This is a genomic window from Massilia sp. 9096, assembly GCF_000745265.1.
In the GTDB taxonomy this organism is placed as follows: domain Bacteria; phylum Pseudomonadota; class Gammaproteobacteria; order Burkholderiales; family Burkholderiaceae_D; genus Telluria.
Map to the genome: position 1 here is coordinate 2,465,399 of NZ_JQNN01000001.1, position 228,228 is coordinate 2,693,626.

Genomic DNA, 228,228 nt, shown 5'->3' on the forward strand with positions numbered 1-228,228 from the left:
CCTCGAGCCGCTCAAGCTGCGCCCGCACGCCGATCACCCGGGCGCCGGCTGGGCCATCCTGCAGACCGTGCTGGCGCTGGTCGTCATCTTCATCGCCTCGCAACTGTTCGTGCACCGCCTGGAAGACATCGGCCCGCTGCTCGGCCTCCCGGCGCAGATGGTCGCGCTGCTGCTCTCGCCGATCGCAACCGAGCTGCCCGAGACCCTGAACGCGGTGATCTGGGTACGCCAGCGCAAGCCAGACCTTGCCCTGGCCAACATCAGCGGCGCGATGATGATCCAGGCCACGATCCCGAGCGCGCTCGGCCTGTTTTTCACGCCGTGGCTGCTTGACGCCAGCCTGCTGTGGGCCGGCGCGGTGACGATGCTCTCGATCGCCGGCCTGTACTGGTTCATCCGCCGCGAGCGCCTCACGCCGCGCCGCTTCGCGATGTTCGGCCTGCTGTACGGCCTGTTCGGGATCGGGCTGCTCCTGACGGTGCGGCACTGAGGCGCATACGATGATGACGACCGACGTCGTGCCGCAGGCGCAGCTGGACCTGGTCCGGGCGTTCTACGCGGCCAGCGGCTATGGCGGGGGTGCGTCCATGGACGACCTGGTGCTGGCGGCGCGCGTGGACGGCACGCTGGCCGGCGCCGTGCGGCTGTGCTTCGAACACGGCGTCATCGTCCTGCGCGGGATGCAGGTGAACCCGCGCCACCAGCGCCAGGGCATCGGACGCGCCCTGCTGGCGCGCTGCGCGCCGTACCTCGATCGCGGCGAAGCGTGGTGCCTGCCCTACGATCATCTGGTGGGTTTCTATGGGCAGGCCGGCTTCGCGCGCGCCACGCCGGAAGCGCTGCCGCCGTTCCTGGCGCAGCGTCTGGCGGGCTACCTGGCCCAGGGACAGCGGGTGCTGGCGGTGCGGCGGTTCCGTGCGCCCGAAGCGGCTGCTGCGGCTTGAGTGCACCGGTCAAAACCCGGCGATCGGATTTTGAGAAGCTCGGAGGGTAGACCGAGCTTGGCGAACTGCCGAGTGCGGCCGGAAGCGGACATTTAAAAAGTGCCTGGTATCGCCCGCCGATTTTAGCGACGGCCGCTAGGGAAGCACCTCGGTGTGCTGAGAGAACCGCAAAGGATTCCTTGACCCATACCTTTCGCTTAACCTTGGGTTAATGCGCAGGAGAACAAATGTACACCTTTATCATCGGCGTACTCAAAGTCACATCGTCGTCCGCAACGATACAAGTCTTCTCACCAGGTGATTGGCTGGATAATGCCGACGCCAGCGTTTGGAAAAACGTCGAGGTCACACAAGATTTTATGGCCGGGTGTGATGCAGAGACAGCCAAAAGCCGCCGATTGAATGGGCCGGACTATCCAAGGTTGCTGGATGTCTCGATATCTAACGCGGTCGATTTAGCGAGGTATTCAGAAACCATTCATAGTGGCACAAAACGTTTTTTTAACGCAATGCGCGTGGCAGGTTATGAATGTGGCGAACTTGTGGAGTTGAGCCGGAGTGCACTTGGTTATGCGCCAGGAGGAATTAGCTATTTTTTACTGCCTCATGACTTACCTTGTGTAGATTTACGTTGTCTAAAACTGGACTGGGGCTCCGTGATTGTTCAGCTGGAGGACAACGAAATCACGCATAACTCACTGGCACAAGTGCAGTCTTAGCCAACTGTTTGCATCTTATGGTGACCGCAACACTCCAAGACCTTGGCGTGGCTTCGACAGCACGTTTCAGTTTCTTGCTGGGTGGAGTTTATGCGTTCGACCCAAAGTCCGGCCTCACGATCAAGTCGAGTGTCATCGGCCGGGTTTCATTCGGCATTAGCGATAGGCCGACCGTCCGCAACTGCTCGATTGCAGCCTGTTCCAACGCGAACCGATGCCACGGTCCATCTCGTCAATGCAGCCCGGCTCAGCGCCGCTGCGGATAGAAATCCTTGGCCTCGTTGATCTGGCGGCGCATTTCGGCGCGCTCGTCGGCGGTCATGCTGCGCCCGCCGCCGCGGCGCTGCGCGTCGGGAGAAGGCTGGGGAGCGCCCTGCTGCGGGTAGCCTTGCTGCTGATATTGCTGCATCCGGCGCGGGTCGTCGTAGCCGCGCGCCTGCGCTTCCTGCTGGCGCGGATCGCCCATTTGCGGCAAACGGAAGCGCTCGTTGTGGCGCTCTCCCTGCGGCTGGCCGTTGCCGTAAGCGCCGCCGTAGCCGGCGCCATCGTCGCGCTCGCCGTGTTGCTGGGCCAGCGCGGCCCCGCTGGCGCCGAGGACCAGGGCGCACGCCAGCGCGGCGCGAAGGGTGTGGCGGGGCAGCTGCCCCGCCCCCTTGCCTGCCTGCTTGTCGTTGAACGCGCTATTCATGTGTCCCTCTTCCGCGATGCCAAGTAAGTCGTTAAGCTGTGATGGATGATGCGTGATGCGTGATTCGATGAGTCCAGTGTATGTGGAATCCCTGATCGGTATAAGGCGGATTGGGTAAAGTTTGTAACACAATGTAATGGCACAGCGATAAGGACTATTCCCTCGGCGCAGTGACGTTACCATAGCGACATTAATCTGACAAATCCTGACAGACACATGAATGCAACGAGTACCAATGCCGGCAGCACCGGCGCGAACAATGGCCACGCCGCGAGGATCATGGTGGTGGACGACGACGTACGCCTGCGCGACCTGCTGCGGCGCTACCTGACCGAGCAGGGCTTCCAGGTCGTGACCGCGGAAAGCGCGCCGGCCATGAACAAGCTGTGGCTGCGCGAGCGCTACGACCTGCTGGTGCTGGACCTGATGCTGCCGGGCGAAGACGGCCTGTCGATCTGCCGCCGCCTGCGCGGCGCCGGCGACCAGACCCCGATCATCATGCTGACCGCGAAAGGCGAAGACGTCGACCGCATCGTCGGCCTCGAGATGGGCGCGGACGACTATCTGCCCAAGCCTTTCAATCCGCGCGAGCTGGTGGCGCGCATCAACGCCGTGCTGCGCCGCAAGGGCCCGGACGAGATTCCCGGCGCGCCGAGCGAGACCCCGCAAACCTTCGAGTTCGGCGACTTCGTGCTCGACCTCGGCACCCGCACTCTCAAGAAGAACGGCGAGACCGTGCCCTTGACCACCGGCGAATTCTCGGTGCTGAAGGTGTTCGCGCGCCACGCGCGCCAGCCACTGTCGCGCGAGAAGCTGATGGAGCTCGCCCGCGGCCGCGAATACGAGGTGTTCGACCGCTCGCTCGACGTGCAGATCTCGCGCCTGCGCAAGCTGATCGAGCCGGATCCATCCAGCCCGCTGTACATCCAGACGGTGTGGGGCCTGGGCTACGTGTTCATCCCTGAAGGCCAGCCACGCTAGTGTTCGCACCCGCTACCGAAAGGCGGCGCCGCTCGCGCCTGCTGGGCTGGTTCTGGAGCGGCCTGTTCTGGCGCACCTTCCTGCTGCTGTCGTTCCTGACGACGCTGTCGATGGCGTCGTGGATCGGCATGATCAACGTGTTCCAGCGCGGCCCGCAGGTCGAGCAGACCGCCGAGCTGCTGGTCTCGGTGGTCACCATCACCAAGGCCGCGCTGACGCACTCCGCGCCCGACCTGCGCCAGGAACTGCTGCTCGAACTGGTCTCCAACGAAGGCATCCGCATCCTCACGCTGGAGCCGACCGACAAGGTCGACCCGCCGCCCTCGACCCCGCTGATGCCGGACATCGCCGCGCGCGTGCGCGACAAGCTCGGCAAGGACACGCGCTTCTCGCGCCGCGTCAACGACATGCCCGGCTTCTGGGTCAGCTTCGACATCGACGGCGACAAGTACTGGCTGATGCTCGAGCGCGACCGCCTGGCCGGCCTGACGCGCGTGCAGTGGGTCGGCTGGGGCACGGTGGTCGGCGCGCTCTCGCTGCTGGGCGCGGCGCTGATCTCGAGCCTGGTCAACCTGCCGCTGGCGCGCCTGTCCGCGGCCGCGCGCGCGATCGCCCAGGGCAAACCGCCCGCCCCGCTGCCCGAAAAGGGGCCGAAGGAAATCATCGAGGCCAACCGCAGCTTCAACCAGATGGTCGGCGACCTGCAGCAGCTGGAAAAGGACCGCGCCATCATCCTGGCCGGCATCTCGCACGACTTGCGCACGCCGCTGGCGCGCATGCAGCTCGAAGTCGAGATGGCCAATTTGTCGACGGACGCGCGCGAAGGCATGCAGTCCGACATCGCGCAGATGGACGCGATCATCGGCCAGTTCCTCGACTTCGCGCGTCCGACCGAGAGCGCGACCTTCACCCCGATCGACCTGTCCGATCTGCTCGAGGGCTGCGCGCGCGAAGCCGACCGCCTGAGCGACGTGCGCACCACGGTCGACGTCGATCCCGACATCCACGTGCTGGGCAACCCGACCGACCTGCGGCGCGTGATCAATAACGTGATCGAGAACGCGCGACGATACGGCAAGACGCCGGGCCAGGACGTGGCCGAAATCGACATCGCCTGCCACGTGCGCATGACCGCGCACGGCAAGCGCGCGGTGGTCGAGATGAGCGACCACGGTGTCGGCGTCCCGGACGACCAGATCCAGCTGCTGCTGCGTCCCTTCACGCGCCTGGACAGCGCGCGCGGGCAGGCCAACGGCGCCGGCCTCGGGCTGGCGATCGTCGAACGCGTGATCGCGCGCCACAACGCCGAGCTGGCGGTCCGGAACCGCGAAGGCGGCGGTTTGCTGCTGCAGTTTGCCCTGCCTCTGGCCCAGTGATGCTGGCGCAGTGACGATGCCGTTCTCGCGGCCCGGGCTTCCCGCTATACTTCCTGCTTTCGTCTTATCGAGAGAGCCCACAGCATGACCGAGCACGCATCCGAACCGCAGCAGGAACTCACTTACGGCGATGTCGAACAAGCCGCCGCCCGCATCGCCGGCGCGGCCCACCGCACCCCGGTCCTGACCTCGCGCACCGCCGACGCGGCCACCGGCGCCAGCCTGTTCTTCAAGGCCGAGAACCTGCAGCGCATGGGCGCCTTCAAGTTCCGCGGCGCCTACAACGCGATCGCGAAGTTCGATGCGGCGCAGCGCGCGGCCGGCGTGCTGACCTACTCGTCGGGCAACCACGCACAGGCGATCGCGCTGTCGGCCAGGCTGGCCGGCATCCGCGCCGCCATCATCATGCCCAAGGATGCGCCCGAGCTGAAAGTGCGCGCCACCCAGGGTTATGGCGGCGAGGTGATCTTCTACGACCGCTACACGGAAAACCGCGAAGAGATCGGCCAGCGCCTGGCCAGGGAGCGCGGCATGACCCTGATTCCGCCCTACGACCACCCGGACGTGATCGCCGGCCAGGGCACGGCGGCCAAGGAACTGTTCGAGGAGACCGGCCCGCTCGACCTGCTGCTGGTGCCGCTCGGCGGCGGCGGCCTGCTGGCCGGCTGCGCGCTGGCGGCATCGAGCCTGTCGCCCGATTGCAAAGTGATCGGCGTCGAGCCGGAAGCCGGCAACGACGGCCAGCAGTCGCTGCGCAGCGGCCGGATCGTCGACATCGGCGTGCCGCAGACCATTGCCGACGGCGCCCAGACCAGCCACCTCGGCCAGCACAACTTCGCCGTGATCCGGCGCCTGGTGGACGACATCGTCACCGTCAGCGACGCGCATCTGGTCGAGGCGATGAAGTTCTTCGCCGAGCGCATGAAGACCGTGGTCGAGCCGACCGGCTGCCTGGCCGCGGCGGCGGCGTTGTCCGGTGTGGTGCCCGTGGCCGGCAAGCGCGTCGGCATCCTGATCAGCGGCGGCAACGTCGACCTGGCGCGCTTCGCCAGGCTGGTGGCCGGCTGACTGTACTCGGCGGCTGAGCTGTCAATATAAGCGGTCCAGCGCACAGTCAGGCTCAGGGCTCCTGCGATACAGTCATTCCACAGCATGACTCTCAGGAGACCACTATGAAAAAACTGCTTATCGCCGCACTGATCGCCGGTTCGTTCGCCGGCGTCGCCGCGCCTGCCGGCGCCCAGATCATCGTCGACCGCGCTCCGCCGCCGCCGCGCGCCGAACACATGCCGCCGCCGCGCCACGGTTACGTATGGGCCCCGGGCTACTGGAATTGGAACCACGGCCGTCACGTCTGGGTCGCGGGTCATTGGGAACGTGAGCGCCGCGGCTATAGCTACCGCGCCCCGAACTGGGTCCAGCGCGACGGCCACTGGGTGATGGAACGCGGCGGCTGGGGCCACGGCGACCGTGACGGCGACGGCATCCCGAACCGCGTCGACAACCATCCGAACAACCCGAACCGCGGTTGATCCTCGTGGGCGCGCGCGTACGCGGTGCGTGCGCCCGTGCGTGCCCGTGCGCGTGCATGCGTAACGCGCAGTCGTACGCATGCACGGACGCGCATGCCCGTTCCCCTATTCTCTCTCGGCGCGTTCCGCGTCCGTCTACTTGCTGACCGGCGTCGCGATCGGCTTGCCCTTGTCCACCACGTACACGCCGATCAGGTGCACCGGCTTGCCGGTCGGGTTGTGCCGCCCTGCGCATGTCCGTGCTGCGTCTACCCGCCCGTCAGCGCCCTGGCCTTGGCGCTCACGGCGGCCGCGGTGGCGCCGGCAGCCTTGAAGAACGTTCTTCGTGTCAGCTTCTCCATCATCCATCCTCGTCTGAACCGTTTATCAAATTGGTCTCGCGCCTGGCTCTCCGGATTGGACCAAATTTCGGACAAGGGTTCGCGACGTCGCGTTGATTGATAAGGGTGAAGCACCGAACGGAAAGCGGCGCTCGCGCCAGGCATTCTGGAAACCTAGCACAGGAGAATGCGATGAAGCGCCAAGTACGCCTGATGTGTATGTTTGCCGCCATGGTCGTGGCGGCGCCGGTCGTGATGGCCGGCAACGACATCGTGAAGTGCGTCGATGCCGACGGCCGCGTGACCCTCACCGACCAGCCCTGCGGCGCCCGCGCGGCGACCGTGCGCCTCGACCAGGACAAGAGCATGTCCCAGGCCGGCGCACCGTCGCAGATGCAGTTCCAGCCGCAGTCTCAACCCGATGTGCAGCGCCGCGTGCTGCCCGCGGCCGACCTGCGCCAGTGGCGCCGCCCCGACCTGACGCGCGCGGCCCCGCTCAAGCAGGACGTCGCCACCCTGAGGGCGGCGCACCGGATGCTGATGCTGCAGGACGCGCGGCCGACGCTGGCCGGCCTGCCCTGAGCCCCTGCCGCCGAGGCGACTGCAGCGGCTGCGGCTGCGGCTGCGGCTCAGTGTGAACCGCGCAGCGGCGTGATCGGGGACAGCCCCGGCTCGTTGGCCGGCGCACCAAGCGTGCGCACCAGCTGCAGTACCTCGTCGGACTTGATGAAGCTGGCCGAGGACCCGGCTGCCGGCAGCTTTTCCGGCGGCTGCGCGCGCGCGATGGCATGGCCCTGCACGTAGTCGACGCCGATTTCCACCAGGGTGCGCACGGTGGCGGCGTCCGCGGCCCGCTCGGCGATGGTCTTCATGCCCAGGTTCGCCGCCAGGCTGACGATCGCCTCGACGATCGCCACCTTGGCCGGATCGGCGCTGATGTCGACGATCAAGCTGCCGTCGATCTTGAGCACATCGGCCGGCACTTCCTTGAGGTACGAGAACGAGGTCCAGCCGGCGCCGAAGTCGGCCAGCGCGACCTTCACGCCGAATTTGCGCACCTGGCCGATGAAGCGGCGCGTGTTGTCCAGGTCGTGCAGCGCCACGCTTTCCGTCACTTCCATGCACAGGCGGTTCGTCACGTGCGCGTAGCGCGCCAGGATCTCGAGTGCGTCCCGCACGAAGCGCTCGTCGTTCAGCGATGCGCCCGACAGGTTCACGCACACGAAGCGGGTGGTGCGCAGCGAGGCCAGGTTGTCCTCGATCCAGGCCAGCGTGGCCGACAGCACCCAGCGGTCGATCACGCTCATGCGTCCGCTCTGTTCGGCGGCGGCGATCAGCCGGCCGGCCGGGACGGTGCGGCCGTCCGGTTCGCGCATGCGCAGCAGCACCTCGACGTCGAGCGACTCGTGCGGCGACACCAGCGACATGATCGGCTGCATTTCGAGGAACATGCCGTCGGTCGGGTTCGGGCCGTCCAGGCGCTCGACCAGGTCGAGCTCGGCCGCGCGTTCCCGGAAGGCGCTGGCGTCGCGTTCGTACACCACCAGGCCGTCGCCGTGGCCGCTCTTGGCTTCGCGGCAGGCGCGCTCGGCGGTCGAGAGCGCGTCCGCGAGCGCCATGCCCGGCCGCACTTCGATCAGGCCGACCGAGCCGCGCACCTGGAAGGCCTTGTCGCCGACCCGGTACGCGGCGCCGCCGATGCGCTCGACGGTGCCGCGGCAGATCAGCGTCGCCAGCGGGAGCGCGGTGTCGGGCATGACAATCACGAACTCGCCGCCGCCGACGCGGCCGATCCTCTGGTCGCCGGCCAGCGTCAGCGCCATCCGCTCGCACACCTGCTTGAGCACCTGGTCGCCGGCCGCGTGGCCAAACAGGTCGTTGATCAGCTCGAGGCGGTCGAGACCGATGTAGGCAAGGGCCAGCGGCTTGCCGGCGCCCAGCGCCTGCAGCGCGGTCCCGAACATCCTTTCGACGCCGCGCCGGTTGAACACCTTGGTCAGCGGATCGTTGTCGGCCATGAAGCGCAGCTGCTCGTTGGTCTGGTATTTTTCGGTGACGTCCTGCAGCATCGCCTCGATGCGCCCGCGCGCGAGGGTGGCACTGACCATGAAGCGCCGGCTGGCGTCGCGGTTGGCGATGTGCATCTCGGCTTCGCCCTGCATGTGCACCTTCTCGTGCAGTTCGAGCCAGACGCTGTCGGCGAAATAGTGCTTCCAGCTGCTCTGCCCCGGGGTGATGACGCTGGCGCCGAGCATCTCGCGCAAGGCCGGATTCGCGCTCAGGAAATGGCCGTACATGTCGAGCGTGAACAGGCCGACCGGCATCGCCTCGAACGCCTGCTGCAGCTTTTCCTGGGCTTGCCTGCGCTTTTCGGTCTCGATGCGCATCTGCTCGGCGACCGCGAGCGCGGCCAGCAGGCCCGATGCCAGCGCCGCCGTCACGCTGTTGATCACGTCGACGATCTCGCGCATGCCGAACGCGGCCGCGACCACCTCGGCCAGCGAGGACAGGAAGGTCACCGCGAACGAGGCGGCGAACCACATCGCCACCCGGTTGCGCGAACGCAGCATGCTGGCCGCCAGGCCGAGCGTCATCAGCGACAGGCCGAAGGCGGCCACGCTCCACATCAGCGGCAGGAACACACGGGACCGCAGCACCAGCGCGCAGGCCGGCAACGGCAGGCAGAGCCATTGCAAGACGCGCAGCGGCGGGCCGAAGCGGGTGTTCGAGAGTTCCGCGCCAAACAGGGTCTGGTACAGCGTCACCGAGGACATCGCATACAGGGCGATCGTCACCGCGCGCAGCGGCAGCAGCCAGTCGTGCGGCACGGCCTGGCCCAGCCATTGGGTGTCCCAGCCGGCCGACAGCGCGCCGACGCGCAGGTTGAGGATCAGCCAGCCGGCGAACTGCACGTACACCACCTGGCGGTTGATGAGCGCGGTCAGCAGGATGAACACGGTCAGCACGATCATGCCGCCGTCGAGCAGGCCGGACTTGCGGTGGAATTGCTGGACCGATTTTTCCAGCTGGCCGTCCGGCCATTGCAGCACGGTCAGGTGGGCCGGCCCGACGAAACCGGCGCGGCACAGCACGCTGTCGACGCCTGCGGGCAGGCGAAGCGCGAAGCCGGACTTGACGGCGACCATGGCCCCGTGCGCACCCGCGCGCGAAGCGTCGCCCAGCGGCGCCAGGGAACGGCCATCCCAGCACGCCATGTCGATGGCGTGGCGCGAGGGGAATTCGATGTCGCGGTATTGACCGCCGCGTTGCCCGGCTTCCTGCGCGAAGGCGTGCGCGGTGAAACCGAACCACACCGGCGCCTCGGACAGCTGGGTATCGTACGATTCGACCGGTGGATGCAGCGACAATTGCAGCGCGGCCTGGGCCGGGCTCAAGGGCACCTTGGCGGCCAGCACCTGCATGCCGAGTTCTTCGTCGCCGCCGGAAACATAATGCTGTTGCCATGTCACCAATGCAATCAGGGACATGAACGCGATCCCAAGCGGTATCACATAGATGGCAAAAAAACGCATTACGGCGTCCAGCACACGCTGGGCCAGAGAAAGTATCGTTTTTTTACGCGGTACGGTGAAAGGCTTGAGCATAGACGAGGATCAGCTGGCGGCGTGCGGCCGCCCTCCAGCGGCATCAATCCGCCAGCATACCGCTTGTGACAAGTGCAGTCATGCAATTTTTGCTTTACATCAAGGCAAAAGACGTATGTGCAACACAAGCAATATTTGGGCGTGGGTCACCCGCAGTTTCGCAGCGGCCAGCCGCGCACGCGCAGCGATAGCGCTGCCTGGCCCTGGTCCAGTGACTTACAACCGCCGCGCGGTACCCGAGACGCGGATCGAACTGCCCGGCGCGGCCGGGATGCCGGCATGCAGGTGCGAGCGCATGCCCATGTCCTCGCCCTGCACCACGTCGATCGCGCCGCCGTGCGGCCAGCCGAGGTCGCGCAGGTAGCCGGCCAGCGCCGCGGTGCCGGCGCCGGTGGCCGGATCTTCGTACACCCCGCCGACGGCGAACGGATTGCGGGTATGGAACAGCTGCGGCGTCTCGGCCCAGGCCAGCACGATGGTGCACAGGCCATGCGCCGCCATCAGCGCGCGCCCGGCGTCGAGTTCGTAGTGCATGGCCGCCAGCAAGGCGCGGCTGGCCAGGCCGATCACCAGGTGGTCGGCGCCGGCATGGGCGAATGCGGGCGGCAGGCGCGGGTCGAGGTCGGCTTCGCGGTAGCCGAACAGCGCCAGCGTGTCCACCACCAGCTTCGGGTCGGCCGGCCGGCTGTGGGTCGGCGGCGATTGCAGCGCCGCGCCGGTCAGCTCGCCCTTGGCGGCAGGCTCGCGCCGGCCCTCGACCGTGATCGCGGCGCGGTTCAGCGTGAGCGCATAGACCCCGTCGCCGTACTCGCGCGCCAGCGCCGCACCCAGCGCGATGGTGGCATGACCGCAGAACGGCACTTCGGTCTCGGGCGAGAAGTAACGCACGCGCCAGCCTTCCCCATTCGCGTGCGGCGCCGCGAAGACGGTCTCGGAAAAGCCGACCTCGCAGGCCAGCTGCTGCATCTCGGCCTCGGGCGGCAACTGGGCGCCGATCCAGACGCCGGCCGGATTGCCGCCGGTTTCGCCGTCGGAGAAAGCGGCGATACGCCGGATGGCCGCGCCGGTCGCGCTGCTCGATCTCGTTGTGTGGGTAGGGATCACGAATATCTCCTGGAAAGGGTTGGCACAGCGGCGGTGTGCGAGAACCCCACATCATAGTGCGCCGTCGCGGAACGTGCATGGGGCTCTGCCCGGCCTCGATCGTTCGATCGCCTGGCGTCTCCTTGAGCTTGACCCGCGACGCATACGTCTGATCCTGCTCAGTTCGCGTTCGGCCGGCTGCCGTAAGCTGGCCGTGTTCTCGACTTCGACTGTGCTTGGAGGAGATTCAATGCCGGCATCGCCCCGTCCTTCCGCATCGCCGCTCGCGCTCGCTTCGGCCTGCGCTCTGGCCCTCGCCTTGTCTCTGTCGCTGGCGACATGCGGGGCAGTGGCCGCGCCGCTGTACGCTACTGCTGCGTCCGGCAGCAGCGTCGGCGTGACCGGCGACGTATTCGGCGCCGATACGATCGTCGACGCCGGCGGCTATGCCATCGATGCTGTTGCCGCCATCGATGCTGTTGCCGCCCTCGGCCCCGACTTCACCGGCCCAAGTGCGCCGGCCGGCGGGGACAGTGTCTATGGCGCAGCTTTCGACAACGACGTCGGACCGCCGGCCACGGCGTGCCGCTTCGAAGGCGAGTGCGATGCGGTGCGGCTCGACCTGCCGCCGCCGCCGCCGCCGCCGGTGCCGGAGCCCGGCGCCACGGGGATGCTCGGGTTCGGCCTGGCCCTGCTCCTGCTGCGCGGCCAGCGCCCGGCCAACCTGCGCTTCCGGGCGCCGTGAGCGCATCGGCAGCCGCAACAGCATGCAGACACCCGGTGCCGCGAGCCTGTGCACCTGGCCGCCTCAGAACCCCGGCGGACGCTCGCGCATCGCGCCGGTCGCGCGCTCCAGCGCCAGGCCGACCTCGCCAATCGTGCCTTCGTCGAACAGCCGGCCGATCAGGGTCACGCCGTGCGGCACACGGCGCGGCGGGTTGAAGGTCGGGAGCGGCTGCGCCGGATTCGGCGCCCAGTCGCTGCGCGCCTGCGTGACGTCGACGAAACCGGTGCGCAGCGTCAGCGAGGGGTGGCCGGTAAAGTTCGAGATGGTCAGCATCTCGTCGCGCAGCGAAGGCACGATCAGCAAATCGACCTCGCCCATGATGCGCGCCATCTCGAGCGCCACCTTGCGGCGCAGGCGGTCGCCCTGCACGAAGTCGACCGCCGACAGGAAGCGCGCTTCGCGGAACAGGTTCGGCCAGGCATCCGGCACCTGCATTTTCAACTGGTCGGCGCGTCCGTCCAGCGTGATCTCCTCGAACGCGGCGGCCGCTTCCGCAAACAGCACCGTGTTGAGCGACTGGTAGGGCCAGTCGGGCAGCGTCACCGGCACCGCTTTCAGCCCCATCTTCTGCAGGCTCTCCAGCGCGGCGCGGTCGACGCTCGTCGCCGGCGCTTCCTTCATCCAGTCGGCAAAATAGCCGAACTTCAGGCCGGCCACTTTCGCGCCGGCGTCGAAGTCCAGTTTGGCCGCACGGCTGGCGACGTCGCCCGGATCGGTGCCCGAGATCGCCTGCAGCACCAGCATCGCATCCTCGACGCTGCGCGTCATCGGTCCCAGCTTGTCGAGCGACCAGCACAGCGTCATGGCGCCGGTGCGCGGCACCCGGCCATAGGTCGGGCGCAGGCCGGTCACGCCGCAACGCATCGACGGGCTGACGATGCTGCCGCCGGTCTCGCTGCCGATCGAGAACGCGACCAGCGCCGCCGCGGTCGCCGCACCCGGGCCGGCGCTCGAGCCCGAGGCGCCCTCCTCGAGCAGCCACGGATTCACGGTCTGGCCGCCGAACCAGACGTCGTTCAGCGCCAGCGCACCCAGGCTCAGCTTGGCCACCAGCACGGCGCCGGCCGCGTTCAGCCGGGCCACCACGGCCGAGTCCTGCTGCGGTACGCGGTCGCGGTTGAACTCGGCGCCCCAGGTGGTGCGGATGCCGGCGGTGTCGAGCAGGTCCTTCACGCCATACGGGATGCCGTGCAGCGGGCCGCGGTATTTGCCGGCGGCGATCTCGCGGTCGGCCTGGCGCGCCTGGGCCAGCGCGTGCTCGTCGGTAAGGGTGATCACGCTGCGCAGCTTCGGGTCGAGGCGGCGGATGCGCTCCATATAGATGCGCGTCAGGCGCTCCGAGCTGATGGCGCGCGACTCGATCCAGCGCGACAGCTGGGTCACCGGCGCGTAGGCGATGTCCTCGTCCTTGGCGGGCAACGGGCCCGCGCCCGCGCGCGTGCGCACGAAGCGCGCCTGCGCGGGGCCTTTCAAACCGGGCGCGATGCTGGCCGGATCCCACACGGTGGCCGGCGCCAGGCCGGGCTCCAGCGCCACCTTCTTCGGACCGGTGCGCCGCTCCATCGTCGAAGCCAGCGAGATGCGCCAGTTGTCGGCGGCCATGCGGCGCTGGGCCGGGCTGAGGCTCACCTGCATCAGCTTCTCGGCCTCGGCGAAGGTGGCGGGCGTGACTTCGGGGCCGACCGCCGGCGTGGCGCCGAAGGTGGGCGGCGCACCCGGGGTGGCGCCGTCCTGCGGCAGCGGATCGTTGGCGATGGCGGCCGCGGCGTCGGCGCTGCGGACGGCGCCGCTCACGGCCAGCAGGCCGAGCGGGGCGTTGATGAGGAACTGGCGGCGTTGGGTCATGGGGCTCCTGAGGTGGTTCGATGGCCCCTGTGATCCTACCCCACTCGGGTAGCCAAAACAATAACGAAATGCGCTGCCTCGACCCCGTGTGCACGCACGCGCCGGCCCTCGCCGTCAGGCCTGGCCGTCCAGCTCCGGATAGTGGCGGAAGATGCCTTCCTCGTTGAACGGCAGACGCCGCGCGGAGGCCAGGTAGGCCTTGATGCGCGGACGCGCCGCCACCCGCTCGCGCAATGCGCCCAGCAGCGGGTAGTTGGCGTCGATGCGCGCCAGCGTGCCGGGAAACGCGTAGCGCAGCCCCTCGAGGACCTGGAACAGCGACAGATCGGCATAGCTGACCTGGTCGCCCAGCAGGTAGTCCTTGGGCTCGGGCCGACCCAGGATGCCCTCGAAGTAATCCAGGAATTTCGGCAAGCGCGTCTCGAGGAAATCGGCGGCGCGGCGCTTGGCTTCCGGCCGCTGGTCCTCGTAGTACAGCGAGGACGCGATCGGGTGGTGGCTGTCGTGCGCCTCGGTCACCAGGTCGGCGATGGTCAGCTGCAGCTGGTTGACCCACAGCCGGCCCTGCTCGTCGCCCGGGGCTAGGCCGTGGCGCTGGCCGATGTACAGCAGGATGTTGGCGACCTGCCCCATCGCCAGAGCGTCGGCCTTCAGGAACGGCGGCGCGAACGAGGGATGGTCGGCGCCGTCCATCGCCGCCATCATGCGCGCCATGCCGCCCGGCTCGCGCGCCACGTCGACGTAGTCCACGCCGGCCTCTTCCAGGGCCAGGCGCACGAACTCGCCGCGCCCCTGGATGGTGGGCCAATAAAAAAGTTCATACGCCATCAGGCGCTCCTTATGTTGTTCGGTTTGACTCAATTATTCCTCATGATCCCGATGTTCGGCGCGGCAATCGTGCTAGTCTTCGGGTTGCCAAATTAGGGCTGCCAAAAGATCAATAACAAGAGACATGATCACAACAAAAACAAGACAGGGAATGGGTGACGGCATGGGTCGACCTTGACGCTCGGAATGATTTATTTCCGTTGAGCAATCTCACTTTGCCCAGGAGGCGAGTGCGACAAGATATAACCCGTCATCACATCCCTACGGAGCGCTTCATGATTTTCGCTCACCTGACCCGCCACTGGATCGCCCGCCGCAGCCAGTACAGTTTCTCTACCTGGATGCTGTGCGTCGCACGCAGCATGCGCGTCCTGGCCTACTACCGCGAGCACCGCGCGCTGTGCCGGCTCGGCGTCTACCGCAACCACGTCGCCCAGCCCGGCGACGACGATCCCTTCCACCACCTCAGCCACCGCGACTACCTCATCAAGGGCTTGCCGGTGCGCCAGCGCGTGCAAGCCGTGCTGAGCCACTACCGCTTTGAAGAAACCACCTTCAACGATGCCTACAAGGCCGGGGTCTACGGCGCGCGTGCGCTGCCGCTGTGGCAGCACGACGACGACGGCGCCAGCTTCGTCATCCAGCTCGAAATGGCGTCGCGCAGCAATGCCGAGGGCGACTTGACGCTGGCCCTGGTCGCGGACGGCAAATGCCTGCACCGACTCTCATTCAGCTGGCTCGAGGGAGCGATGTTCGGCCTCGACACGCCGGTCGTGCCCTTCATCGCGCGCAACCAGGGGCGCTGGGCCGATTCCGGCGCGGCCTTCGAAGCCTTCGAGCGGATTTTCCCGAACAATTCGCCGAGCTTCTTCTGCTTCGCCGCCATGCAGGGCATCGCCCAGGCGGTCGGCATCGACAAGGTAGCCGCGATCCGCGGCGAGGCCCACGTCGCCTACGATCCTGCGCCCGAAAAGCACTTTGCCAACGCCTACGACGGCTTCTGGAAGATCCTCGGCGGCGCCGAAATGAGCGGCGGCCCCGGCTACCTGATTGCGCTGCCGTTCTACGTCAAGCCGCTGGCGGACATGCCCTCCAAGCACCGCAAGCGCGCGGCCCAGCGGCGCGAGCACTGGCGCCTGATCGGCGAATCGGCGCGCACCGCGCTGCAGCGCCACCTGCTGCACGCGCGCGCGCAGATCGAGCACCCGGCGCCGGTGCTGGAGCCGGCCCAGATCTGAGGCGGGCGCAGCTGCAGCACGTGGCAAACATGTGGCAAGGCGTGTCGCCCACGGTTGACAGAAGCACCACCATGGGGCGCGCTCGTGTTACACTCGCGCCTTCGCTAGGGGTCCTGGGAGTGCGCTTCCGGGTGAGACATACCCTTCGTACCTGATCTGGATAATGCCAGCGAAGGAAAGCGCAGAGCAGCACCCCTCCTCGTTTTGCCCTTCCCCGTTGGCTCCGGCTTATAAAAAGCAGCGCAGCCCAACGGCGCGCCGAGAGAGCAAACCCATGAACAAACCCTTGCAGTACTCGATCCTGGCTTGCGCCATCGCGCAGGCGTTCGCCATCGATGCGTCAGCCCAGACCCAGCAGGCCCAAACCCAGCAGGCGGCGCAAGCCGGCCCGGTCGCCGAAGTGGTCGTCACCGGCGCCCGCACCGGTGGCGAGCGCGCCGGCGTCGGCGGCTTTTCCGATGCGCCTCTGGTCGACACGCCGGTCTCGATCGACGTGTTCACCCGCACGCAGATGCAGGACCTGTCGATCCGCTCGACCACCGATGCGATGCGCTACGACGCCTCGGTCAGCGATTCCTACAACGCGGTCGGCTACGCCGAGTCGTTCTCGATCCGCGGCTTCACCCTGGACAACGACTACAGCTACCGCAAGGACGGCTTCGCCATTCCCGGCGACACCCAGATCCCGCTCGAGAACAAGGAACGCATCGAGGTGCTCAAGGGCCTGGCCGGCCTCACCGCCGGCGTCGCCACCCCGGGCGGCATCCTGAACTATGTCACCAAGCGCCCGACCGCCACGCCGCTGCGCGAAGCGACGGTGCAGGTGAGCGAGCGCGGCACGCTGTACGGCGCGATCGACCTGGGCGGGCGCTTTGCCGACCCGCGCTTCGGCTACCGCATCAACGTGGCGGCCGAAGACATCCACCCGTACGTGGCAGGCGCCAACGGTGACCGCCAGTTCATCTCCGGCGCTTTCGATTGGCAGATCAGCCCGGACGCGCTGCTGCAGCTCGACATGGACTACCAGCGCAAGGCGCAGATCACGGCGCCCGGCTTCCAGCTGATCCAGAACCTCTACCTGCCGAGCGGCGTGTCGCCCAAGATGCTGCTCAACGACCAGCCCTGGACCAAGCCGGTCCAGACCTGGGACACCAACCTCGGCCTGCGTTTCGAGTACAAGCTGGCGCCGGACTGGCTGGCCACCGTGGCCGCCAACAAGCACTGGTTCCGCCGCAACGACTACACCGCCTTCCCTTACGGTTGCAGCAACGAGGGCGAGGGCTACTACCCTGGCTTCTGCTCGAACGGCGACTACGACGTCTACGACTACCAGAGCACCGGCGAGCGCAAGACCCCGTGGGGCGTGCAGGCGCAGGTGCACGGCAAGTTCGCCACCGGCCGGTTCCGTCACGAGCTGACCGTCGGCGCCTCGTACGACGAGCGCCACGACAGCCTCGGCGACGACGTCTACGACTACGTCGGCTACAGCAACATCTGGCATCCGCTGGTGTCGCCGCAGGCCGCCGCCGGCCGTACCACCGGCCCGGTGTTCGAACGCCGCACCGACCAGGAGACGGCCGTCTTCGCCCAGGACATCGTCAAGCTGACCGACGACCTGACCCTGCATGCCGGCCTGCGCCACGTGCAGCTCAAGCGCAACCAGTACGACGACACGCTGGACGTGCCCGGCTACGTCCACAGCGACAACAGCTTCACGCTGCCGAGCCTGGCCCTGGTCTATGCGGTGGCGCCGGGCTGGAACGTGTACGGCGCGCTCAGCCACGGCCTGCAGAACGGCGGCGCGGCCCCGTTCGGCACCGCCAACCAGCACCAGATCCTGGCGCCGGCGCGTGCGCACCAGGCCGAGATCGGCGCGAAGGCCGACCTGGGCAGCGCCTTGAGCCTGTCGGCTTCGCTGTTCGAGATCCGCCAGGGCCTCGAATACACCGACCCGAACCAGACCATCCCCGTACTCGTGGGCGGCGCGACGCAGTACCTGAATCCCTACGTGCGCAATGGCCAGGAAACCCATCGCGGCCTGGAAGTGACGGCGGGCGGCAAGGCGAGCGCGGACCTGAGCTGGAACCTGTCCCTGATGGCGCTGAACACGCGCCAGGAAGGCACGGGCGACCCGACCCTGGACGGCAAGCGCGTCACCGACGTCCCGGCCTTCAAGTCGACCGCCTGGGTGGAATACGCGGTGCCGAACGTGCCGGACCTGAAGGTCGACGCCAACTGGCGTTACTCGGGCAAGAAGGCGTTCGACGTCGAGAACAGCGTGTTCGTGCCGGGCTACCACGTGTTCGGCCTGGGCGCGTCCTACCGCCTGGCGCTGGCCGGTACCCGCGTCACCGTGCGCGGCCGCGTCGACAACCTGTTCGACAAGTTCTACTGGGGCGACGTCACGCCGCAGCTGGGCGGCTACCTGATCCCGGGCGCGCCGCGCACCTTCCGCCTGTCGGCGCAGGTGGATTTCTAAGCCAGCAGCGCCTCGACCTGCCGCACCCGCTGCGGCAGGTCGCCCTCCACCAATACGTGAGCGATGCCGCGCGCGTCCAGTACCTCGAGCAGGGTCGCGTGCACGCGTGCGCGCACATCCTCGGAATCGCGCATCAAGCCATCGGCCACCCATGGCAGATCCGGCGCCGCGACCAGCGTCAGCGCGTAGTCGTGTGCGGCCTCCAGGGCCAGCAGATCGGGCGGCACCCGCCCCCAGTAGAAGCGGCTGTACACGGCCGTCATCAAGGGCGCGGTGTCGCAGAACAGCAGCGCGCCGGGACGGCCGGCCAGCTCGCGCGCGCACGCGTCCTCGCGCGCGCGCTGGGTGCGCGCGATGCCCGATTGATCGTCTTCGTAGGGCACGCGCCCCGTGGTGTCGACGAACTCGCGCAGGTATTCCGGCACCCACAGCGTGCGGTGGCGGCGCGCCAGGGTTTCGGCCAGCGTCGACTTGCCGGTCGATTCGGCGCCGAGGATGGCGATGCGCGCCGGGTTCCCGGGTTCTGCCGCCTGCAGGTTCATGCCGCCACCGCCGGTTCGGTCGCGGCCGCACGCCAGGCGCGCAGGCCGACCAGCGCCATCACGACGAACACCGCGTACAGGAACGCCGTCAGGTGCAGCCCCTTGTAGACGTACAGGCCGACGTACAGCACGTCGACCACGATCCAGGTGTGCCAGTTCTCGATCTTCTTTTTCGCGGTGAGCGCGGTGCCGAGCAGGCTGCCGGCGGTGAGGAAGGCGTCGATGCGCGGCACGTCGGTATCGGTGTACACGCCGAGGAAGTTCGACAGCAGCGCGAAGCCGATCGCCCAGCCGGCCAGCGACCAGGCCCAGCCCCTGGCACTCAGGCGCGAAACCGCCGGCGCCCCGGCCTGCGCGCCGGCCGCGTTATCTTTGTCACTGCCGCGCAGCCACTCGCTCCAGCCCCAGATCGAGGCCAGGATGAACACGCCCTGCAGGCCGGCGTCGCCGTACAGGCGCGAGCGGAAGAACACGATGCCGTAGGCGGCCGAGGACACGATCGCGAACAGCCAGGCCCAGTGGTTCCTGCGGATGTTGAGCAGCACCGTCGCAACCGAGAGCACGAAGGAGAGCAGCTCCAGCAAGGTGGTGGGAAAGCCGAGGAAGGTGATCGGATCGTTCATGCGCGCGCTGGAAAGATGGAGACGCGGCGTGCCATGAAGGCAGGCCAACGGTCGATTATGGAAGCTGGCGTCCGAATGCGCAAGCCGTTCGCCACGGCGCGAGGTGTCCGGATCCGGACAGCGCTGCCCGCACGCGGGCACACGCGCGGGCGCGCAAGCGGGCCAAACCCGGCGCCGCCCCGGTAGAACGGCCCTGGCACGGCGCTTGCGAAGCGGGAAAGCATCCGAACTTTTCCGCTTTCGCTCATGGACCAGGCCCTCAGCATCGACATCCTGCGCCGCCGCGGCCGCCAACGCCTGGCCGCCGGCATGCTCGCCTTCGCCTTTCTCGCCTTTCTCGCCTGCGCGGCCTGGGGCCTGAACCGCGTGCTGCGCCCGAGCGTGGCCGGCGCCGACGTCGCCATCGCCGAGGTGCGGCGCGGCGCGGTCGACACCACCGTCGACGCTGCCGGCGTGGTGGTCGGGCGCTACCAGCCGGTTGGCGCCAGCACGTCGAGCCAGGCGGACGTGCGCGTGGTCTCGGCCACCAACCGCGAGCTGGCCGAGCTGGTGGCCGCCGGCGAGTTCCGCGAAGACCTGTTCTACCGCCTCAACCTGATCACGATCCGCTTGCCGCCGCTGCGCGAACGGCGCAGCGACATCGGGCTGCTGGCGCGCCACATCGCCGCGCGCGTCGCCTTCGACTACGGGCTGGGCCTGGAGCGCCATGGACTGGGCGCGGGCATCGCCATCGAGGATCGCTTGTCCGACGGCTTCGGCGCATGACGCTGCAAACGCGCCTGTTCGTCTACCTGCTGGCGCTGCATCTGCCGCTGTACGGCTGCGCCGCGCTGCTGCTGCCGCAGCAACCGTTGCTGTTCGTGGGCGCGGAGCTGGCCCTGCTCGCGACGCTGGCGCTGGGCTGGCGCCTGGTGCGCCAGGCGCTCGAGCCGCTCGGCTACACACGCCGCCTGCGCGACCTGCTGCAGGACCAGCAGTACGCGAGCCGGCTGGCGATGCTGGACAGCGCCGGCAGCCGCGAGCTGCACGAACTGGTCGACGCCTTCAACGCCATGCTGGCCGCGCTGCACCGCGAACGCCTGGCGGCCGGCGAGCAGCAGGGTTTCCTCGACCGCCTGCTCGCAGCCACGCCCGCCGCCGTGCTGGTGTTCGACTTCGACCACGCGATCAGCCTGATGAACCCCAGCGCCGGCGCACTGCTCGGGTTCGAACAGCCGCTCGGACGGCCCCTGTCGTATTGGATCGACAGCGATGCAGATGATGCCGAAAAGTTCGCGCCCGCGCTCGATGCGCGCGCCCGCACGCGCGCGCGCGAACTGGCCGCGCAACTGGCCGCGCAGCCGCCCGGCGAGAGCCGCTTGATGACGGACCTGGACGGGCGCCGCTACCGCGCCCAGCGCGGCCAGTTCTATGACCGCGGCTTCGCGCGCCACTTCCTGATGGTCGAGGAGCTGACCGCGGAACTCGAGGACTCGGAGCGCGCCACCTACGCGCGCCTGATCCGGGTGCTGGCGCACGAAGTCAACAACACGGTGGCGGCGACCGGCTCGGTGCTCGAATCGCTGCTGACCTACCGCAGCCAGCTGAACGAGTCGGACGCCGGCGACTTCGCCACCGCGATCGTCGCCGTCAAGCGGCGCAACGCCAGCCTGGGCCAGTTCATCGGCCGCTTCACCGAAGTGGTCAAGATGCCGGCGCCGGCGCTGCGCCCGGCCAGCCTGGGCGACGTCGTCGACGATATCCTGTGGCTGCACCGCGATGCGTGCAAGGCGCGCGCCATCGCGCTCGGCTGGGCGCGCCGCGACGCCGTGCCGCCCCTGATGCTGGACGTGCAGCTGATCGAAGGCGCGCTGCTGAATATCGTGAAGAATGCGATCGAGGCGGTCGACGAATCGCGCGATCGCGATCGCGACGGCCGCGGCGGCAGCGGCGGCGCCATCCGCATCAAGCTGGCCCGGGAGGCGCGGCACGTGCGCCTGTCGGTGATCGACTCCGGCGGCCTGCTGGAACAGACGCCGCTGCGCCAGCTGTTCACGCCCTTCTTCAGCACCAAGAAGGGCGGCCAGGGCATCAGCCTGGTGTTCGTGCGCGAGGTGCTCACGCGCCACGGCTGCCGCTACGCGCTGGCGCCGGGCGTGCCGGGCGAGACGCGCTTCGACGTCTGGTTTCCGGTCAGTTCCCAGGCTACCGGATCGTCATTTCCTTGAGCAGGTTGTCGGCATGGTCGACTTCCTTCATCACCCACAGCATGTAGCGGATGTCGACGTGGATCGCGCGCGTGATGGCCGGGTCGAAGTACCAGTCCTTGGTGATCGATTCGTAGGTCGAATCGAAGTTCAGGCCGACCAGCTCGCCGTGGCCGTTCATCACCGGCGAACCCGAGTTGCCGCCGGTGGTGTCGGCGTTCGACAGGAAGTCGACCGGCACCGTGCCCAGGCGCGCATCCTTGAACGCACCCCAGCGCTGCTCGCGGATCGCCTGCAGCAGATTGGCGGGCGCGTTGAACGGTTCCTTGCCGGTGTTCTTTTCCAGGATCCCCTGCACCGTCGAGAACGGCCCCTTGACGATGGCGTCGCGCGGGCTGTACGGCGCCACGGTGCCGTAGCTCACGCGCAGCGTCGAGTTGGCGTCCGGGTAGACCGGCTTGCCCTGCGCTTTCCTCCACGCGATCACGGCCGCCATGTATTGCGGGATCACGCGCTCCAGATTGCCGTCGACGTCCTTGCGGCGTTCTTCCAGCGCCTGCGCCACGTCCTGCAGGCGCACCGCCAGCGCGATGAAGGCGTCGTTCGATTTGCGCAAGGCATCCGGATCCCGGCCGATCCAGGCCAGGCGCTTGGCCGTGTCGGCCAGCTCGGTCGCTTTGTAGAACGACTGCAGCGCGTTCGGCGCCGGCAGCAGCGCGTCCAGGCCTGGCGGACGCAGCTTCGGATCGATCTTCGAGTAGCGCACCAGGCCGGCTTGCCAGCGCGCCGCGCCGACGCTCGGCGCGAACGACTGTTCGAGACGGCTCAGGCGCGCCTTGATGAACGCGAGGTCGCGCTCCTGGTAGCCGGGCTCGCGCTGGGCGTCCGGCTTCTGGCGTTCCAGCGCCAGGCGGTACAGGGTGCGCGCGCTTTTGAGCAGGTCGCTGTGCGTGGCTTCGATCCAGGCGCTTTCCTGCTGGCTGGCCGCCATGTCGGCCGCGATCGCGGCGTCGAGGTCGGCCAGCAGCGCCTTCGATGCGCCGGCCTGCTGGCCGAGCTGTTGGCCATGCTGCTTGTACCAGGCGCGGAATTCAAAGTCCTGCACGTCCTTGATCGCCGCGATGTCCTTGCGCGCGAAGCCGTCGAGCAGGCCCTGGGTCTTCTTGAGCACGTTGTTCAGGCTCTTGGACACGCTGGCGTAGCGCACGCCGTAGTCCGGGTTGCCCATGGTGGCGGCGGCGATCACCGACAGGTCGGCCGTGATCGATGCGACCTTGGCCGGGTAGCCGAGGTCGCGCGCGAAGCGGATCTCGGCCGGCAGCTTGTAGCGGCCGGTACGGCCCGGGTAGCCGGCCAGCAGGACGCCGTCGCCGGGTTTCAGGCCGGCGCTCGATACGGCCAGGAAGTCCCTGGAATGATAAGGCACGTTGTCCGGCGACGGGTCGGCCGGGCGCCCGTCCTTGCCGACGTAGGCGCGCAAGAAGGCGAAGTCGCCGGCCTGGCGCGGGAACTCGAAGTTGTCGATGTCGCCGCCGAAGTTGCCGACGCTGTCGGCCGGCGCGTACACCAGGCGCACGTCGCGGATCATCATCTGTCGGATGCGGTAGTACTCCAGGCCCCGGTGGAAGGCCGGCACCGAGCAGCGGTAGGATTTGTCGCCCTTGGCGCCGCCCTCGCACTCGGCCACCAGGGCCTTGATGCGCGCCTCGACCTGCTCGTGGCGCTCCTTGCCCGACAGGCCGGGCGCCAGCCCTTTGAGCACGCGCTCGGTCACGTTCTCGACCTTGTCGGTCACGAATACCAGCGTGTTCGGCCCGCCCGGCAATTCCTCCGCGCGGGTCCTGGCGAGAAAGCCGTTGACGATGTAATTGTGCTCCGGGCTGGCGTTGCGCTGCACGGCGCCGTAAGCGCAATGGTGGTTGGTGACCACCAGGCCATCCGGCGAGACGAAGGAAGCCGAGCAGCCCGGCAGCGCGACGATGGCGCTCATCGGGTGCTTCGACAGGTCGGCCAGGCGTTCGGCCGGAATGGCGATGCCGGCGCGCTTGAGTTCGGACTTCAGCTGCGGCAGCTGGTAGGGCTGCCACTGGCCTTCGTCGGCGTGCGCGAGGACAGTGGCGCCCATCGTCGCACCTGCAAGCGCGATGGGCCGGACGATCGATTTCAGCAAGGCGGATTCCAATGGCAAAGTAGAACGGAAGCGCTTCCGAGTATAGCCAGCGGCGCCGGGGCTGGACACGATTCGCTCCTGCATATGGCCGAGCTCGGGGCGGGGCGTTGCATTCCTGCGTAATGACGTGACAACAGCCCTGCAGCTTGGCGGAGCGTCCTTCGCCCGCATCTGCGCCTGCAGGCGCAAGCCGCTACAATGCCTGATCGTCCGCCGATTTCCCCTGTTCTCCCATCAGCCCTCATGCCAAGCTCGAATCCTTCCCGCCTCGACCAGCTGCGCCGCCTGGCGCCCGACCGTTTCACCATGTACCTGCTCGGCACCGTGCTGCTGGCCAGCCTGCTGCCCTGCCGCGGCGGCGTCGCGATCGCACTCGGGCACATCACCACCTTCGCCATCGGCCTGCTGTTCTTCCTGCACGGCGCCAAGCTGTCGCGCGAAGCGCTGGTCTCGGGCCTGACCCACTGGCGCTTGCACCTGCTGGTGCTGGCTTCGACCTTCGCCATGTTCCCGCTGCTCGGCCTCCTGCTCAAGCCCCTGGCCACGCCGCTGGTCGGACCGCAGCTGTACCTGGGCGTGCTGTTCCTGTGCACCCTGCCCTCGACGGTGCAATCGTCGATCGCCTTCACGTCGATGGCGCGCGGGAACGTGGCGGCGGCGGTGTGCAGCGCCTCGGCCTCGAACTTCTTCGGTATCTTCCTCACGCCGCTGCTGGTCAGCACGATCGTCGTGCACGGATCGGGCGCGGGTGGCGGTTCGTCGCTCGATGCGATCATGACCATCGTCGAGCAGTTGCTGCTGCCCTTCCTGGCCGGCCAGTTCCTGCGTCCGTGGATCGGCGCCTGGGTCGACAAGCACAAGCCGATGCTCAAGATCGTCGACCAGGGCTCGATCCTGCTGGTGGTCTACACGGCGTTTTCGGAATCGGTCAACGAGGGCTTGTGGCACCAGCTGGCGCCGTCGGCGCTGGTGGGACTGGTGGTGCTGAACTGCGTGCTGCTGGCGATTGCGCTGTGCGTGGCGACGTTCGTGAGCCGCCGCCTGGGCTTCTCGCGCGAAGACGAGATCACGATCGTGTTCTGCGGCTCGAAGAAGAGCCTGGCCAGCGGCGTGCCGATGGCGAAGGTGCTGTTCGCGCCGGGCGCGCTTGGGATGATCATCCTGCCCTTGATGCTGTTCCACCAGATTCAGCTGATGGTGTGCGCGGTGCTGGCCCAGCGCTGGTCGCGCCGCGCGGACCCGCAGGGCGAGCCGGTGGCGGACTGAGCCCGCCCGGCTCGGGTCAACTCAGGCCATGCCGGTCGAGCGTGGCCTTCAACTCTTCCTTGAAGACGCTGTAGTCGACCGGTTTCTGGATGTAGTCGATCGCGCCGACCTCGCGCGCGCGCGCGCGGTCGGCCGGCAGGCCCGAGCCCGACAGGATGATCGCCGGGACGCGCGCGCCACCGTCGGCGTTCAGGCGCTCGAGCAATTCGAAGCCGTCCACGCGCGGCATCTTGATGTCCACCAGCAGCAGGTCGAAGGCGTCGTCCTTGGCCTTGTCATAGGCTTCTTCGCCGTCACGGGCGACGACGATGCGGTAGCCGGCGCCATAACCTTCCAGCGCCATGCGCGTCAGCATCAGGTCGATGCCGAGATCGTCGACCAGCAGAATTTTTTTCATGGATCATCCTAACACGCTATTGATGGCGATGAAATTTTCAATAGTGCCGAGCAACATTTCACACTTGCGTGTTCCTGCACCTGCTTCCCCGGTGCACGCTTGCTCATCGCTTTGACGGCCAAAATTGCCGATGATATAGTAAAAATAGAAAATTGGTAACGTTTCCAATCCGGCGCGGCCCTCGCGCCGACGTCACCATTCACGACAAGAAAGGCAGAACATGGAGACAACGAGACGACAGGCGATGCGGCTGCTGGCTGCGGCCGGCATGGGCGTCACCGCGCTCGCGCGCAATGCGCAGGCGGCGCAGGCGCGCGCGGCGGGTGCGCCCGCGGATGCCGCCGCACAGGGCAAGGCCGCGGGCAAGCTCACCTGGCAAGTGTTCACCACGGCCGACGGCGCCGGCGAACGCTTCGCGCCGCGCCCCCTGCCCGCGCTGGCCGCGGCCAACCAGCCGGTCGAAACCGACATCTCGGTGTTCGTCGACACGCGCCACCAGTTCCAGACCGTGTTCGGCTTCGGCGGCGCGGTCACCGACGCCGTCGCCGAGGTCTACGCCAAGCTGACACCGGCGGCGCAGAAAGCCTTCCTGAGCGCCTACTACGATCCGCGCCAGGGTATCGGCTACAACGTCGCGCGCATCAGCATCCACAGCTCGGACTTCGGCAGCGGCAGCTTCACTTATGTGAAAGACGGCGACCGCTCGCTCGACTCGTTCAGCATCGAGCACGACATGACATATCGCGTGCCGCTGCTGCGCCAGATCCTCGCGCTGGGCGCGGCGCAGCACAACGCGGTGCGGGTGTTCGCCAGCCCGTGGAGCGCCCCGGCCTGGATGAAGACCAACAACAGCATGCTGCAAGGCGGCAGCCTGCTGCCCGAGTACCGCGACACCTGGGCCCAGTACGTGGTGCGCTTCGTGAAGGCCTACGAAAAGACCGGCATCCCGATCTGGGGCATGACGGTGCAGAACGAGCCGATGGCCAAGCAGCCCTGGGACTCGATGATCTACACGGCCGAGGAAGAGACACGCTACCTGGCCGACCACCTCGGCCCTGCCCTCGCCAAGGCCGGCCTGGGCGACAAGAAGATCATGGTCTGGGACCACAACCGCGACCTGCTGCCGCAGCGCGCCAACCACCTGCTGTCCGACCCGAAAGCGCGCAAGTACGTCTGGGGCGTCGGCTATCACTGGTACGAGACCTGGGCCGGCGGCGAGCCGATGCACCGCAACGTCGCCGCCGTGCACGAAGCCTGGCCCGACGTGAACCTCCTGATGACCGAAGGCTGCATCGAGAAATTCGACCCGGCCAAGCTCCAGCTCTGGGCCAACGGCGAGCGCTACGGCAGCCAGATGATCGCCGACCTGAACGCCGGCGCGGTCGGCTGGGTCGACTGGAACATCCTGCTCGACAGCCGCGGCGGGCCGAACCACAAGAACAACTTCTGCTTCGCACCCATCCACGCCAGCGACGACGGCCAGCTGGTGTTCACGCCGATTTATGCCTACGTCGGCCACTTCAGCCGCTACATCCGCCCGCAGGCGCGGCGCGTGAACGCCACCGCCAGCCGCAGCGTGCTCGAGACGACCGCCTTCCGCAACCTCGACGGCAGCCTGGCCGTGGTGGTGATGAACAAGACCAACCAGGCGCAGCGCTACCGCCTGTTCGTCGACGAGCGCGAAGTCGCGGTCGACATCCCGGCGCACGCGATCCAGACCGTGCTGGGTTCGCCGGCGGGCGCCGCATGAAGGGCCTGGTGAAGCGGATCTTGCCGCGGCCGGCGCTGGCGCAGCTGGCGCACGGCGCGGCCATGCTGTGCCTGGCGATGGCCGGCGCCGTTCATGGCGCAGCCGATGCTGCGAATGCCGCCGACGCGGCCCAGGTCTGGGTCACCACCGGCGACCAGAAGCAGCTGATGGCGCACGGGAGCGACGTCGCCTTCGACAAGTCGACCGCTTCGGCGCGGCCGGCCGGCGCGAACATCGACATCGTCGAAGCCAGGCGCTACCAGGCCATCGTCGGCTTCGGCGCGGCGCTGACCGATGCGTCGGCGATGCTCATCCAGGACAAGCTGTCGCCGGCGCAGCGCGCGGCCCTGCTGCGGGAGCTGTTCGGACGCCAGGGCGAAGGCCTCGGCCTGTCGTTCACGCGCTTGACCATCGGCGCGTCCGACTTTTCGACCGTCGACTACAGCTTCGACGACGTGCCGGCCGGCCAGAGCGACCCGCAGCTGGCGCACTTCTCGATCGCGCCGAACCGCGCCGACGTGCTGCCGGTCGTGAAGGCGGCGCGCGCCGTCAATCCGGCGCTGGCGGTAATGGCGTCGCCCTGGAGCGCGCCGGCCTGGATGAAGACCACCGGCAGCCTGGTCAAGGGCCACCTCAAGCCGGACGCCTACGGCCCGTTCGCGCAGTACCTGTTGCGCTACGTGCAGGCCTACAAGGCCGAAGGCGTGCCGATCTTCGCGCTGACGCTGCAGAACGAGCCGAACTTCGAGCCCGACAACTACCCCGGCATGCGCGTCGATCCGGACGAGCGCGCCGCCTTCATCGGCACTTACCTCGGCCCTGCGCTCGAAGGTAGCGGCGTCAAGATCTTCGACTGGGACCACAACTGGGACCACCCCGAGATGCCGCTGCAGACGCTGGCCGACCCGAAGGCCGCGCGCTATATCGACGCGGTGGCCTGGCACTGCTACGGCGGCAAGCCGGACGTCCAGTCGCGCGTGCACGACGCGGACCCGGGCAAGGACGTCTACCTGACCGAGTGCTCGGGCGGCGACTGGGCGCCCGGCTGGGCCAAGCAGCTGCAGTTCTTCACCGGCACCCTGCTGATCGACGGCACCCGCAACTGGGCGCGCGGCGTGCTGTTCTGGAACCTCGCGCTGGACGAGAACAAGGGTCCGCACCTGGGCGGCTGCGGCACCTGCCGCGGCGTGGTCACGATCGATTCGCGCAGCGGCCAGGTCACGCGCAATCCCGAGTGGTACGCGCTGGCGCACGTGAGCCGCTTCGTGCGCCCCGGCGCGCAGCGCATCGCGTCCAACGACGTCGACGGTGTGAAGAACGTCGTGTTCCGCAATGCGGACGACGGCTCGCGCGTGCTGGTGCTGGCCAACCCCGGCCCTGCGGCGCGCAACTTGCGCGTGCGCGACGGCGCCCGCAGCTTCCGGGCCAGCGTGCCGGCCGACGCCGTGGCCACCTACGTCTGGGCCGGCGCGCCCGGTTCACCCGGCGCACCCCATTCACCCTAGGCGGCCGCGCCTGCGGCGACCTGCGACAGCGCCGGGCCAAACCAGCGCTGTCGCCTCTCGAAACCTGTCGCGCACAGTTAACGCATGTCAATTGACATATAAAAACTATCAGTGCTAGACTCGTAATAGCTTCTTTGGAAACGTTTCCAATACCGATTTCCAAGCGAATGTGCGGCGCCAGCCGGTTTCCGATGGCCAAGCGACCGCACGAAAAACGATAACAAGTCAGGGAGACTCATGCATCACATCCACCACGCCCAGCGCCAGCCGCTGCGGCTGAAACCACTCGTCGCGGCTCTGTCCGGCCTGCTGTGCGTCATCAGCGCACACGCCCAGACCCAGGCCGGCGACACCACGCAGTCGACCACGCAGTCGACCAGCATGAACACCGTGACCGTGTCCGGCGTGCGCCACTCGATCGAGACCTCGACCGCGACCAAGCGCGATGCCGACGACATCCTCGAGGCCGTGTCTGCCGAGGACATCGGCAAGCTGCCCGACGTGTCGATCGCCGAATCGATCTCGCGCCTGCCTGGCGTGGCCGCGCAAAACGTCAACGGCCGCGCGCAGGTGATCTCGATCCGCGGCCTGTCGCCGGACTTCGCCGGCACCGTGCTCAACGGCCGCGAGCAGACCAGCACCGGCGTGAACCGCGGCGTCGAGTTCGACCAGTACCCGGCCGAGCTGATGTCGAGCGTGGTGGTCTACAAGACCCCGGACGCCACCCTGCTCGGCCAGGGCATCTCCGGCACCGTCGACCTGCGCACCGTGCGTCCCTTGACCGTCGACGGCCGCAAGATCGCGGTGAACGTACGCGGCGAGAAGAACTCGCTCGGTTCGCTCAACAACGGCTACGGCGACACGGGCGACCGCGGCGGCCGCGGCAGCATCGCCTACATCGACCAGTTCCTGGACAAGACGCTGGGCGTGGCGGTCGGCTACGCCCACCTGCAGAACCCGGGCCAGGAGCAGCACTACAAGGCCTGGTGGTGGGGCGCGCCAAGCGCGACCTGGTACAACGGCGCGACCGCCCAGGGCGGCGCCGAAGCCACCGTCCTGTCGCGCAAGGACAAGCGCGACGGCCTGCTGGCCACGGTCGAGTACAAGCCGAATTCGACCCTGCACAGCACGCTCGACGCCTACTACTCGAAGTTCACCGAGAGCGAAGTCATGCGCGGCATGATGTTCGACTCGAACCCGTACAGCGATGCCCTGCTGTCGGCGCCGGGCGCGACCCCGGTGCCGCATGCGCTGACCAACCCCGGCTACACCACGGTCAATGGCCAGAGCGTGATCACCAGCGGCACCCTGACCTTCCCGCTGGGCGGCACCCAGCCGGTCGGCCGCAACGACAAGAACGACCGCAACGACGTGCTGGCCTCGATCGGCTGGAACACCGAAGTCAAGCTGGGCGACTGGCGCGCCATCGCCGACCTGAGCTACTCGAGCGCCAAGCGCAACGAGCATACCTTCGAGACCTACGCCGGCCCGGCCGCGTCCAGCCTGGGCTTCAACATTCCGCTCAATCCGGGCTTCGCCACCTTCACGCCGGGCTTCGACACGACGGATCCGAATACCATGCAGCTGGGCGACCCGGGCGCCTGGAGCCACGACGGCCGCAGCGCCTTCACCGAGCAGTACGACAAGATCCGCGCGATCAACCTGCACGCCAAGCACAGCCTGGGCTGGATCTTCCGCCAGCTCGACGCCGGCGTGAATTTCTCGGCGCGCGACAAGACCCAGAACATGATCGTCTACTTCGCCGATCTGAAGAATGGCGCGACGCGCCAGGCGATCGATCCCGGCTACGCGATGAGCCCGACCTCGCTCGGCTTCGTCGGCATCCCGGGCGTGTTGAGCTACGACGTCGACCAGGTCGCCAACCAGTACTACACGATGACGCAGAACATGTCGGGCGGCCCGGGCGGCGACTACTCGCACGACTTCGGCGTCCACGAGCGCATCACCACCGGCTACGCCAAGGCCAACTTCGAGACCGAGGTCGCCAGCCTCCCGGTGCACGGCAACATGGGCTTCCAGTACATCCACACCAACCAGTACTCGAACGCCTACGCCTTCACGGCGAATGCGAACGCACCGACCGGCACCATCGAGCAAGGCGCCAGCTACAACAACTTCCTGCCGAGCCTGAACGTCATCACCGACCTGCCGAACGACACCTTCCTGCGTCTCGGCCTGGCCCGGACGCTGGCGCGTCCGCGCATCGACGACATGAACGCCACCTACTCGGCCGGCGTCTCGCCGACCACGCGCCTGTGGGGCGGCGGCGGCGGCAACCCGAAGCTGCGCCCGTGGCGCGCCAACGGCGCCGACCTGTCGCTGGAAAAGTACTGGGGCACGCGCAGCTACCTGGCCGGCGCCGTGTTCTACAAGAAGCTGCTGACCTACGTCTACCAGCAGACCATCGACTATGATTTCACGGGCTACGTCAACCCGACCCCGGCCACGGTCCCGCTCAGCAACATGGGCACCTACTCGACCCAGGCCAACGGCACCGGCGGCAACCTGCGCGGCATCGAAGTGTCGGGCGCGCTGGACGCCGGCCTGGTCCACCCGGTCCTGGACGGCTTCGGCACCCAGTTCTCGTACTCGTACACCGACACCTCGATCCAGGTGCAGGGCCCGGGTTCGGACAAGACCCCGATGTGGGCCACGCTGCCGGGCCTGTCGAAGAACGTGGCCAGCCTGACCTTCTATTACGAGAAGGCCGGCTTCTCGGCGCGCATCAACGACCGCTACCGCTCGAGCTTCCGCGGCGAATACGCCTCGCTGTTCGGCGCCACCTCGGTGCTGCGCAACCTGGGCATGAACACGATCGACCTGCAGCTCGGCTACGAACTGCAGGACGGTCCGGCCAAGGGCCTGGCGATCTCGTTCCAGGTGGTCAACCTGAAGAACGCGCCGGACCGCAACGTGCAGGACGGTACGGGCTTCGGCGGGGTGACCGCGCCGCAGCAGTACGACCGTTATGGGCGCCAGTTCCTGCTGGGGCTGAGCTACAAGCTGTGATGCCGCTTGCCGGGTGAATGAAAAACGGCCGCTGCATGCGGCCGTTTTTCATGACACCGCCGGGGCGGCAGGCCTTACTTGGTCGGCGCCGCGGCGCCGTTCGCCGGCGCCGGGGCTGCCGCGGCATTCGCGGCGGCCGCCTTCTTCTTGGCGCTGTGATGGCCGATCGCGCAGCCCACGGCGGCGCCGGCAACGGCATGCTTGCCGGCGACGTGGCCGGCGACGGCGCCCACCGCCGCGCCCTTGCCGCATCCGGCGTTGGCGACGCCGCCGATCGTCAACAGTGCCGCGGCGATCACGAATTGCAGTTTCTTGTTCATGGTGCTCCTCCTTGAGTCGGTGATGTGTTGTAAGAACGATCATGCCACCGGCTCAGGCGGGCCGCGCCGAACCTTACAAGATGGTAATGCTCAGCGAGCCCCAAACATGGCGTGCGCGGTCAACGCTTGCCGGTCCGGCACGTTAGCTGCACATGCACGTCCGTTTCGTGTTCACTAGAAGGAAACCACGAGGTAACCATGATGAAAAAAGCTTCCGTACTGATCGGCCTGATGATCCTCGCAGCGGCGCCGGTGTTTGCTCAGACCACCACCGTCCCGAACCCGCTCGCCCCGTCCGGCACGAGCAGCCCGGCCGCTGCCGCCAAGTCGTCCGCCTCGTCCGGCGCATCCGCCACATCCGGGGCATCCGCCAAGGCCAAGAGCGCACCGGTCGCCCAGGCTGCCGGCGGCGGCGACGGCAAGGTCTGGGTCAACACGTCCAGCAAGGTCTACCACTGCGAGGGCGACAAGTACTACGGCAAGACCAAGAAGGGCGAATACCTGAGCGAAGCCGATGCCAAGTCCAAGGGCTTCCATGGCGTGGGCGGCAAGTCCTGCGCTGCAAAATCGTGACCCTGGCGTGATCGTCGCTTGATCCTCGCGGGCGCATGGCGTCGGCGCCTTTGCCGCGCCATGCGCCCACGGTGATACGATAGCGGCCCGGCGCACCGCAGCGCATCACACCAGAGGAAGCAATGACCATATTCGCCATGCCCGTATTCGACGCCACTGTCATCTACGAGGGCAAGGAATTGTTCAAGGGGCGGGGCGGCGCCGGCGTGTGGGCCGAGAAGCTCGCCAAGGAAATCGAGACGCCGGTCACGGTCGAGAAGATCGGCACCGGCTGGGCCTTGTGCGCGCATCTCGATGGCGCCGATTGCCGCTGGGGCATCCTCGGGCAGCGCCTCAAGCGCCTCGACTAGGGGACCGCACGTGTCGTCCCTGACGGTATCGCGCATCCTGCACGCGGGCTACGTGTTCGACTGCGAAGGCGTGCGCATCGCCTTCGACACCATCTTCGAAAACCCGTTCAGCCGCAACTTGCACGCCTTCCCGAGCGTGCGTTTCGACGAGGCGGCGATCCGGCGCCAGCGCTTCGACGCGGTCTTCATCTCGCACTTCCACGACGACCACTGCTCGCTCGACAGCCTCGACCTGCTGGACCGCGCGACACCGCTCTACCTCTACTGCATCTTCGACGAATTGTTCGACATGCTGGGCCGGCTCGGCTTCACCGACGTGCAGCGCCTTCATTTGAACGCGCCGGTGCGGATCGGCCCGTTCGAAGTCACGCCGCGCGAAGCGATGGATGCCGAGGTCGACTCGATGTTCCAGGTCCGCGCCGCCGGCCTGAACGTGCTGAACGTGGTCGATTCCTGGATCGACGATGCGACGCTGGCCTGCCTGGTGGCGCAAAAGCCGTGGGACCTGGTGCTGTGGCCGTTCCAGACCATGCGCGAGCTCGAGGTGCTGGCGCCGACCCGCTCCGAGCCTGCGCCGCCGGCGCTGCCGCAGGAGTGGCTGGACCAGCTGCGCGCGCTGGCGCCGCGCTGCGTCGTGCCGAGTTCCTGCCAGTTCGCGCTCGAACCCTGGTCATGGTACAACCGCGCCTTCTTCCCGATCTCGTATGCGCATTTCACGCGCGAGGTGGCGGCGGCGCTGCCGGACGCGCGCGTGGTGCGCCTGGACCCGTCGGTGTCGGTGACGCTCGATGCCGCGCTGGGTGCCGAGATGCTGCGCCCGGCGCCGCCGCTGCCGTGGGTGATGCCGGTGGGTCCACAGAACGTCGACTACGTCTACGAGGGCAATGCGGATGCGCCGCCGACGTCGGAAATCGCGCGCCATTTTCCCGCGCTGACGGCGGCCCAGTGGGCGCGCGTGCTGGACTTTTGCCGCACCGGCCTGCCCGAGCGCTACGCCGACACCGAAGCGGCGAGCGATTATTTCGAGCGTCCGCGCATCTGGCAATTGTCGATCTACGACCACGCCGGCGCGTGCACCCGATGGCGCTACCGGCTCGAGGACGGCGCCGCGACGCCCGCCATGGAGGACGACGGCCCGCTCGGCTGGAGCACCGAGGTCCCCGCCGCCAAGCTGTACGCCGCCCTCGAACTGGGCGAATCCTTGACGTCGATGTACCTGCGCGTCAACGACGCCGAGTTCGATGCCGCGACGGAGCGCGAGCTGGTGCAGGCCGACGTGATCGACGACCCGCTGATCCGCGCCCTGTTCAGCGAAGGCTTCGGCGCTTACCAGCAAGCCCAGCTGCGGCGGCTGCTGGCGCGCTGAAGCGCCCCGCTGCGGTCAGATCACTCGTCGAAATCCTCGGCCAGGTTCTTCCAGCCGCGGCTCTTGGCGAAGGCCGCGAATTCCTCGGGCGCCTCGAGCACGATCAGCTTGGCTTCCTGCAGGCCCGGATCGCTGTGGCCGAAATCCGGCCCCTTGTAGCCGAGCGCGCGCAGGCGGTCGACGATCTGGCGCACCAGCACGCTGTCCTTGTAGGCGCCGGGGTCGAGCTGGCGCGCGAACTCGACATAGACGTCGATGATGCCGTAGCCCTCGTCGAAGATACGGATTGCCTTGACGTCGAGGGTAAGGCCGCTGCTGTCCTTGGCCTGGAAGGGGCCGGACAATTCAATATCGGAATCGGTAGTCATGGTTCGAGCATACCACCGTGGCGGCGGGCCTGCTTACGCGCGCGCCTACGCGTGCGCGTGCGCCTGCGCGTCCGCCAGCGCCTGCGCGCCCCACCACGCGTCCAGCCCATTGCCCAGCAAGGCCATCGCAATCACCAGTCCCCCGATGATCCACCTCCGCCTGCGCGACAGGCGCGGATCGCGCCAGGTGCGCCAGAGGCTCAGCGCGGCATGCGCCAGCACCAGCGCCACGCCAACCGCCAGCAGCACGGCCAGCGTCGTGCGCCCCGCAAGGCCGACGATGTCCAGGCCCCAGTAGGCCAGCCCCGGCAAGGCCAGCGCCAGCGCGCCGAGCAGGTCGATCCAGGCCAGCGCCGCCGCCGGACCGAGTCGCCGCAGCGGCGTACGCAGCGCATGGCGATGCCCCCACCCCGTCAGCGCCAGCGTGCCGGCCACGTACGGGATCACCCACCAGGGCATGCCCGCTCCCAATTTACTGCTCTGCGTGCCAGCCGCCTCCCAGCGACTGGATCAGCGCGACGGCCGTCGACTGGCGCGAGCCCTGGGTCTGCACCAGCGCACGGCGCGCGCTCAAGGCCGTGACCTGGGCCTGCACCACCTGCGAGTAGTCGACCTGGCCGGCCTTGTAGCGGTTGAGCACCTGCTCCTCGACCTTGTCGGCGGCTTCGGAAGCCTGGCGCTGCAGCTCCTGCTGCTGGACCAGGATGCGGGTCGCGGACAGCTGGTCCTCGACGTCGGCGAAGGCCGTGAGCACGGTCTGGCGGTAGCGCGCGGCGGCTTCGTCCTGGGCCGCGCGGGTCGACTCGACCGCGGCGCGCAGCGCGCCGAAGTTGATCGCGGTCTGGGCCGCGGACAGGCCGTAGGTCCAGGCCGCGTTCGAGGCGCGGAACAAATCGCTCACCACGCTGCCCGAGGTGCCGTAGCTGCCGCTCAGGTTGACGCTCGGGAAGTAGGCCGAGCGGGCGATGCCGATCTGCTCGTTGGCGGCGGCCACGCGGCGCTCGGCGCCGGCGATGTCGGGGCGGCGCTGCAGCAGCAGCGAGGGCACGCCGACCGGCACGTCCGGCACCGTCGGCGCCCACTTGGCCGGGGCGATGGTGACGTCGGCCGGGGCCTTGCCGATCAGGACCGCGATCGCGTGCTCGAGCTGGGCGCGCTGGTTGGCCAGCTGGACTTCGTCGGCCTGGGCGTTGGACAGCGTGGTCTGGGCCTGGTAGACGTCCGAGTGCGGCGCGATGCCGACGTCGTAGCGGTTCTGGGTGTACTTCAGCACGCGCTGGTAGCCTTCGATCGAGGCGCGCAGCAGGTCGCGCTGGGCGTCGATCGAGCGCAGCGAGACGTAGTCGGCGGCCAGCTCGCCCTGGGCCGACAGCGTGGCCGCGGCGAGGTCGGCGGCGCTGGCCTGGGCGTTGAACTGGGCCGCGTTGACGCCGGCGCGCAGGCGGCCCCAGACGTCCGGCTCCCAGCTGCCGCCCAGCTGCAGGCGGTAGTTGTTGGCGATGTTGCCGCGTCCGCCGCCGCCGATCACTGTGCCGTTGCTGGTCACGGTGGTGCTGCTGTTGCCGGCCTTGGTGCCGCTGCGGTCGCCCGACAGGCTCAGCGTCGCGCTCGGCCACAGCTCGGCGCGCTGCTCGGCCACCAGCGCGCGTGCCTGCGCGTAGGCGGCCACCGCGGCGGCCACGTTCTGGTTCGAGACCTGCACCTGGCCGGCCAGGTCGTTCAGGACCGGGTCGCCGAACAGGGTCCACCAGGGACCCCGTTCGAGGGCGTCGGCGGGCGCCGCCGGCACCCAGCCCTCGAGCTCCTTGAACTTGGGCGGCTCGGGCGTGTCGGGCCGGTGATAGGCCGGCGTGAACGAGCAGCCGGACAGGAAGGCGGCTGCGGCAAGGGCGATCGCAGTGAGACGGACGGTGACGCTATGCATGCTCTTTTTTTTCATGAATGGGATGGTACCGAAGACGGATGCTCGACCGGCTGGCGCGCCAGTTCGTGCTCGTCCGGCTTCTTGGTGCGCAGTTTGTCGAGGTAGACGTAGACCACCGGCGTGGTCAGCAGCGTGAGCAGCTGGCTGGCGATCAGGCCGCCGATGATGGCGATGCCGAGCGGCTGGCGCAGCTCCGAGCCTTCGCCGAAGCCGATCGCCAGCGGCAGCGCGCCCAGCGCCGCGGCCAGCGTCGTCATCAGGATCGGGCGGAAGCGCAGCAGGCAGGCTTCGCGCACGGCCTCGGTGGCGCTCAGGCCGCGCGCGCGCTCGGCGTCCAGCGCGAAGTCGATGATCAGGATCGCGTTCTTCTTGACGATGCCGATCAGCAGGAAGATGCCGATCAGCGCGATGATCGAGAACTCCATGTGGAACATCAGCAGCGCCAGCACGGCGCCGACGCCGGCCGAGGGCAGCGTCGACAGCACGGTCAACGGGTGCACCAGGCTTTCGTACAGGATGCCCAGCACGATGTAGATGACCACGATCGCGGCCAGGATCAGCAGCGGCTGCTGCTGGTTCGATTCCTGCGCCTGCTTGGCCTGGCCTTCGAAGCTGCCGCGCACGTTGGTCGGCATGCCGATCTGGGCTTCGGCCGCGCGCACCTGGTCCTGGGCCTGCGACAGCGACACGCCGGGCGCGAGGTTGAACGAGATGGTGGTGGCGACCACGCCGTCCTGGTGGTTGACCGAGCTGGGCGTGGAGCGCTCCGAAAAGCGCGCCATCGTGGTCAACGGCACCATGGTCTTGGCGCTGGTCGACAGCGCCGAGCCGGACGAGGGGTCGCGCGCCGCGGTCAGGTTGGTGGTGCTGCCCGGTGAACCGCCGCCGCCGGACGATGCGGCGCCCGCGCCCAGCGTGCCGAGCGCGCTGCCGTTGCCGGCCCCGGCGCCGCCCGCGTTCTGGGTGGCCGGGGCGGCGCTGCCGGCGCTGCCGCTGCTCACCGAGGTGCTGGCTGAAGTGCTCACCGAGGCGCTCACCGAGCTGGTCACCGAGCCGGCGCCGCTGGCCGTGCTCGTGCCGGTGCCGCCGGTGCCCTGGGTCGCGCTGCCGGTGCCGGAGGTGGTGCCGGTGGTGCCCGGGGCGCCGGCGCTGGACACCGGCACGTAGACGTCGTTGAGCGCATTCGGCGACTGCGCGTAGCGCTGCGCTACGCCCATGATCACGTGGTACTGGTTCAGCTCATCGTAGATGTTGGCGACCTGGCGCTGGCCGAAGGCGTCGTACATCGCGTTGTCGACGTCGCGCGCGCTGATCCCCAGGCGCGCGGCGGTGGCGGTATCGATGTCGACGTAGGTTTCGACGCCGTTGTCGGCCTGGTCGGTGTCGACGTCGGTCAAGCCCTTCTGCGCTTTCATGGCGTCGGCCAGGCGCGTCGCCCATTTCTTCAGGTCGGCGCTGCTGTCGCTCTTGAGCGTGTACTGGTAGGTCGAGTTGCTCTGGCGTCCGCCCATGCGCAGGTCCTGCACCGGGTTCAGGAACAGCTGCACCCCGGTGACGTGGGCCAGCTTGGGCCGCAAGCGCGCGATCACGGCCTGGCCGCTCTCGCCCTTGGCGCGCTCGCCCACCGGTTTCAGGTTGAGGAACATGAAGCCGCCGCCGGCGCGCGAACCGCCGGTGAAGCCGACCACGGTGTCGACCGCCGGGTCGCTGGTGATGATGTTGACCAGCTGGCGCAGCTTGCCCTGCATCGCCTGGAACGAGATGCTCTGGTCGGCGCGCATGCCGCCCGCCACCTGGCCGGTGTCCTGCTGCGGGAAGAAGCCCTTGGGCGCGGCCGCGAACAGGTAGACGTTCAGGCCGACCACGAACAGCAGGATCAGCATCACCAACGGTTTACTGTCCAGCGCCCAGTCGAGCGCATGCTCGTAGCTCTTCATGACCACGCTGAAGCCGCGCTCGAAAAAGCGTCCGATGCGGCTCTGCTCGCGCTTGAGCTGGTGCTTGTGGTCTTCCTTGTCGCCCTTGAGCAGCAAGGCGCACAGCATCGGCGTGGTGGTCAGCGAGATCACCAGCGAGATCATGACGGCCACCGACAGCGTCACCGCGAACTCGCGGAACAGGCGTCCGACCTGGCCGCCCATGAACAGCAGCGGGATGAACACTGCGATCAGCGACAGGCTGATCGACAGCACCGTGAAACCGACTTCCTGGGCGCCCAGCAGGGCCGCCTTGACCTTGTCCATGCCCTCTTCGACGTGGCGGCTGGTGTTTTCCAGCACGACGATGGCGTCGTCGACCACGAAGCCGGTAGCCACCGTCAGCGCCATCAGCGACAGGTTATTCAACGAGAACCCGAGCAGGTACATCACCCCGAAGGTGCCCAGCAGCGACACCACGGTCGCCACCGCCGGCACCACGGTCGCGCGCACGCTGCGCAGGAACACGCTGACCACCAGCACCACCAGCGCGATCGAGATCATCAGCGTGAATTCGATCTCGCGCAGCGAGGCGCGGATCGAGTTGGTGCGGTCCGAGGCCACGCGCATGGTGACGTCTTCCGGCAGCTGGGCCTGCAGCTGGGGCAGCAGCGCGCGTACGCCGTCGACGGTCTCGATGACGTTGGCGCCCGGCTGGCTGGTCACCAGCACGATGATCGCCGGGCGGCCGTTGAACAGGCCGAGCGTGTGGATGTCCTCGACCCCGTCGCTGACCTCGGCGATGTCCTGCAGGCGCACCGCGGCGCCGTTGCGCCAGGCGACCACCAGGCCCTTGTAATCGGCGGCGGTGCGGCCGCCCGTCGGGGTGTTGACCTGCGAGTAGATCTGCAGGCGCTGGCCCTGCCCTTCGAGCTCGCCTTTCGGGCGGTTCGGATTGGTGGCCTGGATCGCGGCGCGGATGTCTTCGGCCGAGACCCCGTAGTTGTTCATCTGGTAGGGGATCAGGTCGACGCGCACCGCCGGCAGCGAGCCGCCGCCGATCTCGACGTCGCCCACGCCCTTGACCTGGGCCAGCTTTTGCTGCACCAGGTTCGAGACCTCGTCGTAGATCTGGCCCGGGCTGCGCGTCTTGGACGTCAGCGCCAGGATGATCACCGGCGCATCCGACGGGTTGGCCTTGCGGTAGGTCGGGTTCTGGCGCAGCGTCGACGGCAGGTCGGCGCGCGAGGCGTTGATCGCGGCCTGCACTTCGCGCGCGGCGGCGTCGATCTGGCGGTTCAGGTCGAACTGCAGGTTGATGCGGGTCTGGCCGGTGCCGCTTTGCGAGGTGATCTCGTTGACGCCGGCGATCACCGCCAGGCGCCGCTCGAGCGGCGTGGCGACCGAGCTGGCCATCGTGTCCGGGCTGCCGCCCGGCAGGTTGGCGGTGACCGAGATCGCCGGGAAGTCGACCTGGGGCAGCGGCGAGACCGGCAGCACGAAAAAGGCGCCGATGCCGGCCAGCGCCAGCCCCAGGGTCAGGAGGACCGTGGCGATCGGCCGGTTGACGAAGGGCTTCGAGAGGTTCATGCGCCGGCCCCCTGCGGATCGTCGTGCGCGCGCGCATGCGCGGGCGCGTTGGCCGGCGCCGGCGACAGCAGCGCGGCCGGTTGCGGCGTGTGCTGCGGCCTGGCGCCACCGCCGGTGCCCGGACCGGCGCCGGGTCCTTTGTCGTCGCCCGGACCCGAGCCGGGACCGTCCGGCTTGGCCGGCGCTTCGCCGCCCCAGCGGCGCGCCAGGCGGTCGAACGCCAGGTAGATCACCGGCGTGGTGAACAGCGTGAGCAGCTGGCTGACGATCAGGCCGCCGAAGATGGCCAGGCCCAACGGCCGGCGCAGCTCGGCGCCCTCGCCCCAGCCGAACATCAGCGGGATGGCGGCGAACAGTGCGGCCAGCGTGGTCATGATGATCGGGCGGAAGCGCAGCATCGCGGCCTGGTGGATCGCGGTGCGCGGGTCCTTGCCTTCGTCGCGCTCGGCCTCGATGGCGAAGTCGATCATCATGATGGCGTTCTTCTTGACGATGCCGATCAGCAGGATGATGCCGATGATGCCGATCACGCCCAGGCCCTGGCCGGTGACCAGCAGCGCGAGCAGCGCGCCGACGCCGGCCGACGGCAGCGTCGACAGGATGGTCAGCGGGTGGATGTAGCTCTCGTACAGCACGCCGAGCACGATGTACACGCACACCACCGCCGCCAGGATCAGCCACAGCTGGCTGGTGAGCGACGCCTGGTAGGCGCCGGACGCGCCCAGGAAGGTCATCGTCACCGAGGCCGGCAGATGGATCTCCTGGGCCACGTCCTTGATCGCGGCGACCGCGGTGCCGAGCTTGACGCCCTTGGCGGTGTCGAAGCCGATCGTGGTGGCCGGGTACTGCGCCACGTGGGTGATCTGCAGCGGCGCGGCCTGCTCGGTGATCGAGGCGATCGCCGACAGCGGGGTCGAGGCGCCCGAACCGGTGCGCAGCTGCAGGTTGGTCAGGGCGTCGAGCGACATCTGCGGGTCCGACTGCGCTTCCAGGATCACGCGGTACTGGTTGGTCTCGGTGAAGATGGTCGAGACGATGCGCTGGCCGAACGCGCTGTACAGGGCGTCGTCGATGTTCGAGGCGGTGACCGACACGCGCGAGGCGCTGTCGCGGTCGATGTTGACGTAGGCCGCGGCGCCGGTCGCGCCGGCATCGGTGGTCACGTTGCGCAGTTCCTTGCGCCGGCCCATCGCCTGCGACAGCCTGGTGGCCCATTCGGTCACGGTCTTGGTGTCGGCGCCTTCGATCGACAGGCGGAACTGGGTCGGGCCGGTCTCGGCGTCGATGGTCAGGTCCTGGGTCGGCTGCAGGTACAGGATGGCGCCGGCGACGTTCTGGGCGACGCGGCGGCGCAGGCGGTCCATCAGCTCGTCCTGGTCGCCGTGCTTGTCCTTCAGGTTGATCAGCATCGAGCCGGTGTTGAGCATGGTGTTGTTGGCCGCGTCTACGCCGACGGTCGAGGCCAGCGACAGCACGTCCGGGTCGGCCAGGATCTCGCGCGCGACCGCTTGCTGCAGCTGGGCCATCGAGGCGTACGAGATCGACTGGCGCGCTTCGATGCGCGCCTGCAGCTGGCCGGTGTCCTGGGTCGGGAACAGGCTCTTCGGGATGAAGGTCCACAGCAGCGCGGTCAGCACCAGCGTGCCCAGCGCGACCAGCAAGGTCAATCCCTGGCGTTCCAGCACCCAGTTCAGGCCGCGGTCGTAATGCTTGATGACGTAGTCGAAGAAGCCCTGGAAGCGGCGCGCGAAACCGCTCTGGTGCGACGGGTCCTCGGCGCGCAGCCAGCGTCCCGACATCATCGGCACCAGCGTCAGCGAGACGATCGCCGAGATCAGGATCGTGATCGCCAGCGTCACCGCGAATTCGCGGAACAGGCGGCCCACCACGTCGCCCATGAACAGCAGCGGGATCAGCACCGCGATCAGCGACACCGTCAGCGAGATGATGGTGAAGCCGATCTGGGTCGCGCCTTTCAGGGCCGCGGCCATCGGCTTTTCGCCTTCCTCGATGTAGCGCGAGATGTTCTCGATCATGACGATGGCGTCGTCGACCACGAAGCCGGTCGCGATGGTCAGCGCCATCAGCGACAGGTTGTTCAGCGAGTAGCCGAGCAGGTACATCACTCCGAACGTGCCGACCAGCGAGATCGGCACGGCGAGCGAGGCGATGACGGTCGCACGCACGCTGTGCAGGAAGGCGAAGATCACCAGCACCACCAGCAGCACCGCCAGCACCAGCTCGATCTGCACGTGCTCGACCGAGGCGCGGATGCCTGTGGTGCGGTCCGACAGCACGGTCAGGCTGACGGATGCCGGCAGGCTGGCCTGCAGGTCGGGCAGGCGCTGCTTGATGGCGTCGACGGTGGCGATCACGTTGGCGCCCGGCTGGCGCTGCACGTTCAGGATGATCGCCGGCTTCATGTTGGCCCAGGCGCCCAGCTTGACGTTCTCGGCGCTGTCGACCACGCGCGCGACGTCGGACAGGCGCACCGGCGCGCCGTTGCGGTAGGCGACGATCAGGTTCTGGTAGTCCGGGACGCTCAGCAGCTGGTCGTTGGCGTTGATGGTGTAGGCGCGCGTCGGGCCGTCGAACTGGCCCTTGGCGCTGTTGGCGTTGGCGGCGGTGATGGCCGAACGCAGCGTGTCCAGGCCCAGGCCGTTGGCGGCCAGCGCTTCGGTATTGGCCTGGATGCGCACCGCCGGGCGCTGGCCGCCCTGCAGCGTGACCAGGCCGACGCCGGTCACCTGGCTGATCTTGAGCGCCAGGTTGGTGTTGACGATGTTCTGGACTTCGGTCAGCGGCATCGTGTCCGAGGTGATCGCCAGCGTCAGCACCGGCGCGTCGGCCGGGTTGACCTTGGCGTACACCGGCGGCGCCGGCAGGTCGGTCGGCAGCAGCGAAGTGGCGGCATTGATCGCGGCCTGCACTTCCTGCTCGGCCACGTCGAGCGACTGGCCGAGGCCGAACTGCAGCGTGACGACCGAGACGCCGGCGGCGCTGGTCGAGCTCATGCGCGCCAGGCCGGCCATCTGGCCGAACTGGCGCTCGAGCGGCGCGGTCACGGTGCGCGACATCACTTCCGGGCTGGCGCCGGGGTACAGCGTCTGCACCTGGATGGTCGGGAAGTCGACCTGGGGCAGCGCCGACAGCGGCAGGAACTTGTAGCCGACCAGGCCGGCCAGCACGATCGCCAGCATCAGCAGCGCGGTCGCGACCGGGCGCTTGATGAATGGTGCGGATGGACTCATGCGATACGACCCCGGCTAGAACGAAGGATGGATGCCGTCATTGCGCCCCGCCCTGTCGCTGCTGCTGGCCGCGCTGATGGCGCTGGCCGCCTTGCTGGCCTTCGTGGTTCTGCTGCTGCGGCCGGTCGCCCGGCAGCATCACCTTGGCGCCGTCCTTCAGGCGGTCGGCGCCTTCGGTGATCACGGTCTCGCCGCCCTGCAGGCCGGTCTTGACCTCGACGCGGTCGACGGTCGACTGGCCGCGCGTCACGTTGCGCAGTGCGACGGTCTTGTTCTGCGGATTGAGCACGTAGACGTAGTCGCCGTTGGCGCCGTGGCGCAGCGCCGTCACCGGCACCGTGATGGCGTTCTGGATGGTGTTGACCTGCAGGCGGATGTTCACGAACTGGCTCGGGAACAGCCTGGCGTTCTCGTTGTTGAAGCGGGCCTTGGCGCGCACGGTGCCGGTCTGGGTGTCGACCTGGTTGTCGAGCGCGAAGAAACGGCCCTGGGCCAGGGTGTCGGTGCGGGTGCGGTCCAGCGCGATCGCCGGCAGCTGGGCATTCTGGTTGACGCGCTGCTGGACTTCCGGCAGGTGGTCCTGCGGCACCGCGAACTCGACGTCGATCGGCGACTGCTGGGTGATCACGGCCACGCCGTTGGCGTCGCCGCTCGAGACCAGGTTGCCGATGTCGACCGTGCGCAGGCCGACGCGGCCCGAGATCGGCGCGCGCACCTGGGTGTAGCCGAGGTTGACGCGGGCGATGCCTTCGGCCGCCTTGTCGGTGGTGACCGCGCCTTCGAGCTGCTTGACCAGCGCGGCTTGCGTATCCACGTCCTGGCGCGCGATCGAGTCCTGCTGCAGCAGGGTCTGGTAGCGGCCGAGCGTGACGCGCGCGGTTTCCAGCTGGGCTTCGTCGCGCTGGCGCTGGCCGGTGGCCTGCAGCAGCGACAGCTGGGCCGGACGCGGGTCGATCGTGGCCAGCACCTGGCCTTCCTTGACCAGCTGGCCTTCGGTGAACTGGATCTTTTGCAGCACGCCGCCGATCTGCGGACGGACGGTGGCCACCGCGGCCGGGGTCACGGTGCCCAGCGCCTCGATGGTGACCGGAATGTCGGTGCGCTCGGCCTTGCCGACGCCGACCGTGGTGGGCGGCATGCCGCCGCGTCCGCCCGGACCGCCAGGACCGCCGCGGCCCGCGCCGGCGCCGCCCTGCCCGCGCCCGCCGGCGCCGGGACCGCCGGCCGGGGCCTGGTGAGTCAGGTGCCAGGCCAGTGCGCCCAGGCCGACCATGGCCAGGATGGCGACGATGGCGCCGATGATGCGCGACCTGCGCGTGCGTTGCGGGGTGGTGGTGGTTTTTTCTTTATCTGGGGAGACGGTCGAATCCATGCTTGTCCTTGGCGGCCGAGTGTTCAAAAGCACAATAAACGCAGCGTGGAACTTTAACATGGTCCGCCGGGTATTTTTGTTTCATAACGTACAGACGAGGATATTCATATTTCATAAAGGCCTTGCAGCCGCGTCTGTTGCAAATCCGCCTTTACCCGGTTTAACACCGTTAACATCAAGAAAGCGGACGTTCCAAGTGAGAACGGGCGCGAACTCGCGTCCGCACCCGTTTTCAAAGCATATGCATGTGCACTACATGCTGTTACAAACTGCTGACCGCGCTTAACGCCTGCGGTTCAACGCCAGTTCACCTCATGGCGCTTCGCACAGGCAGTGCGTCACCGCGGCGAACGGCGCGCGCCGCTGCGCCACCTGGCTCAGCCAGCCCAGGTCGCGCGCCACGCCGGTCATGCCGCCACCCAGCGCGCCACCGCTCAGGGCGTCGATCGGCAGCGTGGCGTCGACGCCCGGCAGCAGGCCCAGCTTGACCTGCACCGTCGTCGCCATCGCGTCCGACAGGCCGAGGCGCTCGAGCAGGCGGCCGGCGAAGCTGGTCGGGCGCTCGGAATAGGCAATGCGGAAGTCGCTGCCCAGGCCGGCGCGCCTGGCGGCCGAACGCAGCGCGTCGCCGTAGCTGCCCAGGTTGTCGACCAGGCCGCGTTCCTTGGCCTGCGCGCCGGTCCAGACGCGGCCCTGGCCGACCGCGTCGATCTTGGCCGGCGTGGTGTGGCGCGCGATCGCGGCCTTGGTGGTGAACTGGTTGTAGACGTTGTCGATGCTGGACTGGATCAGCTGGCCGAAGCGCGGGTCGAGCGGGCGCAGCGGATTGTAGGCATCGGCCAGCCAGGTGGTGGTGACGCCGGCGGTGTGGATGCCGAGCTTGTCGGCGACCTTGTCGGCGGTCGGCAGGATCGCGAACACGCCGATCGAGCCGGTGACCGTGGACGGGTCGGCGATGACTTCGTCGGAGGCCATCGAGATCCAGTAGCCGCCCGAGGCCGCGACGTCGCCCATCGACGCCACCACCGGCTTGCCGGCGGCGCGCGCCAGTTCCAGCTCGCGCCGGATCAGCTCGGCGCCGTAGGCGCTGCCGCCCGGCGAATTGATGCGCAGGACGATCGCCTTGACGGTCTTGTCCTCGCGCGCGGCGCGTACCTGCGCGGCGGTCGTCAAGCCGCCCACCACGCCGGGACCGCCGGTGCCGTCGGTGATGTCGCCGGCGGCCACGATCACCGCCACCGCGTCGCCCAGCAGCTTGGGCGGATTGCGTCCGACGTAGTCGGCCAGCGACACCTGGCGGAAGCTCTTGATGCCGTCGTCCCAGGCGCCGCGCTTGACCATCTCGGTGCGCACTTCGTCGCGCGTCTTGATGCCGTCGATCAGCTTCCAGTCCAGCGCCACCTTGGCGGCGTTGCCGTTGGCGGCGGCCATGCGCTGCGGCAGCTCGTCGATGCCCTTGGCGATGCTGCCGGCCGGGAGCTTGCGCGCCTTTTCGACGTCGCCGGTGTAGCCGTTCCAGAGTGCGCTGTACAGGAAGCTGTCGGCCTCCTGCGCGGCCTGCGACGGACCGTTGCCGATGTACGGCTCGGCAAAGCTCTTGTAGGTGCCGACCTTCATCAGGTTGACCGTCACGCCGATCCGGTCGAGCGCGTCGCGGTAGTAGTTGCGGTGGTGGCCGAAGCCTTCGATCATCACCATCCCCATCGGGTGCAGGTAGACCTCGCTGGCGTGGGATGCGACCAGGTAGCGCTTCTGGTCGTAGCTGCCGCCCCAGGCCACCACCGGCTTGCCGGCCGCCTTGACGCGATCGATCGCGGCGCCGATCTCGTGCAGCGAAGCCAGGCCGCCGCCGTCCATCTCGTCCAGCAGCAGCACCACGCTGCCGATGTTGGCATCCCTGGCGGCGGTGTCGAGGCCGTTGATCACGTCGCGCAGCTGGACTTTCTTGATCGCGTTGCCGGACAGGCCGGCCACCAGCGAATCGCGCACGCTGCCGGCGCTCTCCTCGACCAGCTCGCCCTTCAGGTCGAGCACCAGCGCGGTCTTGGGCTGCAGCGGCTTGATCCCGCCGCCGAAGATCGCCCACAGCAGCGCGATCACGACCAGCAGGAAGATCAGGTTGAGGGTGAAGCGGCGGGTGGCGTCGAGGCCGCGCCAGAGCGCGCCGATCCCACGGCGCAGGGTGGACTTGGGCTTGGTTGTCATCGGGACTCCGGCAGGTTGGAAAAGGTTGGGGTGAGCGAAATAGCGAACAGGCCGGCGAACACCAGCGCGCCATTCAGGATCAGCAGCTCCAGGCCGACGCGGTAGCTGCCCAGCAGCGCGCGCTGGTTGAAGTCGAGCAGCGCGCACAGCAGCGGCGCGCCGATGGCCACGTACGGCACCAGGCGGTCGTCGGGCACGCGCCGGGTCATCATGCCGAAGGCGAACAGGCCGAGCAGCGGTCCGTAGGTGTAGCCGGCCAGCTTGAGGATCACGCCGATCATGCTCGGATCGTCGATGGCCTTGAACATCAGCACCAGCAGCAGGAACAGGAAGGCGAAACCGAGGTGCACGTGGCGCCGCAGGCGCAGCTTGCGCGCCTCCGACAAATCGTCGCGGCGCTGGATGCCGAGGATGTCGATGCAGAAGGTGGAGGTCAGCGCCGTGATCGCCCCGTCCGCGCTCGGGAACAGCGCCGAGATCAGCGCGATCAGGAACACGATCTGCACCGCCCCCGGCAAGTGGCCCATGACCACGGCCGGGAACAGCTTGTCGCCGGTCGCGCCGATGCCGGCCGCCGGCGCGTACAGCGTCAGCAGGCCGCCCAGGAACAGGAAGGAGGACAGCACCACCACCAGCACGGCGGTCAGGCTCAGCAGATTCTTCTGCGAGTCCTTCAAGGTTTTCACCGAAATGGTCTTTTGCATCATCTCCTGGTCCATGCCGGTCATGGTCAGCACGATGAAGATGCCGGCCAGGACCTGCTTGCCCCAGAAGCCGGCGCTGTCGACGTCGTGGTCGAACACGCGCGCCAGGCCGTTCGCATGCATCTGCTGCAGCGCTTGCGGCACGGACAGCCCGAGCTGGTGCAACAGGAAGGCGACGCAGGCGAACAGGCCGGCCAGCATGCAGGTGGTCTGCAGCGTATCGGTCCAGACGATGGTCTTGACGCCGCCCTGGTAGGTGTACAGCAGGATCATGCCGAGCACGACGAAGGTGGTCAGCCAGAACGGCACCCCGAGGCTGTCGAGGATGATGGTCTGCAGCACCGCCACCACCAGGTACAGGCGCGCGGTGGCGCCGAACAGGCGCGACAGGATGAAGAAGCCGGCGCCGCAGCGGCAGGCGCGCGGGCCGAGGCGCACGTCGAGGTAGTGGTAGATCGAGGTCAGCCGGAGGCGGTAGTACAGCGGCAGCAGCAGGTAGACGGTGGCGATGTAGCCGATCACGTAGCCCACGATGATCTGCAGGTAGCCGAAGCCGTCGTGGCCGACCGCGCCCGGCACGCTGATGAACGTGGCGCCCGACAGCGTGGTGCCGACCATGCCGAAGGCGACCAGCACCCAGTTGCTGCTCTTGTTACCGATGAAGAAGGAATCGTTGTCGGCGTTGCGCGCCGTGAGCCAGGCGACACCGAGCAGCAGGGCGAAGTACGCGATGAGAATGCAGAAAAGCAGAAGCGGCGACATCAAGAATCCAAATATTGTCTGATCGCCCAGCAATATACACCGAAGGCCGTGCCGCAACCACGCGCCGGGGATGTCAATGCTTGCGCGTAAGCAATCAGATCCCTTCGGCCGGCTTGCGCTCGAACGGGCCGATGCAGGCCTGCATGCTCTCGTCGCGGCACATCACGAAACGCGCGCCCGACGGGTGGAAGCGGATGTAGTTGGTGGCGCGGGTGCCGGGCTTCATGACTTCGCCCGAGCAGTCCTGCTTGCCGTTGTCCTTGACGATGCGGTCCTCGAGTTTATAGAAGCCCTTGGCGCTGGGCTTTTCGGTGATGGTGAACTCGCTTTCGGACACCTCGCCGGCGCTCTTGACCAGCGTGGTGCCGTCGCCGCGGAAGTGGTAGGTCTCGGCGCAGCCGAGGGTCGGCAGGCTCAGCATCCAGATGCCGAGCAGCGGATGCGAGGCGGACGGCAGCGACGATGCGGCGGCGGCCTGCTGCAGCGGCAGCAGGGTCGCGCACAGCAGCAGCGGCGCGGTCAAGGTGCGTACGGCGGGCAGGCGCATGACGTGTCTCCGGGAATGAGGACGGCAATGACGGCAACGACGGTAAGCGGCGGGACGCGCTGGCGCCCCGGCGTTGTCATTATGGCATAGCGCCCGCGCGGTGTGTGCGCGGGTGGTGCGCCTGCACGCGCCCGCATGCGCAGGCGCGCGGGTCAGCCGCAGGACTCAGCCATTCTCCGGCGGCGTCTTCGGCTTGGCAGGACGGCGCGGACGCGGCGCGGCCTTGCGCGACGGCGCCTTGTGCGCAGGGCGCGTACCCTGCTTGCGCTCCGGCTTGGCGGCCTGGCCTGCATCCGCGGCGGCATCGGCGGCATCGGTGGCGACCGCCGCGTCGTCTTCACCGGCGTTGGCGGTGGCCGGAGCTTGCGGCGCCGGGGCCGGCGCTTCGGTTGGCGCTCCGGTTGGCGCAGCGGCCGGCGCTTCAGACGGGACGTCGGCTGCCGCCGCGCCCTCGCCCGCCGGCGCCGCCGCTGCCGCCGCATCCTTGCGGGCGGCGGTCTTGCGCGGCGCACGCGGAGTGCGGCGGCGTTCCTTCACCGGCGCCGGGGCAGGCTCGGCGTCGGCCGCAGGCGGCTCTTCTGCTGCCGCGGCTCCCAGCGCATCCGCGCCGGTATCGAGCACAGGCGCCGGCACCGGCAGCTCCTGCTCGGCCAGGTCCGGCGTCGGCGCCGGGCCGGCATCGACGCTCGCCAGCGGCGCCGCCTGCGCCCTGGACTGGGCGTTGCCTTGGGCGGCATCGGCGCCCTGCTCGCGGCCCTTGCGTCCGCGTCCGCCACGGCCGCGGCCGCGCGGCTCGCGTGCCGGCGCCGAGGTCGCAGCGCCAGCGTCGGCGGCGCCTATGCCAGCATCCAGGCCGGCCGCATCGGCGGCGTCGGGCGCCCCCTGCTCCGGCCCGGCCTGCAGCGGCTCGGCGTCCAGCGCAGCGGCCAGCGGCTCGGCCGCCGCCAGCTCGACTTGCAGGTTCGGATTGCGGTAGACGTAGGTGCCGGACTTTTCGTCGCGGCCGAACTCGAACAGGCCGCGCGTCTGCGCTTCTTCCAGCAGGTTGCCGAAGGTGCGGAAGCCGAAATAGGTCTCGTTGAAGTCCGGACGGCGGCGCTTCAAGGTGTCCTTCAGCAGCGAGGCCCAGATCTTGCCGGTGTCGCCGCGTTCCGAGACCAGCGCGTCGAAGGTCTCGACCACCATCTCGAGCGCCTGCAGCTTGCGCGTTTCCATCTCTTCGCGCTTGCGGTTCGATTCGTCCGATGGGCGGCGGTTGTTCTGCGACGATTGCGACGGCTGGGCCTTGCGCTCGTCGCGCTTGGCGGCGGCGCGGCGCTGTTCGCGCACCAGGTCGTCGTAGAAGATGAATTCGTCGCAGTTCGCGACCAGCAGGTCCGAGGTCGAATTCTTGACGCCGACGCCGATCACGCGCTTGGCGTTCTCGCGCAGCTTGGACACCAGTGGCGAAAAGTCGGAGTCGCCGGAGACGATCACGAAGGTATCGACGTGGCCCTTGGTGTAGCACAGGTCGAGCGCGTCCACCACCATGCGGATGTCGGCCGAGTTCTTGCCGGACAGGCGCACGTGCGGGATTTCGATCAGCTCGAAATTCGCTTCGTGCATCGTGCCCTTGAAGCTCTTGTAGCGGTCCCAGTCGCAATAGGCTTTCTTGACGACGATGCTGCCCTTGAGCAGAAGGCGTTCGAGGACCGGCTTGATGTCGAACTTTTCGTAGTTCGCATCGCGCACGCCGAGCGCGACGTTCTCGAAGTCGCAGAACACCGCCATGCTGATGTTTTCTGAAGATGAAGCCATGTTGTTGTGTAGGTTGGTGGACAGACTAGCCGGGGATTATACGCAACATGTCGATGCGCCTCGCCAACTTCGGACACGGCGCGCGAACTGACATACGATATTTCTTTTGTCACCGTATTTACGACGCCATGCGCACCTTCGAACACGACCTGCCGCCCATCTCGCCATCGCGCCCGCCTGGCCCGCCGGCGGGGCGAACCCGGCGCCTTGATCCGGGGCCACGACTGGTCGGCGACGCCGCTCGGTCCGATCGAAGCATGGCCGGCATCGCTGCGCACGCTGGTCGACCTGATCGTCCATTCGCCGCAGGCGATGACGGTGCTGTGGGGCCCCGATCTCATCCAGGTCTACAACGACCGCTATGCCGCGATCTGCGGCCCGCGCCATCCGCGCGCGCTGGGCCAGGCGAACCGCGACACCTGGCCCGAAGTGCAGGATTTCGTCGGCCCGGTCTACCAACGCGTCCTGCGCGGCGAAACCTGCAGTTTTTCGCGCCAGCCGGTCGTGGTCGAGCGCCACGGCGTTCCCGCGCAGGGCTGGTTCGACCTGATCTACAGCCCGGCCTACGGCGACGGGCGCATCCAGGGCGTCGTGGCCACCGTGGTCGAAGTCACCGAACGCACCCAGGCCGAGGAAAGCCTGCGCCGCTCCGACCAGCGGATCGCGCTGGCGCTCGACGCCGGTGCGGCCGCCGCCAGCGTCGAAGTCCTGCCCGAGTGGCGCGCCCGCGCCGACATCAGCAGCATCGCCGGGCTTCACCATTTCTCGACCTATGGCTCGTACCTGGACGACCTGCTGCGCGGCCACGTCGTGGCGATCGCCGACGTCGCCACCGACCCGCGCACGGCCGCTTCGGCCGCCGCCCTGCATGCGCTCGGCATCACCGCCCTGCTCAACGTGCCGCTGCTGCGCGACGACGGCCTGGCGGCCGTGTCCATCGCCGCGGTCAACCCGGCCTGGACCGCCACGCTGGGCTGGCCCGAGTCCGACCTGGCCGGACGCAACCTGTTCGACCTGATCCATCCGGACGACCTGGCGCCCTCGCTGGCGGGCGCAGCCAGCCTCGACACGACCGGGCGGCTGGCGCCGAATTTCGAGAACCGCTACCGCCACCGCGACGGCAGCTACCGCTGGTTTTCCTGGACCGCCAACAAGAGCGACAACATGATCGTGGCGGTCGGACGCGACATCACCGAGGAGCGCGCGCGCGCCAGCGCGCTGCTGGAAGCCGAGGAAAAGCTGCGCCACAGCCAGAAGATGGAAGCGGTCGGCCAGCTCACCGGCGGGCTGGCGCACGACTTCAACAACCTGCTGGGCAGCATCAGCGGCAGCCTGGAATTGCTGGCGCTGCGCGTCAGGAGCGGCGAACTGCGCGACCTCGACCGCTTCATCGGCATTGCCCAGGGCGCCGTGCGCCGCGCCGGCGCCCTGACCCACCGGCTGCTGGCGTTCTCGCGCCGCCAGCCGCTCAATGCCGGCGTGACCGACGTCGAGCGCCTGGTCGCCGACCTGCTCGACATGCTGCGCCGGACCATGGGCCCGGCCATCGCGCTGGAAGTCGCGCGCGCACAGGGCGCGTGGCCGATCCTGTTCGACCCCAACCAGCTGGAGAACGCCCTGCTCAACCTGTGCATCAACGCACGCGACGCCATGCCCGACGGCGGCTTGCTGCGCATCGGCATGGCCAACGTCGCATTCGGCGCCGAGCAGGCGGCCGTGCACGACCTGGCCGAAGGCGACTACGTGATGCTGAGCGTGACCGACAGCGGCAGTGGCATGTCGCCGGAAACCGCGGCCAAGGCCTTCGACCCCTTCTTCACGACCAAGCCGATCGGCCAGGGCACGGGCCTGGGCCTGTCGATGATCTACGGCCTCGCGCGCCAGTCCGGCGGCCACGTATGGCTCGACACGGCGCCGGGGCGCGGCACCACCATCCATCTGGTCTTGCCGCGCCATCATGGCGGCGCAGCGCCGCGCGAGGCGCCGGCCGCGCAGCCGGCCGCGCCGGTGCAGACCGGCATGCGCGTGCTGCTGGTCGACGACGAAGCCGCATTGCGTGGCCTGATGAGCGAAGCGCTGGCCCGGCGCATCGGCGCCATGAGCGCGAAGCGGACCGCAGGCGCCGTCGAGGCCTAGGCCAGGCGCGTGAGCGTGGCGCCGTCCGGCTCGCCGTCGAAGAAGCGGTCCAGGCAATCGTGGAACAGCGCCTCGTCGGGCGCGACGTCGGCGAACAGCGTCATCGACGAGTGGAACTTCATGTTGTCGGGCTCGCCGAAGATGGTGTCGACGTCCAGGTCCTGGTGCGCCAGCACCGCGGCCGCGCTCTCGCGCAGGCGCGCGCCCAGCACCGGATGCGCCAGGTAGGCCGCGGCCTCGTCGGCCGAGCGGATCGCGTAGCGCTGCGCCATCTCGCTGCGCCCCAGTCCGGCAATCTGTGGGAACACGAACCACATCCAGTGGCTGCGCTTGCGGCCGGCGCGCAGCTCGGCCAGCGCCGTCTCGTAGACGCCGCGCTGGGCCTCGACGAAGCGCTCGAGGTCGAAATGGGTGTTCATCGGATCTTTCCTTTACGATTCAAGCCAAAAATCGCATGCTACCGCGCGCATCGGGTTTGACGTGTTTTGATTCGCCGCCTTCATTACAATAGCGCCACGATGAAACCCGAACACCTTCAACTCCTGCTGGAGCGCGACATGCCCTTCGGTAAGTACAAGGGGCACAAGATCGCCGAGCTGCCCGGCCATTACCTGGCCTGGTTCGCGCGCGAAGGCTTTCCCAAGGGCGAGCTGGGCGAACTGCTCGAACTGATGTACGAACTCGACCACAATGCCCTGCGCGGTCTGCTCGACCCGCTCAGGCGCCCGCGCCGCTAGCAGGCCGGCCGGGGCTTCGATTTTTTCGATGCTTGCCCGGCAAATAACTCGTTTTTCCTGCCGGGCCGGGCGGCCTATACTGATCTTCATCGACAACAAGCGCACAACGAGGAGAGCATCATGATGGAAGTTCGCCGCAGCGAAGAACGGGGCGCCGCCCACCACGGCTGGCTGGAAAGCCGCCACACCTTTTCCTTCGCCGACTACTACGATCCGCGCCACACCGGCTTCGGTCCGCTGCTGGTGATCAACGAAGACCGCGTCGCGCCGGGCGCGGGTTTCGGCACCCACGGCCACCGCGACATGGAAATCATCTCGTACGTGCTGGAAGGCGCGCTCGAGCACAAAGACAGCATCGGCACCGGCTCGGTGCTGCACTACGGCGACGTCCAGCGCATGAGCGCCGGCAGCGGCGTGCGCCATAGCGAGTTCAACGGTTCGCAGGCGGAGCCGGTGCATTTCCTGCAGATCTGGATCCAGCCGGACACCCGCGCCATCGCGCCCAGCTACGAGGAAAAGCACTTCGACGAAGCCAGCAAGCGCGGCACGCTGCGCCTGATCGCCTCGCGCGACGGCCGCGACGGTTCGGTGACGATCCACCAGAACGCCTCGATCTACGCCAGCATCCTCGACGAAGGCGAGCGCGTCGAGCATGCGCTGGACCCGGCGCGCCGCGCCTACGTGCACGTGATCCGCGGCGACGCCAGCGTCAACGGGGTGCCGCTCAAGGATGGCGATGCGCTCAAGATCAGCGCCATCGACAAGATCGTGATCGACCAGGCCGAGGCGGCCGAGCTGCTGCTGTTCGACCTGCCGTGAGCCGCACGAAGCTGCGCTGAGCCGCCCTGAGCTGCCTGGCGCGCCGGTGCGCGTGAAGACCGTGACGCCAGAGCGTCGCCGCGAAGCGACAGCAACGCGGGAAACTGTGAACGCCAGGGTTATAATAAATCCTTGGAGCAACTTTTGACCGCATCTCACTTCACATCATGCGCGCACAACCCTCCGTCCTGGTCGTCGAGGACGACGTCCACATCGCCCACGTCCTGGTGTTCATTCTCGAACACCAGGGCTGGCGCGTCATCCACGCCGCCGACGGCCGCGCCGCGGTCCAGCAGGTGCTGGGCCGGAGCGCGCCCGACCTGGTGCTGCTGGACGTGATGCTGCCCTACGTCGACGGCTTCGATATCCTTGAGCTGATCCGCGCCCAGGCCGGCTGGGAAAGCACGCCGGTGCTGATGCTGACGGCCAAAAACACCGAGCGCGACACCGTGCGCGCGCTCGACGCCGGCGCCAGCGACTTCATCATCAAGCCCTTCCAGCCACAGGAACTGCTGGCCCGGCTGCGCCGCTACCTCGATCCGGCCGGCTGAAGCGCCGGGCACGACGGCACCGCGCAAAAAAAGCCGCCGGGGCTTGCGCGCCGGCGGCGAAATACTCAGCCGATCACTGAGATGGAGACACATTCACGCGACAGCATCGCTGTCGTAATTGCAGTTTGGGACACTCCAGGCCGTCACAAGGGGTCACAATGGGTATTTAACCGCCCGTCGCTGCGTCGGACTGGTCGTACGTCCACACCACGATCGTTTTTACCCTTGGGTCCCGGTCGACACCTCGGCGGCCGGGAGCTCGACGTAGAAGGTGGTGCCCTGTCCGTGCACGCTGTCGAAGCGGATGCGGCCGCCGTGCTCCTCGACGATGCTCTTGCAGATCGACAGGCCCAGTCCGGTGCCGCCCTGGCGGCGCGAATCGGCGCCGTCGGCCTGGGCGAAGCGGTGGAACACGCGCGCGCGGAAATGCTCGGGGATGCCGGCGCCCTGGTCGCTTACCGCGATGCGCACCCAGCCATCGTGCCCTTCCAGCGCCAGCGTGACGGTCCCGCCGCGGCGCGAAAACTTGACCGCGTTCGACACCAGGTTGGTCAGCACCTGGGTGATGCGGTCGCGGTCGATCGCGGCGCGCAAGCGCTCTGCGCCGGGCTCTGCATGGCAGACCAGCGTGACCGCGGCCTGGCCGGCGAAGCCCGCCATCGTCTCCAGCGCGCCTTGCGTTACCGGCAGCAAGGGCTGGACCTCGCGCCGCACGTCCATCTGCCCGGCTTCGATCTTCTGCAGGTCGAGCACGTCGCTGACCAGGCGCACCAGGCGCTTCGAGCTGGCATCGGCGACGTCGACGAGGCCGCGCGCGCCGGACGGCAGTTCGCCCGCCATGCCGTCGGCCAGCAAGGCCAACGAGGCGCTGATCGAGGTCAAGGGCGTGCGCAGCTCGTGCGAGACGGTGGCGATGAACTCTTCCTTCATGCGCTCGACCCGCTTGCGCGCCGAGATATCGTGCAGGAATACGCTGAAGAACAGGCCTTCGCCGGTGCCGGCCAGGCCGGTGCTGACCTCCACCGGCACCTCCGCGCCCGCGCGCGTGAGCAGCACCCGTTCGACGCGCCCGTCCAGCAGCGACATCGCGCCGGTGTCGATGAAACGCAGGCGCGCGCGCCGCTCTGAATCGCGAAAGCGCTCGGGGATCACCAGGCCGACCGGCCGGCCGACGATCTCGTCGCGGGTCCAGCCCAGCAGCTGCTGCGCGGCGCTGTTCCATTCGACCACCCTGCCCTCCATGTCGACGCCGACGTAGGCTTCCTGCGCGGTCTCGACGACGCTCCGGAGGCGCTGCTTGCCGGCGCGCACCGTCGCCAGCGCGCGCTCGAGCTCGTGGGTGCGCTCGGTCACGCGCCGCTCCAGCGTCGCGTTCAGCTCTTCCAGCTCGCGCCGGCGCTGTACCTGGTCGGCCAGCAGCGTTTCCAGGGTCGCCGAGAGCGCGTCGACTTCCTCGTAGCTGGCGCGCTGCGGCGCGATGGCGGCGGTCTCGCCGGCGCGGATGCGCTGGGCCGCCCCGGCCAGCGCGTGCAGCGGCCGGGTGATACGGCGCGCCACCACCACCCCGGCCAGCGAGAACAGCGCGGCCAGCAGCACGCCCGCGGCCAGGCCGTCGTTGCGCAGCCGGCGCGCCGGCGCATAGGCCTCGTCGATGTCCTGGCGCACCAGCACCGTCCAGCCCAGGCCCGGGTAGCCGGCGTGCCCGCGCCCGCGCGCGAAGCCGACCAGGTAGGTTGCGCCGTCCGGCCATCGTTCGACCAGATAGCCGCCATCCTGCTGCCTGCGCGCGGCGTCCAGGCTGGCCAGCGTCAGGCGCTTGCCGGCCACGTCCGCCGGACCGAGCAGCACGTCGCCGTGGCTGTCGACGATCAGCGCTTCGGCGCCGGCCCCGCCGCCCAGCCCGGCCATCACCGAGCGCTCGATGTCGCGCGCCCATTCCCAGGACATGTGCACACCCAGGACGCTGCCCGGGCGGCCGGCGCCGTCCAGCAGCGGAAAGGCGATGTCGACGAAGCGCCACGGCTCGGCCTGGCGCGGCAGCTTGCCGGCCAGGAGCATGGCGTCGTGCACGTCGCCGACGTGCTGGCCGCGCAGCGCCCGGCCGAACCATGGCCTGCCGGACACGTCCACGCCTTCCAGCAAACCGTGGGCCGCGACCTCGACCCTGCCGTCCAGGCCGGCCACGCCGATCCAGCTGTAGAAGCCGAAGCCGCTCTGGAGTTGCTCGAGGGTGGCGCGGCGCTGGCCCGGCGCCAGGTCCGTACGTGCGCTCAGGCGCTGGGCCAGCAGGCCGACTTCGCGGTAGCGCTCGAACATGCCGCGCTCGAGCTTGTCCGAGGTCTGCAGCGCCAGCTCGGCCAGGCCGTTGCCGATGCTCGACTTGACCTGCTCGGTGGCCTTGCGCTCGATGACGCCGACCAGCAGCAGGGTCAGCACGATGGACAGCAGGGTGAAGGCCAGCGCCAGCCAGGCGCCCAGGGCGCGCGGCCGCAACCGGCGCGGCAGCGCGGGAAGCGGCGGAAGCAAGGGCGTGGACAATCGGATCGGCATAAAATTCAGCAAAATCGAAACCTGGTGCGATGGGAGGAGCGTAGCACAGCAATAGTGCAGCGAGGAACTATTTCGAACAAAATGGTGCAGGCTGTGACCAGGTCGCCACGGGGCGGTTTCGCACGGCCATGTCCAATTTCCGGTAAACTCACGCTTTACATCACGCATCGTTTCGGGAAACAACGTCATGCAAGACAACGCCACCGCGCCATCCAACCTGGTCGATTACGTCACCTCGTGTTCGCTGCCGACGCCCTGGGCGCAGTTCACCCTGCACGCCTTCGTCGAGCATTCGACCGGTAAAGAGCACCTGGCCATGACCCTGGGCGACCTGTCCGAAGGCGAACCGCCGCTGGCGCGCATCCACTCCGAATGCCTGACCGGCGACGTGATGTTCTCGCAGCGCTGCGATTGCGGCGCCCAGCTAGAGACCGCCCTGCAGCGCATCGCCGCCGAGGGCCGCGGCGTGCTGCTCTACCTGCGCCAGGAAGGCCGCGGCATCGGCCTGGTCAACAAGATCCGCGCCTACCGCCTGCAGGAAGCCGGCGCCGACACGGTCGAGGCCAACCTGCAGCTGGGCTTTCACGCCGACGCCCGCAACTACGAACTGGTGCAGCCGATGCTGGCCCAGTTCGGCGTCAAGGCGGTGCGCCTGATGACCAACAACCCGCGCAAGATCGCGGCGCTGGAAAAGATCGGCATCGACGTGGCCGGCCGCGTGCCGCTGCTGGTCAACCGCAACGCCTACAACAACAGCTACCTGAACACCAAGCAGGCCAAGCTGGGCCACATGATGAGCCCGCAAACCGACGCCGAACCGGCGCTCGACGGCGAACTGTAAAACAGCCCTGGCCGTAATCTGGCAAGATAGGCGGGTTGCCCTCTTGCCGGGAATACAATGCGCGTCTTGCCGATTGGCGCGGCGATTGCCGCTGTACTGCTCGCAGGCGCCGCCGCTGTTGCGTTCGCCGCATCCGACACCGCCGCCACCCACGGGGGCGCGGTCGCCGCCGTTGCCAGGAACACGAGCGCACACATGACTGCTCGCGCGCAGGCGCCCATGCTTGCTGGTGCCGGTGCTGGTGCGCTCGCCCGCGCGAACGCGCCGCCGCAAACGCCGCCGGCGCCGCTGGTGACCCCGCCGGCCACCCCGCCCGCCACCACCCTGCCCGCGCCCGGACCCGGCGAGACCGACGAGACCGCGACCCTGCCCACGCCCTCGTCCGCCGCCCAGCAGCTGTACTCGGCCGCCAAGGGCGACCTGCTGCAGATCCGCATGATCCTCAAGAACGGCCGCAGCCAGTCGACGGTCGGTTCGGGCTTTTTGGTCGGCACCGGCAACCTGGTGCTGACCAACTACCACGTCGTCTCGCAGATGGCGCTCGACCCCGCCGTCTACGCCGCCGAATACATCGATACCGACGGCAAGACCGGTCCGGTCGAGCTGCTGGCGGTCGACGTGCTGCACGACCTGGCCGTGGTGCGCGTCGACCGCGCGGGCAGCGGCTTCTTCCAGGTGCCGGACACGCCGGTCAGGCTGACCCAGGGCCAGTACCTGTACTCGCTCGGCAACCCGCTCGACCTCGGCTTTGCGATCTCGGAAGGCGCGTACAACGGCGTCATCACGCGGAGCTTCTACGACCAGCTGATCTTCACCGGCCCGATCAACTCGGGCATGAGCGGCGGGCCGAGCGTCACCGCGGCCGGCATCGTCGCCGGCGTCAACGTCTCCAAGCGCCGCGACGGCGAACTGGTCAGCTTCCTGGTGCCGGTCAAGTACGCCCAGGAGCTGCTGCGCCGCGTCGCCGTTCAGGGCCACCCGCCGAAAAACTTCAATCCGCTGATCGGCCAGCAGCTGCTGGCGCACCAGCGCGAGATGATCGACCGCCTGCTCGCCGAGCCGCTCACGATCAAGAGCATGGGGCCGTACCGCGTGCCGGTGCGCGAATCGCAGCAGTTGCGCTGCTGGGGACGCTCGAACTTCCGTCTCGAGGCCGAGTACACGGCCGACTCGGTCAGCTGCGCGATGGAAGCGGCGATCTACGTCTCCGACACCCAGCAGACCGGCCACGTCTCGATGACGCACCAGTACCTGCGCTCCACCACCATGGCGCCGCTGCAGTTCGCCTTCCTGGCCAGCAGCCAGTTCCGCGTCGACCGGCTCGGCTCCGCGCGCGACACTCGCCTGACGCGCCCGAGCTGCACCGAGCAGTTCGTGCAGACCGCGACCTTGCCGCTGCGCGCCGTCACCTGCGTGCGCGCCTACCGCAAGTTCGCCGGCCTGTACAACTTTACGCTGCTCAGCGCGAGCACCGACGACGACCACGCCAGCCTGCAAAGCCGGCTCGACCTGGCCGGCGTCTCCTACGACAACGGCCTGCGCGCCACGCGCGCCTTTTTGTCCGCCCTGGGACGGGTGCAGGTGAAAGGCGCACGCGCCGGGGGACGCAAATGAACGGCCCCTGGTTCATCGAGATCCTGGCGCGCAGCGGCGACGTGCTGCAGCGCCATCGCGTCGACGCCCTGCCGATCCGCATCGGACGTGGCTACGACAACGACTTCATCCTCGACGACGACTACGCCGCCGCGCGCCATGCCGTGGTCGAGTGGGTGGGCGAGACCGGCGCCGCCGGCCAGCCGGTGCTGCGCGACCTCGGCAGCATGAACGGCATCGTCCACAAGGGCAAGCGCCAGGCCAGCGTGTCCCTGGCGGGCGACACCGTGGTGCGCATCGGGCACACCTCGATCCGGGTCCGCCCGGCCGCCTTCGCGGTCGCGCCGGAACTGGCGGACCGCACCTTGCACGGCTGGGAAGGCGTGCTGCCGGGCGCGGCCGGCGCGCTGCTGATCGGCCTGTTTTCGCTGTTCGCGCGCTGGATCGCCGACACCGGCTACTTCGAATACGTGCGCTACGTCGAGGCGGTGGCCTGGGGCATCGGCGCGGCCCTGCTGTGGAGCGGCGCCTGGGCCTTCGCCAACCGCCTGTTCGGGCGCCACGCGCGCCTTGGGCGGCATCTGTTCATCATCGGCTGCGGCGTGGTCGCACTGGGCGGCTACGCGCTGCTGGCGTCGACCCTGGGCTACGCGTTCTCGCTCGAAGCGTTCACGCATTACGCCTCGCACGTGGCGACCGTGCTGGTGGCGGCCACCATCTACTTCCACCTGTGCACCATCAAGCCGCCCAACCGGCGCCGCTACCGCTGGATCTGTACCGGCCTGGCGGTGCTCGGCTCGGTCCTGATCCTCACCGCCAACGTCCAGCGCACCGGGCGCTTTTCGGATGAGCTCTACATGGCCACGCTGATGCCGCCGCAACTGCGCGTCAGCCAGGACAAGGGCGTCGACCAGTTCATGCGCGAAGTCGAGGGGATGAAGGAGTCGCTCGACCGCTCGCGCGGGCGCAAGCCGGGCGAGGATGAGATCGAGGACTGAGGTCCCGGGCCCAGCCCGGTGGATGCGGGATTGCCGGCGTCTCGCACCGGACATGCCCGATTGCGCCCGCCCCGGCCCGCCACTACCATGGTTGCATGGATACGATGATCGTGGTTTTCTGCGCGGGCATGCTGGCCGGGGCGATGAATGCGCTGGCCGGCGGCGGCTCGTTCGTGACGCTGCCGGCGCTGATCGCCGCCGGGGTGCCGCCGGTTTTGGCGAACACGTCGAGCACCGTCGCGCTGTTCCCCGGCGGCCTGGCCAGCGCCTGGGCCTACCGCGACGGCCTGCAGCCGGTCGGCGCCGTGCCGCTGCGCGCGCTGCTGGCCGCGACGCTGTGCGGCGGCCTGGCCGGGGCGCTGCTGTTGCTGCGCACGTCGGCCTCGAGCTTCGCGATCGTGTTGCCCTGGCTGCTGCTGGTGGCGTCGATCGCGCTCGCCTTCGGACGGCGCATCGGCGCGGCCTTGCGCGCGCGCGTGCGCATCCACGCGCACGCGGTGCTGGCGCTCCAATTCCTGCTCGGGATCTACGGCGGCTATTTCGGCGGCGCGGTCGGGATCATGATGATGGCGCTGTGGGGGCTGTTCGAGCCGCGCGACATCAAGCACCTGAACGCCCCGCGCACGCTGATGGTCAGCGCCGCGAACGCGGTGGCGGTGCTGGCCTTCGTCGCGGCGGGCGCGGTGCGCTGGCCGCAGACGCTGGCGATGCTGGCCGGCGCCGTGCTGGGGGGCTTCGGCGGCGCCCATGTCGGACGGCGTACGCCGCCGGGCGTCATCCGCGCGCTCACGCTGCTGGCCACGGCCGCCATCACGCTGGCGTTTTTCGTCAAGGCCTATGCGCCCGCGCTGCTGCGCTGAGTGCACTGGAGGGCAAAGCGGCATCGATCACCCGAGACTCATGCCAAAACTCACGCCGTGCCGCACGGCAGCGTCAGCACGAAGCAGCTGCCCTGCCCGGGCCCGGCGCTGAACGCGGCGACGCTGCCGCCGTGCAGCTCGGCCAGGCGCTTGACCAGGGCCAGGCCGAGGCCCAGTCCGCCCTCGGCGCGGCCGGCGCTGCGGCTGCCCTGCATGAAGCTGTCGAACACGTGCGGCAGCAGGGCCGGGTCGATGCCGATCCCGTTATCCTCGACCCGCACCTGGGCTTCGCCGCGCTCCGCGTGCACGCGCAAGGCGAGGTGGATGCGTCCGCCCTCGGGCGTGTACTTGGCCGCGTTGCCCAGCAGGTTGGCGACCACCTGCACCAGGCGCTTGTGGTCGCCCGAGACCATCGGGTGCAGCGCCCCCAGTTCGGTTTCGAGCCGGTGCCGGCGGCGCTCGACCTGGGGCCTGGCCTGCTCCACCGCGTCGCACACGGCGGCATGCAGGTCGACCGGTTCGGCATCGAGCGCGAGCAGGCCGCGCGACACGCGCGACAGGTCCAGCAGGTCCTCGATCAGGTGCGTCATGTTGGCAACCTGGCGGCCGATGATCTCGCCGGCGCGGCGCACCCGGGCCGGGTCGGCGTCGCCTTGCATGCGCAGCAGGTCGGCCGCCGCGCCGATCGGCGCCAGCGGATTGCGCAGCTCGTGCGCGATCAGGGCAAGGAAATCGTCCTTGTTGGCGTCGGCCTGGCGCAGCGCGGCGAGCGCGCTTTCGCGTGCGCGCTCGGCCTCGCGGCGCGCCTCTTCCTCGCGGTACAGCAGCACGGCGGCTTGCCAGACCACGGCGGTGAACAGCGCGATCATGCCCCATGCCAGGCAAGCGATCGCCGTGGTGACGTCGATCCGCTCCAGGTCCAGCGCGATCCCGCAGGCCAGGCCGAGCAGCACCGGCAGGGCCAGCGCCGACAGCAGCAGGCGCCGCACGATGCGGGCGCCGGCGTCCGACCCGCCAACGGCCGCCATCATGCCCTCGTGCGGCCGCAGCCCCAGCAGCGCGATCGCCAGCAGCATGAACGAGAACGTGGTCAGCACCGAGGTGCCCCGCGCCGGCAACAACGCGTACAGCGCGGTGTCGCGGAAGGCGTAGCTGGCCAGCGTCAGCAGCGCCAGCATCAGCACCGCCAGCGCCAGCCACTGCCCCGCCTGCACGCGCCGCAACAGCCCGCCGCACAGCAGGCTGGCCCCGGTCATCAGGAACATCGATGCCGTCACCGGCGAGGTCAGCTTGTTCAGGTCGATCCACGCCAGGCCAGGCAGGTGACGGTGCGCGTGGATCAGCGAATGGCACAGCAGCAGCAGCGCCGCGATCGCGACCAGCAGCAGCGCTCCGCTGCGCGCCGTCCTGCCGCGCGTCTGGCGCAGGATGGCCGCGCCGGCCGCCACCATCAGCGCGGCCGTCATCGGCACCATGGCCGGCAGGCCCGGCTGCACCGACGTCAGCGTGTCGTCCCCGGTCACCCAGCCCAGCGCGCTGAGCGCGGCGATGACCACGCAGGTGGCGACGCAAAATACGGACAGGGTGATGCGTGACGGGGTCAAGGCGGTCGGTCGCGTGTTTGATATCAATAAGGCATTGTAATGGCCGGGTCCGCCAAGCGGCGCGCTCCGTTACAACTGTTTCATTTTGACAAGTCAAGCAGCTTGCGCCATCATCGGCGTATGAGCGCTCTCCGCCGCAATGCGGTCTTCATCTGTGCCTGGCTCCTGTTCTGGGCGCTGATGATCCTGGTCGAACTGCAGGACTTCATCCGCAACGAGCACAGCCACGCGCTGTGGAAGCCGCTGCTGTGGACCGGCTCGTCGGGACTGGTCGCCACCCTGTTCACGCTGGTGCAATTGCATGCCACGCGTGACAGCGACGCGCTGCTGGCCACGCCGTCGCGCTGGTTCGCGCGCCAGGCGCTGTGGCTGCCGCTGTACTGGATCGGCTTTACCCCGCTGGCTTTCGGCATGCGCCTGGCGGTGTATGCGCTGGCCGGCGAGACCTATGGCCACGACCCCTGGCCCAAGGTCTTCCTGTACGAGTCGATGAAGATCTCGATCTTCTTCGGCCTGTTCACCGCCGTGCGCTTCGGCGTGCAGTCGTATCGCGCCCTGCTCGACGAAAAGCTGCGCCTGGAGCAGGCCGCCGCCCTGCTGCGCCAGGCCCAGCTGCAGCGCCTGGCCCAGCAGATGCAGCCTCACTTCCTGTTCAATGCGCTCAACACGATTTCCTCGCTGATGCACAGCGACGTCGAGCTGGCCGACGCCACGCTGGTCCAGCTGGCCGAGGTGCTGCGCGCCACACTGGCCCTGGGCGATGCGCACGAAGCGTCGCTCGACTTCGAATTGCGCCTGGCGCGCGGCTACGCCGGCGTGATGGCGGCGCGCTTCGACGGCCGCGTGACGATCGGCTGGGAGGTCGACGAGGCCCTGCTCGGCCAGCGCCTGCCGGCGATGAGCCTGCAGCCGCTGATCGAGAACGTGTTCAAGCACACGGTCGAACAGCGCCGCGGTGCGGTGCGCGTCGGCGTCTCGGCCATACGCGAGGCCGGGCAGATGGTGCTGCGGGTCGAAGACGACGTGGGCACCTTAGCGCCCGCCGCGACGGGCGCGCCGGCGCCGTCATCCAGCGCCATCGATGCGCCCGGCGGCATCGGCCTGGCCAACCTGCGCGCGCGCCTCAGGGCGCTGCACGGCGAGCGCGCCAGCTTGTCGCTGGCGGCGCGCGACGGCGGCGGCGTGCGCGCCGAACTGAGGCTGCCGTGCGCATCCTGATCGTCGACGACGAGCGCCCTGCGCGCGACAAGCTGCGCCGGCTGCTGGCGGGCCAGAGCGGCATCGAGGCGGTCGACGAAGCGGTCGACGCCATCGACGCGCTGGCGCGCATCCCGCTGTTCCGGCCGGACGCCCTGTTCCTCGACATCGAGATGCCCGAGCTGTCCGGCCTCGAGCTGGCGGCGTCGCTGCCGGAACCGGCGCCGCTGCTGGTGTTCGTCACCGCCTGGAACCAGTACGCGATCCGCGCATTCGACCTCGACGCGATCGACTACCTGCTCAAGCCCTACGACGCCGAACGGCTGCAACGCGCGCTGCAGCGCCTGCGCGCGCGCGTGGATGCGCGCACGGACGCAGGCGCGCGCGGGCACGCGCCGGGCAGCGACGCTGCAACCGAAGCTGCGACCGGAGCAGCAAGCGAAGCAGCGGGTGATGCCGCGGCTTCGGCATCGGCGGCCACGCCGGAACCCGCGCCGCAGAAACTGCCCCGGCTCGGTCCGCTGCGCCAGCTGCTGGTGAGCGAACGCGGCGGCACGCGGGTGGTGCGCATCGACGAGATCCGCTGGATCGAAACGGCCGACAACTACGTGGTCCTGCATACCGCGAGCGGCAGTCCGCTGCTGCGCCAGACGCTGGCGGGACTGGTGGACCGGCTCGGCCCCGACTTCGTACGCTGCCACCGGCGCGCCGCGGTGCGCCTGGCCTGCATCGAGCGCCTGCTGCCGCTGGACAAGGGCGATTGCGAACTGCAGCTGCAGGGCGGCATGCGCGCCCCGTGCAGCCGCCAGTACCGGGCGGCGTTGCTGGAGCGCCTGGGGGCGCGGCGCAGCCGGCCGGAGCGGCTTGATGACGCCCGGCGCAGCCGGGCTGGTGGAAAGACAGGAAAGCGGGAGGCAGCCTTAGTGCGCGGTGGCGCTGCGCTGCTGGCCGCCCGGCTGCTGCTGGCTCGACTGGCTATGCTGCTGGCCAACGCCTTGTTCATCGATGCCCTGGCCGTCACCGTTGCTGCGCTGGATGCGCGAATCGCCTTCGCCCGAGCGCGAGAACGGATCGGCGTACTGGCGTGCGGTTTCCTGCTGGGCGCGCAGGCCGCGTTCGGTCTGCTCGCTGGCGTCGCGCGCCACTTCCTCGGCCAGGGCCTGGGCAGTGCGGCTGGTGTTCTGCAGGTGCTGCTCGGTGACGCGGGCCAGCTCGACCTGGGCGTCGGCCGCCAGGCGGGCGATGTGCTGCTGGTAGGCGCGCAGCTTGTCGCTGGCCGGTTGGGCGCGCGCTGTGGCGGCGCTCAGCAGTTCGGTCTGGCGGTCGGCGTTCAGCATCTGCTTGCCGGCCAGGGTGGTTTCTTCCAGCATGGTCTGGACCAGCTGGATGTTCAGGTCGAACACCTGCTGGAAGGACTTGAACATCGACTTGGACACGTCATTCAGGAACGCGGTCTGGGCATCGACGTGGGTGCGAACCGCCGGGTTGATCGCTCGTGGAAACGGATACATGCGTACCTCACTCATCATTGACTACGGTTGCAAGATGGCGGACGGTGCCGCCGTGGATGGCTGCGGACACGGCGCCGCCCCGGTCTCGGGCGGCGCACGTGCGGTCCGCGGCACGAAGCTAGAAGACTAAGCGTGGCGCATAGCCAACCTTTGATTTGAACTAAGCGTGGAGGCTTGTATTCCCTGAAAGGCGGTTCCTGGCGCGGTAATTGCTTAGACTCAATTGCTTGACGCCGCAAGGAGCCCCCATGTTTCTGCCAAACGATGTCATCCAATACACAGCGCCGGTGCGCACCCTGCGCATCCTGTGGATCGACCGCGAGCGCGCCCTCGCCGCTACCTTCGAACTCGGCCGGCGTAACGGCCAGCCGCACACGATGGCCTTGCAGGTGCTGGCCGACGACGTGCTGGGCCGGCGCGCGCGTTTGCTGCTGCACGACCCGTACGCGGCGCCGCCGGCCCCGCCCGACCTGCCGCCCAAGCACCTGGCCCTGCGCGACAAGGCCTGGGACATCGTCGCCTGCCTGCAGGCCGAGGGCCCGGCGCTGTACCAGGCGCGTGCGCGGGCCGCGCTGGTGGCGCGCTGCGCCGAAGCGCACGGCGTGTCGCGCCCGAGCGTGCTGCGCTACCTGCGCCGCTACTGGGAGCGCGGCCAGGTGATCGACGCGCTGCTGCCCGACTACGGCAATTCCGGCGCGCGCGGCAAGACGCGCGGCGCCAGCGCCGGCGTCAAGCGTGGCCGGCCGCGCAAGCCGGGCCAGCCTGCGGGCCTGAACATCGACGCCGCCACCCGCGCCGTGTTCAGCACGGCGGTCGCGCGCTACCGGGCCAGCCACGGCGACTTTTCGCGCCGCGCCGCCTACCGCCAGATGCTGGCCGAGTTCTACCCGGCCTGCGAAGCCGGCACCGCGCCCAGCTTCGGCCAGTTCAGTTACTGGCTCGAGCGCGACGGCTGCGTCGCCGCGAACGGCATCGGTGTCGCCGCGGTGCAGCACGGCTTGTCCGCCTGACCATTCCAGTGCGTACGCACCCATGATGGTGCAATGCCGCAAAACGGGCCGCGCGGCCCGTTTTTCATTTGCTTTATGCATATCGATATGCAGTAGGCATTCCATCAAACCATAGAAAAAATAAAGTGTGTCGCCTGCCGATCAAAGTGCGTACGGCGTCGCGGCCCGGTGCCGTCCCTCACGCACGTATGCACAGCAAGACAGGGGCGCAAGAACGAACTTTATTTGATTTTGCCGCCTTACGCCGGGCTGACATTCAGCCGAGCTAGGAAAGAACTTTATTTTCCACATAAACCTGTTTTATTTCGAGTATCTCGCTGGCACGCCTATTGCTGAAACTCAAGCAACACATACGTGTTTTTGATGACCAGTTGAGGTGCGGATGAATCCTGTAAGCCCGTCGCTGACCCGACGCGAATTCCTGTTCCGTGCCGCCGCAGTCGGCGGTACGGCCCTGTTACTCAACACCATGAATGCCTGGGGCATGGGCATCGCCTCCAGGGTCAACGCGCCGCCTGCGCTGAGCGGCAGCGGCAAAGGCAAGAAAGTGGCGATCCTGGGTGCGGGCCTGGCCGGCATGACCGCCGCCTACGAGCTGTCCAAGCTGGGTTACCAGGTCGAGGTGCTCGAAGCCCGGCCCTTCGCCGGCGGACGCTGCCAGACCGCGCGCAAAGGCTTCGGCCTGCAGGAACTGGGCGGCGAGATGCAGACCTGCCGCTTCGACGACGGCCTGTACATCAACCACGGCCCCTGGCGCATCCCGCTCGACCACCAGTCGACGCTGTACTACACGCGCGAATTCGGCGTGCCGCTCGAAGTCATGGTCAACGAGAACGACCATGCCTGGGTCTACATGGAAGACGCCGGTCCCTTCTCAAAGCAGCGCCTGCGCCAGGAACGCATCAAGGCCGACATGCGCGGCCACGTCACCGAACTGCTGGCCAAGACGGTGCAGGCGAAACAGCTCGACACCCAGCTCAGCGCCGACGACCAGGTGCTGCTGCTCGACTACCTGCAGCACCAGGGCGCGCTGTCCGGCAAGGACCTGGCGTACAAGGGCCGCAACGGCGCTGGCTACGCGGTCAACCCGGGCGCCGGCCTCAATCCCGGCACGCCCTACGATCCGCTCGGTTTTCACGACCTGCTGGCCTCCAAGGTCGGCAAGGTCTACAGCGCGGTGCAGGAATTCCCGATGCACGCGACGATGTTCCAGCCGGTCGGCGGCATGGACCAGATCGCGAAGGCCTTCGCCAAACGGGTCGGCCACAAGATCCGCTACGGCCAGGAAGTGCAGACCATCCGCCAGTCGCCCGACCACGTGACGATCACGGCCAAGGACGTCAAGAGCGGCAAGATGTCGACCGTGACGGCCGACTACGTGCTGTGCGCGATCCCGCTGTCGGTGCTGCGCACCATCGACACCGACTTCTCGGACAAATTCAAGGGCGCGATCAAGCAGGTGTCGTACGCCCCGGTCGGCAAGATCGGCCTGCAGATGAAGCGCCGCTTCTGGGAGGAAGACGACGCCATCTACGGCGGCCACGTGCTCACCGACATCAAGGGCATCAACACGATCTCGCTGCCCTCGACCGGCTGGCAATCGAAGAAGGGCGTGATCCTCGGCTACTACCACTACGCGCTCGACGCGATCGAAGTCAGCGCGCTGTCGCCGACCGAGCGCGCCGAGTTCGCGGTGAGCGCCGGCGAAAAGATCTTCCCGCCCTACCGCGAGTCGTTCGAATCGTCGTTCTCGGTGGCCTGGCACCGCGTCCAGTACAACCTGGGCGGCTGGGCCGAATGGGACCACGCGGGACGCCAGGGCGCCTACCCGATCCTGCTGGAAGGCGAAGGCCGCGTGATGCTGGCCGGCGAGCACCTGAGCTACCTGACCGGCTGGCAGGCCGGCGCCATCGAGTCAAGCTGGATGCAGATCGAACAACTCCACAAGAAAGCAAGCGCATGAAGCTACGACACCTGATCGCCGGCGCGGTCCTCAGCGCCGGCGCCACCCTCGCGCAGGCGCAAGCCCAGGGGCCGGCGATGGACGGCAAGGCCCTGTTCACCAAGAACTGCGCGGCCTGCCACCAGGCCAGCGGCAAGGGCATCCCCGGCGCATTTCCGGCGTTGGCCGGCAACGCCTTCGTGCAGGGCCCGGCCACCGATCCGGCCACGGTCCTGCTCAAGGGGCGCGGCGGCATGCCCGACTTTTCCAACAGCCTCGACGACGGCGAGATCGCCGCGGTGCTGAGCTACGTGCGCTCGAGCTGGGGCAACAGCGCGGCGCCGCTCAGCGCCGACGACGTCACGGCCCAGCGCACTGCGCTCGGCGTGGCGCCGGCCACGCACGGCAAGTTCGGCAACAAGCACTGAGCACACACCGACCATCGAAAGGAGACCCATGCAAACCACCAAACGCGCCCTGCGCCGCATCGCCCTGCCCCTGCTGCTGTGCGCCCTGCCCGCACTGCAGGCCCAGGCCCAGTCCATCGTGCGCCACAAGATCCCCAACTCGGACTTCCCGATCGCCCAGGCGGTGACGCTGCCGCCCGCGACCACGATCCATTTCGTCAGCGGCCAGGTGCCGCCCGCGATCGACAAGGCCGCCGATCCGAACACGCTGGCAGCGTATGGCGACACCAAGACCCAGACGACCGGGGTACTGACCAAGATCCAGGACGTCCTGAAGGGGATGGGCTTGACGATGGGCGACGTGGTCAAGATGCAGGTGTTCCTGGTCGGCGACCCGGCCAAGAACGGCAAGGCCGACGTGCCCGGCTTCCAGGCCGCCTACACCCAGTTCTTCGGCGGCGCCCAGCCGAACCTGCCGACGCGCGCCGTGGTGCAGGTGGCCGGCCTGTCCAATCCCGGCTGGCTGGTCGAGATCGAGGTGGTGGCGGCCAGGAAGTAATCACCGGAGCACCCAACAGCAGTACGCAGCAGCACGGCAGCACGCAGCACGCAGCACGGCATGTCCAGCGAGGCCGACGCCAGAGCGGCCCGCAAGCGGCATCTTGGAGATGAATAACGACTCACGCTCGAACCAGCAACGTCCGATCCATTCGTCCAAAAAGTCCAACAAAGGGGTATTCATGCACAAGGTCATCCTCCACACCGGCGTCGCCGCCGGCGTCCTGTCCTGCAGCCTGGGCCTGGCCCACGCCGCCGAGGACGACAAACCCGCCGCGCCCGCCGCCGTCACCCCGGCCGCCGAGGCCGGCCCGACCAGCGCCGGCGTCGTGATCGTGACCGGCACGCGCGTCACCGGTTTGAAAGCCGAGAACAGCGCGGCGCCGATCCAGGTGCTGGACGCGAGCTCGCTGGCGCGCACCGGCCAGCCCGACCTGATCCAGGCGCTGTCGCAGAACCTGCCGTCGCTGAACGCCCAGGCCTTCGGCGGCGACATGGCCAACATGACGCTGTCGGCGCGCCTGCGCGGCCTGTCGCCCAACAACACGCTGGTGCTGGTCAACGGCAAGCGCCGCCACGGCACCGCCAACCTGGCGGTGCTGGGCGGGCCGTACCAGGGCGGCGCGGCGGCCGACCTGAACTACATCCCGGTCTCGGCCATCGACCACATCGAAGTGCTGCAGGACGGCGCGGCCGCCCAGTACGGCACCGACGCCATCGCCGGCGTGGTCAACATCATCCTCAAGTCCAACTACAAGGGCGGCACCGCCAACGTCAACGGCGGCGGCTACGGCGACGGCGGCGGCCACACCGGCGACGGCGCGGCCAACATCGGCCTGTCGCCGTTCGGCGATTCGTTCCTGAGCCTGACGGTCGAAGACAAGTACCACGGCTTTTCGGACCGCGGCGGCATCGATCCGCGCGTGATCGACGCCGCCACGCTGGCGGCCAACCCGAGCCTGAAGAGTGCGCCCGGCTACCCCAACGTCAACCACATCCAGGGCGACGCCCAGTACCACCAGCAGATCGCCGCGGCCAACTTCGGCGTCGACCTGTCGGGCGACGTCAACCTGTACAGCTTCGCCACCTACGGCCACAAGAAGGCGGCCGCGTTCGAGAACTACCGCCTGCCGAGCCGCCTGCCGACCCTGTACCCGCTCGGCTTTTCGCCGCAGGAGAGCTTCAAGGAAGACGACTACGCCTGGACCGTCGGCCTCAAGGGCACGATCGCCGGCAACTGGCGCTGGGACCTGTCGAGCACCTACGGCCGCGACGAAGCCAAGGTCGGCGTCCAGCATTCCGGCAACGTCTCGCTGTTCACCGACACCGGCTCGACGCCGACGGACTTCAACGCCGGCAAATTCATCGCCAGCCAGTGGACCAACAACCTCGACCTGAACCACGAGTTCGACGTCGGCTGGGCCACGCCGCTGACCTTCGCGGTCGGCCTCGAGCAGCGCCACGACACCTACGAGATCCAGTCCGGCGATGCGCCCTCGCGCTACAAGGAAGGCTCGCAGGCCTTCCCGGGCTTCTCGCTGACCGACGCCGGCAGCCACAGCCGCAACAACGGCGCCGCCTACATCGACCTGGCGGCGCAGATCGTCAAGGGCTGGACCGTCGACCTGGCCGGCCGCTACGAGCACTTCAGCGACTTCGGCAACGCCAAGGTCGGCAAGCTGACCACGCGCTACGACGTGTCGCCGATGGTCGGCGTGCGCGCGACCTACTCGAACGGTTTCCGCGCGCCGACGCTGGCCGAGGAATACTATTCGGCCACCAACGTGTCGCCGCACAGCGCCTTCGTGCAGCTGCCGCCGAACTCGCCGGGCGCACGCCTGGTCGGCGTGAACGGCCTGCGTCCGGAAGCCTCGACCAACATCAGCGCCGGCATCGTGCTGAACCCGGCCGCCAACGTCTCGGTGACGCTGGACGCCTACCAGATCACGATCCGCGACCGCATCGTCGGCTCGGGCGCGCTGTACGGCTCGGGCGGCGCGGTCAACTCCCCGGCGGTGACGGCGGCGATCCTCGCCAACGGCAACGTGCTCGATCCGACCGTGGTCCAGACCGGCATCAACATCTTCTCGAACGCAGTCAACACGCGCTCGAAAGGCCTGGAGTTCGTCGCCACCCTGAACAGCAACTTCGGGACCTGGGGCCGGGTCGACTGGTCGCTCGCGGCCAACGCCAACAAGACCGACGTCATCAAGATCAACCAGGCCCCGAACCAGCTGCAGCCGCAGACGCTGCTGGACGCGGCCGCGATCTCGGACATCGAAACCGCCTCGCCCAAGATCCGCGTGAACCTGGGCGCGCTGTGGCACTACGGCGCCTGGACCGTGAACGCGCGCGAAGCGTTCTATGGCCGCGCGTCGGAGATGGGTTCGGAAAACGGCTCGACCTACTACGAGACCGTGATCAAGCCGACCGCGATCACCGACCTCGAAGTCAGCTACCAGGTCAACAAGGCCTGGACCGTGTCGGTCGGCGCCAACAACCTGTTCAACCAGTACCCGAACCACATCAACAACGGCCTGCTGGCCGAGCAGCGCGCCGCGCTGGACAACGCGGCGGTCACGATCCTGCCGTCGTTCTCGCCGTTCGGGATCAATGGCGGCTACTACTACGCGCGGGTCGGCTTCAAGTTCTGAGGCCGCATCGGCGGCGGGTTGGAGCTGACGGGCCCGGGGCTGCGAAGTCCCGGGCTTCTTCGTTAGTGGCGGCGATGGCGCGTGGCCGCGCGCAGCGCGTCGAGGCGCTCGCGCCGGTCCTGCTGGGCCGAGTCGAGGCATTCGCACTGGCGGTAGACGCGGTCGGCGGCCAGCGCGGCGGGCAGGCGGACCTTGCGGGTGGGACGGGTTGGCATGATCGGTTCGACGCCGGGACGGCATCGCTTGTGAAGACCGGTCCAGGATAGCCAGGCCCGGATAAAGGCCGGCTAAAGAATCGCGGCGGGGCCGTATAGCCGCCGTAAAAACCCGGTGGCCTCAAGGCGCCAGCTTGCTGCCGCAATCCTTGCAGTAGGCGGCGTCGGCGCCGTGGCCGCCGCTGGCGCAGGCGCCGCAGCTGCGGACCTCGCGCGCGGGCGCAGGGTCGGGCTCAGGGTCGGGCGCACTCGCGGGTGCGGACGCCTGCGCGTGCGAGGGCGCACGCCCGCCCGCGCGCGCGAGGGCCCGCGCGGTGGTGCGCAGCGTCCCGCGCCGGTCGTTGCGGTCGCGATGGCGCACCGTCATCTCCGCGGTGACGATCCCCGTGGGCACCGCCAGGATGCCCCAGCCGAGCAGCATCATGAACGACGCGATCGCCTTGCCGGCGCCGGTCTTGGGCGCGATGTCGCCGTAGCCGACCGTGGTCAGGGTGACGGTGGCCCAGTACATCGCGGTCGGGATGCTGGTGAAGCCGTTGGCCGGCCCTTCGATCACGTACATCACCGTGCCCATGATGACGATCACCATCAGCACCACCGACAGGAACACCAGGATCTTGCGCCGGCTTGCGGCCAGCGCCTCGCCCAGGCGCGTGTACTCCTCGATGTACAGGGTCAGCTTGAAGATGCGGAAGACGCGCAGCAGGCGCAGGATGCGGATGTCGAGCAGCATCGCGCTGCCCGGCACCAGCAGCGAAAAATAGGTCGGCAGCACCGACAGCAGGTCGATCACGCCGAAGAAGCCGGTGGCGTAGCGCCAGGGCCGGCGCACGCACAGCAGGCGCGCGGCGTATTCGACGGTGAACAGCAGCGTGAAGCCCCACTCCAGCCCGTTCAGCACCGGTCCCCAGGCGCGTTCCAGCTCGGGCACGCTGTCCAGCACCACCACCAGGATGGACAGCAGGATCGCGCCCACCAGCAGGATGTCGAAGCGGCGCCCGGCCGGGGTGTCGGCCTCGAAGATGACGTCGTACATGCGCCGCCGCAGTCCCGGAGGCGGCTTGCCGTAGGACGGCGGCGCCTGCGGGACGTAGGCGGGTGCGTTGTCCAGCCCGGCGTCATCCATCTCGGCGCTCAATCGGCGTGGCGCTCGACCCAGGTGGCGAAGCATTCCATGAACTGGGTCAGGAAGCCTTTGAGCGACTCGTCGTTCAGGTTGCCGGCCTCGTCGAACTTGCCGGCGATGCCGCCAATATAGGCCTCGGGCATCTGCATGCAGGGCATGTTGAGGAACACCAGGCACTGGCGCACGGCGTGGTTGGCGCCGAAGGCGCCCAGCGCGCCCGGCGAACAGCTGACCACCGCGCACGGCTTGCCGGTCCAGGCGGCGTGGCCGTAGGGGCGCGAGCCGACGTCGATGGCGTTCTTGAGCACCGCCGGCAGCGAGCGGTTGTACTCGGGCGTGGCGAACAGGACGCCGTCGACGGCGCCGATGCGCTCGCGGAACTCGGTCCAGCGCGCGGGCGGGTTGTCGGTTTCGATGTCCTGGTTGTACATCGGCAGCTCGCCGATGTTGACGATCTCCAGCTCGAGCGTGGGCGGCGCCACCAGCATCATGCTCTTGGCCAGCTTGCGGGTGAACGATTCCTTGCGCAGGCTGCCTACCAGTACTGCGATCTTGCGAGTTGCCATGATGCTCCCTTTGCGCGTCAGCGGTGTGGATGGGTCGGAATCCAGATGGTAACGAATTTCCGGCGGCAGGCGCGCGCTGGCGCAAACCTGCCTGGGCCATACTGAGCCCATGAAGATCCGATTCACCATCGTCGCGTCCGCCCTGGCCGGCCTGGCCGTGTGCGCCTGGGGCGCCGCGCCGTACGCCTCGCTGCTGCGCGCCCACCGCTTTGCCGAAGTCGAGCGGCTCGCCGACGCCGCCCTGGCGCGCGATCCTGCGGAGCCCGATGCCCTCGCCGCCAAGTCCGAGGCCATCATGGCGCTCGACCACGAGGGCCGTACCGAGGAGGCGCTCCGGCTCGCCGAACAGTGCATCGCGGCGAATGCGCAGCATTCGAACTGCTACCTCGCGCACGGCAACGCCCTCGGCGCCAAGGCCCAGCACGCCGGCCCGATCGCGGCGATGGGCCTGGCCACGCGCATCCGCGACGATTTCCTCAAGGCAGTCGAACTCGATCCGCACAACACCGACGCGCGCTTCGCGCTGCTGGACTACTACATCCAGGCCCCGGCCCTGGTCGGCGGCGGCCGCGCCCGCGCCCGCGCGCTGGCGGCGCAGACCGAAGCCGTCAGTCCCGCGGCGGGCAGGCTGATGCAGGCCCAGCTCGCCCTGGCGGACAAGGATTATGCGCAGGCGCAGGCGATCCTGCACGCAGTGCGCACCGGCGGCGACGAGATGGCGGCGGACCGCCAGCGCGAGCTGATGGCCGCGCTCGGCCAGCACTATCGGGCCGACGGCAAGCACGCCGACGGCGACAGCGTCATGCGCGATGTGCAGCAGCGCTTTCCGGAGGCCGGCGCGACGCCCTGATGGGCGACGCCATGATGCGTGCGCGCGCGGCCGGCGTCAGATCCGGCGCCGCCGATACTCGTCCAGGAAGGTCGCCGCGGCGCGCTTGTCGAGCACGCGCACCGGATCGCCGTGCCAGCTGTACAGGAACGGCGCGCCGCCGGCGCGGTCGGTCAGCTTGGCGCGAATCAGAAAGCGGGTGCCGGCCGGATAGCGTTCGGGATCGACCAGGGCACGCGCGCATTGCACGCGCATGCCGGTCGAATACGCCTGGCCGGCCATCGGCTTGATGCGCAGGCGGCCGGAACCCGGATCGACGATGGATTCGACGGCCACGTCGCGGTAGGCCCAGGGGTCGCGCGCCATCGGAGCTCGCTACTTACCGCGGACTCAGCCCGCGTTGCGGATCAGCAGCGCGGTCGCTTGCGCTGCCATGCCTTCCTCGCGGCCGAGGAAGCCCATCTTTTCGTTGGTCTTGGCCTTGATGTTGACCTGCTGCGGCGACACGCCGATGTCTTCGGCGATGCGCGAGACCATCTGCGGGATGTGCGGCGCCATCTTCGGCTGCTGGGCGATGATGGTGGCGTCGATGTTGCCGATCGTGTAGCCGGTGCCGAGCACGCGGTTGGCCGCTTCGCGCAGCAGCGTGCGCGAGTCGGCGCCGGCGAACATCGGGTCGGTGTCCGGGAAGTGCTTGCCGATGTCGCCCAGGCCGGCGGCGCCGAGCATGGCGTCGATCACGGCGTGCAGCAGGACGTCGGCATCCGAGTGGCCCAGCAGGCCGAGGCGGTGCGGAATGGTCACGCCGCCGACGATCAGCTTGCGGCCTTCGACCAGCGCGTGGCAGTCATAGCCGGTACCGATGCGGAACGGCGGAGTGGGGTTATACGATGCAAGAGCCATAGCGATTCACACGAGTTCGGGTTGGGACACGGCCAGGTACAGTTCCGCGATCCGGATGTCGTCCGGCAGCGTTACCTTCAGGTTGCGCGGATGGCCTTCGACTAATTTGGGGGTCAATCCGAGCGCTTCAACCGCACTGGCGTCGTCGGTAATCGCCCTGGGGTCAGGCGCGGCCGACAGGGCCTGGCGCAGCAGCTGGTAACGGAACATTTGCGGGGTCTGGGCCAGCCACAGGCCGTTGCGCGGCACCGTGCCGACCGCCTCGCCTTCGATGCAGCGCTTGACGGTGTCGACCACCGGCAGGCCGAGCAGGCCGCCGACCGGGTGGTCGCCGGTTTCGAGAATCAGCTTTTCGATCAGCGCGGCGTCCAGGCCCGGGCGCGCGGCGTCGTGCACCAGCACCCAGTCGCCGTTCGACAGCGTGCTAGCCAGCGCGGCCAGGCCGTTGCGCACCGACTCCATGCGGGTGGCGCCGCCGCAGCGCAGCACGGTCACGCCGTGGTGCGGCGCGACCTGGTCGATATAGGGATCGTCCTGGCTGACCACGACGAAGGTATGCGCGATCAGGTCGCTCGACTGGAAGGCGTCGAGCGTGTGGCGCAGCATCGGCTTGCCGCCGATTTTCAGGTACTGCTTCGGGCTGCCCGCGCCCATGCGGGCGCCGACGCCGGCGGCGGGAATCAATGCGAAATAACGTGTTGCTTGAGTGTGAGGCATGGTGTCTGTCGGTTTATGATCGTGGGCGTCTTGTCGATCCAATAAGAGACTGTACCTCACCTTGGCAAACTTTGCTGAGACGCGCGTATTCCTGCGGACTGTCGATCGCGGCCTGGCGGCGTTCGATGCCCTGCATCTCGGCGCGGATGACCGGCAGCCAGGCGCCGTCGATCTCGCGCTGCAGCATCGCCCTGCCCCGCCCGGCGCGCGCGACCACTGCCCTGCCCTGGACGCGAGGCGCCAGTCTGGCGCGCACCGTTTCTTCCACGTTCGGCAGCGCCTCCAGGTACGACTTGAGATGACGCATTTCATGCGCGAGCAGCTCGCTGTAGGCGCAGGTGCCGGGCGCGAATTCGCGCCCGATGTAGACCACGATCGGCTCGTATGTCAGCGTCACGGCCACGCGCGGCAGCACGCACTCCAGGCCGGCTTGCGGATCCTGCAGCAGTTCGCCGTCGACCTGCACCGTGACGTGCGACTCGGTATGGGTCAGGCCCAGCACCAGGCCGCGCACGACGTGCGGACGCTTCATGCGCGTGAGCGTGCGGTAGGACAGGCTGTTGTCGATGCGCCAGCCATTGCCCTGGGTCGTGAAGCGCGCGCCGGCGCCGCCGGCGGCAGCCTTGCAGCGCGCCTCGAAGCCGGAAGCCGGGTCTGCGGCTGCGGCCGCCGACCCGGCCGGGATGGCCGCCGCCGCGCCAGACGGCGCGGCAGCCAGGGCGAGCGCGAGCGCGCACGCGCCTGCGAGGGCGCGCGCGCGCGCGGTCGCCGGCGCGGTCATTTACTCGGGCTGCCAGGCGCCCGACGTGAATTTCTCGAGCCAGAAGATGCCGATCACGGTCTTGACGTCGGTGATCTCGCCACGCTTGACCATCTGCAGCAGTTCGGGAACGGTGGCGGTGAAGGTATCGAGGAACTCGCCTTCGTCCAGCTGCGCTTCGCCCTCGTGCAGGCCGCGCGCCAGGAACAGGTCGAGGTGCTCGTCCGAATAGGCGATCGCGTTGTGGATGGTGGTGACGAAGTGCCACTCGCTGGCGGTGTAGCCGGTTTCTTCCAGCAGCTCGCGCTTGCCGCAGGCCAGCGATTCTTCGCCCGGATCGATCTTCCCGGCCGGGAACTCGATGAAGACCTTTTCGTTCGGATAGCGGAACTGGCGCTCGAGCAGCACACGGCCATCGTCGAGCAGCGGCAGGATCACCACGGCGCCCGGATGGCGGATGTATTCGCGGAAGGTCTCCTTGCCGTCGGGCAGGCGCACGCGGTCGCGTTCGAGTTTGAGGAATTTCCCTTCGTAGACGACGTCGCCGTCGATGCGGGTTTCTCTCAGGTGGGAATCCATGGTTGCTCCGGTCAAATACTTCGTTAATCGATTCACCGCACCGGAGTACGGAAAGCACGTTTCGGCCCCCGGCATTCGTTTGCCACCAACGAAACGGGGGCCGCGAAAACCGTAGCGAGCGGCCGCAGTGGTGGTCGAGAAGCGCAGCCGTACTTACGGTACGGCCGGTCCGCCGTAGCGGAGCATCGCAGACCGCCAATGCAACGCGCAGTAGGTTTGCGCGGCGCCCTACCGTCTCAGGTATCGCAGGACGAAACCCGGGAATGCGAATACGACGAATACGCAGGCCGTGATCGCATAGAACTCCCAGGTCTGGGGGAAAACGTTTCCGATCCGGGATTCCAGCAGATAGGCGAGTCCGCCGACGACGAAGTATAAGACAAACAACTCGAGAAGGCGCACGACGAAGTGCTTCGTGTGCGGCCTTTCCTGCGTGTCGCTGCCTGGCTTTGCACCAGGCAGCGGGACGAATCCAAACACGCTCTCGTTCAGGAACGGCAGGTTGGCGAGCGCCAGTGCGACGGCGATCACCAACCAGCTTGCCAGGGAGACATCCACCGGATTACGAACCCAGGGTGGCCTTCATGGCGTTCAGGCAACCGGCCAGCAGCGAGCCCGGCAGCACGCCCAGCAGGACGACCAGGATGCCGTTCAGCGACAGCACCACGCGCATGTCCATCGGCGCCGAGATCGGCGAGACGTCGGTGGCGTCGTCGAACCAGATCGTCTTGACGACGCGCAGGTAGTAGAACGCGCCGACCAGCGAAGCCATCACGGCGACGATCGCCAGCCATACCTGGCCGGTGTTCATCACGGCGTCCAGCACGGCCCACTTGGCCATGAAGCCCATCATCGGCGGCACGCCGGCCAGCGAGAACATCAGCACGGTCATGACGATCGCGTACCACGGGCTGCGGCGGGCCAGGCCCTTGAAGTCCGAGATTTCCTCGGCTTCGAAGCCGGAGCGCGCCAGCATCATGATCAGGCCGAAGCTGCCCAGCGTGGTCAGCACGTAGGTGATGACGTAGTACATCGAGGCGCTGTAGGCGACCGCGGCGTTGGCGGCATTGGCGGCGTCACGCGCGCCGACCACGCCGGCCATCATGCCGAGCAGGACGAAGCCGAGCTGGGCGATGGTCGAGTAGGCCAGCATGCGCTTCAGGTTGGTCTGGGCGATCGCGGTCAGGTTACCGATGACCAGCGACAGCACGGCCAGGGCCAGCAGCATCTGCTGCCAGTCGAACGCCATCGGCAGCAGGCCTTCGACCAGGATGCGCAGCATCATGGCGAACGACGCGAGCTTCGGCGCGGCGCCCAGCAGCAGCGTGACCGCGGTCGGCGCGCCCTGGTACACGTCCGGCACCCACATGTGGAACGGCACCGCGCCCAGCTTGAAGGCCATGCCGGCAACCACGAACACCAGGCCGAACACCAGGATGGTGTGGTTGGCGGCGTTGGCCGAGACCAGTTTGTAGATGGTGGTGATGTCGAGCGAGCCGGTGGCGCCGTAGATCATCGAGATACCGTACAGCATGAAGCCCGACGCCAGCGAACCCAGGATGAAGTACTTCATCGAGGCTTCGGTCGAGATCGCGTGGTCGCGGCGCATCGCCACCAGGGCATACAGCGACAGCGACATCAGTTCCAGGCCCAGGTAGATCGGCAGCATGTTGTTACCACTGATCATGATCATCTGGCCCAGCGTGGTGAACAGGGCGAGCACGTAGAACTCGCCGCCCATGTTACCGGACATCATGCCGCGCTCGCCGGCGTACTGGCGCGAGTAGACCAGCGTGATGCCGACCGCCAGGTAGGTGAACAGCTTGAGCAGGTTGGCCATCGGGTCCGACACGAACATGTTGTAGAACGTGTAGGTCGTGGTGCCGGCGGCGAAGTCGCCGTAGGTGATCACTGCGCAGCCGACCAGGGTCAGCAGCGACAGGATGTAGGTCAGGGTCCGCTGCCCTTCCTTCAAAAACATGTCGACCAGCAGGATGGCGCACGAGGCGACCACCAGGAAGATTTCAGCGGACACGGGCGCCATGTTCATGGCGGCCGTGGCAGTGGTGTTAAGCATTGGATTCATATCGTCTTGTAGGTCCGCTTCTTCTTAGTGGCCCAGGGTCGCTACCGCTTGCGCCGGCAGCTTGCTGACGGACACGTGCTGCAGCAGGTCGGCCACCGAGGTCTGCATGGTGTCGGTGAACGGCGCCGGATACAGGCCCATGTAGATGGTCAGGATGGCCAGCACGCCCAGCATGAAGAACTCGCGGCCGTTCAGGTCCAGCAGTTCGCGCACGTGGCTGTTGCCCATCTTGCCGAACACGACGCGCTTGACCATCCACAGCGAGTACGCCGCGCCCAGGATCAGGGCGGTCGCGGCCAGCAGGCCGATCCAGAAATGGTATTGCACCGCGCCCAGGATGACCATGAACTCGCCGACGAAACCGGAGGTGGCCGGCAGGCCGCAGTTGGCCATCGCGAACAGCACCGAGAACGCGGCGAACTTGGGCATGCGGTTGACCACACCACCGTAATCGGCGATCTGGCGCGAGTGCATGCGGTCATACAGCACGCCGATGCACAGGAACATCGCGCCCGACACGAAGCCGTGCGAGATCATCTGGACGATACCGCCCTGCACGCCGATCTCGTTGAAGATGAAGAAGCCCAGCGTCACGAAGCCCATGTGGGCGACCGACGAGTACGCCACCAGTTTCTTCATGTCGGCCTGCACCATCGCCACCAGGCCGATGTAGATCACGGCGATCAGCGAGAAGGTGATGATCATCGGCGCCAGGTAGTGCGAGGCGTCCGGGGCGATCGGCAGCGAGAAGCGCAGGAAGCCGTAGCCGCCCAGTTTCAGCATGATCGCAGCCAGCACGACCGAACCGCCGGTCGGCGCCTCGACGTGGGCGTCCGGCAGCCAGGTGTGCACCGGCCACATCGGCACTTTCACGCCGAAGGCCATCAGGAAGGCCAGGAAGATCAGGACCTGTTCGGTCATGTTCAACGGCAGCTTCTGCCAGGCCATGATGTCGAAGGTGCCACCCGACTTGTTGTACAGGTAGATGATCGCGACCAGGGTCAGCAGCGAGCCCAGGAAGGTGTACAGGAAGAACTTGAACGATGCGTACACGCGGTTCGGGCCGCCGAACACGCCGATGATGATGAACATCGGGATCAGCGTGGCTTCGAAGAAGAAGTAGAACAGCAGGCCGTCGAGCGACGCGAACACGCCGATCATCAGGCCCGACAGCAGCAGGAAGGAACCCATGTACTGGGCCACGCGTTCCTGGATCACTTCCCAGGCCGAGATCACGACGATGACCGTGATGAAGGCGGTCAGCGGCACGAACCACAGGCTAAGGCCGTCGATGCCGAGGAAGTACTCGATGTTGAAGCGGGCGATCCACGGTGCGCGCTCGACGAACTGGGCGCCGTGCGCGCTGTTGCTGAACTGCGTGAACAGCGGGATGGTCGGCAGGAAGCTGACCACGGAACCGACCAGGGCCAGCATGCGGGTGAAGCCCGCACGGCTGTCGCGACCGACCGCGAGGACCAGGACGCCGAACAGGATCGGCAACCAGATCGACAGGCTCAGGTACGGAGGAAATGTAGAAATAGACTGCATCTTGTTTTTCTCTCTTTTAAGCGCGCCAGAACGGGAAGAAGTACAGCAGCGTACCCGGCACGCCCAGGATCATCACGAACGCATAGTGGTAGATGTAACCAGTCTGGAACGTACGGGTGATGGTCGAGAACCAACCCACCAGCTTGGCCGAACCGTTCACGATGCCTTCGATCAGGCCGCGGTCGCCGACTTGCCACAGGCCCTTGCCCAGCATGCGGGCGCCGCCGGCGAACACGACTTCGTTGAACTTGTCCATGTAGTACTTGTTATCCAACAGCGTGTGGATCGGCTTGAGGGCCTTGTAGAAGGCCGCCGGCACGCGCGGATTGATCATGTAGCAGTAGAACGCGGCGACCACGCCGGCCAGCGCCAGGAGGAACGGCAGCGAGGTGAAGGCGTGGACGCCCATGCCGCCGGCGCCGCCGAATTCGTGCGCCAGTTCTTCCATTGCCGGGTGCTTTTCCAGGTCGATGAAGATCACGTTCTTGAAGAAGTCGCCGTACAGCATCGGCTTGATCGCGAAGAAACCGATGATCACCGACGGGATCGCCAGCAGCACCAGCGGCAGGGTCACCACCCACGGCGACTCGTGCGGCTTCTGGCCCGGGGCCAGGCCGTGGTGGCCGTGATCGTCTTCCTCTTCCTCATGGTGTGCATCGGCGTCGTGCAGCGCGTGCGCGTCGTGGTCATGCGCGGCAACCACCTGCTGGTGCGCGTCATGGGCGTGCGCCGCGGCGTCGTGCGGCGTCGCCGGGCGGGCGTCGTGCGCGTGAGCGTGCTCATGGGCGTGGTCGTGCGCCAGGCCGAAGCGCTCCTTGCCGTGGAACACCAGGAAGTACATGCGGAACGAGTAGAAGGCGGTCACGAACACGCCGGCGATGACGGCGAAGTAGGCGAAGCCCGAGCCCCACAGGTGCGATGCGTGCACCGCTTCGATGATCGAGTCCTTCGAGTAGAAGCCCGAGAAGAACGGGGTGCCGATCAGGGCCAGCGAACCGAGCAGCGAGGTGATCCAGGTGATCGGCATGTACTTGCGCAGGCCGCCCATGTTGCGCATGTCCTGGTCGTGGTGCATGCCGATGATGACCGAACCCGCGCCCAGGAACAGCAGCGCCTTGAAGAAGGCGTGGGTCATCAGGTGGAACACGGCGGCGTTGTAGGCCGAGGCGCCCAGTGCGACGGTCATGTAGCCCAGCTGCGACAGCGTCGAGTAAGCCACGACGCGCTTGATGTCGTTCTGGATGATGCCCAGGAAGCCCATGAACAGCGCGGTGATCGAGCCGATGACCAGGATGAACGACAGCGCGGTGTCCGACAGCTCGAACAGCGGCGACATGCGCGACACCATGAAGATGCCAGCGGTAACCATGGTCGCGGCGTGGATCAGCGCCGAGATCGGGGTCGGGCCTTCCATCGAGTCCGGCAGCCAGACGTGCAGCGGGAACTGCGCCGACTTGCCCATCGCGCCGATGAACAGGCAGATGCAGGCGGCGGTCAGCAGCGGCCAGCCGGTGGCCGGCACGGTCATGCCGACCAGCTGGGCCTTGTGCGCGAACACTTGTTGGTAGTCCATCGTGCCGGTCGCGGCCAGAAGCAGGCCGATGCCGAGGATGAAGCCGAAGTCGCCGACGCGGTTGACCAGGAAGGCCTTCATGTTGGCGAAGATCGCGGTCGGACGCGTGTACCAGAAGCCGATCAGCAGATACGAGACCAGGCCCACCGCTTCCCAGCCGAAGAACAGCTGCAGGAAGTTGTTGGACATGACCAGCATCAGCATCGAGAACGTGAACAGCGAGATGTACGAGAAGAAGCGGTCGTAGCCGTCGTCCTCGGCCATGTAGCCGATCGTGTAGATGTGCACCATCAGCGACACCGAGGTCACCACGCACATCATCATCGCGGAGAGGGCGTCGATCTGGAAGCCGACCGCCATTTTCAGCGTGCCGACCGTCATCCAGGTGTAGACGTCGCCGTTGTAGGTGGCGCCGTCGAGCACCTGGTTCAGCGTCATGATCGAGATGACCATGGCGATGAAGACGCCGGCGATGGTCGCCGCGGTCGAGACCTTGCGGCCGACCACGTCGCCGAAGAACTTGGTGCCCAGCAGACCGGCGATCGCCGAGCCCGCCAGCGGCGCCAGTGGCACCGCCAGCAAGAGGTTAGGGTTAATTTGCCCCGCCATATTGAACCTTATGCATTAATGTTGGAGTTGACAGAACAAACCGCTTAGCCCTTCAGGCTGTCGAGGTCTTCCACGTTGATCGTGTCCAGGTTACGGAACAGGACCACCAGGATCGCCAGGCCGATCGCCGATTCGGCGGCCGCGACAGTCAGGATGAAGAACACGAAGATCTGCCCTGCCGCGTCGCCCAGGTAATGGGAAAACGCCACAAAGTTCAGGTTCACTGCCAGCAGCATCAGTTCGATGGCCATCAGCAGGATGATGATGTTCTTCCGGTTCAGGAAAATACCGACCACGGAGATCGCGAACAGGATCGCGCCCAGGATCAGGTAGTGAGCGAGCGACAGAGTCACGGAGCCTCCTTGGTGGTGTTGGCGGCGGCAGCGGCGGCGGCAGCGATGGCTGCGTCGTCGATGGCCTTCTGGTTCACCGCATCCATCTTGACGATGCGCAGGCGGTCGTTACGCTTCACACGGACGGCGTCGCCCGGGTTGATCGCCTTGCTGTCCTTGCGCTTGCGCAGGGTCAGCGCCACGGCGGCGATGATCGCGACCAGCAGGATGATGCCGGCGATCTCGAAACCGTAGATGTACTGGGTGTAGATCAGCTTGCCCAGCTCCTTGGTGCCGCCGATGTGGCCGACGGCCGCTTCGGACGGCGCGTCGCCGTGGCCGAGGAAACCGCGCCACAGGACGGCGGCCATCTCCAGCACGATCAGCGCGCCGATGGCGGCCGAGATCGGCAGGTAGCCCCAGAAGCCTTCGCGCATGCGGTCGATGTTGATGTCAAGCATCATCACGACGAACAGGAACAGCACCATCACGGCGCCGACGTAGACCAGCACCAGCACGATGGCCAGGAACTCGGCCCGCAGCAGCATCCAGATGCCGGCGGCGTTGAAGAACGCGAGCACCAGGAACAACGCGGCGTGGACCGGGTTCTTGGCGGTAATGACGCGCAACCCGGACAGCACCATGATGGCCGAGAAGACGTAGAACAGAACAGTTGTGAATTCCATGACTAACGCAGGAGCCCCTCTTTTAATTTTGCTTTATTAGCGGTACTTGGCATCCGCTTCGCGTGCCGCGGCGATCTCGTTTTCGTAGCGATCGCCCACCGCCAGCAGCATTTCCTTGGTGTAGTACAGGTCGCCGCGTTTTTCGCCGTGGTATTCCAGCACCTGGGTCTCGACGATCGAATCGACCGGGCACGACTCTTCGCAGAAACCGCAGAAGATGCACTTGGTCAGGTCGATGTCGTAGCGCGTGGTGCGGCGGGTGCCGTCCTCGCGCTGCGCCGATTCGATCGTGATCGCCATCGCCGGGCACACGGCTTCGCACAGCTTGCAGGCGATGCAGCGCTCTTCCCCGTTGGGGTAGCGGCGCAGCGCGTGCAGGCCACGGAAGCGCGGCGAGATCGGGGTCTTTTCTTCCGGATACTGGACCGTGATCTTGCGCTTGAACGCGTATTTGCCGGTCAGGGCCAGGCCCTTGAACAGCTCGGTCAGCATCAAGCTGCCGAAGATCTCTTTTACTCGTGTCATTTTGATGTACGTCCTTACTTCCAGATGTTCCAAGGCGACTGCATCACGCCTGCAACCAGCACCAGCCAGATCAGGGTCACCGGGATGAAGACTTTCCAGCCCAGGCGCATGATCTGGTCATAGCGGTAACGCGGGAAGGTGCCACGGATCCAGATGAACAGCGACTGGATCAGGAAGACCTTGGCGAACAGCCAGAAGAAGCCGCCGAAACCGCCACCGAATTCCAGGAACTTGAACGGCGCTTCCCAGCCGCCCAGGAACATGATCGCGGCCAGCGTGCCGATCAGGATCATGTTGGCGTACTCGGCCAGCATGAACATGGCGTACGACATGCCCGAGTACTCGACCATGTGGCCGGCCACGATTTCCGATTCACCCTCCACCACGTCGAACGGGTGGCGGTTGCACTCGGCCAGGCCGGAGATGATGTAGATCACGAACAGCGGCAGCAGCGGCAGCCAGTTCCACGACAGGATGTTGACGCCGTGCTCGGCCATCATGCCGCGGGCTTGCGCGCCGACGATGTCCGAGAAGTTCAGCGAACCCGAGACCATCAGCACCACGACCATCACGAAGCCCATCGGGATCTCGTACGAGATCATCTGGGCCGACGCGCGCATCGCCCCCATGAACGAGTACTTCGAGTTGGCCGACCAGCCGGCGATGATGATGCCGTAGACTTCCATCGAGGTGATCGCCAGCAGCAGCAGCAGGCCGGCGTTGACGTTGGCCAGTGCGGCTTGCGGGCCGAACGGGATCACGGCCCAGGCGGCCAGCGCCGGCATGATCGTCATCAGCGGGCCGATGAAGAACAGGCTCGGGGTGGCTTTCGCCGGGGTCACGATTTCCTTGAGCAGCAGCTTCAGGGCGTCCGAGATCGGCTGCAGCAGGCCGGCCGGGCCAACGCGGTTCGGGCCGACGCGGATGTGGATCCAGCCGATCAGCTTGCGCTCCCACAGCACCAGATAGGCCACCAGGCCCATCAGCGGCAGCAGGACGACGACGATCTTGACCAGCGTCCAGACGAAGGTCCAGGCCGTCGAGCCCATCAAGCCGGCGCCGCCGGCTTCCAGATTGTCAATCATGTCAGGAATCGACATTACGCGGCCTCCGCTGCTTGGATGGTTGCTTTGCTTACGTTGATCGAGCCGAACATGTCGCCCAGGACCGAGGTCAGTTCATGACCGGCGGCCACGCGCACGACGTTCGCCGGCAGGCGGGTGTCGATCGCGGCGACCAGGTTGACGGCGCCCTGCCCTTGCGACACGGTGACCAGGTCGCCTTCCTTGACGCCCAGCTGCTCGGCCAGCGTTGCCGGCAGGGTCGCCAGCGGCGCTTGCGCGTCGGCGGTGCGCTGCAGCGGCTCCGAACGGCGCGCCAGCGCGTCGGTGAAGTAGATCGGCACGTCGGCCAGGCGCTCGACCTGGCTGCCATTGCCATAAGACGCTGCCGAAACGGTCAGGTTGGCGACGTTGTTCAGCTTGGCCGAATGGTCGGTCACGCCCTTGCCCAGCGCTTCGTCACGGATCGACTCGGCGGTCTCGTAGTCGAAACCTTGCAGGCCCAGCAGGTTGCCCAGCACGCGCAGCACTTTCCAGGCCGGACGGGTCTCGCCCAGCGGCTTGACGGTGCCGTTGAAGCTCTGTGCGCGGCCTTCGCAGTTCACGAACGTACCGGCGGTCTCCGAGAACGGCGAGATCGGCAGCAGCACGTCGGCGTAGTCCATGCCGTGCTTGAAGGCCGACATCGCGACGACCATCTCGGCGCCTTGCAGCGCGCGAATGGCTTGCGACGGGTTGGCGGCGTCCAGTTCCGGCTCGGCGTTGAGCAGCACGTAGGCTTTCTTCGGCTGCGCGAACAGGTTGGCGGCGTTGGCGGACGTCGCGCCCACCAGGTAGCCGCCGACCGTGTTGGCCGCTTCGACGAAATAGCCGAACTTCATGCCGGTCTGCTCGGCGATCCACTGCGCCACGGCGTGCAGCTTCGAGGCTTGCGGGTGGTTGGCGACGGCGTTGCCCAGCAGGACGGCGCCGAGCGACTCGGCGCCGTTCTCGACCGCTAGGGTCGCGGCGATCGACTTGGCGACGTCGCCCGCTTGGATGTTTTCGAAACCGGCCGGGGCGGCGATGCCTTTGGCGGCGGCGACGGCGACGGCGATTTCCGACAGCGCAGCCAGCCAGTCGCTCGGAGCGGCGATCAGGCGGTTGGCGGTCGGGATCAGGTTGTCGTCATGCGAACCGTGGACGATCGACAGCTTGGCGCCCGACTTGACGGCGGCGCGGATGCGCAGCGCGGCCAGCGGGTGGTCCTTGCGCAGGAACGAGCCGACCACCAGCACGCGCTTGAGGGTCGACAGGTCGGCGATCGGCAGGCCCAGGTGCGGTACGACCTGGCCGTCGAGGGCGAAGTCGGTCTGGCGCAGGCGGAAGTCGACGTTGTTGACGCCAAAGCCCTTCATCGCCTTTTGCAGCAGGTACAGCTCTTCCACGGTCGAGTGGGCGGTGCCGACGGCGGCGATGCTGTCCGCGCCGTGCTCGTGGCGGATGTTGCGCAGGCCGTGGGCGACGTACTCGAGGGCGGTCTGCCAATCGGTTTCCTGCCACTGGCCGCCCTGCTTGATCATCGGGTTGATCAGGCGCGACGCGTTGTCCAGCGACTCATACGAGAAGCGGTCCTTGTCCGACAGCCAGCACTCGTTGATGTGTTCGTTTTCCAGCGGCAGCACGCGCATGACCTTGCCGCCCTTGACTTGCACGATCAGGTTCGAGCCGAGCGAATCGTGCGGCGACACCGAGCGGCGGCGCTGCAGTTCCCACGGACGCGCCGAGAAGCGGAACGGTTTCGACGTTAACGCTCCCACCGGGCACAGGTCGATCATGTTGCCCGACACTTCCGAGTCGACGGTCTTGCCGACGAACGTCGTGATTTCCGAGTGCTCGCCGCGGCCGACCATGCCGAATTCCATCACGCCGGCCACTTCCTGGCCAAAGCGGACGCAACGGGTGCACTGGATGCAGCGCGCCATCTCTTCCATCGAGATCAGCGGACCGGCTTCCTTCGGCGTGACGACGCGCTTTTCTTCCTTGTAGCGCGATTCGCCCTTGCCGTAGCCGACCGCCAGATCCTGCAGCTGGCATTCGCCGCCCTGGTCGCAGATCGGGCAATCCAGCGGATGGTTAATCAGCAGGAATTCCATCACGGACTTCTGCGCCTGCACCGCCTTGTCGCTGTGCGAGCGCACGATCATGCCCGGCGAAACCGGCGTGGCGCAGGCCGGCAAAGGCTTCGGCGCCTTTTCGACTTCGACCAGGCACATGCGGCAGTTCGCAGCGATCGACAATTTCTTGTGATAGCAGAAGTGCGGGATGTAGGTTCCCAGTTTGTTTGCGGCGTCCATCACCATCGAACCTGGTGGGACTTCGACTTTCTTGCCGTCTAATTCGATTTCTACCATTTGTCGGGTACCTGCTTAGAGGTAAGTCGGCACCAAGCAGTGCTTGTGCTCGATGTGATATTCAAATTCTTCGCGGAAGTTCTTGATCATCGCGCGAACCGGCATCGCGGCGGCATCGCCCAGCGCGCAGATGGTGCGGCCCTGGATGTTGTCGGCGACCGAGTTCAGCATGTCCATGTCTTCCGGACGGCCGTGGCCGTTCTCGATACGGTGCACCATGCGGTACATCCAGCCGGTGCCTTCACGGCACGGCGTGCACTGGCCGCACGATTCCTCGTAGTAGAAGTAGGACAGGCGCAGCAGCGACTTGACCATGCAGCGAGTCTCGTCCATGACGATCACGGCGCCCGAACCGAGCATCGAACCGGCTTTCGCGATCGAGTCGTAGTCCAGGTCGGTGTTCATCATGACGTCGCCGCGGATCACCGGCGCGGACGAGCCGCCCGGGATCACCGCCTTGATCTTCTTGCCGCCGCGCATACCGCCGGCCAGCTCCATCAGGGTGGCGAACGGGGTGCCGAGCGGAACTTCGTAGTTGCCCGGACGCTCGACGTCGCCCGAGATCGAGAAGATCTTGGTGCCGCCGTTGTTCGGCTTGCCGAGGGCCATGTACTCGGCCGCGCCCAGGTTCAGGATGAACGGGACGGCGGCGAAGGTCTCGGTGTTGTTGATCGTGGTCGGCTTGCCGTACAGGCCGAACGAGGCCGGGAACGGCGGCTTGAAGCGCGGCTGGCCCTTCTTGCCTTCGAGCGACTCCAGCAGCGCGGTTTCTTCGCCGCAGATGTAGGCGCCGTAGCCGTGGTGCGCGTGCAGCTGGAACGAGAATGCCGTACCCAGGATGTTATCGCCCAGGAAGCCGGCGGCGCGCGCCTCTTCCAGCGCCTCTTCGAAGCGCAGGTAGTCCTGGAAGATCTCGCCGTGGATGTAGTTGTAGCCCACGGTGATGCCCATCGCGTAGGCGCCGATGGCCATGCCTTCGATCAGCGCGTGCGGGTTGTAGCGGATGATGTCGCGGTCCTTGAACGTGCCCGGCTCGCCTTCGTCGGTGTTGCAGACGAGGTATTTCTGGCCCGGGTACTGGCGCGGCATGAAGCTCCACTTCAGGCCGGTCGGAAAACCGGCGCCGCCGCGGCCGCGCAGGCCCGACGTTTTCAGGTCGGCGATGACGGCTTCCGGCGCGATGCCCTCTTCCAGGATCTTGCGCAGGGCCGAGTAGCCGCCGCGCTTGACGTAGTCGGCCAGGTGCCAGTTTTCGCCGTTCAGGTCCTTCAGGATCAGCGGCTTGATGTGACGGTCGTGCAGACTGGTCATTTGTTGAGTTCCTCCAGCAGGGCGTCGATCTTCTCGTCGCTCATGAACGAGCACATGCGGTGATTGTTCACCAGCATGACCGGCGCGTCGCCGCAAGCACCCATGCATTCGCCTTCGACCAGCGTGAACTGGCCGTCTTCGGTGGTGCCGCGGTAATCGATGCCCAATGCATCCTTGATGCGCTGGCCGGCGCGCTCGCCGCCCGACAGGGCGCACGGCAGGTTGGTGCACACGGTGATCTTGTGCTTGCCGACCGGCTTGATGTTGTACATGTTGTAGAAGGTGGCCACTTCCTGCACGGCGATCGCGGGCATGCCGATGTAGTCGGCGACTTCCTGCATCGTCTCAGGCGACAGCCATCCCTTTTCGACTTGCGCGTGGGCCAGCGCGGCCATCACGGCCGATTGGCGCTGGTCGGCCGGGTACTTGGCCAGTTCGCGGTCGATTTTTTTTAAGCACTGCTCAGATAACATAATCTCTTCTGCCTTTCAGACTTTTCAGGCTCAGCGGTCGATCGAGCCGAACACGATGTCCTGGGTACCAATGATCGTGACGGCGTCGGCGATCATGTGGCCGCGCGCCATCTCGTCCAGGCTCTGCAGGTGCACGTAGTCCGGGGTGCGCAGCTTCAGGCGGTACGGCTTGTTGGCGCCGTCCGACACGATGTACACGCCGAATTCGCCCTTCGGATGCTCGATGGCGGCATACGCCTCGCCCTTCGGCACCGGGAAGCCTTCGGTGAACAGCTTGAAGTGGTGGATCAGCGATTCCATGTTGGTCTTCATGTCCAGGCGCGACGGCGGAGCGACCTTGTGGTTGCTGGTCATGACCGGACCCGGATTCGCGCGCAGCCAGGTAATGCACTGCTTGATGATGCGGTTCGCTTCGCGCAGTTCCTGCACGCGCACCAGGTAGCGGTCGTAGGAGTCGCCGTTGGTACCGACCGGGATGTCGAACTCGACCTTGTCATAGGCCGCGTACGGCTGCTTCTTGCGCAGGTCCCAGGCGATGCCCGAGCCGCGCAGCATCGGGCCGGTGAAGCCCATGCCCAGCGCGTCTTCCGGCGACACCACGCCGATGCCGACGGTACGCTGCTTCCAGATGCGGTTGTCGGTCAGCAGGGTCTCGTATTCGTCGACGTAGCCGTCGAAGCGCTGGGTGAAGCCGTCGATGAAGTCGAGCACCGAACCCTGGCGGATTTCGTTGAGCTCGTCCACGGCGCGCTGGCTGCGCACCAGCGAGGGCTTGTGCTTCGGCATGACGTCCGGCAGATCGCGGTACACGCCGCCCGGGCGGTAGTAGGCCGCGTGCATGCGCGCGCCCGACACCGCTTCGTACACGTCGAACAGGTCTTCGCGGTCGCGGAAAGCGTACAGGAACGGGCCCATGGCGCCGATGTCCAGCGCGTGCGCACCCAGCCACATCAGGTGGTTCAGGATGCGCGTGATCTCGTCGAACATGGTGCGGATGTACTGCGCGCGGATCGGCACTTCGATCCCGAGCAGGCGCTCGATGGCCAGCACGTAACCGTGCTCGTTGCACATCATCGAGACGTAGTCGAGGCGGTCCATGTACGGCACCGACTGCAGGTAGGTGCGGGTTTCCGCCAGCTTTTCGGTACCGCGGTGCAGCAGGCCGATGTGCGGGTCGGCGCGCTGGATGACCTCGCCATCCAGCTCCAGCACCAGGCGCAGCACGCCGTGCGCTGCCGGGTGCTGCGGACCAAAGTTCAGGGTGTAATTCTTAAGCTCAGCCATTATTTCATCCCGTAGGTTTCTTCGCGGATCACGCGCGGAATGTTCTCGCGCGGTTCGATCGTCACCGGTTGGTAGATCACGCGCTTCTGCTCGGGGTCGTAGCGCATCTCGACATAGCCCGAAATCGGGAAGTCCTTGCGGAACGGATGGCCGATGAAGCCGTAGTCGGTGAGGATGCGGCGCAGGTCGCCGTGGCCTTCGAACAGGATGCCGAACAGGTCGAACGCCTCGCGCTCGAACCAGTTGGCGCTGCGCCAGATGCCTGTAATCGATTGCACCAATGGCATTTCGTCGTCCGGGCAGAACACGCGCACGCGCACGCGCCAGTTGTGCGTCACCGACAGCAGGTGCGTCACGACGGCGAAACGCAAGCCGTCCCATTCGCCTTCGCCATACGACGCGTAGTCCACGCCGCACAGGTCGATCATCTCTTCGAAACGCAGGCTGGGGTCGTCGCGCAGACTCTGCATGGAGGCCAGGTAATCGGCCGCCTTCACCACTACCGTGACTTCGCCCAGCGCCGAGGTAATGGCGGCGCCCTCGCCCAGCACGTTCTTCAGGGCGAGTTCAAGGGCTTCGATCTTAGTCGTCATTTTTTTGTAAGGCCTGGATTAACGCGCGATAGTGTAGGTGCGCTTGATCTTGTTCTGCAGCTGGATGATGCCGTAGAGCAGAGCCTCGGCGGTCGGCGGGCAGCCCGGGACGTAGACGTCGACCGGCACGATGCGGTCGCAGCCGCGCACGACCGAGTAGGAGTAGTGATAGTAGCCGCCGCCGTTGGCGCAGGAACCCATCGAGATCACCCAGCGCGGCTCGGCCATCTGGTCGTAGACCTTGCGCAGCGCCGGCGCCATCTTGTTGCACAGGGTGCCGGCCACGATCATCACGTCGGACTGGCGCGGCGACGGGCGGAACACCACGCCGAAGCGGTCGAGGTCGTAGCGTGCGGCGCCCGCGTGCATCATCTCGACGGCGCAGCAGGCCAGGCCGAACGTCATCGGCCACATCGAGCCGGTACGCGCCCAGTTGACCAGCTTGTCGGCTGTGGTGGTTACAAAACCTTCGTTTAAAACGCCTTCAATAGACATGGCTCATTCCCAATCAAGGGCACCTTTCTTCCAGATGTACCAGAAACCAACGATGAATTCGGCAATGAACACCATCATCGTCAGGAACGCACCAAAGCCCAGTTCGCGCATGGAGACGCCCCAGGGGAAGAAGAATGCCGTTTCCAGATCAAACAAAATAAACAGGATCGCGACCAGGTAATACCGGACGTCGAACTTCATGCGCGCATCTTCGAAGGCTTCGAAGCCGCATTCATACGGTGAGAGCTTGGCAGGGTCGGGGCGGTGCGGACCGACGACGCGGCCGAGGACCTGCGAAGAGACACCGACGATGGTGCCGATCAGCAGGAAAAGTAGGACGGGGAAGTAATTCTCGAGGTTCACGATGAAGCCTTTGTTGAACGATCGGTTGATAAAACACTGCAGGGGCCGCAGTACCGCATCGTGCAATCCTGGCTCGGTGCCAACACCAGGATCGTACGACTCGAAAGTCCGACAAACCTGTGACGGCTTACCAGACGTCCGAAAGATCCTCGTAAAAAAACCAGCTAGGCCTGCAAGCGAAAGCTCTTGCGCCCTAGCTGGCTTCAGTATCTTGGTGCCGACGGCGAGACTCGAACTCGCACAGCTTGCGCCACTACCCCCTCAAGATAGCGTGTCTACCAATTTCACCACGTCGGCTGGAGACCAGTATTTTACCCTGCCTTAGCAGCATTTTTCAATGCTCAAATTGACCTTGGCTAAGGAAAATATGCTTTTTTTCTCAACTTTAAAAAACTGTATTTACCACAAGGCGGGTTGAGATGCCGCCGGACGGGTGATGACAGCCAGCACCCATCATGTTACGCCTTCCTGCAGTCGCCTGCAGGAAGGTACTGCCCGTCAATAAATCACTTCGCAGGCGCGGCCGGAGCGGCCGGGGCTGCCGCCGGCGCGGCCGGCACGTCTTGCGGCACCGGTGCGACCGGCGCCGATTGCACCGGCGCGGTCGGCACCGCGCTGCCGGCGCCGCTCGACGGCAGCGCCGGACCCTTGGCCGCAGGAACAGTAACGCGATCCATCACGCCGCCGCCGACGCTGGCGTGCGGACGGCTGGTGCCGAAATAGGCCAGGCCCAGGGTCGAGGCAAAGAACACGGCGGCGGCGACCGCCGTCGACTTCGACAGGAAGTTCGAGGAGCCGCTGGCGCCGAACAGGCTGCCGGACGCGCCGGAACCGAAGGCGGCGCCCATGTCGGCACCCTTGCCGTGCTGCACCAGCACCAGGCCGATGATGGCCAGTGCGGACACCACCTGTACGACGACGATCAGATTGAACAGCATGTTCATTGTTATCTATTCCATTCCAAGGTTTAACTACGTTGCAAATCTATTCAAGCCGCTTTGATGATCCCGAGGAAGTCCCCGGCTTTCAATGCCGCCCCGCCGATCAGGCCGCCGTCGATGTCCGGCTGCGCCAGCAGCGCCCCGGCATTATCCGGTTTCATGCTGCCGCCGTACAGGATCGGCACGACTTGCGCCGCCTGGGCGTTGCGCACGCGGATCTGCGCGCGCAGGTGCGCGTGGACTTCCTGCGCCGTCTCCGGCGTCGCGTTCTTGCCGGTGCCGATCGCCCAGACGGGCTCGTAGGCCACGACCAGCTTTTCGAGCGCCGCCGGATCGAGCTTTTCCAGGACCGCGCCGAGCATCTCGCCGACCACCTGCATGGTCTCGCCCGCGTCGCGCTGGGCCAGCGTTTCGCCAACGCAGACGATCGGGGTCATGCCCTCGGCCAGTACCGCCAGCGCCTTCTTCGCCACCAGCTCGCTGGTTTCGCGGTGGTAGGCGCGGCGCTCGGAATGGCCGACGATCACGTAACGGCAGGCGAACTCGGCCAGCATGGCCGCGCATACCTCACCGGTGTAGGGACCGCATTCGTGCATCGAGACATCCTGTGCGCCCCACGCGACCGCGGTGCCGCTCAGCGCATCCTGGCATTGCTGCAGGTACGGCGCCGGCACGCACACCGCGCAAGCCGCCTCGGCGCCGTCGAGTCCGGCAACGATCCCATTCAACAATTCCGCATTGGCCGCTCGGCTGCCATTCATCTTCCAATTGCCTATGATGAGTTTGGCACGCATCAGAACCTCACGGTCAAATAACCCGCTATTGTAGCGGTCGTTGAAAAACCGGTCAAACAATGCTTGACCATCAGCATTTTTTCATAGTCGATCATCGTGTCTCCCCTGCCCTCATGCGTCGGCCACGGCAAGCACGATCTTGCCGACGTGCTCGCTGCTTTCCATCAGCGTGTGCGCAGCGGCCGCCTGATCCAGCGGGAACACCTTGTGGATCACCGGCTTGATCTTGCCGGCCTCGATCAGCGGCCACACCTGCTCGCGCAGCTCGCGTGCGATGCGCGCCTTGAACGCCACCGGGCGCGGGCGCAGCGTCGAACCGCTGATCGAAAGGCGCCGGCGCAGTACCTGGCCGAGGTCGATCTGGGCCTTGGCCCCGCCCAGCAGCGCGATGATGGCAATGCGGCCGTCGTCGGCCAGGCAGTCGATCTCGCGCGCCACGTAGTCGCCGCCGACCATGTCGAGCACTACATTGACACCGTTCCCGCCGGTGAGTTCCTTGACGACCGCAACGAAGTCCTCGCTCTTGTAATTGATCGCGCGCTCGGCGCCCAGGTCTTCGCAGGCGCGGCACTTGTCCGGCGTGCCGGCGGTGGCGAACACGCGATGGCCCAGGGCGTGGGCGATCTGGATCGCCGTCACGCCGATGCCCGAGCTGCCGCCCTGCACCAGCAGGCTTTCGCCTTCGCCTAGCGCCGCGCGCTGGAACACGTTGCCCCACACCGTGAAGAACGTTTCCGGCAGCGACGCCGCCTCGACCGCGCTCAGGCCTTTCGGCACCGGCAGGCATTGTTCGAGCGGCGCCGCGCAGTACTCGGCGTAGCCGCCGCCCTGCACCAGGGCGCAGACCAGGTCGCCTTTCTTGAAACCGCTGTCGCCGAGGTCGCCGTCGACGATTTCGCCGGCCACTTCCAGGCCGGGCAGGTCGGACGCGCCCGGCGGCACAGGGTACTGGCCGAGACGCTGGAACACGTCGGGCCGGTTGACCCCGGCCGCGAGGACGTGGATCAGGATTTCGCCGTCTTTCAGGACCGGCATGGGACGTTCGCAGGGTTGCAGCACCTCGGGTTTGCCGGGCTGCGTGATTTCGATAGCGCGCATGGTGTGGTTGGTGGGCTAGTTAAAATTGTGTCAATTGTACGCCATCACCAGAACGTCACCAAGCGAGCCCATGATTAGAAATTGCTGATAACGCTAACAAGGCGCAACTTAATGCTAGAAGGCAGCCGTAATGCATCACGAGTTAGCCTAGCTCAACCATTCGGTCCGAACCTGTCTTGTCCTTATGCTCCAGCCCACCTAGATTGGCACAGCGGCCTCATGCAAACCGCATCGCGCTTCCCGCGCCATGCCATGCGACCGCTTCACAAAAGGAGCGAGACATGAAGTTGAGCCTTCCTGCCCTGCTGGACGCCGGGCGCCGTTTCACTGCCGGACCGCGCAGGTCCACGACGCCGTCCCGTCCGGCCAGCCCGCGCCAGGCACGCCGCGGCTTCTTCCTGGCCGGCCTGACGCTGGCCACGGCGATGGCCTTGCACCCGCCGGTCGTTCGCGCACAAGCGGCGCAAGACTGGAGCACCGAGCGCTGGGTCGGCACCTGGGGTGCGGGTCCCGGCGGCCCGCCGCTGCCGGCCAACACCCATGTCTTCACCAACCAGACGGTGCGCCTGATCGTGCACACCAGCGTCGGCGGCAACCGCGTGCGCATCCGCCTGTCGAACGAGTTCGGTTCGACCGCGCTGACGATCGGTGGCGCCCACGTCGCGCTGCGCGCCACAGGGGTCGGCAACGGCGCCAACATCCAGGCCGGCACCGACCGTCCGCTGACTTTCAGCGGGCGCACCTCGATCACGGTGCCGCCCGGCGCGCCGGTGCTGTCCGATCCGGTCGACCTGGAGGTGGCGCCGCTGTCCGACCTGGCGATCAGCCTGTACCTGCCGGGCGCGGTCGGCGCGACCACCATCCACGGCACCGCCAGCCAGACCAACTACGTCTCGCTGGCCGGCGACTTCACCGGGGCGGCGACCTTCCCGCTTGACCGCACCATCCTGTCGTGGCCGTTCCTGACCGAAGTCGACGTCAGCGGCGGCCAGGCCGGCGGCAGCACGGCCATCGTCACGCTGGGCGACTCGATCACCGACGGCACCCGCAGCACGCCCGACACCAACAACCGCTGGCCCGACTGGCTGGCGCGGCGCCTGCAGATCACGCTCGATCCGGTCGGCGGCATCAACAGCCGCATCGGCGTGGTCAACCGCGGCATCAGCGGCAACCGCCTGCTGACCAATCCGCCGGAAGGCTCGCTGGCCGGACGCAGCGCGCTCGAGCGCTTCGATCGCGACGTGCTGGCCACCGCCGGGGTGCGATACATGACGGTACTGGTGGGCATCAACGACATCGGCAACAGCTCGGCCACCGCCCCGCTCACGCTGGATGACCTGATCGCCGGCTACCGCCAGCTGATCGCGCGCGCGCACGCGAAAGGCATCGCGGTCTACGGCGCCACGCTGACGCCGTTCGAGGGCGCCGGCTATTACTCGGCCGATAAAGAGGTGATCCGCCAGGGCGTCAACAACTGGATCCGTTCCGGCGACGAGTTCGACGGCGTGATCGACTTCGACCGCGTCACGCGCGATCCGAGCCATCCGACCCGCTTCCTGCCGGCCTACGACAGCGGCGACCACCTGCACCCCAACGACCTGGGCTACCAGGCCATGGGCAATGCGGTGCCGCTGGAGCTGTTCCGCTCGCTCGGTCCGGTGTACCTGAAGTCGACGGCCCAGGTGCGCGCCGAGGCGCAGACCGGCAAGTGATGCGCAAGCGACAGGCAAATAAAAAGCGCCAGCCGGGGAGGCTGGCGCTCGACAGCAGCGCTGTGGACCTGCATCGGCCTGCCGCGTCTTGCGGTGGGCACCGGTCCGTGGCGATCGACGGATCGATCAGCGCTTGTTGTCGTTCTTGTGGCTCTGCGAGCCGGCCTTGGCGTGCTGCTCCGGCGAGCCGCCGCGGGTGCTGTTACCGCTCTGCTGGTTGCCGCCGCCTTCGGACTGGTTGTTGCCGTCGTTCTTGTGGCTCATCGAGCCGGCACGACGTGCTTCTTCCGAGTTGAACTCGTGGGCGTTGCCCGAAGCGTGTGCGGCCTTGCCGCCTTCGGAAGCGATCTCGCGCTGCTTCTGCGGATCCATCGATGCGAAACCGCGGTTGCTGGTGTCGCCGCTCTGGTTGTTGCCTTTGTTACCGCCTTGGTTCGATGCCATGATAGCCTCCTAATTGTTGGGATGAAACAGCCGATTTGCATCAGCTGAGGACTTCATCGTAGTCATGAATCGACGGGCTGAACAGAATGATACGGCCATTGGTTTGTAGGACTATACCTTCGGCACCTGTCAGCAACTTCTGGTCAACAGAATGTAATTCTTTGTTCAATAACTCCCTGTCATGGTGCAATGGCGCCGCTGCGGGACTGGGTCGGCAGCGCCATGCCGGACTTCCAGTTACGCGACAAGGCCTGGGCTTCGTCGATCTGCTCTTCGGTCATCTGGCGCGCCAGCGCGGTGCGCTGCTGGACCGCATTTTTGTGTCCATTCGCGGCGGCCAGATTCCACAACATGTAGGCGATGACCACATCCTGCGGCACCCCAGCCACGTGATTGCGGTACATCAGGCCGAGTGCGTACTGCGCGTCCGGATGGCCCTGCTCGGCCGCCTTGCGGAACCACTGCACCGCCAGCTTCTCGTCCTGGGGCACCGAATTACCGGTGTAGTACATCGCGCCGACCACGTACTCGGCATCGGCCTTACCCTGCTGGGCGGCCTTGTAGTGCCAGGCAAACGCCTGCTTGTAGTCGCGCGGCACGCCGCGTCCCATGTAGTACATCAGGCCGAGCAGGTGCTCGGCGTCGGCGTTGCCGGCGCGCGCCAGCGGCGTGATTTCCTTCAGCGCGAGCGCATAGTTGCGCGCGTTGTAGGCGTTGGCGCCTTCGGTGAAGCCTGCCTGCGCGCTGCCGTGCACGGCCAGCGCAGCCAGGATCGCAATCGTCAATTTTTTCATCGTCGTCGTACGCTTGCGTCCCCGGTTACTGCCAGCTGACCTTGCCCAGCCCGTCGACCGCGACCTTGCGGTTGAGCGGCTTGCCATACACCGTCACCGAGCCCATGCCGGACAGGCTCAGGTTGGCGTTCTGGCGCGCCGTCACGTGCGCGTTGCCCAGGCCGGACAGGTCGATGTTGACGCTCTCGACCTGCAGCTGGCGTGCTTCCAGGCTGCCGAGTCCACCCAGGTCTGCCTTCAGCCAGTGCGCGCGCCCGCTCAGCGAGATCAGGCCGGCGCCCTGCAGGTTGAGCTTGATCCCTTCGGCGTCCATGCCCTGCAGCTGCATGCTGCCCACGCCGCCCAGGTTGACCGTCACCATGCGGTAGCTGCTGTCCACGCGCATCGAGCCGGCGCCGTCCAGGGTCAGCTCGAGCGCGTCGCCGGAAAAGCCAGCGATGTCGGTCGTGCCCAGGCTGTCGGAGATTACTTCGCGCAGCGCCGGCAGGGTCAGCTCGACGCGCAGCGCGCCCAGGCGTCCGTGGGCGCGCCCCTCGGGTTCGATGCTGAGCGTGTCGCCGCGCTGCTCGGTGACGGTGTTGCCGAAGAAGCGCGGATCGCCGGTCAGCAGCAGCGCGGCCGCCCTGCCCTGGCGGATGCGCAAGTCGACCGGTCCGTCCACGTGCACGCGCGTGACGCGCCCGTCGATCGGGCGCGCCTGGTCGTCCGCCGCGCCCGCCCGTGCGGCGCCGGACCCGCCGCACAGCATCACGCAGGCCAGGCCGATCGATAGGGTCTTGTTCATCCGCTTCTCCCGATGTGTTGTTTCTACTTTAGCCATGTCGACAGATTAAGACCCGAGACCGCGCCGGCCCAGCGGATTGCGACGAACTGCGAAAAACGCCAGCCCAGCGACACGATTGCGGGGCTGGCATGCAGGCGTATCGACTACCAAACCAAAAACGATACTGTTTTATATTGCAATAAGTTAATATTAACATTGCCACCAAGCCCTAACGACGGCAATCTTCGTCATCGCATCCTATAAAGGTTTTCCATGCGCCTGCTCCACCTGCCAGCCCTGCTGGCGGGCAGGTGCCGGGGTGGATCGAGGGCGTGACGTCCGCCGACATCCAGCGCACCGCCGCTACCTACCTGGTGCTAGCCAACCGCACCGTGATCGACCGCAAGCCGGCAGCCAAGCCGGCCGCCCCGGCTGCGCCTGCCACCGACAAGACATGAGGAGCGCACCGGTGAACAAACTGCTGCTGACGATGGCCTTCGCCGCGCTGTGCGCGCATGGCGCCCATGCCGCCGACACCCCGGCGCAAGCCAACCGGCCAGCATGCCCGACTACGCCAAGGACAAGCCGTTGCCGGTGCCGCAGATCGCCAAGAAAAAGCTGGCCAGCGGCCTCGAAGTCTGGGTCCCGCCGCGCACCGGCGTGCTGCGCGTGGACATGGTGCTGGCGGTGCGCGACGCCGGTCTGGGCGCCGATGATCACTCCCGCCCGGGTTCGCCAACCTGCTGGCCGAAGTCGCGCTCACCGCGGCCTTCCCGGCCAAGGACCGCGCCGACCGCGGAGTCGATTGGAGCGACCGGCGAGGAGCTGCTGCGCAGCGAGCACGCGCGCCGCTTCCGCCCGGAACGCGCGCTGCTGGTGATCACCGGCCGCATCGGCGAAGCCGAGGCGATGCGCCTGGCCCAGCAAGCCATCGGGGAATGGAAAGCCAGCGGCCCGGCCGCCGCCGGCGCGCCGAGAGTCGCGGCCGCCGCGAAACCGGTGCGCCGGCGGCTCGAGCGCGCCGGCAGCGTACAGTCGACCGTCCGCGTCGGCGGTCCCGGTATCCCCGCCGCTGCCGGCGAGCAGATTCCGCTGCGCCTGGCCAGCACCATCCTCGGCGGCGGCTTCTCGAGCCGCGTCAACCTCAAGCTGCGCGAGGAAAAGGACTACACCTACGGCGCATCGGCCGGGGCGACGCTGCTGCGCGAAGGCGGCAACGTGGCCGGCGGCGCCGATGTGCGCAACGAAGTGACCGGCGCGACGCTGGCCGACTACCTGGCCGAATACAAGCGCTACGTCGCTGGCAGCTACCTGCTGCGCAACCAGATGCTGGGCGAAGTGGCTGGCACGCTGGCGAGTAACTGGCTGGTCGGACTGCCGGCCGAATTCCTCGGCCAGTACGTGCCGCTGATCGAGAAAGTGACGCCCGAACAGGTGCGGGCGGTGGCGAAGAAATACCTCGCGCCGGAAAACCAGAGCATCGTCGCGGTCGGCGATGCGAAGGCGGTGGGTGAGCAGCTGAAGCCGTTCGGCGCGTTCACGGTCACCGAGCAGTAAATACGGCGCCGTTGCGGCGCGGCGTTTTAACCACGATTCCGGGCTCCCACCCCGGGATTCTTTTGTTGTTCGCAGCCTTGTATTTACATTTATTTATTTGGCAATACTGACGAATGACATCGCAGCTTTATCTAATCTGGTCACGCAATTTGCTGAAAATCCACATATTACAAAATCATCCTCAAATTTATATTTCCTTAATAAAACTTGTATTGATATGTTGAAAGTTTTAGTAAAGTAAATACTTTAAATTATCAAATGTTGCCTATTTGACTTTTACAAAAATGCAATGCTAGTATCGATGAGCTAGAGTAAAAACGCCTTGTCGGCCGGTACAAAACGATCGACGAACTTGCAGCCGACTTCTCATCACCAGGACATCACCTTGAAAATCGATATCGCTATTGCCGGCCGTATTTCAATGCTGCGTACGTTGTTGATCCTCACGGTCGTGTTCCTGCATACAGTCAACGAGCCGAATATCGCGAAAGTCGATTTGTCCGACTTCTGGACGGTCTTCACCTGCATTTTCCAGGACCGCTTGGGACGTTTCGCGGTCCCGACGCTGACCATGATCTCGGCCTTCCTGCTGTTCAGCTCCGGATTGGACCTGGCGCCAGTCAAGCTCTACAAAAAGAAAAGCATGACCCTCGTAGTGCCGTTCTTCTTCTTTAACATGCTGTACTTTGCTGCGCAATACGTGCTGGAATACGCTACAGGGTGGAGCATGTTCTACGAAGCGACCCACAAAAGCCATGCTGAATTCATCAACGCCCTGATTGCTTACGACAATGTCCCATTCAACGGCGCACTGCATTTCTTACGTGACCTGTTTGTGCTGGTGTTGTTGACGCCGGTGTTCGGCTTGTTCCTGCGCCGTGCGCCGATCGTTGGCTTTGCGCTGGTGTGCGCAGTCTTCCTGGGTGACCTCGACGGCCACCTGGTCAATCGCGACACAATGGCGGTCATGTTCTACCTGGGCGGCTGGGCTGCGGTCGGCAAGTGGGAGATCACCCGCTTTGATCGCTTTGCCACGCCAGCGATCGTGGTGCTGATCGGTGCCTGCACGGCCGCAGTGTTCTTGCGCGTCGACAACATGGTGATTTACCTGCTGTCGCCGGTGCTGGTGTGGGTCGCCTTCTCGCACCTGATCGGCAGCGCGCTCGGCAATTGGGCCGCAAGGAACAGCCGGTACAGCTTCTTCGTGTTCCTGGCCCACACGCCGGTATTGCACGTCCTGAAGATGCTGGCCGCGAAATCGCCGGTCCCAGTGCCGCCGCTGCTTTACTCGCTGCTGGCCACGGCGCTCGTCGCAGTCGTGCTGGTCGCGGCTTACCAGTCCGCCATGAAGACGATGCCGACGCTGTTCAACCTGATGATCGGCGCGCGCGCGAAAGGCACGGTCGTGGTCGAGCGCCGTCGCCGTCCGCGTCCTGCCCATGCACCGGTCTACAGCGACGCGCTGCGCCTGGCGCTGTCGGGAGGAATGGCGCAGGCCGAGGCGCATGGCCTGGCCGGCGCCGAAGGCGTTGTCCGCGGCTGAGCGGAACGGCCCACTTACCCCGGTTTACTTCCTGGCCGACTGCTTCGAGCCGCCGCCCGAGGACTGCTTGGCCTCGCCCTTCTCGGCGCGCTGCTTGTTGACGATGCGCGAGGCGACTTCTTCCTCGCGGCCGGGATAGCGGTGTTCTTTCTTGAATTCGGTTTCGAGCTTCTCGTACTCGGCTTCGCGCTTCGGGCTGGCTCCGCGGGGCATGATGACCTCCAATCGTGGTTGACGTTGGAACCAGATTAGCCCGGTACGGCTGCGCTGTTCGTGCGCTGCTGCACGCAGAACAGCGCACGATCCGCACACGATGCGCGACCGGGCGCGCTCAGCCGCGCAGCGCGTCTTCCAGATCGCCGAGTTCGGCCGGCTTGACCAGGTGGGCGTCGAAGCCCGCCTCGCGCGCCTTGCGCCGGTCTTCCGGCGAACCGTAGCCGGTGTGCGCGACCAGGCGGATCGCGTTCAGCTGCGGATGCTGCTTGAGCATGCGCGCCAGTTCGTAGCCGTCCACGCCCGGCAGGCCGATGTCGAGCACGATCACGTCCGGCCGGCGCTCGAGCGCCATGTCGATCAGGCGGCTGGCGTCGGCGGTGGTGTGGGCGTCGTAGCCCATCTCGGCCAGCAGGAAGGCCATCATCTCCATCGCGTCGACGTTGTCGTCCACCAGCAGCACGCGGCGCCCGCCGCTGCCGGAAGGCGGCGCGGCTTGCTCGACCGGCGCGTACGCCGCCTGCTGCGGCGCCGACGTGCGCAGCACCGGCAGTTCGACCGTGAAGGTGGAACCCAGGCCGATGCCGGGGCTTGTGGCGGCCAGGCGCCCCCCGTGCATCTCGAGCAGGCGCGAGACCAGCGACAGGCCGATGCCGAGGCCTTCCGGCGCACGGTCGGGCGGCACCGCGGCCTGGGCGAACATGCCGAAGATGCGCGACAGGTTGTCTTCGGTGATGCCGATGCCGTTGTCCTGCACCGCGATGCGCACCTGCTCGCCGTCGAGCTTCACTTCGACCCGGATGTGGCCGCCCTTGGGCGTGAACTTGGCGGCGTTGTGCAGCAGGTTGCCCATCGATTGCGCCAGGCGCACCGGGTCGCCCATCACCCAGATCTGCTGCTCGGGTTCGACCACTTCCAGCGTGTGCTCGCGCGCCGCGATCAGCGGCGCCGCGGTTTCCACCGCCTGGGCGATCACGCCCTTCATGTCGACTTCTTCATGGCGCAGCACGATCTTGCCTTCCGAGATGCGCGCCACGTCGAGCAGGTCGTCGACCAGGTGCGCCAGGTGGTCGACCTGGCGCGTGATCACGTCGCGCGCGCGCGCCTGGCGCTCGGCCGCGCCCTCCCCCGCGGCGCCCAGCAGCGCGGCCGCGTTGCGGATCGGCGAGAGCGGGTTGCGCAGCTCGTGCGCGAGCGTGGCCAGGAATTCGTTCTTGTTGACGTCGGCCGCGCGCAGCAGCGCCTCCATCTCCTTGCGGCGCGTGATGTCGCTGGTGACGCGCGCCACCCGGTACACCTCGTTGCGGCCGTCGCGCACCGGGAACAGGCGGTCGCGCACCCAGCGCTGGGTGCCGTCCGGCAGGTTGAGGCGGAATTCGGCCTCGTAATGCGGCTCGGTCTGGACCGCCTCCCACAGCCGCGCCACGTGGGCGCGGTCGTCCATGTGCACCGCGTCCAGCCAGCTGCCCGGTGCGCGCTCGAGCGACGCGGGCTCGCGGCCCCAGATGGTGGCATAGGCCGGGCTGACGTATTCGAGCGCGCGCGCCGGCACCGAGAACATCCAGAACACGTCCTCGATGTTGTCGGTCAGCTGACGAAAGCGCTCTTCGCTGTCGCGCAGCGCGCTCTGGGTCTGGCGCATGCGCAGCAGCGCGTTGACGTTGGCGATCAGCTCGTCGGCCTCGATCGGCGCCGCCAGGTAGTTGTCGGCGCCGCCTTCCAGGCCGCGGATCTTGTCGGCGCGGCCGGTCAGCGCGGCCGAGGTCTGCAGCACCAGCACCAGCGAACTGTCCGGATCGGACTTGATGCGCCGGCACACTTCGATGCCGTTGATGTCCGGGAGCTTCACGTCGAGCAGCACCAGCGCCACGCCGCCGCGCTTGACGGTGGCCAGCGCATCGGTGCCGTTGGTCGCCTCGATCACCTCGAAGCCCGCGCTCTTGAGGATGCGCGTCTTGGCGTAGCGGGCGCCGTCATTGTCGTCGACGTTCAGGATCAGGTGGGAAGTGGTCATGTGGGTTCCATCGTAAAACTGCGTGGCAGGACCAGCGAAAAGGTCGAGCCCGCGCCCAGCTCACTGCTCACTTCGATGCGCCCGCCGAGCAGCTCGGCCAGCTTGCGGCACAGCGGCAGGCCCAGGCCGGTGCCCTTGCTGCGGCGCTGCAGCGGATGTTCGATCTGGCTGAATTCCTCGAAGATCAGCTGCAGGTTGTCGGCGCTGATGCCGATCCCGGTGTCGGCCACCGAAAAGGTGATGGACACGGGGTCCTGGAAGGCCGAGACCGTGACCGCCCCCTGCTCGGTGAACTTGAGCGCGTTCGAGATGAAGTTGCGCAGCACCTGCGAAATCTTGCCTTCGTCCGACTCGAACGGCGCCTCGATGCCGCCGGTATCGAACACCAGCTCGACGCGGGCGTCGTCGACCAGCGGCCGCAGCATGCCCTTGAGCGCGCGAAACAGGTTCTCGACCAGCACCGGCGCGAGCAGCACCTCGACCTTGCCGGCCTCGATCTTGGCCAGGTCGAGCAGGTCGTTGACCAGCTCGGACAAATCGGTGGCGGCGGCGTCGATGAAGCGCACCTGGCGCTCCTGCTCCTGCGTCAGGTCGCCGTCCATGCGGTCCAGCAGCAGCTTGGCCAGCGCGCGGATCGACGACAAGGGCGTCCTCAGCTCGTGGCTGGTGTTGGACAGGAAGCGCGACTTCATTTCGTCGGCCTTGCGCAGGCGCTCGGCCTTGTCCTCGATCTCGGCGTACAGCGCGACGATGCCGCGGTTGGTGTCTTCGAGTTCGCGCGTCAGCGCCACCAGGTCGTCCTGGCGCTCGCGCAGCTCGGCCAGGGCCGAGGCCAGCTCGCGGTTCTGCTGGTGCACCTCGAGATAGGTGTTGGCCACCGGGCTGTCCTTGGCCAGCTGGCCTGACAACTCGGCCAGGCGCGCCGGCCCGACCCAGGATTGCGACGGCAGCCATTTGCGCATGGTCACCAGGGTCGCGCCCTGCCCGGCCTCGGCGCCCTGTTCGACCTCGCAGTCGTCCATCAGGCGGTAGGCGGTCACCAGCGCGTCGTCGGCCAGCGCGCCGCGCGCGTCCGGGCGCGCGCCGATCGCCACTTCGAGCAGCTGGCGTCCGCCGACCGTGCACACGCAGAAGGCGGCGCGCGCCCCGAAGCCGAGCTGGCACACCGCGCGCGCCACTTCCGAGACCGCGGTGGCGACGCGCACCTGGTCCTGCTGCGAGAACCCGAGCAGCTGCGCGATCTGGCGCGCGCGCTGGCGCACCAGCACCACGTCCTGCTCGTTGCCCAGGCTGACGTTCAGCAGACGCTGCGGGCTCATCGTGATTCTCCCTTCCTGCGCGCGACCAGCACCATGGCGTCGTCGCGGCGGCGGATGAAGTCGCGCATCAGGATGCCGGCGACGATGGCGGGTGTGCGCGCCAGCAGGCCCGGGTAGTCGCCCAGATCCCACTGCGTGTGCAGCCCGTCCGAATGCATGACGCACAGCGCTCCCGGCGGGAAATCCACCGCGAACTCCTGCACCTTGCGCATATTGTTGCCGACAATGCCGTTGTGCGATACCAGCGCACGGCGAACGCCGTGGTCGACCACCAGCCCGGCCACGTTGCCGATCCCGGCGAAGCGCAGTTGGTCGCCGGCATAGGTCACGCGCGCCAGCGACAGCGCCGCGCCGCGCGTGGTGCGCATGGCTTCGTGGGCGCGCTGCATCAGGTCGGACGGCTCGGCGTGCGGAAAGCGCTCGATCGAGGCGATCGCGGCGGCGGCGGCCTTGGCGGCGTCGGGGCCGTGGCCGAGGCCGTCGACGGCGAGCAGCGTCGCGCCGTCCAGGCCGCAGCTGACCGCCCAGCCGTCACCGCAGGCATTCTCGCCGGCCAGCGGCACGCACAGGGCGCCGACTTCGACGCCGCACGGCGCGGGCGGGGTCGGGCCTTTCCACAGGCGCATGAAGAAGGCGGCGCCGCGGCCGCGCAGCGACCAGACGTCGAATTCGTCCGACTGGCGGCGCAGTGCGCCCAGGCCGGTGCCGGCCGTGCCGGCGGTCGAGACGCCGTCCTGCAGGCTGGTGGCCAGGTCGGCGATGCCGGGACCGGCGTCGACCGCAAGCACGTCGATGCCGGGCACGCTCGCGCCCGACTGCGCGCCGGACTGGGCCTGCATCACGTACAGCGTGCCTTCGTCGGCGTGCTTGAGGATGTTGGTGCCGGCCTCGGTAATGACGATCGCCAGGCGGCCGGCCTGGACTTCGGTGAAGCCGAGTTCGTCGGCCAGCTTCTGGCCGGCGCGGCGCGCGGCCGCGACGTCGCTCGCATGCTTGATCGGGAAGGTGAGCTGCGGCGCCAGCGAGGTGATCAGCGTTTCCATTTGACGATCGAGACCGCGGTCCCCTCTCCAACCCGGGTTTCGATCATGAACTCGTCAGCCAGGCGCTTCGACCCGCTCAGGCCCAGGCCGAGGCCGCCGCCGGTGGTGTAGCCGTCGCGCAGCGCCATCTGGATGTCGGGGATGCCCGGACCGCTGTCGACGAAGACCAGGCCGACGCCCTTGCGCAGTCCGTCGTCGAGCGCGTCCAGGTAGACGTCGCCGCCGCCGCCGTACTTGATGGTGTTGCGCGCCAGTTCGCTCGCCGCCGTCACCAGCTTGGTCTGGTCGACCAGCGACAGCGCGATCCCGACCGCGCGCTCGCGCACGTGGCGGCGCACGGCGACCACGTCCTCGTCCGTGCGCACCGGCATCGTCTGGCGAGCGGTGCGCTGCTCCCGGTGCTGCTCGAGCAGCTCGGCATAGAACGGCTGTTCGGTGTTGAGAGCGGCGCTCATCAAAGCTCTGACTTTCCTAACAGGGCCATGCCCTTCTCGACGTTCAACGCGGTTTTCACGCCGTCCAGGGTCAGGCCCAGCTCGACGAGCGTGATGGCGACCGCCGGCTGCATGCCGACCACCACGGTCTGGGCGTCCAGCACGCGCGCCATCGCGGCGGTATTGCTGATCATGCGGCCGATGAAAGAATCGACCAGGTCCAGCGCCGAGATGTCGATCAGGACGCCACGCGCGTTATCGCGCACGATGCGCTCGGTAAGGTCGTCCTGCAGCGTCATCGCCAGGCGGTCGTGCATGTCGACCTGGATCGTCACCAGCAGCAGCTTGCCCATGCGCAGAATCGGGATGCGTTCCATGGTGCGCTCAGTCCTTGCGCATCACCGAGGTGCCGGTGCGCGCCAGCGCAACGACGAAGGCGTCGGCCAGCGTCGCCTTGGTGGTCACGTCTTCCAGGTTCACGCCCAGGTGCACGATGGTCTGCGCGATCTGCGGGCGGATGCCGCTGATGATGCAGTCGGCGCCCATCAGGCGCGCGGCGGCGATGGTCTTCATCAGGTGCTGGGCGACCAGGGTGTCGACGGTCGGCACGCCGGTGATGTCGATGATGGCGATCGAGGCGCCGGTGTCGACGATCTTTTGCAGCACGTTCTCCATCACCACCTGGGTGCGCGCGGAATCGAGCGTGCCGATCAGCGGCAGCGCCAGGATGCCGTCCCACAGCTTGACGACCGGGGTCGACAGCTCGAGCAGTTCCTGCTGCTGGCGCACGATCACCTGGTCGCGCGCGCGCTGGAACACTTCGATGGTGTACAGGCCGAGCTTGTCGAGCAGCGTGCTGACGGTCCAGGACGCGGCGGCCAGGCCTTCGGGATCGCCGGCAAATCCACGGCTGAGCTGCGCGAACAGCGGCTGCTTCAGCGAAAACACGAAGGTCGCGGTCTCGCTCGGGGTCGAGCCGGCCTTGGCGCGCGAGGTCGAGATGTCGTCCAGCAGGTCGCGCACTTCGTCCCACGAGCGGTGCTCGACGTTTTGCAGCTCGCCGCCGCGGGTCGCGCCGGCGAACGCGGTCAGGAACTTCTGGCAGTGGCGGCGCAGCTGCTCCTTCGTGACCACGTTGGTACGGACCGTCAACGCCTCCAGCTGGGCCATCCACTCCGCGCCGATCGTGGCTTCGTTATCCTGGATGAGCTGGCTGATGCGGGTCGAATAGTCCTGTGTGGTCATCTGTCGTAGTCCTTGATATTGGTGAGAGATTGTGCGCGCATTGTGAATACATGCAATCGTACAAATAACCAACTATATCATTCCTTGCCCGTGTTACACGACACGTTTGCATGCACCAGCGCATTAAACTCCATACAGGCTGGAGGAATGGATGAGCACCGTCAGGATTGATCAAATTTGGTCGTTCATCGTACGGCAAAATCCTGATGCACGTCACAATTTGCGCATTTTTACCACGAGTGGCAGCGGGACACTTGCGTGGCAATGTTGCATGGAGGAATCACTCATACACAAATAAAATAGTGTCGTAGCTTTACGTTCTGCAGTCTTCCTGAATACACACTCGACCGCCAAAACGTCCGCGGTCTTACAGACGTACGCCGGCTCTCGGCCAGCCCAAAATGTAGTCCAATTACACAATGTAGTTGAGTTACATCGGCACAGGTGCCAGAATGTTACTTTTAGCAACACCAAAGGAAAAGCGGCCATTGCGCCGCCCTGGAGACCCATGCCCCGCCCTACTCATTCGCCCCGCATTGCCGCGCTCGCGCTGGCCGTTGCGACGCTGTTCGCCCCCTGCGCCCACGCCCAGCAGGCCGCTTCTTCAACCCCGACCGCCACCGCTTCCGGCCTGGAAGTGCGCCAGGGCCCCGTCACCTTGCGCGTAGTCGCGCTCACCGACGACATCCTGCGCGTGACGCTCGCCCCCGGCGGCGCGTTCCCAGAGGACGCCAGCTGGGCCGTGCCGCATGGCGTACGCGCGCAGCGGGCGCAGGTGACGCCCACGGCGCACGGCTTCGCCACCCGCGCGCTGCGCGTCGAGCTGCAGGATGGCCGCCTGGTGGTCAGCGACATGGCCGGCAAGATCGTCTCGGCCGATGCGGCACCGGTCAGCCTCGACGGCCACGCGTTCACGCTGAAAAAAAGCATGCCGCAGTCGGAACACTACTTCGGCCTGGGCGACAAGACCGGCGGCATGGACCGGCGCGGCAAGACCTTCGTCGACTGGAACACCGACGCCTTCGGCTTCACCTCGAGCGACGACCCGATCTACAAATCGATCCCGTTCTTCATCGGCGTCGGCGGCGACGGCGGCAGCTACGGCATCTTCCTCGACAATACGCGCCGCAGCTGGTTCGACTTCGGCCACCGCATTGATGGCGTGCTGGCCTTCGGCGCCCCCGACGGCCCGATCGACTACTACCTGATCCATGGCCCCTCCACCGCCGAGGTGGTGCGCCGCTACACCGACCTGACCGGCAAGGCGCCGCTGGCCCCGCGCTGGGCGCTGGGCTACCAGCAGTCGCGCTACAGCTACATGACGGCCGACGAGACGCGCCAGGTGGCCGCGAAACTGCGCGCCGAGAAGATCCCGACCGACGTCATGTGGCTCGACATCGACTGGCAGGACCGCAACCGCCCATTCACGGCGAACCCCAAGACCTTCCCCGACATGCCGGGCCTGGTGCGCGATCTGGGCAAGCAAGGCATCAAGCTGGTCACGATCACCGACCTGCACGTGGCGGCCGCGCCGAACCAGGGCTATGCGCCTTACGACAGCGGCATCAAGGGCGACCAGTTCGTCAAGAACCCGGACGGCTCGACCTACGTGGCGCCGGTGTGGCCGGGCGACTCGGTGTTCCCGGACTTCACCCAGGCCAGCACGCGCGACTGGTACGGCACGCTGTTCGCCGACCAGGTCAAGATGGGCATCGCGGGCGTCTGGAACGACATGAACGAGCCGGCCATCTTCGGCACGCCGACCAAGACCATGCCGCTCACGACGCGGCACCGCATCGCCTCCGACGATTTCGCCAAGCGCACCGCCGACCACGCCGAGATCCACAACGTCTACGGCATGCAGAACACGCGCGCCACCTACGACGGCCTGCGCAAGCTGGCGCCGAACGAGCGTGCCTTCGTGATGACGCGCGCCAGCTACGCCGGCGGCCAGCGCTACTCGGTCACCTGGACCGGCGACAACAGCGCCACCTGGGATCACCTCAAGCTGTCGATCCAGCAGCTCATCAACCTGGGCCTGTCGGGCTTTTCGTATGGCGCGGCCGACGTCAGCGGCTTCAAGGGCGGCCCCAGCCCCGACCTGCTGACGCGCTGGTTCGAGATCGGCGCTTTCTACCCGGTGTTCCGCGACCACAGCGCCAAGGGCACGCCGCGCGTCGAACCCTGGGTCGACGGTCCGCAGCATACGGCGATCCGCCGCCGCTTCGTCGAAGAGCGCTACAAGCTGATGCCCTACCTGTACGCGCTGGCCGAGCAGAACGCGCGCACCGGCGACCCGATCCTGCGCCCGGTGTTCTACGACTATCCGGATGCGATCGCATCGAGCTGCGACGAATCGTGGACCTTCACGCTGGGCCGCGCGCTGCTGGTCTCGCCGCCGCCGAGCCCCGAGTCGCCGCAGCCGTACAAGACCTGCCTGCCGGCCGGCGGCTGGTACGACTACTGGACCGGCCTGCCCGCCGGCCGCGCGCAGCAGCAGACCGCGGGCGTGTTCCAGTCGGCCACCGACGCGACCGGCGAAAAGCACAGCCGCGAAGACGTGGTCGACGAGACCCCGCGCCTGGACCACCTGCCGGTGTACGTCCGCGCCGGCACCATCCTGCCGCGCCAGGCCGTGGTGCAATCGACCGCCGAAACCCCGCGCGGCCCGCTCCAGCTGGACGTCTACCCGGGCCCGGACTGCAGCGGCGACATCTACCTCGACGACGGCCATTCGATGGGCTACGAACGCGGGGAATTCCTGCGCCAGCCGGTGCGCTGCACGGTCACCGCGGACGGCGTGACGCTCGACTTCGGCAAGCGCGAAGGCAGCTTCAAGCCGTGGTGGAAGCAGGTGGCGGTGACGGTTCATGGCTGGCAGGGCAAGGGCACGGTCCGTAGCGGCGCCAGCGCGAGCGCGGTCGAGAGCCAGCTGAATGCGAAGGCGCGCACCCTGCGCTTCACGCTGGACGATGACGGCTCGGCGGCTTCGATCGCTGTCCGTCGCAACTAAGCTGTAAGGTCGTCCGGCGCAAGCGCGGCCCCAAGCCCACCAGCGCCCCGCAATAAAAAAACCGCCAGGCTCACGCACTGGCGGTTTTTTCATCCTCGCACGCACTCACACGCGCGAGGCTCAGTCAGCGATTATTGCGCAGCAGCTTCCTGGCCGAATACGGAACTAAAGCTACGTCTGCAACCGACCCATTGCAGACGTTAAAGCTGATGACTGCACGCAGAGATTATCGCCCCATTCCCGTAAGGCTCGAACAGATCGAGCGTCGTCGTTTCACACGAAGATCCTAAAGGCCTCGGAACCTACCGTGCTAAGCTGATACTTGACTTTCCAACATGAGGCATTGATGGGGATTTCTTCCGTATTCGCGGTCGCCAGCGGTGCGGCGTTGGGCGCGCTCTTGCGATGGTGGATCAGTGTCATCATGAATTCACTATTTCCGGCTATCCCGCCTGGCACCCTGTTGGTGAATCTGGCCGGCGCCTATGTTATCGGCATGGCCATCCCCTGGTTTACCAATACTTCTTCGCTTCCGCCCGAAATCAGGCTGTTCGTCGTCACTGGGTTCCTCGGCGGCCTAACGACCATGTCTAGTTTCGCTGGCGAAGTCGTTACCCTATTGCGTGCCGGACGCCTGACGATGGGTGCTGTTGCTGTGCTGCTGCACGTTGGAGGTTCGATCGCGATGTGTGCCTTGGGCATGGCCTGTACTGGCCTGCTCATGCGCCGCTAGTCAGGCGCTCCCGGCGCCGTTGCCGTCGCGCCCAGGAGCGGCAATTCGCAACGCACTAACACAACCTGTGTCCCGTTCAGCTCTGCGTGGTGTGTAGCGAGGAATGCGCGTAGTGCCGACTCCGTATCGATTAGTTCAACACACTGAGGATGGCGCGCTGCGGTCCCGTCGACGTGTAGATGGGATGGCTTATCACCCGGCAAGTAGCCGCCGTCCACTTGGAATAGCAAGGCCTGACGCATGCCCGCTCGGCGTGCCTGGTCCAGAAGATGATGCGCAAGCTGCGGTGCGCTGAAATGGTGCCATAGCCGCGTGGCACGCGCACGGGCCGACATCGGGATATACATACGCAAGACGGCAAATTCGGTCATCATGCCCACTTACTCCTTCGGTAGTACCGACGCGCGATGGGTACGGGAGCGTGCCCGATAGGCCGGCAATTCGGACAATCGTAGCCCATCGGGCAAATCCCGATGGTGCTTAGCGCGTCCGATACGCTGAGCACGGTAGATGCCGGTATGCCCCGAAAACAGGTAGCTGACCACGCAGGCCAAGGCCGCATAGGGTGCTATGTTCCCGCCGAACAGCTCGATCGCCATGACGGTAGACGCCAGCGGCACGTTGGCTGCGCCGGCAAAGACGGCCACGAAGCCCAGCCCAGCCAGCAGCGGGAATGGTAAGTGCAGCAACGGCGCCAACGCGTTGCCGAGCGTCGCGCCAATATAAAACAGCGGCGTTACCTCGCCGCCCTTGAACCCGGTGCCTAGGGATACGACGGTAAAAACCAGCTTGCCGATGGCATCGCCGAAGCCGAGCTGTTGCTGAAACGACTGGACGATAACTGGGATGCCTAAGCCAATGTAGCGCTGGGTTCCCAGTAGGTAGACAGCCAGCGCGACCACGCTGCCACCCAGCAGCGGCCGTAAAGGGCCGTAGGACACATGGCGCTTGGCCAGGTCGCCCATTCTATGGGTGAGCTTCGCAAACAGCATTCCTGCAAGGCCGAACGCAATGCCAGCAGCGATCACTCCAGCCAGACCGGCAGCGTCCACGGCAGGGATCGTGGAAAGTATGTAATGCGTATGCTGGATGCCCCACCATAGCCCGACCCGGTCGGCAACGATCGCCGCGACAATGCATGGCAGGATCGCGTCATAGCGCATGCGGCCGATCGCCAGCACCTCAAGGCCGAAGATTGCGCCGGCAACCGGCGTACCAAACACGGCCGCGAACCCGGCGCTCATGCCCGCCATGACCAGCACCCGACGCGATTCGCGGTCAAGCCGGAGGATGTAGGAGACTTGGTCGGACAAGGTCGCACCCATTTGCACCGCCGTGCCTTCGCGCCCGACCGAAGCGCCAAACAAATGCGAAATGATGGTTCCACCCAGCACCAGCGGCGCCATTCGCAACGGGATCGTTTGGCGCGGATCGTGGATCTCATCGATGATCAGGTTATTGCCCGCTTCGACGCTCTTGCCAAAGCGGTCATACACCCACCCAACGGCGAATCCAGCCAACGGCAGTAGCCAGATGATGCGCGGCGCCGCAATGCGCACCTCGGTGACCCGATCTAGCGCAGACAGGAAGAAAGCGGATGCCGAGCCTGCAAGCACGGCAGCCACGATGGCAAGAATGAGCCACTTGCCCATGTAAGGCAGCAACTCGACTTGTTCGGGATAAGGGGTATTTTTCATCGGTCCAGTGAGTAAACCCAGCTGGTCCGGTTCGAGGCGTGTGCCTACCTTCCCGGCCGGGAAAGGTAGGCATCATCAGCTCGGGATTGAGCGGTTACGGGAGGAATGCCATCTCCGTCTGGAGTAGATCATACCAAGCTTCTGGCACTTGGCCAATCAGGACTGGCAACGCCGTTAGACTGATCGTTGATTATTGTTTTTGGACTCCGGGATATGGGCGGCTCAACTCTTCACGCACAAACATTCGTCTTCAAAGACCGCTTTTGGCCGGTTGCGGGCCTACGGCGACGTCCGTTTCCGACCCAAAGCGGACTATTCGCTCAGCTAAATTTGGCTGCTCCAAAGAAAGCAGCATGCGAGGACCAGCCCCAAGCGCTACGGTCGACTGGATAAACAAGATGCGCGTTGTCCTCAAGCATATGACCGAGCCTGTTCCCGATCAGTCGCATAGCAATAGACAACGCCTGAAACGATCCTTCACCTACGATGTCTGGATAACGCCCATCAACACCCTCTAGGCACGCTGGGCATGCCCATGTTTGATCGTCAACCACATATGGCGCACCAATCTTCGCTTCAATCATCACCTCGGACCCGTCCGAGCGGAGCCATAGAATGGACACCGTGGCGATAAACACCGGCGTTTCTGTACGCATTGCGTTCCTTACGTGACATGTGAGGCGAGCAGCATTCGTCCGCTCCTGGCCGGTTGCAGACTTATTGCAACGGCCGCTACCGACCCGAAGCGGTCATAGCGTCAAAGATGAGTCGATTCTTCACTGGCAAGTAAAAGTCGGCTCCGTAAAGATCGCTCGTCCTGTTGACTGCCGTGTCCCGTCTTGCCGGATGCTTCGCACGGTTAGTCACACTGGGTTGGCACCAGGGCGGTTGATGCATGCAATAACACCTCGTGTAACTTGTGCCGGTAATGCGTTACCTCAGCCTTAGTGCTGTAGACGTGTACCACATAGTTCTGCCAGCAAGAAACATCGCTCTTGCCTTGTTTCTGACCGACCAGTGTCACCGTCACGCTGCCCTGAACGGAACTTTTCACGCACTCGTATAACACGAGATCACCCAGGCGCTCCGTGCTACGTTCGACCGATTGGCCCTCGCATTCCAAAGTAGCCAATTGACGCGGCGATTTTGGCCCTTCACCATCATCGCCATCACCAACGTTGTACGAGACAAAAAATGAGATCTTTGATCGGTCAGGATTACTGCCGAAATCGCAGGTGGTACTGCCGTAGACGAGGACGACGCCGTGATCAAGTCCGGGTGGCGAGGTTGTACATGGGCGAGCGCCCGTCGGGATGATTAGCGAAAGGCTGTATCCGGATTGGTTGCGATAAACGCCTGCGGCTGTCGCATAAATCGGCAGTACAAGAAACAAAAAGCAAAATCGGTGCATCTTCATTCCTTGTACATTCATCGAGCACTTGAATTAAAGCTACGAATAAGCGGGAGCGCCGAGCGTAGAGAATTCTCAAACCGACAACACTACGATAACTCTGAAATTGACGAGGCGACGTCTGCTCTTGGCCGATAGCGGACTTATCTGGACCAGCCTTTTGAAAAAACTCCGAGTGTTTCGGCTTCGCTCTAACTAAGGTAGGGGTTGCGAAGCGGCGCGCTCAGCACATACTGCTCCACTCTTTGCGTGGGGGATCGTGTACTCATGAGTGAGTCCTCAAAGTTACGGCATTGCGCTGCCAGAACGTAAAGGCCTCAGAAAGCAGGTTCTCGAAGTGACTTGAAAATCTGAAGGTTGAAACAGGTGACCGAAATTGTATGGGCACTATCGGCACTTTTCTTTGCTAGGTCAGGCTTCAAAGGCTTGTTAGTTCAACGCGCCGAATTATTGTCGGCGTAGCGAATGATAAAATTATAGATCGCCTTGAAGGGCACGAGCTGAGCACGGAAATCTTGCACAAGTATGTCTTTTGTGTACCGCAAAAATTCTTTCATCTTGGCCCTTTCGGCAATTTGTACTTTCATTGGAATGTATTAGTTAATCTATGGCGCCAATCGAGAACGTCATGTATAGAACCTCATCTCTTGGCCGATCCAGGCTTACAGCCCACTTTTGTGGCTTGGGCACTAAACCTCAGTTTGCTCTGCAATTTCTAAAGCGTCATCGACTTCGATGCCGAGATAGCGAACTGTACTCTCGAGCTTAGTATGCCCGAGAAGCAGTTGCACGGCACGAAGATTTTTCGTTCGCCTGTAGATCAGAGTCGCTTTTGTTCTGCGCATCGAATGTGTTCCATAAGCGGTCGCGTCCAAGCCGATCGATTCCACCCATCTGGTAACGATTCGCGCGTACTGGCGAGTAGACAGGTGTGGCGACTCGCTCACTCGGCTTGGGAATAGGTGCTGGCTTCCGGACAGCTAGCGCCGATCGATCCAGGCAAGCACCGACTGCCGGGTTTGCTCCGTAATTTCGAACTGAACAGGCCGGCCGGTCTTACGCTGCATGACGATCGCGCGGTGAAAGATGCTTCGCCCCTGCGCGATGTCCTTGACGCGCAAACTGACGAGGTCGCAGCCGCGCAACTTGCTATCGATAGCGAGGTTGAACAGCGCGAGGTCTCGCACCTGCGCGGCCAACTGTAGACGAATGCGAATCGCCCAAATTTCCCGTAACTTCAATGGCAGCTTTTGCCCTACAAGACGTCCCTTGTTCCAGGGCCCTACACTTTTGGCTTTGCTAGAGATCGAGTCCATGAGGCCTCCGTGGTTGTGGAAACCCATTGTGGGCACCTAGTGACCCAGAAACCCTTAACGCAGCCTTTGCTTGCCTTGGAAGCAACCACGGTCGTACACTGAGCTGTATCGATCGGCCGAGTTCGGCCAGAAGCGGACGTGCAATGGTGCAGTTGCCAATATTTCGTCCTCGGTGCCAGGAGCATCTTCTTCAAAAATGGTTTGGCTAACGCTATGAAAAAGACTTGGCAACAGCTAGTAAAGGAATCGTTCACTAAATCGCGTGACGAACGATATGCAGAGATGTCCAGGAACGAACGAGTCGGCTATTGGATCTTCGGTCTCGTTGTAGTTGGGATAGTGTGCTTACTCTGGCTGTCTCGGTCCCAGACTTGACCGTCCGCTTAGGGTCGATAGCTGGCGCTCTACTTGAGCGCTTATTAACGAAAGTTCCAGTATCTGGCTTACTCATCAATGTAAGCGAACAGGCGAGTTGTGAATGAAGTTCAAAAGATACATAGCGATCGCGGTTCCTGTCGCGGTATGGTTGTATGGATGATCATACGACATCCCGATTTACATTACCAATCATTCCGGTCAAGCGCTCCAGAATGTCACAGTGTCCGGCTCTAACTTCCAGCGACAAGTTGCTTTGATCCCTGCGGGAGAGACCACAACTGTGTATGTCGATCCCAAAGGGGAGGTCGGGGCTGCAATCGCATTCGACATGGGACAGAAAAGATTTTCCTATGCCAAGGAGGGCTATTTTGAACCCGATGATTGGGAAGTTGTAATTGTCGTGGATACTGCAGGGAAAGCCTCAGTACATGGTTATCTCGCTAGCATATTTCCACAAATTTTTGGACGATGGCACTGGGCAAAAACAGGGTAGAAGCCGTTAGCAAAGGCGTCCTCGCTAGTCACTACTATCATGGTGCGAAAATAAAGTTCCACGCGACCTTACATCCTTAGTGTTACCGCCGACATACCCGGTCTGTGATGGGTCGGTTGCGGACGTACACGTAGGTCTGCAACCGGCCAGAAGCGGACCTTCATCAAGTCTTCATTCGCTGTCAGACAACGCTCTCGATGTATCCGACAGCGACCTCGACATTGCATTGGGCGTTGCTCTGCCGGAGAATACAAGCGTGGTGGCGAAAGGTTGCTGTCGAGCCGGAGGGTCTTCGTCGTCGCGTCCGATTAGCTTGCCTGCGATGGTATGTCCTATATGCCGTCTGATCTTCTCCGCACGACTGCATCCGGTTGAAGTGCAAAAATCGCTCCCTCGGCTACAAGCAATTCTTGATTTACATCCAACCGGACGCATTTAACTAGCTTATTTGCGCCGTCAAGCGCATCAACGCCCTTGGTCGACAAACCGGTTCGCGGTAGCGGCGGTCGGGTCGTTCGGTAGCGCGGCAGGTGCATTCTCGATGAAGCGAATAATGGCATCACGGGTCATCGCCTGACCTCTAGGATTACCCCATAAGATATGTCCAACGCCTAGAATCCGCTGGCTGCGCTTGATGGAATAGGTGCCGAAATACTCCATTGCAAGCCCTCGCGGAATATAGCTGCATTCTCCCAGCAGCAGCATCACTGGCGCCTTCATCTTGCGCAAATCGGGCGTCGGTGCGGCCAAGGCATCGCGGTTGATGGCGACGTTGGCCTTCAAATTAAAGGGCTCAGCCTTGAAGCTATTGAGCAAGGTCGTATCGCCCTTGCAAAATCCTGGCGCTATCAAGAGGCGCTGCACGTCGGCCGTATAGAGGTTGATGAGCTCTTCCTGTTTTACGAATCGATTTTCGCGCGGCAGAAAATTCGCTAGGAGCGCGCGCGGCGCGGCGACTTTCGCAATCACCGCACGGCTTGGTGTTTCGCTAGCATCCGGAGCGAGGGTGGTTTTTTCGGACATCGATTTCGCTGTCGATTCAGTGCTTCCCGGCAGGCGTCCCGGCTCGGAGAGGATTACGTGGGTGACATGCTTGCGGATTTCCTCTTCTGACAGTGCGGACGTCACCAGTGTCGCCCCGTACGACTGCCCAATAAGGACGGTTGGCTTATCAACGCGAGCAAGTACGGCGGCCAAATCCCTGACATTGTTCTCGTGCGTATAGGTCGTCGGATCGCCAAGTGGCGAGCGCCCGGCGCCGAACTGGTCGTAAATGACAACGTCGAAACCGGCATGCGCGAAACTTGCAAAAAAGTTACGATCAAAATCGCGCAAATATGCGCCAGGCCCGCCATGCGCAAACACCAAGGCCATGTGACGGTCGTTCGCCGGGGCCGCCGAGTAGCGGTAGACGGCGACGTGACGGCCATCGTGCGTAGCCCACAATTGAACGGATTTGTCGGCGGCCAGGGCGGGCAATGAGGAGGACGCCAGCGGTACCAACACGATGACCAGAGGCACCAATGCGAGAAGCAGTCCCATTCCGCTCCAGATGACCGCGCGCCTCGTACCCTGCCGTATACGGGGCCACAAGAATATACCCGCGATGGCCACGGACATAAGGAAAGCTGGATAGCCGCCAGCAATTCCGCCGCTTATCCACAACGTGAGAAGGAAGATCATCCATACCGTGGCCACTTGTAAGGGAACGATCAGAAAGCGGATGATTTTTTGGGAGAGGCTTTTCATTATCGAGGATAGTAAATGCGAAGTCATGCACTGTAGCCGGCAGCTTCCATCTGGAAACTATCTTTGAGACGAACTGCGTAATCTCTGGATTGAATTGCACGTTCGCGCTCTTGCACGAGCGTGCCGCCGGGTCGGCGCGATAGGCACCTTTGGAAAGTTGAAACAGAAACTGACGTCCCTCAAGGCGAACGCATTCCTGCCGCATGCATCAGCAGGCGCAGTACCGTGGCCACGCCGGCTAGCGACGCGACACTGGCAAGCCATATACCGACGAGCCAGGCGAGTCTTCGAACGAAAGCGTACCCGCTCCATCGGTCAATGATAAGTCTGCGCATGACCAATTTTCCCTTTGAACACATGGTAGCTCCACGCTGTATAGCCAAGAATGAGCGGCAGGATCGGCAATGCGCCAACAAGCGCGAATCCCTGGCTTTGCGGGGGCGCGGCCGCCTGCCAAAGCGTCAATGCGCCTGGCACAGCGTCCGGCCACAGGCTGATCGCCAGGCCGCTGTAACCGAGAAAGATTATCGCCAGCGTGAACAGGAAAGGACTGGTGTCGTTATCCTTACGTGTCGAGATGAAAAGGCCCGCGGTGATCGCCAGAACCAGTACGGGGACGGGCAGGAACCACCACAGGTTCTGGAAGCTGAACCATCGCGTGGCGATCGCTTCCTTGAGCAGCGGCGTCCATACGCTGACGACACCGATGCAAAGCAGCAGCAGCGCTACGAGCACGCGTCCGATACCACGCATTTTGTGCTGGAGCGTTCCCTCCGTCTTCATGATGAGCCAGGTGGCACCAAGCAGCGCGTAGGTAACGACGAGGGCAGCTCCCGTGAACAAGGGGAACGGCGCCATCCAGTCGAAGGCGCCGCCCGCGAACGCGCGTCCGCGCACAGGAATGCCCGCGATGTATGTGCCCAAGATCACGCCTTGGAAGAACGTAGCCACCAGTGACCCGCCAATAAAGGCCTTGTCCCAGATGTGCCGTTTATGGTCGTGGGCCTTGAAGCGAAATTCGAAAGCCACACCACGAAATACTAGGCCAAGTAGCATCAACATGATCGGCAGGTAGAGCGCGCTTAGGATGATGGAGTACGCAAGCGGGAACGCCGCATATAGACCAGCTCCGCCCAGCACCAGCCAGGTTTCGTTGCCGTCCCAGACCGGTGCCACGGTGTTCATCATGATGTCGCGTTCGCCTTTCGAAGGGGCGAACGGAAACAGAATGCCGATGCCAAGATCGAATCCGTCCATGACGATATACATCATGACCCCAAAGGTGATGACCAACGCCCATACGATAGAAAGATCAATACCCATGCTCAGACGCCTCCGTTCGCGGTCGCGTTGAACCCAGCGTCGACGGCAAGCGCGGCGGAAATTGGCCGCGCCGATGTTACAGCCGTACCTGGCCCTCCGGGGTCTGTGCCATCACCCTCGCCCGTTACCGGTCCCTTTCGCACCAGGCGAAGCATGTAGCCGAACCCAGCACCAAAGACGCTGAAGTAGACGATGACGAACAGCGCCAGCGTTGTCGCAAGCGCGTCCACCGGATGCGCAGATGCAGCGTCAGCTGTGCGCATCAGTCCATACACGACCCAAGGCTGGCGTCCAGCTTCGGTCGTGATCCACCCGGCCAATATCGCGAGCACGCCGGACGGTCCCATCGCGACGCACAGCTTGAGAAAGGGCCGACACCGGTACAGCTTGTCGCCGCGCCGTAGGAACGCTGCCCATAGCACGGTGCCCATCATGAGAAAACCCAGACCGGCCATCGTGCGGAACGACCAGAACACCAGCGGCGAATACGGCCGGTCCGCTGGCGCGAACGACCGCAGGGCCGGGATTTGCTGATTCAGGCTGTGGGTGAGGATCAGACTGCCCAAGTACGGCAGCTCAAGTTTGCAACCCGTGGTTTCGCGTGCCATGTCAGGACAGCCGACGAGGATGAGCGGCGATGCCTCTCCTGGGTGATTGTCCCAGTGACCTTCAATAGCGGCGATCTTGGCCGGCTGGTATTTCAGCGTATTCAGACCGTGCGCGTCGCCAATGGCCACTTGAAGCGGGGCCGCGACAAGCGCGATCCACATTGCCATCGACAACATCTTGCGTACGGCCGGCTCGTCGCGGCCGCGGAGCAGATGCCAAGCGGCCGATGCGGCGACGAAGAATGCGGTCGCAAGGAATGCGGCGGTCGCCATATGCGCGAGGCGGTAGGGAAACGATGGGTTGAAGATCACTGCAACCCAGTCAACCGGCACAACATGACCGTTCTGGATCTCGATCCCTTGCGGCGTTTGCATCCAGCTATTCGAGGCCAGAATCCAGAAAGTCGATACCAGCGTGCCGATGGCAACCATGAGGGTCGAGAAAAAGTGCAATCCCGGCCCGACCCTGTTCAGCCCAAACAGCATTACCCCCAAGAACCCGGCTTCGAGGAAGAAGGCGGTCAGCACTTCGTACGCTAGCAAGGGTCCAGTGACCGGACCGGCGAAGTCGGAAAAGCCGCTCCAGTTGGTTCCGAACTGGTAGGCCATGACGAGGCCGGAGACAACGCCCATGCCGAAATCGACGGCAAAGATACGTGACCAGAAGTGATAAAGATCGCGGTAGACGCGCTCTCCGGTCTTGAGCCACGCCCCTTCCAATATTGCCAGGTAAGCAGCCAAGCCTATGCTGATGGCGGGGAAAATGATGTGGAACGAGACAGTGAACGCAAACTGGATGCGTGCAAGCTGTAATGCGTTGAATGTGAACATGGCGGCTCCTGTCGGCTCAGTCGTTCGCTGGTGTAGGCGCTGCATTGGGAGGGCACGGAGGTCGTTTCTGGAGAAAGCTCATTTTGATTTCCTTGTATTGGCACTTACTTCATTACAAGAATCGTGCCAATTACAAAGTCACTACCAAGCCTTTGATTTCATTGAAGAACGACTTGTTACAGGGAACTGAGTCTGCCAACCATGAGCATATGCCGCGTCTGCGGCAGTGACAAACTGCCACTTGGCAGCGTTCTGCCATACGCGCACAATGCGAACATCGACTGCGTATCCTATCTATATGAACCAACACTCTAAGGCCCTCGACAGCGCCGATTTGCATGCACTGCTGTCCTACCTGGAGCACGATGCTGTCCCCAGCATAGTGATGAGTACCGAGTACGAAATCCTGGCCGCGAACACTGCCTACCGTCGACAGTTCGCGTCTGACGGCAAGCCCTATCTCGGCCACAAGTGCTATGCGGTCTCGCACCACTATGACGTGCCATGCGACCAGGCAGGTGAGCATTGCCCCCTGCGCGTGGCCCGCGCTAGCGGCACGGCCGAGCGCGTGCTGCATGTGCATCACACGCCACGGGGTCCCGAGCATGTCGACGTCGAACTGCGCCCGATCCTCGACGCACAGGCAAAGGTGATCGGTTTCGTCGAACGGCTGGAAACAGTGCGCCAGGCCTCGGCTCAGGCGAACGACCAGGGCCTGGTCGGCTCGTCGCCGGCGTTCAACCGGGCGCTGGGCGACCTGCGCCGCGTCGCCGGTTCGGACTTGCCGGTACTGCTGCTGGGCCCCTCGGGCACGGGCAAGGAATTGTTCGCGCGGGCTGTCCACGAAGGCAGCGCACGCGCCAACAAGCCCTTCGTCGTAGTCGATTGCTCGGGCCTGACCGACACCCTGTTCGAAAGCGAGTTGTTCGGCTACGAACGCGGCGCGTTCACGGGAGCACAGTCGCGCAAGGCTGGCCTCATCGAGACAGCGAAAGGCGGCACCTTGTTCCTGGACGAGATTGGCGACGTGCCGCTGTCGATGCAGGTCAAGCTGCTGCGCCTGATCGAATCCGGCACCTACCGGCGGGTCGGCGGTCTGGACATGATCCAGGCCGATTTCCGCCTGGTGGCGGCCACGCACAAGCCCTTGCTGGAAATGGCAAGCAAGGGCCAGTTCCGCGAAGACCTGTACTACCGCATCAGCGCCTTTCCGATCCGCTTGCCGGCGCTGCGCGACCGGCGCGAGGACATCGCCTTGCTGGTAGAGTCCTTGCTGGCGCGCGGGGCGGGTGCCGCACGCAAACCGATGCGCGTCTCGACGCAGGCGTTGTTGATGCTTGCCGACCATGACTGGCCGGGCAATATCCGCGAACTGCGAAATGTGCTGGAGCGCGCGCGGCTATTCGCCGACGATGGCGAAATCCGCCCGGAACATCTGCGCCTGGACACCATCCACGTCGCGTTGGCAAGACCCGCGTCGCCGGCCTTGCTGGATGACGCCGCGTTCATCGCCTATGTCGGCGCCTTCCAGGGGTCCCGCAAGGCCCTGGCGGCGGCGCTGGGCATAAGCGAACGCTCGCTGTATCGCCGCCTGGACGCGTGCAAGACAACATTGCCCTGGCGCCCCGGCTCGGTCAGGCCAGAATCTTGACGGCCAGCCCGGCCGCGACGGCCAGGCACACGATGGCGAACGCCGCCTTCAGATGGCGCGGCGGCCAGCGCGACGCCAGCCGCCCGCCGCCCAGCACCCCCAGCACAGTCCCCGCACCGAACGGTACGCCGACCCCGAGGTCGAAATGCCCTCCATGCACGCTGACGGCGACGCCGGCGAACGAGATCAGCGTGATGACGGCAAGCGAGGTGGCCACGGTGGCGCGCATGTCCAGGTCGGTGAAACGCTGCAGCGCCGGCACCACGACGAATCCCCCGCCCACACCCAGCAGCCCCGATAACAGGCCGGCAGCAGCGCCCATAACTGACAGCCGGCCGGCGCAGCCGGTCGTCCAGGCGAGTCGGCCCGTATGCGGGTCGCACCGGCACGCGCGGCGCACCGCAGCGATGTCGCCATCGCGCTTTGCCGCCGTCGCGTCCCGCAAGCCCTTAGCGGCGACCAGGGCCAGGACCGCGGCGAACACCAGCGTCAACAAACGCGTGTCGAGCCGGGCGGCCAGCCATACACCGGCGGGACTGGCGGCGATGCCGATCGCCGCGACCAGCATGGCGGCGCGGTAGCGCACGATCCCGGTGCGCAGTCCGAACCAGGCGCCCAGCGCGGCGCCGGCGCCAACCGCGAGCAAGGCGACGGGACCGGCCGCGACCACGGTCATGCGCTGGCCGAATACCAGCAGCGGCACGGCCAGGATACCGCCGCCGGCGCCGGTCAATCCCATGATGACGCCGACGACGGCGCCGAGTAGAAGGCTCAATAGCATGTTTGGTTCCTTTGCGAATGCGTCGATGCCATTGCGCCTCAAGCGTCGATAGCCGGACTGGCCATCCACTCGCGTCCCTTGAGCATGCCGTGCCAGTAGAGCGGCGGCAGGATGCGCTCCTTGAGCAGCCAAGCCAGGCGCGAGGGCTTGCGGCCGTCGAGCAGCCAGCGCGGAAAGCTCGGCGCCAGTTTGCCGCCGTAGCGGAACTCGGCGAGCACGATCCTGCCGCGCTCGACCGTCAACGGGCACGAACCGTAGCCATCGTAATGCGCGGCGCGCGCGTGTCGGCCAAGGTTGGCGAGCAGGTTGTGGGCGACGACCGGGGCCTGCTTGCGCGCGGCCGCCGCGGTTTTGGCGTTCGGCGCGTTGATGACGTCGCCGAGGCCGAACACGTTGGGATAGCGCTTGCTGTGCAGCGTCGCCGGATCGACGTCGAGCCAGCCCGCAGAATCTGCGAGAGGACTGGCGCGGATGAAGTCCGGCGCACGTTGCGGCGGCACGGCGTGCAGCATGTCGAAGCGCACCTCGTCGTGGCGCTCGCCGTCGGGGGTCGCGACGGCGAAGGTGGCGCTGCGGCTGGCACCGTCGACCGCGACCAGGCGCCGGCCGAAGCGCAGGTCGATGCCGTAGGCGCGCACATACTCCATCAATGCCGGCACGTAGTCGGCCACGCCGAACAGGACCGCACCGGCCGAATGGAACTGCACGTCGGCCTTGCCGAGGACGCTGCGCCGGCGCCAGGCGTCGCAGGACAGATACATCGCTTTTTGCGGCGCCCCCGCGCATTTGATCGGCATCGGCGGCTGGGTGAACAGGGCGGTGCCGCCCTGGAAGCGTTCGACCAGCTCGGCCGTGTAGGGGGCAAGCTTATAGTCGTAGTTGGACGTGACGCCGTTGCTTCCGAGGGCCGCGCGCAGGCCGTCGACGGCGTCCCAGTCCAGGGTCAGTCCCGGACATACCACCAGTTGGTCATATCCGACGAACTGGCCGTTGTCGAGCACGACCGCATTGTGGTCTGGATCGAAACACACGACCTTGGCCTTGATGCGGCGCACCCCGGCCGGGATCACCGTGTCCATCGGACGCATCGTCTGCGCCGGATGAAACACGCCGGCGCCCACCATAGTCCAGCCGGGCTGGTAGTAATGGGTGTCGGCGGGATCGACGATGGCGATGTCGAGCGCGGCATCGCGCGCCAGCAGGCTCGCCGCTACCGCGATACCCGCGGCGCCAGCCCCGCTGATCAGCACCTGATGCGACGACGAGATCAAGGCTTCGCGCCACGGGCCCGGGGCCGCGATACGCGGCAGCAGCGTGGCCAGGTCGTGCCCGGCGCGCGCGGCGCGGGCGAGGATCTCCTGCGGCGGCATGGCCTGGCCACAGGTCAACGCCCACAGCGAGGCACTGCGTTTGCCGCTACGGCAGTAGGCGAGCACCGGGCCATGCAGATCGTCCAGCAGACTGCCGAACGCCGTCACGAGCTGGTCGTTCAAGCCATTCGGCTCGACCGGTAAATAAAACGTGCGGATGCCGGCGGTCAGCGCGCTCGCCTGGATGTCGCGGTAGTCCGGCTGGTCCGCGGCTTCGCCATCCGGGCGGTTGCAGATGATTGCGTCGTAGCCGGCGGCGGCGATCGCGGCGACGTCAGCCGGATGAATTTGCGGCGAGACCGAAAATTTTCCGGTCAGATGGGTAATGCGCATGGATGGCTCCAGATCGTGGCTCGGGTCAGATTGCATTGATTGGGATCTTCAGGTAGCGGATGCCGTTCTCCTCCACCGGCGGTAGCGCGCCGGCGCGCATGTTGACCTGTACCGCGGGCAGCATCAGCACGGGCATCGGCAGCGAAGCGTCGCGCTTTGTGCGCATGTCGACGAACTGGTCCACACTGGTGCCGTCGCGCACATGGATGTTGCAGGCGCGCGCTTCGGCGACCGTGGTGACGTACTGCAGCTCGCGACCGCCCGGCTGATAGTCGTGGCACATGTAAAGGCGCGTTGCGTCGGGCAGTTCGAGCAACTGGCGGATCGACGTGAACAGGATGCGTGCATCGCCGCCAGGGAAGTCGCAGCGTGCGGTGCCGTGGTCGGGCATGAACATCGTGTCGCCCACGAAGGCAGCTACGTCATCGCCTTCTTGAAACACGTAAGTGACGCATGCCGGTGTATGTCCCGGTGTATGCAGGACCTGGGCCTGCAAGCCACCCACCGTGAAACATTCACCGTCGCGAAACAGGTGGTCGAACTGGCGGCCGTCCGGCACGAATTCGGGCTCCGCATGGAACAGGATCCCGAATACGTTCTGGACACTGCGGATGTGTTCGCCAATCGCAATACGCCCGCCGAGACGTTGCTTCAAATACGGCGCGGCGGAAAAATGGTCGGCATGAGCATGGGTTTCCAGTATCCATTCCACCCAACCGTCGAGCGCCTGAACGCGCTCGACGATCCGGTCGGCACTGGCCGTGGTTGTACGCCCGGACTTGGGATCGAAATCGAGCACGCTGTCGATGATCGCGCACGCCTTACTGTGCGTGTCCATCACGATATAGCTTACCGTGGACGTGGTCGAATCGAACAAACCTTCGATATGTAGATTATTCATGGGTCTTTTGAAAAATGAGCACCCTTACTTCATTACAAGAACCATGCCAGTTTGCGATCTTGCGATAACCCTCTGAGGGAAAAAGGAATTTTCTTCTTAAGGCGATTTCGGCCGTCCAGATGTCTCCGATCTGCCATATGCATGGCAGTGCCAAAGTGCCGGATGGCAGCGCTTGATTCATACAAACAGCCGATGCCATTTAAGGTTTCGCGCCGACGCCTGGACGACCGGATCGCTCAAAGATGATCCGCTGGCCGCTTGCGTAATGAGCAACGCATGCCGATCCAGCGACAGCCGCGGACTATTTGGTCCAACCCCAGGCCGCAAAGATCGCGGCGCCGCGTGGCGATTGCAGGAAGTCGACGAAGGCCTTGGCTAAAGGGTTCGCGGCGCCGTTCGTCGTTAAAGCGACGGCAGTATCGCGGTAAATGGCGTAATCGGACTCGATCGGCACAACGTCGGCAAGCTTCGGATTGGCGACTTGCCAGATATTCCAGATAAGCCAGGCGTCGATATCGGTGTGGCTGGTCCAGGTGTCGCGCGCGACGGCGCTATTGGCGGCGTAGCTGGCGATGTTGGCTCTCACCTTCTGGACAGTCTCAAGGTTCCCCTTGCGCCCGGCCATGTCTTCCCACACCCCGTTCTGGCCAGCGCCATTGACGACCAGAATTCGAAGTCCTGGACGCATCAGGTCAGCGACACCGTGGATATGCTGCGGGTTGCCGTGCCGAACTAGGATAGACAGAGGGCGCAGGTACAAGGGCGTGACGCTGGTGGCTTGGATGCGCCCATCCATCGCGACCGAAAAATCCGTCATCATCGTTTCCGATCCGCTGTAGATCAGGTCGGCATCCTGCTTGGCACGTTCGATCCAATTCGGCGTCGGCCCGGCAGTCACCGTCACTTTGACGCCATGTTCCTGTTCGAACACCGCCGCTGCTTCCTTCATCGCCGGAGCAGGACCGCCAGGTCCATATACCAAGAGAGACGGTTGCGCTGTAGCCAAACCAGCGCTGGCGGCCAATAGGGCTGTGGCCGCGAGCCGCCCAACGGTCTTCGTGGTGGTGCGTAATTTCATGTTGAGTTACCTTTCATGTAGGGGTTAAGGGAGAACGATCTCTGCTTAGCAGCGTGCATTAGACGCCCAGTAGCTTGATCAATCCAAGACTGACGAGGCCAAGCCCGATCAGGGACACCACGACCACGGACGCCACCTTGCCGCCAGCGCGCAGCACGGCGCAGGCATCGACACCGAGGCCAAGTGCAGCCATCGACATGATCGTGAGGAAACTGGCGGCGTCGTGGGCGGGCGCCAGCAGTGGTGCGGGAACCCAGCCCAACGAACGCAGGCATAGCAGCAGAAGAAATCCGACAATGAACCAGGGCACCAAATGCGAAAACTTTGGACGCGCACTAGCGCTGCCCCGGCCAAATACTGACAGCAGCAGGACCACCGGCCCCAGCATCAGTACGCGCACCAGTTTTACTAGCGTGCCGATATGGACACTAGTGGCCGAGACCGAGGCGGTCGCCGCCAACACTTGCGGCACCGCATACACCGTCAGTCCTGCGAACACGCCGTATTCCTTTGGCGTCAGCGACAGCATCCCCGACAGCAGCGGCAGTCCCAACACCACGGGCACGCCGAGCACGGAGGTGAAGGCGATCGACGCGGTCACGTCCTTGCTGTCGGCATCGATGACTGGGGCGACTGCGGCAATCGCCGAATTTCCGCAAATCGAATTGCCGCATGCGATTAACAGCGCCATTTTGCTCGGCAGGCCAACGCTGCGGCCTATTCCATAGCTGAAGACAATCGCAACGACGACTACAACGGCGATGCCGGCGATGAGTCCTAGCCCATTGGCAAGCAAGGTATTCGCGCTGATTGATGCACCCAATAACACGACTGCAATTTCAAGTAAAAGCTTGGCGCCGACGTGGATGCCTAGTTCGAATTTCGGGTCAAGTCGGCGCAACGTACGAATGCTTGTACCAAGCAGAATCGCAAGGACTAGGCTTTCCAGCCAAGGGCGGCCGAGCCAACGGATTTCGATTTCCTCTAGCCCATAGGCAAATAGGGTAACTGCAGCGCACAAGAGCATCCCGGGAACTACACTGCCCGTTCCGCCAAAATATTTATTTGAATTTTTCATATCGATATACGTTTATGTAATAAACAGATTATTACTTACCGAGATCGTTCGGTCCATCTTATAATTATTGATAAACCATTCGTGATAAATGAACAATGACATTAGAGCAGCTAAGGGTGTTCATCGAAGTCGCGCAGCGCCAGCATCTGACGCAAGCCGCTTCCGCGCTTTCTCTTACACCGTCGGCGGTGAGCGCTTCGATCAAGGCGCTCGAAGAGCGCTACGGAACTGCCCTGTTCCATCGCGTCGGACGACGAATCGAAACAAGCGAGGCAGGCCGTATTTTCCTGACTGAGGCACGTCGCACCGTGGCTAGTGCACGTGCGGCCGAGACAACGCTGGCGGAACTCGGCACGCTAAAGCGTGGCGCGCTGGCGATCTACGCGAGCCAAACCATCGCAAGCTACTGGTTGCCTCCCTTGCTGGTGCGCTTCCGTCAAACCTGGCCGGGCATTGACCTGCAGGTTGAAATGGACAATACCGAGAGTGTTGCGCGGTCGGTCCTGCAAGGTACGGCCGACATCGGCTTCGTGGAGGGCGACATCGGCGAAATACCGCTGGCGAAAAAAATCGTTGGCGAGGACAAGCTGGTCGTGGTGGTCGCCCCAGACCACCCCTGGGCTGACGGCAGGCCACTTGGGCCAGCCGACCTCACGAGCGTCCAATGGATCATGCGCGAGGCAGGATCTGGCACGCGTTCAGCGTTCGAGGCCGCATTCGGCGCACTCGGCATTCCGATTGCTGAGCTGCAGGTCGCGCTCAGCCTGCCTTCGAACGAAGCGGTACGCAGCGCCGTCATGACCGGGCCGTTCGCGACGGCCATGTCTGAGCTAGTCGTGGCGCCGCAGCTCGAGGTGGGACGACTCGCATTGGCCGCATTCCAGCTACCGACTCGCGCCTTTTCGATGCTTCGCCACCCGGAACGCCATCGCAGCCGAGCTAGCTTAGCATTCGAGCAGCTCGTGCATTCGCATGCCGTTTAAAACTGGACATGCAGTTGGCACACTGCAGAGTCTTGCCTGATGGCAGACAGATCGAACATCGCATCTAACCAAGGGCAGAGATAACACACTTTGGCCTTCCCCCATCGTCACGGACACTTCCGTTAGGCGCATTTTAGATTTTCAAACTGTACCGGGCTGATGTAGCCGATAGTGGAATGACGCCGGCGTGGATTGTAGAACCTTTCGATATAGTCGAACACATCGGCACGTAAATCATCCCTGGTCCGGTAGTGCTTTTTGCTTAAGCGCTCAGTCTTGAGCGTCGAGAAGAAACTCTCCATTGCAGCGTTGACGCTCCTATGTCAAGAAGTCTTCGCTGCCGATGCCAAATCTACAAGAATCAGTGGGTAGAGCTCTCGCACAATATATCGCTTCAGGCACCGATGGATTTCCTTGCTCGACATGCCTTCGGCAGTGCGACGTTCGACGTATGCGCGGGTTCGAGGTTCGCTTCGCATTCGCACCATGGCGATAGTCCACAGTGCATTGTTTGCCTGTCTGTCGCCGCCACGGTTCAGTCGGTGACGTATTGTTTTGCCAGAGGATGCTGGTAGCGGATTCACGCCACACAGTGCGGCGAGTGCTGCCTCGCTATGCAAGCGTTCAGGATTGTCGCCAGCGACTGCGATGAGTGTGGCTGCGGTCTGTGGTCCGATACCAAACTGCTCACGCAGCCGTGGCGCCGCCTGGCTTGTCAGTTTCTCTAGAGAGCTGTCAAGCTCCTTTAGTTCGGCCGCGAGCGCTAACCAGCGCTTCGCTAGCAGACGCAGTGTCGTGGTCAATGTCTCCAGTTGTGTGCTCGTCCCCAAGTTCCGCAAATGTGCGCATGCCGCAACGCATTGTTCTGCCTTTGCTTTCCAAAGTCGTTCACGAATTTCCTGCGGAGCGCTGACTAGGATTGCCCTCAACTGATTGATGGCCTGGGTCTTGGCCTTGACTGCGCTTCGTCTCGCAACAGAAACGATGCGCATCGCTTCAGCAGCTCCGCAATGCGACTTGGGGATAGCAGTGGCGTCCCCAGAAAGCACGGATCGTGCAGCACTTTCTGCATCGGCCGGATCAGATTTTCCTTTCAGCCGTCGCTTGCTGCGGTCCGGGCGATTGACCTCTAAAACTTCGATACCTTGCTCGCGTAAAACGCGGGCAAGGCCTGCACCATAAGTTCCAGTACCTTCGACTCCAGCGCGTGTAACGCGGCCCAGGGAGCGTGCCCAAGCTAACAATTTCTGGTAACCGCTTGCAGTCGTCGGCGTCACTAAAGTTCCGATCAACTTTCCTGCATCATTTATTACCGCGCCAACATGCGTATCCAAGTGTGTATCGACGCCGAGAATCACCTCGTTTTGCATTGATTGGTTATCCAAATCGTCTCCTTGTTCAAGGTAGGCGCATTACCAATCCCATTTGCTGGACAGGACACTCACGGTGCAGAACAAAGCTCCTATTAGGTCACAGGCATCTGGCCCGGTAACGCTCGGGGAACGCTCTGACCAAACCGACAGGTCAACGCAAAGGCAACAGGCCAATCCCAGCACGGGTCAGATTTGGCAGGCGTTCTCGACCATAATAGACTGAGTGTCCCAGCAATTACCGCGTCGACTCATGCTGCAAACGATGCCGTGAGACTCGAGCAAGCGCTGGAAATCCTCACTCGTGTATTGCGAGCCCTGGTCGGAGTGATGCACCACTGCGCGAGGACGACCGCGTCGGAAAATTGCCATTAGCAGAGCATCCATCACCAGTTGTGCCGTCATCGTCGGCTGCATCGACCAGCCCACCACACGCCGCGAATACAGGTCGAGGACAACAGCGACAAACAGCCAGCCTTCGCCAGTCCACACATAAGTAAAGTCGGCCGCCCATTTCTGGTTCGGCCCTGTCGCTTCAAACTGCCGGTCCAACAGATTCGGCGCGATGGCGTGGACTGGCGAATCGAGCTGTCCTGGCGCACGACGTCGCTTGTGGCGGGCCTTGATGCCGGCCGCTTTCATCAGTCGCGCTACGCGGTTCTCGCTGCAGGACAAACCGGCGTCGATAAGGTCTCGCACTACCCGCGGTGAACCATATGTGCCATCGCTGGCATCAAAGCTGTGCTTGATTGCCTTGAGAAGCTGGGCATTCTCGCGTTCATGCGCACTTGCAGGCCGTCCAAGCCAGTCGTAAAAACCGCTGCTCGATACGCCGAGTAGACGGCACATCATTCGCGTTGGCCAGATGGTTCGATATTTGACGATGAAGCCGTACTTCACTTGAGGTCGGCTGCGAAGTAGCCGAGCGCCTTTTTTAATATGTCGCGCTCCGTCTTGACCTTCGCCAGCTCGCGTCGCATACGCTCGTATTCCTGGGCCGACACTTTCTCGCTCCGGACGGCGACCTCTGCATCGACGTCAGCATCTCTGCACCACCGTCCCAGCAAATTGGCGCCAATGCCAAGGTCACGGGCTATCGCCGCCTTGCTCGCACCAGGCTGGCCTACCAGCTTGACTGCTTCGCGCTTAAACTCTTCTGAAAATACTCGTCTTTCACGTGCCATGTAATACCTCCGATAGGGACATCATACCTATCGAAAGGGCTTTGTTGCACAAATAAGCTGAGTGCGTAATACCCCAAACCCCGGACGGATTTATGGCATGGCCACCGTCATCGGTGTACCCAGGTGGGTGAAGCGATTCAGAATGGCAGCACGTACCTGCAGCTCAGCTACCTGACGATCGAAGTCGCGTGCCATCACGCGTTCTCCCAGTAACTTAAAGCATCGCATTTTCGTCTCGACCAGACTGCGTCGGTGATAGCCACTCCACTTCTTCCAGATCGCCCGGCCCAAGCGGCGCGTAGCGTGGAAGATGGCGTTTCGGGCCTCGGCGCCAGGACGTCGATCCTTCCACAGCTTGGCATTCTTGCGCGTTGGGATTATGGCGTGCGCACCACGGCGCGCAATGGCTTCATGACACCCTTTGGTGTCATAGGCGCCGTCTCCACTGACGCTTGCGATGGATTCGCCCAGGTCGATTTGTTCCAGCAGACCGGCCATCATGGGCGCATCGCCAGTGGCGTTATCGGTCACTTCGATGGCACGGATTTCTAGCGTAGTGGCATCAATACCCAAGTGGACCTTGCGCCATTGGCGGCGATAGTCAGCCCCATGCTTTTTGGTTTTCCACTCACCTTCGCCCAGCATCTTGATGCCGGTGCTATCAACAAGAAGGTGTAATCCGGTTGTCGTCGGCTGCGCGCTGATCGTCACTGCAAGATGCTTTTGACGACGGCTGACGGTGCTGAAGTCGGGTACCTGCCAGTCCAGACCCGCAAGCTTGAGCAGGCTTTGCGCCATCCCCATCGCCTGGCGTAACGCCAGGTTGAACAAGCTTTTGATGGTCAAGCAAAACTGGATTGCTGCCTCACTGTACTTTTTGCTGCGCCCACGCTTGCCGCTGGGCTTGCCGTGCCAACACATGTTTGGGTCCAGCCAGATCAGCAGCGAACCGCGTCTCTTGAGGGCCTCGTTGTACTGTTTCCAGTTGGTCGTTCGATACTTCGGCTTGACAGGTGCGCTCATGTCGTAAGTTTACCCACCCTCGCCATGTGCTGCTCGCGAGGTTTGTGCAACAAAGCCTATCGAAAGTGTCCGTCGTGGTGGGGGAAGGCCATATCGATCGCAACAGTGGTGTCCCGAACGTGTAAGACCTCAGCCTCAGTGAGCGGCGAGCCCTTCTGTTTTTCTGCAGCCCCTAGCATCGCGTGCAACGGATTAAGGTAGACCCTGACGGTCTTTGCATCCGAGTTTGCCCCTTCGTTCCTCTTCCGTCCAAACCATCCGAATACACCCATGCGTGCTCCAGTTAGATGTCTGCTCCTGGCCGGTTGCAGACCTACAGCTACTTCCGCTACCGACCCTAACCGGTCGTTCAGCTACTTTGATCCATCGTCGAGCTTCCCTGTCTCGCAATATTGCGCCTGCCAAAGCATCGTCGATGCTCTGTCCGGGCCAAATTCGTGGCGATGTAGGTGCCGCACATCGCACACAACGCGCAGTGTTACCATTTCGTTCTGCTTTAAAAACAGCATCGCCCCGATGAGTGTCCCATCGTCGGATGACGAATGCGCAGCACATTTATCCAGGCGCGAACTCCGACTGGATTGATGAGTGAATCTGTAAGCGTGTATTCCTGGATCAGTGCCCATGAAGAGCTGCCGTCTGTTGCAACTGAAATGGATTTTCCGTATCCGCACAGGGCTCATTTTTTCCTGCAGAGTCCTTAAATAGAGTACCACTCCGGGATTGGGTTCTCATTATCGAAAATGATCCATTTGACTGCCGGCCGTAGATGATTCGTGTGCGGAACGAACATGCACGATGCCAAACTCATCGCGAGAACAAGTAGCGATGCTACGTGTAGGGTGGGAATTATTTGGCGCAGCTTATCGTTACCTGCTTGTTGTACCCCTCTAAGACAGCACCGTAAACCTCACGGTACCTCTGAAGTTGATCGGACGAAGGTTCTTTGGGTAACGATGCTTTATATGCCGTGCGCGCTGCTGGCGAAAAGTATGCCGTGATCTTAGAACTGGCACTTTCCAAACGTAAAAGTGCCGCTGAGGTTTCGAGATCGTTGAAACGAAGATGAGTAAAATCACTGCTCATGTCGTCTCGGATTGCCTTGACCTCGTCACATTCCTTCGCTCGTTCACTACGTACAATTGCCTCATTCTTTACAGATTGAGCACGTAAGTCCTTTTCAGCGTCAAGTTGAGCTCTTAAACGAGTGATATCTGCCTGTGACTTTAACTCTATTTCTCGGATTTGCTTTTGAGTCTGTGCCTTAAGGCTTTCAATACTACTTTTCGCTCCGTTAGTTAAGTACGCAGTAACGATTGTCCCGCATACAGTGACAATGCTGCAAATGATCGGAACCCAGTTAATCTTTGCCATCGCTTCCTTTGGTAGAGTGAATTGAATTAACGTCGTCGATTCAGGTAGTAGTAAGAGGCATTCAGCCCGTAGTGACCGTCTACCGATACGAACAGCCAATATGCGCGCTCACAACCAGCTATTATTCGCTGCATCGCCGTGATGAGTTCTTTCGCCAGCGAGATCACTGCCGGCGTCGCTCCATCAAAATCCATGCCCGGTTCTCCTGGAAGGTTGCCGACGACTGCTTCTGGCCGATTTCGGCCGGTCAAGCCAGCATAGCAGATTGCTTGGCTGGAAAATTCACGGACTGTCACGAAAGGCCGGACCCGACCCAAAGCTGACCTTCGTATTTGCTGCCGAAATCAGGCCAACGTAGAGGACGAACGCTGAAAATCTATTTGAGGTCTACTGTAGCGAAATCGTGCAGTTGTTGGACAATTGAGCCGATCGCTTTGTCCGTGAAATCCACGAAAGGAATAAGGCATCCGGGGACGAGTTTGAAGTTATAGATCCAACTTGAAGCGAGTTGAGTCGGATTGCCTGAAACGTCAGACGGGAGATCGACTGCACCGGGGCCAGTTGCAGCATATTGCTTCCGCGGAAGTATGCCTCGATGAGCCAAATAGTTTCTGAAATTTGAAAGTTCCGCATACTGTGGATCGCTCAAGATATCTTTCATCGCATTGACTATTGCAGTGCTACCATGTTTTGCTTTCATCTTTGCGAAGATCTTTTCTGGAGTTACCCGTAGATCCTTATCTAGAGCTATTGGATAATCCGATGGGAACGCCTGAGAAACACATGCATAAGTCGCGAAAAATGCGCATTCAATAGCCGATAGAGCCGCAGTAAAAAACGAGAACATCTCGTGATCTTGCAGAAAGCGCAATTCTAGACTAGCTGCACTATTAGCCAGTAGCTCATCAAATCTCGCGCTGCTCTTATGCGTCGCGATAGCGCGATACCCTGTAGCATTCCAAGCTGCCGCGAACATAAACCAATTTGAGCTTGGATTCTGCGCATAATTAGCCATTTTCGCATTAACGGAATCGAACTCCAAGTGGGGGAAATTTTCAGGGAGATTGAGATCGCCGAGAGTCTTACTGAATTTCTGAACCATAAAATCAGGTCATTCTCGTTCTAATTGATTTTTTCGAGCTCATCTTAATGTTCTAAACATCACGCCCGCAAGGCGTTATTCATTTGCATTGAGGTCCTCAGGAACTTCTTGACGGTCACTGTTGCCCCCTTTAACAGAGTCCTCTGTAGATTGGGTAGCGAATATTCCGTTTCGTCGAAGATGTTCCTCAGCTTGTTTCGTTAGTTCTTCCCTAATCTCAATATGAATTTCAATTATTTCCTCTGCAACATCTTTGTTGTACACCGGAAGTATGCTACTACCATGGGGAAGTAGGGAAAAGTTATCATCTCCTCCAAAAAGTGGTGCTTGCATCGATGCTGCAAAATCACTTGAAAGGTGGGCACTTTCGGTCAATGCAGGGTACCAACGGCGCATTCTTTCGCTTAAGTGCCTAATGTTAGGCGCCCAGTTTGTACTTCTTCTTCCATCCAATATGTGCTTCAGTTGCGCAGTGCCCTCAAGCTCTTGGCGCAGCAAACAAATAGCTGAGGAATAGAAACCTTGCATAGCTAGGGACACAATAACAGGGCCAGTCATGTTTACTGTAGAGAAGGTCGCCTCCCATTCGCGCTGCACAGGATCGGTTCGAACCATTTGATACGTCACGCCTTCTCTAATTTCGGGAATGCTCATGTTGTTTAGCATTAAATCAAGAAATTCCCCGAGACGCTTTGAAACTTCATTATTTTTCTTTAATAATGCCGTAAGATCAGTGCTTGACTTCGCATTAATCTTTTCCGACGTAATCACAATGAATTGGTCCCAGTTTCGCATCTGTATCACCTTAGTTTATTTCGGGGAGGTCGGCGTCTGCCACAACGTTTGCTGGCATATCTTGCATATTAAGGGCGACTAGTTTTGGAAAAATCCAATTGTTAGGTGGTGTGGCAATCTCAAATTTGCCGAACCCTGATGACCTAGTAATTACGCGTACACCGCCAAATCCCAGTGTGCCTTGTGTGGCATAACAATACTCGAATAGCAAGATGTCTTCGGTGCCGTCGCCCGTAAAGTCTGCGCGGGCAACTTCGATCAACTGCTGGCCCATTCCGTCGGGCTCCTCAACGCGAAACATGTTCTGACGTATTCGTTTGACCACTAATGTTCCATCATCCACTTTGCTTTGATACGTAGCGTCCGGTTCAGCGGCCTTTTCAAGTTCCCCGACACAGGGAAACATCGAAAAAGGTAACAGGTCCAGGTCCATTATGCTTACTCTTGGTTGAGAGATAAAACTCTGCGAAGGCGTCTTTGCAGCCTGAAGCGACTTTAGAAGGCCGCATTGATGCTCAAACCACGTCGACATTTTAATGTCGAAGGTCGAGTACGCGGAATAACCATCATTGATTGCGTCGTCGTACTCCCTGCAAGTGCGTACATCCCGCGTTTCATCTACTTCATTGGTCAAGGTTACGCCGTCAATGTGATCGTTATCTCCCAAGCGAATAGGACGATTGCGAAGTGCTTCAATCTCAGCCTTAGCGATGAATCGCACCTCAGTCATGTCCGCGAACTGCATACTCTCGACGAGTTCAAATATCTGCTCTGGCTGGTCTAAGTGCTCCTCCAATATCTTTGAGACTTCCTCCGCTGACAGGTCCCCCCTCTCCAGACACTGCTGAAGTAAGATAATCGCTTTGCCACGAATTTTTCGCTTTTCCAGTAAAACTAGATGGGCTTTGATTTCTTTGACTTTGCTTGACGCAATACCTAGAAAAAAGTGCGTGCGTGCCTCGTCAAGAATGAGGGAGCCCTTCTGCAGATTCGGGCCGGGGGAACATGGCAAAAGGTTGCCATACCCGAAGATGTCGAAATCGTCGACCAGGTTAAAGTCTCGTTTTATCTTCGCAAACTCGGTGGGATCGTTAGCCAAGGATTCAGCAATAACATGATCTATGTGAAAGCTACTGATGTCTAGGAACTCGCGAGTGTACGCACACTTTTTTTCATGGGCGAGCCAAATAGCCTCTCGCTGGGCTGCACTAAATTTTTGGGTCGACATCTGGTTTGGTACCTATCTGGAAGGTGATCGCGCACCACGGAGCGGTCAAGTCCGTATAAATAACATAAAAAATTGCGGCCGCCACGCAACGTCGGCTCTTGGCCGAACCCGGCCGTTCAGCTCAGGATAGCAGGTTGCCATCCAGGAAAAGTCACGAACCGTCACGACCGGCAGCAACCGACCCGAAGCGGACGTAGCACAGATGCCCAATTTAGGGCTTGAACGGATCGATCCAGCCGGGTCGAAGTCCTGCCTCGTATTCTTTGCGTACGAAGGCGAGTGATTCTTCACATCCCATTTCTGCCTCGATAGCGCCTACGCAGCCCCAGCAATCTCCGCCGCAATTGCCTGAAAGCTGATCTTCTGGGTTGTCGAGTAAACGTCCGCAGATCAGGCAGTATTCCTGCTTTTTGCTGTTCGTCATAGGCACGATTCCTCAACGTTCGGTCTTGGCCGGTAGCAGACCTATAGCTACGTCCGCTACCGACCCGAAGCGGACCTTGCTGAAGAGTGCAAACTCAGCGAACGGCCGCTTCGACGTTCGCCTTTAGTTCTGATGGCAACAGGTCAAATCCTGACGCACGTACTCCCACCCAGTTGACGCCGACGAGAAGGTCATCACGTTCAAGCCCCGGTAACCATCGCTCGCAAAAGCTATCCCAATCAATTGCAACGGGTTTAAAACCAGTAAATTGTGGAGCTATCGAAATTAGGTGAAGTGCTCGGGACTCCGATGACCAAAATGGCATAGCCCTCTTGCCATCTGTGCCAACCGGAGCTGGAAATCCATTTCCATCCTTAACGGCCCATACCGTTCTCGTCTGCGCGACCTCCGTGCAAAACGCTGCCAGCTGAATTGCTGATGTGCTCATCGTCCCACCCATTGCTCAATCTCGTTACGTCCGCTCCTGGCCGATCTCAGCCGTTCGGGTGAGCATATCAGGTTGCCTAAGCGGAAAAGTCACGAACGGTCACGACTGGCTGGAACCGACCCTTAGCGGTCGTAGGACCATTCCAAGAACTCGTCAACAGTGTTCGGTGTGGTCAGTTCCAGCAACGCCTCTGCAAGCTCGTGTTGACCCTTTGCAGCGGCAATAGCGGACAAGGCACAGGCCGTAAAAGCAGTGCTCCACTGCTTTCCTGCAGCACTTGCCGTCAGTGCGGGAATGCGCTTTAACGCATCTAAGTAACTTGCTGCCAGCTCATCGGGAACGTCGACGCTATTCTTGTGTCGGCAGATTTCGATCCAGGCAGGGAAGTGAAAATACACATCGGTCACACGTTCTGGCGAGCTAGCAATGGCCTCGATAACGTGTGGAACCGCTGCGAACGAAGCTGAGTACACGTCGCCTTGATGAGCAAGGGCGCTCCATAGGCTGAACCACGGTTCGGAATGACCGTTATCGTCGGGTAAGGACGACAGCTGCCGAAGAAGCTCAGGAATCTTCGCAGCGCTGCCGTACGCATCGCGCAGCTCACCCCACCGTGGGCTACTCAGTTCCAGCATCCCTTGTCCTTTTATCGTGTGCTGCACAGCCTACTTCATCAACGACCGCTTTTGGCCGGTAGCAGCCGGTCGACCCAGCATAGCAGGTTGCCGAGCTGACAAACTCTCGGACTGTCACGGTGGGCCGCTACCGACCCAAAGCGGACTATTCGCTCAGCTAAATTTGGCTGCTCCAAAGAAAGCAGCATGCGAGGACCAGCCCCAAGCGCTACGGTCGACTGGATAAACAAGATGCGCGTTGTCCTCAAGCATATGACCGAGCCTGTTCCCGATCAGTCGCATAGCAATAGACAACGTCTGAAACGATCCTTCACCTACGATGTCTGGATAACGCCCATCAACACCCTCTAGGCACGCTGGGCATGCCCATGTTTGATCGTCAACCACATATGGCGCACCAATCTTCGCTTCAATCATCACCTCGGACCCGTCCGAGCGGAGCCATAGAATGGACAGCGTGGCGATAAACACCGGCGTTTCTGTACGCATTGCGTTCCTTACGTGACATGTGAGGCGAGCAGCATTCGTCCGCTCCTGGCCGACAGCAGACGGTCGAGCCAGCATAGCAGGTTGCCGATCTGACAAACTCTCCGACTATCACTACAGACCGCTGTCGACCCGAATCGGACCTGGACGCCGCAGCAAGCCACGTCACCTGTTTCGCCCAAACATGCCGTACCAAAATTCGTCGCCGAGCTTCAGCGCTAGACAGCCGCATACCAGCATCGTTGCAGCCCATATGCCGATCCCGGCGTCGAACGACACGATGCGCCATTTGGCGACGAAATAATGCCCAGCAAAGAAGCCGAGCAAGACCCCACTGCCGAAACGGGTCACCTTCTCCATCGTATTAATCTTTGATTTGACACTGTCCATCCTTTGCGCATGAACCTGGTATCACTGACCGACCTGTCGGCGATTCAAGCCGTACAACACTTGACAGCATAGATGTGTAACATCGAATCAGTTTTTGAATCGACTTGAGCGACATTTACTTTTAACCGCTGAGCCCATTGCAACTCAGCACCGAAACGAAGTGTGTCATCGTTTAGTCTTATTTTACAACCAGGAAATTTTACTCTGGTTAAACGCTTTAACTTGAGGACTCTATGAATATCGGAATCATCGGCGCCGGCCACATCGGCAGCGCCCTTGCAACACGACTGACCAGCCTGGGACACTCGGTGTATATCGCCAATTCGCGCGGGCCAGACACATTAAAGGACGTGGCACAACAAACCGGTGCGCAGGCTGTGACTGCCCAAGAGGCTGCCCGTCATGGAGACATTCTTGTAGTCACTATTCCGCTCAAAAACATTCCCGAGCTTCCGAAGGACATGTTTGCAGGCGTCGCTGCCAATGTGCCTGTCATTGACACGAGCAACTATTACCCAATCATCCGCGACGGCCAAATCCCGGAGCTGGAAGCCGGCGACCTCACCGAAAGCGAATGGGTTCAGCAACACTTGGGTCGTCCGGTAGTGAAGGTGTTCAACAACATTTATGCTGACCATCTTCGAACCAAGGGACTGGCTAAAGGCACGGCCGGCCGTATTGCCCTGCCGGTCGCTGGCGACGACGCCGAAGCCAAGCAAAAAGTGATGGCGCTCGTCGAGGAGTTGGGCTTTGACGCCGTCGACAACGGCAGCCTTCACGAGTCTTGGCGGCAGCAGCCGGGTACACCTTCGTACGGCGCCGATTTGCCCGCCGACAAACTACGCGAGCTTTTCATTCAACTCGGACCCAAACGTACCGAAGCTCAGCATGCCGAGTACCTGGCCAACCACGCAAAGCTGCAACGTGAAATGGCCGAAAAGGGCGCAACCTGAACGACTTGGTTTGAACAGATATTGATGAGGAATGTGCTCGGTCGGTAGGCCGCCAAGTCGACCGACCGCACACGACAGGCTCGACGTTGAGTTGACATCGTCGTGTCCAACAAAAAACCGCCAGGCTCACGCACTGGCGGTTTTTTAATCAAGCTCGCGCACGCTCACGCGCGCGCGATGCTCGCGCAGCGATTACTGCGCCGCCGCTTCCACCGGATCCGCAGCCTTCATCGACAGCTTCAGGCGGCCGCGCTCGTCGGTCTCGAGGACCTTCACGCGCACTTGCTGGCCTTCCTTCAGGTAGTCCGACACGGCGTTGACGCGCTCGTTGGCGATCTGGCTGATGTGCAGCAGGCCGTCCTTGCCCGGCATGACTTGCACGATGGCGCCGAAGTCCAGCAGCTTCAGGACGGTGCCGTCGTAGGTCTTGCCGACTTCAACCGACGCGGTCAGCTCTTCGATGCGGCGCTTGGCTTCCTGGCCGGCGGCGGCGTCGACCGACGCGATGGTCACGATGCCTTCGTCGGTGATGTCGATCTGGGTGCCGGTCTCTTCGGTCAGCGCGCGGATGACGGCGCCGCCCTTGCCGATCACGTCACGGATCTTTTCCGGGTTGATCTTGATGGTGATCAGGCGCGGTGCGAAGTCCGACAGCTCGGTCTTCACGGTCGGCACGGCCTTCTGCATTTCGCCCAGGATGTGCTGGCGCGCTTCCTTGGCTTGCGCCAGCGCGACCTGCATGATTTCCTTGGTGATGCCCTGGATCTTGATGTCCATCTGCAGGGCGGTGATGCCGGCGGTGGTACCGGCCACCTTGAAGTCCATGTCGCCCAGGTGGTCTTCGTCGCCCAGGATGTCGGTCAGGACTGCGAACTTGCCGCCTTCCTTGATCAGGCCCATGGCGATGCCGGCCACGTGCGCCTTCATCGGCACGCCGGCGTCCATCAGCGCCAGGCAGCCGCCGCAGACCGAGGCCATCGACGAGGAACCGTTCGACTCGGTGATTTCCGAGACCAGGCGCACCGAGTAGCTGAACTCTTCCGGCGACGGCAGCGCGGCGACCAGCGCGCGCTTGGCCAGGCGGCCGTGGCCGATTTCGCGGCGCTTCGGCGTGCCCACGCGGCCGGTTTCACCGGTGGCGAACGGCGGCATGTTGTAGTGCATCATGAAGTCGTCGGTGTACTCGCCCATCAGCGCGTCGATCTTCTGGCTGTCGCGGCCGGTGCCCAGGGTGGCGATGACCAGCGCCTGGGTTTCGCCGCGGGTGAACAGGGCCGAGCCGTGGGTACGCGGCAGGACGCTGGTACGGATCGAGATCGGACGCACGGTGCGGGTGTCGCGGCCGTCGATGCGCGGCTCGCCATCGAGGATCTGCGAACGGACGATCTTGGCTTCCATGTCGAACAGGATGTTGCCGACCTCGGCGGCGTCGGCCTCGACGCCCTGCGCCTGCAGCGCGGCCATTACTTCGCCGGACAGCGACTTCAGCTTCTGCTGGCGCGCCGATTTCTCGCGGGTCTGGTAGGCGTCGCGCACCTTGGCTTCGGCCAGCTGCGCCACTTGCGCGATCAGCGCCTCGTTCTTGGCCGGCGCGGTCCACTCGACTTCCGGCTTGCCGCCCTCTTCCACCAGCGCGTGGATGGCGTCGATCACGGCCTTCATCTGCTCGTGGCCGTAGACGACCGCACCCAGCATGACTTCTTCCGACAGCTGCTGAGCTTCGGATTCGACCATCAGCACGGCGTGCTCGGTACCGGCGACGACCAGGTCCATCTGGGTGGTCTTGAGCTGGGTGGTGGTCGGATTCAGGATGTACTGGCCGTTGGCGTAGCCGACGCGGGCGGCGCCGATCGGGCCGTTGAACGGGATGCCGGCCACGCACAGGGCGGCCGAGGCGCCGATCATCGACGGGATGTCCGGATCGATTTCCGGGTTCACCGACAGCACGTGGATGATGACCTGGACTTCATTCAGGTAGCCTTCCGGGAACAGCGGGCGGATCGGACGGTCGATCAGGCGCGAGGTCAGGGTTTCTTTTTCGGAGGGACGGCCTTCGCGCTTGAAGAAGCCGCCCGGGATCTTGCCGGCAGCGTACGACTTCTCGATGTAGTCGACGGTCAGCGGGAAGAAGTCCTGGCCCGGCTTGGCGTCCTTCTTGGCGACCACGGTGGCCAGGACCACGGTGTCTTCGACCGACACCAGGACGGCGCCGGAGGCCTGGCGCGCGATCTCGCCGGTTTCCAGGGTCACGGTGTGCTGGCCGTACTGGAAGGTTTTGGTAACTTTGTTAAACATGGGATGTCCCTTTCTATTTGCCGACAGGTTTTCAGGAGCTGTCGTTCACCTCATTACGGACGCCCGCTAGGCGCGGCCGCCTTGCTGCACACTACAGCAATATTGCCAAAAAGCAAAAACCGCAGATACAAAAAATGCCCGCGGCAGTCTGACTGACGCAGGCATTTCGTGTTTTACGCGGACTGGCGCAATGCCCAGATCTGCTTACTTACGCAGGCCGAGCTTGGCGATCAGGTCGCGGTAGCGGTTCAGGTCCTTGCGCTTCAGGTAAGCCAGCAGGCTCTTGCGGCGGTTGACCATCATGATCAGGCCGCGACGCGAGTGGTGGTCCTTCTGGTGTTCCTTGAAGTGGCCGTTCAGCTCGTTGATGCGTGCGGTCAGCAGTGCAACTTGCACTTCCGGCGAACCGGTGTCTTTGTCGCCACGTGCGTTGTCCGCGATGATCGCGGCTTTGTTGATGTTTTCTACGGTCATGATATTGCCTTTCACATGCGGTGCAAGAGTCGGAACCCAACGCACCGTGAGTTGTTGAAAAACCTGACTTCGATAAGTCAAGACGGGCAAGTATAGGGGAAAACGCGTGGCGGAGCCAGTCTTTCCTGGGCTTGGGCTAAAATTCACGGACGCGCCGATGTCGATTTGGCACGCCTCAAGGAACCCGATGAACAAACTGAACAAGAAAACCACGCTGGCGGCGCTCGCCCTGGCCACGACCCTATTGTCCGGCTGCGCCAGCTGGCGCGCGGCGCCGGTCGGCGCCACGCTGGATCAGGTGACCGCACGCTACGGCAAGCCCGACGCCGTCTATCCCGATCCGGCCGGTGGCCAGATGCTCGAATACCGCGGCCAGCCGATGGGCCAGTTCCAGCACATGGCGAAGATGAGCGCCGACGGCCACCTGGTCTCGTACGAACAGGTGCTGACCACCCAGAACTTCGAGCGCATCCAGGTCGCGCAATGGAACAAGGACGACGTGCTGCGCAACTTCGGCCGCCCGGCCGAGATCGGGCCCGATCGCGCCACCGGTTTCGAGGTCTGGTCATACAGGTACAAACAGGACGGCCTGTGGAATTCGTTCTTCAACGTCTACCTGAACGGGCGTGGCGAAGTCGCGCGCACCGGCAATTCGCCCGACCCGGTGCTGGACGACCGCTTCAAGGGTCCGTGAGTCCGCACCCGCACCAGAACAAGGAGAAGTCCCGATGAGGCATCCGATCGATTGTGCGCGCCGCGCCGCGGCGCGCACCCTGCCGCTGGCGCTGGCCGTGCTGCTCGCAGCCTGCAGCGCCCCGCTGTTTCGCGAAGCGCCGCCGGCCGGCGCCCCGCTGCCCGAAGTGCTCGCCAAGCTCGGCCAACCGACCGAGGTCTACCGCGAGCCCGACGGCGGCCAGGATCTCGAATACCGCGGCCAGCCGATGGGCCAGTTCCAGTGGATGGCGCGGATCGGGCCGGACGGCCGGCTGGTCGCCTACGAACAGGCGCTGACCAATGCCGGCTTCGCCAAGGTGAAGGTCGACCACACCACCAAGGACGAGATCCTGCGCATGTTCGGGCGCCCGGCCGAGATCTCGCGCGTGCGCTTTCACGACTACGAAGTCTGGTCCTACCGCTACAAGGAATCCGGCGTGTGGAACTCGATGATGAGCGTCCACTTCGACCAGGACGGCATCGTGCGCCAGATGCTCAACGGTCCGGATCCGCTGTACGACGACCGTTTCCGCCATCGCTGACCTTGGCCGCGGCGCTGCCGCCGGCCCGGTCGCGCCGGATGAATGCGGTGACCGCGTCCAGCGTCGGCGCCAAGCGGCGCAGCGAATTCGACAGCGACGCCACCAGCGTCGCATGCCCCACCCCGTCGTAATACGCTTCGGTGACCGGCACGCCGGCCGCGCGCAGCCTGGCCGCCAGGCCGCCGGTGTTGCGCACCGGGTCGACGGTGTCGTCGTGGCGCGGCGCGATCAGGAGCGCCGGCGGCGCAGCGCGGCTGACGTGGCTGGCCGGCTGCGAGTCGGGCGGCGTGTCCGGGTAGTCGAATACCGGGCGCGTGGTGCGGTTCTCGATCGGCAGGAAATCGTAGGGGCCGGCCAGGCCGATCCAGCCGCGCAGGCTGTCCGGATGGATGCCCTCGCGGCCGAGCCAGCGGCCGTCCAGCGCCAGCATCGCCGCGTTGTAGGCGCCGGCGCTGTGGCCCATCAGGTAGACCCGCTGCGGATCGCCGCCGTACTGCGCGATGCTGCGCTCGGTCCAGGCCACGGCCTGGGCCGCATCGACTAAAAAGTCCGGGTAGCGCACCTGCGGATACAGGCGATAGTCGGGGATGACGACCACGAAGCCGCGCGCCGCCAGCGCCCGCCCGACAAAGGCGTAATCCTCGCGCTTGCCGCTGACCCAGTTGCCGCCGTAGAAGAAGACGATCACGGGCTTCGCTCCGCCTGCCGCCGCATCGGACCGCGCCGACGGCGTGTAGACGTCGAGCATGTGGCGCTCGCCGGCGGCGTACCGGATCGCCGCCGTCGCGCGCGCCGCGCCGGCGGGCGAGACGGCGTTCACCAGCGTCAGCGGCGAACAGGCGGCGAGCGCGCCGGCCAACAGGGCAGCGCCCAGGCAGGCGCCCAGGAAAGTGGCGAGGCGGCGTCGAGTCATCGAGCGGGTCCGTGAAAGCGATTGCCCGAGTATAGCCGGGCGGTCGCCCCTGCTCCCGCACCCGAGTGCGCCGTGCCAGGCGCGCGAGATGTATGCATCGAAATCTTGAACGGCAGCGATCGATTGCGTTTTATACTGGTTCGATGAATGCCGCGCTGCGCCCACCATCCGACCGCCGCCTCGCCGCCCTCGCCTTCACGGCGCTGGTGCACGTGCTGATGCTGCTCGGCTGGCAGATGACGCGGCGCTTGCCGGCGCCCATACAGGCCGACCCGCCCGGCATCCAGTGGATCGACCTGTGCCCGCGCGCACCGGCCCTGCCGCGGCCCGCGCCCGCGCACGTCAGCGCGCCCGCGCCCGCGCGCGAGGCAGCCAACCCCCAGTCCATCCACGTGCTGCCGGCGCCTGTCGCCGTCGAGCCGGCGCCGCCGAATGCTGCGCCGTACGCTGCCGGCGCCGATCCTGCTCCCGCCGCCGGCGCGCACGGCGGCGTGGCCGGCGGCGCGCTGCTGCAAGGCGCGCTGCGCGCCGCCGGGAGCGTCGACAAGGCGCTGCGCAAGGAAAACTATGCCTACATCGTCGCCCCGCCCGACAGTGCGCAGATGCGCATGCGGCGCGGCATGGAAGCGGCGCACGCCATGCTGCCGCCGAAGCTGTGGGAAGCGCCGAAGATCGAGGAACTGGTCAACAACACCGGCGACGGCACGCGCCACACCCGGGTCATCACCGGCAACGGCACCTACTGCATCAACGAACGCTCGACCCACGTCAGCATCGACACCATCGAAACACTGGGCAAGGTCTCGCCGCACCTGACCTGCCCGGAGCACGAGACACCGGCCGGTTCGCAGGAATGGAAAACCGCACGTGACTGAACCCGGAGGCCAGCGCCCACCGGGCTTGCATGCGCGCCGCCCGGCGATCCTGCTGGCGCTGGGCGCGCTCGGCCTGGCCGTGGCGGGGCTGCTGGCCTGGCGGCAGATCACGGCAAACGACGACGCCCTCCTTGCGGCTCCCGCGCCGGCATCGGTGTCGCCGCGCACAGCGGCTGCGGCGGCATCACCCGTCGCCCCGCCAGGGCCACGCACCCCGGCGCCGTTTCCGCCCACGCCCGACGAGCCGCCGCTGACCGTGCAGATCGACCGCCTGCTGGCCACGCACGACCCGCACGACGCCTACCGCGCCTATCGGCTCGTCGCCGATTGCGCGACCTTCAACGCCAACGGGGACCGCATCGTCTTCGACGAGGATGAGGTCAAACATGGCAAGCCGGACGCCCTGCCCGGCTTTCGCAGCATGACCCCAGAGGAAAAACGGCACGATGCCAGGCTGTGCGCAGGCATGACCGAACGCGAGCGCCTGAACCGGCTGGATTACCTGGCGATCGCTGCCAAGGCAGGGGTGGAAGGCGCAGCCATCGAATTCGCCAGCCAAGGCCCGTTCGGCGACAAGAGCGCGCTCACAACTCGCCCCGACGATCCGCTGGTCAAGCAATGGAAAGCCACGGCGCGCGCCCAGCTGTCGGCAGCCGCGGAGAGCGGGACCGACGTGATGGCGATGATGTTCTGGGCGGCCGACAACTTCAACGGCACCGACTTCAACGACAAAAACCCGGCGTTGGCTTACCGCTACATGCTGGCCCGTGGCCTGATCGAGTCGGACCTGGCCGGACCGGGCAACGCGCTATCGAGCATGTACGCGCCGGGCAGCGATTTGATGAACCGCCTCGGCGCGGATCTCACGCCGCAACAGCGCGCCGACGAATTCGCGGCCGCCCAGGCCATCGCCGAACGCGCGCGCGCCGCGCGCAAGGCCGGGCGTGGCGGCTGAAGGTCGGCGGCTGAACGCTTGCAGCTGACCTTCAGCTGCCGAAGCTCAGCGCCGCTCGCTCGGATCGACCGGCTCTTCGTCGGTCTGGATGATGCTGACCGGCTTGCCCTTGGCCAGGCGCCAGACGTAGACCAGGTAGCCGGACAGGCCGTAGACCACGAACAGCGGCCACAGGATCACCTGCGGCGCGATCGCCAGCAGCGCCAGTCCGAGCGCGATCAGGAACACCACGATGAACGGCACCGACTTGCGGAAGTTGACGTCCTTGAAGCTGTAGAACGGGATGTTGGTGACCATGGTCAGGCCCGCGAACAAGGCAATGCACCACGAGATCCAGTCGACCTTGCGGGCGTCGATGGCGATGTCGGGGTCGCTCATGAACATCACCAGGCCGACCACCAGCGCCGCCGCGGCCGGGCTGGGCAAGCCCTGGAAGAAGCGCTTGTCGACCACTTCGATGTTGGTGTTGAAGCGCGCCAGGCGCAGCGCGGCGCCGGCGCAGTACACGAAGGCGGCGATCCAGCCGAGCTTACCGAGGCCGCGCAGCGACCATTCGTAGATGACCAGCGCCGGCGCGGCGCCAAAGGACACCATGTCGGACAGGCTGTCGTACTGGGCGCCGAACTCGGACTGGGTGTTGGTCAGGCGCGCCACGCGGCCATCCAGGCTGTCGAGCACCATCGCGATGAACACAGCCCAGCAGGCGTGGTCGAAGCGCTGGTTCATCGCCATCACGATCGCATAAAAGCCGCCGAACAGCGCGGCCGTGGTGAAAGCGTTGGGCAGCAGGTAGATGCCGCGGCGCGGCCGTTCGCGGGCGACATCGGCGCTGCGCGGCACGCGTCGGAAACGGGCAAAGCCCTTGGGCTTGGCGGTGGCGTTTTTTCTGCGTCGTGGGAGAGGTGCCATGAACTCGTTATTGGGTAGCAGCGCACGCGGCGCGGACGGCTCCATTATATGGCCGCACCCGCGTGTTAGCGAATCGATATGGATGAACGGCGGTCAGCGGAAGCGGACCTTGCCGACCAGGCGCATCTGCAGCGTGGTCTCGCCCGGTTCGAAACTCGGTTCCGGCACGTCGGCGTCCATCTGCTTGGCCAGGCTGCGCATCATCGGCGCCGCCGGCCGCGCCTCGGGACCGGCGTAATTGCCGCTGCCCTCAAAGTCGACGGTATCGATCACGGCGTCGTTCACGCTGCGCCCCATCGCGCGCGCGATCGAGGCGATGCGCTCGTTCAGGTTGCGGTAGGTCGCGGCGATGCGCTCGTCGTCGACCTGTTTTTCCAGCGCCGGGCTGAGGTGGTAGTCGATGCCGTTCAGGTTGAGGACCTTCTGCGCCGCGGCCACGGTCCTGGGCAGCGCGGCCAGGCTGTGCGTCTTCATCTCCAGCGTCTGGCTCACGCGCCAGCCGATCGGCGTACGGCGCGCCGCCTGCTGCTGCGCCTGTTCCTGGGCGCTCAAAGGACGCGGGCTGTCCTGGATTTCCGGATACACCGGATAGGTGGTGTAGTTGACGGTCTTGAGTTCGGCCTGCGCATCGGCGCGGCGCAGGATGTCGGTGCCCTGCTTTATCTTCTGATTGACGCGCGCGGTCGCGGCGGCGCGGTCCTTGTCCTGCTCCTCGACGCTGAAGGAAAGCGTGGCTTCGTCGTTGGCACGCTTGACTTCGCCGAAGGCCGGCACGATCACGAGCGTACCGGAGGTCGCCGCAACGCTCGTGGCCGCGCCGGTCGCGTGCGTGGCAGGGGCCTGGGCCCGGGCGCCGGCTTGCAGGCCGAAGGCGAGCGTGAGCGCGGACAGCAGGATCAGCTTCTTGCAGGACATCGTGGTTCTCCTTGTACGGGTCGGCGGTGTGCCGGGTCAGGAGAACGATACCGGGTTTCGTATGGACGCGGGCTTGTTGTAATGGAATATTGCAAATGGTTGCACTCGGATGCAATCACTCCACAAACATGCCCTTGTCCTGCGACCCTTTTTGCCGGCAGCCGCTTACTGCGGCAGGCGCGGCTTGAGGCGGTCGGCGTCGGCGACCGGGAACGGGAAGCCCAGCACCGTGGCCGCGCCGCGGGTCTGGTTCTGCGCCTGGCACTTGTGCTCGCAGACGGTTGCCGGCGGCGCGACCTCGGTCGCATCCTCGCCCATCACCTGGCCCATGCGCCCGCCGCTGGCCACGGCCCACTGCGAAACGCCGCCGCAATGCTGGACGCGGCTGAGCGTGCCGGTGCGGGTCAGGATGTCGTTGCTGCAGCGCGGCTCGGCGATGCGGTCGGCGAATTGCGGGCTGTCGCGGCCGACGAATCTGGCCGAGTAATCGTTGCCGAAGTTGATGCGCGGCGCCACTTTCAGCGTCGTGTCCTTGTACGCCACGCTGTCACCTTCGCGGTCGCGGAAGGCGCGGTTATCGAAATAAAACGCGCTTTGCGCCAGCTTGTGCGTGAAGACCGTCTTGGTGTCGTCGGCGCGCGCCACTTCCATCTGGAACAGCCCGCCATTGGCGCAATCCTTGGCCTGGATCTTCATAGTGACGCCGGGGCCGCTGCGGGTCAGGACGACGTCGCCCGCCGTGCTCAGCTGGAGGCTGACGGCGCCGTCCAGCACGACGCCGCGGTGGTCCGGCATCTTGCTCTCGAACACCGGGGTGGCGCGCCCGCCGGTGATGTCGAGCGCGTTCGGCGCGCCGGTCAGCGTGTAGTTCAGCACCCCGAACGTCGCCGCGTCGACGTCGAACTGGACGTAGCGTCCCTGCACGCGAAACACCGAGGCGACACTGCCTGGCGCCAGGCTGGCGCTCTGGCCGCTCGCTTTGCCCAGTACCGTAAAACCGCCGCCTTCGCAGCCGGTCGAATCGGCGGCCATCGCGTGCTGCGCCGAAAATAGCAGGCCCATGCAGGCTGCCGTCATCCACTTGTTCATCGTCGTCGTCCCCAGGCTAGCGCAGTCGCGGGCCGGAATGGCAGGACTGCTGTTACCCATTATAAATACAACGTAAATACGGGGCGACAAGTTTTTGCCAAAAATGATGCGCCGACGAATGCGGCGGACATGAAAAAGGCCGCGGGGATGCCGCGACCCGGGGGTTTTGCTACCGGACGATCAGTTCTTCGACTGGTCGACCAGCTTGTTCTTCGCAATCCACGGCATCATCGCGCGCAGCTTGCTGCCGACCTGCTCGATCTGGTGCTCGGCGGTGAGGCGGCGGCGCGAGATAAGGGTCGGGGCGCCGGCCTTGTTCTCGAGGATGAAGCTCTTGGCGTATTCGCCGGTCTGGATGTCCTTCAGGCACTGCTTCATCGCCTTCTTGGTCTCGTCGGTAACGATGCGCACGCCGGTGACGTATTCGCCGTATTCCGCGTTGTTCGAGATCGAGTAGTTCATGTTGGCGATGCCGCCTTCGTAGATCAGGTCGACGATCAGCTTCAGTTCGTGCAGGCATTCGAAGTAGGCCATCTCCGGCGCGTAGCCGGCTTCCACCAGCGTCTCGAAGCCGGCCTTGATCAGCTCGACGGTGCCGCCGCACAGCACGGCCTGCTCGCCGAACAGGTCGGTCTCGGTCTCTTCGCGGAAGTTGGTCTCGATGATGCCGGCCTTGCCGCCGCCATTGGCCATCGCGTACGACAGCGCGATGTCGCGCGCCGCGCCGGACTTGTCCTGGTAGACCGCAACCAGGTGCGGCACGCCGCCACCCTGGCGGTAGGTGCCGCGCACGGTGTGGCCCGGCGCTTTCGGCGCGACCATGATCACGTCGAGGTCGGCGCGCGGCACCACCTGGCCGTAGTGGACGTTGAAGCCGTGGGCGAAGGCCAGCACGGCGCCCTGCTTGATGTTCGGCTCGACGTTGTTCTTGTAGACCTCGGCGATGTTCTCGTCCGGCAGCAGGATCATGACGACGTCGGCCGACTTGACCGCCTCGTCGACCTCGGCGACTTTCAAGCCGGCCTGTTCGACTTTGCCCCAGGACGCGCCGCCGCGGCGCAGGCCGACGGTCACGTTGACGCCGGATTCGGTCAGGTTCTGCGCGTGCGCGTGCCCTTGCGAGCCGTAGCCGATGATGGCGACGTTCTTGCCTTTGATGAGGGAGAGGTCGCAGTCTTTGTCGTAGAAAACTTTCATGTTCAATCCTGTGCTTTATATATATCGTTTATTTGATTTTTCGAGGCCGCCGGCGGCAGCCCGGACGCGGTTCAGACGCAGCTTAGACCTTGAGGATGCGCTCGCCGCGGCCGATGCCCGAGCCGCCGGTACGGACGGTCTCGAGGATGGCGGCGCGGTCGATCGAATCGATGAAGGCGTCCAGCTTGGATTTCGCCCCGGTCAGCTCGATCGTGTAGGTCTTCTCGGTCACGTCGATGATGCGGCCTCGGAAGATGTCGGCGGTGCGCTTCATTTCTTCGCGCTCCTTGCCGACCGCCCTCACCTTGATCAGCATGAGCTCGCGCTCGATGTGCTGGCCCTCGGTCAGGTCGACCACCTTCACCACTTCGATCAGGCGATTCAGGTGCTTGGTGATCTGCTCGATGATGTCGTCCGAGCCGGTCGTCACGATCGTCATGCGCGACAGCGTCGCGTCTTCGGTCGGCGCGACCGTCAGCGTCTCGATGTTGTAGCCGCGCGCCGAGAACAGCCCGACCACGCGCGACAAGGCGCCGGCTTCGTTTTCCAGCAGGACGGAAATGATGTGTCGCATCACAGGTCCTCCGAGCTGAGCAGCATTTCCGACAGGCCTTTGCCGGTCTTGACCATCGGCCACACGTTCTCGCTGCGGTCGGTGATGAAGTTCATCAGCACCAGACGGTCCTTCATGGCGAACGCCTCGCGCATGGCGCCCTCGACGTCGCCCGGCTTCTCGATGCGCATGCCGACGTGGCCGTAGGCTTCGGCCAGCTTTTCGAAGTCCGGCAGCGAATCCATGTACGACTCGGAATAGCGCGAGTTGTAGTCGAGCTGCTGCCACTGGCGCACCATGCCCAGGAAGCGGTTGTTGAGCAGGATGATCTTCGGCGTCAGGTGGTACTGCTTGCAGGTGGCAAGCTCCTGGATGTTCATCTGGATCGAGCCTTCGCCGGTGACGCAGGCGACCGTGGCGTCCGGGTTGGCCATCTGCACGCCCATCGCGTACGGCAGGCCGACGCCCATCGTGCCCAGGCCACCGGAATTGATCCAGCGGCGCGGCAGATTGAACGGGTAGTACTGCGCCGCCCACATCTGGTGCTGGCCGACGTCGGAGGTGACGAAGGCGTCGCCGCCGGTGACCCGCCACAGCGTCTCGACCACCGACTGCGGCTTGATGACTTCGTTCGACGGCGTGTACTTCAGGCACTCTCGCGCGCGCCAGTCGCCGATCTGCTTCCACCACCCCTGCAGGGCCTGCGTGTTCGGCCTGGCGGCGCCGGCGCTCTGCTCGGCCGCATCCAGCTGCGACAGCATTTCGACCAGCACGTCCTTGACGTTGCCGACGATCGGGATGTCGACCTTCACGCGCTTGCTGATCGACGAGGGGTCGATGTCGATGTGGATGATCTTGCGCGGGTTGGTGGCGAAGTGCTTCGGGTTGCCGATCACGCGGTCGTCGAAACGGGCGCCGATCGCGATCAGGACGTCGCAGTGCTGCATCGCCATGTTGGCTTCGTAGGTGCCGTGCATGCCCGGCATGCCGACGAAGTGGCCGCTGGAAGCGCGGTAGGCGCCCAGGCCCATCAGCGTGTTGGTGATGGGGAAGCCGAGCTTGTCGACCAGGCGATTCAGTTCGTTCGCTGCATTGGCCAGGATCACGCCGCCGCCCGCGTAGATCATCGGGCGCTCGGCGGACAGCAGCAGTTGCACGGCCTTGCGGATCTGGCCGGCGTGGCCCTTGTCGACCGGCTTGTACGAGCGCATCTCGATCTCTTTCGGATACGCGTACAAGGCCTTCTGCATGCTGACGTCCTTGGGGATGTCGACCAGCACCGGACCGGGACGGCCGGTGCGTGCGATGAAGAAGGCTTTCTTGACGGTCTCGGCCAGCTCGCGCACGTCCTTGACCAGGAAGTTGTGCTTGACCACCGGGCGCGTGATGCCGACCGTGTCGCATTCCTGGAAGGCGTCCTGGCCGATCGCATGGGTCGGCACCTGGCCGGAAATCACGACCATCGGGATCGAATCCATGTATGCGGTCGACAGGCCGGTGACGGCATTGGTGACGCCCGGACCGGACGTGACGATGGCCACGCCGACTTCGTGCGAGCTGCGCGAGTACGCGTCGGCCGCGTGCACGGCGGCTTGCTCGTGACGGACCAGGATGTGCTGGAATTTTTCTTGCTTGAAGATCGCGTCGTAGATGTAGAGGACGGCGCCGCCCGGATAACCGAAGACGTGCTTGACGTTCTCTTCTGCGAGACAACGGACCAATATCTCGGCGCCGGTGATGGCTGCCTCATTGGCATTGGGACTGCTCATGATACGTTTTCCTTTCAAGACCCAGAGGGAGATTGATCGGATGCTCGGCCCTAGCGAGGCACGTATCACGCAACAGTGCTCATGCATCCCCTTTGTATTGCGGTCACGTCGATCTTTGGGCCATCGGCAGATGGCTTACGAACCGGCGCTGGGCGCAAAGTCGTTTGGCGTGAGTCACGGTGTGCGCAATTGCGTGTCTCTCGCGCTTGTGGCGCGGGTTGGAGCAAACTGCCTACATGTGAAAGCGCGTCATGTCGCGAATGGCGTTGTGTGCCGACTCGGACCTGACCTGAGCTTCGGGGTTGCAAAGCGTTCCATACCATACTGCGTCGCACCATTCTGGTCAAGCTAAAAAAATCCAAATCCCATTTTGGTGCAGAAGACGCGGCGGCGCTGCATCAGGCCATGCCGTTCAGGCAAAACGCCACGCATCCCGGGCGCTGGCGCAGGCGCTCGGCGTAAGCGCGCAGCGCGGGATAGTCCGGGCGTTCGGTCGGGGTCATCAGCCAGCGGTTGAGCGACAGGCCGAGCACGATGTCGCCATCGACGATCACGGGTACCATGGCGTTCGGGTTGAGGGCCAGGAACGACGGCGTGTGCGTCGGCTGGAAGCCGGCGCCCCAGTCCTCGCGTTCGAACGGCAGCGCCAGTTCCGTACAGGTCCACAAGACCTTGCGCACGTTGATCGAACTTGCCTTTCCGAGAATGCGTAGCATGGGCGCCCCTGTTAATTGTTCGATAAAAATATTCTAACGAAAGCGCCGCTTCGTTATCAAGCGATTAATCCCCGCCCGGCAGAGCCGAGCACGCCACCTGCCTGTTATCCGTGCGGTCATCCATATTTTTTGCTAGGATTCGAAAGTTTTCCAACAGCCACAGGCAACGCACCGGTGGCGACCACTTCATCGCATGGCCACTGACAAAGAACTCAACGACTTCCTCGAGAGTGTCGAGCGGCGCGCCTTCAAGCAGGCGGCGTACGCAGTCCGCAAGGACGAAGCAGCGCTCGACATCGTTCAGGACGCGATGATCAAGCTGGCCGAGAAATACGGCGACAAGCCGTTGGCCGAGTTGCCGATGCTGTTCCAGCGCATCCTGCAGACCACGATCCTCGATTATTTCCGCCGCGAGAAGGTACGCAACACCTGGGTCAGCCTCTTCGGCAACCTCGGTCGCCGGGACGACGACGACGAGGACTTTGATATACTCGGCTCCTACGAGGCCGAGGAAGGCAGCGCCGCGGCCGAGTCGAGCGCAGACCAGGTCGAACGCGCACAAACCCTGCGCCTGATCGACGACGAGATACAAAAACTCCCGGCGCGTCAACGGGAAGCCTTCCTCATGCGTTACTGGCAAGACATGGACGTGGCCGAAACGGCTGAAGCAATGGGATGCTCCGAGGGCAGCGTGAAGACACACTGCTCTCGCGCTACGCATGCCCTTCAAAAAGCGCTCGAGGCCAAGGGAATTAAACTATGAATACCGACGACATCAACCTGGCGTACAAGATCCGCCATGCGCTGAACCAGAACCTCGAAAACCTGCCGGCATCGACGACGGACCGCCTGGCCGCCGCGCGCGCCGCCGCCATCGCGCGCAAGCGGCCGGACGCCGCTCGCGCCGATGCGCCGCGCACCGCCACGGTACAGCAGCCGCAGCGCAAGCCGGTGCGTGAACCGCGTTTCGACCTGCGCTCGGCGCTGGCCCTGCCGTGGGCCATGCGCGCCGCCGTTGCGGCGCCGCTGCTGGCCATGGTGGTCGGCCTGGTCGGCGTGTACCAGAACGAACGCGAACAGCGCACGGCGGAACTGGCCGAGCTGGACGCCGCCGTGCTGTCCGACAACCTGCCGCTGACCGCCTATACCGACCACGGCTTCAACGCTTACCTGGCCCAACAACAGCAACAACAGCCGCCACAGCGCGCCCAGTAAAGGATGACGGTACACAAGCGTAACGTTGCCGGTGCGGCCGCCATCGCGGCGGCCGGGGTGATGCTGGCGCTGGCCGGCCTGCTGTCGGGATGCGACCGCCAGGAGAGCGGCGCCGCGCCCGGCAAGCCTGCCTCGGCCGGCGCCGTCCAGGCCGGCGCCGCGCCTGCAAACGCGGCGCAAGCGGGCAAGCCCGGCGCGCCCGCGCGCAAGGGCGACAAAGGCGGCGACAAGCCGCTGTGGCGCGCCCTCACCCCGGCCCAGCAGCTGGCGCTGCAACCCTTGCAGGGCGAGTGGGACCAGATGGATGGCGTGCGCAAGCAGAAATGGCTGCAGCTGGCCAACCGCTTTGCCAACATGACGCCGGAAGAGCAGGAACGCGTGCACGCGCGCATGCGTGAATGGGCCAGGCTCACGCCCGAGCAGCGCGAACTGGCGCGCGAGACCTACAACCGCACCCGCAAGATCGCCCCGGACCAGAAGACCGCGACCTGGGAGAGCTACCAGCAACTGCCCGACGACCAGAAGAAGAAGCTGGCGGCCTCGGCAACCGGGCGCAAGGCGCCGGCGGTGGTGCCGTCGCAGGCCGACGGCAAGATCACGGCTCCACTCGGCCGTGGCGCCACCTCCTGCCCCGCCGGCACCGTGCGCAATACCATGTCCGCCACGCCGCCCTGCGTAGCGCCGGGCGCGCTGCAGAGCACGACGCCGGCCATCACGCCGCAGCCCGCGCCGGCAGTGCCGCCGTCCGCCGCGCCGCCCGCCCAGCCCGCACCGGCGCCGGAAAAGCGGGTGCCGGAGAACTGGGGCATCACACCGAACAACGCCTGACCTTCCACCAACGAGGCCGCGATGAGCGCCAGCACCGCCAGCACCGCAAGTACGCCAAGCATCAAGCGCCGCCTGATCGCCCTGGTCTACGAAGTGTTCCTGGTGCTGGCGGTGAACGTGCTCGCGGCCGCGCTGTGGATGCTGCTCACCCGGAACAGCCATGCGCCGATCGCCCTGTTCGGCCTGAAGGTCGTGCTGTTCCTGGCCACCGGCGCCTACTTCGTCTACAACTGGACCGCCAGCGGGCACACGCTGGCGATGAAAACCTGGCGCATGTGCGTCACGCGCGCGGGCGCAAGCGCGCAGCCGTATGCGCGCGTCCCGCTGCGCAATGCGGTCGTGCGCTATCTGCTGGCCTGGGGCTGGATCTTGCCGGCGCACGAGCTCAACGTCCTGCTCGGCCTGCACGACAAGGTCTCGAATGGGCTGGTGCTCGGCCTAGGCGTGCTGGCCTGGGCGCTGACCGCCCTGTTCGACCGCGACCGCCAGTTCCTGCACGACCGGCTGGCCGGCACGCGCGTGGTAGCGCTGCCGGCCAGGCGCGCGCCGGCCGCCGAAGCGGAGCCGCTCAAGCCGGCGGCCTGAGTCCGAGCCCCTCCAGCGCGATGCGCGCCGCGCGCGCGATGATGTCGCTGCGGCCCTGGGCGTCCTTGGCGGCCCGGCGGGTGTAGATGGCCAGCACGACCGGCGCGCGCTGCGGCGGAAACAGCACGGCGATGTCGCCGGCGCTGCCGTAGCTGCCGGTGCCGGTCTTGTCGGCGACTTTCCAGCCGGCCGGCGCGGCGGCGCGGATGCGGTCCTTGCCGGTGGTGTTCCCCAGCATCCACGCGCGCAGGCGCGCCTGCGCGTCAGGCGCCAGGCCATCGCCCAGCAGCAGCGTGCGCAGCGTGCGCGCCATCGCCAGCGGCGTGGTGGTGTCGCGCGGGTCGCCAGGGATGGCCGAGTTCAGCTCGGTTTCCCAGCGGTCCAGGCGAAAGTCGGTATCGCCCAGCGTGCGCGCGTAACGCGTCAGTGCCGCCGGTCCGTTCACTTCGCGCAGCAGCGCGTTGGCCGCCGTGTTGTCGCTGTACTGCAGCGCTGCAGCGCACAGCTCGGCCACCGACAGCGCGCCGCCCGCGTGCTTGCCGGTCACCGGCGAGTAGTTCACGAACACCTGTTTCGGCAGCGCGACCTGCCGCTCGAGCAGACCCGGCTCACGCTCGGCGCACGCGAGGATCGCGGCCACCAGCACGGTCTTGAAAGTGCTGCACATCGGGAAGCGCCGGTCCTGCCGGTAGCCGATGGTGCGGCCGCTGGCGCCGTCGATGGCTGCAACGCCGAGTTCGCCCCCGAACTCACGCTCCAGCGCGGCAAAGCCGCCATCCGCAGTATCGACGGCATTTTGTACGCTAGCGGCGATGGCGCCGTCGAACGGCAGCGCAGCCAGCGCAAGCAGGATGTGGCGACGGGTGGTCGAATGCATATGGGAAGGCGCGCCTGGCGCATGGCCGAGTGGATGACACGGCCATTCTAGAACGGCTGGCGCGCCTTGGCGCGGCCGTGTGACCGGCGCCCGGGCCGGCGTGACGAAACGCGCCGGGTCAGAACTTTTCGTGTTCGCCGAGGAAGCGCCAGCGCCCCGCCGGCATGCCGGCCAGCGCGACACGGCCGATGCGCAGGCGGCGCAGCGAGGTCACCGTCAAGCCCACGCCCGCGCACAGGTCGAGGATGCGCGCCGCGTCGACGCCCTTGCCGGCGAAGCGCAAGCGCCCTTCGCTCTGCCAGCTGGCCTTGAGCGGATAGGCGCCGCCCATGTTCAGGCGCGACAGGCCGTTGTCCGCGATGGCGCCGCTGACCTCTGCCACGTACTCGTGCTCGATGCGATCGGCGTCCTGCACCAGCTTGCGCACGATGCGCCAGTCCTGGCTCAGCACGACCAGGCCGCTGGCTGCCTTGTCGAGCGGCGTGACCGGGTCGAGCTTGGCCAGGTGACGGCGCAGGAAACGCTGGCCCGGCGCCGCTTGCGTCTCGGGCGCGATCAATGCCAGCAGACCGGCGGCATCGACGCCGGCCGGCTTGTGCAGCAGGATCGTGGCCGGCAGCGGCTCGGAGGGTTCGGCGCCCGGCAGCAGCGCGACCGCCTGCGCGGGCGTCACGCGCGAAGCCGGGTCCTCGACCACGCCGCCGTCGACGCTGACCCAGCCGCCGGCGATGTAGCGCTCGGCCTCGGCGCGCGAACAGCCCGCGACTTCGGCCACGCGCTTGGCCAGGCGAATGCCTTCGCCGTCCTTCTGCGACACGTCCGTCATCAAGCGCGCCAGTCCTGGAAGAAGGCCTTGAAGGCCTGGATCACCTTCTGCACGTCTTCTGCGCTCACGTCCAGGTGGGTCACCAGGCGCGTATGCGGGCCGATCGAAGCGCGGATGCCCTGGCGCGCCAGCGCTGCGGACAGCGGCGCGCAGGCGGCCGGCGGCATGTCGACGTAGAAGATGTTGGTCTGCGGCGTCGTGACGCTCAAGCCCTCGATCTGGGCCAGGCCCTCGGACAGCGCCAGCGCGTTGGCATGGTCGTCGGCCAGGCGCTCGACGTTGTGCTCGAGCGCGTACAGGCCGGCCGCGGCGATGACGCCGGCCTGGCGCATGCCGCCGCCCAGCATCTTGCGCCAGCGCTTGCCCTGTTCGATGAAGGCCTTCGGGCCGAGCAGCACCGAGCCGACCGGCGTACCCAGGCCCTTGGACAGGCACACCGACACCGTGTCGAAACCGGCCACGATCTCGCGCAGGCTGACGCCCTGCCTGACGGCGGCGTTGCACACGCGTGCGCCGTCGAGGTGGGTGGCCAGGCCTTTTCCGTGCGCGAAGTCGGTCGCGGCTATCACGTAGTCGCGCGGCAGCACACGGCCGCCGATGGTGTTCTCGAGCGCGAGCAGGCGCGAGCGCGCGAAGTGCATGTCGTCCGGCTTGATGTAGGCGGCGATGTCCTCGACCGCGATCGAACCGTCCGGCTGGTTGGCGATCGGCTGCGGCTGGATGCTGCCCAGCACCGCGGCGCCGCCACCCTCGTACTTGTAGGTGTGCGCTTCCTGGCCGACCAGGTACTCGTCGCCGCGGCCGCAGTGCGTCATCAGCGCGATCAGGTTGGTCTGCGTGCCGCTCGGTGCGAACAGGCCGGCCTCATGGCCGAACAGCTCGGCGGCCACGTCCTGCAGGCGATTGACGGTCGGGTCGTCGCCGTAGACGTCGTCGCCGACCGGGGCGGCCGCCATGGCGGCGCGCATCGCTTCAGACGGTTGGGTCACGGTGTCGCTGCGCAGGTCGATCCAGCGCTGGGTTTGGTCGCTCATGGTCTCGTCGTTCTCAATCGGTGGTGGCGAATGCGGCGCTTGCCGCGGTGGATGCGTCAGTATAGAAGCGGCCGGCCATCTCTTCCAGCCCCAGCTCCGCCATGACCTCCTGCAGGCGCTCGGCGGGCCGGCGGCGCGGCAGGTTTTTATAGGTGGCGATGATCAGTTCGTTCTTCATCGAGTGCTCCCAGCCCACCAGTTCGGTCACCGTGACCTGGTAGCCGTGCGCTTCCAGCTGCAGGCAGCGCAGCACGTTGGTGATCTGGCTGCCGAACTCGCGCGTATGGATCGGGTGGCGCCAGATTTCCGTCAGCACGCTGCGGCCCAGGTCCTTGCCCTTGTTCTTGCGCAGCACCGTGGCGATCTCGGCCTGGCAGCACGGCACCAGCACGATGTGTTTCGCATGCTTCTTGAGCGCGAAGTCGATCGCGTCGTCGGTCGCGGTGTTACAGGCGTGCAGCGCGGTGACCACGTCGATCGAGGGCGGCAGCTGGTCGGACCCGGTCGATTCGGCCACCGACAGATTCAGGAAGGACATGCCCTCGCCGAAGCCGAGGCGATCGGCCAGCGCGGCCGACTTCTGCACCAGTTCCTCGCGCGTCTCGATGCCGTAGATATGGCCCTGCTCGCCCTGCGGCTTGTCCTTGAAGAACAGGTCGTACAGGATGAAGCCGAGATAGGACTTGCCGGCGCCGTGGTCGACCACGGACACCGGTCCCGCGTCGGCGTTCTTTTGGGCTTGCGCATCCTTGAGCAGCGGCTCGATGAACTGCACCAGGTGATACACCTGCTTGAGCTTGCGCCGGCTGTCCTGGTTCAGCTTGCCGTCGCGCGTGAGGATGTGCAGCTCCTTGAGCAGCTCGATCGACTGGCCCGGCTTGATTTCCGGCGCCAGTTCGTAGATGGTCGGCGCCGGCTTCTTGCCCGCGCCCTTGTCAGCTTGTTTCATGACGCGCACTCAGCGGCACTCAGTGGTTCTCGGCCGCGTGGTTGATGGTGTATTTCGGGATCTCGACGACGAGGTCTTCGTCGGCGATGATGGCCTGGCAGGACAGGCGCGAGTTCGGCTCCAGGCCCCAGGCCTTGTCGAGCATGTCCTCTTCCTGTTCCTGCGGCTCGTTGAGCGAATCGAAGCCTTCGCGCACGACCACGTGGCAGGTGGTGCAGGCGCACACGCGGTCGCAGGCGTGTTCGATCTCGATGTCGTTCTCGAGCAGCGTGTCGCAGATGGACTTGCCGCGCGTGCCTTCGAGCACGGCGCCGTCGGGGCAGAACATGGGATGGGGCAGGATGACGATTTGTGGCACTTCTTTACCTCTTCTATTTTATTTTTGCCGTCATCACGGCGCAGCCGGGATGACATGGTCTTTCATACCTGGTCGAGCGCCTTGCCCGCCAGCGCCTTGCGCACGCTCTTGTCCATGCGGCGCGCTGCGAATTGCTCGGTGCCGCGCGCCAGGTCCTGGACTGCGTCGTGCAGCGCGTTCTGGCGCGTACCGGCCTCGATGTCCTGGTCGTTCGCGCGCATCATCGCATCGCGCACCGCGTGCACCAGCTTGGCGATCGCGTCCTGTTCCTCGCCGCTGAGCAGGTCGGCATCAAGGTCGAGCGCCGACTGCGTGGCCAGCAGGATGCGCTCGCCCTCGACCTGCTCTTCGCGCAGCGCGCGCGCCGCCATGTCGATCGAGGCCGAATTGTACGAGTCCTGCAGCATGCGCGCGACCTCGTCGTCGCCCAGGCCGTAGGACGGCTTGACCGTGATCGACGCTTCCACCCCCGAGCGCGTCTCGCGCGCCGACACCGACAGCAGGCCGTCGGCGTCGACCTGGTAGGTGACGCGGATGCGCGCCGCGCCGGCCGCCATCGGCGGGATGCCGCGCAGCTCGAAGCGCGCCAGCGAACGGCAGTCCGACACCAGCTCGCGCTCGCCCTGCACCACGTGCACGGCCAGCGCGGTCTGGCCATCCTTGAAGGTGGTGAACTCCTGTGCGCGCGCGCAGGGAATCGTCGAATTGCGCGGGATGATCTTCTCGACCAGGCCGCCCATCGTCTCGATGCCGAGCGACAGCGGGATCACGTCCAGCAGCAGCCAGTCGTCGCCGGCGGCGCGGTTGCCGGCCAGGAGGTTGGCCTGGATCGCGGCGCCCAGCGCCACGACCTTGTCCGGGTCGATGTTGGCGTGCGGGATGGTGTGGAAGAAGTCGCCGACCGCGCGGCGGATGTGCGGCATGCGCGTCGCGCCGCCGACCAGCACCACGCCGTCGACGTCTTCGACCGTCACGCTGGCGTCGCGCATGGCCTTGCGCACGGCGTTCATGGTCTTGGCGACCAGGTTCTGGGTGATCTCGGCGAAGGTCCTGGCCGAGATGGTGACCTGCACCAGCTCGCCCGACTTCAGGATCGCCTCGACCGTGGTTTCCTCGTTGGTCGACAGCAGTTCCTTGGCCTGGCGCGCCTTGACCATCAGCGTCGCGGTGTCGACGTCCGACAGCGGCGCGAGACCGGCCTGCTGCGTGATGTGGCAGAACAGGCGCTGGTCGAAGTCGTCGCCGCCCAGGGCCGAGTCGCCGCCGGTGGACAGCACTTCGAACACGCCTTTCGAGAGCTTCAGGATGGAGATGTCGAAGGTGCCGCCGCCCAGGTCGTACACGGCGAACACACCTTCCTGGCCGTTATCCAGGCCGTAGGCGATGGCCGCGGCGGTCGGCTCGGACAGCAGGCGCAGCACGTTCAGGCCGGCCAGCTGGGCCGCGTCCTTGGTCGCCTGGCGCTGGGCATCGTCGAAGTAGGCCGGGACGGTGATCACGGCGCCGACCAGCTCGTCGCCAAGCGCATCCTCGGCGGTCTGGCGCAGCGTGGCCAGGATCTGGGCCGAGACCTCGACCGGGCTTTTCACGCCGGCCACGGTTTTCAGCTGCACCATGCCGTGACCGCCTTCGCGGCCACCATCGACGAAGTCATACGGCAGGTTTTCGGCGTGGGCGATGTCCTTCAGGCCGCGGCCCATGAAGCGCTTGACCGAGACGATGGTGTTCTTCGGGTCCGTGGTGCGCGCCGCCATCGCCTTGTAGCCGATGTTGGCGTGGCCGTTCGGCAAATACCGCACGACCGATGGCAACAGCGCGCGGCCATCCTCGTCGCTCAGGACTTCGGGGATCGAGTGGCGCACCGTCGCGACGAGCGAATTGGTGGTGCCCAGGTCGATGCCCACCGCCAGCCGGTGCTGGTGCGGCGCGGTCGACATGCCGGGTTCGGAAATCTGCAGTAATGCCATGGTCGTGTTACCTGGTTTTATTATTCGATATGGTTCGAAAATTACTTAGGGTGGGCATTCGAGGCCGCGGCCCGAATGCCCACCCTAGGGAATTCATGTCATCTTGTGTGCTCGCGCCTCAGCTCTCCAGCGCTTCGAAGGCGCGCTGCACGTCGTCGCCGAAGCGCTCCAGGAACATCAGCGCGCGCACGCCCTGCGCGGCCTGCTGAAAGTCGCCGGCGTCGAGCAGCTGGCCGACCTGGGCCAGGCGGCTCTTGCGCTCGCTGCGCAAGCGCGCGTCGATCGCGTCCAGCGCCGCCGCGTCCTTGTCGGAGCGCGCATCGTCGAGCGCCTCGCGCAGCTCCATCTGCTCCATCAGGAAGTCCATCGGCATGGCCGTGTTGGACTCGGTCTGCAGGTCGACGCCGTTGATCTCGCAGAGGTACTGGGCGCGCTTTTGCGGATTGCGCAGCGTTTGATAGGCCTCGTTGGCGCGCGTCGCCCATTGCATCGCGACGCGCTTTTCGGCGTCGGAAGCGTTGACGAAGCGGTCCGGGTGCACCCGGCCCTGGACTTCGCGGTAGGCGCTGTCCAGGGCGTTCATGTCGATGTCGAACCTGGCGGGCAGCTGGAACAGCTCGAAGTGATTCTGCATGTCGATACGATCGGCCCGCGTCAGATGCGGAAGCTTTCGCCGCAGCCGCAGTTGTCCTTGACGTTCGGGTTGTTGAAGCGGAAACCTTCGTTCAGGCCTTCGCGGGCGAAATCGAGTTCGGTGCCGTCGATGTAGGGCAGGCTCTTGGGGTCGACGAAGACCTTCACGCCGTGCGATTCGAACACGTTGTCTTCATTCGCCGCCTCGTCGACGTATTCCAGCTTGTAGGCCAGGCCGGAGCAGCCGGTGGTGCGCACGCCGAAACGCAAGCCGACTCCCTTGCCCCGGCGCTCGAGGTAGCGATTGATATGTTTCGCGGCTTTTTCGGTGAGAGTCACTGCCATGTCAAATCTCCAGCTTGCTTACAAAATACTTAATACAACATTAGTACTGCAATAAGGGCCTCGAAAACCGTAGCGAGCGGCCGCAGGTTTGGTAGAGAAGCGCAGCTGTACGAGTAGTACAGCGAGCATCGCAAACCGAACCTGCAACGCGCAGTAGGTTTGCGAGGTCCTTACGCTGCTTTTTCTTCGGCGGCGTGCTTGTGCTTGTAGTCGGCGACGGCGGCCTTGATCGCGTCTTCCGCCAGGATCGAGCAGTGGATCTTCACCGGCGGCAGCGCCAGCTCTTCGGCGATCTGGGTGTTCTTGATGGACAGCGCTTCGTCCAGCGACTTGCCCTTGACCCATTCGGTCACCAGCGAGCTCGAGGCGATCGCCGAACCGCAGCCGTAGGTCTTGAACTTGGCGTCTTCGATGACGCCGGCTTCGTTGACCTTGATCTGCAGCTTCATCACGTCGCCGCAGGCCGGTGCGCCGACCATACCGGTGCCGACGTCGTCCGAGTTCTTGTCGAACGAGCCGACGTTGCGCGGGTTTTCGTAGTGGTCGAGGACTTTGTCCGAGTAAGCCATGGTAGTGCTCCTAAATATGCGTATGCGTTGATTGCGTAAAGGCCGGTGCTCGGTAATCGCTTAGTGAGCGGCCCACTGGATCGAATTCAGGTCGATGCCATCCTTGTGCATCTCCCACAGCGGCGACAATTCGCGCAGCTTGCCAACCTTGTCCTTCAGCAGCTGGACGGCGAAGTCGATGTCTTGCTCGGTCGTGAAACGGCCGATCGTGAAGCGGATCGAGCTGTGCGCCAGTTCGTCGCTGCGGCCCAGCGCGCGCAGCACGTAGGACGGCTCCAGCGAGGCCGAGGTGCAGGCCGAACCCGACGACACGGCGATGTCCTTGACCGCCATGATCAGCGACTCGCCCTCGACGAAGTTGAACGAGACGTTCAGGTTGTGCGGCACGCGGTGTTCCATGTCGCCGTTGACGTAGACCTCTTCGATCTGCATCAGGCCGGCGGCCAGGCGGTCGCGCAGCGCCTTGATGCGCGCCAGTTCGGTGCTCATCTCTTCGCGGGCGAGGCGGAAGGCTTCGCCCATGCCGACGATCTGGTGCGGCGCCAGCGTGCCCGAACGCAGGCCGCGCTCGTGGCCGCCGCCGTGCATCTGCGCTTCCAGGCGCACGCGCGGCTTGCGGCGCACGTACAGCGCGCCGATGCCCTTCGGACCGTAGGTCTTGTGAGCGCTAAAGCTCATCAGGTCGACCTTCAGCTCTTCCAGGTTGATCTCGACCTTGCCGGTGGCTTGCGCGGCGTCGCTGTGGAAGATGATGCCCTTCTTGCGGCACAGCTCGCCGATTTCCTTGATCGGCTGGACCACGCCGATCTCGTTATTCACCAGCATGACCGAGACCAGGATGGTGTCCGGACGCATCGCCGCTTCCAGCTGCTCGAGCGTGATCAGGCCGTTGTCCTGCGGCTCGAGGTAGGTCGCTTCGTAGCCTTCGCGTTCGAGTTCGCGCACGGTGTCCAGCACGGCCTTGTGCTCGGTCTTGACGGTGATGATGTGCTTGCCCTTGGACTTGTAGAAGTGGGCCGCGCCCTTCAAGGCCAGGTTGTTCGACTCGGTCGCGCCCGAGGTCCAGATGATCTCGCGCGGATCGGCGCCGACCAGCTTGGCCACCTGAACGCGCGCTTCCTCGACCGCCGCCTCGGCGCTCCAGCCGTAGGCGTGGCTGCGCGAGGCCGGATTGCCGAACTGCTCGCGCAGGAACGGAATCATCTTGTCGGCGACACGCGGATCGATCGGCGTGGTGGCCGAGTAATCCATGTAGATCGGGAAGTGCGGCGCAGTCTGGAAGCTCTGCTCGATTTGTTTATCCAGGGGGGCGTTCATCGTTATCACTCCAGTTTTCTAAAAGCGGATTCACCACTTCAATTTTGTCCGACGGCGGCGTGGCGAGGATGCATCACGACGACGCTCTGATCTTGATGTTCTTTCTGTTTCTGTTGCTCGACCAGGTCATGCAGGGTCACGGAATCGAGGAAGTCGACCATCTTCGCGTTGAGCGTGGCCCACAGTTCGTGGGTCATGCAGCGCGACCCGGCCGCCGCGTCGGCGCCGTGGCAGTTTTCCTTGCCGCCGCACTGGGTGGCGTCGATCGGCTCGTCGACGGCGATGATGATGTCGGCGACGGTGACCTTGTCGGCGCTGCGCGCCAGGCTGTAGCCGCCGCCCGGGCCGCGCACCGACTCGACGATCTCGTGCCGGCGCAGCTTGCCGAACAGCTGCTCCAGGTAGGACAGCGAAATGGCCTGGCGCTGGCTGATGCCCGACAGCGTGACCGGACCCGCGCCCTGGCGCAGGGCGAGATCGATCATCGCGGTAACAGCAAAACGGCCTTTGGTGGTCAGACGCATCACAACCCCGGTTGTCATACAAACAGTGTTAAACTCTTGCTTCTCATCAGGTAGGCTACTTTATTACCCGATCGATTTAGTCAAGTATAGCGCAAATCCCAGTGCTTTGCTTGGGACGCGCCAAAACGCCTGCCCTGCCCGGCAGCCCTTCTTCCCGCCTGTTTTTCCCGCGTTTTATGGTCCCGCACGGCGCTGCAGCAGCCGCATCGGACCGAAGAATTGCTGCATGCCCTGGTGGCCGATGAAGCTCAGGTTGTAGGGGTGCTCGGCGCGAATCGAAGGGAACTGTTGCGTTTCCGGCACCTTGTCGAGTTGCTCGGCGATCTTGCCCCACAAGACCAGCGTCGGCTGGGTGGCTTGCGCGGCCAGCGCGGCGAACACGGCGCGCAGCAAAGGCAGCCAGGCGCGCGCGTCGACGACCGGGGCCACGTGCTTGCGGAACACCAGCGAGGCATTCAGCAGCAGGAAGCCTTCGCCGGTCAGGTTGTCCTGCAGCTCGGGCAGGGTCTGGATCATGCCCCTGGCTTCGGACGCCTTGGCGATCGGGGCCAGCGCGGCGCCACCGGTGTCGTCGATGGTCAATTGTCCGCCGGCCACCAGCAGCATCTTCATGAAGTTGCGCAGCGAGGTCGCCCGGTTGACCGGCTTGGACAGGCCGGTCGCCGACCACAGCGCGCCCACGGCGCCGTCCATGAAGCACACGCCGGTCGCGCTCTCCTCGCGCGGATACGGCCCCTCCCCCACCAGCACGTAGCGTACGCCATCCAGCGGCAGCGAGAAGGCGGCGAACAGGCGCCCCCCGGTCGGCAGGTAGCGGTCCTCGGCCAGCGCCGGCAGGTAGTCGGGCGTGGCCTTGGCCATCGCGCGCAGGCCGGCCTCCAGGTGCGGGCGCCAGGAGGCGTCGGCGAGTGTCAAGGCGTCGAGGATGGCGGGCGGGATCGTCGTATCGAGCATGGCGCTATCGGAATGGCAAGGGTCGAAGGTCGCAGATTGTAGCCGAGGCGGCCTTCGACAAGACCCGCGCACCCGCCTTTTTTGCGCCCGTTCCGAGCGTCAAGCTGGCGTCCGCCTTTCGCGAAAGCGTGCATCCTGTGCCGCTCCGGTTCACCGAATTCTTTGTCAGGTCTTTATTAGACTTTATCAGGAGGCTTTCCATGCAAACCATCCAGGATGTGATGACCCGCGACGTGCAGAGCATTACGCCGCAGGAAACCGTGCAGCGCGCCGCGCAGCTGATGGACGAACTGAACGTGGGCGCGATTCCAGTGCTCGACGGGCAGAAACTGGTCGGCATGATCACCGACCGCGACATCACCGTGCGCTCCACCGCCGCCGGCCAGGCGCCCGGCGAGACCCGCGTGGGCGACGTGATGAGCACCGACGTGCGCACCTGCTCGCCCCACCAGACCGTCGACGAAGTGCTGGGCCAGATGGGCGACGTGCAGATCCGTCGCCTGCCGGTGGTCGACCAGCAGTCGCATGAAGTGATCGGTATCGTGTCGCTCGGCGACATGGCGACCAAGCATTCGGCCGGCATCGACCGGGCGCTGGAGGAAGTGTCGTTTCCGGCCGAGCCGGACCGCTCGACGATCGGGGCCGAGACGCGCCATTGACCGAGGTACGGCGCGAAGTACCGCTGCCGCTGGCAGGGGGCTCGGCGGGCGCTCAGTGCCTGCTGAGTGCCTGCTGAGTGCCTGCTGAGTGGCCGCTGAGTGGCTGCTGAGTGCCCGCCGCGGCGGCCGGCGCCGCCCCTTACTCGGCGTCCGGCTGGTTGGACGGGTGCGCGGCGATGAACGCCGGCAGCTTGATGCAGGCCTCGTTGATGCGCCGGACGTTCGGATACGGCTCCAGGTCGATGCCGTGGCGCACCGCGTTGTAGACCTGCGGTACCAGGAAGCAATCGGCGATGGTCGGGGTGTAGCCGTGGCACAGCGGGCCTGCGCTCGGGTCGCGCTGCAAATGTTTCTCCAGCACTTCGAGACCGCTCACCAGCCAGTGGCGGTACCACTCGGTCTTGACCTCTTCGGACAGGCCCATGTCCTTGACCAGGTAATTCAGCACGCGCAGGTTGTTCACTGGATGGATATCACAGGCAACAATCTGGGCCAGCTCGCGCACGCGCGCGCGGCCGGTGGCGTCCTTCGGCATCAGCGGGATCTGCGGGTACTCGTCTTCCAGATACTCGAGGATCGCCATCGATTGCGTCAGCGTGATGTAGTCGTCCTGGAAGGCCGGCACCAGGCCGCTCGGATTGATCGCATGGTACTGTTCCTGCAGTTGCTCGCCGCCGTTGCGCAGCAGGTGCACCGGCACCGCGTCGTAGCCCAGTTCCTTCAGGTTGAGCGCGATGCGCACCCGATAAGAAGCCGAGCTGCGGTAATACGTGTAGAGCTTCATTCCTTCCTCCCGTGATAGTGTGCGACCTCCTGCTCGATCGCGCCGAAGATGCTCGTCCCGGCCCCGTCCTGCATCTCGATGCGGACGGTGTCGCCGAAGCGCAGGAAAGGCGTTCGTGGCGCCCCCTGCTCGATGGTTTCGTACATGCGCAGCTCGGCCAGGCAGGCATAGCCGACGCCGCCGCCCTCGATACTGGAACCGTGCAGGCTGCCCTGCTTGTTCGACACCGTGCCCGAACCGATGATGCTGCCGGCCTTCAGCTCGCGCGTGCGCGCGGCGTGCGCGATCAGCTGCGCGAAGCTGAACGTCATGTCCTCGCCCGCGTTCGGGCGGCCGAAAGGCTGGCCGTTGAGCGTCACGACCAGCGGCAGATGCAGCCTGGCGTCGCGCCAGGCGCTGCCGAGCTCATCCGGCGTAACCGCCACCGGCGAGAATGCGCTGGCCGGCTTGGACTGGTAAAAGCCGAAGCCCTTTTCGAGTTCCTTGGGAATCAGGTTGCGCAGCGAGACATCGTTGACCAGCATCACCAGGCGGATGGCGGCCGCGGTTTGCTCGGCGCCGGCGCCCATCGGCACGTCGCCGGTGACGACGGCGACTTCGGCCTCGAGGTCCACGCCCCACTCCTCGGACAGCACGGCAATCGGGTCGCACGGGCCGACGAAGGCATCCGAGCCGCCCTGGTACATCAGCGGATCGGTGTAGAACGACGGCGGCACCTCGGCGCCGCGCGCCTTGCGCACCAGCTCCACGTGGTTGATGTAGGCCGAGCCGTCGGCCCACTGGAAGGCGCGCGGCAGCGGCGAGGCGCATTCGGCCTCGATGAAGGAATCGGCCTCGGGCGCGGTGCCGGCGTTGAGCTGCTCGTAGACCGATTGCAGGTGCGGCGCGACCTGGTCCCAGTCGTCGAGCGCGCTCTGCAGGGTGCGCGCGATCCCGGGGACGGCCTGGCAGGTGACGAGGTCGCGGCTGACGACGACCAGGGTGCCGTCGCGCCCACCGGTTTTCAGGGTAGCAAGCTTCATGCTGTCTCGATTCAATGTTGAGTTGTCGGCATTACAACTTAAAACGGACTATCATACAAACAATATTTTCCGCTCTATTTATCGGACTATCTGATGAATCCTACCCTGCGCCAGATGCGCGCTTTCGTCGCCCTGGCCAAGACCGGTAACTTTTACGCTCGCTGCGCAATCGATGCACGTCACACAGTCAGCTTTGTCCGGTTTGATCAAAGAACTCGAACAAACTTTGACCGCACGTGTGGTCGACCGCAGTACGCGCCGGATTTCGATTACCGAAGTCGGCCGCGAACTCTACCCCCTATTCAGCCAGATGATCGACGACCTGGACCGTGCGCTTGCGAACATTGCGGACCATGCGCAACTCAAGAAGGGCATCGTGCGCGTGGCCGCGCCACAACTCATGGCGTGCACGCTGCTGCCGGGCGCAATCGCCGCCTGGTACCGGCGCCACCCCGAGGTCAAGATCAGCCTGGCCGACAGCCCGGTCGAAAGCGTGACCGCGCGCGTGCTGTCCGGTGAAAGCGACCTCGGCATCGGTCCGGAACGCGACCCCGCCGCCCAGCTCGAAGCGCGCGAATTGATGACGATGCCGTTCGAGGCCGTGCTGCCGCCCGGGCATCCGCTGCTGACGCGCGCATCGGCGCCCGGATCGGAGCTCGAGGCCGGCCACAGCATCGGCTGGGACGAACTGGCCGCCTGGCCGGTGATCGCGCTGCGCGGCCAGTTCACCGAACGCTTGCTGGCCGACATGCACGCGGACGTCCAGCCCGGCCTGCGCGAAGTCACGCTCAAGCCGGCCCACGAAGTCTCGTACATGACGACCGCGCTGGCCATGGTGGCGGTCGGCATCGGCGTGACGGTGTGCATGCCGTATGCCGCCGCGCTGGTGCGCCAGCACGGCCTGCACACGCTGCCGCTGACGGCGCCCACCCTGACGCGCCGCTTCTTCATCTACACGCGCGAACAGCGCTCGCTGTCGCCCGCTGCCGAAGCCTTCGTGAATTTCCTCCTTTCGTATGTGGCAGAACATGGCACGCACCCGGCCGCCGGCTCAGTCGCCGATCCAGTTGCCGACCCCATGGCTGCATCCGCATGAGCGCCGCGCTAGAATGCGCACTCCTTCCTCCCGCTCTTCAAGCCGATGTCCCACAACACCATCGCCATCAACCAGCGCATGGGCCAATTCGACGGTCATGCCAGCGTCTGGCTGTTCGGCTACGGCTCACTGATCTTCAAGGCCGACTTCCCCTTCCTCGAGCGGCGCCCGGCCCATATCGGGGGCTGGACGCGGCGCTTCTGGCAGGGCTCTCACGACCACCGCGGCACCGAGAGCGCGCCCGGCCGCGTGGTGACATTGGCGCCGGACGCCGGCGCGGTCTGCCATGGCATGGCCTACCTCGTCACGCCGGAGGAGTTCGCCCATCTGGATTACCGCGAAAAGAACGGCTACCTGCGCCTGGCGACCGACATCCATTTCGAGGACGGCAGCAGCGCCCATGGCCTGGTGTATATCGCCACTCACGAGAACGCCGCATTCCTCGGCCCGGCGAGCGAACGCGACATTGCCCGCCAGATTGCCGCGTCCTGCGGACCGAGCGGGCCGAACAGCGAATACCTGCTGGAACTGGCCAAGGCGCTACGCGAACTCGGGAAGTTCGATGCGCACGTGTTTGAGATCGAACGCCACCTCGAAGAGTTCCTGCCGCACGATTGATCCCACGCATGTGCCTTCAGCGGTGTCCATTAGGTTGTGGTCTAATCGTCATCTAGATCGCGAACAGACATCGAAAGGAATTCAGCATGCAGCAGCCCGAGCAGACTCAGCAACAGGTCACCTCTAAACCCTCGGTCGCAGACCTCGACGAAGATACCCTGGCCTTCATGCGCCACGTGTTCGGCCTCGCGCGCGCGGGCGAGGCGGCGGAACTCGCCACGCTGCTCGACCAGGGTTTCCCCCCCAACCTGCGCAACGAGCGCGGCGACAGCCTGCTGATGCTGGCCTGCTACCACGGCCACCTCGACGCCGCGCGTGCGCTGCTCGACCACGGTGCCGATCCCGAAATCATGAACGATGCCGGCCAGTCGCCGCTGCAGGGCGCCGCCTTCAAGGGCGACCTGCCGGTCGCCACCCTGCTGCTCGAGCGCGGCGCCCAGCCGGACGCCGCCGGTCCGAACGGAAGGACCGCGTTGACGTTCGCGGCCATGTTCAACCGGGTCGACATCGCGCGCATGCTGCTGGCGCGCGGGGCCGACCCGTTCCGCGTGGATGCGGGCGGCAGCAGCATCCTCGACGCCGCGCGCACGATGGGCGCGGCCGATACGGTAGCGCTGCTGACGGAAGTCACCAAAGCGAGCTGAACGTGGCGCGGCGTGGGCGGTTCGATCACCGTCCACGCCTTCGACGCCCTCCGAGCCTCCGACGCCAGGCGCCAGCGTCACACGGCAATTGCGCCGCGCTCCATGACGCTCAAATAACGCGGCGCCACCGCATCGGTGAGCCACACGCCGTTGTCCGACTGGTAGAAAACCGCGCCAGCGAGCTGCATGCGCGCCGCGTCGACGCGCAGCACGACCGGAAAGCCGTAGCGCATGCCCACGTTCATCGCGGTCTGTACTTCGCTCGACAGATGCACCTGATGGCGCGCGCCGGCGCGCAAGCCTTCGGCCAGGATCGATTTCAGGAAGCGGCTCGCGGTGCCGTGGTAGAGCACGGGCGGCGGCGTTTGCGGCTGCAGGGCCAGGTCGACCTCGACCGAATGCCCCTGGCTGGCGCGGATCTTCGTCCCGTCCGCGTCGAAAGCGAAGCGCTGCTTGTCGTTCTCGCGCACGACCCGCTCCAGCAGGGTGCGCTCGATCGCTTTGCCGTCCGCGCGCAGGCGCGCCAGCAACTCGTCGACGTCGGCCCAGCCCTGGGGGTCGAGCTGCAAGCCGATACTGTCGGGACGATGGCGCAGCACGAAGCTGAGCAGCTTGCTGGTGGTAACGATGGGATCGGACGGCATGGGATGTTAACGAATTCGAAAGAGCCCCAAGCATACACGCGCCCGTTGCCCGCGCGGCGCCGTATGCGCATCGCATCCTGAGCGGACCGCGCGCTCAGGCCCAGGCGATACGGCTCAAGCCGCAGGCGTCGTCGCGTCCAGCACGCGTCGCACCTGGGCCGCGCGCTCCTCGACGCTGCCGCGCACGATCGTGTACGGAATGCCGCGCGCCTCAAGGTCTTGCAGCACCAGCTGCTGGATGCGTCCACGCCAGGCTTCGTTCTCGCGCACGTCCTGTTCTTCGTACGGGATGTCGTCGGCGCAGACGAAGGTATAAGCGTAACGCGCCTTGCAATCGTCGGCGGCGCCCAGCAGCTCGGCCGGCGGTGGATCGCCGACCTGGCGGAACTGGACGCCGAGCAGCAGCGTGGTCAACGCATTCGTGTCGACGAACAGCCAGCGCCGCGCCTGGGCCATGGCCGCGTCTTCAGCGGCGCGGTGCCGGACGGCGATCTCGACATAGTCGTCGGCGTTCAGCTTGCCGCCCTTCTCTTCCCAGATGAAGCGGCCGATTTCCGGCACCGAGACGGTGCCATAAGCGTGGGCAAGATACTCGGACAAGGTCGACTTGCCGGTCGATTCGGCGCCCACGAACACGACGCGCCCGGCCGCTCCTCCAGCTACCTTGTCCGCCCCACTCTGTTGCTGCGCCATCTGCTTGCCTCGATGCATGAAAAGGCGCCATCGTAAGGGATTGCGCGCCCCGCCACAACCGGGAGCGTGCCTGGCAACACGCGGATCAGAACAAATCCATCTGCGCCGCCGCCCTGCTTTCCGGCTTGACGATCGACTTCGGCACCACCAGCGGCCTCCGGAACTGCGACGCGTCGGTCGTGTTGAAGCGGCTCATGCGCCCTTCCAGCCCGAGGCGCTTGACGGCCTTGGTGAAGCGCTGGCGGATCAGGTCGGCCCAGATGCCCTCGCCGCTCATGCGCTTGCCGAACTCGCTGTCATACTCCTTGCCGCCGCGCAGATCCTTGATGCGGTTCATCACGCGCTGGGCGCGGTCCGGGAAGTGGGCGTGCAGCCATTGCTGGAACAGCGGGCTGATTTCCCACGGCATGCGCAGCACCGTGTAGTGCGCGCCGACCGCGCCGGCGTCTTTGGCCGCTTCCAGGATGCGCTCGATCTCGTGGTCGGTCACGAAGGGGATGATCGGCGCCACGCTGACGCTGACCGGAATGCCGGCCTCGGTCAGAGTGCGGATCGCGCGCAGGCGGCGCGACGGCGCGGCCGCGCGCGGCTCGAGCGTGCGTGCGATCTCGCCGTCCAGCGTGGTCAGCGTGATGGCCGCGCAGGCCAGGCCCTTCTCGGCCATCGGCGCGATCAGGTCGATATCGCGCTCGATCAGCGCCGACTTCGTGATCAGGCCGTACGGATGATTGCACTCCCCCAGCACTTCCAGCACCTCGCGCGTGATGCGGCGGTCGCGCTCGCAGGGCTGGTAGGCATCGGTGTTCACGCCGATCGCGATGTTCTCGGGCACGTAGCCGGGCTTGGCCAGCTCGCGGCGCAGCAGGTCGGCCGCATTGACCTTGGCGAACAATCGGCTTTCGAAGTCCAGCCCCGGCGACAGGCCGAGGTAGCTGTGCGTCGGACGGGCGAAGCAATAGATACAGCCGTGCTCGCAGCCGCGGTAGGGGTTGAGGGAGACGCTGAACGGAATGTCCGGCGAATTGTTGCGCGTCAGAATGGTCTTGGCGATCTCGTCCGTGACCTGGGTCTTGAGCGCGGCCGGCTGTTCGTCCTTGACGCCCGGGACGGTCCAGCCGTCGTCGAAGCGCTCGCGCGCATTGACGTCAAAGCGGCCCTGGAGGTTGGTAACGGCGCCGCGGCCCTTGAGCGGGACCGGACCCATCATGCGTTGCTGGAACGGCAACACGACCTGCGACTCCGACCGCGCGGCGCCGCGACCGGCTGCGGCAGCCGGGGTTCCCATGCTGCCCATACTGCTTGCACTGCGATTTGCGCTACCCGTTGCGCTGGCTTTCAGGCGATTCACGCGGCGCTCCTTAAGTACTGTATGTTTATACAGTATATTACGCCGATATCACATATGGTTCAAGCGAGGGGAAAAATTCGCCTGGTGTTGTACAAACACATCAAATGCCTCCAGCAGCGGCGCGCACCAGCCCGGATCGCCTTCCAGCTGCGCCAGCGCCAGCGCGGTCGCCTCCAGCGTCGACAACTGGTGCGCCGCATGCGCCTTGCGTATCCGATATGCGGACGGCGGCACGTGGGACAAGCCCAGGCGCGCCAAACGCTGCAAAGGTGTATTTATATAGAGCATCTTGCGGCTCTTGCGCCAGGTGCCGTCCAGCACCACCAGCCGCAGCTTGTCCGGATGCGCCAGCAGGCCGGCATCCAGGACGGGCGGCGGCACGATGCCGAGCGAGGCGTCGCCGGGCGTGTCCGGGTACAGCAGCAGCGGCGTGCGCCCGCCGTCATGCAGCAAGGCGTCCAGCTCGGCCGGGTCGAAGGCTTCGCCGACCGCCACGCGGCTGGCGGGCAGGCACAGGTGCAGCAGGCGCGCGCTGTTCTTGGCGTTGCGCACTTCGAGCGGATGTTGCAGGATCAGCAGCTCGGCGCGGCTGGCCAGCGGCTGGACGAACGAACAGATGCAGGCGCTGGCCGGGCGCAGGCAGGCGGCGCAGCTTGCGCGGCGCGAGTCCGAGGCGGCAGGAGGATGCGAAGGATCGGGAAGGTTCATGGGCGGCGATTGTAGCGCCGCCCGCGCATGTCGATCTCGCCGGCCTTATGCGCTGCCGCCGACCAGGCGCCCGTCCGACGGATGCTGGTCGGCGTCGGGACGCAGCACGCGCAGCGCCTTGGACCACTGCACCACCTGGTCGAACAGCACGTCGACTTCGGCCACGTGGCGCTCGTTCGGCTTGAAGGTGGCGAAATTCTCGAAATCGGTGAACAGCGACAGCATCACCTGCGCGCGCACGTCGGCCACCATCAGTTCGCCCATGATCAGGCGCAGGTTCTCGACCGCGCGCGTGCCGCCCGCGCTGCCGTAGCTGACGAAGCCTGCAGCCTTGTGGTTCCACTCCTTGTACAGGAAGTCGATGGCATTCTTGAGCGCGCCCGAGGTGGCGTGGTTGTACTCGGGCGTGACGAACACGTAGCCGTCGAACTGCGCGATCTTGGCGGCCCAGGCCTTGGTGTGCGGCTGGGTGTAGTGGCCCAGCGACGGCGGCGACGGCTCGTCCAGCAGCGGCAGGTTGAAATCCTGGATGTCGACCAGCTCGAAGGCGGCGTCGCCGCGCATCCCGGCGATGTCCATCACCCATTTCGCCACGTCCAGCGCCTTGCGCCCCGGGCGCGTGCTTCCGACAATTACCCCGATCTTGATCATGGTCCTCTCCGTTATCGATAAGTCAAAATTCTAGTAAGGCGCGGCCAAACGGCGCGCCCGATTCGTCACCGTTTCAGCGCGGGCGGCCGGTCCGGCGCCTGCCAGCCGCCGCCCAGCGCCCGGTACAGGTCGACGTGGGCCGACAGGTAGTTGGCGCGCAGCTGCAGCGCACCGGTGTCGGCGCTGAAGGCATTGCGCTGGGCGTCCAGCTCCTCCAGGAACGACGAGTAGCCGTTGCGGTAGCGGTTGTGCGCGATGCGCAGCTGCTCGGCGCTGGCCACGCGGCGTGCTTCGGCCTGCTCGAGCTGCTCGCGCAGGCGTTCGATCGCGTCGAGCGCGTTCTCGGTCTCGGCAAACGCGTTGCGCACGGCCGCCTCGTAAGCGATCAGCGCACGGTCGCGCAGCGACGCCGAGACGTCGGCCTGGGCGCGCCGGCGGCCGGCGTCGAAGATCGGCGCCAGCACGCTGCCGCCCAGGCTCCACAGCCGGAACGGGTCGTGCAGCAGTTCCGGCAGGCCGAACTGGTACAGGCCGGCCGAGGCGTTCAGGCTGATCGCCGGCAGGAACTGGGCGCGCGCCACAGCCAGGCCGGCGTCGGCCGCCGCCACGGCGTCCTCGGCCTGGGCGATGTCGGGGCGCCGGCGCAGCAGCTGCGACGGCAGGCCGGGGGCGAGCGCCGGCGGCTGCAGGCTGGTCAGCGCGGTGCCGCGCGCGATGGGGCCGGGATTGGCGCCGACCAGCAGCGCCAGCGCGTTTTCCTGCTCGCCGATGGCGCGCTCGAGCTGCGGAATGCTTTGCGCTGTCGAGCGCCGTTCCGATTCGGATTGCTGCACTTCCAGGCGCGAGGTGTAGCCGACCTCGAACTCGCGCCGCGCCAGCGCGGCCGAGCGCTCGCGCGTGGCCAGGGTCTGGCGCGCCACCTCGAGCTGGGCATCCAGGCCGCGCAGGTTCAGGTAGCCGGTCGCCACATTGGCCGCCACCGACAGCGCCGCCGCGTCCGCCGCCGCCTGCTGCGCGGCCAGGTCGTAGCGCGCCGCCTCGATCGCGTTCTCCGTGCGCCCGAACGAATACAGCTCGTACGAGGCCTGCACCCCGCCCTGCACCACGGTCGCCAGCGATGGCGGGCCAAACGGGCCGATGCTCTGGCCGCGCCCCGGCTGCAGGCTGAAATTGACTTCCGGGAGCCCGGCCGCCTCGGCCACGCGGATGCGCGCCCGGTACTCCTGCAGGCGCGCGCGCGCGGTGAGCACGTTGGCGTTGCGTTCCAGCGCCTGCGCCACCAGGTTGTTGAGCACCGGATCGTTGAAGGCCGTCCACCATTCGCGCTCGACAGGGACGCCGGCGTTCGGCCCGACCTCGGCCTTGCCGTGCCAGGCGGCCGGCACGCTCAAGGTCGGTTTCGGCGGCGCCTGCACCGGGATCTTGCAGGCGGCCAGGAGCGTGCCGGCGGCGACCGCGCACAGTACGCCGCGCACGCGGCCGTGGACGAACCCGCGCCTCATCGGGCCGGCCCCGCGGGCGCTGCGGGCTGCGCTGTGGGCGCTGTGGGCTGCACTGCGGGCGGCACTGTCGACTGCACGGCGGACGGCGTGGCCGGCTGCGCAGCAGGCGGCGCGGCCGGCGCCGCCATATTGCCCGGCTGCGAGGTATCGATGGTCGGCACCACCGACATGCCGGGGCGCAGGCGCTGGGCCAGCGGCTGGTTGGGGTCGATGCTGATGCGCACCGGAATGCGCTGCTCGATCTTGACGAAGTTGCCGGTCGCATTGTCCGGCGCGATGACGGAAAATTCGGAGCCGGTGGCCGGCGAGATCTGCTCGACGTGCCCGCGCAGCCTGGCGTGGTTGAGCGCATCGACGGTGAAGGTGACCGGCTGGCCCAGGCGCACGTCGGCCATCTGCGTTTCCTTCATGTTGGCGACGATCCACATGGTTTGCGGCACCAGCGCGGTCAGCTGGGTGCCGGCATTGACGAACGCGCCCAGGCGCACCGCGACCTGTCCCAGCTGGCCGTCGCGCGGCGCGGTGATGCGGGTGTTGGCCAGGTCGATCTCGGCCAGGCGCACCGCCGCTTCCGCGTTCGCCACCGCGGCCTCGAGCGCGCTGCGGTTGGTTTCGACGGTGCGCAGGTTCTGGCGCGCGATCTCGAGCGCGGCCCGGGCCTGGTCGGTGGCGGCCACGGTCTGGGCGCGGGTCGCGCGCGCGGCGTCGCGCTCGCGCGCGGACAGCGAACCGTCGGAGGCCAGTTCCTCGACGCGGCGCAGGTCGGCGCTGGCGCGCTGGGCCTGGGCCTGGGTGTTGGCCAGCGCCGCCTGGTTCTGTTCGATGGTGGCGCGCGCGGTGCCCTGGTTCTGCGCGAAGTTGGCCAGCGCGGCGCGCTGCGTGGCCAGCTGGGCGCGCGCCTGGTCGAGGCGCTGCTGGAAGATGCGCTGGTCGATCAGCATCAGGCGCTGGCCCTGGCGCACGTACTGGTAGTCCTGCACGTCGACCTCGACGACGTAGCCCGACAGCTGCGGACTGATGATGGTCACCTGCCCGCGCACGGTCGCGTTCTCGGTGCTCTGCAGCGCACTGTGAAACGGCGGCAGGCGCCAGGCATACAGCACGATCAGCACGCCGGTCAGGGCCACCAGGCCGAACAGCAGCGCACTGACGAACAGCTTGCGCTTCGATTGCGGCGGCGCTGTCGTGGACGCACCGGTCGCCGGGTTGGCGGGGGCCGCGGCGGGCGCGCTCGTGGTCGTGGTGGTGGTCGGGTTGTCGGCCATGGAAGTATCAGGTGGTGGAAGGTTGGGGTCGAGGCGAGGCGGCGCCCATCACCGGCTCCGGCGGCGTGCCGGCCGGGGTAGCGATCGGCGCATCGGTTGCGCTGTCGGTCTGGCTGGTCGGTCCGGCCGCGCTCGGGCCGGCCTGGACGGCCGGCGGCGCCGCGTACTTGAGCCACAGGGCGCGCCCGAAGATCCACAGCGCGGCCAGCAGCGCGATCACGGCGATCAGGAGGAACACGTCGTTGTAGGCCAGGATGTTGGCTTCGCGCGTCTGCGCCGCCGACAGCGACGACAGTCCCGCGCGCGTGCGCGCCGCCGGGTCGGTCAGCATGCGTCCATAGGCCGCCCCACCCTGCGCGATGCGCGCCGCGACGATCGGGTCGAGCGCGGTCAACCCGTCCGCCAGCACCGACGAATGGAACTTCTCGCGCCAGATCTGGAAGGTGCCGATCAGCGAGGAGCCGAGCAGGCTGCCCAGGTTCTGCGTCAGGCCGAACAGTACCGAGAAGGTGATCAGGTTGGCCGGGTTGGTCACGACCGAGCCCATCAGCGTGAGCAGCAGCGGTCCGAGGAACATCACGCTGCCGAAGGCCAGCATGCCCTGGGAGGCATACATCTGCTCGGGGCGGGTCATGTTGGTCGCGGTCGAGTCGATCCAGGCACCCAGCGCCATGATGAGCAGGGCGACCACCTGCGGCGCCATCAGGTGGTTGGGGTCGGTGATCGCCACCGACACCGCGATCCCGAGGATGGTGCAGGCCAGCACCACCCCGAACAGCGTGAGCATCTGGTCGTTGTTCAGGCCGACCAGGCGCAGGAAGCCGACCGCGCCCACGCTCTGCTCGGACAGGACGATGCGCACCAGCACCATGAACATGAACAGGCGCGCAATACTGCCGTTGGTCAGCCAGCGCAAATTCAGCAGCGGATAGGTGCGGTTGTGCTCCACCCAGATGGCCGCGGCGATCAGCACGATCGACAGCGCCAGCGCCACGCCGATCCAGCGCTGGTCGGTCCACCAGAACACCCGCCCAAAGGTGACCGCCGCGCACAGCAGCGCCACGCCCGGCGCGAACAGGGCGAAGGTGACGAAGTCCAGCCCGCGGAAGGCCTTGAACCGGTCGCCCGGCGGAAGTTTCAGCCACAGCACCGCGCCCAGCGTCAGCAGCGTCAGGCCGAGTTCGAACAGGTACAGCCCGCGCCACTCGGCGAAGTTGAGCAGGCGCGCCGAGAACATGTAGGCGATCGGCTGGGCCAGCTGCGAGATGCCGGTCGAGATCACGATCCCCCGCTGGCGCCAGGGCCGCTGGAAGGCCTGCAGCGTGTAGTACAGCCCGAGCGTGGACAGCGCCGCCCCGGCGATGCCGTGGAAGGCGCGCACTGCGATCGCCGTGCCGAGGTCGTTGACGAACAGGTGACCGAAGGTCACCAGCGCGTACAGCACCAGGAAGAATTCGGTAAAGGCGCGCAGGCCGTACTGCTGGCGGAATTTCACCAGCAGCAGGTTCATCGACGCGTTGGTCATCACGTAGGCGGCCGGCAGCCAGTTGGTCTCGTAGTAGTAGGCGCCCAGCGTGCCCTGCAAATTGAGGATGTTGACCGTCACCAGCGCGTTGCCCAGGCCGCCGGTCAGCGTGACCAGGCTGCCGACCAGGAAGAACGCGATCCGGCGCGCCGTCGAGTGGTTCGGAAACGACGGCCCGCCGGGCAGCGTCGGCCGTTCTTCGGGCGACCACTGGATCGGCGCGTACTTGTCGGCGTCGTTGTCGGCGTTTCTGCGGCTCACGCGTCCTCCAGGATCTGACGCAGTTGTTCGAGGACTTCGGCGGCCACCACCATGCGGCCGTTGTCGATGCGCGCCATCAGCTCGCCGCGCAGGACCGCGGTGAAGCCTTCGACTTCGCGCGCCAGTTCGCGCCCGCGCTCGGTCAGCACGACCAGCTTGACGCGCCGGTCGTGCGCGCTGGGCATGCGCTCGACCAGCTCGGCGGCAGCCAGGCGGTCGATCGTCGCGACCAGGGTCGCGCCGTCCACGCCGAGCTGGCGCGCCAGCTCGCGCTGCGAGGGCGGCGCCGCGCTGGCGGTCACGGCGGCCATCGCGCTCCAGCCGGCCGCGGTCAGCCCGCGCGCGCGCAGCCGGCGCTCGAGGGCACCGCGCCAGGCGCGCGCCCCGCCGTGCAAGGCCTGTGTGAAGCGTTCATCAAGAGAAACCATGGGTCACCTGATCGTTGGCTTTACTGATTATCTGCCTGTTATGGCAAATTTGCCCACACGCGAAGATTTAGTTCGAGAATTGGTTAATCGGATATTGCTCTGAAAAATAACCGTGCTTAGAATCAACTTATTCCCCTAAGCAATCTGTTCCCTACCGGACACGTCTTTACCGTCCGATGCATCGCCGGGAACGCTGTCGTTTCAGAGTGCCCATGTTCAAAGCATTTTCTTCTGTTCGCAAACTGACGTCCGTCCTGCTCCTCGGCCTGGCCCTGCTGCCGGGCCTGGCGATCGAGCAGGAATTGCAACTCGACTACCGCATCAACGAGCACATCGTGCTGGTCCCGGCCGGCAAGAATCACCAGGCGCGCCTGGAAACCACGGTGTTCCAGCCGAACGGCCCGGGCCCCTTCCCGCTCATCATCATCAACCACGGCAAGGACCCCGGCCACCCGAACCTGCAGCCGCGCGACCGCTTCTACCACATGGCGCACGCCTTCGTGGCGCGCGGCTACGCCGTGATGGTGCCGATGCGCCAGGGTTTCGCCGACTCGACCGGCTACTACCACGACCACGGCTGCGATATGACGGCCAATGGCTACACCCAGGCCCAGGACGTCTACGACACCCTCCAGTTCGCGCGCGAGCAGTCCTGGATCGACGCCGACCACATCGTCGTCGCCGGCCAGTCCTATGGCGGCCTGGCGACCATCGCCCTGGGCACCCAGGACCTGCCGGGCGTACGCGGCCTGATCAACTTCGCCGGCGGCCTGCGCGACGACAGCAACGGCTGCGGCTGGCGCTCGTCGCTGGTGTCGGCGTTCGCCGAGTACGGTTCGCAGTCCAAGCTGCCGAGCCTGTGGATGTACGGCCAGAACGACTCCCTGTTCGCGCCCGAGCTGGTGGCGCGCATGCACGACGCCTACGAGCAGGCCGGCGGCCACGCCACCCTGGTCGAATACGCCGCCTTCAAGCGCGACTCGCACGGCATGCTCGCCAGCCGCGACGGCCAGAAGGTCTGGCTGGACGCCACCATGAAATTCCTGGACAAGGTCGGCATGCCGACCAAGGTGGTGTACAAGGTGCCGGAACCGCCGGTCCCGCAGGCGACCAATTTTGCCAACATTCAGGATGTGAGCGCCGTTCCTTTCCTCAGCGCAAATGGCCGCCGCGCCTACGCCGAGTACCTGACCAAGATGACGCCGCGCGCGTTCGCGGTGTCGCCCAGCGGCGGCTGGTGCTGGGCCGAGGAAGGCGAGGATCCGGACGCGCGCGCGCTGGCGACCTGCTCGGCCAAGAGCGACACGCCGTGCCAGCTGTATTCGGTCGACGAGGCCGTGGTGTTCAACCCGGACCTGGCCGAGAAGACCGCGGTGACGGCGTCCAACACCCCGGCGCCGCATCCCGCCGCGGCCGTGGACGGCGCCGGTTCGGCGGCGATCGGCAGCGGTTCGGCCGGTGTGGCCAACTGAGCCGGGCCGCGCGGCGCGGCGCTTGGACGGCGGCGGCCGGGAGCGATCCCGCGCCGCCTTTTGCATGCGCGCTGGTTTTCGCAGTGCAATAATCAAGCACGCTACCGGCAAGCGAACCTGGCTATTGCCTGCCGGCTCCCGGATGTTGCGGAGCACCATAATTTTGTATCAGCCCGGACCGGGCACGATCTAGCGCAAACTCGGCCGTGGGCCGCAAACCGACAATGTGGTGTTCGCCACGTTCGATGGAGCCCACATGTTGCGATTGAACAAGATCTGCGCGTGCGCATTGCTGGCCATGGCGTCACTGTTGCGCATCGCACCCGCCCTCGCCGCCAACAACGATCCGGTCATCCTCGTGCATGGCGTGCTGGGCTTCGGTCCCGACACCTACCCCGGACCGAAATTCCTCTACTGGGGCGGCTACCACAACATTGCCTCCACCATGGCGCTGTATCACGGCCCGCACACGGTCATCGCCGCCGGCGTCAGCCCGATCGCTTCGAACTGGGACCGCGCCGCCGAGCTGTACGCCCAGATCAAGGGCGGCTGCGTCGACTACGGCGCCATCCACGTGCGGCGCTACGGTTACCCCGGGCAGCCGCAAAAGCCGGACGCCAGGTGCTGGGCCGCGGATCCGAACAACAATCCCGGCAACTACCCGCTCGCCTTCTATCCGCAGTGGGACGCCGCGCATCCGATCCACCTGATCGGCCACAGCCAGGGCGGTACGACGATCCGCGCGCTGGTGCAGCTGCTCGAGCACGGCTCCCCGGACGGCGACGAAGGCGGTGGCGAACTGTACCGCGGCGGCAAGGTCGGCTGGGTGCGCAGCGTGGTCACGATCTCGGCGCCGCACAACGGCACCACGCTGCGCGACGCCGCGCTCGACGTGCTGCCCAACCTGCGCAGCCCGCTGCGCGATATGCTGGACAACCAGCTGGAACAGTGGGAGCTGGCGCCGGACGGCGCGCGCGAATTCAACCTGTGGGCGCTGACCTCGCCCTCGGTCTACTGGTTTTCGATCGGCACGCTGGCGACCGAGGCCGGGTCCTGGTGCTGCAACGGCACCGACCGCGTCATCGCGCCGGTGCAGAGCAGCCAATTCCAGTACCCGCGCGCCGACATGATCGCCTACTTCAAGCCGTACGCCGGCGCATTCATCGTGCCCTCGCTGATGCAGCCCGGCATGGGCTCGTACACCCAGTCGGCGCCCGGCCGTGTGCGCATCGACAGCGCGTGGTTTCCGAACGACGGCGTGGTCAACACGATCAGCATGCGCGCGCCCGACGGCCATCCGGTGCGCGACTACGATGGCAGCGCCGTCAAGGGCACGTGGAATTTCCTCGGCAATTACCGCGGCTACGACCACTTCGACATCCTGAACTGGCCGAACACGGGACCGTCGGCCGATCCGGTCTACGAACGGATCTGCGACATCATCTTCAACCTCGATTGAGCGCGGGCGCCTGAACGTCAGGCGGGCGGCAGTTCGCGGCCCCAGCGCTGCAGCTGTTCGACGGTCGCCGTGACGCCGCCGCACACGATCACGAGCACGCGCGCGTAGCCGGCCAGCGGATGGGCGCCGCCAGTCACGTCACTGCCCGCATTACCGGCCACATTACCGGCCGCATCGCCGGCTACCTCATCTGCCGCCTCATCCGCTGCATCATGCGCCGCATACGCCAGCGCCAGCGCCGCTCCGCACGCCGGCTCGACCACGATGCGGTGGTCGTCCATGAACCGCAGGCAGGCCTGGACCGCGGCGCGATCGCTCACCACCTGCGGCACGATCGGATGCTGCGCAGCCAGCGCAAACGCCGCTTCCGACACTCGGCGCGCGCCGAGCGAGGTAGCGATGCTGGTGATGGCAGGCAGCTCGATGCGCTCGCCTGCCCGCAGCGAGCGCGCATACGCATCGGCGCCCGCGGTCTCGACCGCGAACACCGGCACCTCGTTCCAGCCCTGGCGCCGCATGCCCTCGACCACGCCGCACAGCAGCCCGCCCCCGCCGACCGACAGCAGCACCGCATCCGGCGCTAGGCCGCTGGCCGCGACCTCGTCGATCATGCCGGCGTGGCCTTCCCACAGCAGCGGATCGTCGAACGGGTGGATGAAGGCGTCCTGCGGCCCGAGCATGGACAGCGCCAACGCGTTCGCTTCCTGGAACGAGGCGCCATGCACGACGATCTCGGCGCCTTCGCGCGCGATCAGCTCGCGCGCACGCGCGCTGGTGGTTTCCGGCACCACCACCGTCACCGGCAGTCCGAGCCGGCGGCCGGCGTGCGCCGCGGCCATGCCGGCATTGCCGCCAGAGGAGGAAACGAAGCGGCGCGCGCCGCCCGCCGCGTAGCGCTCGCAGGCATGGCCAATGCCGCGCAGCTTGAACGAACCGGACGGCTGCAGCGCTTCCATCTTGAGGAAAAAGGCCGGACCGCCCGCGCGCGCCAGCGCGCCCGATTCGATCAGCGGCGTCGGCTGGTGCAGCAGGCGCTGCGGCAAGGACGGCTGCGGCGTCGTCACATCGTGCCGCGCAGGGTGCGCGCCAGGTCGGACAGGCGGTAGGGCTTGTTCACGAAGGCGAATTCGCTCAGCTCGCTGCCGTGACGCTGCTTCAGGGCCGGCAGCGGATAGCCGGAGGCCAGCATGATCTTGGTGTCCGGGTAGTGCGCGCGGGTGTAGGAGGCCAGTTCGATACCGTCCATGCCGTCGGGCATGACGACGTCGGTGAACAGGATGTCGACGTCCTTGTGCTCGAGCACGTCGATCGCCTCGTTGCTGTTGGCGGCCGTCAGCACGTCGTAGCCCATGCTGGAGAACAGCGCGGACGCGACGTCCATCAGGTCGGGCTCGTCCTCGACGATCAGCACGCGCTCGGTATGCTCGGCGCCGGCCTCGAGCGCGTCGGACACGACGGCAGGCAGGTAGATCGAGATCGCCGTGCCCTCGCCCTCCTTGCTTTCGATCACGACCTCGCCGCCCGACTGCTTGATGAAGCCGTACACCTGCGACAGGCCCAGGCCGGTGCCCTTGCCGACTTCCTTGGTGGTGAAGAACGGTTCGAAGGCGCGCGCGATGACGTCCGGCGGCATGCCGCTGCCGGTGTCGCGCACCGTCACGCGCACGTACTCGCCGGCCGCCAGCGAACCGGCCTGGCGCTCGGCCAGCGTGGCGTTGGCCGTGCTGATCGTAATGCTGCCCCCCTCGGGCATGGCGTCGCGCGCGTTGACCACCAGGTTCAGCAGCGCGGATTCGAAACGGGCGCTGTCGATGGTGGCGTTGTGGGTCTTGCGGTCGAGCTCGATGTTGAACTCGATGTCGGCGTTGCCGGCGCGCCGCAACACGGTCTCGAAGCCAGTGACAATGCGGTTGATGTTGCGCGTTTCCGCCTGCAGCGGCTGCTGGCGCGCGAAGGCCAGCAGCTGCTGGGTCAGGCGCGCGCCGCGGTCGATCGCGCGCCGCATGCTTTCGATCGTGCGGGCTTCGCCGCGGTTTTCGCCGCGCCCTTCGGCTCCGCCGCGCTGGATGCCGAGCACCTCCAGGCCGCTCGACAGCACCGACAGCAGGTTGTTGAAGTCGTGCGCGATGCCGCCGGTCAGCTGGCCGATCGACTCCATCTTCTGTGCCTGGAACAGGGCCACGTTGGCCGCCGCCAACGCCTCGTCCGCCTTTTTCTTTTCGGTCAGGTCGCGCGTGATCTTGGCGAAGCCGACCAACTCGCCATTGGCGTCGTGGACGGCGTCGACCACCACGTGGGCCCAGAAGCGCGAACCGTCCTTGCGCACGCGCCAGCCTTCGGATTCGTAGCGCCCGACCTTGGCCGCCGTCCCGAGCGCACGCTCGGGCCCGCCTGCGGCGCGGTCTTCGTCGGTGTAGAAGCGCGAGAAATGCTGGCCCAGGATGTCTTCCAGCGAGTAACCCTTGATGCGTTCGGCGCCAGCGTTCCAGTTGGTGACGATACCTTCGGGCGAGAGCATGTAGATCGCATAATCGGTCACGCCCTGCACCAGCAGGCGGAAGCGCTGTTCGCTCTCGCGCAGCTTGTCCTCGGCCACCTTGCGCTCGGTGACGTCGCGCGTGACCTTGGCAAAGCCGAGCAGCACGCCGTCTTCGTTGTAGATCGGGTCGAGCACGACGTGGGCCCAGAAACGCGAGCCGTCCTTGCGTACGCGCCAGCCTTCGGATTCGTACTTGCCTTCTTTCAGCGCGGTGGCCAGGGCGCGCGCTGGCATGCCGGCATCGCGGTCTTCCAGCGTATAGAAGCGTGAAAAATGTTCGCCCAGGATTTCATGCGCCTGATAGCCCTTGAAACGGTTGGCGCCGGCGTTCCAACTGCTGATGTGTCCGTTTGGATCGAGCATGTAGATGGCGTAGTCGCTGATTCCCGAAATCAGGTATTGGTAACGCCGCTCGTCGGTCAGGAAAGTCTTGGTTTGCATTGAAGGACCAATTATTTTTGCCCAAATCCACCTCATGATACGCGCTCGCTCAAGTGGCTGCGCGTGCACAATATAGAAGGGATTTTACATTCTTGTCGTTTGCGCCATATCGCGTGAAATGCGCCTGTCGAGCATTCTACAGACTTACCGAAGCGATCTTGCCTGATACTTGAATAGCGTGCAATAACACAGGCGCGCATCAATAAAATCAAGCACTTGACGCTAACCCCGTATGCCATGCCGATCCACGTGGACAAGCAGAGGCGAACCGGTGCGGTCCGGGCCAGCGCCGGCGCTCTGCGCTACGCCGCGCTCTCCCGATCGCGCCGGCCCAGCCGCACCGACATCAAAATTCACACTTTCGCACAGAATCTCGTTACACACTACAAGGTTCGGGATTCGTATTTGCTGAATTCGTATGATTGATGTTGCAAGATAGATGCAAAATCAACGCCGATTCGGCCGGGTTGCGGGTTTGGGCTGATGCTTTTCATTGTAAAATAACTGCTTGCAATCATCGCTGAAACACTGTCCAACGCACCATGAATCAGGCTACTCACGCTCCCGTCCTCGACCTGTCGACCTGCGACAAGGAACCGATTCGTACGCCCGGCAGCATCCAGCCGCACGGCTTCCTGCTGACGCTGGCGGACGACGGCTCGGTACTGCAGGCCAGCGCCAACCTGCAGTCCTGGATCGGCTATCCGGCCGAAGGCGTGCCTGGCCGTCCGTTGGCCGACGTGATCGGCCTCGAGGCCGCCCAGCGCCTGCAGCCCGGCCTGGCCGGCAACCTCGGCCCGCGTCCGTTCTACGTCGGCACCATCACCGCCGCCAACGGCAGCCACTTCGAAGCGTCGGCCCACCGCTGGGACGGTGTGATCATCGTCGAATTCGAGCCGGTCGAGCGCCCGGAACAGGCAGGCTTTCGCGACTTGTACCCACTGGTCGGCAACTTCCTGCTCAAGGTCAACGATGCGCCCAGCATCGAGGCGCTGGCCCAACTGGCTTGCCAGCACGTGCGCACCGTGTCCGGGTTCGGGCGCGTCATCGTGTACAAGTTCGATGCCGACGGCCACGGCCACGTCATGGCCGAGGACAAGCTCGATGGGTATGCGTCGTACATGGGCCAGCACTTCCCGGCCAGCGACATCCCGACCCAGGCGCGCGAGCTGTATACGCTGTCGCGCATACGCCTGATCCGCGATGCGAACTACACGCCGGCGGCGCTGGTCCCGCCCCTGAATCCTGCCACCGGGAAGGTCAACGACCTGTCGTTTGCCGTCCTGCGCAGCGTCTCGCCGGTGCACCTGCAGTACATGCGCAACATGAACACCATGGCGTCGATGTCGGTGTCGCTGATGGTCAAGGGCAAGCTGTGGGGCCTGGTGTCGTGCCATAACGAAGACGCCAACCTGGTCTCGTTCGAAAAGCGCACCGCCTGCGAACAGGTGGCCGAGATCCTGGCGCTATGCATCGAATCGCGCGAGGACGCCGCCGAGCTGCAGTTCCGCCTCGACCTGCGCCGCATCATGGTGTCGATGCTGGCCGGCTTGACCCAGGGCAGCGACTTCATTGAAAACCTGTCCAGCATCTTTCCCGAACTGCTGCGCTTCGCGCGCGCGACCGGTGCGGCGGTGGTGGTCGACGACCGCATCCTGTGCTACGGCGACACCCCGGAGCAGGAACAGATCCAGTCGCTGGTGGAATGGCTCAACGTGCACGACCACGGCGACATCTTCCACACTGACAAATTGTCCGCCATTTACCCGAACGGCGGCGAGCTGGTGCGCAACGCCAGCGGCCTGATGGCCCTGCCGATCTCGCGCATCCACAAGCACTACCTGTTGTGGTTCCGCCCCGAGTACGTGCATACCATCGAATGGGCAGGCTACCCGCACGACAAGGTGGTGCAGTCGGCCGCGGCCGGCACCTCGATACAACCGCTGCAGTTGTCGCCGCGCACCAGCTTCGCGGCCTGGCGCGAGACCATCCACGGCGTGAGCCAGCAGTGGCACGGCGGCGAGATCGAGCTGGCGCTGGAATTCCGTACCGCCCTGCTCGGCATCGCGCTCGAGCGGGCCGAGCAGATGGCCGAGCTGGCCGAGGAGCTGGGGCGCGCCAACAAGGAACTCGAAGCCTTCTCGTATTCGGTGTCGCACGATTTGCGCGCGCCGCTGCGCCACATCGTTGGATTCTCCGACCTGCTGATCGAGTCGAGCGGCAGCGAGGACGTCACCCAGCGCCAGCGCTTCCTGAAGAACATCAAGGAAGCCGCGCGCATGGCCGGCAAGCTGGTCGACGACCTGCTGTCGTTCTCGCAGATGGGGCGCGCCTCGCTGCGCCCGACCACGGTCGACATGGGCGAGCTGGTCGCGGCCTGCCTCGACAAGCTGGCGCTCGAAACCCGCAACCGCCACATCGACTGGGAAATCGCGCCGCTGCCGGCGGTCCATGCCGACCCGGCCTTCCTGCACCTGGCGATGTACAACCTGCTGTCGAACGCGGTCAAGTTCACGGCGCAGAAAGACCCGGCCGTCATCCGCATCACTTTTGAAGACCATCCGGACGAGACCGTGATCCACGTGGCCGACAACGGCGCCGGCTTCAACATGGATTACGTGCACAAGCTGTTCGGCGTCTTCCAGCGCCTGCACCGCATGGAAGATTTCCAGGGCACCGGCATCGGCCTGGCCAACGTGCGCCGCATCGTCGAGCGTCACAACGGCCGCGTCTGGGCCAATTCCGTACTCGGCGAAGGCGCGACCTTCTCCTTCGCCCTTCCCAAGAATCACCTGAATACCGATTGATTTAATTTGTACCCGAGAGAATACATGCTCAAGCCCATCCTATTGGTGGAAGATAACCCGAACGACCTGGAACTGACGCTGATCGCGTTGTCCAAAAGCCAGCTCGCAAACCAGGTCATCGTCGTGCGCGACGGCGCCGAAGCGCTCGACTACCTGCATCGCCGCGGCGAGTACGCGGAGGGCCCGGTCGGCAACCCGGCCGTGGTGCTGCTCGACCTGAAGCTGCCCAAAGTCGACGGCCTGGAAGTATTGAAGGACATCCGCGCCACCGACTGCCTGAAAGCCATCCCGGTGGTGATGCTGACGTCGTCGAAAGAAGAACAGGATCTGATCCGCAGCTACGAGCTGGGCGTGAACGCCTACGTGGTCAAGCCGGTCGATTTCACGGAGTTCGTGCGCGCGATCGCCGACCTGGGGATCTTCTGGGCCGTGCTGAACGAACCGCCGCCGGGCTCGCAGCGCTACGTCAAGCCCAGCAAATAAGCGCTTCAGTCAGTTCAGCAAACAAGCCGGGCCGTGCGCCCGCGCCCGACGCCGGCATTGCGCCGGCGCGTTTCATTTCTTGCTTCACGTCGCGCGCCGGCGTTCCTGCCCGAGGTCCCTGCGCCGCAGCAGGTGGCGGATGCGGGCGCTGAGCGCGTCCGGGTGATACGGTTTCTGCAGCAGATTCACGGTCGATTCCAGCTTGCCCTCATGCGCCAGCACGCCTTCGGCATAGCCGGAGGTGTACAGGATCTCGGCGCGTGGCAGGCGCTCGCGCACCAGTTCTCCCAGTTGCAGGCTGCTGACCGGTCCCGGCATGATCACGTCGGTGAACACCAGGTCGATTTGCTGGCCCTTCTCGAGCGATCGGTCGATCACCCCCACCGCGGCGGCCGCGTCCGGCGCTTCCAGCACGAGGTAGCCGAGCGCCGACAGGATGCCGCAGGTGGTGCTGCGTACGTCTTCCTCGTCCTCGACCACCAGGATGGTCTCCGGGCCGCCCAGCAGCGGCGCCGGCTCGAGGTCTTCCTCGAAGTCCGGCTCGGCGTCGCTGCGCGGCAGGTAGATGCGCACGCTGGTGCCCTTGCCCGGTTCGCTCTTGAGGATGATCTCGCCGCCCGACTGCTTGATGAAGCCGTAGGCCATCGACAGACCCAGGCCGGTGCCCTGCCCGGTCGGCTTGGTGGTAAAAAACGGTTCGAAGGCGCGCGCCAGCACCTCGCGGCTCATGCCCTTGCCGGTGTCGGCGATCTCGATCAGCACCCAGCGCCCGGCCATCAGTTCCGGCGGCAACGGATCGCCCGGTTCGAGATTGGCGGCGCGGATGGTCAGGGTGCCGCTGCCGGCCATGGCATCGCGCGCGTTGATGGCCAGGTTCAGCAGCACGTTGTGCAATTGGTTGGGGTCGACCAGGGTGCTGCCCAGGCCGTGCGCGATCTCGGTCACCACGCGCGCGCGCGGGCCGAGCACGCGGCGCATCATGTCGTCCATCTCGCGCAGCAGGTGGCCGGGATTGACCACCACCGACTGCAGCGGCTGGCGGCGCGCGAACGCGAGCAGGTGCGACGACAGCTTGGCGCCGCGCTCGACGCCGGCCAGCGCCATGTCGACGCGTTCCTTGCCGGAGTCGCTCAGCGCACCGACCAGTTTCAGCAGCTGCAGGTTGCCGCCGATGATCTGCAGCACGTTGTTGAAGTCGTGGGCGACGCCGCCGGTGAGCTGGCCGATCGCTTCCATCTTTTGCGCCTGGAACAGCGCCGACTGGCTGGCCTCGAGCTGGGCCTGGCTATGGCGCAGCGAGACGAAAGCGGCATCGCGCTGGCGCCGCGCGAGGCAGGCATCGCTGTGGTAGCGGACCCGCGCCACCAATTCGCGCGGGTCCGGCCACTTGACCATATAGTCGTTGGCGCCGACGGCGAAGGCCTTGGCCTTGATTTCAGGATCTTCTTCGGACGACAGCAGGATCACGGGGATGTGCTCGGTGTCCTTGTCCGCACGCAAGCGCCGCGTCACCTCGAAGCCGTCGATCTCGGGCATGCGCAAATCGACGAGCACCACCGTCGCCTGGATTTCCTTGGCAATCTCGACCGCCATCGACGGCTGGCTGGCAAAGCGCAGCGAATACGCTTCGCAAGTTTTCAAGCCATACGAGATGATGTCTTCGGCAAATGGCTCGTCGTCGATGAGGAGAATGGAGCAGGCGTTGGCGTCTTCTTGATTCATTGCAACTGCAAATGGTGAAAGGGAGGAACCACGAATTGCAAAAAGGTAAGACTCGATTTTACATCAGCTGTAGCGGTCGTGCCCGGCATTTCAATCGTACGGTACTTAACGTATCGATCCGACAACCCTGATTTTATGGATTTAATTGTAAATATAGGTTCATGCAAAAGCTCCGCCGTGCTCTTGCAACATGTCACAATGTTCCACACCAGTAACAATTGGTAAGAAATTTTCCTTGCTTTTCAGATAGCATGCGGGTTTCTCGCCGAGCATTTATGGCTAATCAATTGCTCGTCACTTTGTTACATCCTGCGCCCTACAGCCACCTCCAGTTCTCTCTCGGGCTACCGCATCCATCTGCCGGCAAGCGCAACGGCCGAGCCGTTCGGCCCGGTCGCATCGGCCGCCTAGCGCTGCTTCTTCTTGTTGGAAGTGAAGGTACGGGTATAAAACTCGGGCGGCTTCCTTGCCACCCAGGCGATGAAGGACTGGATGTCGTCGTTCGACTGCAGCGCAGCCCAGGTGTGATAGGCGCGCAGCAGTTCGCGCTCGGAAAAGGTCGCGTGGATCTTCCGGTGGCAGATCTTATGGATGGGGAATTGCTCCCTACCCTTCAGGCTCTTCGGGATCAGGTGGTGGCGGTCGACGTTCACCGTCCCGAGCGGACGCCCGCATAGAGGACACAGGTCTTCGGTCATCCACCCCATGTCGGGGCGGACGACGCTGCTTTAAAGACCCTTTCAATTCAACAACTTAGAGTGTCCAACAAAACCCTCGCGGCAAGACGCATCGGCGAAGACAGTACGCTGGTACGGCGAGACGATGCAACGCAGCCATGGGGGCTTTTGTTAGGCGCTCTTACAGGGTGTGGACGAAATCAACCTTGATAAGCGAGCCTGCTGAGTAGCATACGTGCCTCGGCCAGCCAAACCCAAGCCGCTGATACCGCGAGTTTGCGGTCGTGATGCATCACTGTGCGGCGCCAGCGTTCGGTCCAAGCGTGGGTTCGTTCAACGACCCAGCGTTTGGGCAGGATCGTGAATCCTGAGTTGATAACAGCAGTTGGCTCAGATGTCGTCTTGGGATCGTGCAGCGTTCCGATCGTGCTGTTACCTGGACGACGAACGACTTCGACACGAATATGATGCGCCTGCTCGATATCATGGGCGCACTTCCCACCGTACGCGCCGTCGGTGTAAAGCTGTTCGAGCCGAGGGCTCTTGGCGCACGCTTGCGCAACCACGGCTGCGGCAGCATCTCGGTCCTGCACGCTCGCGGCGGTCACCGTGACTGCGATGAGCAGCCCCATTGTATCGACGACGAGATTGCGCTTTCGTCCTTTGACCTTCTTGCCTGCATCGAATCCGCTTTCGCCACCTTGTGGCGACGCGCGAGTGGACTGTGCATCGATCACTGCTGCGGCCGGCGTACTCGCGCGTCCCATTCGTGCACGCCATTGTTCGCGCAGCCGGTCCTGCATCTGCTCGAATACGCCGGCTTCGACCCAGCGCGAAAATGCCTTGTAGACCGCCTGCCAAGGTGGAAACGTCTCGGGTAACAGCCGCCAGGCGCAACCCGTGCGCAGTACATACGAGCACGCATTTACCAGATCGCGGCGGCTGTAATGCACAGGCGTGCCTCGTTTTCCTGGTAATCGCTCGAACAAATCAGCGACCAGCTCCCACTCGGCATCTGTCAGATTGGTGCTGTATGGGGAAATATCCTCGCGTCGGTGCGCTGCCGTGTAGCCATACCGTTTGGCGCCCTCAGCTCGCTCCGTATGCGCGCGGCGCGCTGGCTCGAGCCGTACGATGCCTTGCGCACGCAGCACGCGTCGAATCGTTGCATCGCAAACGCGTAACCCACAGCGGCGATGCAGCTCGTCGGCGATTTCATGCAAACTGGCTTGGGCGCGCTCCGTCACGATGTCGTGCAAAATCGCGATATGCTCAGGCTTCAACGCCGGCGGCCTGCCGCCAATGTTGCTTGAGGGCTCAGTACCGTCGAGTGGATGTTTCGTTGCCATGGCATGCTCCTTCCACATCGGGATAGCATGCCACAGCTACGTTATTGATTTTGTCTACACCCTCTTAGCCCACGCGAACGCGCGCGGCGATGGCATCGCCCACCTCGACCGTGCGCGCCCGTCCGCCCAGGTCGCCGGTACGCGGCCCTTCGCGCAGCACGTCCTCGATCGCCTTCACGATCGCGTCGTGCGCCTGGCCGTATGCCGGCGCCACGCCCGGCTCGGCGGCCAGGAAGGACAGCATCATCGCGCCCGACCAGATCATCGCGATCGGGTTGGCGATGCCCTGGCCGGCGATGTCCGGCGCCGAGCCGTGCACCGGCTCGAACAGCGACGGGAACGCGCGGTCGGGGTTGAGGTTGCCGGACGGCGCCAGGCCGATGGTGCCGGTGCAGGCCGGGCCGAGGTCGGACAGGATGTCGCCGAACAGGTTCGAGGCGACCACCACGTCGAAACGGTTCGGCTGCAGCACGAAGCGGGCCGTGAGGATGTCGATGTGCTGCTTGTCGACCGTGATGTCCGGGTAGTCGGCGTGGATGGCGTCGGCACGACCGTCCCACCACGGCATGCTGATCGCGATGCCGTTCGACTTGGTCGCCACCGTCAGATGCTTGCGCTCACGTGCGCGCGCGAGCTCGAAGGCGTAGCGCAGCACGCGGTCGCTGCCGTGGCGGGTGAACACCGATTCCTGGATCACTATCTCGCGCTCGGTGCCGGGGAACATCACGCCGCCCAGGTTGGTGTATTCACCCTCGGTGTTTTCGCGCACGACGAAGAAGTCGATGTCGCCCGGCTTGCGGTTGGCCAGCGGGCACGGCACGCCTTCGAACAGGCGCACCGGGCGCAGATTGATGTACTGGTCGAACTCGCGCCGGAACTTGAGCAGCGAACCCCACAGCGAAACATGGTCCGGCACCAGCGCCGGCCAGCCGACCGCGCCGAAGTAGATCGCATCCATCCCGGACAACTGTTCTTTCCAGTCGGCCGGCATCATGTCGCCGGTCTGCATGTACCAGTCGCAGCTGGCCCAGGGAAAGTGGGTGAACTCGAGCTGCAGGCCGAAGCGCTCGGCCGCCGCCGCCAGCACTTTCAAGCCCTCCGGCAGCACTTCCTTGCCGATACCGTCGCCGGCGATGGCGGCGATCCTGAATACGCGTGTCATGGGTGTCCTTCTTTCTAGTGGTCCGCCAGCATCCTAGCAGCCCTGGCGGGATCCTGCTGCGACCCTCCCGCTGGATCGGGCGCCGGGCAGGAAGCCGGGGCGATCGCACCCGGCGTGACGATCGGTGATCTTTGGGAACGCCTTTTGCCCGATAATAATGATCAAATTCCAAAGAGATCGAAATGACCGACTTTCTGCCGACCGAGTGCGACATTGTCATGGAAGGGGGTGTGACCTCCGGGGTCGTCTATCCGACGTTCGTGGCGAAACTGGCCAGTCGTTTTACCTTGCGTTCGATTGGCGGCACCAGCGTCGGCGCGGTGGCGGCGATCGCCGCGGCGGCGGCGCAATTTGCACGCAACAGGACCGGCCAGTCGGACGGCTTCCAGCGGATGGAACGGATTTCCCTCGATTTGCAGGAAGAGGTCGATGGCAAAAGCCGGCTGTTTTCGCTGTTCCAGCCCTGCCCCGATCTGCGCCGCCATTTCGCAGTGATCACCGGCGCGCTCAACCGGCGCACCCGGCTGCGGGCCTTCGGCCGCGGATCGCTGGCCTTGATGTGGCGCTTCCCGCTGGGTGCTCTGGCCGGCATCGTCGCATGGAGCGCCATCTTCTTCCTGGGGCGTGTCCTGTCCGGCACGGCGTGGAACGAGACGGTGTCGCTGCCCGCACTGGTCTGGCTGAGCTTGAGCGCACTGGCCTGCGTCTGGACCGGCGCGCTGTCCGAATTCCTCATGACGGGCTGGACGGGCTTGCGCCGCAATCGCTGCGGTATATGCTCAGGCATGCGCCCGTCCGGCGACGGGCCGCCCGCCTTGACCGAATGGCTGCACGAGCTGGTCCAAGGCATCGCCGGCCTGCCCGCGGACGAGCCGCTCACCTTCGGCCACCTGGAGGCGTCGAGCCCGTCGATCGAACTCGCGCTGATGACCACCGGCCTGTCGGAGGGCCATGCCGTCCGGCTGCCGCACAGCAGCCACGACCTGGTGTTTCGCGCGTCCGAATTTCGCCAGATTTTCCCGCGCGAGATCGTCGATTGGATGGTGGACCGCGCCACGCAAAGACCGCCGAGCGATCGAAGCAAAGCGATCTTCGACGCCGCCGACGCGGGACGCGCGCGCGACCACTACTATTTGCCGGAGGCCGGCGCGCTCCCGATCCTGGTCGCTGCGCGCATGAGCCTGAGCTTTCCCGGCTTGCTGCAGGCCGTGCCGCTGCTGCGCATCCGCGATGACCCGGATGCGCCCACACGCCGCGGCATGCGGCGCGTCTGGTTTTCGGATGGCGGGCTGACCAGCAACTTCCCGATCCACTTCTTCGATTCGCCGCTGCCGACCCGCCCCACTTTCGGCGTCACCCTGGCCGGCGACCTCGGCCCGGGCGAGCCGGAGGAGGCACGCGTGTTCCTGCCATCCTCCAACAACGAAGGCATCGCGGCGGCCTACCTGCCGCTGGAAGACGGCAACGGCAACCTGTCGCCGCTGGCCTTCGGAAACAGCATCCTGCAAACGATACGCACCTGGCGCGACACGGCCCTGAAACGCAGCCCCGGCTACCGCGACCGCGTCGTCCAGATCCGCCATACCAAGGCCGAAGGCGGCTTGAACCTCGACATGCCCAAGGAAGCAATCGAGCGTATGCGCGCCAGCGGCACGCTCGCGGCCGTCAAGATCATCGATCGCTTCCTGTGCCCGGACCCCGCCAGAAACGGCTGGCTGAACCATCGATGGGTGCGCATGCGCAGCACCACCGCCCTGCTGCAGGGTGCAATCAAGCCCTTGCACGCCGCCATGGTCGACCCGGACCTGAGGCCCTCGTACCAGGCCATGTGGCTGGCCAGGGGCAAGGCGGCGCCAGGCGCCTATCCGCTCAACGCAGAGGAACGCGAGGCCGGGCGCAAGCTGTGGGAAGGCCTGGTCGCCGTCGACGCCCATGCGCAGGGCGTCGACTTGTCCGACAGCGCGCCACGCCCGGAACCGTCGATGGCGATTACCCCCAAGCAGAACTGACGGCGCCCGGCTGCGACGGAGCGCAGGTCCCGGCAGCGGGCCGAACGCTAGCCCACCGCCAGGCGCGAGAAGCTGGCCACGCTGGCAACCGCGGCAAACGCGGCGGCGATCGCCACCGCATACCAGCTGCCGTGCTGGCCCGACACCGTCAGGCAGAACGCCACCAGCGCCGCGCCGGTCGATTGACCGATCAGGCGCGCGGTCGCGACCATGCCGCTGGCGCTGCCGCTGCGGTTGGGCGGGGCCGAGCCCATGATCGCCTTGATGTTCGGGGCCTGGAAGAAGCCGAAACCGATGCCGCACAGCGCCATGCGCCAGCCGATTTCGACGGCCGTCGGCGCCAGCGGCATGCGCAGCAGCGTCACCAGGCCGGCCGACAGGATCATCAGGCCGATCCCGCCCAGCAGACCGGGTGCATAGCGGTCGCTCAGGCGCCCGGCCACCGGCGCCATCACGCCGACCAGCACCGGCCAGGGCGTCATCAGGAAGCCGGTCTCGACCGGCGTGCGCCCGAGCGCGCTTTCGAAATAGAACGGCAGCGCGACGAAGGCCAGCGCCTGCGCGGCGAAGGTGCAGATCGAGGTCAGCGTCGACAGCGCGAACAGCGGCCGGCGGAACAGGTCGACCGGCAGCAGCGGCGCCGGATGCCCTCGTTGGCGCCACAGCAGCAGGGCAAACAAGGCCAGCGCGATCAGCACTTCCGGCAGCAACTTAGGCAACGGCACCTGGTGCGCGGCATCGCCCAGCGCCAGCACCGCCATGCTGAAGGCGCCGACGTTGAACAGCGCCGCGACCAGGTCGACCTTGTGGCTGGCCGGTTTGTTGTACGGCAGCGCCTTGCGCGCCAGGAAGAAGGCGATCACGCCCGGCAGCACGTTGATGCCGAACAGCCATTCCCACGACGATGCCGCCAGGATCACCGAGGCCAGGCTCGGGCCGAGCGCGAAGCCGATCGCCACCATCAGCGCATTGTTGCCGAAGCCGCGCCCGTGCAGCTTGGCCGGGTAGACGGTGCGCAGCAGCGCCGTGTTCACCCCCATCAGCATGGCCGCGCCAAGGCCCTGGAACAGGCGCCCGACGATCAGTGCCGGCAGCGAGAACGACAGCGCGCACTCGAGCGAGGCCAGGGTGAAAACCACCATGCCGGTGAGGTAGATGCGGCGGTAGCCGATGGTCTCGCCCAGCGCCGCCACCGGCAGCAGGGTCGCGACCATCGCCAGCTGATAGGCGTTGACGATCCAGACCGAATCGGCCGGTGTGGCATGCAGTTGCGCGGCCATGGCCGGCAGCGCCGTGTTGGCGATCGCGGTGTCGAGCGCGGACATGATCACCCCGAGCGCCAGCGCGATGATGGCCCAGGTGCGCGGCCCCTCGGGCAAGCCGTCCTCGACCTCTTCGACAGGCGCGCGCACGCCCCCGCCGCGCATTGTGTCCTGCGCGTAAGTACTTGTATTTACTGGGGTTTTCATGCTCGATCCTGCGCTGCAACAAAGGGTCGATTATAGGCGGGCCGGGCGAGGTCTGCTGACCAGGCGGCGAAATTCTCCATCGCCGGTGCGTAAACGTTTGCGCGAGTCAACAGTGCACATACCCGATCAGGATTGATGTAAATTTAATATTCTCAAGCCATCACACAGACCGGAGGGGTTCATCATGCAACACACTCTAGTAGCGGTTTTCGACAATCGCGACAGCGCCCAGAACGCCATGGACGCCTTGTTGTCCGCGGACTTTTCCCGAACCAATGTCAGCATCTCGAGTGCGGACACGAGCGCCGGCAGCGCCACCCACGACGAAAGCGTGGGCGCCTCGGTCAAGCACTTTTTTTCCAACCTGTTCGGCGACGACCACGACGAGCACGCGAGCCGTTATGCCGGCGCCGTGACGCAAGGCCACCATGTCCTCACCATCACCGCCCAGTCGGATGCCGAGGTCGACCGCGCCTCCGGCCTGATCGAGCACTTCAATCCGCTCGACATCGACGAGCGCGACGCCACGTCGGCGATGGACCCCAGCGTGCTGTCGACCGTCAGGACCGGCAGCTCGAGCCTGGGCGCGTCGATGCAGGCCGGCGTCACGGGTTCGTCGTCGTACAGCACCGGCTCGCTGAGCGACAGTACGCAGTCCGGTTCGATGCAACGCGACATGGGCGAGCAGCTCAATGACCAGCGCTCCGCCGCAATTCCGGTCGTGCAGGAAGAACTGAAAGTCGGCAAGCGTGAAGTCCAGCGCGGCGGCGTGCGCGTGTTCTCGCGCGTGATCGAAACCCCGGTCAACGAAAGCGTCAACCTGCGCGAAGAGCACGTGAACGTCGAGCGCCGTCCGGTCGACCAGCCGATCAGCACCACCGACGCGACTGCCTTCAAGGAACAGTCGATCGAGCTGCGCGAGACCGCCGAGGAAGCCGTGGTGCAGAAATCGGCCCGCGTGGTCGAGGAAGTCATCGTCGGCAAGGAAGTCAGCAACCGCGAGCAGCAGATTAACGACACCGTGCGCCACACCGAAGTTCAGGTCGAGCAACTGGGCGATTCGGCGCTCAATGACGATACCGCCTATCGCGACCATTTCAACAGCACCTACGGGGCTTCGGGCGGCAGCTATGACGAGTATGCGCCGGCCTACAGCTACGGTTCGCAGATGCGCGGCGATGCGCGCTACCAGGGCCGCAACTGGGACGACGTCGAGTCCGACCTGCGCAGCGATTGGGAAAGCCGCAACGGCAGCACCGCCGGCTCGACCTGGGACAAGATGAAAGCCGCCGTGCGTCAGGGCTGGGACAAGGTTGCCCATTAAACGAATCGGTCGCTGAAACGAAAAAGGCCGCATCGGACGATGCGGCCTTTTGCATTACAGCTTGATGTTCTGGCTCCCCGACCTGGACTCGAACCAGGGACCTGCGGATTAACAGTCCGTCGCTCTACCAACTGAGCTATCAGGGAAAGGAGGCCAGATTATAGCGGCTGGTTTCCGGTTTGACTAGTGCAGCACGGAAATCGTGCGCGCCCGGCAGCCGCTCTTGCCACCGCCGGCGCTGGCTACGGCTACGGCTGCGGCATCAGCAAGGCATGCTGCGACGCCGTATGAAAATCGCGCCAGACGCGGTTGATCTCGGCATCCTCGCGCGCCGCCGCCAGGCCGCAGTACGGGAACAAGGTATCGACGGCAGAACGCGCCGCACCCACCCAGGCCATCGACGCGGCTTCCAGCGCCGCGGCCTGCCCTGCATCGACCACATCCTCGGTAGAGGCGGCCAGCCAGGCCGCATCGAGCACCGCGTACACGCGCGTGCGCGCGTCGCCCAGGCGCGCGCGCGTGGAGGCCAGCACGGCCGCCACCTGCGGCGCTTCGATCAGCGCACCGCCATCGTCGGCGAAGCGGTTGCGCCGGCGCGCGATGCAATCGGTGGCCAGGTCGACGAAGTGCTGCGCCATGCCAGCCAGGTTGGCCGCCAGCGTGACGTAGGCGAAGGCCAGGAACGGAAAACGGTACAGCGGCCCCGGCGCGGTGGCGCGCGCGGGATCGATGTCGAAGGCATGTTCGCGCGGCACCCGCTGCCCTTTGATACGGTAGGCATCCGAAGCGGTCGCGCGCAAGCCGATGCTGCGCCAGGTCGGCTGGGTCTCGACCAGCTCGGCGGGCACCACGAAGGCCTGGATACGCGGCTTGCCCTGGGTGTCGCGCAGCACCGCGCCATCCTTGCGCAGCACGGCGTTGAAGGTGAAGTGGGTGGCCATCGGCGCGCCGCTGGCGTAGTCCCAGAGGCCGTCGATGCGATAGCCATCGCCCTCGAGGTCGGCGTAGCCGGTCGGGGCGCCGCTGCCGGCCAGGCAGACGCGGCGCGTGGCCAGGATCTGGCGCGCCAGCGGCGGCGCGAGAAAACCGGCGAACCAGCCGGCGCCGGCGCACAGCGTCAGCGTCCAGGCGGTGCTGCCGTCGACGCGCGCCACCGCTTCTTCCAGGCGCACGACGTCGGGCAGCGGCCATTCGCCGCCGCCGAGCGCGCGCGGGGCCAGCATCCTGAGCCAGCCGCGCCGGTGCAGGATGCCCTGCTGGACCGGATGCAGCCAGCGCCAGGCGTCGGCCTCGGCGGCGTAGCGGGCGATACGGCGCGCGTCGGTGGCGGACAAGGTCGTCCCGAAAGGGGCGTGGCGCATGCTGGGAATCCTGTCAATCAACTGGCGAATCCTCGGTCCGCAGCACTTGTATCGGTTCGTCGGCAAAATAGACCTGGATCGGATACGCCGAATACGCTTTCCATTGCGCTTGCGTGATCAGCCATTTCGCCACGAACTCCTTGACGGTTGAACGCGCGGCTTCGCGCTGCAGCCTGATATAAGCAGGCGTCGCTGCCTTCGCATTCAAGCCGGGAGAAATCGAATGCAGAATCTTGTCCAGCACGGCACTACCGGTAACGACCGACCAGATGCCCGTGGATTGCTGTCGTATTCCCTTCGTATCGATCGCGACCGGCAGCGTGGGCTGGACCGCTGGCGCAATCACCACGAAGGTCTTGTTTCTGAAGCGGATCTTCCACTCGGGCGCCAGTTCGATATGGTAGCGATAGACAGCGGGTACTTTTATTTGCCCGACCGTACTTCCAAGATGAATCCGCAAGAACGAATGCGCATCGGTGGCTTCGAATTGCTCGGTTGCCGATATTGCACTGACTTCGAGGAGTCCGCCGCGTGTGCGCATGACGATCGGTGCGCCGATGGTACTGCTTTCCGGGCGGCGCCCGTCCTTGGCCTTCTGATATTGATAGAAATTTCCAGCCAGGCTGGCACATAGGATGAGTACCAAAAGCGCTTTCAAGATTTCCCTGTTCGGCAGGCTTTTCTCTCTCGAACCACCGGCCTGGAAACGACAAAGGCCTTCCGAAGAAGGCCTTTGTGTTCAACTTTATTCTGGCTCCCCGACCTGGACTCGAACCAGGGACCTGCGGATTAACAGTCCGTCGCTCTACCAACTGAGCTATCAGGGAAAGGAGGCCGTATTATAGCAGGAATTTCAGCCTTGCCAAGTTTAAGCACCGGCGTGCAGTGTTTGTTATAGTCGCGACTCTTCTCCGACCAGCAGAACCACACCGACATGAACACACCCCGCATCCTCGGCACCCCGCTCTCCCCTTCCGCCACGCGCGTCATGCTGCTCGGCTCCGGCGAGCTCGGCAAGGAAGTCATCATCGCGCTGCAGCGCCTCGGCGTCGAGGTGATCGCGGTCGATCGCTACCCGAACGCGCCCGGCCACCAGGTCGCGCACCGGGCCCACGTGATCGACATGACCGACGGCGCCGCGCTGGCCGCGCTGATCGAGCAGGAAAAGCCGGACCTGGTCGTGCCCGAGATCGAAGCGATCGCCACCGACACGCTGGCCGAGCTGGAAACCGCGGGCAGGATCGCCTGCATCCCGACCGCGCGCGCCGCCCAGCTGACCATGAACCGCGAAGGCATCCGCCGCCTGGCCGCCGAAGAACTCGGCCTGGCGACCTCGCCCTACCGCTTCGCGTCCAGCCTGGCCGAGCTGCAAGCGGCATGTGCCGAGATCGGCTTCCCGTGCGTGGTCAAACCGGTGATGTCCTCGTCCGGCAAGGGCCAGTCGAAGCTCGACAGCGCCGCTGACGTCGAGAATGCCTGGAACTACGCCGCAGCGGGCGGGCGCGTCGACGCCGGCCGCGTGATCGTCGAAGGCTTCATCGATTTCGATTACGAGATCACGCTGCTGACGGTGCGCGCCACCAACGGGGACGGCGAGACCGCCACCCAGTTCTGCGAGCCGATCGGGCACAGGCAGGTGCACGGCGATTACGTCGAGTCCTGGCAGCCGCAGCCGATGAGCCCGCGCGCGCTGGAAGCCGCGCGCGAGATCGCCGACAAGGTCACCACCAACCTCGGCGGCCGGGGCGTGTTCGGCGTCGAGCTGTTCGTCAAGGGCGACATGGTGTGGTTCTCGGAAGTCAGCCCGCGTCCGCACGACACCGGCATGGTGACGATGGCGACGCAAACCCAGAGCGAGTTCGAGCTGCACGCCAAAGCCATCCTCGGCCTGCCGGTCAACGTCGCGCTGCGCTCGCCGGGCGCGTCCGCCGTTATCTACGGGCAGCTCGACGAGCCGGGCATCGCCTTCGAGGGCGTGGCCGAGGCGCTGCGCGTGCCGGGCGCCGACATCCGCCTGTTCGGCAAGCCGGAATCGTTCGCGCGCCGCCGCATGGGCGTGGCGCTGGCGAGCGCCGACGACATCGACAGCGCGCGCGCCCGCGCGCTCGAGGCGGCCGCCAAGGTCAAGCCGGTCTCCGGCTGGAAGTGATTTTCACGGGCGCAGGCCGGCGCCCGGATTCGGCCCCAGCAGCCTGGGGTCGTACGTCCACTTCCTGACCTTGCGCGCCACGACCTGGCTCGCATCCGGATGCAGCGGATTGATCAGCACGTTCGATTCCTCGCCGACGATGAAGGAGGGCACGATCATCAGCGCGCTGCGCTTGCCCTTGAGCCAGGCGTCGCCGGCGTCGAGGCTGACCTTGCCGGTCGGGATCGCGTCCCCGCCGACCGGCGGCGTCGACAAGTCGACCGCGTCCGCCCACACCCCGTCCGGAATGGAAAATTCGACCAGGTAGCGGTTCAGCGGCAAGCCGCCGGCCTTGAGGTGGATGAAGGTTTCCAGCACGGCCAGCGAGATATTGCCGGCGCAGTAGACGACCGCGTTGCCGGGGCGGTTCCAGCGTCCGCCGGACAGCTTGGCGCCGGCGCCGGTGAGGTCGTCCGCGGTGTAGCCGGGCGTATCGGTCGCGATCCGCCAGGCGCGGATCACGCGTAGGCCCCGGTCTGCATCTGCGCCAGCAACTTGGAAATCATGTCCTGGCCTTCGATCGTGTCCATGTATTGCGAGGGCGAGGCGCCGGCCAGGGCCGGGATCGGCTCCTCCATCCAGCGCGTGAGCCAGCGCGCGGCGTCGAAGTCGTGCATCTGCCCGGGGTCGCCCGATTGTTCGAGCATGGTTTCGACCTGGCCGATGAGTTTGGCCATGCCGAGGACTTTTTCGCTGTCTTCGCGCGACAGCGCTTCGTTGCGGCTGGCCTTGCGGTTGACGGTGGCGGTGGCGATGTCCAGCATGGTGAAAATCTTTTCCTGCTGGATGTCGAGGCGGCCGACGAAGGCCTTGAAGTCGGCGGCGTTGACGCCGCTGCGGATCAGGTCGATCCGGTCGGTGGGTGTGGTTTGATAGAGCGCACGGAAGTTCAGCCACCGGCTCTGCAGGCCGACTGCCGATTCCGCCACGATATGCTTTGCAGCTGCCGTCATGATTTGCTCGTTTGAGTACCAATCCTAGATCAAATGAGCAAAGCGCGCTAGCGGACGCCAAAAAGCGAAAAAGGCCGCATCGTTGGATGCGGCCTTTGCCTTACTGCTGAATTCTGGCTCCCCGACCTGGACTCGAACCAGGGACCTGCGGATTAACAGTCCGTCGCTCTACCAACTGAGCTATCAGGGAATTGATGTTGCTATTATAACTGCTGCCCCACTGCTTGCACAGACCAAGTTATCAATCGTGCATACCTGCAAGGCTGGAATTCTGGCTCCCCGACCTGGACTCGAACCAGGGACCTGCGGATTAACAGTCCGTCGCTCTACCGACTGAGCTATCAGGGAACGGTGGGGGTCTCAATCAAGCTGCTGCGCGTTGCATTTTCGGTTTGCGATGCTCGCCGTACCGTAAGTACGGCTGCGCTTCTCAACCGAAACTGCGGCCGCTCGCGACGCTTGCTTGAGACCCCGATACGCAAGCGGGATGTCAAAGCGACATCCTGTTAGCGAAGAGCCGGGATTTTAGAGAACTTTTGCGATGGCGTCAACGACGCGATCGATGTTCTTCGAGTTCAGCGCGGCGACGCAGATGCGGCCGGTATCGACGGCGTAGATCGACTCGTTGCGCAGCTGGCCGACCTGCTCCTTGGTCAGGCCCGAGTACGAGAACATGCCGACCTGCTGGCGCACGAATTCGAAGTCCTTGCCAGGCGCTTTTTCGGCCAGCTTTTTCACCAGCTCGTCACGCATCTCCTTGATGCGCACGCGCATGCCGGCCAGCTCGTCTTCCCATTTCTGGCGCAGTTCCGGGGTCGACAGCACGGTCGCGACCACCTTGCCGCCATGGGTCGGCGGGTTCGAGTAGTTGGTGCGCACGATGCGCTTCAGCTGCGACAGCAGGCGCGCCGCTTCTTCGCTCGAGGAAGCCACCACCGACAGCGCGCCGACGCGCTCGCCGTACAGCGAGAACGACTTCGAGAACGAGTTCGACACCAGCAGCGGGCCACCGGCGTCCACGAAGCGGCGCACCACCGCGCCGTCTTCGGCGATGCCGGCGCCGAAGCCCTGGTAAGCCATGTCCAGGAACGGAATCAGGCCGCCGGCCTTGACCGCCTCGATCACCTGGCCCCACTGCTCGGGGGTCAGGTCGGCGCCGGTCGGGTTATGGCAGCAGGCGTGCAGCACGACGATCGCGCCTTCCGGCATCGCCTTCAGTGCGGCCAGCATGCCGTCGAAGTTCACGCCGTGGGTCGCCGGGTCGTAGTAGGTATAGTTGTTGACTTCGAAACCGGCGCTTTCGAACAGCGCGCGGTGGTTTTCCCAGCTCGGATCGCTGATGTAAACTTGCGAGCCCGGCGCGAAACGCTTGAGGAAGTCGGCGCCGATCTTCAGCGCGCCGGTGCCGCCCAGTGCTTGCACGGTGATCGCACGCTTCTCTTGAATTACCGGGCTATCGGCCCCAAATACGAGTTCTTGCACAGCCTTGTCGTACGTACCGAGGCCTTCGATCGGCAGATAGGTACGCGGTGCAGGCTGTTCCATCAACATCGCTTCCGCTTTGCGCACGCATTCCAAGAGCGGCACTTTTCCGTTGTCATCATAGTAGACACCGACGCCCAGGTTGATCTTGGCCGGGTTGGCATCTGCATTGAAGGCTTCGGTAATGCCCAGGATCGGGTCGCGCGGGGCCATGGCGATGGCGCCAAAGATGCTGGCAGGAGCTGTGGAATTCATCGTGATAAACTTGGTTTGTCGGCTGGGTTCGCAGCAGTTGTATAGACAGCGGCCAAAGGGTTGTGCTAGGCCGCAGGCGGATTCTCATTCTAGCAAAGGTCTGATCTCATGGCAGAACTATCGGTTGTAAACGCTCCCGAGCCCACCGTCATCACTTATCCGAACTCGCCGTTCAAGCTGCACCAGCCCTTCCCGCCCGCCGGCGACCAGCCGACCGCGATCGAAGGGTTGATCGAAGGCATCGACGACGGCCTGATGTACCAGACGCTGCTCGGCGTGACCGGCTCCGGCAAGACCTACACGATGGCCAACGTGATCGCCAAGGCCGGCCGGCCGGCGATCGTGTTCGCGCCGAATAAAACCCTGGCGGCCCAGCTGTACGCCGAGTTCCGCGAATTCTTCCCGCAGAATGCGGTCGAGTATTTCGTCTCGTACTACGATTACTACCAGCCGGAAGCCTACGTGCCGCAGCGTGACCTGTTCATCGAAAAGGACTCGTCGATCAACGAGCATATCGAGCAGATGCGCCTGTCGTGCACCAAGTCGCTGATGGAGCGGCGCGACGTCATCATCGTGGCGACCGTGTCGGCCATCTACGGTATCGGTAATCCCGACGAGTATCACAAGATGGTGCTGACGCTGCGCGCCAAGGACAAGGTCGCGCAGCGCGACGTGATCGCGCGCCTGATCCAGATGCAGTACACGCGCAACGAAATGGACTTCGCGCGCGGCACCTTCCGCGTGCGCGGCGACACCATCGACATCTTCCCGGCCGAGCACGCGGAACTGGCGATCCGGGTCGAGATGTTCGACGACGAGATCGAATCGCTGCAATTGTTCGACCCGCTGACCGGCAAGGTGCGCCAGAAGATCCCGCGCTTTACCGTGTACCCGGGTTCGCACTACGTGACCGGCCGTTCGACCGTGCTGAAAGCGGTCGAATCGATCAAGGCCGAGCTGCGCGACCGCCTCGAATTCTTCCGCCAGGAAGGCAAGCTGCTGGAAGAACAGCGCCTCGAGCAGCGCACCCGTTTCGACCTCGAGATGCTGGCCGAAGTCGGCTTCACGAAAGGGATCGAGAACTATTCGCGCCACCTGTCCGGCGCGATGCCGGGCGAACCGCCGCCGACGCTGATCGACTACCTGCCCAAGGACGCGATCATGTTCATGGACGAGTCGCACGTGATGACCGGCCAGCTCAGCGCGATGTACAACGGCGACCGCTCACGCAAGCTCAACCTGGTCGACTATGGCTTCCGCCTGCCGTCGGCGATGGACAACCGGCCGCTCAAGTTCGAGGAATTCGAGCGCAAGATGCGCCAGTGTATTTTCGTGTCGGCGACCCCGGCCGATTACGAGAAGCAGCACGCCGACAACGTCGTCGAGCAGGTGGTGCGTCCGACCGGCCTGGTCGACCCGCAGGTGATCGTGCGCCCTGCCCGCTCGCAGGTCGATGACCTGATGGGCGAGATCAACGACCGCATCGCCAAGGACGAGCGCGTGCTGGTGACCACGCTGACCAAGCGCATGGCCGAGCAGCTGACCGAGTACCTGGGTGACCACGGCATCAAGGTGCGCTACCTGCACAGCGACATCGACACGGTCGAACGGGTCGAGATCCTGCGCGACCTGCGCCTGGGTACCTTCGACGTGGTCGTCGGCATCAACCTGCTGCGCGAGGGCCTGGACCTGCCCGAGGTGTCGCTGGTGGCCGTGCTCGACGCCGACAAGGAAGGCTTCCTGCGTTCGGAACGAAGCCTGATCCAGACCATCGGCCGCGCGGCGCGTAACCTGAACGGCGTGGCGATCCTGTACGCCGACCAGATGACCGATTCGATGCAGCGCGCAATCGACGAGACCGAGCGCCGGCGCGCCAAGCAGATCGCTTTCAACGAAGCGAACGGCATCGTGCCGAAGGGCGTGAGCAAGAAGATCAAGGACCTGATCGACGGCGTCTACAGCGCTGCCGCCGCCAAGAACATGGCCGAAGCGGGCGGCTTTGCGGTCGAAGCGGCCAAGGTCGAGGGCATGAGCGAGAAGCAGATTTCGAAAGAGATCAAGCGTCTCGAAAAACTCATGGTCGACCACGCCAAGAACCTCGAGTTCGAAAAGGCGGCGCAAGTGCGCGACCAGCTGGGCATTCTCAAGCAGCAGGCGTTCGGGGCATCCGGGGCGGACAACGTGGTGTCGATACTAGGCAAGTAAGGGTTTCGATGCATCGACCTTGGGGCTCCGCGAACGCGGGGCCCCAATTCGTTTCAGCGCCTCAATTTCGGATCAGTGCCTCGATTACGGATCAGCGTGCGCGGCGGCGCAGGCCGAAGCCCAGCAAGCCCACGCCGGTGACCATGCTCAGCAGGGTCGACGGTTCCGGGACAGCCGACGTGGCGGCCGGGGTGACGCTGGCGAAGGCGTTAGCCGGCGAGACCATGTCGGCCTGGCCCGGCATCAGGTCGATCTCCAGCAGATTGCCTTCAACGCCCAGGAAGCCGGTCTTGTCGCCGTTGTACAGCTGGGCGACGAAGCTCGCGCTGTTGCCGGTGGCGCTGGTATCGAAGCTGACGTCGAAGCCGAACGAGCCGCCCAGCAGGATGCCCTGGAACAGGTCGCTCCACCCGGTATCGTTAGTATGCAGCATCACCGTGCCGCCAACCGAACCGCTGCTGCCGGCCCCGTAAGCGCTGTATTCGCCGAAGGCGCCGGTGAAGTGGCTGAGCGTTGCCGTGACCGAGGCCGAGTCGGCGAAGTTGGCCAGGCCCAGGTCGAGGAATGCAGTGCCGCTGCCCAGCGTCGAGGTGTCGAGTGACACGTGGTAGGCCGGGCCGGCGAAAGCGGCGCCGGAGGCGCTCAGCGCCAGTGCCAGCAGCGAGCGCGACAGGATTTTCTTCAGGTTCATGACGTTTCCTTTATTCGAGACTTACAACGAGCCCAGGATCAGCGCCGGTTTGTAGGTGAAGGCAGTCTTGGCCGGGTTCGAGAACGTGGTGGTGACGGTCACGCTGGCGCCGCTGGCGAGCGAAACCGGCGCCAGCGTGATGTACGGGGCGCCATTCTGGCTGCCGCTGGCGTTGTCCAGCGTCACCCCTGCGCTCAGGCCGTCGAGACGGAACTGCAGCGGACCGTTCAGGATAGTGCCGCTGGTGTTGGTGAGGGTCACGCTGGCGCTGTACTTGCCGGTGATGCGGTTCGGGACCGGCGCCGTCTGCGCGATCTTCACGCTGCCGGTCGCATCCACGAACGCCAGGTTCGTGCATGCCTGTCCGGTCAGCGCATCCGCCACGCCGCGCAGCGCCGGCTTGTCGCGGTACTGGCCGTCGAACAGCAGCGGCCAGTCGTCGTGCCTGCCCTGGAACAGCTGCTGGATCAGCCAGCTGCTCGGATCGCTCTCGCCCCACACGACGACGCCGCCGCGCTGGGCCGGGGGGACCGCCTCCAGGTAGGCCTTGACCACTTCGCAGTAGCGCTTCTTTTGCGCCAGGCCGAGGTCGAGCGTGTAGACTGTCTTGATGTCGCCGGCCTTGTAGGCGGCGCTGTACGGGTTGTTGATCGGGATGTCGAGCTCGGAGATCTTGACCTTCAGGCCGCGGTCCACGACCTTCTGCAGCGACGCCTTGATCTGGCTAGCGGACGGCCAGTCCATGTACACATGCATCTGGAAACCGACCCCGTCGATCGGCACGCCGCGCGCCTTGAAGCCGTCCAGCATGCCGGTCAGCGTGTTCATCTTGTTGGCGTCCGACTCGATGTTGTAGTCGTTGTAGTACAGGGTCGCGTTCGGGTCGGCCTGGCGCGCGGCGCGGAATGCGCGGTCGAGGTAGTCGGCGCCCGTGCGCTGGTAGAACAGCGACTGGCGGTAGCCGCCACCGTCGTTCAGCGCCTCGTTGACGACGTCCCAGCTCTGCACCTTGCCGGCGTAGTGCGTGGCGATCGTCTTCACGTGCTCGTCCAGCATCGCGAGGAACGCCGTCTTGTCGCCGCTGAAGCTCTTCATGAACGACGGAATCTGGTAATCCGAATGCCAGATCAGCGTGTGCGCATGCACGCGCACACCATGCGCGGCCGCGTAGTTCACCAGTTCGTCGGCCTGTGCGAAGGTGTAGGTGTCCTTGTCCGGGTGCAGGTAACTCATCTTCATGATATTGCCCGGCGTGACCTGGCTGAAGTGCTGATTGACGACTAGCTGCTCCGCCGGCGTGCTGACCAGGCTGCGCGCTTCCCAGCCACCGTCGACCGCGACGCCGATCGGGAAATCGGCGAGCGCCTTCAGGCTCGCGACCCCGGCGTTGTAGACCGCAGGGCTGGCGGCGCTGGTCGGACTGGGTTGACTTGCCGCCATCCGGCTGGCGGACCGCGGGGTGGCCGTATCGGCCGACCCGCCGCCGCATGCGGCGAGGGCCAGGCAGCAGGCAATGGTCAAGGCGCTGCGCTGGAACACAGGTGCTTTGTACATGGTTTTGTCTCCGATGATTGTTATTCGGGCCCATGTCGGTGTTAAGCGCTAACAACGCATGACGCCCGTTGACTGCTCGTATTTTGTTAACAGTCTGAAATCAATTAAACCCTGTAAATATGATAAATACAAACATTTTTTGTCTGCTGCTCGACAATTTTTAAGACGAATACAACATTCCTCTAACATTTTGATTGCGCTACCAGCACAGCTTGTCGGCGTAAAAAAACGCCGCGAACTTGCGTGCGCGGCGTTTCTCGAACCACGCCCGGGCGGGCGCGGCGATCCTCATCAAACGGTCATGCTGCCTTGCGGCGGCGCAGGCTGGCCATGCCGGCCAGGCCCAGGCCGATCAGGCTCAGGCTCATCGGTTCCGGCACGGTCCCCGTGTCCACCGGAATGTCGACCGGCACAGCGCCGGCCAGGCCGCTGAAGCTGCCGCCGTCGGCCAGGAACGAGCCGGTCAGGCGCAGGTCATACGTTGCGCTGCTCAGCAGGCCGCTACCGCTGACGCCGTCTGCCGAGAACGATTGGATGATGCCATTGATCTGGCCTCCAGTGATGTAACCGAAGGCGGCGCCATCAAACGCCACGCCGCCCTGGTCTGCGTTCGCGAAGAAAGCAAACGACGACATCGCGTCCGGCAGGTTGAACAGGAAGTCGAACGTGAAGGTATCGCCTGCCATCGGGGCGATTACCGAGCGGGTGTTGTCATCGACCAGGCCATTGCTGTTGATACTAAAGGTCTTCAGCGTCGAGCCGTCGTCGAAGGTGACGGGAGCAATGCTCGTGCTGATAAAGGCAGTCGCCGAAGCGAAAGCGGCGCAGGACGAGAGAGCCAGGCCGAGGACTGCGTTTTTGATGATCGATTTCATTTATTGTTCTTTCGTGATGTGTGGTTGAGCCGATGCTTACAGGGAAACGCCGAGGGTGCGCGCCAGGTTTGCCACGTCGAGCGCGCCCAGGCCGGTGGCCGGGTTGAAGCTCGCCTTGCTCGAGTAGTACAGGTTGGTGCCGGCCGAGACCGGACGGAACGGCGAACCTGCGCCATAGCCCTGCGCCTTGAATGCGCTGTACAGCTGCGGGTGCGGCAGGCCGACGCGGCCGTTCTTGCCCGACGCGATCAGCGTGAAGATGCCGTTCAGCTGCGGCGCCACGAAGCTGGTGCCGCCGTAGCCGTAGATCCAGCTGCCCTGGTACAGCAGGCCGTAGCCCGATTCCGGGTCGGCGTTCAGCGAGACGTCCGGCAGGTTGCGGCCCGCGAAGTTGGCCGGCTGGTCGAGCAGGTCGGTGTAGCCGCCGGTCGTGCCGAGCGCTGCGCCGCTGCAGATCAGGCTCTGGCCGGCGGAGCTGTTGGCCACGCCTGCCAGGTTGCTCTGGTAGCTCGGACGGGCAAAGTCGACGCTGACGCCGCCGCCGCCGCCCACCGGGAACAGTGCGCTGTAATAGGTGCTCTGGCCGAGGTGTGCAACAGCCCAGTCGCGCAGGTAATCCCAGCCCCAGGCGCGTTCGGTCGGGACGGTGACGGTGCCGCCGGCGTTGAAGCGCAGCGTGACCGGCAGCGTGGTACCGCCGGCTGCCAGCACCAGCGGATCGGCGGCCGGGAAGTCGACGGTCAGCGTGGTGGTGCAGCCCGGGTAGGCGTAGTTGCGGTTGATGTCGAAGGCGCCCGAGTCGCCCGACGATGCGATGACCGGGATACCCTGGACCGCGGCCTGCAGGAACACGGCGTGGAAGGCGTCGTAGTCGGCCTGCGCGTAGAACACTTCGGACGCACCCCAGCTCACGGACAGGGTGTCGACGATGTTGTCGTTGACGGCGGCCGCGAACATGTCGATGAAGCCGTTGTCGGTGTTCGGCGCCATGTACACGCGGATGTTTGCGTCCGGCGCGACGCCGCCCGACTGCTCGATGTCCAGCGTGGTCTCGTCGGCGCCGTCGGCGGCGGCACCGCCCGGAGGACCGCCGTCGACCAGGATGTCGGTGATGCGGTTGGTGTTGACGTTCAGGCCGACCGATTTCCAGTAGGCGAACACGTCAGCCGGGGTGTAGCCGGCCAGGGTCGCGATACCGATGGTCTTGCCTTTGCCGGTGATGCCGGCCGAATACAGCGGGGTGATGTTGTATTGCTTGGCCAGGTCGGCGGTGGTGTAGCGGCCCGGCGCGGTGGCGGCCGACGGATCGGCTGCCGAGGTCGCTTGCAACAGCGCCGAAGCGGTCGCGTTCGGCTGCTTGACGGCATTGCTGCGCAGGCGCGGACGCGCGCTCAGGCCGTGCACACCCTTGACCAGGCCGGCCAGCTGGGTCGGCACGCTGCCGGCACTCACCGGCGCCTCATAGGTCTGGCCGAGCGACTGGAAAGTGTGGATCGGGCTGCCGAACACCGAGGCCAGCTGGGCATTGGTACCGCGCACGGTGATCAACAGGTTGTTTGCGTACACCTTGGTCACCGTCAGGCCGGATGCCTGCAGGAAGTTCACGACCTGGGCGACCGCGGTCGCATCCTGGCCGTAGGTTGCGGCGAACTGGGTGGGAGTCAGGAATTTATGATAGTTCGGGCTGCTCGGATCGACGGTCGACGCCGCGTAAGCTTCCAGGGCGGCCATGTTCTTGACGGCAAGCGACAGCGTCACTGAACGCACTTCGCTTTGCGGTGCCAGACCGAGGTCGACGACGCGCGCGTCCTTTTCCACGTGGAACTGGGCTGGAGCAGCTTGTGCCAGCGAGCCGGCCAGCAGGCCGATTGCGACGGAAATTGCGGAGAGAACTTTCAATGCAGACTCCCTAGAGGTAGTTGAGAGGCCCGTCTGTTAACGAGCGCACATACCTCATAGCAATGTCCGTGCCAGTTCTTTAGGCAAAAAAATTTGTTCTACAAATCAAGGATTTGTCACGACATTGACACAATCTCCTGCGGAAAATCATGTAAATATGTAATATTTTTCGACAAAATGTATCGATATGTAGAGAAACTTACATTTTTTTCGCGAAATATAAATATTTTTATTGCAATGTTTTGACAAAAGCCCGGACCCCACCCAGCAACATCTCGATCGACATCGCCGTGAGGATCAGACCCATCAAGCGCTCGAATGCCGTCATGACCTGAACGCCCAGCACTTTTTGCAAGCGTTCGGCCCCGAGGAATACGGCCAGCCAGATCACCGCGACCGCCGCCAGCGCCGCCACGTGCACCATCACTTCTTCCATGTCGCGCGAGGTGAACAGCAGCACGGTGGCCAGCGCCGACGGCCCGGCTAACGCCGGGATCGCCAGCGGTACGATGAAGGGTTCGCCGTGTTCGCTGCGCCCGAGTACGCCGTCCGGGTGTGGAAAGATCATGCGGATCGCGATGATCAGGAGGATCACGCTGCCGCCGATGCGCAGCGAAATGTCGGTCAGCTGCAGCGCCGCCAGGAAGTGCCGCCCGAAGAACATGAACAGCAGCAGCAGGAGAAAGGCGATCGCGCACTCGCGGATCACGATGCGCGGCCGGCGCGCCGGCGCGACGTCCTTGAGCGCCGTGACGAACAGCGGCACGTTGCCGAACGGGTCGGTGACGAGCAGCAGCAGGATGAAAGTCTGGAAAAAGCTTTGAGTCATGCGCGGAATCTTAACCCATTTGCAAGCCCCGGGGCGGCAGGATCAGAACGTTTCCCACTCCGCCGCGCTCATGCTCGGCTCGGCCTTGGCCGTGGCAACGCGCACGGCGCGGACCGGCGCCACGGCCTTGCGGGCCGGCGCGGATGCGGGCGCAGTTGCGAGCACGGGCGCGCGCGCGCGTACAGCCGGCGCGGCAGGTTCGTCGCCGAGCTTGAACACGCGCACCGCCTCGGCCAGGTCGGCCGCCTGGCGCTGCAGGGTTTCCGAGGCCGCGGCCGCTTCCTCGACCAGCGACGCATTCTGCTGGGTCGACTGGTCCATCTGGTTGATCGCCTCGTTGACCTGCTCGATGCCGAGCGTCTGCTCGCCCGTGGCGGCGTTGATCTCGCCCATGATGTCGGCCACGCGGCGCACGCTCTCGACGATCTCTTCCATCGTCGCGCCGGCCTGGCCGACCAGCGCGCTGCCGGCCTGCACGTTCGACACCGAGGCGGCAATCAGCGCCGAGATTTCCTTGGCGGCCGCGGCCGAGCGCTGGGCCAGGCTGCGCACTTCGCTGGCCACCACGGCAAAGCCCCTGCCCTGCTCGCCGGCACGGGCGGCTTCGACCGCCGCGTTCAGCGCCAGGATATTGGTCTGGAAGGCGATGCCGTCGATGACGCCGATGATGTCGACGATCTGGTTCGACGACGCCGAGATCGTACCCATCGTCTCGACTACCTGGCGCACCACGTTGCCGCCTTTGACGGCGACCTCGCTGGCCGAGCCGGCCAGCTGGTTGGCCTGGCGCGCGTTGTCGGCGGTCTGCTTGACGGTCGAGGTCAGCTCTTCCATCGACGATGCGGTTTCTTCCAGCGCGCTGGCTTGCTGCTCGGTGCGCGTGGACAGTTCGAGGTTGCCGGACGCGATCTCGTCCGAGGCCCCGGCGATGTGGCCGGCGCCCTGGATCACCTGGGTGACCAGGGTGCGCAGCTCCTCGTTCATCTCGCGCAGCGCGCCGAGCAGCTGGCCGGCTTCGTCGCGGCCGGTGACCACGATGTCGGCGCTCAGGTCGCCCTTGGCGACGCGGCGCGCGACCGCGATCGCCTGGTGCAGCGGCCCGACGATGCTCTTGCTGAGCATGACGCCGATGCCGACCACCAGCAGCGCCAGCAGGCCGCTCAGCAAGCCTTGCAGGCGCAGGCTGAGCGCGCCGGCAGCCTCGATCTTGACGGCGTCGGCGTCGATCGCGCGGCGCTGCATCTCGGTCAGTTCACGCAGCTTGCCCTGGTAATCCTTCGAGATCGGGATGAATTTCTCGTTCAGCAGGCGGGTGGCGCCGTCTGCGTCGCCGGCCGCGCGCGCCTTGGCCACCTGCACGCGCATGTCGTTGTAGGCGGCGCGGATCGCCAGGATCTCCTGGACGAACTGCTTTTCCTCGGCCGAGTCCAGCAGCGGCTTGACCTTGTCGACGACTTCGCCGACTTCCTTCACGCCCTGCGCCTGGTCTTCGGCAAAGAACTTCACCAGCGAACTGTCGGCACTGGCCGCGATCGCCAGCGTGCGGCGGTTGCCGCCGTAGATCACGCGGTACCAGTCGCTGACCAGGCGCTCCTTGGCCAGTGGAATCGCCATCATCTCGCGGGTCGACGCGATGACGGTGTTCAGTTGCCACAAGCCGATCGCGGTGATGGCCGCCGCAGCCAGCAGTATCACGCCGAAAACGGCGGCGATTTTCTTACCAATGCTCAGATTCTTCATTAATCGTCAGTCTGTCGAAGCGCCCGACTTTCCATCAGGCAATTCCAGAAGTATAAAAGAAGATTGCGAACAGGAAAATCTTGATTGCCTGGCTTCGACAGGAATACAACGCCCGGGGCGGTTCAAACCGTGGCGGCGAGCGCCAGGCGCGGCAGTAGGGCCGACGGCGTCGGGCGGCGTTCGCCCTGCAGGCGGAAGCGGCTGACCACTTGGTCGAGCGCCTGCGCCTGCTCTTCCAGCGTGGCCGCGGTCGCCGCCACTTCTTCGACCAGCGCCGCGTTGCGTTGGGTGATCTGGTCCATCTCGCTGACCGCCAGGTGGGTCTGCTCGATGCCGGCCGACTGCTCGCGGCTGGCGTTGGCGATCTCGGCAACCAGGGTCGACACTTCCTCGATTCCCCCGGCGATGCCCTGCACCGTGCTGCCGGCCTGGCGCGCCAGTCGCGCTCCTTCGGCCACGCGCGCGCTCGAGTCGTCGATCAGACCCTTGATTTCGTGCGCCGCAGTGGCCGAGCGCTGGGCCAGCGCTCGCACTTCGCTGGCCACGACCGCAAAGCCGCGCCCCTGCTCGCCGGCGCGCGCCGCTTCCACCGCCGCGTTCAGGGCCAGCAGATTGGTCTGGAAGGCGATGCCGTCGATCACGTCGATGATCTCGACGATGCGCGCCGACGAGGTTTCGATACCGCCCATCACCTCGGCCAGCCGGGTCACCGCCTGCCCGCCGTCGGACGCGGTGCCGGCATTCGTGTGCGCCATGGTGCTGGCCTGGCTGGCGTTGGCGGCGTTGTGCCGCACGGTGGCGGTGAGTTCTTCCATCGACGCCGCGGTTTCCTGCAGCGCCGAGGCTTGCTGCTCGGTGCGCGCCGACAGGTCGAAATTGCCGCGCGCGATCTCGGCGGCACCGCTCGACAGCGCCTGCGCACCGTGGCGCACCTGGTGCACGATCGTGTTCAGGCCAGCGGTCATCTCGTTCAGCGCGCGCAGCAGCGCGCCGGTTTCGCTGCGGTCGTCGGCATGCACCTCGACCGTGGTGCTGAGGTCGCCGGCTGCGACCGTGCGCGCCAGTTCGACCGCGCTGCCGAGCGGGCGCGTCACCGAGCGCGTGATCTGCAGTGCGAACAATGCCCCGCCGATCGCCGCGAACGCTGTCAGTCCGAGCATCAAGAGGCGCGCCTGCTCGTAAGCAGCCTGGGTGCTGGCCAGGTCGTCGCGGCTTTTCTGGCGCTGCAGGGTCATGAACTCGCGGATCGCGGCCTGCCATTGCATCGTCGCCGGGTTGGCGGTGCGCAGCATGTAATGGATGGCTTCCGGATCGCCGGCGTCGGCCATCTGGAGAAAACGGTTGTTCATCGGCCGTACCTCGTCGCGCATGCGGGCGATGTCCGCGATGGCGCGCTGTCCGGCGTCGTCCAGCGGCATCTCGCGCAACTTGGCGAAGGCGCGATCGTATTGCTCGCGCGCCGCGACGATTTTCAGGCCCTCGTGCCTGGCTTCCGCCTTGTCCTGCAACAGCGCCATCGAGCGCAGCACGCGCGCGACCACGTGCACCGAGTCCGACATCTCCCCGAGCAGATCGATCTTTTCCATGTTGACGGTGACGATATGGCGTGTCGCCTCGTTGGCGTCCGCCATCTTGATCAGGCCAGTGACGGCAATGACCAGCATGAGGGAAAGGATGATGGCAAAGCCCCAGTAGAGGCGCGCCTTGATCGTACTAAGAAAGAAGTTCATGTCGTGTGGAAGCGGGTTGTGAGCAGGAAGATGCAGCGGGGGTGGGGCCACACGACACGGTGCGGCTTGGCGCGCACCGTACTGCCCGGATCCAGCAACACCGGGCATAAGCAAATAAGAAATGTATCTTATAGGAAATTGACGAATCTAACGAGTCAATTTCCAGGCTTTTAAGGTCTTGCTCGTCAGAACCGAATGTTCCGTCGTTTTTGACGATGTTTAGGGAATAAATGTCAGTTTTGAGCGTTGCGCCCAGGCATCAACGACAGCCAAAAAAAAGGCTGTGTTCGCGTTAGTTAAGTGAACCAAACGGCGTTGCCGAAGTCTTACGCATTGTCGAGTTAGCCCATCGGGAGTGACGATGCAACGGCCCACCTTCAGCGAATTGTTCGCCCTGCTTTCTGGCGCAACATTGTCCAGCAGCGAGCTGGCGCAATTGCGCACCTGGATCGCCGGCATCCGCGACCCGTCCGAGTGCCTGGCGCTGGTCGAAGCGGCCGCGGCAGGCCGGCCCTGTCCGCATTGCAGCGGCATGCGGCTGCACCGCTGCGGCCGCGCCAGCGGCTTGCAACGGTTTCGCTGCCTCGGCTGTGACCGCTCTTTCAATGCCCTGACCGGCACACCGCTGGCGCGGCTGCGCAAGCGCGAGCGCTGGCTGCCCTATCTTCAGTGCATGCTCGAGTCGCGTACCGTACGCCAGGCCGCGCGCGACACGGGCGTGCACCGAACCACAAGTTTTCGCTGGCGCCACCGGTTCGGACCGGGCGCCGCGCACCATCGGCCGTCGATGTTGTCGGCGATCGTCGAAGCCGACGAGACCTATCGCCTCGAATCGCAAAAGGGCGCGCGCCAGTTGACGCGTCCGCCCCGGCGACGCGGCGGCGCGGCCAGCCGGCACGGCATCAACCGCGAGCACGACTGCCTGCTGGTGGTGCGCGATCGCAGTGGGCTTACGCTGGACTTTCATACCGGCCGCGGTCCCGTGACGGCAGCACAATTGCGCTCGCGCCTGACACCCGTGCTTTCTCCCGACGTGCTCTTGATCAGCGACAGTGCAGCGGCGTATGCCCGCTTCGCCGCGGAGACCGGGATCACGCACGCGCCCGTCAACCTGCGCGCGGGCCGGCGTGCACGCGGCGCGATCCATCTCCAGAACGTCAATGGTTGGCACAGCCGTTTCAAAAATTGGCTGATGCGCTTCAAAGGTGTCGCCAGCCGTTACCTGGCGAACTATTCCGGCTGGCAGCGGTTACTCGATGCACACGAATTGGAGACACCAGCGCAATGGCTGTGTACTGCGGTACGTCAAGCTCAGTCAAGGTAGGCTAAAACGTCGACTTAACGCGAACACAGCCAAAAAAAATCGGGGCCGAAGCCCCGATTCAGGATGCGATGCCGCCTTGGCGATCAGTTCTTCTCGAACTTCTTCAGCCACGCCGACAGCTGGTGCGGACGCAGGCCGTCGTAGTCTTCGAACGGCTGGTGGATCCACGGGTTGTGCGGCAGGTCGACCAGGTGGTAGTCCGGCTTGAAGGCCGAGGTGCCCTTGACCCACAGCACCGCCGACTTCACTTCGGTGACGTCCGGGTAGTTCGACTGCAGGTGCTCGCGCACCTTCATCAGCGTCACGCCCGAGTCGGCCAGGTCGTCGACCAGCAGGATGCGGCCGGCCAGCGGGCCCTTGGTCATCGTCATGTACTTGGCGATGTCCAGGTTGCCCTGCTTGGTGCCGGCTTCTTCGCGGTACGAGCTGGTCGACAGGATCGCCAGCGGCACGTCGAAGATGCGCGAGATCACGTCGCCCGGGCGCACGCCGCCGCGCGCCAGGCACAGCACCATGTCGAATTTCCAATGCGATTCGTACACTTGCAGCGCCAGGCGCTCGACCAGGCGGTTGTACTCGTCCCACGACACCCAGAGGTCTTTATCGGTCGATGCAGGAGTATTCATGCTTTAACTTTCCTCGTTGCCGGGCTCCGCAAACTTGTTTTCGAAGCCCTTTCTTTCTATTTTTTATTAAGATCAGGCCGCGAACGGATGACGCAGCACGATGGTTTCTTCGCGGTCCGGACCGGTCGACACCATGTCCACCGGGATGCCGACCAGTTCTTCGATGCGCTTGATGTACGCGCGCGCGTTGGCCGGCAGTTCGTCCATCGACTTGGCGCCGACGGTGCTTTCCGTCCAGCCCGGCATTTCTTCATAGACCGGCACGCAGGCGGCGGCTTCTTCGGCGCCGACCGGGAAGATGTCGACGTCGCGGCCGTCGATCTTGTAGCCGGTGCACAGCTTGAGCGACTCGATACCGTCCAGCACATCCAGCTTGGTCAGGCACATGCCCGAGACGCCGTTGATCTGGACCGAGCGGCGCAGCAGCGCGGCGTCGAACCAGCCGCAGCGGCGGGCGCGGCCGGTGACCGTGCCGAACTCGTGGCCGACGCGCGACAGGTGCTCGCCGACGCCTTCGGCGGTCGACAGCTCCGACGGGAACGGGCCCGAACCGACGCGGGTCGTGTAGGCCTTGGTGATGCCCATGATGTAGTGCAGCATGCCCGGACCGACGCCGGCGCCGGCGGCGGCGTTGCCGGCCACACAGTTCGACGAGGTGACGTACGGGTAGGTGCCATGGTCGACGTCCAGCAGCGAGCCCTGCGCGCCTTCGAACAGCAGGTTGCCGCCGGCTTTGTGCGCCTTGTACAGGGCCGAGGAGACGTCGCCGACCATCGGACGCAGGCGCGGGACCAGCGCCATGGCGTCGTCGAAGGTCTTCTGGAAGTCGACCGCCTGGCCGCCCAGGTAGCCGGTCAGCACGAAGTTGTGCAGGTCCAGGTTCTCGCGCAGCTTTTCGGCGAAACGGGTTTCGTTGAGCATGTCGGCGATGCGGATGGCGCGGCGCGCGACCTTGTCTTCGTAGGCCGGGCCGATGCCCTTGCCGGTGGTGCCGATCTTGTTGGCGCCACGCTTGACTTCGCGCGCGACGTCGATCGCCACGTGGTACGGCAGGATCGCCGGCGACGCTTCCGAGATCATCAGGCGCGACGCGACTTCCACGCCGGCGCCCTGCAGCTTGTCGATCTCGCGCATCACGTCCGGCACCGACACGACGACGCCGTTGCCGATGTAGCAGGCCACGCCTTCGCGCATGATACCCGAGGGGATCAGCTGGAGCGCGGTCTTCTGGCCCTTGATGACCAGGGTGTGGCCGGCGTTGTGGCCGCCCTGGAAGCGCACCACGCCTGCGGCATGGTCGGTCAGCCAGTCGACGATCTTACCTTTGCCCTCATCGCCCCACTGGGTGCCGATGACCACGACGTTCTTAGCAGTATTTGACATCACTTAACCTACGTTTTTGAGGATCCAATTTCCTTGTTCGAGGACGAGCGCGCGGTCGCACTCGAACTCGTCTTGTACGTTTTCGTGACCCGGCATGGACTGGATCACGACTTCGCCGGCCTTGCGCAGCTCGGCGATTTTTGCGCGCAGCGCGGGGGCGTTGCCCCACGGCGCGCGAATGGAGTGCTTGCGCTCGGCGCTGGGCAGCAGGCGCGCCAGCTCGCGCAGGTCGAGCGAGAAGCCGGTGGCCGGACGGGCCCGCCCGAACGCCTCGCCGACGTGGTCGTAGCGGCCGCCGCGGGCGACCGCGTTCGGCAGGCCCGCCACGTACAGCGCGAACATGGCGCCGCTTTCGTACTGGTAGCCGCGCAGGTCGGCCAGGTCGATCGCCACTTGCGTGCGGCCGATGGCGGCGCCGGCCACTTCGGCCAGGCTCGCCAGCTCGGCCAGCGCACGCGTGATGCCCGGCAGCGCCGGCAGCGCCTCGCGCGCGCGCGCGAGGACCTCGACGTCGCCGTACAGGTGCGGCAGCGCCAGCAGCGCGGCGCGGGTGGCGCTCTTGTAGCCGACGCTGAGTTGTTCCAGGCCCGGCTGGTCTTTCGAGCGCAGCAAGCCGTACAGCTGCTGCTCGTCGCGCCCGGCGGCCGGGTCGTCTTCGAGCAGCGCGCGCAGCACGCCGACGTGCGACAGGTCCAGGCGCGGCGCGGCAAAGCCAGCCAGCGCCAGGCAGGCCAGCGCCAGTTCCTGGATCTCGGCATCGGCTTCGAGGCCGGCGTGGCCGTAGATCTCGGCGCCGATCTGCAGCGGCTCGCGGGTAGCGTGCAGGCCCGACGGCTGGGTGTGCAGCACGCTGCCGACGTAGCACAGGCGGGTGACGCTGTCGCGGTTGAGCAGGTGGGCGTCGATACGCGCCACCTGGGTGGTCATGTCGGCGCGCAGGCCGAGCAGGCGCCCGCTCATGGCGTCGATCAGCTTGAAGGTCCTGGAATCGGTGTCCTGCCCTGCCCCGGCCAGCAGCGACTCGACGTACTCGAGCATCGGCGGCATCACCATCTCGTAACCGTAGGTGCGGAAAGTGTCGAGCATCAGGCGGCGCAGCTCTTCAATCTTGCGCGCTTCGGACGGCAAGACGTCGGCGATATTCTCGGGCAGGAGCCAGGTAGGCATGGAACGATGATAGATTTTAGATAATAGCGGGCGCCACCACGAGCGAAAGCTGGCGCCGAATCCGCGATTTTACCCGAAAACAGCGGATGACAGGGACTCAATCATGACAAATGGGAACGCACATGTTGGCAAAGTTCCACTTGAATACCGTCGAGTCCAGCGCGATGCCGCTGTTGTGGTTTCACCTCGGGAAGATTGTGCTGGGAGCATAGCTGAGGCAAGATGGGCCCAACCATGGAGGAACACGCATGACTTCATCGACGACATCGACCCGGCTCGCGCGCCGGCGCTTCCTGACACTCCTCGCTTCCTCGGCGGCGGCCGGCGGCCTGGCCGCCTGCGGCGCGGGGGCCACCGGCGGCGGCGCCGTCAACGCTTCCTCACTCAAGGGCGTGGCCCCGACGCCGGCGGCATCCGCCGCGGCCACCGCGGCCGTCAGCAAGAGCGTCAAACGCGGCATCGCCTACGACCTGGCCAGCGCGGCCGATTTCAAGGCGCTCGCGCCGGGCGTGAGCTGGTGGTACAACTGGGCCGCCAAGCCCAACGCCGCCGCGCCGGTCGACGCCCTGACGCAATACGGCATGGATTACTTCCCGATGCTGTGGAACGACAATTTCGACGCCGCCGCGATCACCGCCTACATCCAGGCCCATGGGGTCAAGTACCTGCTGCTGTTGAACGAGCCGAACCTGACCGACCAGGCCAGCATGACGCCCCAGAAGGCAGCCCAGCTGTGGCCGCGCTACGAAGCCATCGCCGCCGCCACCGGCGTCAAGCTGGTCGGCCCGGCGATGAACTGGGGCACGCTGGCGGGCTATTCCGATCCTGTCACCTGGCTCGACGCCTTTTACGCCGCCTACCAGGCCGCCAACGGCAACCGCGCGCCGCACATCGACTACCTGGCGTTCCACTGGTACGACTACGGGCTGGCCAGCCAGCTCGACCGGCTGAAGAAGTACGGCAAATCGATCTGGGTCACGGAAATGGCGAACTGGCACAGCCAGAACGACGGCGCGCAGATCGACACGCTCGCCAGGCAGCAGGCGCAGATGAAGGACATGGTCGCCACCTGCGAAGCGCGCGACGACGTGTTCCGCTATGCCTGGTTCACCGGGCGCATGACGTCCGATCCGCACTTCAGCAGCCTGCTCGGCGCCAACGGCCAGCTGACCGCACTGGGCCAGCTGTACCTGACGCTGCCGTTCAAGACGGCGCGCTGAGCGTCACTTGCCGCTGGTTTCCGCTTATTTTCCGTTGCCCGGGTTCTTGAAGTACTTGAAGAACTCGGAATTCGAATCGAGCACCAGAACGTCGCTGCGCTTGCTGAAGGTCGCGCGGTAGGCTTCGAGCGAGCGGTAGAACCGGTAGAACTCGGGGTTCTTGCCGAACGACTCGGCGTAGATCTGGCTCGCCTTGGCCTCGCCCTCGCCCTGGATGGTCGCGGCCTGGCGCTGGGCGTCGGCCAGGATGACGACGCGCTGGCGCTCGGCGTCGGCGCGGATCTGCTCGGCTTCGGCGGTGCCGGTCGCGCGCAGCTCGTTGGCCTGGCGCAGGCGCTCGGACTTCATGCGCTCGAGCACCGACTGGTTGACCGGGTCGACGTAATCGACGCGCTTGAGACGCAGGTCGGCCACCGTCACGCCGAGGCGGCGCGCATCGGCGGCCACGCGCGCCAGCACGGCCTGGCCGATCTGCTCGCGCTGGTCGGACACGACCTCGTGCACGTTGTACTTGCCGATCTCGGCCGACAGCGCGGTGTGCACGACCTGGGCGATGCGGTCGCCGCCGCGGTCGGCGCCACCCACCGCGACCAGGTACTGGCGCGGATCCTCGATGCGCCATTTGACGAAGGCGTCGACCAGCAGGTCTTTCTTTTCCTGGGTCAGGAAGCGGTCGTCGTCGGGGGTGTCGAGCGTCTGCAGGCGCTTGTCGAGGTAGACCACGTTCTGGAACGGCGGCGGCAGCTTGAAATGCAGGCCCGGCTCGCGCACGACTTCATGCAGTTCGCCCAGCGCGTACACCACGGCGTAGCGGTGCTGGTCGACCACGAACATGCTCGAGGACAGCAGCAGCACGGCCAGCACCAGGGCGGCCATGATGGAAAGCAGACGGGTCATCAGCGGGTCTCCCGTTCGCGCAGGTTCTCGCGCGAGCGCGACTCGCGCGCACGGGCGGGGTCGGCCGGCGCGCCGTTATCGGGCGGCGTGCCCTGCGCCGATTGTTGCTGCGGCTGCGGCTGCGGTTGCTGGCTCTGGCCTTGCTGCCATCCCTGGTTCTGCGGCTGCGGCTGGGCCGGCTGCATCGTCTGCGGCTGCTGTTGCGGCTGCTGTTGCGGCTGCTGTTGCATCGGCGGCGGCATGACCGGGCCGGAATGGCTGCCGATCGCGGCTTCGTTGGCGGCGACCTGGGCCACCATGCGGTCCAGCGGCAGGTTGACCGTGGTCGGGGTCTTGGCGTCGATCATGATCTTGCTGGTGCTGGAGAAAATCTGCTGCATGGTGTCGAGGTACATGCGGTCGCGCGTGACGCCTGGCGCTTTTGCATACTCGGCGACGACCTGGTCGAAGCGCGCGGCGGCGGCGGCGGCGGCGTCGACCACCTTGGCGCGGTTGGCTTCGGCGTCCTGCAGCATCACGGCCGCCTTGCCCTTGGCTTGCGGAATGATGTCGTTGGCATAGGCTTCGGCTTCGCTGCGTTCGCGCGCACTGTCTTCCTGCGCCTTGACGGTGTCTTCGAACGCCGCGGCGACGGCGTCCGGCGCGGCGGCCGACAGCAGCGTCACGCCGGTGACGTCGGCGCCGAGCGCGTAGCGATCGGCCATCTGCTGGATGCGCTGGGTGGCCGCGGCGGCGATGCGGTCACGCCCTTCGTAGACGACGTAATCCATCTTGCTCTTTCCCACCAGCTCGCGCACCACGCTCTGGGCGGCGTCGCGCATGGTCTCGACCTGGTCACGGTTGTTGAAGACCCAGGCCACCGGGTCCTTGATGCGGTACTGCACCGCGAACTGGACGTCGACGATGTTCTGGTCGTCGGTCAGCATCAGCGCTTCGTCGGGACGCTTGCTGCGGATGTTGCCGCGATAGCCGATCTCGGCCGTCTGGACCTGGGCCACGTTGACCAGCTCGTGCGCCTGGAACGGCGCCGGCCAGCGCCAGTTGAAACCGGGGCCGGCGGTGTGGCCCATGCGCCCGAAGGTGGTGACGATGCCGACCTGGCCATCCTGCACGACGAAGGCGCCGCTGGCCAGCCAGACCAGCGCGACGATCACGCCGACCACCGACAGGGTGATGCCGACGCCGCGCGAATCGGGACGGTAGG

Annotated in this window: 210 protein-coding genes, 5 tRNA genes, 5 pseudogenes and 2 riboswitches (2 of these 222 only partly in view); of the genes and pseudogenes, 69 read left to right on the forward strand and 151 right to left on the reverse strand. The window is 65.4% G+C overall.

The window, feature by feature from the left end:
* The 3 genes from FA90_RS10450 to FA90_RS26350 form a co-directional block, all read left to right on the forward strand.
* Positions 1-490: the final stretch of a sodium:calcium antiporter gene (locus FA90_RS10450; RefSeq protein ID WP_036175175.1), read on the forward strand. Its footprint begins 518 nt before the window's first position; only the last 490 of its 1,008 coding nucleotides appear in the window; the start codon falls outside the window, past its left edge; it ends in the stop codon at positions 488-490.
* Between the two features lie 10 nt (positions 491-500).
* Positions 501-944, forward strand: coding sequence for a GNAT family N-acetyltransferase (locus tag FA90_RS10455; RefSeq protein ID WP_081933777.1), 444 nt, complete (start codon positions 501-503; stop codon positions 942-944).
* A 227-nt stretch (positions 945-1,171) separates the two neighbouring features.
* Positions 1,172-1,663, forward strand: a complete 492-nt coding sequence (locus FA90_RS26350) for a hypothetical protein (RefSeq protein WP_156116661.1) — start codon at positions 1,172-1,174, stop codon at positions 1,661-1,663.
* Between the two features lie 247 nt (positions 1,664-1,910).
* On the opposite strand, the gene FA90_RS10460 is transcribed toward FA90_RS26350, so the two are convergent.
* On the reverse strand, positions 1,911-2,351 hold the full coding sequence (locus FA90_RS10460) for a hypothetical protein (protein WP_036168549.1): 441 nt from the start codon (positions 2,349-2,351) through the stop codon (positions 1,911-1,913).
* A 216-nt stretch (positions 2,352-2,567) separates the two neighbouring features.
* Between FA90_RS10460 and ompR the strand changes: the two genes are divergently transcribed.
* The 4 genes from ompR to FA90_RS10480 all read left to right on the forward strand — a co-directional run bounded on the left by ompR (position 2,568) and on the right by FA90_RS10480 (position 6,240).
* The gene (ompR, locus tag FA90_RS10465) at positions 2,568-3,332 is read left to right on the forward strand and encodes a two-component system response regulator OmpR (protein WP_036168551.1); all 765 of its coding nucleotides are present in this window, start codon (positions 2,568-2,570) and stop codon (positions 3,330-3,332) included.
* Complete coding sequence (locus tag FA90_RS10470; RefSeq protein ID WP_051971689.1) at positions 3,332-4,708, forward strand: sensor histidine kinase; 1,377 nt, start codon at positions 3,332-3,334, stop codon at positions 4,706-4,708. The genes ompR and FA90_RS10470 overlap by 1 nt, the downstream gene beginning before the upstream one ends.
* Positions 4,709-4,792: 84 nt before the next feature.
* On the forward strand, positions 4,793-5,776 hold the full coding sequence (locus FA90_RS10475; protein WP_036168553.1) for a threo-3-hydroxy-L-aspartate ammonia-lyase: 984 nt from the start codon (positions 4,793-4,795) through the stop codon (positions 5,774-5,776).
* A 104-nt stretch (positions 5,777-5,880) separates the two neighbouring features.
* Positions 5,881-6,240: a YXWGXW repeat-containing protein gene (locus FA90_RS10480; protein ID WP_036168555.1), complete on the forward strand. Its 360-nt coding sequence runs from the start codon at positions 5,881-5,883 to the stop codon at positions 6,238-6,240.
* Positions 6,241-6,488: 248 nt separating this feature from the next.
* On the opposite strand, the gene FA90_RS27695 is transcribed toward FA90_RS10480, so the two are convergent.
* On the reverse strand, positions 6,489-6,584 hold the full coding sequence (locus FA90_RS27695) for a twin-arginine translocation signal domain-containing protein (RefSeq protein WP_373994605.1): 96 nt from the start codon (positions 6,582-6,584) through the stop codon (positions 6,489-6,491).
* Between the two features lie 168 nt (positions 6,585-6,752).
* Here FA90_RS27695 and FA90_RS10485 point away from each other — a divergent pair, with 168 nt between their 5' ends.
* Positions 6,753-7,142, forward strand: coding sequence for a DUF4124 domain-containing protein (locus tag FA90_RS10485; RefSeq protein WP_036168557.1), 390 nt, complete (start codon positions 6,753-6,755; stop codon positions 7,140-7,142).
* Positions 7,143-7,189: 47 nt separating this feature from the next.
* On the opposite strand, the gene FA90_RS10490 is transcribed toward FA90_RS10485, so the two are convergent.
* A complete protein-coding gene (locus FA90_RS10490) occupies positions 7,190-10,048 on the reverse strand; it encodes an EAL domain-containing protein (RefSeq protein ID WP_239700661.1) in 2,859 nt (952 codons plus the stop codon).
* 333 nt (positions 10,049-10,381) lie between these two features.
* Positions 10,382-11,269: a PhzF family phenazine biosynthesis protein gene (locus tag FA90_RS10495; protein ID WP_239700664.1), complete on the reverse strand. Its 888-nt coding sequence runs from the start codon at positions 11,267-11,269 to the stop codon at positions 10,382-10,384.
* Positions 11,270-11,567: 298 nt separating this feature from the next.
* Here FA90_RS10495 and FA90_RS10500 point away from each other — a divergent pair, with 298 nt between their 5' ends.
* Positions 11,568-11,993: a PEP-CTERM sorting domain-containing protein gene (locus tag FA90_RS10500; RefSeq protein ID WP_156116662.1), complete on the forward strand. Its 426-nt coding sequence runs from the start codon at positions 11,568-11,570 to the stop codon at positions 11,991-11,993.
* Between the two features lie 63 nt (positions 11,994-12,056).
* Here the strand turns inward: FA90_RS10500 and FA90_RS10505 are convergent, their stop codons facing one another.
* Positions 12,057-13,880: an amidase gene (locus FA90_RS10505; RefSeq protein WP_036168563.1), complete on the reverse strand. Its 1,824-nt coding sequence runs from the start codon at positions 13,878-13,880 to the stop codon at positions 12,057-12,059.
* A gap of 114 nt (positions 13,881-13,994) precedes the next feature.
* Positions 13,995-14,708: a glutathione S-transferase gene (locus FA90_RS10510; protein WP_036168564.1), complete on the reverse strand. Its 714-nt coding sequence runs from the start codon at positions 14,706-14,708 to the stop codon at positions 13,995-13,997.
* 275 nt (positions 14,709-14,983) lie between these two features.
* On the opposite strand from FA90_RS10510, the gene FA90_RS10515 reads away from it, so the two are divergent.
* Positions 14,984-15,946 carry a DUF535 family protein gene (locus FA90_RS10515; protein ID WP_036168566.1) on the forward strand — a complete coding sequence of 321 codons (963 nt, stop codon included), beginning with the start codon at positions 14,984-14,986 and terminating at the stop codon, positions 15,944-15,946.
* 96 nt (positions 15,947-16,042) lie between these two features.
* Positions 16,043-16,141, forward strand: a riboswitch (TPP riboswitch).
* Between the two features lie 79 nt (positions 16,142-16,220).
* On the forward strand, positions 16,221-18,425 hold the full coding sequence (locus FA90_RS10520; protein ID WP_036168568.1) for a TonB-dependent siderophore receptor: 2,205 nt from the start codon (positions 16,221-16,223) through the stop codon (positions 18,423-18,425).
* Here the strand turns inward: FA90_RS10520 and FA90_RS10525 are convergent.
* Together FA90_RS10525 and pnuC are read right to left on the reverse strand one after the other, a co-directional pair.
* The gene (locus FA90_RS10525) at positions 18,422-18,967 is read right to left on the reverse strand and encodes an AAA family ATPase (protein ID WP_051971690.1); all 546 of its coding nucleotides are present in this window, start codon (positions 18,965-18,967) and stop codon (positions 18,422-18,424) included. The genes FA90_RS10520 and FA90_RS10525 overlap by 4 nt on opposite strands.
* Positions 18,964-19,590: a nicotinamide riboside transporter PnuC gene (gene pnuC / locus FA90_RS10530; RefSeq protein ID WP_036168570.1), complete on the reverse strand. Its 627-nt coding sequence runs from the start codon at positions 19,588-19,590 to the stop codon at positions 18,964-18,966. The genes FA90_RS10525 and pnuC overlap by 4 nt, the downstream gene beginning before the upstream one ends.
* Positions 19,591-19,836: 246 nt before the next feature.
* Between pnuC and FA90_RS27250 the strand changes: the two genes are divergently transcribed.
* Both FA90_RS27250 and FA90_RS10540 read left to right on the forward strand, forming a co-directional pair.
* The gene (locus FA90_RS27250) at positions 19,837-20,355 is read left to right on the forward strand and encodes a sigma 54-interacting transcriptional regulator (RefSeq protein ID WP_036168572.1); all 519 of its coding nucleotides are present in this window, start codon (positions 19,837-19,839) and stop codon (positions 20,353-20,355) included.
* On the forward strand, positions 20,352-21,797 hold the full coding sequence (locus FA90_RS10540) for a PAS domain-containing sensor histidine kinase (protein WP_036168573.1): 1,446 nt from the start codon (positions 20,352-20,354) through the stop codon (positions 21,795-21,797). Before FA90_RS27250 ends, FA90_RS10540 begins: the two co-directional genes overlap by 4 nt.
* On the opposite strand, the gene FA90_RS10545 is transcribed toward FA90_RS10540, so the two are convergent.
* Positions 21,775-23,946 (reverse strand): S46 family peptidase, encoded by a 2,172-nt coding sequence (locus tag FA90_RS10545; protein WP_036175191.1) that lies wholly within the window; start codon positions 23,944-23,946, stop codon positions 21,775-21,777. The genes FA90_RS10540 and FA90_RS10545 overlap by 23 nt on opposite strands.
* Positions 23,947-24,189: 243 nt before the next feature.
* Here FA90_RS10545 and FA90_RS10550 point away from each other — a divergent pair, with 243 nt between their 5' ends.
* A complete protein-coding gene (locus tag FA90_RS10550; protein ID WP_051971692.1) occupies positions 24,190-25,212 on the forward strand; it encodes a bile acid:sodium symporter family protein in 1,023 nt (340 codons plus the stop codon).
* 16 nt (positions 25,213-25,228) lie between these two features.
* Here FA90_RS10550 and FA90_RS10555 read toward each other — a convergent pair whose 3' ends face one another.
* Entirely contained in the window at positions 25,229-25,609 is a 381-nt protein-coding gene (locus tag FA90_RS10555; protein WP_036168576.1) for a response regulator, read from the reverse strand.
* A gap of 244 nt (positions 25,610-25,853) precedes the next feature.
* Between FA90_RS10555 and FA90_RS10560 the strand changes: the two genes are divergently transcribed.
* The 3 genes from FA90_RS10560 to FA90_RS10570 all read left to right on the forward strand — a co-directional run bounded on the left by FA90_RS10560 (position 25,854) and on the right by FA90_RS10570 (position 31,894).
* Complete coding sequence (locus FA90_RS10560) at positions 25,854-27,359, forward strand: glycoside hydrolase family 30 beta sandwich domain-containing protein (RefSeq protein ID WP_036168577.1); 1,506 nt, start codon at positions 25,854-25,856, stop codon at positions 27,357-27,359.
* An 8-nt stretch (positions 27,360-27,367) separates the two neighbouring features.
* Positions 27,368-28,864 carry a glycoside hydrolase family 30 beta sandwich domain-containing protein gene (locus FA90_RS10565; protein ID WP_239700667.1) on the forward strand — a complete coding sequence of 499 codons (1,497 nt, stop codon included), beginning with the start codon at positions 27,368-27,370 and terminating at the stop codon, positions 28,862-28,864.
* Between the two features lie 237 nt (positions 28,865-29,101).
* Positions 29,102-31,894: a TonB-dependent receptor gene (locus FA90_RS10570; protein WP_051971693.1), complete on the forward strand. Its 2,793-nt coding sequence runs from the start codon at positions 29,102-29,104 to the stop codon at positions 31,892-31,894.
* Between the two features lie 74 nt (positions 31,895-31,968).
* Here FA90_RS10570 and FA90_RS10575 read toward each other — a convergent pair whose 3' ends face one another.
* Positions 31,969-32,214: a hypothetical protein gene (locus FA90_RS10575; protein WP_051971694.1), complete on the reverse strand. Its 246-nt coding sequence runs from the start codon at positions 32,212-32,214 to the stop codon at positions 31,969-31,971.
* 198 nt (positions 32,215-32,412) lie between these two features.
* On the opposite strand from FA90_RS10575, the gene FA90_RS10580 reads away from it, so the two are divergent.
* From FA90_RS10580 to FA90_RS10590, 3 genes are all read left to right on the forward strand, one after another.
* The gene (locus FA90_RS10580; RefSeq protein WP_051971695.1) at positions 32,413-32,787 is read left to right on the forward strand and encodes a hypothetical protein; all 375 of its coding nucleotides are present in this window, start codon (positions 32,413-32,415) and stop codon (positions 32,785-32,787) included.
* Positions 32,788-32,909: 122 nt separating this feature from the next.
* Positions 32,910-33,137, forward strand: coding sequence for a hypothetical protein (locus FA90_RS10585; RefSeq protein ID WP_036168579.1), 228 nt, complete (start codon positions 32,910-32,912; stop codon positions 33,135-33,137).
* A 10-nt stretch (positions 33,138-33,147) separates the two neighbouring features.
* Positions 33,148-34,503 carry an MBL fold metallo-hydrolase gene (locus tag FA90_RS10590; RefSeq protein WP_051971696.1) on the forward strand — a complete coding sequence of 452 codons (1,356 nt, stop codon included), beginning with the start codon at positions 33,148-33,150 and terminating at the stop codon, positions 34,501-34,503.
* A 20-nt stretch (positions 34,504-34,523) separates the two neighbouring features.
* On the opposite strand, the gene FA90_RS10595 is transcribed toward FA90_RS10590, so the two are convergent.
* From FA90_RS10595 to FA90_RS10640, 10 genes are all read right to left on the reverse strand, one after another.
* Positions 34,524-34,871 carry a hypothetical protein gene (locus tag FA90_RS10595; protein WP_036168580.1) on the reverse strand — a complete coding sequence of 116 codons (348 nt, stop codon included), beginning with the start codon at positions 34,869-34,871 and terminating at the stop codon, positions 34,524-34,526.
* A 45-nt stretch (positions 34,872-34,916) separates the two neighbouring features.
* On the reverse strand, positions 34,917-35,330 hold the full coding sequence (locus FA90_RS10600; protein WP_036168581.1) for a hypothetical protein: 414 nt from the start codon (positions 35,328-35,330) through the stop codon (positions 34,917-34,919).
* A 13-nt stretch (positions 35,331-35,343) separates the two neighbouring features.
* On the reverse strand, positions 35,344-36,795 hold the full coding sequence (locus FA90_RS10605; RefSeq protein ID WP_036175210.1) for an efflux transporter outer membrane subunit: 1,452 nt from the start codon (positions 36,793-36,795) through the stop codon (positions 35,344-35,346).
* A gap of 11 nt (positions 36,796-36,806) precedes the next feature.
* Positions 36,807-40,301, reverse strand: coding sequence for an efflux RND transporter permease subunit (locus FA90_RS10610; protein ID WP_036168582.1), 3,495 nt, complete (start codon positions 40,299-40,301; stop codon positions 36,807-36,809).
* Positions 40,298-43,552, reverse strand: a complete 3,255-nt coding sequence (locus FA90_RS10615; RefSeq protein WP_081933779.1) for an efflux RND transporter permease subunit — start codon at positions 43,550-43,552, stop codon at positions 40,298-40,300. The genes FA90_RS10610 and FA90_RS10615 overlap by 4 nt, the downstream gene beginning before the upstream one ends.
* A 37-nt stretch (positions 43,553-43,589) precedes the next feature.
* A complete protein-coding gene (locus FA90_RS10620; protein ID WP_051971698.1) occupies positions 43,590-44,924 on the reverse strand; it encodes an efflux RND transporter periplasmic adaptor subunit in 1,335 nt (444 codons plus the stop codon).
* Between the two features lie 312 nt (positions 44,925-45,236).
* Entirely contained in the window at positions 45,237-47,129 is a 1,893-nt protein-coding gene (sppA, locus tag FA90_RS10625) for a signal peptide peptidase SppA (protein ID WP_036168583.1), read from the reverse strand.
* Positions 47,126-48,595: a sodium:solute symporter gene (locus FA90_RS10630; protein WP_051971699.1), complete on the reverse strand. Its 1,470-nt coding sequence runs from the start codon at positions 48,593-48,595 to the stop codon at positions 47,126-47,128. Before FA90_RS10630 ends, sppA begins: the two co-directional genes overlap by 4 nt.
* A gap of 94 nt (positions 48,596-48,689) precedes the next feature.
* Positions 48,690-49,142 carry a hypothetical protein gene (locus FA90_RS10635; RefSeq protein ID WP_036168584.1) on the reverse strand — a complete coding sequence of 151 codons (453 nt, stop codon included), beginning with the start codon at positions 49,140-49,142 and terminating at the stop codon, positions 48,690-48,692.
* Positions 49,143-49,307: 165 nt separating this feature from the next.
* Entirely contained in the window at positions 49,308-50,939 is a 1,632-nt protein-coding gene (locus tag FA90_RS10640; protein ID WP_036168585.1) for an NYN domain-containing protein, read from the reverse strand.
* A gap of 207 nt (positions 50,940-51,146) precedes the next feature.
* On the opposite strand from FA90_RS10640, the gene FA90_RS10645 reads away from it, so the two are divergent.
* Entirely contained in the window at positions 51,147-53,075 is a 1,929-nt protein-coding gene (locus FA90_RS10645) for a nitrogen regulation protein NR(II) (RefSeq protein ID WP_051971700.1), read from the forward strand.
* On the opposite strand, the gene FA90_RS10650 is transcribed toward FA90_RS10645, so the two are convergent.
* Positions 53,072-53,494 (reverse strand): DUF1810 domain-containing protein, encoded by a 423-nt coding sequence (locus tag FA90_RS10650; protein WP_036168587.1) that lies wholly within the window; start codon positions 53,492-53,494, stop codon positions 53,072-53,074. The two genes, FA90_RS10645 and FA90_RS10650, sit on opposite strands and share 4 nt — an antisense overlap.
* Positions 53,495-53,593: 99 nt before the next feature.
* Between FA90_RS10650 and FA90_RS10655 the strand changes: the two genes are divergently transcribed.
* The 3 genes from FA90_RS10655 (at position 53,594) to FA90_RS10665 (ending at position 55,182) form a co-directional block, all read left to right on the forward strand.
* Complete coding sequence (locus FA90_RS10655) at positions 53,594-53,812, forward strand: DUF3820 family protein (RefSeq protein ID WP_036168588.1); 219 nt, start codon at positions 53,594-53,596, stop codon at positions 53,810-53,812.
* Positions 53,813-53,932: 120 nt separating this feature from the next.
* The gene (locus FA90_RS10660) at positions 53,933-54,631 is read left to right on the forward strand and encodes a pirin family protein (protein WP_036168590.1); all 699 of its coding nucleotides are present in this window, start codon (positions 53,933-53,935) and stop codon (positions 54,629-54,631) included.
* Between the two features lie 167 nt (positions 54,632-54,798).
* Positions 54,799-55,182: a response regulator transcription factor gene (locus FA90_RS10665; protein WP_036168592.1), complete on the forward strand. Its 384-nt coding sequence runs from the start codon at positions 54,799-54,801 to the stop codon at positions 55,180-55,182.
* Between the two features lie 219 nt (positions 55,183-55,401).
* Here FA90_RS10665 and FA90_RS10670 read toward each other — a convergent pair whose 3' ends face one another.
* Positions 55,402-57,732 carry an ATP-binding protein gene (locus FA90_RS10670; RefSeq protein ID WP_051971701.1) on the reverse strand — a complete coding sequence of 777 codons (2,331 nt, stop codon included), beginning with the start codon at positions 57,730-57,732 and terminating at the stop codon, positions 55,402-55,404.
* A gap of 187 nt (positions 57,733-57,919) precedes the next feature.
* On the opposite strand from FA90_RS10670, the gene ribA reads away from it, so the two are divergent.
* The 4 genes from ribA (at position 57,920) to FA90_RS10690 (ending at position 62,024) form a co-directional block, all read left to right on the forward strand.
* A complete protein-coding gene (ribA, locus tag FA90_RS10675; RefSeq protein ID WP_036168594.1) occupies positions 57,920-58,573 on the forward strand; it encodes a GTP cyclohydrolase II in 654 nt (217 codons plus the stop codon).
* A 195-nt stretch (positions 58,574-58,768) separates the two neighbouring features.
* A complete protein-coding gene (locus FA90_RS10680) occupies positions 58,769-60,187 on the forward strand; it encodes a serine protease (RefSeq protein WP_081933780.1) in 1,419 nt (472 codons plus the stop codon).
* On the forward strand, positions 60,184-61,164 hold the full coding sequence (locus tag FA90_RS10685; protein WP_036168596.1) for an FHA domain-containing protein: 981 nt from the start codon (positions 60,184-60,186) through the stop codon (positions 61,162-61,164). Before FA90_RS10680 ends, FA90_RS10685 begins: the two co-directional genes overlap by 4 nt.
* Before the next feature lie 95 nt (positions 61,165-61,259).
* Positions 61,260-62,024, forward strand: coding sequence for a sulfite exporter TauE/SafE family protein (locus tag FA90_RS10690; protein ID WP_036168598.1), 765 nt, complete (start codon positions 61,260-61,262; stop codon positions 62,022-62,024).
* A 50-nt stretch (positions 62,025-62,074) separates the two neighbouring features.
* Here the strand turns inward: FA90_RS10690 and FA90_RS24990 are convergent, their stop codons facing one another.
* Positions 62,075-63,628: a sensor histidine kinase KdpD gene (locus FA90_RS24990; RefSeq protein WP_051971702.1), complete on the reverse strand. Its 1,554-nt coding sequence runs from the start codon at positions 63,626-63,628 to the stop codon at positions 62,075-62,077.
* Between the two features lie 120 nt (positions 63,629-63,748).
* On the opposite strand from FA90_RS24990, the gene FA90_RS10700 reads away from it, so the two are divergent.
* Positions 63,749-64,846 (forward strand): sensor histidine kinase, encoded by a 1,098-nt coding sequence (locus tag FA90_RS10700; protein ID WP_051971703.1) that lies wholly within the window; start codon positions 63,749-63,751, stop codon positions 64,844-64,846.
* Positions 64,834-65,649 (forward strand): annotated as a pseudogene (locus FA90_RS10705) (LytR/AlgR family response regulator transcription factor); the annotation flags it as partial. The gene FA90_RS10700 and the pseudogene FA90_RS10705, both read left to right, overlap by 13 nt.
* A gap of 96 nt (positions 65,650-65,745) precedes the next feature.
* On the opposite strand, the gene FA90_RS25615 reads toward FA90_RS10705, so the two are convergent.
* Positions 65,746-66,354 carry a phasin family protein gene (locus tag FA90_RS25615; protein ID WP_307172405.1) on the reverse strand — a complete coding sequence of 203 codons (609 nt, stop codon included), beginning with the start codon at positions 66,352-66,354 and terminating at the stop codon, positions 65,746-65,748.
* A gap of 230 nt (positions 66,355-66,584) precedes the next feature.
* Between FA90_RS25615 and FA90_RS10710 the strand changes: the two genes are divergently transcribed.
* From FA90_RS10710 to FA90_RS10730, 5 genes are all read left to right on the forward strand, one after another.
* Positions 66,585-67,346: a hypothetical protein gene (locus tag FA90_RS10710; RefSeq protein ID WP_036168600.1), complete on the forward strand. Its 762-nt coding sequence runs from the start codon at positions 66,585-66,587 to the stop codon at positions 67,344-67,346.
* Positions 67,347-67,728: 382 nt separating this feature from the next.
* Entirely contained in the window at positions 67,729-69,309 is a 1,581-nt protein-coding gene (locus FA90_RS10715) for a flavin monoamine oxidase family protein (RefSeq protein ID WP_036168602.1), read from the forward strand.
* Positions 69,306-69,716: a cytochrome c gene (locus FA90_RS10720; RefSeq protein WP_036168604.1), complete on the forward strand. Its 411-nt coding sequence runs from the start codon at positions 69,306-69,308 to the stop codon at positions 69,714-69,716. Before FA90_RS10715 ends, FA90_RS10720 begins: the two co-directional genes overlap by 4 nt.
* A 28-nt stretch (positions 69,717-69,744) precedes the next feature.
* Complete coding sequence (locus tag FA90_RS10725; RefSeq protein WP_036168606.1) at positions 69,745-70,254, forward strand: RidA family protein; 510 nt, start codon at positions 69,745-69,747, stop codon at positions 70,252-70,254.
* A 181-nt stretch (positions 70,255-70,435) separates the two neighbouring features.
* Positions 70,436-72,907 carry a TonB-dependent siderophore receptor gene (locus FA90_RS10730; protein ID WP_036175232.1) on the forward strand — a complete coding sequence of 824 codons (2,472 nt, stop codon included), beginning with the start codon at positions 70,436-70,438 and terminating at the stop codon, positions 72,905-72,907.
* Between the two features lie 62 nt (positions 72,908-72,969).
* On the opposite strand, the gene FA90_RS26360 is transcribed toward FA90_RS10730, so the two are convergent.
* The 3 genes from FA90_RS26360 to FA90_RS10740 form a co-directional block, all read right to left on the reverse strand.
* Positions 72,970-73,122: a hypothetical protein gene (locus FA90_RS26360; protein ID WP_156116664.1), complete on the reverse strand. Its 153-nt coding sequence runs from the start codon at positions 73,120-73,122 to the stop codon at positions 72,970-72,972.
* A gap of 121 nt (positions 73,123-73,243) precedes the next feature.
* Entirely contained in the window at positions 73,244-74,248 is a 1,005-nt protein-coding gene (locus FA90_RS10735; protein ID WP_051971704.1) for an ion transporter, read from the reverse strand.
* 8 nt (positions 74,249-74,256) lie between these two features.
* The gene (locus FA90_RS10740) at positions 74,257-74,817 is read right to left on the reverse strand and encodes an NADPH-dependent FMN reductase (protein WP_373994635.1); all 561 of its coding nucleotides are present in this window, start codon (positions 74,815-74,817) and stop codon (positions 74,257-74,259) included.
* Between the two features lie 106 nt (positions 74,818-74,923).
* On the opposite strand from FA90_RS10740, the gene FA90_RS24995 reads away from it, so the two are divergent.
* On the forward strand, positions 74,924-75,664 hold the full coding sequence (locus FA90_RS24995; RefSeq protein WP_051971705.1) for a hypothetical protein: 741 nt from the start codon (positions 74,924-74,926) through the stop codon (positions 75,662-75,664).
* Between the two features lie 36 nt (positions 75,665-75,700).
* Here the strand turns inward: FA90_RS24995 and FA90_RS10750 are convergent, their stop codons facing one another.
* The 24 genes from FA90_RS10750 to FA90_RS10865 form a co-directional block, all read right to left on the reverse strand.
* Positions 75,701-76,009 carry a hypothetical protein gene (locus tag FA90_RS10750; RefSeq protein WP_036168611.1) on the reverse strand — a complete coding sequence of 103 codons (309 nt, stop codon included), beginning with the start codon at positions 76,007-76,009 and terminating at the stop codon, positions 75,701-75,703.
* Positions 76,010-76,033: 24 nt separating this feature from the next.
* Positions 76,034-76,546, reverse strand: coding sequence for a 2-C-methyl-D-erythritol 2,4-cyclodiphosphate synthase (gene ispF, locus FA90_RS10755; protein ID WP_036168613.1), 513 nt, complete (start codon positions 76,544-76,546; stop codon positions 76,034-76,036).
* A gap of 6 nt (positions 76,547-76,552) precedes the next feature.
* A complete protein-coding gene (gene ispD / locus FA90_RS10760; RefSeq protein WP_036168621.1) occupies positions 76,553-77,263 on the reverse strand; it encodes a 2-C-methyl-D-erythritol 4-phosphate cytidylyltransferase in 711 nt (236 codons plus the stop codon).
* Between the two features lie 13 nt (positions 77,264-77,276).
* Complete coding sequence (locus FA90_RS10765; protein ID WP_239700670.1) at positions 77,277-78,044, reverse strand: hypothetical protein; 768 nt, start codon at positions 78,042-78,044, stop codon at positions 77,277-77,279.
* Positions 78,045-78,602, reverse strand: a complete 558-nt coding sequence (locus FA90_RS10770) for an NUDIX domain-containing protein (RefSeq protein ID WP_036168623.1) — start codon at positions 78,600-78,602, stop codon at positions 78,045-78,047.
* Positions 78,603-78,830: 228 nt separating this feature from the next.
* Positions 78,831-79,160, reverse strand: a complete 330-nt coding sequence (locus FA90_RS10775) for a DUF2818 family protein (protein ID WP_036168625.1) — start codon at positions 79,158-79,160, stop codon at positions 78,831-78,833.
* A gap of 4 nt (positions 79,161-79,164) precedes the next feature.
* Positions 79,165-80,679 (reverse strand): NADH-quinone oxidoreductase subunit NuoN, encoded by a 1,515-nt coding sequence (gene nuoN / locus FA90_RS10780; RefSeq protein ID WP_036168627.1) that lies wholly within the window; start codon positions 80,677-80,679, stop codon positions 79,165-79,167.
* Positions 80,680-80,712: 33 nt separating this feature from the next.
* The gene (locus FA90_RS10785) at positions 80,713-82,236 is read right to left on the reverse strand and encodes an NADH-quinone oxidoreductase subunit M (RefSeq protein WP_036168629.1); all 1,524 of its coding nucleotides are present in this window, start codon (positions 82,234-82,236) and stop codon (positions 80,713-80,715) included.
* A gap of 16 nt (positions 82,237-82,252) precedes the next feature.
* On the reverse strand, positions 82,253-84,418 hold the full coding sequence (gene nuoL, locus FA90_RS10790; protein WP_036168630.1) for an NADH-quinone oxidoreductase subunit L: 2,166 nt from the start codon (positions 84,416-84,418) through the stop codon (positions 82,253-82,255).
* A gap of 44 nt (positions 84,419-84,462) precedes the next feature.
* Entirely contained in the window at positions 84,463-84,771 is a 309-nt protein-coding gene (gene nuoK / locus FA90_RS10795) for an NADH-quinone oxidoreductase subunit NuoK (RefSeq protein ID WP_036168632.1), read from the reverse strand.
* On the reverse strand, positions 84,768-85,436 hold the full coding sequence (locus FA90_RS10800; protein WP_036168634.1) for an NADH-quinone oxidoreductase subunit J: 669 nt from the start codon (positions 85,434-85,436) through the stop codon (positions 84,768-84,770). Before FA90_RS10800 ends, nuoK begins: the two co-directional genes overlap by 4 nt.
* 36 nt (positions 85,437-85,472) lie before the next feature.
* Positions 85,473-85,961 (reverse strand): NADH-quinone oxidoreductase subunit NuoI, encoded by a 489-nt coding sequence (nuoI, locus tag FA90_RS10805; protein ID WP_036168636.1) that lies wholly within the window; start codon positions 85,959-85,961, stop codon positions 85,473-85,475.
* A gap of 14 nt (positions 85,962-85,975) precedes the next feature.
* Entirely contained in the window at positions 85,976-87,046 is a 1,071-nt protein-coding gene (gene nuoH / locus FA90_RS10810) for an NADH-quinone oxidoreductase subunit NuoH (RefSeq protein WP_373994606.1), read from the reverse strand.
* A gap of 14 nt (positions 87,047-87,060) precedes the next feature.
* Positions 87,061-89,415 carry an NADH-quinone oxidoreductase subunit NuoG gene (gene nuoG, locus FA90_RS10815; protein ID WP_036168640.1) on the reverse strand — a complete coding sequence of 785 codons (2,355 nt, stop codon included), beginning with the start codon at positions 89,413-89,415 and terminating at the stop codon, positions 87,061-87,063.
* 15 nt (positions 89,416-89,430) lie between these two features.
* The gene (gene nuoF, locus FA90_RS10820; protein ID WP_036168642.1) at positions 89,431-90,726 is read right to left on the reverse strand and encodes an NADH-quinone oxidoreductase subunit NuoF; all 1,296 of its coding nucleotides are present in this window, start codon (positions 90,724-90,726) and stop codon (positions 89,431-89,433) included.
* Positions 90,723-91,199, reverse strand: a complete 477-nt coding sequence (gene nuoE / locus FA90_RS10825) for an NADH-quinone oxidoreductase subunit NuoE (protein WP_036168645.1) — start codon at positions 91,197-91,199, stop codon at positions 90,723-90,725. Before nuoE ends, nuoF begins: the two co-directional genes overlap by 4 nt.
* A gap of 30 nt (positions 91,200-91,229) precedes the next feature.
* The gene (locus FA90_RS10830; protein WP_036168647.1) at positions 91,230-92,483 is read right to left on the reverse strand and encodes an NADH-quinone oxidoreductase subunit D; all 1,254 of its coding nucleotides are present in this window, start codon (positions 92,481-92,483) and stop codon (positions 91,230-91,232) included.
* Entirely contained in the window at positions 92,483-93,076 is a 594-nt protein-coding gene (locus FA90_RS10835; protein WP_036168649.1) for an NADH-quinone oxidoreductase subunit C, read from the reverse strand. Before FA90_RS10835 ends, FA90_RS10830 begins: the two co-directional genes overlap by 1 nt.
* A gap of 18 nt (positions 93,077-93,094) precedes the next feature.
* Positions 93,095-93,571, reverse strand: a complete 477-nt coding sequence (locus FA90_RS10840) for an NADH-quinone oxidoreductase subunit B family protein (protein ID WP_036168651.1) — start codon at positions 93,569-93,571, stop codon at positions 93,095-93,097.
* A gap of 3 nt (positions 93,572-93,574) precedes the next feature.
* Entirely contained in the window at positions 93,575-93,934 is a 360-nt protein-coding gene (locus tag FA90_RS10845; protein WP_036175244.1) for an NADH-quinone oxidoreductase subunit A, read from the reverse strand.
* 212 nt (positions 93,935-94,146) lie between these two features.
* Positions 94,147-94,231 (reverse strand) — tRNA-Leu (locus FA90_RS10850).
* Positions 94,232-94,440: 209 nt separating this feature from the next.
* A complete protein-coding gene (secG, locus tag FA90_RS10855) occupies positions 94,441-94,878 on the reverse strand; it encodes a preprotein translocase subunit SecG (RefSeq protein WP_036168654.1) in 438 nt (145 codons plus the stop codon).
* Positions 94,879-94,922: 44 nt separating this feature from the next.
* Positions 94,923-95,669, reverse strand: coding sequence for a triose-phosphate isomerase (tpiA, locus tag FA90_RS10860; RefSeq protein WP_081933782.1), 747 nt, complete (start codon positions 95,667-95,669; stop codon positions 94,923-94,925).
* Between the two features lie 111 nt (positions 95,670-95,780).
* A complete protein-coding gene (locus FA90_RS10865) occupies positions 95,781-96,767 on the reverse strand; it encodes an NAD(P)H-quinone oxidoreductase (RefSeq protein ID WP_036168658.1) in 987 nt (328 codons plus the stop codon).
* A 281-nt stretch (positions 96,768-97,048) separates the two neighbouring features.
* Between FA90_RS10865 and FA90_RS10870 the strand changes: the two genes are divergently transcribed.
* Complete coding sequence (locus FA90_RS10870) at positions 97,049-98,479, forward strand: SGNH/GDSL hydrolase family protein (protein WP_081933783.1); 1,431 nt, start codon at positions 97,049-97,051, stop codon at positions 98,477-98,479.
* A gap of 126 nt (positions 98,480-98,605) precedes the next feature.
* Here the strand turns inward: FA90_RS10870 and FA90_RS10875 are convergent, their stop codons facing one another.
* The 3 genes from FA90_RS10875 to FA90_RS10885 all read right to left on the reverse strand — a co-directional run bounded on the left by FA90_RS10875 (position 98,606) and on the right by FA90_RS10885 (position 100,501).
* Complete coding sequence (locus FA90_RS10875) at positions 98,606-98,923, reverse strand: KGG domain-containing protein (protein ID WP_036168660.1); 318 nt, start codon at positions 98,921-98,923, stop codon at positions 98,606-98,608.
* A 179-nt stretch (positions 98,924-99,102) separates the two neighbouring features.
* Positions 99,103-99,717, reverse strand: coding sequence for a tetratricopeptide repeat protein (locus FA90_RS10880; protein ID WP_036168662.1), 615 nt, complete (start codon positions 99,715-99,717; stop codon positions 99,103-99,105).
* Positions 99,718-99,742: 25 nt separating this feature from the next.
* Positions 99,743-100,501 carry a GIN domain-containing protein gene (locus tag FA90_RS10885; protein ID WP_036168664.1) on the reverse strand — a complete coding sequence of 253 codons (759 nt, stop codon included), beginning with the start codon at positions 100,499-100,501 and terminating at the stop codon, positions 99,743-99,745.
* A 311-nt stretch (positions 100,502-100,812) separates the two neighbouring features.
* On the opposite strand from FA90_RS10885, the gene FA90_RS27510 reads away from it, so the two are divergent.
* The 3 genes from FA90_RS27510 to FA90_RS10895 all read left to right on the forward strand — a co-directional run bounded on the left by FA90_RS27510 (position 100,813) and on the right by FA90_RS10895 (position 103,580).
* On the forward strand, positions 100,813-100,938 hold the full coding sequence (locus tag FA90_RS27510; RefSeq protein ID WP_275041311.1) for a hypothetical protein: 126 nt from the start codon (positions 100,813-100,815) through the stop codon (positions 100,936-100,938).
* A gap of 103 nt (positions 100,939-101,041) precedes the next feature.
* Entirely contained in the window at positions 101,042-102,037 is a 996-nt protein-coding gene (locus FA90_RS10890; RefSeq protein WP_036168665.1) for a pitrilysin family protein, read from the forward strand.
* 385 nt (positions 102,038-102,422) lie between these two features.
* On the forward strand, positions 102,423-103,580 hold the full coding sequence (locus FA90_RS10895; RefSeq protein ID WP_156116665.1) for an acyltransferase: 1,158 nt from the start codon (positions 102,423-102,425) through the stop codon (positions 103,578-103,580).
* 24 nt (positions 103,581-103,604) lie between these two features.
* Here the strand turns inward: FA90_RS10895 and FA90_RS10900 are convergent, their stop codons facing one another.
* The 7 genes from FA90_RS10900 to FA90_RS10930 all read right to left on the reverse strand — a co-directional run bounded on the left by FA90_RS10900 (position 103,605) and on the right by FA90_RS10930 (position 109,848).
* Positions 103,605-103,793: a hypothetical protein gene (locus FA90_RS10900; protein WP_036175250.1), complete on the reverse strand. Its 189-nt coding sequence runs from the start codon at positions 103,791-103,793 to the stop codon at positions 103,605-103,607.
* A gap of 118 nt (positions 103,794-103,911) precedes the next feature.
* Positions 103,912-105,807 (reverse strand): response regulator, encoded by a 1,896-nt coding sequence (locus tag FA90_RS10905; protein ID WP_036168670.1) that lies wholly within the window; start codon positions 105,805-105,807, stop codon positions 103,912-103,914.
* Complete coding sequence (locus FA90_RS10910; protein WP_036168672.1) at positions 105,804-107,126, reverse strand: sensor histidine kinase; 1,323 nt, start codon at positions 107,124-107,126, stop codon at positions 105,804-105,806. The genes FA90_RS10905 and FA90_RS10910 overlap by 4 nt, the downstream gene beginning before the upstream one ends.
* Positions 107,123-108,169 (reverse strand): SpoIIE family protein phosphatase, encoded by a 1,047-nt coding sequence (locus FA90_RS10915; protein WP_036168674.1) that lies wholly within the window; start codon positions 108,167-108,169, stop codon positions 107,123-107,125. The genes FA90_RS10910 and FA90_RS10915 overlap by 4 nt, the downstream gene beginning before the upstream one ends.
* On the reverse strand, positions 108,157-108,540 hold the full coding sequence (locus tag FA90_RS10920) for an anti-sigma regulatory factor (RefSeq protein WP_036175253.1): 384 nt from the start codon (positions 108,538-108,540) through the stop codon (positions 108,157-108,159). The genes FA90_RS10915 and FA90_RS10920 overlap by 13 nt, the downstream gene beginning before the upstream one ends.
* Positions 108,541-108,623: 83 nt before the next feature.
* The gene (locus FA90_RS10925; protein WP_036168676.1) at positions 108,624-108,980 is read right to left on the reverse strand and encodes an STAS domain-containing protein; all 357 of its coding nucleotides are present in this window, start codon (positions 108,978-108,980) and stop codon (positions 108,624-108,626) included.
* A 7-nt stretch (positions 108,981-108,987) separates the two neighbouring features.
* Positions 108,988-109,848, reverse strand: coding sequence for an STAS domain-containing protein (locus tag FA90_RS10930; protein ID WP_036168679.1), 861 nt, complete (start codon positions 109,846-109,848; stop codon positions 108,988-108,990).
* Positions 109,849-110,356: 508 nt separating this feature from the next.
* Between FA90_RS10930 and FA90_RS10935 the strand changes: the two genes are divergently transcribed.
* Positions 110,357-112,861: a TIM-barrel domain-containing protein gene (locus FA90_RS10935; RefSeq protein WP_051971707.1), complete on the forward strand. Its 2,505-nt coding sequence runs from the start codon at positions 110,357-110,359 to the stop codon at positions 112,859-112,861.
* Between the two features lie 346 nt (positions 112,862-113,207).
* Positions 113,208-113,594, forward strand: a complete 387-nt coding sequence (gene crcB / locus FA90_RS10940; RefSeq protein ID WP_036168680.1) for a fluoride efflux transporter CrcB — start codon at positions 113,208-113,210, stop codon at positions 113,592-113,594.
* Between the two features lie 380 nt (positions 113,595-113,974).
* Here the strand turns inward: crcB and FA90_RS10950 are convergent, their stop codons facing one another.
* From FA90_RS10950 to FA90_RS10955, 4 genes and pseudogenes are all read right to left on the reverse strand, one after another.
* Complete coding sequence (locus FA90_RS10950) at positions 113,975-115,291, reverse strand: voltage-gated chloride channel family protein (protein ID WP_036168684.1); 1,317 nt, start codon at positions 115,289-115,291, stop codon at positions 113,975-113,977.
* Between the two features lie 59 nt (positions 115,292-115,350).
* Positions 115,351-115,416, reverse strand: a riboswitch (Fluoride riboswitch).
* Between the two features lie 195 nt (positions 115,417-115,611).
* Positions 115,612-115,947: a hypothetical protein gene (locus tag FA90_RS26940; protein ID WP_197065283.1), complete on the reverse strand. Its 336-nt coding sequence runs from the start codon at positions 115,945-115,947 to the stop codon at positions 115,612-115,614.
* Positions 115,948-116,150: 203 nt separating this feature from the next.
* A complete protein-coding gene (locus tag FA90_RS26375) occupies positions 116,151-116,723 on the reverse strand; it encodes a hypothetical protein (RefSeq protein WP_156116666.1) in 573 nt (190 codons plus the stop codon).
* 668 nt (positions 116,724-117,391) lie between these two features.
* A pseudogene (locus FA90_RS10955) lies at positions 117,392-118,018 on the reverse strand (tyrosine-type recombinase/integrase).
* A gap of 598 nt (positions 118,019-118,616) precedes the next feature.
* Between FA90_RS10955 and FA90_RS26380 the strand changes: the two are divergent.
* Positions 118,617-118,889, forward strand: a complete 273-nt coding sequence (locus FA90_RS26380) for a hypothetical protein (RefSeq protein ID WP_156116667.1) — start codon at positions 118,617-118,619, stop codon at positions 118,887-118,889.
* A gap of 465 nt (positions 118,890-119,354) precedes the next feature.
* Here FA90_RS26380 and FA90_RS10960 read toward each other — a convergent pair whose 3' ends face one another.
* The 4 genes from FA90_RS10960 to FA90_RS10970 form a co-directional block, all read right to left on the reverse strand.
* Positions 119,355-120,638, reverse strand: a complete 1,284-nt coding sequence (locus tag FA90_RS10960) for an alpha/beta hydrolase (RefSeq protein WP_036168686.1) — start codon at positions 120,636-120,638, stop codon at positions 119,355-119,357.
* Between the two features lie 179 nt (positions 120,639-120,817).
* The gene (locus FA90_RS25620) at positions 120,818-120,997 is read right to left on the reverse strand and encodes a DUF2474 domain-containing protein (RefSeq protein ID WP_307171210.1); all 180 of its coding nucleotides are present in this window, start codon (positions 120,995-120,997) and stop codon (positions 120,818-120,820) included.
* Positions 120,954-121,961: a cytochrome d ubiquinol oxidase subunit II gene (gene cydB, locus FA90_RS10965; RefSeq protein WP_036168688.1), complete on the reverse strand. Its 1,008-nt coding sequence runs from the start codon at positions 121,959-121,961 to the stop codon at positions 120,954-120,956. The genes FA90_RS25620 and cydB overlap by 44 nt, the downstream gene beginning before the upstream one ends.
* Positions 121,962-121,963: 2 nt before the next feature.
* Positions 121,964-123,400, reverse strand: a complete 1,437-nt coding sequence (locus tag FA90_RS10970; RefSeq protein ID WP_036175259.1) for a cytochrome ubiquinol oxidase subunit I — start codon at positions 123,398-123,400, stop codon at positions 121,964-121,966.
* Between the two features lie 298 nt (positions 123,401-123,698).
* Between FA90_RS10970 and FA90_RS10975 the strand changes: the two genes are divergently transcribed.
* Entirely contained in the window at positions 123,699-125,051 is a 1,353-nt protein-coding gene (locus tag FA90_RS10975) for a sigma-54-dependent Fis family transcriptional regulator (RefSeq protein ID WP_051971708.1), read from the forward strand.
* On the opposite strand, the gene FA90_RS10980 is transcribed toward FA90_RS10975, so the two are convergent.
* The 5 genes from FA90_RS10980 to FA90_RS11000 all read right to left on the reverse strand — a co-directional run bounded on the left by FA90_RS10980 (position 125,035) and on the right by FA90_RS11000 (position 130,592).
* Positions 125,035-125,832, reverse strand: a complete 798-nt coding sequence (locus FA90_RS10980) for a sulfite exporter TauE/SafE family protein (protein WP_036175265.1) — start codon at positions 125,830-125,832, stop codon at positions 125,035-125,037. The two genes, FA90_RS10975 and FA90_RS10980, sit on opposite strands and share 17 nt — an antisense overlap.
* Positions 125,833-125,870: 38 nt before the next feature.
* On the reverse strand, positions 125,871-127,535 hold the full coding sequence (locus tag FA90_RS10985) for a bifunctional protein tyrosine phosphatase family protein/NAD(P)/FAD-dependent oxidoreductase (protein WP_036168690.1): 1,665 nt from the start codon (positions 127,533-127,535) through the stop codon (positions 125,871-125,873).
* Positions 127,536-127,560: 25 nt separating this feature from the next.
* Complete coding sequence (locus tag FA90_RS10990; protein ID WP_036168692.1) at positions 127,561-128,436, reverse strand: MBL fold metallo-hydrolase; 876 nt, start codon at positions 128,434-128,436, stop codon at positions 127,561-127,563.
* Between the two features lie 301 nt (positions 128,437-128,737).
* Entirely contained in the window at positions 128,738-129,514 is a 777-nt protein-coding gene (locus FA90_RS10995; RefSeq protein WP_036168694.1) for a substrate-binding domain-containing protein, read from the reverse strand.
* Between the two features lie 58 nt (positions 129,515-129,572).
* Positions 129,573-130,592 carry a YeiH family protein gene (locus FA90_RS11000; protein WP_051971709.1) on the reverse strand — a complete coding sequence of 340 codons (1,020 nt, stop codon included), beginning with the start codon at positions 130,590-130,592 and terminating at the stop codon, positions 129,573-129,575.
* 95 nt (positions 130,593-130,687) lie between these two features.
* Here FA90_RS11000 and FA90_RS11005 point away from each other — a divergent pair, with 95 nt between their 5' ends.
* Positions 130,688-131,575: a LysR family transcriptional regulator gene (locus FA90_RS11005; RefSeq protein WP_036168698.1), complete on the forward strand. Its 888-nt coding sequence runs from the start codon at positions 130,688-130,690 to the stop codon at positions 131,573-131,575.
* Between the two features lie 122 nt (positions 131,576-131,697).
* Here FA90_RS11005 and FA90_RS25625 read toward each other — a convergent pair.
* From FA90_RS25625 to FA90_RS11035, 15 genes and pseudogenes are all read right to left on the reverse strand, one after another.
* Positions 131,698-131,886, reverse strand: a pseudogene (locus tag FA90_RS25625) (IS3 family transposase); the annotation flags it as partial.
* A 12-nt stretch (positions 131,887-131,898) separates the two neighbouring features.
* Positions 131,899-132,960, reverse strand: a complete 1,062-nt coding sequence (locus tag FA90_RS25630) for an IS110 family transposase (RefSeq protein ID WP_239700675.1) — start codon at positions 132,958-132,960, stop codon at positions 131,899-131,901.
* 174 nt (positions 132,961-133,134) lie between these two features.
* A complete protein-coding gene (locus tag FA90_RS11010; protein WP_051971710.1) occupies positions 133,135-133,845 on the reverse strand; it encodes an IS3 family transposase in 711 nt (236 codons plus the stop codon).
* A complete protein-coding gene (locus FA90_RS11015) occupies positions 133,842-134,129 on the reverse strand; it encodes an IS3 family transposase (RefSeq protein WP_036168700.1) in 288 nt (95 codons plus the stop codon). Before FA90_RS11015 ends, FA90_RS11010 begins: the two co-directional genes overlap by 4 nt.
* A gap of 90 nt (positions 134,130-134,219) precedes the next feature.
* Positions 134,220-135,152 carry an IS5 family transposase gene (locus tag FA90_RS11020; RefSeq protein WP_081933788.1) on the reverse strand — a complete coding sequence of 311 codons (933 nt, stop codon included), beginning with the start codon at positions 135,150-135,152 and terminating at the stop codon, positions 134,220-134,222.
* Positions 135,153-136,001: 849 nt separating this feature from the next.
* Positions 136,002-136,526 (reverse strand): hypothetical protein, encoded by a 525-nt coding sequence (locus FA90_RS26385; protein ID WP_156116669.1) that lies wholly within the window; start codon positions 136,524-136,526, stop codon positions 136,002-136,004.
* Between the two features lie 26 nt (positions 136,527-136,552).
* Positions 136,553-136,720 carry a hypothetical protein gene (locus FA90_RS27255; RefSeq protein WP_239700677.1) on the reverse strand — a complete coding sequence of 56 codons (168 nt, stop codon included), beginning with the start codon at positions 136,718-136,720 and terminating at the stop codon, positions 136,553-136,555.
* 182 nt (positions 136,721-136,902) lie between these two features.
* Positions 136,903-137,628 carry a hypothetical protein gene (locus tag FA90_RS26395; protein ID WP_156116671.1) on the reverse strand — a complete coding sequence of 242 codons (726 nt, stop codon included), beginning with the start codon at positions 137,626-137,628 and terminating at the stop codon, positions 136,903-136,905.
* Between the two features lie 75 nt (positions 137,629-137,703).
* Positions 137,704-138,423: a hypothetical protein gene (locus FA90_RS26400; RefSeq protein WP_156116672.1), complete on the reverse strand. Its 720-nt coding sequence runs from the start codon at positions 138,421-138,423 to the stop codon at positions 137,704-137,706.
* A gap of 10 nt (positions 138,424-138,433) precedes the next feature.
* Positions 138,434-139,651, reverse strand: coding sequence for a hypothetical protein (locus FA90_RS11025; protein WP_197065284.1), 1,218 nt, complete (start codon positions 139,649-139,651; stop codon positions 138,434-138,436).
* A 211-nt stretch (positions 139,652-139,862) separates the two neighbouring features.
* Entirely contained in the window at positions 139,863-140,075 is a 213-nt protein-coding gene (locus FA90_RS25635; protein WP_081933789.1) for a hypothetical protein, read from the reverse strand.
* A 94-nt stretch (positions 140,076-140,169) separates the two neighbouring features.
* The gene (locus FA90_RS25640) at positions 140,170-140,535 is read right to left on the reverse strand and encodes a DUF2750 domain-containing protein (RefSeq protein WP_307171219.1); all 366 of its coding nucleotides are present in this window, start codon (positions 140,533-140,535) and stop codon (positions 140,170-140,172) included.
* 110 nt (positions 140,536-140,645) lie between these two features.
* On the reverse strand, positions 140,646-141,158 hold the full coding sequence (locus FA90_RS11030; protein ID WP_036168702.1) for a hypothetical protein: 513 nt from the start codon (positions 141,156-141,158) through the stop codon (positions 140,646-140,648).
* A 153-nt stretch (positions 141,159-141,311) separates the two neighbouring features.
* Positions 141,312-141,647, reverse strand: a complete 336-nt coding sequence (locus tag FA90_RS26945) for a hypothetical protein (RefSeq protein WP_197065285.1) — start codon at positions 141,645-141,647, stop codon at positions 141,312-141,314.
* A gap of 162 nt (positions 141,648-141,809) precedes the next feature.
* Positions 141,810-142,004, reverse strand: a complete 195-nt coding sequence (locus FA90_RS11035; RefSeq protein WP_036168704.1) for a hypothetical protein — start codon at positions 142,002-142,004, stop codon at positions 141,810-141,812.
* Positions 142,005-142,267: 263 nt separating this feature from the next.
* Between FA90_RS11035 and FA90_RS11040 the strand changes: the two genes are divergently transcribed.
* Positions 142,268-142,987: an NADPH-dependent F420 reductase gene (locus tag FA90_RS11040; protein ID WP_036168706.1), complete on the forward strand. Its 720-nt coding sequence runs from the start codon at positions 142,268-142,270 to the stop codon at positions 142,985-142,987.
* Positions 142,988-143,179: 192 nt separating this feature from the next.
* On the opposite strand, the gene pnp is transcribed toward FA90_RS11040, so the two are convergent.
* On the reverse strand, positions 143,180-145,282 hold the full coding sequence (gene pnp, locus FA90_RS11045; protein WP_036168708.1) for a polyribonucleotide nucleotidyltransferase: 2,103 nt from the start codon (positions 145,280-145,282) through the stop codon (positions 143,180-143,182).
* A gap of 204 nt (positions 145,283-145,486) precedes the next feature.
* A complete protein-coding gene (rpsO, locus tag FA90_RS11050; protein ID WP_036175277.1) occupies positions 145,487-145,756 on the reverse strand; it encodes a 30S ribosomal protein S15 in 270 nt (89 codons plus the stop codon).
* A 187-nt stretch (positions 145,757-145,943) separates the two neighbouring features.
* Here rpsO and FA90_RS11055 point away from each other — a divergent pair, with 187 nt between their 5' ends.
* Both FA90_RS11055 and FA90_RS11060 read left to right on the forward strand, forming a co-directional pair.
* Positions 145,944-146,450, forward strand: coding sequence for a hypothetical protein (locus FA90_RS11055; RefSeq protein WP_036168710.1), 507 nt, complete (start codon positions 145,944-145,946; stop codon positions 146,448-146,450).
* A gap of 34 nt (positions 146,451-146,484) precedes the next feature.
* Positions 146,485-147,012: a hypothetical protein gene (locus FA90_RS11060; protein ID WP_051971711.1), complete on the forward strand. Its 528-nt coding sequence runs from the start codon at positions 146,485-146,487 to the stop codon at positions 147,010-147,012.
* On the opposite strand, the gene FA90_RS11065 is transcribed toward FA90_RS11060, so the two are convergent.
* Complete coding sequence (locus FA90_RS11065; RefSeq protein WP_081933790.1) at positions 146,966-147,925, reverse strand: alpha/beta hydrolase; 960 nt, start codon at positions 147,923-147,925, stop codon at positions 146,966-146,968. The two genes, FA90_RS11060 and FA90_RS11065, sit on opposite strands and share 47 nt — an antisense overlap.
* A gap of 143 nt (positions 147,926-148,068) precedes the next feature.
* Between FA90_RS11065 and FA90_RS11070 the strand changes: the two genes are divergently transcribed.
* Both FA90_RS11070 and FA90_RS11075 read left to right on the forward strand, forming a co-directional pair.
* Positions 148,069-148,800, forward strand: coding sequence for a hypothetical protein (locus FA90_RS11070; protein ID WP_036168712.1), 732 nt, complete (start codon positions 148,069-148,071; stop codon positions 148,798-148,800).
* The gene (locus FA90_RS11075) at positions 148,793-149,755 is read left to right on the forward strand and encodes a hypothetical protein (RefSeq protein WP_156116673.1); all 963 of its coding nucleotides are present in this window, start codon (positions 148,793-148,795) and stop codon (positions 149,753-149,755) included. Before FA90_RS11070 ends, FA90_RS11075 begins: the two co-directional genes overlap by 8 nt.
* A 45-nt stretch (positions 149,756-149,800) precedes the next feature.
* Here FA90_RS11075 and pssA read toward each other — a convergent pair whose 3' ends face one another.
* The 7 genes and pseudogenes from pssA to FA90_RS27700 form a co-directional block, all read right to left on the reverse strand.
* Positions 149,801-150,664, reverse strand: a complete 864-nt coding sequence (gene pssA, locus FA90_RS11080) for a CDP-diacylglycerol--serine O-phosphatidyltransferase (protein WP_036175282.1) — start codon at positions 150,662-150,664, stop codon at positions 149,801-149,803.
* Positions 150,665-150,757: 93 nt separating this feature from the next.
* Complete coding sequence (locus FA90_RS11085) at positions 150,758-151,579, reverse strand: SIMPL domain-containing protein (protein WP_036168716.1); 822 nt, start codon at positions 151,577-151,579, stop codon at positions 150,758-150,760.
* 165 nt (positions 151,580-151,744) lie between these two features.
* Positions 151,745-152,668 carry a hypothetical protein gene (locus FA90_RS11090; RefSeq protein ID WP_239700679.1) on the reverse strand — a complete coding sequence of 308 codons (924 nt, stop codon included), beginning with the start codon at positions 152,666-152,668 and terminating at the stop codon, positions 151,745-151,747.
* 180 nt (positions 152,669-152,848) lie between these two features.
* A complete protein-coding gene (gene ilvC / locus FA90_RS11095; RefSeq protein ID WP_036168718.1) occupies positions 152,849-153,865 on the reverse strand; it encodes a ketol-acid reductoisomerase in 1,017 nt (338 codons plus the stop codon).
* 82 nt (positions 153,866-153,947) lie between these two features.
* Positions 153,948-154,439: an acetolactate synthase small subunit gene (ilvN, locus tag FA90_RS11100; RefSeq protein WP_036168720.1), complete on the reverse strand. Its 492-nt coding sequence runs from the start codon at positions 154,437-154,439 to the stop codon at positions 153,948-153,950.
* Entirely contained in the window at positions 154,439-156,187 is a 1,749-nt protein-coding gene (locus FA90_RS11105; protein ID WP_051971712.1) for an acetolactate synthase 3 catalytic subunit, read from the reverse strand. Before FA90_RS11105 ends, ilvN begins: the two co-directional genes overlap by 1 nt.
* A 527-nt stretch (positions 156,188-156,714) precedes the next feature.
* Positions 156,715-156,903 (reverse strand): annotated as a pseudogene (locus tag FA90_RS27700) (glutathione S-transferase N-terminal domain-containing protein); the annotation flags it as partial.
* A 193-nt stretch (positions 156,904-157,096) separates the two neighbouring features.
* On the opposite strand from FA90_RS27700, the gene FA90_RS11115 reads away from it, so the two are divergent.
* From FA90_RS11115 to FA90_RS11130, 4 genes are read left to right on the forward strand one after another with little or no spacing between them, the layout of a single operon-like run.
* Positions 157,097-157,666, forward strand: a complete 570-nt coding sequence (locus FA90_RS11115) for an RNA polymerase sigma factor (protein ID WP_036168722.1) — start codon at positions 157,097-157,099, stop codon at positions 157,664-157,666.
* Positions 157,663-158,118, forward strand: coding sequence for a DUF3619 family protein (locus tag FA90_RS11120; protein WP_036168724.1), 456 nt, complete (start codon positions 157,663-157,665; stop codon positions 158,116-158,118). The genes FA90_RS11115 and FA90_RS11120 overlap by 4 nt, the downstream gene beginning before the upstream one ends.
* Positions 158,119-158,121: 3 nt before the next feature.
* Positions 158,122-158,946, forward strand: a complete 825-nt coding sequence (locus tag FA90_RS11125) for a DUF3106 domain-containing protein (protein ID WP_051971713.1) — start codon at positions 158,122-158,124, stop codon at positions 158,944-158,946.
* A 21-nt stretch (positions 158,947-158,967) separates the two neighbouring features.
* On the forward strand, positions 158,968-159,531 hold the full coding sequence (locus FA90_RS11130) for an RDD family protein (protein WP_036168726.1): 564 nt from the start codon (positions 158,968-158,970) through the stop codon (positions 159,529-159,531).
* Here the strand turns inward: FA90_RS11130 and bla are convergent.
* The 12 genes from bla to FA90_RS11190 all read right to left on the reverse strand — a co-directional run bounded on the left by bla (position 159,515) and on the right by FA90_RS11190 (position 169,884).
* A complete protein-coding gene (gene bla, locus FA90_RS11135; RefSeq protein WP_036168728.1) occupies positions 159,515-160,408 on the reverse strand; it encodes a class A beta-lactamase in 894 nt (297 codons plus the stop codon). The two genes, FA90_RS11130 and bla, sit on opposite strands and share 17 nt — an antisense overlap.
* Before the next feature lie 118 nt (positions 160,409-160,526).
* Positions 160,527-161,234, reverse strand: a complete 708-nt coding sequence (locus tag FA90_RS11140) for an RNA pseudouridine synthase (RefSeq protein ID WP_036168730.1) — start codon at positions 161,232-161,234, stop codon at positions 160,527-160,529.
* Positions 161,234-162,268 (reverse strand): low-specificity L-threonine aldolase, encoded by a 1,035-nt coding sequence (ltaE, locus tag FA90_RS11145; protein WP_036168732.1) that lies wholly within the window; start codon positions 162,266-162,268, stop codon positions 161,234-161,236. The genes FA90_RS11140 and ltaE overlap by 1 nt, the downstream gene beginning before the upstream one ends.
* Before the next feature lie 13 nt (positions 162,269-162,281).
* Positions 162,282-163,217 carry an SAM-dependent methyltransferase gene (locus FA90_RS11150; RefSeq protein ID WP_036175293.1) on the reverse strand — a complete coding sequence of 312 codons (936 nt, stop codon included), beginning with the start codon at positions 163,215-163,217 and terminating at the stop codon, positions 162,282-162,284.
* Between the two features lie 19 nt (positions 163,218-163,236).
* Positions 163,237-163,575 (reverse strand): ISC system 2Fe-2S type ferredoxin, encoded by a 339-nt coding sequence (gene fdx / locus FA90_RS11155; RefSeq protein ID WP_036168734.1) that lies wholly within the window; start codon positions 163,573-163,575, stop codon positions 163,237-163,239.
* 62 nt (positions 163,576-163,637) lie between these two features.
* Positions 163,638-165,542 (reverse strand): Fe-S protein assembly chaperone HscA, encoded by a 1,905-nt coding sequence (gene hscA, locus FA90_RS11160; RefSeq protein ID WP_036168736.1) that lies wholly within the window; start codon positions 165,540-165,542, stop codon positions 163,638-163,640.
* A gap of 118 nt (positions 165,543-165,660) precedes the next feature.
* Entirely contained in the window at positions 165,661-166,176 is a 516-nt protein-coding gene (gene hscB, locus FA90_RS11165; protein WP_036168738.1) for a Fe-S protein assembly co-chaperone HscB, read from the reverse strand.
* Between the two features lie 20 nt (positions 166,177-166,196).
* Entirely contained in the window at positions 166,197-166,520 is a 324-nt protein-coding gene (gene iscA, locus FA90_RS11170; RefSeq protein ID WP_036168740.1) for an iron-sulfur cluster assembly protein IscA, read from the reverse strand.
* A gap of 170 nt (positions 166,521-166,690) precedes the next feature.
* Positions 166,691-167,089: a Fe-S cluster assembly scaffold IscU gene (gene iscU, locus FA90_RS11175; RefSeq protein ID WP_036168742.1), complete on the reverse strand. Its 399-nt coding sequence runs from the start codon at positions 167,087-167,089 to the stop codon at positions 166,691-166,693.
* 60 nt (positions 167,090-167,149) lie between these two features.
* The gene (locus FA90_RS11180) at positions 167,150-168,406 is read right to left on the reverse strand and encodes an IscS subfamily cysteine desulfurase (protein WP_036168744.1); all 1,257 of its coding nucleotides are present in this window, start codon (positions 168,404-168,406) and stop codon (positions 167,150-167,152) included.
* Positions 168,407-168,444: 38 nt separating this feature from the next.
* Positions 168,445-168,930 (reverse strand): Fe-S cluster assembly transcriptional regulator IscR, encoded by a 486-nt coding sequence (gene iscR / locus FA90_RS11185; RefSeq protein WP_036168746.1) that lies wholly within the window; start codon positions 168,928-168,930, stop codon positions 168,445-168,447.
* A gap of 174 nt (positions 168,931-169,104) precedes the next feature.
* On the reverse strand, positions 169,105-169,884 hold the full coding sequence (locus FA90_RS11190; RefSeq protein ID WP_036168748.1) for a uracil-DNA glycosylase: 780 nt from the start codon (positions 169,882-169,884) through the stop codon (positions 169,105-169,107).
* A 200-nt stretch (positions 169,885-170,084) separates the two neighbouring features.
* Between FA90_RS11190 and FA90_RS11195 the strand changes: the two genes are divergently transcribed.
* Entirely contained in the window at positions 170,085-170,543 is a 459-nt protein-coding gene (locus FA90_RS11195; RefSeq protein WP_036168751.1) for a CBS domain-containing protein, read from the forward strand.
* Between the two features lie 139 nt (positions 170,544-170,682).
* Here the strand turns inward: FA90_RS11195 and maiA are convergent, their stop codons facing one another.
* Both maiA and FA90_RS11205 read right to left on the reverse strand, forming a co-directional pair.
* A complete protein-coding gene (maiA, locus tag FA90_RS11200; protein ID WP_036168752.1) occupies positions 170,683-171,327 on the reverse strand; it encodes a maleylacetoacetate isomerase in 645 nt (214 codons plus the stop codon).
* Positions 171,324-172,349, reverse strand: coding sequence for a fumarylacetoacetate hydrolase family protein (locus FA90_RS11205; protein ID WP_036168754.1), 1,026 nt, complete (start codon positions 172,347-172,349; stop codon positions 171,324-171,326). The genes maiA and FA90_RS11205 overlap by 4 nt, the downstream gene beginning before the upstream one ends.
* Positions 172,350-172,521: 172 nt before the next feature.
* Here FA90_RS11205 and FA90_RS27595 point away from each other — a divergent pair.
* The 4 genes and pseudogenes from FA90_RS27595 to FA90_RS11220 all read left to right on the forward strand — a co-directional run.
* Positions 172,522-172,575: pseudogene (locus tag FA90_RS27595) on the forward strand (hypothetical protein); the annotation flags it as partial.
* Complete coding sequence (locus tag FA90_RS11210) at positions 172,576-173,445, forward strand: LysR substrate-binding domain-containing protein (RefSeq protein WP_307172407.1); 870 nt, start codon at positions 172,576-172,578, stop codon at positions 173,443-173,445.
* Between the two features lie 45 nt (positions 173,446-173,490).
* Complete coding sequence (locus FA90_RS11215) at positions 173,491-174,063, forward strand: gamma-glutamylcyclotransferase (protein ID WP_036168756.1); 573 nt, start codon at positions 173,491-173,493, stop codon at positions 174,061-174,063.
* A gap of 167 nt (positions 174,064-174,230) precedes the next feature.
* Positions 174,231-174,707 carry an ankyrin repeat domain-containing protein gene (locus FA90_RS11220; protein ID WP_373994636.1) on the forward strand — a complete coding sequence of 159 codons (477 nt, stop codon included), beginning with the start codon at positions 174,231-174,233 and terminating at the stop codon, positions 174,705-174,707.
* Between the two features lie 77 nt (positions 174,708-174,784).
* Here the strand turns inward: FA90_RS11220 and FA90_RS11225 are convergent, their stop codons facing one another.
* From FA90_RS11225 to FA90_RS11265, 9 genes are all read right to left on the reverse strand, one after another.
* Positions 174,785-175,351 carry an RNA 2'-phosphotransferase gene (locus tag FA90_RS11225; protein WP_036168760.1) on the reverse strand — a complete coding sequence of 189 codons (567 nt, stop codon included), beginning with the start codon at positions 175,349-175,351 and terminating at the stop codon, positions 174,785-174,787.
* A 114-nt stretch (positions 175,352-175,465) separates the two neighbouring features.
* Positions 175,466-176,044 carry an AAA family ATPase gene (locus FA90_RS11230; protein ID WP_036168762.1) on the reverse strand — a complete coding sequence of 193 codons (579 nt, stop codon included), beginning with the start codon at positions 176,042-176,044 and terminating at the stop codon, positions 175,466-175,468.
* An 85-nt stretch (positions 176,045-176,129) separates the two neighbouring features.
* Positions 176,130-177,251, reverse strand: coding sequence for a PA0069 family radical SAM protein (locus FA90_RS11235; RefSeq protein ID WP_051972161.1), 1,122 nt, complete (start codon positions 177,249-177,251; stop codon positions 176,130-176,132).
* Positions 177,252-177,440: 189 nt separating this feature from the next.
* Positions 177,441-178,100 carry a tRNA-uridine aminocarboxypropyltransferase gene (locus tag FA90_RS11240; RefSeq protein WP_036168764.1) on the reverse strand — a complete coding sequence of 220 codons (660 nt, stop codon included), beginning with the start codon at positions 178,098-178,100 and terminating at the stop codon, positions 177,441-177,443.
* A gap of 45 nt (positions 178,101-178,145) precedes the next feature.
* Positions 178,146-178,751 (reverse strand): NADPH-dependent FMN reductase, encoded by a 606-nt coding sequence (locus FA90_RS11245; RefSeq protein ID WP_051971714.1) that lies wholly within the window; start codon positions 178,749-178,751, stop codon positions 178,146-178,148.
* A gap of 65 nt (positions 178,752-178,816) precedes the next feature.
* Entirely contained in the window at positions 178,817-180,253 is a 1,437-nt protein-coding gene (locus tag FA90_RS11250; protein WP_081933792.1) for an efflux transporter outer membrane subunit, read from the reverse strand.
* Positions 180,250-181,518, reverse strand: a complete 1,269-nt coding sequence (locus FA90_RS11255) for an HlyD family secretion protein (RefSeq protein ID WP_081933793.1) — start codon at positions 181,516-181,518, stop codon at positions 180,250-180,252. Before FA90_RS11255 ends, FA90_RS11250 begins: the two co-directional genes overlap by 4 nt.
* 7 nt (positions 181,519-181,525) lie before the next feature.
* Positions 181,526-183,304, reverse strand: a complete 1,779-nt coding sequence (locus FA90_RS11260; protein WP_081933794.1) for an MFS transporter — start codon at positions 183,302-183,304, stop codon at positions 181,526-181,528.
* Positions 183,301-183,732, reverse strand: a complete 432-nt coding sequence (locus FA90_RS11265; RefSeq protein WP_036168766.1) for a MarR family winged helix-turn-helix transcriptional regulator — start codon at positions 183,730-183,732, stop codon at positions 183,301-183,303. Before FA90_RS11265 ends, FA90_RS11260 begins: the two co-directional genes overlap by 4 nt.
* 212 nt (positions 183,733-183,944) lie before the next feature.
* Here FA90_RS11265 and FA90_RS11270 point away from each other — a divergent pair, with 212 nt between their 5' ends.
* Entirely contained in the window at positions 183,945-185,204 is a 1,260-nt protein-coding gene (locus FA90_RS11270) for a S9 family peptidase (RefSeq protein WP_197065286.1), read from the forward strand.
* A 256-nt stretch (positions 185,205-185,460) separates the two neighbouring features.
* Positions 185,461-186,663 (forward strand): triacylglycerol lipase, encoded by a 1,203-nt coding sequence (locus FA90_RS11275; RefSeq protein ID WP_036168768.1) that lies wholly within the window; start codon positions 185,461-185,463, stop codon positions 186,661-186,663.
* Positions 186,664-186,680: 17 nt separating this feature from the next.
* Here the strand turns inward: FA90_RS11275 and FA90_RS11280 are convergent, their stop codons facing one another.
* Together FA90_RS11280 and FA90_RS11285 are read right to left on the reverse strand one after the other, a co-directional pair.
* Complete coding sequence (locus tag FA90_RS11280) at positions 186,681-187,727, reverse strand: pyridoxal-phosphate dependent enzyme (protein WP_275041312.1); 1,047 nt, start codon at positions 187,725-187,727, stop codon at positions 186,681-186,683.
* A complete protein-coding gene (locus tag FA90_RS11285; RefSeq protein ID WP_036168770.1) occupies positions 187,724-189,643 on the reverse strand; it encodes a PAS domain-containing sensor histidine kinase in 1,920 nt (639 codons plus the stop codon). The genes FA90_RS11280 and FA90_RS11285 overlap by 4 nt, the downstream gene beginning before the upstream one ends.
* Before the next feature lie 542 nt (positions 189,644-190,185).
* Here FA90_RS11285 and FA90_RS11295 point away from each other — a divergent pair.
* Together FA90_RS11295 and FA90_RS11300 are read left to right on the forward strand one after the other, a co-directional pair.
* A complete protein-coding gene (locus FA90_RS11295; protein WP_036168774.1) occupies positions 190,186-192,450 on the forward strand; it encodes an ATP-binding protein in 2,265 nt (754 codons plus the stop codon).
* 24 nt (positions 192,451-192,474) lie between these two features.
* Positions 192,475-192,933 carry a response regulator gene (locus tag FA90_RS11300; RefSeq protein ID WP_036168776.1) on the forward strand — a complete coding sequence of 153 codons (459 nt, stop codon included), beginning with the start codon at positions 192,475-192,477 and terminating at the stop codon, positions 192,931-192,933.
* Positions 192,934-193,017: 84 nt separating this feature from the next.
* Here the strand turns inward: FA90_RS11300 and FA90_RS11305 are convergent, their stop codons facing one another.
* The 4 genes from FA90_RS11305 to FA90_RS11320 form a co-directional block, all read right to left on the reverse strand.
* On the reverse strand, positions 193,018-194,655 hold the full coding sequence (locus FA90_RS11305) for a response regulator (protein WP_036168777.1): 1,638 nt from the start codon (positions 194,653-194,655) through the stop codon (positions 193,018-193,020).
* 407 nt (positions 194,656-195,062) lie between these two features.
* Complete coding sequence (locus tag FA90_RS11310; RefSeq protein WP_051971716.1) at positions 195,063-195,353, reverse strand: HNH endonuclease; 291 nt, start codon at positions 195,351-195,353, stop codon at positions 195,063-195,065.
* Between the two features lie 179 nt (positions 195,354-195,532).
* The gene (locus FA90_RS25645) at positions 195,533-196,681 is read right to left on the reverse strand and encodes an IS5 family transposase (protein WP_081934087.1); all 1,149 of its coding nucleotides are present in this window, start codon (positions 196,679-196,681) and stop codon (positions 195,533-195,535) included.
* 64 nt (positions 196,682-196,745) lie between these two features.
* Entirely contained in the window at positions 196,746-197,843 is a 1,098-nt protein-coding gene (locus FA90_RS11320) for a tartrate dehydrogenase (protein WP_036168782.1), read from the reverse strand.
* Between the two features lie 182 nt (positions 197,844-198,025).
* Here FA90_RS11320 and FA90_RS11325 point away from each other — a divergent pair, with 182 nt between their 5' ends.
* Positions 198,026-199,852, forward strand: coding sequence for a patatin-like phospholipase family protein (locus FA90_RS11325; protein WP_036168783.1), 1,827 nt, complete (start codon positions 198,026-198,028; stop codon positions 199,850-199,852).
* A 47-nt stretch (positions 199,853-199,899) separates the two neighbouring features.
* Here the strand turns inward: FA90_RS11325 and FA90_RS11330 are convergent, their stop codons facing one another.
* Positions 199,900-201,321, reverse strand: coding sequence for an MFS transporter (locus FA90_RS11330; RefSeq protein WP_239700682.1), 1,422 nt, complete (start codon positions 201,319-201,321; stop codon positions 199,900-199,902).
* Between the two features lie 184 nt (positions 201,322-201,505).
* On the opposite strand from FA90_RS11330, the gene FA90_RS11335 reads away from it, so the two are divergent.
* A complete protein-coding gene (locus FA90_RS11335; RefSeq protein ID WP_036168785.1) occupies positions 201,506-202,645 on the forward strand; it encodes a YsnF/AvaK domain-containing protein in 1,140 nt (379 codons plus the stop codon).
* Between the two features lie 70 nt (positions 202,646-202,715).
* On the opposite strand, the gene FA90_RS11340 is transcribed toward FA90_RS11335, so the two are convergent.
* The 4 genes from FA90_RS11340 to FA90_RS11355 all read right to left on the reverse strand — a co-directional run bounded on the left by FA90_RS11340 (position 202,716) and on the right by FA90_RS11355 (position 204,833).
* Positions 202,716-202,791: transfer RNA gene (locus FA90_RS11340), tRNA-Asn, on the reverse strand.
* 102 nt (positions 202,792-202,893) lie between these two features.
* Positions 202,894-204,006, reverse strand: coding sequence for an acyl-coA dehydrogenase-like protein (locus FA90_RS11345; RefSeq protein WP_036168786.1), 1,113 nt, complete (start codon positions 204,004-204,006; stop codon positions 202,894-202,896).
* Between the two features lie 13 nt (positions 204,007-204,019).
* Positions 204,020-204,664 (reverse strand): hypothetical protein, encoded by a 645-nt coding sequence (locus FA90_RS11350; protein ID WP_036168788.1) that lies wholly within the window; start codon positions 204,662-204,664, stop codon positions 204,020-204,022.
* Between the two features lie 93 nt (positions 204,665-204,757).
* A tRNA-Asn gene (locus FA90_RS11355) sits at positions 204,758-204,833 on the reverse strand.
* 107 nt (positions 204,834-204,940) lie between these two features.
* Between FA90_RS11355 and purT the strand changes: the two genes are divergently transcribed.
* Positions 204,941-206,155 (forward strand): formate-dependent phosphoribosylglycinamide formyltransferase, encoded by a 1,215-nt coding sequence (gene purT, locus FA90_RS11360; protein WP_036168790.1) that lies wholly within the window; start codon positions 204,941-204,943, stop codon positions 206,153-206,155.
* Positions 206,156-206,158: 3 nt separating this feature from the next.
* Here the strand turns inward: purT and FA90_RS11365 are convergent, their stop codons facing one another.
* From FA90_RS11365 to FA90_RS11385, 5 genes are all read right to left on the reverse strand, one after another.
* Positions 206,159-206,656, reverse strand: coding sequence for an RES family NAD+ phosphorylase (locus FA90_RS11365; protein WP_036168792.1), 498 nt, complete (start codon positions 206,654-206,656; stop codon positions 206,159-206,161).
* Positions 206,653-207,147 carry an antitoxin Xre/MbcA/ParS toxin-binding domain-containing protein gene (locus tag FA90_RS27260; protein ID WP_036168794.1) on the reverse strand — a complete coding sequence of 165 codons (495 nt, stop codon included), beginning with the start codon at positions 207,145-207,147 and terminating at the stop codon, positions 206,653-206,655. The genes FA90_RS11365 and FA90_RS27260 overlap by 4 nt, the downstream gene beginning before the upstream one ends.
* A gap of 114 nt (positions 207,148-207,261) precedes the next feature.
* Positions 207,262-207,337, reverse strand: a tRNA-Asn gene (locus tag FA90_RS11375).
* Between the two features lie 82 nt (positions 207,338-207,419).
* Positions 207,420-207,495, reverse strand: a tRNA-Asn gene (locus FA90_RS11380).
* A gap of 177 nt (positions 207,496-207,672) precedes the next feature.
* Positions 207,673-208,884 carry an amino acid aminotransferase gene (locus FA90_RS11385; protein WP_036168796.1) on the reverse strand — a complete coding sequence of 404 codons (1,212 nt, stop codon included), beginning with the start codon at positions 208,882-208,884 and terminating at the stop codon, positions 207,673-207,675.
* A 108-nt stretch (positions 208,885-208,992) separates the two neighbouring features.
* Here FA90_RS11385 and uvrB point away from each other — a divergent pair, with 108 nt between their 5' ends.
* Positions 208,993-211,089 (forward strand): excinuclease ABC subunit UvrB, encoded by a 2,097-nt coding sequence (uvrB, locus tag FA90_RS11390; RefSeq protein WP_036168797.1) that lies wholly within the window; start codon positions 208,993-208,995, stop codon positions 211,087-211,089.
* Between the two features lie 91 nt (positions 211,090-211,180).
* Here the strand turns inward: uvrB and FA90_RS11395 are convergent, their stop codons facing one another.
* The 7 genes from FA90_RS11395 to FA90_RS11425 all read right to left on the reverse strand — a co-directional run bounded on the left by FA90_RS11395 (position 211,181) and on the right by FA90_RS11425 (position 220,407).
* Complete coding sequence (locus FA90_RS11395) at positions 211,181-211,780, reverse strand: NF038129 family PEP-CTERM protein (protein WP_036168799.1); 600 nt, start codon at positions 211,778-211,780, stop codon at positions 211,181-211,183.
* 21 nt (positions 211,781-211,801) lie between these two features.
* A complete protein-coding gene (locus FA90_RS11400; RefSeq protein ID WP_197065287.1) occupies positions 211,802-213,334 on the reverse strand; it encodes an endo-1,4-beta-xylanase in 1,533 nt (510 codons plus the stop codon).
* Between the two features lie 299 nt (positions 213,335-213,633).
* Positions 213,634-214,209 carry a PEP-CTERM sorting domain-containing protein gene (locus FA90_RS11405; protein WP_036168801.1) on the reverse strand — a complete coding sequence of 192 codons (576 nt, stop codon included), beginning with the start codon at positions 214,207-214,209 and terminating at the stop codon, positions 213,634-213,636.
* Positions 214,210-214,245: 36 nt separating this feature from the next.
* The gene (locus FA90_RS11410) at positions 214,246-216,108 is read right to left on the reverse strand and encodes a protease pro-enzyme activation domain-containing protein (RefSeq protein WP_036168803.1); all 1,863 of its coding nucleotides are present in this window, start codon (positions 216,106-216,108) and stop codon (positions 214,246-214,248) included.
* 229 nt (positions 216,109-216,337) lie between these two features.
* Positions 216,338-216,937, reverse strand: a complete 600-nt coding sequence (locus tag FA90_RS11415; protein ID WP_036168805.1) for a MarC family protein — start codon at positions 216,935-216,937, stop codon at positions 216,338-216,340.
* 42 nt (positions 216,938-216,979) lie between these two features.
* Positions 216,980-218,677, reverse strand: coding sequence for a methyl-accepting chemotaxis protein (locus tag FA90_RS11420; RefSeq protein WP_036168808.1), 1,698 nt, complete (start codon positions 218,675-218,677; stop codon positions 216,980-216,982).
* Between the two features lie 122 nt (positions 218,678-218,799).
* Positions 218,800-220,407: a methyl-accepting chemotaxis protein gene (locus tag FA90_RS11425; RefSeq protein WP_036168810.1), complete on the reverse strand. Its 1,608-nt coding sequence runs from the start codon at positions 220,405-220,407 to the stop codon at positions 218,800-218,802.
* A gap of 361 nt (positions 220,408-220,768) precedes the next feature.
* Between FA90_RS11425 and FA90_RS11430 the strand changes: the two genes are divergently transcribed.
* A complete protein-coding gene (locus FA90_RS11430; RefSeq protein ID WP_036168812.1) occupies positions 220,769-221,731 on the forward strand; it encodes an IS1595 family transposase in 963 nt (320 codons plus the stop codon).
* Positions 221,732-221,814: 83 nt separating this feature from the next.
* Here FA90_RS11430 and FA90_RS11435 read toward each other — a convergent pair whose 3' ends face one another.
* The 3 genes from FA90_RS11435 to FA90_RS11445 form a co-directional block, all read right to left on the reverse strand.
* Entirely contained in the window at positions 221,815-222,357 is a 543-nt protein-coding gene (locus FA90_RS11435; protein ID WP_036168814.1) for a phosphoribosyltransferase, read from the reverse strand.
* A gap of 72 nt (positions 222,358-222,429) precedes the next feature.
* Positions 222,430-223,740 carry an adenylosuccinate synthase gene (locus tag FA90_RS11440; RefSeq protein ID WP_036168816.1) on the reverse strand — a complete coding sequence of 437 codons (1,311 nt, stop codon included), beginning with the start codon at positions 223,738-223,740 and terminating at the stop codon, positions 222,430-222,432.
* 3 nt (positions 223,741-223,743) lie between these two features.
* Entirely contained in the window at positions 223,744-224,907 is a 1,164-nt protein-coding gene (locus FA90_RS11445) for an ATP phosphoribosyltransferase regulatory subunit (protein ID WP_036168817.1), read from the reverse strand.
* Positions 224,908-225,155: 248 nt separating this feature from the next.
* Between FA90_RS11445 and FA90_RS11450 the strand changes: the two genes are divergently transcribed.
* Positions 225,156-226,127, forward strand: coding sequence for a glycoside hydrolase family protein (locus FA90_RS11450; RefSeq protein WP_081933797.1), 972 nt, complete (start codon positions 225,156-225,158; stop codon positions 226,125-226,127).
* Positions 226,128-226,151: 24 nt separating this feature from the next.
* On the opposite strand, the gene hflC is transcribed toward FA90_RS11450, so the two are convergent.
* Both hflC and hflK read right to left on the reverse strand, forming a co-directional pair.
* Positions 226,152-227,024 (reverse strand): protease modulator HflC, encoded by an 873-nt coding sequence (gene hflC / locus FA90_RS11455; protein WP_036168818.1) that lies wholly within the window; start codon positions 227,022-227,024, stop codon positions 226,152-226,154.
* On the reverse strand, positions 227,024-228,228 hold the 3' portion of the coding sequence (gene hflK, locus FA90_RS11460) for an FtsH protease activity modulator HflK (RefSeq protein WP_036168819.1). It continues 250 nt past the right edge of the window; the window shows 1,205 of its 1,455 coding nt (coding positions 251-1,455); the start codon falls outside the window, past its right edge — the gene reads right to left on this strand; the stop codon is at positions 227,024-227,026. Before hflK ends, hflC begins: the two co-directional genes overlap by 1 nt.

Coding starts and splice junctions, on each gene's coding strand:
- FA90_RS10455 (WP_081933777.1), top strand. CDS start 501: ATGATGACGACCGACGTCGTGCCGCAGGCGCAGCTGGACCTGGTCCGG.
- FA90_RS26350 (WP_156116661.1), top strand. CDS start 1,172: ATGTACACCTTTATCATCGGCGTACTCAAAGTCACATCGTCGTCCGCA.
- FA90_RS10460 (WP_036168549.1), bottom strand. CDS start 2,351: ATGAATAGCGCGTTCAACGACAAGCAGGCAGGCAAGGGGGCGGGGCAG.
- ompR (WP_036168551.1), top strand. CDS start 2,568: ATGAATGCAACGAGTACCAATGCCGGCAGCACCGGCGCGAACAATGGC.
- FA90_RS10475 (WP_036168553.1), top strand. CDS start 4,793: ATGACCGAGCACGCATCCGAACCGCAGCAGGAACTCACTTACGGCGAT.
- FA90_RS10480 (WP_036168555.1), top strand. CDS start 5,881: ATGAAAAAACTGCTTATCGCCGCACTGATCGCCGGTTCGTTCGCCGGC.
- FA90_RS27695 (WP_373994605.1), bottom strand. CDS start 6,584: ATGATGGAGAAGCTGACACGAAGAACGTTCTTCAAGGCTGCCGGCGCC.
- FA90_RS10485 (WP_036168557.1), top strand. CDS start 6,753: ATGAAGCGCCAAGTACGCCTGATGTGTATGTTTGCCGCCATGGTCGTG.
- FA90_RS10490 (WP_239700661.1), bottom strand. CDS start 10,048: ATGTCCCTGATTGCATTGGTGACATGGCAACAGCATTATGTTTCCGGC.
- FA90_RS10505 (WP_036168563.1), bottom strand. CDS start 13,880: ATGACCCAACGCCGCCAGTTCCTCATCAACGCCCCGCTCGGCCTGCTG.
- FA90_RS10510 (WP_036168564.1), bottom strand. CDS start 14,708: ATGGCGTATGAACTTTTTTATTGGCCCACCATCCAGGGGCGCGGCGAG.
- FA90_RS10515 (WP_036168566.1), top strand. CDS start 14,984: ATGATTTTCGCTCACCTGACCCGCCACTGGATCGCCCGCCGCAGCCAG.
- FA90_RS10520 (WP_036168568.1), top strand. CDS start 16,221: ATGAACAAACCCTTGCAGTACTCGATCCTGGCTTGCGCCATCGCGCAG.
- FA90_RS10525 (WP_051971690.1), bottom strand. CDS start 18,967: ATGAACCTGCAGGCGGCAGAACCCGGGAACCCGGCGCGCATCGCCATC.
- pnuC (WP_036168570.1), bottom strand. CDS start 19,590: ATGAACGATCCGATCACCTTCCTCGGCTTTCCCACCACCTTGCTGGAG.
- FA90_RS27250 (WP_036168572.1), top strand. CDS start 19,837: ATGGACCAGGCCCTCAGCATCGACATCCTGCGCCGCCGCGGCCGCCAA.
- FA90_RS10540 (WP_036168573.1), top strand. CDS start 20,352: ATGACGCTGCAAACGCGCCTGTTCGTCTACCTGCTGGCGCTGCATCTG.
- FA90_RS10550 (WP_051971692.1), top strand. CDS start 24,190: ATGCCAAGCTCGAATCCTTCCCGCCTCGACCAGCTGCGCCGCCTGGCG.
- FA90_RS10555 (WP_036168576.1), bottom strand. CDS start 25,609: ATGAAAAAAATTCTGCTGGTCGACGATCTCGGCATCGACCTGATGCTG.
- FA90_RS10560 (WP_036168577.1), top strand. CDS start 25,854: ATGCGGCTGCTGGCTGCGGCCGGCATGGGCGTCACCGCGCTCGCGCGC.
- FA90_RS10570 (WP_051971693.1), top strand. CDS start 29,102: ATGCATCACATCCACCACGCCCAGCGCCAGCCGCTGCGGCTGAAACCA.
- FA90_RS10575 (WP_051971694.1), bottom strand. CDS start 32,214: ATGAACAAGAAACTGCAATTCGTGATCGCCGCGGCACTGTTGACGATC.
- FA90_RS10580 (WP_051971695.1), top strand. CDS start 32,413: ATGATGAAAAAAGCTTCCGTACTGATCGGCCTGATGATCCTCGCAGCG.
- FA90_RS10585 (WP_036168579.1), top strand. CDS start 32,910: ATGACCATATTCGCCATGCCCGTATTCGACGCCACTGTCATCTACGAG.
- FA90_RS10595 (WP_036168580.1), bottom strand. CDS start 34,871: ATGACTACCGATTCCGATATTGAATTGTCCGGCCCCTTCCAGGCCAAG.
- FA90_RS10600 (WP_036168581.1), bottom strand. CDS start 35,330: ATGCCCTGGTGGGTGATCCCGTACGTGGCCGGCACGCTGGCGCTGACG.
- FA90_RS10605 (WP_036175210.1), bottom strand. CDS start 36,795: ATGCATAGCGTCACCGTCCGTCTCACTGCGATCGCCCTTGCCGCAGCC.
- FA90_RS10610 (WP_036168582.1), bottom strand. CDS start 40,301: ATGAACCTCTCGAAGCCCTTCGTCAACCGGCCGATCGCCACGGTCCTC.
- FA90_RS10615 (WP_081933779.1), bottom strand. CDS start 43,552: ATGAGTCCATCCGCACCATTCATCAAGCGCCCGGTCGCGACCGCGCTG.
- FA90_RS10620 (WP_051971698.1), bottom strand. CDS start 44,924: ATGGATTCGACCGTCTCCCCAGATAAAGAAAAAACCACCACCACCCCG.
- sppA (WP_036168583.1), bottom strand. CDS start 47,129: ATGACAACCAAGCCCAAGTCCACCCTGCGCCGTGGGATCGGCGCGCTC.
- FA90_RS10630 (WP_051971699.1), bottom strand. CDS start 48,595: ATGTCGCCGCTTCTGCTTTTCTGCATTCTCATCGCGTACTTCGCCCTG.
- FA90_RS10635 (WP_036168584.1), bottom strand. CDS start 49,142: ATGCGCCTGCCCGCCGTACGCACCTTGACCGCGCCGCTGCTGCTGTGC.
- FA90_RS10640 (WP_036168585.1), bottom strand. CDS start 50,939: ATGGCTTCATCTTCAGAAAACATCAGCATGGCGGTGTTCTGCGACTTC.
- FA90_RS10650 (WP_036168587.1), bottom strand. CDS start 53,494: ATGAACACCCATTTCGACCTCGAGCGCTTCGTCGAGGCCCAGCGCGGC.
- FA90_RS10655 (WP_036168588.1), top strand. CDS start 53,594: ATGAAACCCGAACACCTTCAACTCCTGCTGGAGCGCGACATGCCCTTC.
- FA90_RS10660 (WP_036168590.1), top strand. CDS start 53,933: ATGATGGAAGTTCGCCGCAGCGAAGAACGGGGCGCCGCCCACCACGGC.
- FA90_RS10665 (WP_036168592.1), top strand. CDS start 54,799: ATGCGCGCACAACCCTCCGTCCTGGTCGTCGAGGACGACGTCCACATC.
- FA90_RS10670 (WP_051971701.1), bottom strand. CDS start 57,732: ATGCCGATCCGATTGTCCACGCCCTTGCTTCCGCCGCTTCCCGCGCTG.
- ribA (WP_036168594.1), top strand. CDS start 57,920: ATGCAAGACAACGCCACCGCGCCATCCAACCTGGTCGATTACGTCACC.
- FA90_RS10680 (WP_081933780.1), top strand. CDS start 58,769: ATGACTGCTCGCGCGCAGGCGCCCATGCTTGCTGGTGCCGGTGCTGGT.
- FA90_RS10685 (WP_036168596.1), top strand. CDS start 60,184: ATGAACGGCCCCTGGTTCATCGAGATCCTGGCGCGCAGCGGCGACGTG.
- FA90_RS10690 (WP_036168598.1), top strand. CDS start 61,260: ATGGATACGATGATCGTGGTTTTCTGCGCGGGCATGCTGGCCGGGGCG.
- FA90_RS10700 (WP_051971703.1), top strand. CDS start 63,749: ATGAGCGCTCTCCGCCGCAATGCGGTCTTCATCTGTGCCTGGCTCCTG.
- FA90_RS25615 (WP_307172405.1), bottom strand. CDS start 66,354: ATGATGAGTGAGGTACGCATGTATCCGTTTCCACGAGCGATCAACCCG.
- FA90_RS10710 (WP_036168600.1), top strand. CDS start 66,585: ATGTTTCTGCCAAACGATGTCATCCAATACACAGCGCCGGTGCGCACC.
- FA90_RS10715 (WP_036168602.1), top strand. CDS start 67,729: ATGAATCCTGTAAGCCCGTCGCTGACCCGACGCGAATTCCTGTTCCGT.
- FA90_RS10720 (WP_036168604.1), top strand. CDS start 69,306: ATGAAGCTACGACACCTGATCGCCGGCGCGGTCCTCAGCGCCGGCGCC.
- FA90_RS10725 (WP_036168606.1), top strand. CDS start 69,745: ATGCAAACCACCAAACGCGCCCTGCGCCGCATCGCCCTGCCCCTGCTG.
- FA90_RS10730 (WP_036175232.1), top strand. CDS start 70,436: ATGCACAAGGTCATCCTCCACACCGGCGTCGCCGCCGGCGTCCTGTCC.
- FA90_RS26360 (WP_156116664.1), bottom strand. CDS start 73,122: ATGCCAACCCGTCCCACCCGCAAGGTCCGCCTGCCCGCCGCGCTGGCC.
- FA90_RS10735 (WP_051971704.1), bottom strand. CDS start 74,248: ATGGATGACGCCGGGCTGGACAACGCACCCGCCTACGTCCCGCAGGCG.
- FA90_RS24995 (WP_051971705.1), top strand. CDS start 74,924: ATGAAGATCCGATTCACCATCGTCGCGTCCGCCCTGGCCGGCCTGGCC.
- FA90_RS10750 (WP_036168611.1), bottom strand. CDS start 76,009: ATGGCGCGCGACCCCTGGGCCTACCGCGACGTGGCCGTCGAATCCATC.
- ispF (WP_036168613.1), bottom strand. CDS start 76,546: ATGGCTCTTGCATCGTATAACCCCACTCCGCCGTTCCGCATCGGTACC.
- ispD (WP_036168621.1), bottom strand. CDS start 77,263: ATGCCTCACACTCAAGCAACACGTTATTTCGCATTGATTCCCGCCGCC.
- FA90_RS10765 (WP_239700670.1), bottom strand. CDS start 78,044: ATGACCGCGCCGGCGACCGCGCGCGCGCGCGCCCTCGCAGGCGCGTGC.
- FA90_RS10770 (WP_036168623.1), bottom strand. CDS start 78,602: ATGGATTCCCACCTGAGAGAAACCCGCATCGACGGCGACGTCGTCTAC.
- nuoN (WP_036168627.1), bottom strand. CDS start 80,679: ATGCTTAACACCACTGCCACGGCCGCCATGAACATGGCGCCCGTGTCC.
- FA90_RS10785 (WP_036168629.1), bottom strand. CDS start 82,236: ATGCAGTCTATTTCTACATTTCCTCCGTACCTGAGCCTGTCGATCTGG.
- nuoL (WP_036168630.1), bottom strand. CDS start 84,418: ATGGCGGGGCAAATTAACCCTAACCTCTTGCTGGCGGTGCCACTGGCG.
- FA90_RS10800 (WP_036168634.1), bottom strand. CDS start 85,436: ATGGAATTCACAACTGTTCTGTTCTACGTCTTCTCGGCCATCATGGTG.
- nuoI (WP_036168636.1), bottom strand. CDS start 85,961: ATGACACGAGTAAAAGAGATCTTCGGCAGCTTGATGCTGACCGAGCTG.
- nuoH (WP_373994606.1), bottom strand. CDS start 87,046: ATGATTGACAATCTGGAAGCCGGCGGCGCCGGCTTGATGGGCTCGACG.
- nuoG (WP_036168640.1), bottom strand. CDS start 89,415: ATGGTAGAAATCGAATTAGACGGCAAGAAAGTCGAAGTCCCACCAGGT.
- nuoF (WP_036168642.1), bottom strand. CDS start 90,726: ATGACCAGTCTGCACGACCGTCACATCAAGCCGCTGATCCTGAAGGAC.
- nuoE (WP_036168645.1), bottom strand. CDS start 91,199: ATGTTATCTGAGCAGTGCTTAAAAAAAATCGACCGCGAACTGGCCAAG.
- FA90_RS10830 (WP_036168647.1), bottom strand. CDS start 92,483: ATGGCTGAGCTTAAGAATTACACCCTGAACTTTGGTCCGCAGCACCCG.
- FA90_RS10835 (WP_036168649.1), bottom strand. CDS start 93,076: ATGACGACTAAGATCGAAGCCCTTGAACTCGCCCTGAAGAACGTGCTG.
- FA90_RS10840 (WP_036168651.1), bottom strand. CDS start 93,571: ATGTCTATTGAAGGCGTTTTAAACGAAGGTTTTGTAACCACCACAGCC.
- secG (WP_036168654.1), bottom strand. CDS start 94,878: ATGAACATGCTGTTCAATCTGATCGTCGTCGTACAGGTGGTGTCCGCA.
- tpiA (WP_081933782.1), bottom strand. CDS start 95,669: ATGCGTGCCAAACTCATCATAGGCAATTGGAAGATGAATGGCAGCCGA.
- FA90_RS10865 (WP_036168658.1), bottom strand. CDS start 96,767: ATGCGCGCTATCGAAATCACGCAGCCCGGCAAACCCGAGGTGCTGCAA.
- FA90_RS10870 (WP_081933783.1), top strand. CDS start 97,049: ATGAAGTTGAGCCTTCCTGCCCTGCTGGACGCCGGGCGCCGTTTCACT.
- FA90_RS10875 (WP_036168660.1), bottom strand. CDS start 98,923: ATGGCATCGAACCAAGGCGGTAACAAAGGCAACAACCAGAGCGGCGAC.
- FA90_RS10880 (WP_036168662.1), bottom strand. CDS start 99,717: ATGAAAAAATTGACGATTGCGATCCTGGCTGCGCTGGCCGTGCACGGC.
- FA90_RS10885 (WP_036168664.1), bottom strand. CDS start 100,501: ATGAACAAGACCCTATCGATCGGCCTGGCCTGCGTGATGCTGTGCGGC.
- FA90_RS10890 (WP_036168665.1), top strand. CDS start 101,042: ATGCCCGACTACGCCAAGGACAAGCCGTTGCCGGTGCCGCAGATCGCC.
- FA90_RS10900 (WP_036175250.1), bottom strand. CDS start 103,793: ATGCCCCGCGGAGCCAGCCCGAAGCGCGAAGCCGAGTACGAGAAGCTC.
- FA90_RS10905 (WP_036168670.1), bottom strand. CDS start 105,807: ATGACCACTTCCCACCTGATCCTGAACGTCGACGACAATGACGGCGCC.
- FA90_RS10910 (WP_036168672.1), bottom strand. CDS start 107,126: ATGAGCCCGCAGCGTCTGCTGAACGTCAGCCTGGGCAACGAGCAGGAC.
- FA90_RS10915 (WP_036168674.1), bottom strand. CDS start 108,169: ATGGAAACGCTGATCACCTCGCTGGCGCCGCAGCTCACCTTCCCGATC.
- FA90_RS10920 (WP_036175253.1), bottom strand. CDS start 108,540: ATGCCGGTGCGCACGGACGAGGACGTGGTCGCCGTGCGCCGCCACGTG.
- FA90_RS10925 (WP_036168676.1), bottom strand. CDS start 108,980: ATGGAACGCATCCCGATTCTGCGCATGGGCAAGCTGCTGCTGGTGACG.
- FA90_RS10930 (WP_036168679.1), bottom strand. CDS start 109,848: ATGACCACACAGGACTATTCGACCCGCATCAGCCAGCTCATCCAGGAT.
- FA90_RS10935 (WP_051971707.1), top strand. CDS start 110,357: ATGCCCCGCCCTACTCATTCGCCCCGCATTGCCGCGCTCGCGCTGGCC.
- crcB (WP_036168680.1), top strand. CDS start 113,208: ATGGGGATTTCTTCCGTATTCGCGGTCGCCAGCGGTGCGGCGTTGGGC.
- FA90_RS10950 (WP_036168684.1), bottom strand. CDS start 115,291: ATGAAAAATACCCCTTATCCCGAACAAGTCGAGTTGCTGCCTTACATG.
- FA90_RS26940 (WP_197065283.1), bottom strand. CDS start 115,947: ATGCGTACAGAAACGCCGGTGTTTATCGCCACGGTGTCCATTCTATGG.
- FA90_RS26375 (WP_156116666.1), bottom strand. CDS start 116,723: ATGAATGTACAAGGAATGAAGATGCACCGATTTTGCTTTTTGTTTCTT.
- FA90_RS10960 (WP_036168686.1), bottom strand. CDS start 120,638: ATGAAAAGCCTCTCCCAAAAAATCATCCGCTTTCTGATCGTTCCCTTA.
- FA90_RS25620 (WP_307171210.1), bottom strand. CDS start 120,997: ATGTGTTCAAAGGGAAAATTGGTCATGCGCAGACTTATCATTGACCGA.
- cydB (WP_036168688.1), bottom strand. CDS start 121,961: ATGGGTATTGATCTTTCTATCGTATGGGCGTTGGTCATCACCTTTGGG.
- FA90_RS10970 (WP_036175259.1), bottom strand. CDS start 123,400: ATGTTCACATTCAACGCATTACAGCTTGCACGCATCCAGTTTGCGTTC.
- FA90_RS10975 (WP_051971708.1), top strand. CDS start 123,699: ATGAACCAACACTCTAAGGCCCTCGACAGCGCCGATTTGCATGCACTG.
- FA90_RS10980 (WP_036175265.1), bottom strand. CDS start 125,832: ATGCTATTGAGCCTTCTACTCGGCGCCGTCGTCGGCGTCATCATGGGA.
- FA90_RS10985 (WP_036168690.1), bottom strand. CDS start 127,535: ATGCGCATTACCCATCTGACCGGAAAATTTTCGGTCTCGCCGCAAATT.
- FA90_RS10990 (WP_036168692.1), bottom strand. CDS start 128,436: ATGAATAATCTACATATCGAAGGTTTGTTCGATTCGACCACGTCCACG.
- FA90_RS10995 (WP_036168694.1), bottom strand. CDS start 129,514: ATGAAATTACGCACCACCACGAAGACCGTTGGGCGGCTCGCGGCCACA.
- FA90_RS11000 (WP_051971709.1), bottom strand. CDS start 130,592: ATGAAAAATTCAAATAAATATTTTGGCGGAACGGGCAGTGTAGTTCCC.
- FA90_RS11005 (WP_036168698.1), top strand. CDS start 130,688: ATGACATTAGAGCAGCTAAGGGTGTTCATCGAAGTCGCGCAGCGCCAG.
- FA90_RS11015 (WP_036168700.1), bottom strand. CDS start 134,129: ATGGCACGTGAAAGACGAGTATTTTCAGAAGAGTTTAAGCGCGAAGCA.
- FA90_RS11020 (WP_081933788.1), bottom strand. CDS start 135,152: ATGAGCGCACCTGTCAAGCCGAAGTATCGAACGACCAACTGGAAACAG.
- FA90_RS26385 (WP_156116669.1), bottom strand. CDS start 136,526: ATGGCAAAGATTAACTGGGTTCCGATCATTTGCAGCATTGTCACTGTA.
- FA90_RS27255 (WP_239700677.1), bottom strand. CDS start 136,720: ATGGATTTTGATGGAGCGACGCCGGCAGTGATCTCGCTGGCGAAAGAA.
- FA90_RS26395 (WP_156116671.1), bottom strand. CDS start 137,628: ATGGTTCAGAAATTCAGTAAGACTCTCGGCGATCTCAATCTCCCTGAA.
- FA90_RS26400 (WP_156116672.1), bottom strand. CDS start 138,423: ATGCGAAACTGGGACCAATTCATTGTGATTACGTCGGAAAAGATTAAT.
- FA90_RS11025 (WP_197065284.1), bottom strand. CDS start 139,651: ATGTCGACCCAAAAATTTAGTGCAGCCCAGCGAGAGGCTATTTGGCTC.
- FA90_RS25635 (WP_081933789.1), bottom strand. CDS start 140,075: ATGACGAACAGCAAAAAGCAGGAATACTGCCTGATCTGCGGACGTTTA.
- FA90_RS25640 (WP_307171219.1), bottom strand. CDS start 140,535: ATGGGTGGGACGATGAGCACATCAGCAATTCAGCTGGCAGCGTTTTGC.
- FA90_RS11030 (WP_036168702.1), bottom strand. CDS start 141,158: ATGCTGGAACTGAGTAGCCCACGGTGGGGTGAGCTGCGCGATGCGTAC.
- FA90_RS26945 (WP_197065285.1), bottom strand. CDS start 141,647: ATGCGTACAGAAACGCCGGTGTTTATCGCCACGCTGTCCATTCTATGG.
- FA90_RS11035 (WP_036168704.1), bottom strand. CDS start 142,004: ATGGAGAAGGTGACCCGTTTCGGCAGTGGGGTCTTGCTCGGCTTCTTT.
- FA90_RS11040 (WP_036168706.1), top strand. CDS start 142,268: ATGAATATCGGAATCATCGGCGCCGGCCACATCGGCAGCGCCCTTGCA.
- pnp (WP_036168708.1), bottom strand. CDS start 145,282: ATGTTTAACAAAGTTACCAAAACCTTCCAGTACGGCCAGCACACCGTG.
- rpsO (WP_036175277.1), bottom strand. CDS start 145,756: ATGACCGTAGAAAACATCAACAAAGCCGCGATCATCGCGGACAACGCA.
- FA90_RS11055 (WP_036168710.1), top strand. CDS start 145,944: ATGAACAAACTGAACAAGAAAACCACGCTGGCGGCGCTCGCCCTGGCC.
- FA90_RS11060 (WP_051971711.1), top strand. CDS start 146,485: ATGAGGCATCCGATCGATTGTGCGCGCCGCGCCGCGGCGCGCACCCTG.
- FA90_RS11065 (WP_081933790.1), bottom strand. CDS start 147,925: ATGACTCGACGCCGCCTCGCCACTTTCCTGGGCGCCTGCCTGGGCGCT.
- FA90_RS11070 (WP_036168712.1), top strand. CDS start 148,069: ATGAATGCCGCGCTGCGCCCACCATCCGACCGCCGCCTCGCCGCCCTC.
- pssA (WP_036175282.1), bottom strand. CDS start 150,664: ATGGCACCTCTCCCACGACGCAGAAAAAACGCCACCGCCAAGCCCAAG.
- FA90_RS11085 (WP_036168716.1), bottom strand. CDS start 151,579: ATGTCCTGCAAGAAGCTGATCCTGCTGTCCGCGCTCACGCTCGCCTTC.
- FA90_RS11090 (WP_239700679.1), bottom strand. CDS start 152,668: ATGAACAAGTGGATGACGGCAGCCTGCATGGGCCTGCTATTTTCGGCG.
- ilvC (WP_036168718.1), bottom strand. CDS start 153,865: ATGAAAGTTTTCTACGACAAAGACTGCGACCTCTCCCTCATCAAAGGC.
- ilvN (WP_036168720.1), bottom strand. CDS start 154,439: ATGCGACACATCATTTCCGTCCTGCTGGAAAACGAAGCCGGCGCCTTG.
- FA90_RS11105 (WP_051971712.1), bottom strand. CDS start 156,187: ATGAGCAGTCCCAATGCCAATGAGGCAGCCATCACCGGCGCCGAGATA.
- FA90_RS11115 (WP_036168722.1), top strand. CDS start 157,097: ATGGCCACTGACAAAGAACTCAACGACTTCCTCGAGAGTGTCGAGCGG.
- FA90_RS11120 (WP_036168724.1), top strand. CDS start 157,663: ATGAATACCGACGACATCAACCTGGCGTACAAGATCCGCCATGCGCTG.
- FA90_RS11125 (WP_051971713.1), top strand. CDS start 158,122: ATGACGGTACACAAGCGTAACGTTGCCGGTGCGGCCGCCATCGCGGCG.
- FA90_RS11130 (WP_036168726.1), top strand. CDS start 158,968: ATGAGCGCCAGCACCGCCAGCACCGCAAGTACGCCAAGCATCAAGCGC.
- bla (WP_036168728.1), bottom strand. CDS start 160,408: ATGCATTCGACCACCCGTCGCCACATCCTGCTTGCGCTGGCTGCGCTG.
- FA90_RS11140 (WP_036168730.1), bottom strand. CDS start 161,234: ATGACGGACGTGTCGCAGAAGGACGGCGAAGGCATTCGCCTGGCCAAG.
- ltaE (WP_036168732.1), bottom strand. CDS start 162,268: ATGAGCGACCAAACCCAGCGCTGGATCGACCTGCGCAGCGACACCGTG.
- FA90_RS11150 (WP_036175293.1), bottom strand. CDS start 163,217: ATGAAACAAGCTGACAAGGGCGCGGGCAAGAAGCCGGCGCCGACCATC.
- hscA (WP_036168736.1), bottom strand. CDS start 165,542: ATGGCATTACTGCAGATTTCCGAACCCGGCATGTCGACCGCGCCGCAC.
- hscB (WP_036168738.1), bottom strand. CDS start 166,176: ATGCAGAATCACTTCGAGCTGTTCCAGCTGCCCGCCAGGTTCGACATC.
- iscA (WP_036168740.1), bottom strand. CDS start 166,520: ATGGCAGTGACTCTCACCGAAAAAGCCGCGAAACATATCAATCGCTAC.
- iscU (WP_036168742.1), bottom strand. CDS start 167,089: ATGGCTTACTCGGACAAAGTCCTCGACCACTACGAAAACCCGCGCAAC.
- FA90_RS11180 (WP_036168744.1), bottom strand. CDS start 168,406: ATGAACGCCCCCCTGGATAAACAAATCGAGCAGAGCTTCCAGACTGCG.
- iscR (WP_036168746.1), bottom strand. CDS start 168,930: ATGCGTCTGACCACCAAAGGCCGTTTTGCTGTTACCGCGATGATCGAT.
- FA90_RS11190 (WP_036168748.1), bottom strand. CDS start 169,884: ATGCTCGATACGACGATCCCGCCCGCCATCCTCGACGCCTTGACACTC.
- FA90_RS11195 (WP_036168751.1), top strand. CDS start 170,085: ATGCAAACCATCCAGGATGTGATGACCCGCGACGTGCAGAGCATTACG.
- maiA (WP_036168752.1), bottom strand. CDS start 171,327: ATGAAGCTCTACACGTATTACCGCAGCTCGGCTTCTTATCGGGTGCGC.
- FA90_RS11205 (WP_036168754.1), bottom strand. CDS start 172,349: ATGAAGCTTGCTACCCTGAAAACCGGTGGGCGCGACGGCACCCTGGTC.
- FA90_RS11215 (WP_036168756.1), top strand. CDS start 173,491: ATGTCCCACAACACCATCGCCATCAACCAGCGCATGGGCCAATTCGAC.
- FA90_RS11220 (WP_373994636.1), top strand. CDS start 174,231: ATGCGCCACGTGTTCGGCCTCGCGCGCGCGGGCGAGGCGGCGGAACTC.
- FA90_RS11225 (WP_036168760.1), bottom strand. CDS start 175,351: ATGCCGTCCGATCCCATCGTTACCACCAGCAAGCTGCTCAGCTTCGTG.
- FA90_RS11230 (WP_036168762.1), bottom strand. CDS start 176,044: ATGGCGCAGCAACAGAGTGGGGCGGACAAGGTAGCTGGAGGAGCGGCC.
- FA90_RS11235 (WP_051972161.1), bottom strand. CDS start 177,251: ATGATGGGTCCGGTCCCGCTCAAGGGCCGCGGCGCCGTTACCAACCTC.
- FA90_RS11240 (WP_036168764.1), bottom strand. CDS start 178,100: ATGAACCTTCCCGATCCTTCGCATCCTCCTGCCGCCTCGGACTCGCGC.
- FA90_RS11245 (WP_051971714.1), bottom strand. CDS start 178,751: ATGATCAAGATCGGGGTAATTGTCGGAAGCACGCGCCCGGGGCGCAAG.
- FA90_RS11250 (WP_081933792.1), bottom strand. CDS start 180,253: ATGAGGCGCGGGTTCGTCCACGGCCGCGTGCGCGGCGTACTGTGCGCG.
- FA90_RS11255 (WP_081933793.1), bottom strand. CDS start 181,518: ATGGCCGACAACCCGACCACCACCACGACCACGAGCGCGCCCGCCGCG.
- FA90_RS11265 (WP_036168766.1), bottom strand. CDS start 183,732: ATGGTTTCTCTTGATGAACGCTTCACACAGGCCTTGCACGGCGGGGCG.
- FA90_RS11270 (WP_197065286.1), top strand. CDS start 183,945: ATGTTCAAAGCATTTTCTTCTGTTCGCAAACTGACGTCCGTCCTGCTC.
- FA90_RS11275 (WP_036168768.1), top strand. CDS start 185,461: ATGTTGCGATTGAACAAGATCTGCGCGTGCGCATTGCTGGCCATGGCG.
- FA90_RS11285 (WP_036168770.1), bottom strand. CDS start 189,643: ATGCAAACCAAGACTTTCCTGACCGACGAGCGGCGTTACCAATACCTG.
- FA90_RS11295 (WP_036168774.1), top strand. CDS start 190,186: ATGAATCAGGCTACTCACGCTCCCGTCCTCGACCTGTCGACCTGCGAC.
- FA90_RS11300 (WP_036168776.1), top strand. CDS start 192,475: ATGCTCAAGCCCATCCTATTGGTGGAAGATAACCCGAACGACCTGGAA.
- FA90_RS11305 (WP_036168777.1), bottom strand. CDS start 194,655: ATGAATCAAGAAGACGCCAACGCCTGCTCCATTCTCCTCATCGACGAC.
- FA90_RS11310 (WP_051971716.1), bottom strand. CDS start 195,353: ATGACCGAAGACCTGTGTCCTCTATGCGGGCGTCCGCTCGGGACGGTG.
- FA90_RS25645 (WP_081934087.1), bottom strand. CDS start 196,681: ATGGCAACGAAACATCCACTCGACGGTACTGAGCCCTCAAGCAACATT.
- FA90_RS11320 (WP_036168782.1), bottom strand. CDS start 197,843: ATGACACGCGTATTCAGGATCGCCGCCATCGCCGGCGACGGTATCGGC.
- FA90_RS11325 (WP_036168783.1), top strand. CDS start 198,026: ATGACCGACTTTCTGCCGACCGAGTGCGACATTGTCATGGAAGGGGGT.
- FA90_RS11330 (WP_239700682.1), bottom strand. CDS start 201,321: ATGAAAACCCCAGTAAATACAAGTACTTACGCGCAGGACACAATGCGC.
- FA90_RS11335 (WP_036168785.1), top strand. CDS start 201,506: ATGCAACACACTCTAGTAGCGGTTTTCGACAATCGCGACAGCGCCCAG.
- FA90_RS11345 (WP_036168786.1), bottom strand. CDS start 204,006: ATGCGCCACGCCCCTTTCGGGACGACCTTGTCCGCCACCGACGCGCGC.
- purT (WP_036168790.1), top strand. CDS start 204,941: ATGAACACACCCCGCATCCTCGGCACCCCGCTCTCCCCTTCCGCCACG.
- FA90_RS27260 (WP_036168794.1), bottom strand. CDS start 207,147: ATGACGGCAGCTGCAAAGCATATCGTGGCGGAATCGGCAGTCGGCCTG.
- FA90_RS11385 (WP_036168796.1), bottom strand. CDS start 208,884: ATGAATTCCACAGCTCCTGCCAGCATCTTTGGCGCCATCGCCATGGCC.
- uvrB (WP_036168797.1), top strand. CDS start 208,993: ATGGCAGAACTATCGGTTGTAAACGCTCCCGAGCCCACCGTCATCACT.
- FA90_RS11395 (WP_036168799.1), bottom strand. CDS start 211,780: ATGAACCTGAAGAAAATCCTGTCGCGCTCGCTGCTGGCACTGGCGCTG.
- FA90_RS11400 (WP_197065287.1), bottom strand. CDS start 213,334: ATGTACAAAGCACCTGTGTTCCAGCGCAGCGCCTTGACCATTGCCTGC.
- FA90_RS11405 (WP_036168801.1), bottom strand. CDS start 214,209: ATGAAATCGATCATCAAAAACGCAGTCCTCGGCCTGGCTCTCTCGTCC.
- FA90_RS11415 (WP_036168805.1), bottom strand. CDS start 216,937: ATGACTCAAAGCTTTTTCCAGACTTTCATCCTGCTGCTGCTCGTCACC.
- FA90_RS11420 (WP_036168808.1), bottom strand. CDS start 218,677: ATGAAGAATCTGAGCATTGGTAAGAAAATCGCCGCCGTTTTCGGCGTG.
- FA90_RS11425 (WP_036168810.1), bottom strand. CDS start 220,407: ATGAACTTCTTTCTTAGTACGATCAAGGCGCGCCTCTACTGGGGCTTT.
- FA90_RS11430 (WP_036168812.1), top strand. CDS start 220,769: ATGCAACGGCCCACCTTCAGCGAATTGTTCGCCCTGCTTTCTGGCGCA.
- FA90_RS11435 (WP_036168814.1), bottom strand. CDS start 222,357: ATGAATACTCCTGCATCGACCGATAAAGACCTCTGGGTGTCGTGGGAC.
- FA90_RS11440 (WP_036168816.1), bottom strand. CDS start 223,740: ATGTCAAATACTGCTAAGAACGTCGTGGTCATCGGCACCCAGTGGGGC.
- FA90_RS11445 (WP_036168817.1), bottom strand. CDS start 224,907: ATGCCTACCTGGCTCCTGCCCGAGAATATCGCCGACGTCTTGCCGTCC.
- FA90_RS11450 (WP_081933797.1), top strand. CDS start 225,156: ATGACTTCATCGACGACATCGACCCGGCTCGCGCGCCGGCGCTTCCTG.
- hflC (WP_036168818.1), bottom strand. CDS start 227,024: ATGACCCGTCTGCTTTCCATCATGGCCGCCCTGGTGCTGGCCGTGCTG.